177 protein-coding genes, 10 tRNA genes, 1 rRNA gene and 1 pseudogene are annotated in these 181,506 nt (G+C 43.1%); 65 read left to right on the forward strand and 124 right to left on the reverse strand.

Translation table 11 applies throughout. The annotated features are described in order from the left end of the window. From J502_RS01225 to J502_RS01240, 4 genes are all read right to left on the reverse strand, one after another. Positions 1 to 92 (reverse strand): 16S ribosomal RNA (locus tag J502_RS01225); the annotation flags it as partial. Between the two features lie 439 nt (positions 93 to 531). Beyond that, entirely contained in the window at positions 532 to 1,605 is a 1,074-nt protein-coding gene (locus J502_RS01230; protein WP_005018424.1) for a DUF6670 family protein, read from the reverse strand. A 19-nt stretch (positions 1,606 to 1,624) separates the two neighbouring features. Then, complete coding sequence (gene pssA / locus J502_RS01235) at positions 1,625 to 2,455, reverse strand: CDP-diacylglycerol--serine O-phosphatidyltransferase (protein WP_005018422.1); 831 nt, start codon at positions 2,453 to 2,455, stop codon at positions 1,625 to 1,627. A 49-nt stretch (positions 2,456 to 2,504) separates the two neighbouring features. After that, a complete protein-coding gene (locus tag J502_RS01240; protein ID WP_005018420.1) occupies positions 2,505 to 3,362 on the reverse strand; it encodes a 23S rRNA (adenine(2030)-N(6))-methyltransferase RlmJ in 858 nt (285 codons plus the stop codon). A 116-nt stretch (positions 3,363 to 3,478) separates the two neighbouring features. On the opposite strand from J502_RS01240, the gene J502_RS01245 reads away from it, so the two are divergent. Together J502_RS01245 and J502_RS01250 are read left to right on the forward strand one after the other, a co-directional pair. Beyond that, positions 3,479 to 4,081, forward strand: coding sequence for a 2OG-Fe(II) oxygenase (locus J502_RS01245; RefSeq protein WP_005018418.1), 603 nt, complete (start codon positions 3,479 to 3,481; stop codon positions 4,079 to 4,081). A gap of 74 nt (positions 4,082 to 4,155) precedes the next feature. After that, entirely contained in the window at positions 4,156 to 4,683 is a 528-nt protein-coding gene (locus J502_RS01250) for a hypothetical protein (protein WP_034682813.1), read from the forward strand. 37 nt (positions 4,684 to 4,720) lie between these two features. Here J502_RS01250 and J502_RS01255 read toward each other — a convergent pair whose 3' ends face one another. The 4 genes from J502_RS01255 to J502_RS01270 all read right to left on the reverse strand — a co-directional run bounded on the left by J502_RS01255 (position 4,721) and on the right by J502_RS01270 (position 9,025). Next, a complete protein-coding gene (locus J502_RS01255; protein WP_005018415.1) occupies positions 4,721 to 4,984 on the reverse strand; it encodes a DUF2789 family protein in 264 nt (87 codons plus the stop codon). Between the two features lie 163 nt (positions 4,985 to 5,147). Then, entirely contained in the window at positions 5,148 to 6,134 is a 987-nt protein-coding gene (locus tag J502_RS01260; RefSeq protein WP_005018414.1) for a malate dehydrogenase, read from the reverse strand. A 201-nt stretch (positions 6,135 to 6,335) separates the two neighbouring features. Further along, a complete protein-coding gene (locus tag J502_RS01265; protein ID WP_026056641.1) occupies positions 6,336 to 6,992 on the reverse strand; it encodes a ribonuclease T2 family protein in 657 nt (218 codons plus the stop codon). Positions 6,993 to 7,039: 47 nt separating this feature from the next. After that, on the reverse strand, positions 7,040 to 9,025 hold the full coding sequence (locus tag J502_RS01270) for a lytic transglycosylase domain-containing protein (protein WP_005018412.1): 1,986 nt from the start codon (positions 9,023 to 9,025) through the stop codon (positions 7,040 to 7,042). A gap of 270 nt (positions 9,026 to 9,295) precedes the next feature. Here J502_RS01270 and miaB point away from each other — a divergent pair, with 270 nt between their 5' ends. From miaB to J502_RS01290, 4 genes are read left to right on the forward strand one after another with little or no spacing between them, the layout of a single operon-like run. Then, positions 9,296 to 10,753 (forward strand): tRNA (N6-isopentenyl adenosine(37)-C2)-methylthiotransferase MiaB, encoded by a 1,458-nt coding sequence (gene miaB / locus J502_RS01275; RefSeq protein WP_034682815.1) that lies wholly within the window; start codon positions 9,296 to 9,298, stop codon positions 10,751 to 10,753. Positions 10,754 to 10,791: 38 nt separating this feature from the next. Next, the gene (locus tag J502_RS01280) at positions 10,792 to 11,889 is read left to right on the forward strand and encodes a PhoH family protein (RefSeq protein WP_005018410.1); all 1,098 of its coding nucleotides are present in this window, start codon (positions 10,792 to 10,794) and stop codon (positions 11,887 to 11,889) included. A gap of 8 nt (positions 11,890 to 11,897) precedes the next feature. Continuing rightward, positions 11,898 to 12,377, forward strand: coding sequence for an rRNA maturation RNase YbeY (gene ybeY / locus J502_RS01285; protein WP_005018409.1), 480 nt, complete (start codon positions 11,898 to 11,900; stop codon positions 12,375 to 12,377). 49 nt (positions 12,378 to 12,426) lie between these two features. Next, positions 12,427 to 12,849, forward strand: a complete 423-nt coding sequence (locus J502_RS01290; RefSeq protein WP_005018408.1) for a hypothetical protein — start codon at positions 12,427 to 12,429, stop codon at positions 12,847 to 12,849. A 15-nt stretch (positions 12,850 to 12,864) separates the two neighbouring features. Here J502_RS01290 and J502_RS01295 read toward each other — a convergent pair whose 3' ends face one another. Next, positions 12,865 to 13,746, reverse strand: coding sequence for an energy transducer TonB (locus tag J502_RS01295; protein WP_034682817.1), 882 nt, complete (start codon positions 13,744 to 13,746; stop codon positions 12,865 to 12,867). A 243-nt stretch (positions 13,747 to 13,989) separates the two neighbouring features. Between J502_RS01295 and J502_RS01300 the strand changes: the two genes are divergently transcribed. The 3 genes from J502_RS01300 to J502_RS01310 all read left to right on the forward strand — a co-directional run bounded on the left by J502_RS01300 (position 13,990) and on the right by J502_RS01310 (position 16,219). Next, entirely contained in the window at positions 13,990 to 14,670 is a 681-nt protein-coding gene (locus J502_RS01300) for a hypothetical protein (RefSeq protein WP_005018406.1), read from the forward strand. 167 nt (positions 14,671 to 14,837) lie between these two features. Next, the gene (locus tag J502_RS01305; RefSeq protein WP_005018405.1) at positions 14,838 to 15,551 is read left to right on the forward strand and encodes a DUF3108 domain-containing protein; all 714 of its coding nucleotides are present in this window, start codon (positions 14,838 to 14,840) and stop codon (positions 15,549 to 15,551) included. A 92-nt stretch (positions 15,552 to 15,643) separates the two neighbouring features. After that, on the forward strand, positions 15,644 to 16,219 hold the full coding sequence (locus J502_RS01310) for a xanthine phosphoribosyltransferase (RefSeq protein ID WP_005407147.1): 576 nt from the start codon (positions 15,644 to 15,646) through the stop codon (positions 16,217 to 16,219). Positions 16,220 to 16,257: 38 nt separating this feature from the next. Here J502_RS01310 and wrbA read toward each other — a convergent pair whose 3' ends face one another. Beyond that, positions 16,258 to 16,851: an NAD(P)H:quinone oxidoreductase gene (wrbA, locus tag J502_RS01315; RefSeq protein WP_005018403.1), complete on the reverse strand. Its 594-nt coding sequence runs from the start codon at positions 16,849 to 16,851 to the stop codon at positions 16,258 to 16,260. Positions 16,852 to 16,963: 112 nt separating this feature from the next. On the opposite strand from wrbA, the gene J502_RS01320 reads away from it, so the two are divergent. Further along, positions 16,964 to 18,208: a YihY family inner membrane protein gene (locus J502_RS01320; RefSeq protein ID WP_005024473.1), complete on the forward strand. Its 1,245-nt coding sequence runs from the start codon at positions 16,964 to 16,966 to the stop codon at positions 18,206 to 18,208. Between the two features lie 71 nt (positions 18,209 to 18,279). On the opposite strand, the gene J502_RS01325 is transcribed toward J502_RS01320, so the two are convergent. Both J502_RS01325 and J502_RS01330 read right to left on the reverse strand, forming a co-directional pair. Next, positions 18,280 to 18,918 carry a fumarylacetoacetate hydrolase family protein gene (locus tag J502_RS01325; RefSeq protein ID WP_005024471.1) on the reverse strand — a complete coding sequence of 213 codons (639 nt, stop codon included), beginning with the start codon at positions 18,916 to 18,918 and terminating at the stop codon, positions 18,280 to 18,282. A gap of 37 nt (positions 18,919 to 18,955) precedes the next feature. Next, positions 18,956 to 19,453: a YcxB family protein gene (locus J502_RS01330; protein ID WP_034682819.1), complete on the reverse strand. Its 498-nt coding sequence runs from the start codon at positions 19,451 to 19,453 to the stop codon at positions 18,956 to 18,958. 155 nt (positions 19,454 to 19,608) lie between these two features. Here J502_RS01330 and J502_RS01335 point away from each other — a divergent pair, with 155 nt between their 5' ends. Continuing rightward, positions 19,609 to 20,916 (forward strand): hypothetical protein, encoded by a 1,308-nt coding sequence (locus tag J502_RS01335; RefSeq protein ID WP_034682820.1) that lies wholly within the window; start codon positions 19,609 to 19,611, stop codon positions 20,914 to 20,916. A 77-nt stretch (positions 20,917 to 20,993) separates the two neighbouring features. On the opposite strand, the gene J502_RS01340 is transcribed toward J502_RS01335, so the two are convergent. The 5 genes from J502_RS01340 to J502_RS01360 form a co-directional block, all read right to left on the reverse strand. Next, positions 20,994 to 21,070: transfer RNA gene (locus J502_RS01340), tRNA-Arg, on the reverse strand. A 234-nt stretch (positions 21,071 to 21,304) separates the two neighbouring features. Then, positions 21,305 to 21,381, reverse strand: a tRNA-Arg gene (locus tag J502_RS01345). Positions 21,382 to 21,455: 74 nt separating this feature from the next. Next, positions 21,456 to 21,532 (reverse strand) — tRNA-Arg (locus J502_RS01350). Positions 21,533 to 21,606: 74 nt separating this feature from the next. Further along, positions 21,607 to 21,683 (reverse strand) — tRNA-Arg (locus J502_RS01355). Between the two features lie 14 nt (positions 21,684 to 21,697). Further along, a tRNA-Ser gene (locus tag J502_RS01360) sits at positions 21,698 to 21,787 on the reverse strand. A gap of 267 nt (positions 21,788 to 22,054) precedes the next feature. On the opposite strand from J502_RS01360, the gene rnr reads away from it, so the two are divergent. The 4 genes from rnr to J502_RS01380 all read left to right on the forward strand — a co-directional run bounded on the left by rnr (position 22,055) and on the right by J502_RS01380 (position 27,406). Then, entirely contained in the window at positions 22,055 to 24,463 is a 2,409-nt protein-coding gene (gene rnr, locus J502_RS01365) for a ribonuclease R (protein ID WP_212750093.1), read from the forward strand. Positions 24,464 to 24,673: 210 nt separating this feature from the next. Beyond that, positions 24,674 to 26,713, forward strand: coding sequence for a M3 family metallopeptidase (locus J502_RS01370; protein WP_034682824.1), 2,040 nt, complete (start codon positions 24,674 to 24,676; stop codon positions 26,711 to 26,713). 36 nt (positions 26,714 to 26,749) lie between these two features. Next, positions 26,750 to 26,965: a YheV family putative zinc ribbon protein gene (locus tag J502_RS01375; RefSeq protein ID WP_005018388.1), complete on the forward strand. Its 216-nt coding sequence runs from the start codon at positions 26,750 to 26,752 to the stop codon at positions 26,963 to 26,965. 9 nt (positions 26,966 to 26,974) lie between these two features. After that, entirely contained in the window at positions 26,975 to 27,406 is a 432-nt protein-coding gene (locus J502_RS01380; protein WP_034682826.1) for a hypothetical protein, read from the forward strand. 66 nt (positions 27,407 to 27,472) lie between these two features. Here J502_RS01380 and J502_RS01385 read toward each other — a convergent pair whose 3' ends face one another. From J502_RS01385 to J502_RS01405, 5 genes are all read right to left on the reverse strand, one after another. Further along, positions 27,473 to 29,752: a TRAP transporter large permease subunit gene (locus J502_RS01385; RefSeq protein WP_034682829.1), complete on the reverse strand. Its 2,280-nt coding sequence runs from the start codon at positions 29,750 to 29,752 to the stop codon at positions 27,473 to 27,475. A 158-nt stretch (positions 29,753 to 29,910) separates the two neighbouring features. Continuing rightward, positions 29,911 to 30,504, reverse strand: coding sequence for a rhombosortase (gene rrtA, locus J502_RS01390; protein WP_034669923.1), 594 nt, complete (start codon positions 30,502 to 30,504; stop codon positions 29,911 to 29,913). 77 nt (positions 30,505 to 30,581) lie between these two features. Continuing rightward, positions 30,582 to 31,697, reverse strand: coding sequence for a hypothetical protein (locus tag J502_RS01395; RefSeq protein ID WP_034682831.1), 1,116 nt, complete (start codon positions 31,695 to 31,697; stop codon positions 30,582 to 30,584). A gap of 479 nt (positions 31,698 to 32,176) precedes the next feature. Next, positions 32,177 to 32,563, reverse strand: a complete 387-nt coding sequence (locus tag J502_RS01400) for a hypothetical protein (RefSeq protein WP_034682833.1) — start codon at positions 32,561 to 32,563, stop codon at positions 32,177 to 32,179. Beyond that, complete coding sequence (locus J502_RS01405) at positions 32,556 to 32,813, reverse strand: FAD assembly factor SdhE (protein ID WP_005018377.1); 258 nt, start codon at positions 32,811 to 32,813, stop codon at positions 32,556 to 32,558. The genes J502_RS01400 and J502_RS01405 overlap by 8 nt, the downstream gene beginning before the upstream one ends. Positions 32,814 to 32,996: 183 nt before the next feature. Here J502_RS01405 and J502_RS01410 point away from each other — a divergent pair, with 183 nt between their 5' ends. Then, the gene (locus J502_RS01410) at positions 32,997 to 34,169 is read left to right on the forward strand and encodes an acyl-CoA dehydrogenase family protein (RefSeq protein WP_005024448.1); all 1,173 of its coding nucleotides are present in this window, start codon (positions 32,997 to 32,999) and stop codon (positions 34,167 to 34,169) included. Positions 34,170 to 34,222: 53 nt separating this feature from the next. Here J502_RS01410 and J502_RS01415 read toward each other — a convergent pair whose 3' ends face one another. The 30 genes from J502_RS01415 to J502_RS01560 form a co-directional block, all read right to left on the reverse strand. After that, on the reverse strand, positions 34,223 to 35,713 hold the full coding sequence (locus J502_RS01415) for a flavin-containing monooxygenase (RefSeq protein WP_034682835.1): 1,491 nt from the start codon (positions 35,711 to 35,713) through the stop codon (positions 34,223 to 34,225). Positions 35,714 to 35,893: 180 nt separating this feature from the next. Then, positions 35,894 to 36,271 (reverse strand): 50S ribosomal protein L17, encoded by a 378-nt coding sequence (rplQ, locus tag J502_RS01420; RefSeq protein WP_005018373.1) that lies wholly within the window; start codon positions 36,269 to 36,271, stop codon positions 35,894 to 35,896. A gap of 18 nt (positions 36,272 to 36,289) precedes the next feature. Next, positions 36,290 to 37,297: a DNA-directed RNA polymerase subunit alpha gene (locus J502_RS01425; protein ID WP_005018365.1), complete on the reverse strand. Its 1,008-nt coding sequence runs from the start codon at positions 37,295 to 37,297 to the stop codon at positions 36,290 to 36,292. Between the two features lie 17 nt (positions 37,298 to 37,314). Beyond that, positions 37,315 to 37,938, reverse strand: a complete 624-nt coding sequence (rpsD, locus tag J502_RS01430; protein ID WP_005018363.1) for a 30S ribosomal protein S4 — start codon at positions 37,936 to 37,938, stop codon at positions 37,315 to 37,317. Positions 37,939 to 37,950: 12 nt separating this feature from the next. Then, the gene (gene rpsK, locus J502_RS01435) at positions 37,951 to 38,337 is read right to left on the reverse strand and encodes a 30S ribosomal protein S11 (protein WP_001040166.1); all 387 of its coding nucleotides are present in this window, start codon (positions 38,335 to 38,337) and stop codon (positions 37,951 to 37,953) included. Between the two features lie 19 nt (positions 38,338 to 38,356). Continuing rightward, positions 38,357 to 38,713: a 30S ribosomal protein S13 gene (gene rpsM, locus J502_RS01440; RefSeq protein WP_005018362.1), complete on the reverse strand. Its 357-nt coding sequence runs from the start codon at positions 38,711 to 38,713 to the stop codon at positions 38,357 to 38,359. Between the two features lie 106 nt (positions 38,714 to 38,819). Continuing rightward, entirely contained in the window at positions 38,820 to 38,936 is a 117-nt protein-coding gene (gene rpmJ / locus J502_RS01445; RefSeq protein ID WP_000867907.1) for a 50S ribosomal protein L36, read from the reverse strand. A 20-nt stretch (positions 38,937 to 38,956) separates the two neighbouring features. Then, complete coding sequence (secY, locus tag J502_RS01450) at positions 38,957 to 40,276, reverse strand: preprotein translocase subunit SecY (protein ID WP_171053907.1); 1,320 nt, start codon at positions 40,274 to 40,276, stop codon at positions 38,957 to 38,959. Between the two features lie 45 nt (positions 40,277 to 40,321). Beyond that, positions 40,322 to 40,762: a 50S ribosomal protein L15 gene (gene rplO, locus J502_RS01455; protein ID WP_005018359.1), complete on the reverse strand. Its 441-nt coding sequence runs from the start codon at positions 40,760 to 40,762 to the stop codon at positions 40,322 to 40,324. 3 nt (positions 40,763 to 40,765) lie between these two features. Beyond that, a complete protein-coding gene (gene rpmD, locus J502_RS01460) occupies positions 40,766 to 40,942 on the reverse strand; it encodes a 50S ribosomal protein L30 (RefSeq protein ID WP_034682838.1) in 177 nt (58 codons plus the stop codon). A 6-nt stretch (positions 40,943 to 40,948) separates the two neighbouring features. After that, on the reverse strand, positions 40,949 to 41,446 hold the full coding sequence (rpsE, locus tag J502_RS01465; RefSeq protein WP_005018357.1) for a 30S ribosomal protein S5: 498 nt from the start codon (positions 41,444 to 41,446) through the stop codon (positions 40,949 to 40,951). 2 nt (positions 41,447 to 41,448) lie between these two features. Next, positions 41,449 to 41,799: a 50S ribosomal protein L18 gene (gene rplR / locus J502_RS01470; protein ID WP_005018355.1), complete on the reverse strand. Its 351-nt coding sequence runs from the start codon at positions 41,797 to 41,799 to the stop codon at positions 41,449 to 41,451. A 14-nt stretch (positions 41,800 to 41,813) separates the two neighbouring features. After that, positions 41,814 to 42,347 (reverse strand): 50S ribosomal protein L6, encoded by a 534-nt coding sequence (rplF, locus tag J502_RS01475; protein ID WP_005018353.1) that lies wholly within the window; start codon positions 42,345 to 42,347, stop codon positions 41,814 to 41,816. Positions 42,348 to 42,360: 13 nt separating this feature from the next. Next, on the reverse strand, positions 42,361 to 42,756 hold the full coding sequence (gene rpsH, locus J502_RS01480; RefSeq protein WP_005018351.1) for a 30S ribosomal protein S8: 396 nt from the start codon (positions 42,754 to 42,756) through the stop codon (positions 42,361 to 42,363). A 12-nt stretch (positions 42,757 to 42,768) separates the two neighbouring features. Further along, a complete protein-coding gene (gene rpsN, locus J502_RS01485; RefSeq protein WP_034429190.1) occupies positions 42,769 to 43,074 on the reverse strand; it encodes a 30S ribosomal protein S14 in 306 nt (101 codons plus the stop codon). A 9-nt stretch (positions 43,075 to 43,083) separates the two neighbouring features. Beyond that, the gene (gene rplE / locus J502_RS01490; protein WP_005018347.1) at positions 43,084 to 43,620 is read right to left on the reverse strand and encodes a 50S ribosomal protein L5; all 537 of its coding nucleotides are present in this window, start codon (positions 43,618 to 43,620) and stop codon (positions 43,084 to 43,086) included. A 15-nt stretch (positions 43,621 to 43,635) separates the two neighbouring features. Then, a complete protein-coding gene (gene rplX / locus J502_RS01495) occupies positions 43,636 to 43,956 on the reverse strand; it encodes a 50S ribosomal protein L24 (protein WP_005018346.1) in 321 nt (106 codons plus the stop codon). A gap of 9 nt (positions 43,957 to 43,965) precedes the next feature. Next, positions 43,966 to 44,334, reverse strand: a complete 369-nt coding sequence (gene rplN / locus J502_RS01500) for a 50S ribosomal protein L14 (RefSeq protein WP_005018345.1) — start codon at positions 44,332 to 44,334, stop codon at positions 43,966 to 43,968. A 92-nt stretch (positions 44,335 to 44,426) separates the two neighbouring features. Continuing rightward, positions 44,427 to 44,684, reverse strand: a complete 258-nt coding sequence (rpsQ, locus tag J502_RS01505) for a 30S ribosomal protein S17 (protein WP_005018344.1) — start codon at positions 44,682 to 44,684, stop codon at positions 44,427 to 44,429. After that, positions 44,681 to 44,878: a 50S ribosomal protein L29 gene (rpmC, locus tag J502_RS01510; RefSeq protein WP_005018343.1), complete on the reverse strand. Its 198-nt coding sequence runs from the start codon at positions 44,876 to 44,878 to the stop codon at positions 44,681 to 44,683. Before rpmC ends, rpsQ begins: the two co-directional genes overlap by 4 nt. Continuing rightward, the gene (rplP, locus tag J502_RS01515; protein ID WP_005018339.1) at positions 44,878 to 45,291 is read right to left on the reverse strand and encodes a 50S ribosomal protein L16; all 414 of its coding nucleotides are present in this window, start codon (positions 45,289 to 45,291) and stop codon (positions 44,878 to 44,880) included. Before rplP ends, rpmC begins: the two co-directional genes overlap by 1 nt. 3 nt (positions 45,292 to 45,294) lie before the next feature. Further along, positions 45,295 to 46,047: a 30S ribosomal protein S3 gene (gene rpsC / locus J502_RS01520; RefSeq protein ID WP_005018336.1), complete on the reverse strand. Its 753-nt coding sequence runs from the start codon at positions 46,045 to 46,047 to the stop codon at positions 45,295 to 45,297. A 1-nt stretch (position 46,048) separates the two neighbouring features. Further along, a complete protein-coding gene (rplV, locus tag J502_RS01525) occupies positions 46,049 to 46,378 on the reverse strand; it encodes a 50S ribosomal protein L22 (RefSeq protein WP_001982638.1) in 330 nt (109 codons plus the stop codon). 9 nt (positions 46,379 to 46,387) lie between these two features. Further along, positions 46,388 to 46,663, reverse strand: coding sequence for a 30S ribosomal protein S19 (rpsS, locus tag J502_RS01530; protein WP_004985338.1), 276 nt, complete (start codon positions 46,661 to 46,663; stop codon positions 46,388 to 46,390). Positions 46,664 to 46,683: 20 nt separating this feature from the next. Next, complete coding sequence (gene rplB / locus J502_RS01535) at positions 46,684 to 47,508, reverse strand: 50S ribosomal protein L2 (RefSeq protein ID WP_005018335.1); 825 nt, start codon at positions 47,506 to 47,508, stop codon at positions 46,684 to 46,686. Positions 47,509 to 47,519: 11 nt separating this feature from the next. After that, complete coding sequence (gene rplW, locus J502_RS01540) at positions 47,520 to 47,840, reverse strand: 50S ribosomal protein L23 (RefSeq protein ID WP_005018334.1); 321 nt, start codon at positions 47,838 to 47,840, stop codon at positions 47,520 to 47,522. Next, positions 47,837 to 48,439 carry a 50S ribosomal protein L4 gene (gene rplD / locus J502_RS01545; protein ID WP_005018333.1) on the reverse strand — a complete coding sequence of 201 codons (603 nt, stop codon included), beginning with the start codon at positions 48,437 to 48,439 and terminating at the stop codon, positions 47,837 to 47,839. The genes rplW and rplD overlap by 4 nt, the downstream gene beginning before the upstream one ends. A gap of 11 nt (positions 48,440 to 48,450) precedes the next feature. Further along, positions 48,451 to 49,089, reverse strand: a complete 639-nt coding sequence (gene rplC, locus J502_RS01550) for a 50S ribosomal protein L3 (protein ID WP_034682839.1) — start codon at positions 49,087 to 49,089, stop codon at positions 48,451 to 48,453. A 58-nt stretch (positions 49,090 to 49,147) separates the two neighbouring features. After that, positions 49,148 to 49,459 (reverse strand): 30S ribosomal protein S10, encoded by a 312-nt coding sequence (gene rpsJ / locus J502_RS01555; RefSeq protein WP_000070912.1) that lies wholly within the window; start codon positions 49,457 to 49,459, stop codon positions 49,148 to 49,150. 257 nt (positions 49,460 to 49,716) lie between these two features. Then, positions 49,717 to 50,445: a type 1 glutamine amidotransferase gene (locus J502_RS01560; protein ID WP_026443870.1), complete on the reverse strand. Its 729-nt coding sequence runs from the start codon at positions 50,443 to 50,445 to the stop codon at positions 49,717 to 49,719. Between the two features lie 161 nt (positions 50,446 to 50,606). On the opposite strand from J502_RS01560, the gene J502_RS01565 reads away from it, so the two are divergent. The 4 genes from J502_RS01565 (at position 50,607) to yihA (ending at position 54,327) form a co-directional block, all read left to right on the forward strand. Then, positions 50,607 to 51,800, forward strand: a complete 1,194-nt coding sequence (locus J502_RS01565; protein ID WP_017400890.1) for a PLP-dependent transferase — start codon at positions 50,607 to 50,609, stop codon at positions 51,798 to 51,800. Positions 51,801 to 52,067: 267 nt separating this feature from the next. After that, a complete protein-coding gene (locus J502_RS01570; protein ID WP_034682842.1) occupies positions 52,068 to 52,829 on the forward strand; it encodes a globin domain-containing protein in 762 nt (253 codons plus the stop codon). Positions 52,830 to 52,931: 102 nt separating this feature from the next. Beyond that, on the forward strand, positions 52,932 to 53,381 hold the full coding sequence (locus J502_RS01575) for an RrF2 family transcriptional regulator (protein WP_005018324.1): 450 nt from the start codon (positions 52,932 to 52,934) through the stop codon (positions 53,379 to 53,381). A 100-nt stretch (positions 53,382 to 53,481) separates the two neighbouring features. Beyond that, entirely contained in the window at positions 53,482 to 54,327 is an 846-nt protein-coding gene (gene yihA / locus J502_RS01580) for a ribosome biogenesis GTP-binding protein YihA/YsxC (protein WP_034682844.1), read from the forward strand. Positions 54,328 to 54,416: 89 nt separating this feature from the next. Here yihA and J502_RS01585 read toward each other — a convergent pair whose 3' ends face one another. Together J502_RS01585 and J502_RS01590 are read right to left on the reverse strand one after the other, a co-directional pair. Further along, a complete protein-coding gene (locus tag J502_RS01585; RefSeq protein WP_034682847.1) occupies positions 54,417 to 55,664 on the reverse strand; it encodes a dicarboxylate/amino acid:cation symporter in 1,248 nt (415 codons plus the stop codon). Positions 55,665 to 55,807: 143 nt separating this feature from the next. Beyond that, entirely contained in the window at positions 55,808 to 56,680 is an 873-nt protein-coding gene (locus tag J502_RS01590) for an acyl-CoA thioesterase (protein ID WP_017400886.1), read from the reverse strand. Between the two features lie 289 nt (positions 56,681 to 56,969). On the opposite strand from J502_RS01590, the gene plsB reads away from it, so the two are divergent. Then, positions 56,970 to 59,537: a glycerol-3-phosphate 1-O-acyltransferase PlsB gene (gene plsB, locus J502_RS01595; RefSeq protein ID WP_034682851.1), complete on the forward strand. Its 2,568-nt coding sequence runs from the start codon at positions 56,970 to 56,972 to the stop codon at positions 59,535 to 59,537. A gap of 39 nt (positions 59,538 to 59,576) precedes the next feature. Here the strand turns inward: plsB and J502_RS01600 are convergent, their stop codons facing one another. Continuing rightward, positions 59,577 to 60,386 carry an NAD-dependent epimerase/dehydratase family protein gene (locus J502_RS01600; RefSeq protein WP_034669899.1) on the reverse strand — a complete coding sequence of 270 codons (810 nt, stop codon included), beginning with the start codon at positions 60,384 to 60,386 and terminating at the stop codon, positions 59,577 to 59,579. A 23-nt stretch (positions 60,387 to 60,409) separates the two neighbouring features. Here J502_RS01600 and recG point away from each other — a divergent pair, with 23 nt between their 5' ends. Both recG and J502_RS01610 read left to right on the forward strand, forming a co-directional pair. Then, entirely contained in the window at positions 60,410 to 62,455 is a 2,046-nt protein-coding gene (gene recG / locus J502_RS01605; protein WP_034682853.1) for an ATP-dependent DNA helicase RecG, read from the forward strand. After that, on the forward strand, positions 62,442 to 63,077 hold the full coding sequence (locus J502_RS01610; RefSeq protein ID WP_034682856.1) for a ComF family protein: 636 nt from the start codon (positions 62,442 to 62,444) through the stop codon (positions 63,075 to 63,077). The genes recG and J502_RS01610 overlap by 14 nt, the downstream gene beginning before the upstream one ends. Here the strand turns inward: J502_RS01610 and J502_RS01615 are convergent. Further along, positions 63,074 to 63,475 carry an NUDIX hydrolase gene (locus tag J502_RS01615; protein WP_005018308.1) on the reverse strand — a complete coding sequence of 134 codons (402 nt, stop codon included), beginning with the start codon at positions 63,473 to 63,475 and terminating at the stop codon, positions 63,074 to 63,076. The genes J502_RS01610 and J502_RS01615 overlap by 4 nt on opposite strands. A 9-nt stretch (positions 63,476 to 63,484) precedes the next feature. Beyond that, positions 63,485 to 64,066: an LOG family protein gene (locus J502_RS01620; protein ID WP_005404596.1), complete on the reverse strand. Its 582-nt coding sequence runs from the start codon at positions 64,064 to 64,066 to the stop codon at positions 63,485 to 63,487. 164 nt (positions 64,067 to 64,230) lie between these two features. Between J502_RS01620 and J502_RS01625 the strand changes: the two genes are divergently transcribed. Further along, the gene (locus J502_RS01625) at positions 64,231 to 65,244 is read left to right on the forward strand and encodes a magnesium and cobalt transport protein CorA (protein ID WP_005018301.1); all 1,014 of its coding nucleotides are present in this window, start codon (positions 64,231 to 64,233) and stop codon (positions 65,242 to 65,244) included. A gap of 34 nt (positions 65,245 to 65,278) precedes the next feature. Here J502_RS01625 and J502_RS01630 read toward each other — a convergent pair whose 3' ends face one another. The 8 genes from J502_RS01630 to dxs all read right to left on the reverse strand — a co-directional run bounded on the left by J502_RS01630 (position 65,279) and on the right by dxs (position 74,095). After that, positions 65,279 to 65,569 carry an STAS domain-containing protein gene (locus J502_RS01630; protein WP_017400885.1) on the reverse strand — a complete coding sequence of 97 codons (291 nt, stop codon included), beginning with the start codon at positions 65,567 to 65,569 and terminating at the stop codon, positions 65,279 to 65,281. 23 nt (positions 65,570 to 65,592) lie between these two features. Further along, positions 65,593 to 66,231 carry an MlaC/ttg2D family ABC transporter substrate-binding protein gene (locus J502_RS01635; protein ID WP_034682859.1) on the reverse strand — a complete coding sequence of 213 codons (639 nt, stop codon included), beginning with the start codon at positions 66,229 to 66,231 and terminating at the stop codon, positions 65,593 to 65,595. A gap of 17 nt (positions 66,232 to 66,248) precedes the next feature. After that, positions 66,249 to 66,911, reverse strand: a complete 663-nt coding sequence (gene mlaD, locus J502_RS01640) for an outer membrane lipid asymmetry maintenance protein MlaD (RefSeq protein ID WP_017400884.1) — start codon at positions 66,909 to 66,911, stop codon at positions 66,249 to 66,251. Next, a complete protein-coding gene (mlaE, locus tag J502_RS01645) occupies positions 66,911 to 67,687 on the reverse strand; it encodes a lipid asymmetry maintenance ABC transporter permease subunit MlaE (protein ID WP_017400883.1) in 777 nt (258 codons plus the stop codon). The genes mlaD and mlaE overlap by 1 nt, the downstream gene beginning before the upstream one ends. Next, positions 67,684 to 68,502: an ABC transporter ATP-binding protein gene (locus J502_RS01650; protein WP_017400882.1), complete on the reverse strand. Its 819-nt coding sequence runs from the start codon at positions 68,500 to 68,502 to the stop codon at positions 67,684 to 67,686. Before J502_RS01650 ends, mlaE begins: the two co-directional genes overlap by 4 nt. Before the next feature lie 349 nt (positions 68,503 to 68,851). Further along, positions 68,852 to 70,708, reverse strand: coding sequence for a DEAD/DEAH box helicase (locus tag J502_RS01655; protein ID WP_005407098.1), 1,857 nt, complete (start codon positions 70,706 to 70,708; stop codon positions 68,852 to 68,854). Positions 70,709 to 71,233: 525 nt separating this feature from the next. Continuing rightward, positions 71,234 to 72,064, reverse strand: coding sequence for an inositol monophosphatase family protein (locus J502_RS01660; RefSeq protein WP_005024392.1), 831 nt, complete (start codon positions 72,062 to 72,064; stop codon positions 71,234 to 71,236). Between the two features lie 117 nt (positions 72,065 to 72,181). Then, entirely contained in the window at positions 72,182 to 74,095 is a 1,914-nt protein-coding gene (gene dxs / locus J502_RS01665; RefSeq protein WP_034682862.1) for a 1-deoxy-D-xylulose-5-phosphate synthase, read from the reverse strand. A 302-nt stretch (positions 74,096 to 74,397) separates the two neighbouring features. On the opposite strand from dxs, the gene ribA reads away from it, so the two are divergent. The 4 genes from ribA (at position 74,398) to aroE (ending at position 77,537) form a co-directional block, all read left to right on the forward strand. Beyond that, positions 74,398 to 75,000, forward strand: coding sequence for a GTP cyclohydrolase II (gene ribA / locus J502_RS01670; protein ID WP_005407243.1), 603 nt, complete (start codon positions 74,398 to 74,400; stop codon positions 74,998 to 75,000). A gap of 134 nt (positions 75,001 to 75,134) precedes the next feature. Further along, a complete protein-coding gene (hemF, locus tag J502_RS01675) occupies positions 75,135 to 76,076 on the forward strand; it encodes an oxygen-dependent coproporphyrinogen oxidase (RefSeq protein ID WP_026443875.1) in 942 nt (313 codons plus the stop codon). 339 nt (positions 76,077 to 76,415) lie between these two features. Continuing rightward, positions 76,416 to 76,622 (forward strand): hypothetical protein, encoded by a 207-nt coding sequence (locus J502_RS16470; RefSeq protein ID WP_005018267.1) that lies wholly within the window; start codon positions 76,416 to 76,418, stop codon positions 76,620 to 76,622. A gap of 123 nt (positions 76,623 to 76,745) precedes the next feature. Further along, the gene (gene aroE, locus J502_RS01685; RefSeq protein ID WP_034682867.1) at positions 76,746 to 77,537 is read left to right on the forward strand and encodes a shikimate dehydrogenase; all 792 of its coding nucleotides are present in this window, start codon (positions 76,746 to 76,748) and stop codon (positions 77,535 to 77,537) included. A gap of 53 nt (positions 77,538 to 77,590) precedes the next feature. On the opposite strand, the gene J502_RS01690 is transcribed toward aroE, so the two are convergent. Beyond that, entirely contained in the window at positions 77,591 to 79,981 is a 2,391-nt protein-coding gene (locus tag J502_RS01690; RefSeq protein WP_034682870.1) for a hypothetical protein, read from the reverse strand. Positions 79,982 to 80,224: 243 nt separating this feature from the next. On the opposite strand from J502_RS01690, the gene J502_RS01695 reads away from it, so the two are divergent. Beyond that, positions 80,225 to 82,048: an acyl-CoA dehydrogenase C-terminal domain-containing protein gene (locus J502_RS01695; protein WP_034682871.1), complete on the forward strand. Its 1,824-nt coding sequence runs from the start codon at positions 80,225 to 80,227 to the stop codon at positions 82,046 to 82,048. Positions 82,049 to 82,141: 93 nt separating this feature from the next. Here the strand turns inward: J502_RS01695 and J502_RS01700 are convergent, their stop codons facing one another. Continuing rightward, positions 82,142 to 82,804: a hypothetical protein gene (locus tag J502_RS01700; protein WP_227499304.1), complete on the reverse strand. Its 663-nt coding sequence runs from the start codon at positions 82,802 to 82,804 to the stop codon at positions 82,142 to 82,144. A gap of 350 nt (positions 82,805 to 83,154) precedes the next feature. Between J502_RS01700 and J502_RS01705 the strand changes: the two genes are divergently transcribed. Further along, on the forward strand, positions 83,155 to 83,424 hold the full coding sequence (locus tag J502_RS01705; protein ID WP_034682873.1) for a PspC domain-containing protein: 270 nt from the start codon (positions 83,155 to 83,157) through the stop codon (positions 83,422 to 83,424). Between the two features lie 77 nt (positions 83,425 to 83,501). Here the strand turns inward: J502_RS01705 and J502_RS01710 are convergent, their stop codons facing one another. Next, positions 83,502 to 84,608: an HPP family protein gene (locus J502_RS01710; RefSeq protein WP_034682876.1), complete on the reverse strand. Its 1,107-nt coding sequence runs from the start codon at positions 84,606 to 84,608 to the stop codon at positions 83,502 to 83,504. Between the two features lie 208 nt (positions 84,609 to 84,816). Here J502_RS01710 and J502_RS01715 point away from each other — a divergent pair, with 208 nt between their 5' ends. The 6 genes from J502_RS01715 (at position 84,817) to J502_RS01740 (ending at position 90,781) form a co-directional block, all read left to right on the forward strand. Next, positions 84,817 to 85,275, forward strand: a complete 459-nt coding sequence (locus J502_RS01715; RefSeq protein ID WP_005018242.1) for a hypothetical protein — start codon at positions 84,817 to 84,819, stop codon at positions 85,273 to 85,275. A gap of 261 nt (positions 85,276 to 85,536) precedes the next feature. Continuing rightward, positions 85,537 to 86,526, forward strand: a complete 990-nt coding sequence (gene glyQ / locus J502_RS01720; RefSeq protein ID WP_005018241.1) for a glycine--tRNA ligase subunit alpha — start codon at positions 85,537 to 85,539, stop codon at positions 86,524 to 86,526. Next, the gene (glyS, locus tag J502_RS01725; protein ID WP_034682879.1) at positions 86,526 to 88,595 is read left to right on the forward strand and encodes a glycine--tRNA ligase subunit beta; all 2,070 of its coding nucleotides are present in this window, start codon (positions 86,526 to 86,528) and stop codon (positions 88,593 to 88,595) included. The genes glyQ and glyS overlap by 1 nt, the downstream gene beginning before the upstream one ends. 66 nt (positions 88,596 to 88,661) lie before the next feature. Further along, a complete protein-coding gene (locus J502_RS01730) occupies positions 88,662 to 89,615 on the forward strand; it encodes a COG2958 family protein (protein ID WP_171072005.1) in 954 nt (317 codons plus the stop codon). Positions 89,616 to 89,686: 71 nt separating this feature from the next. Then, positions 89,687 to 90,076 carry a hypothetical protein gene (locus J502_RS01735; protein WP_034682882.1) on the forward strand — a complete coding sequence of 130 codons (390 nt, stop codon included), beginning with the start codon at positions 89,687 to 89,689 and terminating at the stop codon, positions 90,074 to 90,076. Between the two features lie 219 nt (positions 90,077 to 90,295). Continuing rightward, positions 90,296 to 90,781 (forward strand): hypothetical protein, encoded by a 486-nt coding sequence (locus J502_RS01740; protein WP_034682884.1) that lies wholly within the window; start codon positions 90,296 to 90,298, stop codon positions 90,779 to 90,781. Positions 90,782 to 90,930: 149 nt separating this feature from the next. On the opposite strand, the gene J502_RS01745 is transcribed toward J502_RS01740, so the two are convergent. From J502_RS01745 to J502_RS01755, 3 genes are all read right to left on the reverse strand, one after another. Further along, the gene (locus J502_RS01745; RefSeq protein ID WP_034682886.1) at positions 90,931 to 91,884 is read right to left on the reverse strand and encodes a 2-hydroxyacid dehydrogenase; all 954 of its coding nucleotides are present in this window, start codon (positions 91,882 to 91,884) and stop codon (positions 90,931 to 90,933) included. A gap of 96 nt (positions 91,885 to 91,980) precedes the next feature. Continuing rightward, a complete protein-coding gene (locus tag J502_RS01750) occupies positions 91,981 to 92,199 on the reverse strand; it encodes a hypothetical protein (protein ID WP_005018228.1) in 219 nt (72 codons plus the stop codon). A gap of 201 nt (positions 92,200 to 92,400) precedes the next feature. Further along, positions 92,401 to 93,669: a hypothetical protein gene (locus J502_RS01755; RefSeq protein WP_034682888.1), complete on the reverse strand. Its 1,269-nt coding sequence runs from the start codon at positions 93,667 to 93,669 to the stop codon at positions 92,401 to 92,403. 125 nt (positions 93,670 to 93,794) lie between these two features. Between J502_RS01755 and J502_RS01760 the strand changes: the two genes are divergently transcribed. Next, positions 93,795 to 94,577: a class I SAM-dependent methyltransferase gene (locus J502_RS01760; protein WP_034682891.1), complete on the forward strand. Its 783-nt coding sequence runs from the start codon at positions 93,795 to 93,797 to the stop codon at positions 94,575 to 94,577. 34 nt (positions 94,578 to 94,611) lie between these two features. Next, entirely contained in the window at positions 94,612 to 95,193 is a 582-nt protein-coding gene (locus J502_RS01765) for a hypothetical protein (protein ID WP_034682893.1), read from the forward strand. 142 nt (positions 95,194 to 95,335) lie between these two features. Here J502_RS01765 and J502_RS01770 read toward each other — a convergent pair whose 3' ends face one another. After that, on the reverse strand, positions 95,336 to 95,896 hold the full coding sequence (locus J502_RS01770) for a hypothetical protein (protein ID WP_005018223.1): 561 nt from the start codon (positions 95,894 to 95,896) through the stop codon (positions 95,336 to 95,338). Between the two features lie 143 nt (positions 95,897 to 96,039). Further along, positions 96,040 to 96,510 (reverse strand): Holliday junction resolvase-like protein, encoded by a 471-nt coding sequence (locus J502_RS01775; protein WP_034682895.1) that lies wholly within the window; start codon positions 96,508 to 96,510, stop codon positions 96,040 to 96,042. Positions 96,511 to 96,633: 123 nt separating this feature from the next. Between J502_RS01775 and J502_RS01780 the strand changes: the two genes are divergently transcribed. The 3 genes from J502_RS01780 to sodC all read left to right on the forward strand — a co-directional run bounded on the left by J502_RS01780 (position 96,634) and on the right by sodC (position 99,182). Next, entirely contained in the window at positions 96,634 to 97,278 is a 645-nt protein-coding gene (locus tag J502_RS01780) for an AAA family ATPase (RefSeq protein ID WP_005024342.1), read from the forward strand. Between the two features lie 127 nt (positions 97,279 to 97,405). After that, the gene (locus J502_RS01785; protein ID WP_005024339.1) at positions 97,406 to 98,524 is read left to right on the forward strand and encodes an AI-2E family transporter; all 1,119 of its coding nucleotides are present in this window, start codon (positions 97,406 to 97,408) and stop codon (positions 98,522 to 98,524) included. A gap of 109 nt (positions 98,525 to 98,633) precedes the next feature. Beyond that, positions 98,634 to 99,182, forward strand: coding sequence for a superoxide dismutase family protein (gene sodC / locus J502_RS01790; protein ID WP_034682897.1), 549 nt, complete (start codon positions 98,634 to 98,636; stop codon positions 99,180 to 99,182). Positions 99,183 to 99,256: 74 nt separating this feature from the next. On the opposite strand, the gene craA is transcribed toward sodC, so the two are convergent. The 3 genes and pseudogenes from craA to J502_RS01805 form a co-directional block, all read right to left on the reverse strand. After that, positions 99,257 to 100,486: a chloramphenicol efflux MFS transporter CraA gene (craA, locus tag J502_RS01795; protein ID WP_005024335.1), complete on the reverse strand. Its 1,230-nt coding sequence runs from the start codon at positions 100,484 to 100,486 to the stop codon at positions 99,257 to 99,259. 408 nt (positions 100,487 to 100,894) lie between these two features. After that, the gene (locus J502_RS01800; protein ID WP_005024332.1) at positions 100,895 to 101,260 is read right to left on the reverse strand and encodes a hypothetical protein; all 366 of its coding nucleotides are present in this window, start codon (positions 101,258 to 101,260) and stop codon (positions 100,895 to 100,897) included. A gap of 78 nt (positions 101,261 to 101,338) precedes the next feature. Beyond that, positions 101,339 to 102,748, reverse strand: a pseudogene (locus tag J502_RS01805) (D-2-hydroxyglutarate dehydrogenase). Between the two features lie 400 nt (positions 102,749 to 103,148). Here J502_RS01805 and serA point away from each other — a divergent pair. The 3 genes from serA to J502_RS01820 all read left to right on the forward strand — a co-directional run bounded on the left by serA (position 103,149) and on the right by J502_RS01820 (position 106,372). After that, complete coding sequence (gene serA, locus J502_RS01810; RefSeq protein ID WP_034682898.1) at positions 103,149 to 104,381, forward strand: phosphoglycerate dehydrogenase; 1,233 nt, start codon at positions 103,149 to 103,151, stop codon at positions 104,379 to 104,381. A 108-nt stretch (positions 104,382 to 104,489) separates the two neighbouring features. Beyond that, positions 104,490 to 105,395: an EamA family transporter gene (locus J502_RS01815; protein ID WP_034682901.1), complete on the forward strand. Its 906-nt coding sequence runs from the start codon at positions 104,490 to 104,492 to the stop codon at positions 105,393 to 105,395. A gap of 95 nt (positions 105,396 to 105,490) precedes the next feature. Then, positions 105,491 to 106,372 (forward strand): EamA family transporter, encoded by an 882-nt coding sequence (locus J502_RS01820; protein ID WP_034682903.1) that lies wholly within the window; start codon positions 105,491 to 105,493, stop codon positions 106,370 to 106,372. Between the two features lie 47 nt (positions 106,373 to 106,419). Here the strand turns inward: J502_RS01820 and J502_RS01825 are convergent, their stop codons facing one another. From J502_RS01825 to truB, 3 genes are all read right to left on the reverse strand, one after another. Next, a complete protein-coding gene (locus J502_RS01825; protein WP_005018199.1) occupies positions 106,420 to 106,875 on the reverse strand; it encodes a hemerythrin domain-containing protein in 456 nt (151 codons plus the stop codon). A 192-nt stretch (positions 106,876 to 107,067) separates the two neighbouring features. Next, complete coding sequence (locus J502_RS01830; protein WP_034682904.1) at positions 107,068 to 107,844, reverse strand: sulfite exporter TauE/SafE family protein; 777 nt, start codon at positions 107,842 to 107,844, stop codon at positions 107,068 to 107,070. Positions 107,845 to 107,881: 37 nt separating this feature from the next. Continuing rightward, positions 107,882 to 108,787, reverse strand: a complete 906-nt coding sequence (truB, locus tag J502_RS01835; RefSeq protein WP_034682906.1) for a tRNA pseudouridine(55) synthase TruB — start codon at positions 108,785 to 108,787, stop codon at positions 107,882 to 107,884. A 149-nt stretch (positions 108,788 to 108,936) separates the two neighbouring features. Here truB and J502_RS01840 point away from each other — a divergent pair, with 149 nt between their 5' ends. The 3 genes from J502_RS01840 to J502_RS01850 all read left to right on the forward strand — a co-directional run bounded on the left by J502_RS01840 (position 108,937) and on the right by J502_RS01850 (position 112,453). Then, the gene (locus tag J502_RS01840) at positions 108,937 to 109,965 is read left to right on the forward strand and encodes a lipase secretion chaperone (protein ID WP_026443876.1); all 1,029 of its coding nucleotides are present in this window, start codon (positions 108,937 to 108,939) and stop codon (positions 109,963 to 109,965) included. Positions 109,966 to 110,435: 470 nt separating this feature from the next. Next, on the forward strand, positions 110,436 to 111,380 hold the full coding sequence (locus tag J502_RS01845; protein ID WP_502322084.1) for an esterase/lipase family protein: 945 nt from the start codon (positions 110,436 to 110,438) through the stop codon (positions 111,378 to 111,380). 101 nt (positions 111,381 to 111,481) lie between these two features. Then, positions 111,482 to 112,453: a lipase family alpha/beta hydrolase gene (locus J502_RS01850; RefSeq protein WP_034682910.1), complete on the forward strand. Its 972-nt coding sequence runs from the start codon at positions 111,482 to 111,484 to the stop codon at positions 112,451 to 112,453. 59 nt (positions 112,454 to 112,512) lie between these two features. On the opposite strand, the gene rplS is transcribed toward J502_RS01850, so the two are convergent. From rplS to ispH, 12 genes are all read right to left on the reverse strand, one after another. Further along, positions 112,513 to 112,887 (reverse strand): 50S ribosomal protein L19, encoded by a 375-nt coding sequence (gene rplS, locus J502_RS01855; protein ID WP_005024307.1) that lies wholly within the window; start codon positions 112,885 to 112,887, stop codon positions 112,513 to 112,515. Between the two features lie 174 nt (positions 112,888 to 113,061). After that, positions 113,062 to 113,811 carry a tRNA (guanosine(37)-N1)-methyltransferase TrmD gene (gene trmD / locus J502_RS01860; RefSeq protein WP_005404606.1) on the reverse strand — a complete coding sequence of 250 codons (750 nt, stop codon included), beginning with the start codon at positions 113,809 to 113,811 and terminating at the stop codon, positions 113,062 to 113,064. A 43-nt stretch (positions 113,812 to 113,854) separates the two neighbouring features. Further along, a complete protein-coding gene (rimM, locus tag J502_RS01865; RefSeq protein WP_034682911.1) occupies positions 113,855 to 114,403 on the reverse strand; it encodes a ribosome maturation factor RimM in 549 nt (182 codons plus the stop codon). A 20-nt stretch (positions 114,404 to 114,423) separates the two neighbouring features. Beyond that, positions 114,424 to 114,681, reverse strand: a complete 258-nt coding sequence (gene rpsP / locus J502_RS01870; protein ID WP_005018185.1) for a 30S ribosomal protein S16 — start codon at positions 114,679 to 114,681, stop codon at positions 114,424 to 114,426. Between the two features lie 143 nt (positions 114,682 to 114,824). Continuing rightward, on the reverse strand, positions 114,825 to 115,286 hold the full coding sequence (locus J502_RS01875) for a type IV pilin protein (RefSeq protein WP_026443881.1): 462 nt from the start codon (positions 115,284 to 115,286) through the stop codon (positions 114,825 to 114,827). After that, positions 115,280 to 115,765: a type IV pilin protein gene (locus J502_RS01880; protein WP_026443882.1), complete on the reverse strand. Its 486-nt coding sequence runs from the start codon at positions 115,763 to 115,765 to the stop codon at positions 115,280 to 115,282. The genes J502_RS01875 and J502_RS01880 overlap by 7 nt, the downstream gene beginning before the upstream one ends. Before the next feature lie 10 nt (positions 115,766 to 115,775). Next, a complete protein-coding gene (locus J502_RS01885) occupies positions 115,776 to 119,603 on the reverse strand; it encodes a pilus assembly protein (protein WP_026443883.1) in 3,828 nt (1,275 codons plus the stop codon). 12 nt (positions 119,604 to 119,615) lie between these two features. After that, positions 119,616 to 120,386 carry a PilX N-terminal domain-containing pilus assembly protein gene (locus J502_RS01890; RefSeq protein ID WP_026443884.1) on the reverse strand — a complete coding sequence of 257 codons (771 nt, stop codon included), beginning with the start codon at positions 120,384 to 120,386 and terminating at the stop codon, positions 119,616 to 119,618. After that, positions 120,383 to 121,375 (reverse strand): PilW family protein, encoded by a 993-nt coding sequence (locus J502_RS01895; protein WP_026443885.1) that lies wholly within the window; start codon positions 121,373 to 121,375, stop codon positions 120,383 to 120,385. Before J502_RS01895 ends, J502_RS01890 begins: the two co-directional genes overlap by 4 nt. Before the next feature lie 2 nt (positions 121,376 to 121,377). After that, positions 121,378 to 121,875 carry a type IV pilus modification protein PilV gene (gene pilV, locus J502_RS01900; RefSeq protein WP_034593473.1) on the reverse strand — a complete coding sequence of 166 codons (498 nt, stop codon included), beginning with the start codon at positions 121,873 to 121,875 and terminating at the stop codon, positions 121,378 to 121,380. Further along, positions 121,872 to 122,330 carry a GspH/FimT family pseudopilin gene (locus tag J502_RS01905; RefSeq protein ID WP_034682914.1) on the reverse strand — a complete coding sequence of 153 codons (459 nt, stop codon included), beginning with the start codon at positions 122,328 to 122,330 and terminating at the stop codon, positions 121,872 to 121,874. The genes pilV and J502_RS01905 overlap by 4 nt, the downstream gene beginning before the upstream one ends. A 152-nt stretch (positions 122,331 to 122,482) precedes the next feature. Beyond that, the gene (gene ispH, locus J502_RS01910; protein WP_005018168.1) at positions 122,483 to 123,433 is read right to left on the reverse strand and encodes a 4-hydroxy-3-methylbut-2-enyl diphosphate reductase; all 951 of its coding nucleotides are present in this window, start codon (positions 123,431 to 123,433) and stop codon (positions 122,483 to 122,485) included. A 133-nt stretch (positions 123,434 to 123,566) separates the two neighbouring features. Between ispH and gmk the strand changes: the two genes are divergently transcribed. The 6 genes from gmk (at position 123,567) to bfr (ending at position 128,512) form a co-directional block, all read left to right on the forward strand. Continuing rightward, the gene (gmk, locus tag J502_RS01915) at positions 123,567 to 124,190 is read left to right on the forward strand and encodes a guanylate kinase (RefSeq protein ID WP_034682915.1); all 624 of its coding nucleotides are present in this window, start codon (positions 123,567 to 123,569) and stop codon (positions 124,188 to 124,190) included. Positions 124,191 to 124,266: 76 nt separating this feature from the next. Next, positions 124,267 to 124,548 carry a DNA-directed RNA polymerase subunit omega gene (rpoZ, locus tag J502_RS01920; RefSeq protein WP_005024277.1) on the forward strand — a complete coding sequence of 94 codons (282 nt, stop codon included), beginning with the start codon at positions 124,267 to 124,269 and terminating at the stop codon, positions 124,546 to 124,548. Positions 124,549 to 124,752: 204 nt separating this feature from the next. Continuing rightward, positions 124,753 to 126,852, forward strand: a complete 2,100-nt coding sequence (locus J502_RS01925; protein WP_005018147.1) for a RelA/SpoT family protein — start codon at positions 124,753 to 124,755, stop codon at positions 126,850 to 126,852. Between the two features lie 88 nt (positions 126,853 to 126,940). Then, the gene (gene ridA, locus J502_RS01930; protein ID WP_026443888.1) at positions 126,941 to 127,324 is read left to right on the forward strand and encodes a deaminase RidA; all 384 of its coding nucleotides are present in this window, start codon (positions 126,941 to 126,943) and stop codon (positions 127,322 to 127,324) included. A gap of 222 nt (positions 127,325 to 127,546) precedes the next feature. Then, positions 127,547 to 127,741, forward strand: a complete 195-nt coding sequence (locus tag J502_RS01935; RefSeq protein WP_005018142.1) for a bacterioferritin-associated ferredoxin — start codon at positions 127,547 to 127,549, stop codon at positions 127,739 to 127,741. 306 nt (positions 127,742 to 128,047) lie between these two features. Continuing rightward, positions 128,048 to 128,512, forward strand: coding sequence for a heteropolymeric bacterioferritin subunit Bfr (gene bfr / locus J502_RS01940; protein ID WP_034682918.1), 465 nt, complete (start codon positions 128,048 to 128,050; stop codon positions 128,510 to 128,512). 71 nt (positions 128,513 to 128,583) lie between these two features. On the opposite strand, the gene J502_RS01945 is transcribed toward bfr, so the two are convergent. The 15 genes from J502_RS01945 to J502_RS02015 form a co-directional block, all read right to left on the reverse strand. Further along, positions 128,584 to 129,027, reverse strand: coding sequence for a pilin (locus J502_RS01945; protein ID WP_034682920.1), 444 nt, complete (start codon positions 129,025 to 129,027; stop codon positions 128,584 to 128,586). A 200-nt stretch (positions 129,028 to 129,227) separates the two neighbouring features. Next, positions 129,228 to 129,788, reverse strand: a complete 561-nt coding sequence (locus tag J502_RS01950) for a TPM domain-containing protein (RefSeq protein ID WP_034682923.1) — start codon at positions 129,786 to 129,788, stop codon at positions 129,228 to 129,230. Then, positions 129,782 to 130,846, reverse strand: a complete 1,065-nt coding sequence (locus J502_RS01955; protein ID WP_034682925.1) for a TPM domain-containing protein — start codon at positions 130,844 to 130,846, stop codon at positions 129,782 to 129,784. The genes J502_RS01950 and J502_RS01955 overlap by 7 nt, the downstream gene beginning before the upstream one ends. Before the next feature lie 21 nt (positions 130,847 to 130,867). After that, the gene (locus tag J502_RS01960; protein WP_005018078.1) at positions 130,868 to 131,458 is read right to left on the reverse strand and encodes a LemA family protein; all 591 of its coding nucleotides are present in this window, start codon (positions 131,456 to 131,458) and stop codon (positions 130,868 to 130,870) included. Between the two features lie 220 nt (positions 131,459 to 131,678). Beyond that, positions 131,679 to 132,542 carry a metal-dependent hydrolase gene (locus J502_RS01965; RefSeq protein WP_034682928.1) on the reverse strand — a complete coding sequence of 288 codons (864 nt, stop codon included), beginning with the start codon at positions 132,540 to 132,542 and terminating at the stop codon, positions 131,679 to 131,681. 372 nt (positions 132,543 to 132,914) lie between these two features. Next, complete coding sequence (locus J502_RS01970) at positions 132,915 to 134,336, reverse strand: glutamate synthase small subunit GltD family protein (RefSeq protein ID WP_034682930.1); 1,422 nt, start codon at positions 134,334 to 134,336, stop codon at positions 132,915 to 132,917. 72 nt (positions 134,337 to 134,408) lie between these two features. After that, positions 134,409 to 138,878 (reverse strand): glutamate synthase large subunit, encoded by a 4,470-nt coding sequence (gltB, locus tag J502_RS01975; protein ID WP_171072006.1) that lies wholly within the window; start codon positions 138,876 to 138,878, stop codon positions 134,409 to 134,411. Between the two features lie 468 nt (positions 138,879 to 139,346). Continuing rightward, positions 139,347 to 140,210, reverse strand: a complete 864-nt coding sequence (locus J502_RS01980; protein ID WP_005024218.1) for a hypothetical protein — start codon at positions 140,208 to 140,210, stop codon at positions 139,347 to 139,349. 7 nt (positions 140,211 to 140,217) lie between these two features. Beyond that, positions 140,218 to 141,303: a 3-dehydroquinate synthase gene (gene aroB / locus J502_RS01985; RefSeq protein ID WP_034682933.1), complete on the reverse strand. Its 1,086-nt coding sequence runs from the start codon at positions 141,301 to 141,303 to the stop codon at positions 140,218 to 140,220. An 18-nt stretch (positions 141,304 to 141,321) separates the two neighbouring features. After that, positions 141,322 to 141,873, reverse strand: a complete 552-nt coding sequence (aroK, locus tag J502_RS17090) for a shikimate kinase AroK (protein WP_005018052.1) — start codon at positions 141,871 to 141,873, stop codon at positions 141,322 to 141,324. Between the two features lie 36 nt (positions 141,874 to 141,909). Continuing rightward, on the reverse strand, positions 141,910 to 144,090 hold the full coding sequence (locus J502_RS01995) for a type IV pilus secretin PilQ (RefSeq protein ID WP_034682935.1): 2,181 nt from the start codon (positions 144,088 to 144,090) through the stop codon (positions 141,910 to 141,912). Between the two features lie 17 nt (positions 144,091 to 144,107). Further along, complete coding sequence (locus J502_RS02000) at positions 144,108 to 144,635, reverse strand: pilus assembly protein PilP (protein WP_005018049.1); 528 nt, start codon at positions 144,633 to 144,635, stop codon at positions 144,108 to 144,110. Then, entirely contained in the window at positions 144,632 to 145,342 is a 711-nt protein-coding gene (locus J502_RS02005; RefSeq protein WP_005404626.1) for a type IV pilus inner membrane component PilO, read from the reverse strand. Before J502_RS02005 ends, J502_RS02000 begins: the two co-directional genes overlap by 4 nt. Beyond that, entirely contained in the window at positions 145,339 to 145,998 is a 660-nt protein-coding gene (locus J502_RS02010) for a PilN domain-containing protein (protein WP_034682937.1), read from the reverse strand. Before J502_RS02010 ends, J502_RS02005 begins: the two co-directional genes overlap by 4 nt. Next, entirely contained in the window at positions 145,998 to 147,056 is a 1,059-nt protein-coding gene (locus tag J502_RS02015) for a pilus assembly protein PilM (protein WP_005024205.1), read from the reverse strand. Before J502_RS02015 ends, J502_RS02010 begins: the two co-directional genes overlap by 1 nt. Before the next feature lie 161 nt (positions 147,057 to 147,217). Between J502_RS02015 and ponA the strand changes: the two genes are divergently transcribed. Continuing rightward, positions 147,218 to 149,764, forward strand: coding sequence for a penicillin-binding protein PBP1a (gene ponA, locus J502_RS02020; protein ID WP_034669840.1), 2,547 nt, complete (start codon positions 147,218 to 147,220; stop codon positions 149,762 to 149,764). 46 nt (positions 149,765 to 149,810) lie between these two features. Here the strand turns inward: ponA and J502_RS02025 are convergent, their stop codons facing one another. From J502_RS02025 to J502_RS02060, 8 genes are all read right to left on the reverse strand, one after another. Beyond that, a complete protein-coding gene (locus tag J502_RS02025; protein ID WP_034682939.1) occupies positions 149,811 to 150,617 on the reverse strand; it encodes a putative RNA methyltransferase in 807 nt (268 codons plus the stop codon). 66 nt (positions 150,618 to 150,683) lie between these two features. Beyond that, on the reverse strand, positions 150,684 to 151,802 hold the full coding sequence (mraY, locus tag J502_RS02030; RefSeq protein WP_005018035.1) for a phospho-N-acetylmuramoyl-pentapeptide-transferase: 1,119 nt from the start codon (positions 151,800 to 151,802) through the stop codon (positions 150,684 to 150,686). Further along, positions 151,802 to 153,208 (reverse strand): UDP-N-acetylmuramoyl-tripeptide--D-alanyl-D-alanine ligase, encoded by a 1,407-nt coding sequence (locus tag J502_RS02035; RefSeq protein WP_034682940.1) that lies wholly within the window; start codon positions 153,206 to 153,208, stop codon positions 151,802 to 151,804. The genes mraY and J502_RS02035 overlap by 1 nt, the downstream gene beginning before the upstream one ends. An 8-nt stretch (positions 153,209 to 153,216) precedes the next feature. Beyond that, positions 153,217 to 154,716 (reverse strand): UDP-N-acetylmuramoyl-L-alanyl-D-glutamate--2,6-diaminopimelate ligase, encoded by a 1,500-nt coding sequence (locus J502_RS02040; RefSeq protein ID WP_034682943.1) that lies wholly within the window; start codon positions 154,714 to 154,716, stop codon positions 153,217 to 153,219. 12 nt (positions 154,717 to 154,728) lie between these two features. Beyond that, a complete protein-coding gene (gene ftsI / locus J502_RS02045; RefSeq protein ID WP_005018029.1) occupies positions 154,729 to 156,552 on the reverse strand; it encodes a penicillin-binding protein PBP3 in 1,824 nt (607 codons plus the stop codon). 10 nt (positions 156,553 to 156,562) lie between these two features. Next, positions 156,563 to 156,910 (reverse strand): cell division protein FtsL, encoded by a 348-nt coding sequence (gene ftsL / locus J502_RS02050; RefSeq protein ID WP_005018026.1) that lies wholly within the window; start codon positions 156,908 to 156,910, stop codon positions 156,563 to 156,565. Positions 156,911 to 156,921: 11 nt separating this feature from the next. Further along, positions 156,922 to 157,833 (reverse strand): 16S rRNA (cytosine(1402)-N(4))-methyltransferase RsmH, encoded by a 912-nt coding sequence (gene rsmH / locus J502_RS02055; protein WP_034681760.1) that lies wholly within the window; start codon positions 157,831 to 157,833, stop codon positions 156,922 to 156,924. A gap of 201 nt (positions 157,834 to 158,034) precedes the next feature. Further along, complete coding sequence (locus J502_RS02060; RefSeq protein ID WP_005018022.1) at positions 158,035 to 159,051, reverse strand: sulfate ABC transporter substrate-binding protein; 1,017 nt, start codon at positions 159,049 to 159,051, stop codon at positions 158,035 to 158,037. A 455-nt stretch (positions 159,052 to 159,506) separates the two neighbouring features. On the opposite strand from J502_RS02060, the gene J502_RS02065 reads away from it, so the two are divergent. The 5 genes from J502_RS02065 (at position 159,507) to J502_RS02085 (ending at position 162,159) form a co-directional block, all read left to right on the forward strand. After that, positions 159,507 to 159,848, forward strand: coding sequence for a hypothetical protein (locus J502_RS02065; protein ID WP_005018018.1), 342 nt, complete (start codon positions 159,507 to 159,509; stop codon positions 159,846 to 159,848). 113 nt (positions 159,849 to 159,961) lie between these two features. Next, complete coding sequence (gene gltX / locus J502_RS02070) at positions 159,962 to 161,473, forward strand: glutamate--tRNA ligase (RefSeq protein ID WP_034680029.1); 1,512 nt, start codon at positions 159,962 to 159,964, stop codon at positions 161,471 to 161,473. Positions 161,474 to 161,529: 56 nt separating this feature from the next. Then, positions 161,530 to 161,605 (forward strand) — tRNA-Ala (locus tag J502_RS02075). Positions 161,606 to 161,638: 33 nt separating this feature from the next. Then, positions 161,639 to 161,714 (forward strand) — tRNA-Glu (locus J502_RS02080). A gap of 106 nt (positions 161,715 to 161,820) precedes the next feature. Beyond that, positions 161,821 to 162,159 (forward strand): zinc-ribbon domain-containing protein, encoded by a 339-nt coding sequence (locus J502_RS02085; RefSeq protein ID WP_005018014.1) that lies wholly within the window; start codon positions 161,821 to 161,823, stop codon positions 162,157 to 162,159. Between the two features lie 13 nt (positions 162,160 to 162,172). Here the strand turns inward: J502_RS02085 and J502_RS02090 are convergent, their stop codons facing one another. After that, a complete protein-coding gene (locus J502_RS02090) occupies positions 162,173 to 163,099 on the reverse strand; it encodes a cation diffusion facilitator family transporter (RefSeq protein ID WP_034682945.1) in 927 nt (308 codons plus the stop codon). 233 nt (positions 163,100 to 163,332) lie between these two features. Then, complete coding sequence (gene ettA / locus J502_RS02095; RefSeq protein WP_034682947.1) at positions 163,333 to 164,994, reverse strand: energy-dependent translational throttle protein EttA; 1,662 nt, start codon at positions 164,992 to 164,994, stop codon at positions 163,333 to 163,335. A 284-nt stretch (positions 164,995 to 165,278) separates the two neighbouring features. On the opposite strand from ettA, the gene J502_RS02100 reads away from it, so the two are divergent. Both J502_RS02100 and J502_RS02105 read left to right on the forward strand, forming a co-directional pair. Then, a complete protein-coding gene (locus tag J502_RS02100) occupies positions 165,279 to 166,556 on the forward strand; it encodes an O-acetylhomoserine aminocarboxypropyltransferase/cysteine synthase family protein (protein ID WP_005018004.1) in 1,278 nt (425 codons plus the stop codon). 410 nt (positions 166,557 to 166,966) lie between these two features. Beyond that, positions 166,967 to 167,854 carry an SDR family NAD(P)-dependent oxidoreductase gene (locus J502_RS02105; RefSeq protein ID WP_005018003.1) on the forward strand — a complete coding sequence of 296 codons (888 nt, stop codon included), beginning with the start codon at positions 166,967 to 166,969 and terminating at the stop codon, positions 167,852 to 167,854. 59 nt (positions 167,855 to 167,913) lie between these two features. Here the strand turns inward: J502_RS02105 and J502_RS02110 are convergent, their stop codons facing one another. The 3 genes from J502_RS02110 to J502_RS02120 form a co-directional block, all read right to left on the reverse strand. Next, positions 167,914 to 170,100 carry a SulP family inorganic anion transporter gene (locus J502_RS02110; protein ID WP_034671903.1) on the reverse strand — a complete coding sequence of 729 codons (2,187 nt, stop codon included), beginning with the start codon at positions 170,098 to 170,100 and terminating at the stop codon, positions 167,914 to 167,916. A gap of 219 nt (positions 170,101 to 170,319) precedes the next feature. Then, entirely contained in the window at positions 170,320 to 172,296 is a 1,977-nt protein-coding gene (locus J502_RS02115) for a DUF2075 domain-containing protein (RefSeq protein ID WP_005024177.1), read from the reverse strand. An 84-nt stretch (positions 172,297 to 172,380) separates the two neighbouring features. Then, a complete protein-coding gene (locus tag J502_RS02120) occupies positions 172,381 to 174,738 on the reverse strand; it encodes a Tex family protein (protein WP_005024174.1) in 2,358 nt (785 codons plus the stop codon). Between the two features lie 336 nt (positions 174,739 to 175,074). On the opposite strand from J502_RS02120, the gene ompR reads away from it, so the two are divergent. The 3 genes from ompR to scpC all read left to right on the forward strand — a co-directional run bounded on the left by ompR (position 175,075) and on the right by scpC (position 179,224). Then, entirely contained in the window at positions 175,075 to 175,839 is a 765-nt protein-coding gene (gene ompR, locus J502_RS02125) for an osmolarity response regulator transcription factor OmpR (RefSeq protein WP_034671905.1), read from the forward strand. 210 nt (positions 175,840 to 176,049) lie between these two features. Continuing rightward, positions 176,050 to 177,507 carry an ATP-binding protein gene (locus tag J502_RS02130; RefSeq protein WP_026443907.1) on the forward strand — a complete coding sequence of 486 codons (1,458 nt, stop codon included), beginning with the start codon at positions 176,050 to 176,052 and terminating at the stop codon, positions 177,505 to 177,507. A 202-nt stretch (positions 177,508 to 177,709) separates the two neighbouring features. Next, positions 177,710 to 179,224: a succinyl-CoA:acetate CoA-transferase ScpC gene (gene scpC, locus J502_RS02135; protein WP_005017988.1), complete on the forward strand. Its 1,515-nt coding sequence runs from the start codon at positions 177,710 to 177,712 to the stop codon at positions 179,222 to 179,224. A gap of 71 nt (positions 179,225 to 179,295) precedes the next feature. On the opposite strand, the gene J502_RS02140 is transcribed toward scpC, so the two are convergent. The 5 genes from J502_RS02140 to J502_RS02160 all read right to left on the reverse strand — a co-directional run bounded on the left by J502_RS02140 (position 179,296) and on the right by J502_RS02160 (position 181,025). Beyond that, a complete protein-coding gene (locus tag J502_RS02140) occupies positions 179,296 to 179,802 on the reverse strand; it encodes a hypothetical protein (protein ID WP_005024169.1) in 507 nt (168 codons plus the stop codon). Between the two features lie 205 nt (positions 179,803 to 180,007). Then, positions 180,008 to 180,083: transfer RNA gene (locus tag J502_RS02145), tRNA-Phe, on the reverse strand. Positions 180,084 to 180,206: 123 nt separating this feature from the next. Next, positions 180,207 to 180,282 (reverse strand) — tRNA-Phe (locus tag J502_RS02150). Between the two features lie 123 nt (positions 180,283 to 180,405). Further along, positions 180,406 to 180,481, reverse strand: a tRNA-Phe gene (locus tag J502_RS02155). 166 nt (positions 180,482 to 180,647) lie between these two features. Continuing rightward, positions 180,648 to 181,025 (reverse strand): acetyl-CoA sensor PanZ family protein, encoded by a 378-nt coding sequence (locus J502_RS02160; RefSeq protein WP_005024167.1) that lies wholly within the window; start codon positions 181,023 to 181,025, stop codon positions 180,648 to 180,650. 104 nt (positions 181,026 to 181,129) lie between these two features. Here J502_RS02160 and J502_RS02165 point away from each other — a divergent pair. Beyond that, on the forward strand, positions 181,130 to 181,506 hold a 377-nt coding region (locus J502_RS02165; RefSeq protein WP_034682949.1), incomplete at its 3' end, for an imidazoleglycerol-phosphate dehydratase.

The raw sequence follows: 181,506 nt of genomic DNA on the forward strand, positions 1-181,506 counted from the left end.
ATCCAGTAGCAAGCTACCTTCATCCGCTCGACTTGCATGTGTTAAGCCTGCCGCCAGCGTTCAATCTGAGCCATGATCAAACTCTTCAGTTAAAATCATTTGTACCTTATTTATAGACAAGGTACCAATTCTGGCTCATTAATCTTCTGACTAAAAATTTACTCAAATAAACTTCGAGAAATTTCTACCATTCAATCAATGAAAATTATTTCGATCGATCAACCAGTAAAAATCCACACAAGTTGTTCTTCATATTCTCTTAATGATCTTCTTACTGCTTCGTCAGCAGCAAGCTAGGTCGGCTATATTACGCTTTCTTTTCATAAAGTCAACTGGTAATTCAGATTATTTTAAACCTATCTAACAAAACCCGACTTAACTATATTTAACTAAGTTACTGTTTTATCAGAAGTTTTAATCTTCATCACCGCCGATGGATGTGCATTATAGGCCATTTATTTCCTAACGCAAGCGGTATTTTATAAAAAAGTGATCGGCTGGTTATTTATCCGGCAAATACCCGGATTTTTTCTATTTCTTAAGTATACACGGCTCAGCCACACTTAACTGATCCAGTATTTTATCCTGTTCATTTTTTTCCTGCCAACGCAAAGGTCGGCAGTCGATATATTCAATATAACCGCTCTCGCCTTCATAGCTTTCGCCCTCCCAATGAGCCTGATAACGAAAGCTTCCGACATAGCCTGCCGCTAAACCAAATTTGAAGTCCCCTCGGCTTTGTGCATGCAATTCAAATAATATTTGTCCTTCATGTTCTACGCACCAAGAAAATTCTCTAGGCAAGTACATCTCTTTACCATTAGGGGTAGTCACCTTAGGATAAACACGGTCTACTTTGAATATTACATTTTTATCATGGAGCTTCATGTCTCCAGCTATATCACGCACATAAAGATGTGATTGAACAAGTTGATTAAAATTATTACGGATTTGCAGAAGCAGAACTTGTAAGGACGAACTTAGATTAATGACCTGATAGGTAAAAAAGCACCAGGTAATTACAGGTATATTGGCAGCACGGGCATATTCAAAGCTACCGGTTCCTTCAATTAAATAACGCTGTTCTTGGTAGTAAACTTCGCCTTTACACTGGCAAAGCAAAGACCAGTGCTCGAATAAGCCCCATTTTATTTTTATAAATTGAGAAAGAACAGGCAGAGTCACCACATTTAAATCTATAGAAAACTCGGGTGACTGGCGTCTGATTCGTAATACAGGTAATTCACCAGATACTTGATCAATATCTGCAAAGGAGAAATCATCAGAATTAAAAAGGCACTGTTCTTTTATAGAGTAACTTTTAAGTTGCCCCACCATATGTGGACTGGAGCTGACTAAAACTGTTGCAGTATCGAGCGCCTGCTCAAGAATGGCACTTTGATTAAAAAATACGGGTATTCGGGGCTGCCCGATAATACTTATAAAATTAAGATAATGAAGTGGAGCAGGCAGATTGGGTAGAATCAGACCCTGATGGATAATTTTAAAACGGCCTTTAGGCGGATGATAAGCCAAGTTCAGTTTAGAAAATGATTTAGGGTTCAGCTGCTGTGATTGATTCAAGGACGTAATCAATTTAACCATACTGAACCCCCTGATTTGGTTAGGTTATAATACGACTTTGATGTCTTCGGGCCAAAAATGTTGTAATGAAACCTGAGAATGCATAAATAATAGAAACAGTCAGTATTCCAACAGGTATATTGTACGTAATTGCTGCAAGAATCAAAACAACAGGAAGCATAACTGCAAAAGGTACACGTTTGCGATCCATCTGTTTAAATGAGTAATACTTGATATTAGAAATCATCAGGATTCCGATAATCAGCATCAGGACAGCATTGGTGGCTTGAATTCCCCGGTCCTGCAGATCAAAAATCGCTGGAAAATCTATTCCTACCCAGATTAATGAAACCACAATGATTGCAGCCAACGGACTTGCAATCCCGATGAAATAACGCTTATCGACTACTCCGATCTGCACATTGAAACGGGCTAACCGGAAGGCGGCACAAGCGGTATAGACAAAACAGCAAGCTAAACCAATACGACCAAGATCATTAAGACTCCAGCTATACATGAGCATTGCAGGCGCTACACCAAAAGCCAGCAAGTCAGACAATGAGTCAAATTGTTCACCAAAAGCACTTTGTGCACCAATGGCACGTGCTACCCGTCCATCCAGACCATCTAAAAGCGCAGCAATAAAAATCGCATAAATGGCCTGACTATAGACTCCATTCATGCTCGCGACTATTGAATAGAATCCTGCAAGTAAAGCTGCGGTTGTAATTAGGTTCGGCCATAGATAAATTCCACGACGCCTTATTTTCTGCCCTTCATGAGTATGCTCTTCTTCGACTACTTCAAAGGTAATTCCATCAAATGAGTCGTGAGAATTATCATCCCGTTCAGGCTTAGGTATATTTGTCATTCTTATACGTCCTAACTATGACCTTATCCAATTTACGGTAAAGCACAGACTATTCACCAACTAGCCAGCGTACTGCCGCATGTCCGCCAATTTCTTGCATGCGCAGATGTGGAAACAACCATTGTAGTGCCTCATCGGCATCTTCAGAAAACTTCCAAGGCGGATTAATGACCAGTAAACCACAACCATTTAAACCGACTGGCGTGTCATCCGGCCATACACAGATTTCACAGATGAGCTGCCGGCGAATACCGGTCTTCATCATTTTCTTTTCAAAACGCTCAATCATGGCGCGATCCTTAATCGGATACCACACGGCAAATATGCCCGTCGGCCATTTTTTATAGGCATTCTGTAAAAGCTCTACCAATTGCGGAAAATCTTTACGTTCTAATTCATAAGGCGGATCAATCATGACCAGACCGCGTTTTTCTTTCGGTGGAATAACGGCCAGTAGTCCCTCATAAGCATCACGTTTATGCAGACCAGCACGTGAATCACGAATATTGTCACGTAACTGCTGAAATACATCCCGTTGCATTTCAAACACTGTGGCTTTATCAATATCACGCATTCCCTGTAATGCAAACCATGGTGAGCCAGGATAAGCCCCTTGACCCTGCTGGCTACGCATACTTTCAACCAGTTTCAGGTATTGCTGTACGCCTTCTGGTGCATTACGCTTGACTGAGTCATCCAGCTTGACCAAACGGTGAATACCTGTCAGAAATTCACCAGACTTTTGTGCAGGTGCAGACGACAGATCATATTGACCCGCGCCACCATGCGTATCGATATAACGATAAGGCTTGTCTTTACTATTCAGGCGTGTCAACAATTGCAGCAACAGTACATGTTTCATAACATCGGCAAAGTTGCCTGCATGGAAATGGTGACGGTAATTCATTTTTGCATTAATTCCTTAGTTCAATAGGCATTTTAGCATGAAAAAATGTTTCTTTAAGGAACTTCTCTTATTCTAAAATAATCCCTTACTTTTTATCCTTATTTTTTCGAGGTGATATGGAAGACGTTTTTCTACCGCAATCCTGGGCTCTTGACCAAGTGATCAGTGATTTACATCAACATGGTTTTGCAGTTATTGATCGGGCCTATGAGCAAGCTTATTTGCATGATTTAGTAGAAGAATGTACTGAAAATATTAATCGTTTTCGGGAAGCTGCTGTTCAAAACGGAGTGGTTACGCAAATCCGCAGTGACCATATTTTATGGATCAATGAGAATTTGCCTATTGCACAGCAACATATAAACACCTTGCAACAACTGGCTATCACACTTAACCGGGCATTCTTTACCAGTATTCGTGAAGTTGAAGCTCACTTCGCCTGTTATAATGCTGGCGAGTTTTATACTTTACACCGTGATAATCCCCAACAAAAAAATGATCGGGTTTTTTCTGCCGTTTACTACTTACATGAACAATGGCAGAGTCACTGGGGTGGGCAGTTGCGCTTACAGGATGTACATCAGGATTGGCATATTATTGAACCCGCACCCAATCGATTAGTGATTTTTCAAAGCGATCTTTTGCATGAAGTCTTAAAGGCACAACAACAGCGCCTGTCTATTACTGCATGGTTACGTAGTGGACTGGTGTTATGGTAAAGGCCGGGCCGGTCGCTTTAAATCTGTAAAACCAGCCTCATATATAAACTTAATATTTATAAGAGTAATGGCGAATGCTAGAAGATACCAAGCAACTGATAGCCCGCATTGGTGAAACAGATCAATTGTTCTTGTCATGCAGTACGCCTGAACTGGCGCTTGAGCGTGGGCAGTTACGTATGGAACTGGTAAACCGCAGCAATCATCGTCAGGAACAGATTCATTTCTTGCAGGAAGCTATTGTCATTCTTGAACAAGGCCGCCTGGAATATGAAGAAATGCCGTTAAGGGTTTACCTTGACCTCTCGATTCAGCTAGCTAAAGCTTATATGGTTTTCTTTGAATTGAATCGTGAAGTGCATTTTGCTTTAATTGCCCAGCAGATTTTAAAACCATTGGCACATTATGAGCATGGTGAAATTTTTCTGATTTTAGGCTATGCATCTGTTGCTAAAAATGAATTGGCTCTTACCCGGCACTGGCTGAGCAAATATACCAAGACTCAAGAGTTTGATCGGGAAACGTTACGACAACATTTTGCCTTTCAGGCTATGCATAATGAGGACTGGTTTATGAAACTGCTTCAGTCGCGTGTTCATTGATTAAAATCAAAGGCTCTTCACAGAAGAGCCTTTTTTCTTATTCAGGATGCTTAGGATTTTTATCGTCTTCAACGTGCAGCATCTGGTTCAGCTTGTCAATAATCACAATCCATTCATCATCCTGATGCCAGTGTTCACGCAGGAAAGAACTCTGCCCCTGTGTCCAGAAATCTGCTTCTGGTAAAATTACATCAGAAGGAAGCTGATGATCTTTTGCAAACTGGTCTATAGAAGCTTCATCTGAAGGTAAGCCTAATTGCTCAAATAATAATTCTAAAGTGGGTTGTTGTTCGAGTACCATAACTTGACTCCTATTTGTTATTTCATCAATCTATAAACTAACAAATACGCAGAAAATTAGGGCTACAGGCCGATGTATTCTTGTTATCTTTTGTGATAAATCTAAAGATGACTATAAAAAAAAGCGCCTATGACAGGCGCTTTTTATCAATCTAAAAAATAGATTATTTAAGCATATCAGCAACTGCTGCGCGCTCTTCTTCAAGTTCGTTCAGAGTTACGTTAATGCGCTCACGGCTGAATTCGTCGATTTCAAGACCTTGAACGATTTTGTATTCACCGTTTTCAGTGGTTACAGGGAAACCAAACATTACGCCTTCAGGAATGCCGTAAGATCCGTCAGAAGGAATACCCATTGTTACCCATTTGCCGTTTGTACCAAGTGCCCAGTCGCGCATATGGTCGATAGCAGCATTTGCAGCAGAAGCAGCAGAAGACAGGCCACGCGCTTCGATAATCGCAGCGCCACGTTTACCAACAGTTGGAAGGAATACGTCTTTGTTCCATTCAGCATCGTTGATTTTGTCTTTCAAGCTTTCACCGTTCACAGTTGCGAAACGATAGTCAGCATACATGGTTGGAGAGTGGTTACCCCAAACAGTCATGTTTTCGATGTCAGAAACTGCAACACCTGCTTTTTGAGCAAGCTGAGTCAAGGCACGGTTGTGGTCAAGACGTAACATTGCGGTAAAGTTTTTCGCTGGAAGATCTGAGGCAGATTTCATTGCGATGTAAGCATTGGTGTTTGCAGGGTTACCTACAACCAATACTTTAACATCACGACTAGCCACTTCGTTAAGCGCCTGACCTTGACCGATGAAGATTTCACCGTTCACTTTAAGCAGGTCAGCACGTTCCATACCAGGACCACGTGGGCGTGAACCCACAAGAAGTGCGTAGTCAGCATCTTTGAATGCTACTTTAGGATCATCAGTACCGATCATGCCCGCCAACAATGGGAAAGCACAGTCGTCTAGTTCCATCATTACGCCTTTCAGCGCTTGTTGAGCTTTCTCAACAGGAATTTCTAATAATTGAAGAATAACTGGTTGGTCTTTACCCAGCATTTCGCCGCTTGCGATACGGAATAACAGGCTGTAACCAATTTGACCAGCAGCGCCAGTAACGGCAACGCGAACAGGTTGCTTCATGTAATTATCTCCAATTGAGGATCGTCATAATGATTAAATAGCTGTTCTATCTAATCTTAATAAACATAAACGGCAAAGATTGTACTCCAATCGTCTGACAGATGCATGTAAAAGAGAATGGATTTCCCCTAAAGTCTGATAGGAAATATAAATGAAATCCCGTTCATACTTTCAGATTATCTTTAAGCATCAAATAATTGTTTAATATGCCCCTTTTACGGTAAAGCTACCTGGACAACTGGAGACAACTTCACTTGAGCACTGTTTATACTGCCCATTAACCCGGTAACATACCTGAACCTCTGTCAAGACAGGTGCGCCTCTTAAACTTTCACAACTAAAGCGTATTCCATTATTTGGCAAAGCAGGGTTCAGTTTTAAAAACTGCTGTTTTAATGAATTATTTTGTATTTGACGACTGACTGAGCCGGTCAGATCGGCAGGGATTTTTAAGCGCTCGGCATAATTAATAATGGTACGGAAATACTGGCTGGCATTCATCGGCAAACACCCTCCTACGCTATGCCATAACTGAGCACGGCTATTTTCACCCGGCATAATACGCGACACAACGTTTGCCTGAATGGGTGACAGATTTGCAGAAGAACTGGTTGTACAGTCTTCTTCTGTTGTTTCAGGCAGCAAACCGGCAATCGTCAATGAATACCCTTCCAGACACTGGCGGGTTTTCTGTCTGGATGAGTCCAATGCACATACTGCCGGTGTCATTTGCACACGCATCACATACCCCTGCAAAGCTGGTGCAGCAAAGGCCGGAGAACTACACAACCCGATCACAGCAGTTACACATCCGGCAGCTGCAAAAGAAGAGGTTGCCTTTAGACTTATTTTCTTCATTGAAAAACTAGCTATAAATTGCAGTAACACATTAATTCACCGGACCCTTATGGTGTATTCCTGACCGGTATTACTTTCATCCGGTTCTGAATAGATTGTGGTCCTTGCCCCAATAGCACCCCATAATGAGTTGCATTTGCCATGACATTTTTAACGTAGTCACGGGTTTCAAGTAACGGAATGGCTTCCGTATATTGATCAGCAGTCAGACTCTGAAATTCAGGCTGCCAGCGCTTAGCCCTGTTCGGACCGGCATTATAGCCAGCCGTCGCCAATACAGGGTTATTACTGAGCTGATTTTGTATCATGGACAGATAATAAGTACCGTAGCGGATATTGGTATTCATATCAGTCAGGGCAGCCGGGTTATAACTCTCGCCCATTTGCCGGGCGACCAGTCGTGCTGTATCCGGCATGATCTGCATCAATCCGCCAGCTCCAACATGTGAGCGTGCAGAAGATACAAAACGGCTTTCCTGACGCATAAGTCCATAAGCCCAAGCTGGATCTACTCCCACATTGCGGCTATGACTCACCACTGTACCCTGATGTGGAGTAGCATAACGGTAACTGTAATTATGCTGTCTCACTGTACGTTCTGCGGCATAGATTGCCCGATCATACCATCCCATATCATGAGCACGTTTCGCCGCAGCGAGTAATAAACCATCATCCTGCTTCAGGTATGCCTGACGTACTGCCCAGTTCCACTCACGATTAATATAGCTATCTGGTGCATTAATACGGCGCAAGGTAAACGCACGGTTAAAATGAATATTCTGGTTCAGCCGCTGCATGTCTTGGCTAGAAGGTTGCTGATTACCCGGCACACTGCTGTACCTTTGGCCCAACTGATCCTTTGCTAACAGATTATGATAATCATCGCCTGCCTGGGCCAATTTACTATAGATAGCTCGTGCTGTCTGGCGTGAACCACTGTCATTTCGTTTTTCCACGCTACGGGCCAGCCAGTATTGCCAGCGGTCTTCCTGTTTCTGGGTGACTGTCATACTATCAATAGCACGGATTACACTCTCCCACGCTCCAAAGCGAATCGCCTGTCGCGCATAGATTTCTGCTTCTTCAGGGGTAAATGGATAACCATAGCTGGTATCTAAAGCATTCAGGACTTCCCGATTAAAATTATTCTTCATGACAGTAGTACCGCCAATATAACCTACTGTGCGATACAAATAGCGTTGTACATCGGCAGGCGTACCCTCAGCCGCGCGTTTTACCGAAGATAACGCTGTTTCCAGTTCGTTATTGGCCAAACGTCCCAGGGCAAAAATCAGATAAGCATGATCAGTTGGAGTCGCTTTTGGTGCAGACCATAAATAATTAAGCGGATTAGCCTGAATCTGGTTCAGCTGGGCCAATGATAAAGGTAGCCCAATAGTTTGTGCCGTTGCCAGCGCCTGACCCGACTGTCCTGCCCGTAGTTGTCCCCATAAACGCTGCTGGCGATCTTGGGCAGTCATTAATGGACTGGCTAGCATCATACGCCCCAAACCGGTACACGAATCAGGCTGGGATTCAGTAGTAAACCATATATCCTTATACTCAGCAAAGACCAGAGGGTCGCCAGTCTTAGCCCGCACCTGGGCAACCGCACAGCTCTCTGCACGGTCAGGATTGGTTACATAAGCCAAAACTGGCTGGGCATTGGCATAATCAGCCTGTTTTACTTTTTCTTCTACATAGTCAGCGGCAAGTTTCTCAGTCATGGCAGCCTGTGGATACCGCTGGGCAAAGCTGATAATTGCTGAAGGCGACTGAAAACCCAGATTGGTATTTAATTTCCAGTATTCCGGATAATAGCCAAGCACATCATTTTGCATAGCAGCCTGATACTGATCTAACAGCGCAACATTACCCGCGTTGGCAGCCCTTAAGGCATCATTAAACTGCTCGTCAGCAGCCTGGCTACAATGTATACCGAATACACTCATCAAGCTTCCAAGCAAGATGCGCTGAAAACTTTTGTTTTTTAATCCATATTTACTTAATGAATTATTTTTCTTGAGATGCATACCCGCCCTTTTCCAGCTGCAAAACCCAGTTCCGGACCGATAGTTTAATTATTCTTTATGATCACTACTGTTGTGTTATGTAACCTCATGATTCACCTCTCATTAATTCAAAAGTAATTTTGTCTGTAAAATCAACGCAAACTGAACTGAATTTATTTTTAGGGCTTTCGTTAAAAATACTGTTAAAATGTGCGACCTTAAAAATCCCTTTACCGGTCGATCTATGTATATTCAGGCCGGTTATCTGATCATTATCCTTTAGGAGCCTACATGACGGTTCAAACCTTCATTCCAAATGGTGCCAAAGCTGCCTCAGAAAACACTGTTACCCAGCCACAGCACACCCCTGCCGACAATATGCCAGTTAAAAAACTGTATATTGAAACGCAAGGGTGTCAGATGAATGAGTATGACAGTCACCGTATGGCAGACCTTTTAGGCGACTCACATGGCTATATCCTGACCAGCAATCCGGCTGATGCCGATATCATGCTGATGAACACATGTTCAATCCGTGAAAAAGCACAGGAAAAAGTGTTTAGTGAGCTGGGCCGCTGGCGTAAGCTAAAAGACCAGAATCCTGACCTGGTGATTGGTGTGGGTGGCTGTGTGGCCTCACAAGAAGGCGATAATATTCAAAAGCGTGCGCCTTATGTCGATATGGTATTTGGCCCGCAAACCCTGCACCGTTTACCGCAAATGCTGGACCAGCATATAGACCAGCTTGAGAAGCCAAAGAAAGAGAAGATCAAGCTGGTCGATATTTCCTTTCCGGATATTGAAAAATTTGACTTTTTGCCCGAACCACGCGTAGAAGGCTATAAAGCTTTTGTTTCAATCATGGAAGGCTGTTCAAAATACTGTTCGTTTTGTGTAGTTCCTTATACCCGTGGTGAAGAAGTTTCACGTCCGCTGGATGATGTACTGGCCGAGATTGCTGGTCTGGCAGAAAAAGGCGTTCGCGAAATCAATCTGCTTGGCCAGAACGTAAATGGCTATCGTGGAGAGACTTTCGAAGGCACTATCTGTACCTTTGCTGACCTGCTGCGTCTGGTGGCCGAAATTCCGGGTATTGGTCGGGTTCGTTATACCACTTCACACCCGTTAGAATTTAATGATGATCTGATTCAGTGTTACCGCGACTTGCCACAAATGGTCTCACACCTACATTTGCCGGTACAAAGTGGTTCAAATGACGTACTTCAGGCAATGAAGCGTAACCATACTATTGATGTTTATATTGAAAAAATAGCCAAGCTTCGCAAAGTCCGTCCCGATATGCACTTATCAAGTGATTTTATTATTGGATTTCCAGGCGAGACTGATCAGAATTTTGAAGAAACTTATCAGTTTATTCAGGAAATGGACTTTGACCACTCTTATAGCTTTATTTATTCCAAACGTCCTGGTACACCAGCCTCAGAGCTGGCTGATGATACACCGGAAGAAGTGAAAAAAGAGCGTTTAGCACGTGTTCAGCAATGGATCAAGCAATCCAGTATTGCAAAAACAAATGCCATGCAAGGAACGATTCAACGTGTTCTGATTGAAAATATTTCAGAAAGGGATCCGAACCTGCTAGTCGGTACGGCCGATAATACCCGTCTGGTTACCTTTATCGGAGACCCGGCCTGGGTGGGACGTTTTGCCGAGATTGAAATTACCGAAATTAAAACTTTAAATTTAGTTTACGGAGAACTCTTGAATCTTGAGCCTGACGTGGCGTAATGTAAGGGGAACGACAAAAATTACCTAAAGGATTTCTCTTGACTGCAGCGATTCGACGTACAGTAAGTTTCCCTGGCATTTCTATGGAACGCCTTAAGAGCATGTTAGGTGCTTATAACGGACATATGAAACAGATTGAACAGCGTCTGGATGTCAAAGTTACCCATCGCGGTGATAGCTTCTTTGTAGATGGTGAAATCGATGCAGTTGAACGGGCAGAAAGCCTGTTACAGCGACTGCATGAAGAAGCCGAGGTTTCGCAGCAGATCAGTGCCGATGTACTGCATATGATGATTCAAGGCAGTCAGACCGAGCGCGAGCTGATGGATGATACCGAGCAGGAACATACCGGCCTCGACAGTGTCTGGTTACAGACCCGAAAAGGCCGGATCAATCCACGCGGTGCCAACCAGAAACGTTATGTGCAGCGCATTTTACAAAGTGATATCTCTTTTGGTATCGGTCCTGCTGGTACAGGTAAGACCTATCTGGCGGTTGCTGCTGCAGTCGACATGCTGGAACGTAATGAAATCCAGAGAATTCTTTTGGTCCGTCCGGCGGTAGAAGCAGGTGAAAAGCTGGGCTTCCTGCCGGGTGATTTAAGCCAGAAAATTGATCCTTACCTTCGCCCTCTTTATGATGCACTGTATGAAATGCTCGGTTTCGAGAAGGTTGCCAAACTCATCGAACGGCAGGTCATTGAGGTTGCCCCACTTGCTTATATGCGTGGTCGAACCCTGAACCATTCTTTTGTCATTCTGGATGAAGCACAGAACACCACGCCAGAACAGATGAAAATGTTCCTGACCCGTCTGGGTTTTGGTTCGCGTGCAGTAATTACCGGAGACATTACTCAGGTAGATTTACCACGTGGACAGCAATCAGGACTAGCCCATGCTTTGCGGGTACTGGAACCGATTAAGGAAATTCATATTACCCGCTTTCATTCACGTGATGTAGTACGCCACCAGTTGGTACAAAAAATTGTAGAAGCATATGAAGGCTGGGACAGTGAACAGTCCCGGCTGAGTGCTGAAGCACGTGCTGAGCGCAAGGCACGTCAAGAAGCACTTGTAAATGAAAATGATACTGCTGCAGATGCACAGCATCAATCAGAAACACCAGACAACATTTAAGGTTTATTTTGAAACTTAGTCTCTCTTTGCAACAAACGTTTGTAGCGCCTGAACTGGTGCTCAAACGTGCTTATCTTAAAAAAGTGATTGAAACCACTCTTCGTCATCTTGACGTTAAACAGGACTGCGAAATTGGAATTGCCTGTGTTGACCTTGATCAAAGTCAACAGCTGAATCTGGAATACCGCCGGAAAGACAAACCTACCAATGTCTTATCTTTCCCGAGTGAAATTCCGGAAGAAATTTTACCCATGCTGGCAGCCCGGCCTTTGGGTGATCTGGTGATTTGTATTCCGGTCGTATTACAAGAAGCTGCCGAGCAGCAGAAAGTACCCGTAGAGCATTTCACACATATGCTGGTCCATGGCACATTACATTTGTTAGGTTATGACCACGAAATCAGTGATGAAGATGCCGATGAAATGGAAGCACTGGAAATTGAAATTCTGGCCAAGCTTGGCCTGAATAATCCTTATCAGGAAGAATAAATTAAAGTAAGCTATTTTAATAATTACAAACCTGGCAGGAATAATAACTATGAAACTTCTCATGCAAATTACTGCTCTGTTGACCAGTACAATATTTATGCCTGTAGTTTTTGCAGAACAACCTGTTACTGTGCAAAGCAGTTGTCCGCAGTCTGAGTTTCAGTCTAAAGATAAAACATGGAGTGGCCATTATTATCTCAGCGGCGTCATGGAAGTTGGCTCTGAATTGCTACTGGAAGAAAATGGTCATTTTAAATGGATGCTGGCAGTCGGTAGCCTGGACCAATATGCAGAAGGTATCTGGTGGAAAACCGGAGAATGTATCGGTCTCAAACCTGAAGCCAAATTCTTAAAACAGCTTCAGATTTTCCCAAGTTCTCTTTATCTTGCTGATGAAAAACTCAAAGCTGTCTGGGCAGATGGCCGTGAGCAGGGAACTTATTACCGGCCGAAACTGAGCTCTAATCCTTAACACAAAACCTTTAATTTATTTTACTTCGAATTCAGCCTCGGCCGGGTCGAATCGCCATGTCCGTACAATGCGTAGTTCAGAAATATCTTTCATACCTGCATCAAACCGCCCAAATGGCGCACCTTTACGTACAGAAGCCTTGGCTGCCTCATCTAGAATGGTATGTCCTGAACTTTCCAATAACCGGATTGCACGTATCCCGCCTTGAGCATTCAAGATGACCATAAGCTGCACTTCTCCTGTTAGGCGCTCAGCCTTAGCCTGCTGCGGATAATAGCGGTTACCATAGAGTTCAACTTTTTCACGGAACTTGTCCAGATAGGCAGCTGCTGCATCCTGCTTGGCCTGTATTCCATCCACCGTTTTGATACGCTGCTGACGGCTGAAATCCTGCTGACGCTGTAAATACTGGGCTTCCAGACTGGCAGCCATTGCTGCCTTAGCCTGAAACTGGCTCTGTAATTCTTCTAAAGCTTTTTTACGCTGGTTCTGCTCCGCTTCTTTGCGCCAGCTCATGATTGTCATCAGGACTTTGTCTTCAAACTGTATTTGAGGCTGTTGGTGCATCTGCTGTAAAGTCTCCTGCTGCTGCTCACCCGCACTTTGTTGTTGTGAACTGGCCGGTAGCTGGCTTGAGATACGGTGAGCCTCTCGGAAGCGGCCTGAACCCTGCTGGTCTGCCTGTGCCAGATAGTCGGCATCTTTGACCTGCTCAGAACTCGGACGAATGCTGACAGCGATTTCCTTACTGGCAGCAGCCTCTGGATCTGGCATTGCAAAATGCAGAGTTAAAATCGCCAAATGTAAAATGACAGCCAGCAACAGAGCACCCATAAAAATCGGATCCTGCCACCAAGCCAGACCTGTCCCACCAGGTAAAATTATTTTTTTCAACATATGACTTTTTACCAGCCAGACTCTTTTGGTTTGAAGTCGGTTTAGAAAGAAGTAGAAAATAACATCAATACAAAGTTATTATTAAACTTATGGACTTGTCACCCCAGTCACCAATCTTCATACTCAACATTAAAAATGACGCGATTAAATTCAGCTAACTGCAGGATTCAAGCTTGAAATTTTCTTACGTCCCGTCAAGATTGCAACTGAACGAAAAAGAACTCTCCATCTGGAATCATTTTTATGCCTAGAACGCTAATTTCCAATATTTCTAAACGTATACGTCAAGTATATCAAAAAGCAGAGGGATTTATTGAAGAAGAGCGTGAGTTTGCCTTGTCTCAAGTTTTTTTGAATGCCACTTTTGAACGTTATGTCACCAATAATGTTAAACTTTTGCAGGATTTGCATGCTGATGTGCATGATGACTGGCTCAGACTGTACGCCACTTTGGAAGTAAAGGGTTTATATACCACCCTGTCTGTTGACTTAAAACTGCTACAGATGGAACTCAATAAAAATACCCAGCTTCTGATTTTTGAGCAGATCAGTGACACGCAGGTGATTGAGGCCAAATTTAAAAATGTATTTATAAAAATCGGATTTAATACCGCTCTCTTCTTTTACCAGAAAATTTTAAGAAAAGACCCTTTAGGTTCTATCTTAGAGCGTTTTAATATTGTGCAAGTTAAAGATGACCTGTTATATCTGGATTTGAATCAGTGGTTGGGCAAAAGCCGTTCGGTTCTGGAAACACTGGATAAAATCAATGTAAATCAGGGGCTGTTACGTGAAGCAGAACTGGTTCTGGTTGGGAATGTTAATATGCGGGCTATTCTGCATAAATCTATGCGCGATGCCCAAATGCAGAAAATAGAAAATGATATTGAAGCTACCCATGTGACGCCACTTCAACAAAAATAGACTTTAAAATATCTTATATTTAAGCTGGTCTGTGAAAAACCTACATACTGATACAGTTAAGTAGCCTATTTCTATTACTTCTTCATTATTGAAGAGCATAATACTAGATGAAAAATAAGTTATATTTCTTTGATGTAACCTGTTTCTGTAAAAGGATCCCCACACTTATGGCAACTACCCTGTTTAAAACCCTGACCTTAGCGACTGGTATGACCACAGCGCTGTTATTTTCCGGTTTTTCAAGTCATGCTCTCGCCATGAGTCCCTTTCAAGCCAGTTATCAGTTTTCTTATAATGGTAAGAATATGGGTACAGCGACCCGGACTTTAAGTAAGAACGGTAACCAGTGGGTGTACACCTTTGCCGCAAAGGCGGGCGCTATTGCATCAGCCACCGAAACCAGCCGTTTTAGCTTTAACAATAACAAGATTATCTCTGACAGCTTTAACCGGACCAGCAAAATTTTAGTACATAATGACAAAATGAGCATCCAGTTTAATCCGGGCACCAAACTTATCAAAACGCAAAAAGATGATAAGTCCCGTTCTTTTGCCTGGCAATCTGGGGTACTCGATGAGCTAAATGCCGAATTACAGATTCGGGAAGATTTAAAAGGCTCAGGTTTAAAGTCAACCTATCCAATTGCTGATGCCAAAGAAGTGGAAAACCGTAAGTTTGTTAGGCAAGGTACTGAACAGGTGAAAACCTCTTATGGTACATTCAGCACCATTAAAGTACGGATGCAACATGACAAGGCCGAGCGAAATACAGTTTTCTGGCTGGCCCCAAAACTGGATTACTTACCGGTTAAAGTTACCCATCAAGATGGTAAAACGTCCTATGGCCTGTTATTAACAGGTTATAAAGGACCAACAAATTAAGTAATTTGATCAATTTCAGCTTGCATTTTTGCGGATGCTTTTTAAAATACGCTTTTGCTTGAAAAAGCATCCGCCCCTAGAGGAATTCTCCCGTGCATGCACTAGAACAGAAAATCTTAAGTGAAGGTATCGTTCTATCTGATCAAGTCTTAAAAGTGGACGCGTTCTTAAATCACCAAATTGATCCTGTATTGATGCAGCAAATTGGTAAAGAGTTTGCTGCCCGCTTTAAAGATGCAGGCATCACCAAAATTATCACGATTGAAGCATCTGGTATTGCTCCTGCAGTCATGGCAGGTTTAGAACTGGGTGTTCCTGTAATTTTTGCCCGTAAATATCAGTCATTAACTTTAAAAGATGACTTATACCGTTCTAAAGTTTTTTCATTTACCAAGCAGACTGAAAGTACAATTGCGATTTCAAACAAGCATCTGAACTCAAGTGACCGCGCACTGGTCATTGATGACTTTCTGGCGAATGGTCAGGCGGCTTTGGGTTTGATTGACCTGATTCATCAAGCCAATGCCGAAGTTGTTGGGGTCGGGATTGTAATTGAAAAGTCTTTTCAGCCTGGCCGCGATGTCTTACTTGAAAAAGGATATCGTGTCGAGTCACTAGCCCGTGTACAGTCACTGGCAGATGGCAAAGTGGTTTTTGTTCAGGAATAAGTTTCTCTGACAGTAAAAGAGCGCATTAGCGCTCTTTTTTATGGCTGCAGTTTAAGAGCAATCTCTCCAAGCCTTTTACCTTGGGCGAAGCACAAATCTTTTTCTTCCTGAGTCAGCCCTTGGTCATGGCGTGGTCCACTCACATGTGTGGCACCATAAGGCGTGCCCCCAGATTTAGTATTTGAGAGCGCCGGATGGTCATTACTAAGCCCTATAATCATCATACCATGATGGAAAAGTGGAGGCAGCATGCTCAGTAAAGTGCTTTCCTGCCCACCATGCATAGAACCACTCGAGCTAAATACACAGGCAGGTTTGTTATGCAATGCTCCGCTCAGCCATAAACTGGTTGTTTGGTCCCAGAAATATTTCATCTCACTGGCCATATTACCAAAGCGGGTAGGTGAACCAAGAGCCAGACCGCTACAGTTAGCCAGCTCATCTAGCGTACAATAGATATCGCCTTCTGCAGGAATACTCGGTGCAGCTTCTGTGACTACTGTCGCCAATTGTGGGACCGTACGGATCTTTACATTCATACCGGTGGCTTCGATACCATTTGCAATTAAATGTGCCATATCTCGGGTAGAACCATATTTACTGTAATAAAGAACAAGAATATAAGCTTGCATACACTTTTAGAGTTTAGCTAAAAAGAAAACTATACGGTATTTCTTTAAGTTTTTGCTAAGCTGGAACAACGAATTACATAAAGATCATGAAAAAAATCGAGATTTTATTTTTATGTTGAATTTTTTGAAGAAGCTTCCGTTCTATGACAAAACCTGGTTCAAGTTTATCCTGTTTGTCATTCGCCGTTTTGAAGCAGACCGTTGTCGAGAGCTGGCAGGTTCTTTAACCTATACCACGCTCTTTGCGATTGTGCCCATGCTGACCGTATTTCTGGTCATCATTTCCTCTATTCAGGCCTTGGAACCAGCGCGTCAGCAGTTGCAGCAGCTTATTTATAGCAATTTTCTGCCTAAAAGCACGATTGCATTTGACAAGATGCTCAATGCTTTTACCGAGAAGTCTAGTAATCTGACTGTCATCGGGGTGCTGTTCCTCTTTGTCACAACCATCATGATGTTAAGTACCATTGAAACCGCGTTTAACCGGATCTGGCGTGTTAAAGAAACACGCGGAGGTATTGTCGGGTTTATGCGTTATTGGACAATTATCTCTTTAGGGCCCATTGTGCTTGGCAGTGCTTTTGTCATCTCATCTGCGCTGGCTTCTTTAAGTATTTTAAGCAATAACTTTGCTGGCTATGAGATGGATGGTGCGTTTCTCCTGTCATTGCTTTCTATTGCATTGACGATTGCTGGTTTCTTTATTATTTACTGGACTATACCCAACCGCAATGTACCTGTGATTGCTGCTGCACTGGCCGGCGTATTCAGTGCAATTGTTTTTGAAATGCTCAAGAACTTGTTTGGCACCATTATGTCCAATTTCACCAGTTATGAAATTGTCTATGGTGCCTTTGCCGCAATTCCTATTTTCCTGTTATGGATTTACCTGTCTTGGAATATTGTACTTCTAGGGGTTGAGGTCAGTTTTGCGATTACTGCGTTTCATTCTCGCTATGGCCAGACACGTCATCCGGTGTTGATGCTGCTGGATGTTCTGGATCTGTTTTATCGAAAACAGAAACTGGGGGAAACGGTTACTGAAAAAGAAGCGATGAATATCTTGGGCCGTGGGGAAATAGGCCGCTGGCCGGCTTATGTGGCTATGCTGGAAGAGCAGAATCTGGTCAAGCGTACAGAAAATAATGATTATGTACTGGTACGCAATCTAAGTCAGGTTGACTTCTGGAGCTTCTATAAAGCACTTCCGTATCCACTGCCACGACGTAATGATGTAGGCAATATTCATCCAGATGATGAATGGATGCAAAAGCTTGGTCCCGTACTCATTGAAAGTGATGACTATCTTTCTGCCAAACTTTCTGTTCCTCTTTCAACGATTTTTGAGAGAAAATAAAATTTAAAATTACCTATCTGCTTAAAAAAGGCCATATGAAATGGCCTTTTTTAACACTTAAAACCATCTGCTTATTGAACAAATGTATTCCATGTAAAATCTTGGGAAACACCTTTTAACGTCATGATCAGACGGTCTCCAGATTTTAATGCAGCCACACCAGCCGGTGTACCGGTCATGACGACATCACCCGGTTCAAGTGTAAATACCTGACTGATATCTGCAAGCAGATAACCAATATCAAAAATCAGTAATGAAGTGTCACCTTCCTGACGTAATGCCTCATTTACCTGTAAGCTATAATGAATATTTTTCCAGTCTTTTATTTCTTCCAGACTTACCCAGTCTGCCAAGATACAGGAACCATCAAAAGCTTTGGCCCGCTCCCAAGGCTGGCCCTTGCGTTTAAGTTCGGTTTGTAACTCTCGTAAGGTGAGGTCCAAACCTAGAGTTACTGCTCCAACAGCTTTCAAAGCTTCTTGCGGATCAGTTTCATTATGTAATGGCTGGTCTATACGTAAACTGAGTTCACATTCATGGTGACAGTCGCCCCATGCCGGATTCCAGCTGATTCCCTGTTCAAGTCCAACCAAGCTGCTTGGCGGCTTGATAAATAGTACCGGATGGTCAGGTACGGCGTTCCCCAACTCTTTGGCATGATCCGCATAACTGCGGCCTACACAGACAATTTTTGATGGACGCGTAGCCATGCTTTTCCCTTCCTTTTCTATTTCAGTTCAATAAAATTTATTTCTTGAATGTATTTTCAAATACAGCCTGTTGCTGGGCATTCAGAAAAGCCCGTTTTGGTACAATAATGACAGTCCGGTTCTTGAACTCAAGCATATAAGTAAGCTTGCCTATAGCAAAGTGCTGTACTTCTGCATACTGGAAAGTCTGCTTGCGACCATTTGCATAGAGTTCAATATAGTCCTGAAACAGCTCGATTCCCTGCTCACTTTTACCAAACTGATACTTGATAAACTGACGTTTGAACATCATCGGTAAAAACCAGTAACGCATGATGAGTTGTAATATCAGGAAGAATACGCCAAGTGCCACATAATAACGGCCAACGCCAGTAGGTCCTAAATAAATACCCCATATCACAATAGCGATGCTGACAAGAGGCGTGATAAAACGGGTCAGCTGTTTTTTGCCAAATGTCGCCAAAGAGAAGCCATCTTGGGATTCTTCCAGATTTAGGCTATAGCGCACAGATACAGCAGGCTGAACTTCAGACATAAGCACATCATCAAAACTTTCAAATTGTTTTAAATCTTACACCAGAATACGTTATTTCCTCATCTTTTTAGTGTCCGAAGTTATAGTAGATAACAGCCCTTTTTCCTTAATATTCTTTCACTTTGTCCCATAAAAAATAGATAAACAGGATTGGCATGTTCTATAGCAACAGATATTTTTATCTCATTGTATGGTTTTGGCTATCTGCCAGTACTGTAGTATCAGCCCAAATTATAACCTGGACCGAACAGATACCCAGCAGTCTTTCACCATTTCAAGGTAACATCCAGACGCTTGCAGGCCTCACAGGCGACCGTATTTTTATTTATGCTCACCCTAAACAAAATATTCAACTGCCTACATTTCAAGCCCAGCAGAAAATACAAGGAAAATATTATAGTGGTGCAGTAATTGTTCCAACCTCTAGCCAGAATATTGCCAAACTGCTGACTCACTATCGTAATTATGCCGGTTTATTTCCCACGCTTAAATCTGCGAAGATCCAAGCTCAACAAGGCAATATTACTCAGGTCAAATATCAGATTCATATTCCCACGCCTATTCCGGTACTCAATTTCAAAGAACAGGTATTAATGCAGCATCAATACAGCAATAATAGTATTGCCACCTTAGTAATTGATGCTCCTGTCCCTTACGGTGCGGGAAAAATTGAATGGTTTGATATAGGCAACCAGAGAACTTTAGTTACGATTACCCAATGGGGCGATCTTAACCAGCCTAAAGGTTTTTTATTCAGTAAGATCCTGAATGCCATTCCAGAAGCCAAACTTGGTATTCCAGGTGCTACCAATGCCTTTTTACTAGAAGCCTTGCAACGTCGCTATAAAATATCAACAACCCAAAACCTGAAAGCAGGCACATTACCAGAGTTCCAGCTCAGTACTGCTCAGCGTCAGAAAATTGTCCAGTTAAGCCAGCAGTCTCAAGAACCTGTATCTTTTATTCTTTCGGGCTATCAAGTGCCCTATCAGCGGGGTACAGAAGCTATGCGCTTTAGTACCAGCTATCAGTATTTTGCACAGAGCCCGGAGCACCTTAAACCTTGGCTACAGCCACCTAGCTTTAAATCGCTCTTTCCACGTCAGATTAAAAATGTACAGAGCAAGCAGCTTAATCCACAACAACTTGATGCTGATTATCAGGTTTCTGTTGGTTTAGGTGTAATCAGTATTCCTGTCGATTTTAAACTGCGCTTTGACTACCCGAATTCACTACAAAATGTTTTTCATGCGGTGGGTGGAGACTTAAAGTATATACAAGGCGGTATGCAGCTTGATGCATATGGTCAGGGTACTGTATTAAAGCTTACCAGTGCGGTAAAAATTCATGACCAGGCGCCTTTCCTGCTGCGGGCCATGCGCAGTCTGCCCTATCACGATATGTTACCTGCCATAGGTGGAAATACGATATTAGCTTTAAAAATTAAACAGCGAGTGAAATAATTATTAAATATTTTATCGTTATTTTAAATACAAAAAAACCGCAACAAATGTGCGGTTTTTTCTATCGTTTATCAAGTTGGTGCGCTCAGAGAGATTCGAACTCCCGACCCCTTAGTTCGTAGCCAAGTGCTCTATCCAGCTGAGCTATGAGCGCGTACTTGATGCTGCGCATTATACGTGTTTTTCAGACTTTTACAAGTCTTTTTTAACAACTTTTATCTGAATGCCTAGTTAGTAAGCGTTTTGGAGAAAATCAGATAACTCTTGATCAAAAATTTTTATAAGCAGTTTTCATATTTCCAAAGTAGCTAAAGGCCAATTTATTAAAGTAGTAATCTATTATTTTCAGGCACAAAAAAACCGCTATAAAGCGGCTTAATGTTCAAGTTGGTGCGCTCAGAGAGATTCGAACTCCCGACCCCTTAGTTCGTAGCCAAGTGCTCTATCCAGCTGAGCTATGAGCGCGTACTTGTGTGCCATTAACGGCAAGTCGTTACAATCAATTACTTCAAATATTTATAGGAATTAAACCGATAAATTGGTGCGCTCAGAGAGATTCGAACTCCCGACCCCTTAGTTCGTAGCCAAGTGCTCTATCCAGCTGAGCTATGAGCGCGTACTTGTGTGCCATTAACGGCAAGTCGTTACAATCAATTACTTCAAATATTTATAGGAATTAAACCGATAAATTGGTGCGCTCAGAGAGATTCGAACTCCCGACCCCTTAGTTCGTAGCCAAGTGCTCTATCCAGCTGAGCTATGAGCGCATTGAGGTAATCGTTGGCGGTGAGAGAGGGATTCGAACCCTCGATACAGTTGCCCGTATGCGTCCTTAGCAGGGACGTGGTTTCAGCCACTCACCCATCTCCCCGTAACGAGCCGCCATAATACAAACTTAATTCCCAATCATCAAGCCATGACTGAAAAAATTTCTGCCTTTTTTGTTCAATTAAATATTTTTTAAGCAATTTATCGGGTTTTACAGACTTTTCTGATCTTTAAATGCTCACTCTATAATTTTTGAGGTACTTAGTTTCCGATTATCCTCAAGATAAAACACATTATTGCAATCATTTACGTGCAGTCCGGGCCGGCATGACTTATGCTAAAGGTATCTTCTGATGTCAAGCCAAACGAAATTATGAAAAATTGGGTCGATCCTGAAGCTAAAGCAGAAGCTGAACGTTATGACAATCCTATTCCTAGTCGTATTTTTATTCAAAAAACGATTGAACAGTTACAGGCGCCGCAATCCCATGCCGACCTGGTTGAGCATTTTGAAATCCAGGACCAAAAAAGTATTGACGCGCTTAATCACCGCCTGATTGCAATGGTACGTGATGGACAACTGGTCAAGGATGGATTCAAGTTTCAGCTGGTTGCTGACTTGCCTACTTATGAAGCTACAGTGTATATCAATACAAAAGGTATGGGCATCGCACAGATTGATGGCCAGGATAACTTGTATTTACCAGAACGTGAACTTCGTCTGGTCTTTAATGGTGACCGGGTACGGGTACGTCAGACCAGTACTGACCGCAAGGGTAAAGCTTGGGGCTTTATTACTGAAGTAATCCAGCACCGGGTCAAGCAGATTATTGGGCAGCTGAAAATGTATGAGGGTGAATATTTTATTCAGCCTTCCATGCCAAACCAGCATCAACCGATTACCTTGGAAAAAGAACTGATCGATCACGCCAAAATTAACTTGGGTGATATGGTGCGTGTTGCCATTGATGATTATCCGACTCGGGAAGAGTTTTCTACCGGTCATATTGTGCAATCAATGGCAGATAAAGCCGATACTGAAATTATCATTCCACAAACTATCTTGGAATATGGGCTGCCTTATGAGTTTCCTGAAGAGGTTTTAAAGGAAGCAGCCAGTTTTAAAGAGCCGGATGAACAGGACCGTCAGGGCCGGGTAGATTTACGTGATCTGGCTCTGGTCACAATTGACGGTGAAGATGCACGCGATTTTGATGATGCCGTATATGCAGAAAAACGTCCGGGCGGTGGTTATCGAGTGGTGGTCGCAATCGCTGATGTCAGTCACTATGTACGTTTGGGCACAGCACTGAATGAAGAAGCTGAAGAACGCGGGACCTCTGTGTATTTTCCGCATTTTGTCCTGCCGATGTTGCCAGAAGCGCTCTCTAATGGTCTCTGTTCACTGAATCCACATCTGGACCGCTTGTGCATGGTCTGTGATTTAAATGTTTCACGTGCCGGCCGTGTTACCCAGTATGAATTTTATCCGGCAGTCATGCACTCTAAAGCACGTCTGACCTATACCCAGGTTGCTGCCTATCTGGACGGTGACAGCCAGGCTGTACCTGAAGATCGTACTGTTCGCAAATCACTTAATACCCTATTCCAACTTTATCAGGTCCTGAAAGAATTACGTGCAAAACGTCATGCGATGGAATTTGAAACTGTCGAAACATATATGACATTTGATGAGCTGGGCGGTATTAAGGAAATTTTGCCACGTAGCCGTAATGAAGCACATAAACTGATTGAAGAATGTATGCTGCTGGCTAACGTTGCAGCTGCTGAATATTCATTGAAAAATGAAATTCCAATGTTATATCGAGTCCATGATGCACCAGAATTTTCACGTACCCAGAAAGTACGAGATTATGTGAAACTTCTGGGGTTAAATTTCCCGGAGCAGCCAACTCAGGCCGATTATCAGGCCGTCATTGAAGCAACAAAAGACCGGATTGATGCACCAAGTATTCATGCCGTATTATTACGTTCTATGATGCAGGCTTATTATGGACCAGAAAATATCGGTCATTACGGTCTGGCTTATGAAGCTTATACTCATTTTACCTCGCCAATCCGCCGCTATCCGGACTTACTGTTACACCGCGCAATTAAAGCACATTTGAAACATAAACAGTTTGCCCTGTCAGGTAACCAGCTGGCTGAGGCAGGTGAGCATTACTCTCAGACAGAACGCCGTGCCGATGAAGCCTCCCGTAGTGTAACAATGTGGCTAAAATGCCATTATATGCAGCAGCATCTAGGTGAAGAATTCGACGGTATAATCAGTGCTGTAACTGAATTCGGGCTGTTCGTTACCCTGAAAGATCTGTACGTTGATGGCATGCTGCATGTCAGCCAGCTTGGAGATGACTTTTTTGTCTATGACCAGCCGAGTCAGAGTCTGATTGGCCAGTCTCGTGGCCAGGTTTTTGGCTTGGGAGATGAAGTCAAAATTAAGGTTGCAGGTGTTCAGCTTGAAGAACGGAAAATTGACTTTGAGCTGGTTCGGCAACTTACTCATGCTGGACGAGCAGTGCGTAGCCGTGCCCCTCGCGTTGCACAGGTGCGGGAAGAAAATCACGGCGCACGCAACAAGGATGACTCTGGTGAGCAACCTGTCCGTAAAAAACGCAATAAAAGCAGTAAACCTAGCTCTTATACCAAGAAGTCAGGAAAAAAATCTGCTGAAAAGGCTTCTGTAAGCAAAGAAGCTCCCAAGAAAAAATCAAAGGATAAGAAGCGCAGGTCCAATGCCAAATCACGGCAGGATTAAATCTTCTTTATTTTGGTGAATGGCAAGAGCTAATCTCTTGCCTTTTCATTTTTAGCCTTATTAAAAATTTTATTACAATCATGTTTTTTAAAAGGCAAGTTTAATGCTCAGCCACAAGATTCCCACGCTTATTTTCCTGCCAACTCTTGATTTCCCTTTATACAAGTCTTACATCTAGTAGCAAGTATTTTGAAAATCAGGCGTATAACGATGACTTTGGAAAAAGCAACTTTACCTTTGCCACAATTTGACCAGATCAAACTTGAGCATTTAAAGCGGCAGATTGAACAGCAGATTGAATATGGTCAGGCTTTTTTAAAGCAGTTACAGCAAGTCCCAGAAAATCACCAGCAACAGCTTCACATACTGGAACAGGTAGATACGCTTGAGAATAATATGAGCGAGTCTTGGGGCATACTCTCGCATTTAAATGCCGTGATGAATAATAGCGAAACACGCGAGATTTTTCAGGCCTTACTTCCTGCCTTAAGTGAATATTATACTGAGCTTGGTCAGCATAGTGTCTTGTATCAGACTTATCAGGCTCTACATGATAGCCCTGACTTTTCCCTACTGCCAGAAGCTCAGCAAAGCGCCATTCGACTGGCCTTACGTGACTTTAAACTTTCAGGTGTTGCTCTAGAAGGTGAAGAAAAGAAACGCTATGCAGAGATTTCTGCACGTTTATCACAACTCTCTTCAGATTTTTCCAATCACGTGCTAGATGCTACGCAGGCCTATTTTAAACCGCTTGAACAGGAGCAGCTCAGGGGCCTACCACAAAGCAGTATCGAGCTGCTAAAACAGTATGGACAGCAGCGTGAACTGGAACAGCCTGTAGCAACACTGGACCTGCCTGCATATCTGGCAATTATGACTTATGCCGATGACCGCGAGTTACGTGAAGAACTGTATAAGGCCTATACTACACGCGCTTCAGAGCAGTCTGACCATCCTGAATATGATAATAGCCAGATTATGGAAGAAATTCTGAGTCTGCGTCAGGAAATGGCAAAACTGCTAGGTTTTAACAACTATGCTGAGTACTCCTTGGCTAGCAAGATGGCGCCCGATGTAGACAGTGTGAATAAATTTCTGGTTGAACTGGCTGAACATGCCCGTAAGCCCGCTCTGAAAGAAATTGCTGAACTTAAAGCAATAGCCGGCTCAGATGGAGTGAATGAGCTTAAACCTTGGGATACAGCTTACTACTCAGAAAAACTTAAACAACAACAGTTCAATCTGTCTCAGGAAGATTTAAAGCCTTACTTTCCTGCTCCTAAAGTCATTCGTGGTTTATTCCAGATCGTAGAACGTTTATATGGTATCCAGATTGTAGAGCGGGAAGCAGCTACATGGCATCCCGATGTACATTATTTTGAGCTTGAAGACCAAGGCGAAGTTCTGGGCGGTTTCTATTTTGATTTGTATGCCCGTAGCGGTAAACGCGGCGGAGCCTGGATGAGCGGATTCCGTTCACGCATGCAGCAATCCGAACACCTGCAAAAGCCTGTATGTTACATGGTCTGTAACTTTACTCCCCCGGTCGGAACACAACCTGCCCTGCTCACTCATGATGAAGTCAATACGCTATTCCATGAATTTGGTCATGGCCTGCATCACATGCTCACCGAAGTCGACAATATTTCAGTAGCAGGTACACACGGCGTGGAATGGGATGCAGTCGAGCTACCTAGTCAGTTTATGGAATTCTGGACTTGGGATCAGCAGAGCCTGAACCTGTTAAGTGAACATATTGAAACTAAAGATGCCTTACCAGAGCAGTTACTACAGGCACTGCTGGCAGCACGTTTTTTCCAGTCTGGCATGCAGACTTTACGTCAGGTCGAGTTTGCACTATTTGACCTTACTATTCATAAAATGACGCCAGCATTAAATAGCCCGCAGATTCAGCAGGTTCTGGATGATATTCGTGAACAATATGCAGTGGTGCCAGCTGTACCCTATAATCGCTTCCAGCACAGCTTTAGTCATATCTTTGCCGGTGGTTATGCTGCTGGTTACTATTCTTATAAGTGGGCTGAAGTACTGGCAAGTGATGCATTTGACCGCTTTGAGAATGAAGGTATTTTCAATACTGAAACCGGCAAGGCTTTCCGTTCAGCCATACTGGCCGCAGGCGGTAAAGATAAGGCACTAGATGCTTTTGTCAATTTCCGTGGTCGTGAACCTAAAATTGACGCGCTATTACGTCATCAAGGTTGGACGGATCACCCTAAAACCGCTTAAACTAGTCCTTTATTTAATCAGTGTGTGGTTAGGATAATGAATATTAAACGTCGTTTTATCGCAGGAGTAAGATGTCCAAAATGCGAAGCGCTGGATAAAATTATTATGCTGACCACCGAAGATGATGAATGGATTGAATGCATTGAATGTGGTTATTCAGATCGGCGTCCTACTCATATAGAGCAACCACAGGAGGTTGCTCTTCCTGATGATGTAGGGGTAATCCAGTTCAAGCCTCGTCAGAAACAGTAGGCTGTAAAGATGCCTGTTACAGTGCAAAAAAATAATTCAAACTTATTATGGTTTATTGCCGGCGTTATTACGGCAATCATCGTCATGATCGCGCTGTATTTCTGGTTGCTACAAGACCAGTCCCCTGCTGTCTCACAGCCGGTAGAAATTAAGCAAAGTACATCAAAGCCTATGAATGCTGTACCTTCAGACCAGTCCGAAACTCAGCAAGCCAAACAAGGTCCTCCCTTGGTCGATGATCAGCTCCTAAATGAACCTGTTCATCCGGCTCCAGCACTGGCTAAAGAAGAAATTGCTAAACTGGATGATATCCAGGACCAGTTAAAGCAGCAGCAGGCACTTCTTCAAGAACAGCATGCCAGTGCAGATAAACTGATTCAGCTTAAAGAAGAGCAGATTAAATTGCTTGAAGCCCAGCTGGCACAACAACCTTCGAGCTAGTCTGTTGCCTAAAGATACTTACAAAAAAAGCACTCGAGAGTGCTTTTTTATTAGTGTTTCAATATTTTACTGATACCAGCCGAACAGCTTAAAAATATAAGGCGCGAAAGTAATAATTAGCATCGCAGGAAACATTACAATAACTGGTAATATCCACCGCTCATAACGATAGTAAAATGATTTATGGCGTACTTCTGCATCCGCATCTGCTACCTCTTCATCACCAATAGATTGACGGGCAAGGAGATGATTTAAGGCAACAGGTGGCGTGACATAGCCTAGTTCAAAACCAATTAAAGCAATCATCCAGAAATGTACAGGATGGATACCATATTGATAAGCCACGGGCGCAATTGTAGCTGAGATTAGAATGACTGCCCCAAATGGGTCCATAATCATGCCAACAAATACCATGACAGCAACAATCATTGTCAGCACTAAAAAGGTATTGCTGATATCGGTTGGGAAAGCACTCATAATCTCAATGCGTTCCAGAAACCCACCCACACTGACTGACAGTGCCATGAGAATTACTAAGGCACCAATATGGCCCACTGTTTCACTGGTAGATAAATGCAAAGCACGCTTAAAACCTACTTGGGGTTCTTTTACCGGACCTGATCTTGCTACGCTATGATCAGCAGACATTCCTTGTGTTGCGTTAGCTGTAACCACCTGATGGTATTCAGTCGCAGGTATAGCGGTGTTCACTGTAGCCAGCGTAGCAGGATCTCCCATTGTTACTGCATAACGGTCTACAGCAGGATTGTAGCCTACCGTAGTAACAGCTTCCGGGCTTTGCCTTAACTTATCAAACAGAACAATCATAAGCAGAATTACGGGCATCATGACTGGCGCTGTAAATTCATTAAGATCGGTTGCCAGGATATATTTGTAAAATAGCCAGATCAATACAAAGATCAGTACATAAGGTAGTACCGGGCCTATAGCACGAAATGACTTTGGAAAAGCGACACTTGGCGCAGCAATCCGAAATTTCCGTTCGGCAAAGAAGAGTGAAATAACGAGAAACAGTGTCGAAGTCAATAAAAATACATATAAACCATAGTGATAAAGCAAGTCAGTCGTTACTTCCTTGTTCAGTGAAGCGACCACTACAATCAACAGACATGGACGTAATACTACACCAAGTGAGCCAGACATGGCGCTTGCAGCCAGTGCGAACTGTCGGCGCCCACCTGAAAGCCAAACCTCTTTATATATAATTGCGCCAGCTGCAATAACAAAAATTCCTGATGCACCGGTATAAGCTGTAGGCAAAGCAGCAGCCAGTAAAATTAACCAGGTCAAAGTTTCTGGAGCCAAGTTCCATGGACGTAAAATATTCAGGAACATATCTACAATCTGGGTCTGTTTTAACAGCATCCCTGCCCAGATAAATAAAGCCAGATTTAGGAAGATACTGGAGAACTCGACCAATTGTCCGAGATAAATTCCCTGACCCATCGGATAGTCCATGAAGAAAGTAAAGGCCACCCCAGTAATCACTGCCATATAGGCATATAAAGGCACACTTAGAAATGCCAGACCAAAGCTGCCGCCTTCACGTGACGGTTTAGGAGGCTTAAACAGATAAAATAAGCTGATCAGGCTTAATATACCAAACAGGGTAATCCACAGCCCATAAATAATCTGGATTTCCCGGCCAATTTCAACTCCGGCATTCATCATTGAATGATATTGGCTTAAAGCAGATGAAGTGAGTAACAGATTCGCCGCCAGCATGAAGACCGAATATACTTTATAGTCAATTCGGGTAGCAGGACTCCGCAAACCAATATGATGGGTTTTTAAAGTCGCGCTGATGGCAGCAAATACCACCATAATAACTAGAATTAGAGCACGGTTTTCGGTTCCAAATTGAAAAACTCCGAAAAATGAAGTTTCGATAGCCCGATATGTTCTGAGGGTACTGTGGTCATCAATATAGGTAACTGCCCGATCATGGAACTGATATTTTTCTTCACAGAGTTGCTGCCCTGCCAAGATCGAAGCTCTAACATCAGCTTCTGAAGCGGTGCCGAAAATATCAGCGAACTCATCTGCCGCATTGGCTTGCATCTGTTTTTGTACCTGTGCATCAATATCAGGATGACGTTCACAGGTTGGCTTTTCTGGTTCAGCCCGTAAAAACGAATATTGCATTCCACTTGCAGGATCGCCATACAGACGTTCTCCCATCCGTAGTAGTTGGCCATGAATCATTTCACCGGTCCCAATCACCAGTGTAAGCAGTAACAAAACAAGAATAACAAAAGTGGAAATCCACTCTGTCCAGATATAGTTTAGGCGACCCAAGCCAGTTTGTTTTTGTGTTGGTTGCATGTTCTTTCCACTTTTATCCTGTGTTTATGCTTCAGCAATGCTTGGGCATAAAATTCTTTTTTTATTTCTTTAATGTGGATACATCCTTATCCACACTACGGTTACGCTATTTATGATGAAACTGTAAAAAGTAGTTAAATACGATCCTTGCTCTTTTTCTAAATTGCCGTGCCTATTTTAATTTTCCCCCTGCGGTATACCAGAGCAATTAAGGCCAATATAGTGCCCCAGAATACGCCTAGCAGATGAGCTTCAACCAGTACGGGACTGCCAATTAGCTCTGCTGTTCCCTGCTGACCTATTGTATTTTCCCAAAGTAGTTTGGCCAGTATCAGACTGAACACTAATAATGCAAATTTACGCTCTCTTTTATACTGGCTATAGATGACTGCGCCTGCTACATATAACCCATGCAAGACACCGGATAGACCTGCATAGGCTTCAACTGAGGGTAAAATATAATAAAAACTCAGGCTGATGAGTGGAGCCAAAACAATCAGCAAGAAAAAGAAATTGCGAATACGAATATAGGGAAAAATAAAAGGCAGACAAGAGAATGCCAGCATGTTCAGTAAATAGTGTATCCAGCCTACATGAACCCAGTGGGCAGACCATAAACGCCACGGCTCTCTAAATACAAGATCACGCCAATAAATAAAATAATCCGCATATACCTGTAAACAGGCTGAAATTGAGGCACAGCTTGCTATAAAAACTAGCTTCTTAATTAAATTCCAGTCGTTTATAGTCATATGCCCTTATACTCACCATGTTCAAATATAGGTAAATCCAGATTATGCTAGCATCATGTTCTGCCCTTTCTGAACTTTTAATTGCCCCGTTTAGTTTCGTTTGGGGTATCTGATGCTTCGGCTTCTATATCGCTGGGGTCCTCCACGCCATTTATATCTCCTCCCTCAAACAGGTCCTCTAGTTCATTACCAGATTGTTGCTCATCCCAGAAACTGCTCATCCCGCCTTCAGCAGTACGTACTCCGGTATTCTCAGTCCAGTAACGATCAGAAATGCCGCGAACCATCATTCCTGCCATCGTATCGATTAAACGGTAATCCGGATTGATCGGTTTGTCTTCAGCAAGTGAGGCATGATAGGTACGTAATGCATCACGGATTTTATTATCATCACCTGATGCCTGTGCTGCGACTGCATATAATGCATGTGACATGCGCACGCCTTTTTGCTCTCCAATTTGTACCGACTGCTTTAAGGTCTGATACGGGTCGGGTTTACCATCACCTGAACCAGGCAACAGAGTCCAGATCACGGCGCGGGTCGCCTGCGGAGCGCCCCAGAACTTGTTATTATCCAGACAAGTCATGCCGCGCTCTACAATTGCAGCGATATCTTTAGGTACATTGGCTTCCCCCCCCGAATTAATATCATTAGTCATGGCTTGCAAGCCACTGATCATTCCCAGCAAATATACAGTCTGGTCTAGGTCACTACGCATGGTCGGACATGAGTCACCGAGGGTAGTTTTATGTTTTGCTTCCCAGCGCTCTGCAAATAGTTGATACGCTGTATACTGGCGCTGTGCAGCAGTTGCAGCCCAGCGTTTTTGCTCAATCCGGGCATCCTGTGCTTCGGTCACGTTACCACTTTTTGATGCACGCAAATAACGCAGCTCGGCTTCAAGTGCCTGATTTTCCGCACACATGCCAGAAGCCGTGTAAAGCAACACAGCTATGCGGGTAGGATCTCCCCCCATATCTTTAGTCGCCATAATTGCCGGTGTTAAAGCATTACCAGAATTACAGACCATATCCGAATCATTCATAGCCAGTATTGGGGGCACGATGTGCCGCTCACTAAAGCCCAAGGCCAGATTTGTCCCAGACTTTACTGCATAAGAACATCCGGTAAATAAAGAACTTGCCATTACTGCAAGTGCCATGCCTTGGCCAATTTTTTGGACGTTTAACATTCTTCCTGTCCTCTTTTTAATTTTGTTATATCCATGAGTTAGCTCAACATATCAGATGCAAAATCTGAAGAGAAGAGTAATTACTCTAATTTTCACTGCAACTGTGCCAGTAAAAAGTACGATTAAATATGACCTGAATCAGGAAATTTAAAAAATTTAGGCAAAAAAAAGTAGCATTGCGACGGTTCAGCACATGCTACTTATTAACTGGACATATTCAGTGCAAACCCTACATTCAAATTCATTTGTAATTTTTTAAATTTGATGCAGCGTTTTAATCTAGTGTTATCTTAAAAAGTAAAGATATTAAAAACTGCTTGTGAATCAATTTAACCTATGTTTGACAACTAGACATGAAGAATTGTCAGACAAATTAAAATTTTTATAATTTATTTGATGAACAGCAACTCACCTAATAATGGGATTAATAAATAATTTACAAAAATAAAAAAATAAATTAAAACAATATTTTAATATTATTAGTGCAGCTTGGCTAACATTTTTAATTTTTTCCAGTATACAAGAGACAATTGATCACTCCAGATAACCAAGGGTTTAACCTGATTTTTCTGAAAATAAATTACAATATAAAGTTGATGATCAATTATCTTTCGAATCACAACACGATCTAAGTGTTTAGCTTTACAGAACTGAAGAGTCCATTCTTCAGCATCTAGATATTCAAAGCGTACAGGACGCGGCATTTTTAAAAATAAGCTATAACTTATCAAACCAATGACAGAACAGAGTAGCCATAGCCCCAACGGTAGTAGTGAATAGAACAAAATCAGCAAACCGAATAGTAAAGAAAGCTGAAACATAATAGCCATGCGGCTAGGTTTCAGCTTAAAACACTGCTTAACCATGGACATAATGTTTAAGTTTAATGATTAGCTGTTTCATCTCCGGACGTGGGGGTTCAGAAACCTCCATAAACCAGTCTAGAAGATCAGGGTCTTCCTGTGCGACGAGCTCGGCGAAGGTGGCTTTTTCTTCCGCATCAGCTTGTAAATAATATTGTTTTACATAAGGGTCAAAATATACATCAATTTCTTTTAATCCCCGGCGTGCACGGTAAATTACTTTACGTTCTTCCAAAGTCATTTCTTCAGACATTTTCTATCCCCAAGTGAATAATTTCAGAATAGTTTAACTGATCCACTCTTAAAATTTGCAGCTTTTCCATAAAATGGCGAAAACCATCAATTTTTTGATGGTGATTGAGCATTTGGCCTATTGTACAAAAAAGCCGGGCTGTTTAGGTTTAAAAGAAAATATCACACAAGGATAAAACAAAAAATGCAATCTGCTGCTATTCGTCCGCTTGCACCCATGTTACCTAGAAATCTGTTTAATTCTGATCATGATGCATTTCGTGAGACTGTACGTAAATTTTATGAAAAGGAAGTCATCCCTTATACAGAACGATACGAGCAACAGCAGCATGTAGATCGTGATTTATGGAATAAAGCTGGAGCTCTGGGTCTGCTTTGCCCGACCATGCCAGAAGAATATGGCGGCGCTGGTGTAGACCGGCTTTATAGTATGATTTTGATTGAAGAACAGGCATATGCGGGTGACTCAGCGACCGGTTTTTCTCTGCATTCTGATATTGTAGCGAATTATATTAATAACTTTGGTAATGAAAAGCAGAAACAGTACTGGCTGCCACAAATGGCTACTGGCGAAGTAGTAACTGCTATTGCCATGACTGAACCGGGTACTGGTTCTGATCTTCAGGCAGTACGTACCTCGGCGATACTGGATGGGGATGAATATGTCATCAATGGTTCGAAAATATTCATTACCAATGGTTATCTTTGCGATATGGCAATTGTAGTCTGTAAAACCGGGAACAGTGATAAAGGTTCAGCAAACCTGTCTCTGATTATGGTAGAGGCTGACCGTCCAGGTTTTAGCAAAGGTAAACCGCTCAATAAGATTGGTATGAAAGGCCAAGATACTTGTGAGCTATTTTTTGATAATGTCCGGGTACCTAAAGAAAACCTGCTGGGCATGGAAGGTATGGGCTTTATGATGCTCATGAAAGAGCTGGCATGGGAACGTATGCTGGTAGCAATCATTTGCCAAGCTGGTGCTGAAGCTGCATTTGCGCATACGGTACAATATACAAAAGAACGCAAAGCTTTCAGTAAACCGATAGCAACTTTCCAAAATACACGATTTAAACTCGCTGAACTGCGTACAGAAATTGACATGGGCCGTACCTACCTGGATCGCTGTATGCAATTGCAGCTTGAGGCACAATTAGGTATTGATGCAGCAGCAGCAGCCAAATATAAGCTTTCTGATATGTATTCAAAAGTCGTGGATGAATGTTTACAGCTGCATGGTGGTTATGGCTATATGCTGGAGTATCCAATCGCACGTGCCTATATTGATCACCGCGCTAACCGAATTTATGCCGGCACCAATGAAATCATGAAAGAGTTAATTTCCAGAACATTATAAAATCTAAATTCTAATACTAAAAAAGGAGCTTTAAAGCTCCTTTTTAATTGGGATTATGAAACCAGTTTAGGCTTACGTTCTAGCTGTTTATCACGCTTAGTAAATTGCAAGATTCCATCTTCAAAGCTAGCCTGTTTCAGGGCTTTACGATCAGCAAGATAGTTATTAGTCACTTGCCAAGGTGCATGTTTCCCCTGCTTTGGAATTACGTCGGCAGCGCGACGGATATATCCTGCGGACAGGCTACCCATCACAGTATCCTGTTCAATCTCACTATGATCGGTAGGCGCTATCACTTCATCATAATGATGCTTATCCATATAATTAAGTAGTCGACAGATATACTCTGCTGCAACATCGACTTTTAATGTCCAAGAAGCATTAATATAACCAATAATCATTGCCATATTAGGTACGTCACTGATCAGAATACCGTTGTATAGCATATGTTCTGAGGTATCTATCGGTTGACCATCTACAGTTCCCTGTATTCCACCCATAATCTGGATCTGCAAACCAGTTGCAGAGATAATAATATCTGCTTCCAGATGCTTGCCTGACTTTAACTGGATTCCTGTTTCAGTAAATTTTTCAATATGGTCAGTCTCGACACTGGCATGACCTTCACGCAAAGCTTTAAACAGGTCACCATCGGGCACTACACAAAGGCGTTGATCCCATGGGTTATAGCTTGGAGTAAAGTGTTTCATATCCACTTTACCTTTAAGCTGCATTTCGATCGATTTTAAAAGGAGCTTACCTACCAGTTTAGGTTGTTTCTGTGACAGTGCATAGACTGCACGCTGCATACCAATATTACGTGCACGCGTCAGTTTATAAGCCATCTCTTCCGAAAGAAAACCACGCATTTTCTGATAAACAAAATCAATAGAAGGAATTGAAGCAATATAGGTAGGCGAACGCTGTAGCATAGTTACATGAGCCGCCCCCCCTTTCACCATAGAGGGTACGAGAGTAATAGCTGTTGCACCGCTACCTATCACAATGACTCGCTTGCCAGTATAATCCAGCTTTTCTGGCCAATGCTGAGGATGCACCAAAGTACCTTTAAACTGGTCTTGTCCAGGGTACTCAGGCATAAAGCCTTCATCATAATTATAGTAACCGGTACAGCCGAGTAGAAAATTAGCGTACCAAGTCTGGTTCTGACCTTGCTGGTCTTCGATTTCCACTATCCAGAGTTTAAGAGCCGTATCATAATTCGCAGAAATTACCCGGTGTTTAAAATGAATTTTTCTGTCTAGGTGAAATTCATCCACAACCTCATGTAAATACTGGCGTATTGAGGCACCATCTGCCAGAATTTTGGCCTTACGCCATGGTTTGAAATTATAACCAAAAGTCGACATATCCGAATCGGAGCGGATACCTGGATAGCGGAATAAATCCCAAGTTCCCCCGATTCCTTCACGTCTTTCTACAATTTCAAATGAGCGCTGGGGGCAGTTTTTAGAAAGATGCGCAGCCAGGCCCAAGCCTGAAATACCAGCTCCTACAATTAGAACATCAATGTGTTTATCCATTTTATTGTTATAACCTTGTTGAACACGATTATTTTATTAAAACACAAAATTGACAATAGGCAATGTCAAGTTTATGCAATTTATCTATTTTTCTTATCAGTTGAGGACAATTTTACATTTGGTCAGACAATCAATAAAAAAAGGCCGGTTAAAAACCGACCTTTTTTTGAATAATAAAAATTATTCTGCAGAAGCTTGAACTTCGCGATCTACAAGCTCTACATAAGCCATCGGTGCAGCATCACCTGCACGGAAACCAGCTTTAAGAACACGCAGATAACCGCCGTTACGTTCTTTGTAACGAGGGCCAAGAACGGTAAATAACTTACCAACAGTTGCTGCTGAACGAGTACGAGCAAACGCTAAACGACGGTTTGCTACAGTATCGTTTTTAGCTAAAGTGATTAAAGGCTCAGCAACACGACGTAACTCTTTTGCTTTAGGCACAGTTGTTTTAATCAACTCGTGTTCGAACAAAGAATTAGCCAAGTTTTGGAACATCGCTTTACGATGACTGCTTGTACGGCCTAATTTCACACCACTATTACGATGACGCATGGTGATAGTCCTACTTAATTAACGGCTACGATAGGCAAAACGATCGTCCATACGCAGACTAGCCGGTGGCCAGTTCTCTAAACGCATGCCGAGTTGTAAACCTTTCGATGCCAAAACATCTTTAATCTCAGTCAACGATTTTTTACCTAGGTTTGGAGTTTTAAGTAACTCAACCTCAGTACGTTGAACAAGATCACCAATGTAGTAAATATTTTCTGCCTTCAAACAGTTAGCAGAACGAACAGTTAGCTCTAGATCATCCACTGGACGAAGCAAAATTGGGTCAACTTCTTCGCGAGGTTCTTGAGCCACAGGTGCCTGATCTTTCTGAAGATCAACAAAAATTGCAATTTGCTGTTGCAAGATTGTTGCCGCTTTGCGGATTGCTTCTTCAGGATCAACAGTACCGTTGGTTTCAAGATCAATGATCAGCTTGTCAAGGTCAGTACGTTGTTCTACACGAGCGTTTTCCACTGTGTAAGACACACGTTGAATCGGGCTATAAGAAGCATCTAACTGTAAACGACCGACTGGACGGGTTTCACCTTCCGGGAAACGTGAGTCAGAAGTCTCATAACCACGACCTTGAGCAACCTTCAAGCGCATTTTAATTGAGCCTGAAGCACTTAGTGTACCAATCAAATGCTCTGGGTTAACCACCTCAACATTATGAGGTAAACGCAGGTCAGCAGCAGTAATATCGCCTGGACCTTGTTTTTCTAATGTTAAGTAAGCTTCGTTTTGATCGAACAGCTTAATAGACAATCCTTTTAGGTTCAGCAAGAGCTCGACGATGTCCTGCTGCAAGCCTTCTAAAGTACTGTACTCGTGCTCGACACCTTCTATCTCTACTTCAACCACAGCAGCGCCAGGCAAAGAAGACAATAGAATGCGACGTAAAGCATTACCTAGAGTATGACCAAAGCCACGCTCTAAAGGTTCCAGAATCACTTTTGCCGAGGTCCCGCTTACCGCTTCGACCTTGATCGCTTGCGGAGTTAGAAACTCGTTTGCAGTACGCGTCATTATTGCTACCTCAAGGATTATTTAGAATACAATTCTACAATCAAGCTTTCGTTGATTTCAGCAGGTAAATCAGAACGATCCGGCGCAGCTTTAAACGTACCTTCAAACTTAGAATGATCAACTTCAATCCAAGCTGGAATTCCACGTTGAGCAGCTAATTCAATTGCGCTTTTAATACGTAATTGTTGTTTAGCACCTTCATGAACCGCAATAACATCACCAGCTTTTACTTGAATAGAAGCAATGTTTACACGACGGCCATTTAAAGTAATGCTACGGTGACTTACAAGCTGACGAGCTTCTGCACGTGTAGAACCAAAACCCATGCGATAAACAACGTTATCAAGGCGGCTTTCAAGCAGCTTCAACAGGTTCTCACCAGTTGCACCCTTAACACGAGCAGCTTCTTTATAGTAATTACTAAATTGACGCTCTAACACACCGTACATACGACGTACTTTTTGTTTTTCACGTAATTGTAGTGAATACTCAGATTGCTTAGCGCGAGATTGCCCATGTTGGCCAGGCGCTTTAGCATGTTTTTTAGTTTTGACGTCAAAAGGTTTAACGCCAGATTTAAGTTGCAGGTCTGTCCCTTCGCGGCGAGAGAGTTTGCATTTTGGACCAATATAACGAGCCATGAATGTTTCTCCTTACACGCGACGTTTTTTAGGTGGGCGACAACCGTTGTGAGGGATTGGCGTCACATCGGTAATGCTATTAATCTTATAACCCACTGCACCTAATGCACGAACCGCAGACTCACGACCAGGACCAGGACCTTTTACAAGGACGTCCAGGTTTTTCAAACCGTAATCCAAAGCTGCTTTACCAGCAACTTCAGCAGCTACCTGAGCAGCAAACGGAGTTGATTTACGTGATCCACGGAAGCCTTGTCCACCTGAAGTGGCCCAAGCCAGTGCATTACCTTGACGATCGGTAATAGTCACAATGGTGTTATTAAAAGACGCGTGAATGTGTGCAACACCTTCAGAGACGGTACGAGTGACCTTCTTGCGTGTGCGAGTATCTTTAGCCATCTTTTAGCTTCCAGAAATCTTACTTTTTAATCGGTTTGCGCGGACCTTTACGGGTACGTGCGTTAGTTTTGGTGCGTTGACCGCGGACAGGCAAGCTACGACGATGACGAAGACCACGGTAGCAGCCTAAATCCATTAAACGTTTAATGTTCATGGAAATTTCGCGACGTAAATCACCTTCGGTTGGAACCTTGGCAACTTCTGCACGAATCGCATCAAGCTGAGCATCATCCAATTCACGGATCTTGACAGTCGGTGTGATGCCTGCAGCAGCTAAGATATTCTTAGCAGTGTGGCGACCGATACCAAAGATATACGTGAGGGAGATAACAGCATGCTTGTTATCCGGAATGTTTACACCGGCAATACGAGCCATTCACTTTCTCCAAAAAGGCAGTAGAGATAATCAACCGCCCCACAAAAATCTTGAGGGGCGGATATTAACCTAATTAGCCTACTGAAATCAACAGGTCTTGATCAGATTAACCTTGACGCTGCTTATGACGAGGTTCAGCGCTGCAAATCACGCGGATAACCCCATTACGACGGATAACTTTACAGCTACCACAAATTTTCTTTACAGAAGCTTGTACTTTCATGATGAAACCTCTAAGTGCGCTTATCCTTTAGGATGAGCAGTCGTTTTTCTCATTAAACTCTGGTTGTCATACTGATGCGAAGTCAGATGAGCCTGAAGCTGGGCCATAAAGTCCATGACAACCACTACCACGATGAGCAGGGAGGTTCCGCCTAAATAAAACGGAATACCAAATGAACTTTGCAATACCATCGGCATCAAGCAGATCACTGTAATATACATCGCACCGATGAAGGTCAGACGATTGAGAATATGATCTAAATAACGAGCAGTTTGCTCACCTGGGCGAATACCAGGCACGTAAGCTCCGCTGCGTTTTAAGTTTTCTGATACTTCTTTTGGACTAAAAACAAGTGCCGTATAAAAATAGCAGAAAAAGATAATTAACGCACCAAAGAGCACCAAATACAAAGGCTGTCCAGGCGATAATACAAGAGCCAAGTCTTGAAGACCACGTTTGATCATCCCTGCATTTGGATCAGCACTCCCTACCCACTGGCCCAAGCTTGCTGGAAACAGCAGCAAAGAGCTGGCAAAAATTGCCGGAATAACGCCTGCCATATTAATTTTTAATGGCAAGTGGGTTTGCTGAGCAGTAAATACACGACGGCCCTGCTGTTTTTGTGCATAGTTTACTGATATGCGGCGTTGGGCCTTTTCGATAAATACAATTGCCGCCAGCACCCCAAGTGATAACAAGCCAAAAATGACCAAGCCAATCAGGCTGGTCTGGCCGCTATCTACAGATGAAAGCGATTGCATAATCAGATTAGGTAAACCTGCTACAATACCTGCAAAAATAATCATGGAAATACCATTACCAACACCACGTTCAGTAATCTGTTCTCCAAGCCACATCAAAAACATGGTCCCTGCAACCAGAGAGGTTACAGCCGGTACATAAAAAGCCAAACCTGAAGTTAGGGTAATCCCCTGCCCAATCAAGCCGGCACACATGCCGGTTGCTTGCACTAAAGCCAGCAACAGCGTACCTTGCCGTGTGTACTGATTAATCTTACGCTTACCTTGCTCGCCTTCTTTTTTCAAGGCTTCAAGACTTGGAATCACGGTTGACATCAACTGCACAATAATCGAGGCAGAAATGTAGGGCATGATTCCAAGCGCAAGGATAGACATTCGCTCTAATGCCCCACCTGAAAACATATTAAACAAACCAAGGATCGTACCTTGGTTTGCATTAAATAGGTTTTCGAGCGCAGCATTATTAATGCCTGGTACTGGAATATGCGCTCCTAGCCGAAAGACCAACAATGCGCCGATCAGAAACATCATTCGACGAATAATTTCACGGTATTTCACATGAAAAGGTTGACCTTTCATCATGTTAACATGACTTGAAGAACCAGGAGACATAGACACTAGCGATTACTCCTCGACTTTGCCACCAGCAGCTTCAATAGCTGCTTTAGCGCCGGCAGTCAATGCAACACCTTGTACAGTGAAAGCACGAGTAATTTCACCAGAAAGTACGACACGAGCACGCAACATATCTTTACGTACTACATTCGCTGCTTTTAAAGTTTCAAGTGAAACAATATCACCTTCAACTTTAGCAAGTTCAGACAAACGTACTTCAGCAGTTTTTAAAGCGATTTGGCTAGTGAAGCCGAATTTAGGCAAACGACGGTAAAGTGCAGTTTGACCACCTTCGAAACCTGGACGTACACCACCGCTCTTACGTGATTTTTGACCCTTGACACCACGGCCACCGGTCTTACCAACGCCAGAACCGATACCACGGCCCAGACGACGGTTTTCACGTTTAGCACCTTCTGCAGGTGCAAGTTCATTTAAACGCAGAGTCATGGCTTATTCCTCTACACTAACCATATAGTAGACTTGGTTGATCATACCACGGTTAGAAGGCGTATCTTGCACTTCTACAGTATGACCAATACGACGCAGACCTAAACCTTGCAGGCTCAGCTTGTGATTTTTCAAGCGGTGCGATGAAGATTTAGTCTGGGTAACTTTAATCGTTTTCATGACTGATTACCCTTGAATTTGTTCTACTGATAGACCACGTTTCGCAGCAACTTTCTCAGGAGTAGTCATGTCACGCAAACCGTTAAAGGTTGCATTTACGACGTTTGCAGCGTTAGTAGAACCATAGCATTTCGTCAATACATTACGCACGCCTGCTGCTTCAAGAACAGCACGCATAGAACCACCAGCAATTACGCCAGTACCTTCTGATGCAGGTTGCATAAATACACGGCTTGCGCCATGACGAGCACGAACTGGGTGTTGCAGAGTACCATCGTTAAGTTCGATAGTGATCATGTTGCGACGAGCAGCTTCAAGTGCTTTAGAGATAGCAGCTGGAACTTCACGTGCTTTACCACGACCAAAACCTACACGACCATTACCATCACCCACAACAGTTAATGCTGTGAAAGAGAAGATACGACCACCCTTAACAACCTTGGCTACACGATCAACGGCAACCAGCTTTTCAACGAGACCTTCGTTTTGTTCAACTTTCGCCATGATTAGAACTCCAAGCCGCCTTCACGGGCAGCATCAGCCAAGGCTTTGATACGACCATGATATTTAAAACCAGAACGGTCAAATGCAACTTTAGTAACGCCAGCTGCTTTAGCTCGTTCCGCGATTAAAGCACCCACTTTAGTAGCTGCTTCAACATTACCGGTAGTACCACTACGCAGAGAGGCATCTAAAGTAGAAGCTTGCGCTAAAACTTTGCCACCATCTGCTGAGATAACTTGAGCATAGATGTGACGCGGAGTGCGGTTTACACACAAACGAGTCGCACCCAATGCACGAATGTGCAAGCGTGTGCTTTTCGCACGACGCAAACGGGATTGTTTCTTTTCGTTCATCAGAACCTCGCGCCTTATTTCTTCTTAGCTTCTTTACGAAGTACAACTTCATCCGAATAACGAACACCTTTACCTTTATACGGCTCAGGTTGACGATATGAACGGATGTCAGCAGCTACCTGACCTAACAACTGTTTATTCGCAGATTTAAGTACGATTTCAGTTGCAGTAGGAGTTTCTGCAGTTACGCCTTCAGGAAGGGAATAATCGATTGGGTGAGAATAACCAAGGTTCAGGTTAACAACATCACCTTTAACCGCAGCTTTATAACCAACACCGATCAGTTGCAACTTGCGTTCGAAGCCTTCGTTAACACCTTTTACAAGGTTATTTAACACAGCGCGAGCAGTACCAGCTTGCATCCAAGCGTCTTTCGACTCTTTAACTGGAGCAATATGAAGCTGACCTTCTTCCTGTTTTAGCTCGACCAGCGCATGCAGGTTGAAAGACAAGTTACCTTTTGTGCCTTTCACTTCGACCTGCCGGCCGTTCTGAGTAACTGTAACACCGTTAGGTACAGTTACTGGGGCTTTAGCCACACGAGACATGAGGAATCACCTATTAAGAAACAAAAGCAATAACTTCACCACCGATACCTGCAGCACGTGCAGCGCGATCAGTCATGAGGCCTTTGCTTGTAGAAACAATTGCAATACCCAAACCTTGCTTAACGCTTGGAAGTTTATCTTTACCGCGATACTGGCGAAGACCTGGACGGCTTACGCGTTTCACAGTTTCGATAACTGGCTTGCCTTCAAAATACTTTAAAGTGATAGTCAAAGTAGGTTTGCCTTCAACATCAGCAACTTCTACATTTGAAATATAACCTTCTTGTTGAAGTACGTTAGCAATCGCAACTTTCAACTTAGAATTCGGCATAGAAACAGTTTGTTTCTTCGCCATTTGTGCGTTACGAACACGTGTTAGCATGTCGGCAACGGTATCTTGCATACTCATTATAGTCGCTCCTTACCAGCTTGCCTTAACAACGCCTGGTACATCACCTTGCATTACTGTATCACGTAGTTTATTACGGCCCAGGCCAAACTTACGGAAGTAACCATGAGGACGACCAGTTAAACCACAACGGTTACGAAGGCGGATTGGAGATGCATTACGCGGCAATGCTTGTAATTTCATCATCGCTTCAAAACGCTCTTCGTCGCTTGCATTTACGTTTGCAATTACGGCTTTCAACTCAGCACGTTTTGCAGCGTATTTAGCAACGGTTTTCTCGCGCTTTAATTCGCGATTAATCATACTTTTCTTAGCCATATCGACCTCTTATTTGAACGGGAAGCCGAATGCACGCATAAGCGCACGGCCTTCGTCATCGGTGCGAGCAGTCGTAGTGATGGTAATGTCCATACCACGAATACGATCAATCTTGTCAAAATCGATTTCAGGGAAAACGATTTGTTCTTTCAAGCCCATAGAATAGTTACCACGACCATCGAAAGATTTCGCTGAGAAACCACGGAAGTCACGGATACGAGGGATTGCGATTGAGATCAGACGGTCCAAGAATTCGTACATTTGGTCGCCACGTAAAGTTACTTTACAACCGATTGGCCAACCATCACGGATTTTGAAACCAGCGATTGATTTACGTGCAAGTGTTACCACTGGTTTTTGACCAGCAATTGCTTGCATATCAGATACAGCGCCATCTAATAATTTCTTATCAGTTGCAGCTGCACCTACACCCATGTTCAGGGTAATTTTAGTAATGCGAGGAGTTTCCATCACATTAGCAAGACCAAGTTCTTCTTTCAACTTAGTCTTGATTTCTTCATTGTAACGCGCTTTAAGTCTGGCCATTGCCCATTCAACCTATTACTTCGCTACCGCCACTGATTCACCGTTAGATTTATAAACGCGAGTTTTCACACCGTTTTCATCTACGCGGTAACCAACACGGTCAGCCTTTTGGGTTGTAGCATTAAAAACTGCCACGTTTGAGATATGAAGCGAAGCTTCCTGAGTAACAATACCGCCTTCAGCGCCAGTTACACGGTTTGGCTTCTGATGCTTCTTCACCAAGTTAAGGCCTTCAACCTTAACACGGTCACCAGAAACAGACAGAACAGTACCCTGTTTGCCTTTTTCTTTACCTGCGATCACGATTACCTGATCGCCTTTTTTAATCTTAGCCATGATTGCCTCTTATAGAACTTCAGGAGCCAGTGAAATAATTTTCATGAACTGTTCAGTACGAAGTTCACGAGTCACTGGTCCGAAAATACGAGTGGCAATCGGAGCTTTATTGTTGTTTAACAATACAGCAGCATTGTCATCAAAACGGATCAAAGAACCATCCGGACGACGGATACCGAACTTAGTACGTACCACAACTGCATTCATTACGTCGCCTTTTTTAACACGGCCACGTGGAATTGCTTCTTTTACAGTAACTTTAATAATGTCGCCAACAGAAGCATAACGACGATGTGAGCCACCAAGTACTTTAATACATTGTACGCGGCGTGCACCACTGTTGTCTGCTACGTCGAGCATCGTTTCGGTTTGAATCATTGCCCTACTCCAAAACCGAGCATCACCGGTCACAATTTCGAAAGGCTCAAAGAGTACTTGAAATTGTCCGATGATGCAACAAGAACGTCTAATTACTCAGCAGCTGCTTCAACAACTTCAACCAATGTCCATGACTTGGTTTTAGAAATTGGGCGGCTTTCTTTAATGGTCACAAGGTCGCCAAGTTTAGCAACGTTGTTCTCATCATGAGCGTGTAATTTAGTTGAACGGCGAATAAGTTTGCCATACAACGGGTGTTGAACGCGGCGTTCAATAAGCACAACAATAGACTTGTCCATTTTGTCACTTACGACTTTGCCGGTTAACGTGCGGACTGTATTTTCACTCATTGTCCGTTCCCCTGTTTTTCGGTAAGGAGTGTCTTGATGCGAGCAATCGCCTTGCGAGCAAGTTGCACTTCGTGCGATTTACCCAACTGACCAGTTGCTTTCGCCATACGAAGACGGAATTGGTTAAGCTGCTGCTCATCAAGCAAAGCTTTCAATTCTTCTACCGATTTTTCACGTAGATCTTTAGTTTTCATTACATTACCGTCCGAGTCACGATAGTGGTTTTAAACGGAAGCTTAGCAGCAGCAAGCGTAAATGCTTCACGCGCCAGTTCTTCGTTCACACCTTCCATTTCGTACAGGATCTTACCTGGTTTGATTTCGCAAACCCAATATTCCACGTTACCTTTACCGTTACCCATACGAACTTCTAATGGCTTTTCAGTAATTGGTTTGTCCGGGAATACACGGATAAAGATTTTACCACCACGTTTAACACGACGGCTAATGGTACGACGCGCAGCTTCGATTTGACGCGCAGTCATACGACCACGGCCAGTAGCTTTGAGTGCGATAGAACCAAATGATACTGTACTTCCACGATGTGCTAGACCAGTATTACGGCCTTTTTGCACTTTACGGAATTTGGTACGTTTAGGTTGCAACATGGATTATTCTCCCTTGTCTGCAGCACGGTCCGAACGACGACCACGACGCTCTTGACCTTCACCACGCCCACGACCGCGTTTAGCTGGACGCTCTTCAGCTGGAGCAGGGTTCATGACTTGTTTCATGCCACCCAAGATCTCACCACGGAAGATCCAAACTTTAACACCGATTGTACCGTAAGTTGTTTCAGCACGCATGGTAGCGTAGTCGATGTCAGCACGAAGTGTATGTAAAGGTACACGACCTTCACGATACCACTCAGTACGAGCGATCTCTGCACCACCTAGACGGCCAGAAACTTCAACTTTGATACCTTTAGCACCAGCACGCATCGTATTTTGTACCGCACGCTTCATAGCACGACGGAACATAACGCGTTTTTCCAGTTGAGAAGCAATCGCTTCAGCAACTAAACGAGCATCCAAGTCTGGACGATCAATTTCATTGATGCTTACTTGCGCTGGAACACCCATGATGTTGGTAAGTTCGCGCTGTAATTTCTCAATATCTTCGCCTTTTTTACCGATTACGATACCTGGACGAGCAGTACTAATAGTTACTTTAGCAGCGCCTGTAGGACGTTCGATAAGAATATTGCTGATCATCGCGCTTTTAAGTTTTTTAGTTAAAAACTCACGCACTTGAAGATCTTTAAGCAAATATTCAGCGTATTGTTTCGGATTCGCATACCAGTTAGCGTTATGACGTTTCACAACACCTAGGCGGATACCGATTGGATGAACCTTCTGACCCATATCAAACCCCTACCTTAACGGTGATGTGACAAGTACGCTTAGTAATACGATCTGCACGGCCTTTAGCACGTGGCATAATGCGTTTCAGGCTCATGCCCTCATCCACATAAATCGTAGAAACTTTAAGGTCGTCTACATCTAAACTGTTATTGTGTTCAGCGTTTGCAATTGCAGATTCCAAAGCTTTTTTCACCAGTACCGCAGCTTTTTTATTGCTGAAGTTCAAGATATTAAGCGCGTGAGCAACAGATTTGCCACGAATAAGGTCCGCAACCAAACGAGCTTTTTGTGCCGAGATAGCGGCACCGCGTAATTTAGCAGTAACTTCCATCATAGCACCTTAACGTTTAGACTTCTTGTCAACACCGTGACCACGATAGGTACGAGTTGGCGCGAATTCACCGAGTTTATGACCAACCATATGTTCAGTAATAATTACTGGAACATGGTTACGACCATTATGAACAGAAATTGTTAGACCAACAAAGTCTGGTAGGATCATCGAACGCCGCGACCAAGTTTTGATCGGCTTACGGTTATTAGCCGCAACAGCCGCTTCAACCTTAGCGAACAAGTGCGCATCGACGAATGGGCCTTTTTTCAGAGAACGAGGCATTAGTCAGATTCCTTTACTTGTTACTTAACGCGACGGTCGCGAATAATCATCTTAGTCGTACGCTTGTTGGTACGTGTCTTGTACCCTTTAGCTTTTTGACCCCATGGGCTTACAGGTTGAATACCTTTGTTACGCCCTTCACCACCACCATGCGGGTGATCAACTGGGTTCATCGCCATACCACGTACGGTAGGACGAACACCACGCCAGCGTGCAGCACCAGCTTTACCTAGTGAGCGAAGGTTGCTTTCTTGGTTAGAAACTTCACCAATTACAGCACGGCATTCAACGTGAATTTTACGCATTTCGCCTGAACGCAGACGAACAATTGCGTAAGAACCGTCACGACCCAACAACTGAACAGAAGTACCAGCAGAACGTGCTAACTGCGCGCCTTTACCAATTTTCAGTTCGATGTTATGTAGTGTAGAACCAAGTGGCATATTGCGAAGTGGCAAGCAATTACCGGTACGAATTGGAGCATCGTTACCAGACTGTACTTTATCGCCAGCACGCAGACCTTTAGGCGCGATGATATAACGACGTTCACCGTCAGCATACTTCAGCAATGCGATGTGTGCGGTACGGTTCGGATCATATTCAATACGCTCTACAGTCGCAGGAATACCATCTTTGTTACGTTTGAAGTCTACGATACGATAGTGCTGTTTATGACCACCACCCACGTGACGAGTTGTAATGTGACCGTTGTTGTTACGACCACCAGTACGTTTTTTAGCTTCAACCAACGGAGCATAAGGCGCGCCTTTGTGAAGATGGTCGTGAACGACTTTCTCTACAAAGCGACGTCCTGGAGACGTTGGCTTACATTTTTGAATCGGCATAATTTTCGTCCTTATTCCGCTGCGCTTTCAGCGGTATCGCCCAAGTCAGCCATTTCAACATCTTGGCCAGCTTTCAGGGTGACGTATGCTTTTTTAACATCAGAACGACGTCCTAATGTTTTACCAAAGCGTTTAGACTTACCTTTAGTAATAGTCGTGTTTACTTTAACCACTTCTACACCAAAGAGTTGTTCAACTGCTTTTTTGATTTCAAGCTTGTTTGCATCAATCGCAACCTTGAATACTTGAACACCAGCAGTTTCACCTAAAACTTGTGCTTTTTCTGAGAAGACTGGTCCTTTCAGAATCTGATAGATACGTTCGTTGTTCATCCGAGTTCTACCTCAATTTTCTTAGCAGCAGCTACAGACATTACAACTTTATCGAACGCGATCAGGCTTACAGGATCGATTGCAGTTGCATCTACCACATCAACATGTGGAAGGTTGCGTGCTGCAAGATATAAGTTCTCATCTACCGCATCAGTAACGATCAATGCGCGAGGTGCGTTCAAGTCGTTCAGTTTTGCAAGCAATTCTTTAGTTTTAGGAGCAGAAACCTGAAGTTCTTCAACCAAAACCAAGCGATCTTGGCGAACAAGTTCAGCCAGGATACATTGCATTGCACCGCGGTACATTTTGCGGTTAACCTTTTGAGACCAGTCTTGTGGACGAGCAGCAAAAGTTTTACCGCCGCCAACCCAGATTGGGCTACGAATAGAACCAGCACGAGCGCGGCCAGTACCTTTTTGACGGAATGGTTTTTTACCACCGCCAGATACGTCAGCACGTGACTTTTGAGCTTTTGAGCCTTGACGACCACCAGCTAAATAAGCTGTAACAACTTGGTGTACAAGTGCTTCGTTAAACTCACGTCCGAAGGCAACTTCAGACAACTCAACAGCAGAGCCGGAAACAGTATTTAAATTCACGTTATTTCCCCTCAGGCCTTGATGGTAGGACGAACGATCACGTCGCCACCAGTTGCACCAGGAATAGCACCCTTAACAACTAAAACAGAACGTTCAGCGTCAATAGATACAATTTCAAGACCTTGTACTGTTACGCGTTCATCACCTAGGTGACCGGCCATTTTTTTGCCTTTGAACACGCGACCAGGAGTCTGGTTTTGACCTGTAGAACCTAAAACACGGTGAGAAACAGAGTTACCGTGAGTAGCATCTTGCGTACGGAAGTTCCAACGCTTCACACCACCTTGGAAACCTTTACCTTTTGATTGACCAGTTACGTCAACGATCTTACCTACTGCGAACAAATCAACACCGATAGAAGCACCAACTTCACGACCTTCAAGCTCTGCTTCAGTAACACGAAACTCTTTAACCAGACGACCAGCTGCCACGCCTGCTTTTGCAAAGTGACCTTTTTGACCGTTAGTAACGCGAGATTCGCGACGTTCACCAGTAGTTACTTGAATTGCTTGATAACCATCAGTTTCAAGCGTTTTGATTTGCGTGATGCGGTTTGGATCAACTTCGATCACTGTAACTGGCACAGAGACGCCGGCTTCTGTGAAGATACGGGTCATACCGCACTTGCGACCGACTAAACCAATAGCCATGTGTGTAAACCTCTAAAAAAGCGGCTTAATTAACTTAGGAGCTAATTAACCGAAAGCCTTAACCCAATGCGATCTGAACGTCAACCCCAGCCGCAAGATCCAATTTCATCAGCGCATCAACAGTTTTGTCTGTTGGCTGAACGATATCGATCAGACGTTTATAGGTGCGGATTTCGTACTGATCACGCGCATCTTTGTTTACATGCGGTGAAGTAAGAACGTTGAAGCGTTCGATGCGAGTAGGCATCGGAATTGGACCACACACTTGTGCGCCAGTACGCTTAGCGGTTTCTACGATCTCTTGAGCAGATTGATCAATCAGACGATGATCAAAAGACTTAAGACGGATACGGATTCTCTGGTTAGACATACCAGTAAACTCCAAGCCAAAATATATAAAGAATCACCCTTGACGCACCTCACCTATTGGTAAGTGTCAAAGGCAGTGAAAATCACTAAGGTCATGATCGATGCCACGACTGTCACGATCCTAACGACTTTATTCGCCGTTAGTGCCCCAAATTTAGGGGTTGCTCATTATAACGATTGTTTAACTCTTACGCAATTCTCTTTTTCAATTTTCCTGATTTTATCTGGGTTATTTGATATTTAAGGAGCACTGGCATATTAATTACGCAATACGTATTGAATCGCTTCATTCAAAATAGAGTTCCCCACGACAAACTGTTCGGAAACCGATTTTTTTAAGTGTATTGCGGACTGTATGTAATCACCGTTGAATATGGATAACTCCTCATCATCATCCAGAAAAAGCCTCAAGGTATTTGGAGTGATTTCTGGATGGAACTGGAAACCAAGTACATTTTTTCCGATCTGGTACATCTGGTTGGCACATGCTGGGTTTTCTGCTAAATGGATAGCGCCGTGAGGAATTTCAAAGGTTTCCCGATGCCACTGCATTACTTCAAACTGGGCAGGTAGAGCAAAACAGTCTTTGGGAATAGTTCGGCTACGGTAAACTGTAGTCCAGCCAAGTTCCTGATGATGATTAGGCTTAACTTTCGCACCCAGCGCATTGGCAATCAACTGTCCGCCCAGACACAGACCAATTGCCGGTTTTCCAGCTGAAATATAACGGCGAATCCACTGCTTTTCTACTTTTAACCATGGATAGAGTGCTTCATCATTTACACTCATCTTTCCACCCATGACAATTAGCAAGTCGACATCATCAATATCAGGCAGAGCCTCAAGATCTACGGGAAGGTTAAAAGGCAAGGCAAAAAATTCTGTTGCACTAATCTGGGCTTGATGCTGACGTAAAAAATCGTAACAACTTCCAAAACCCTCACCGGCAATGTGTTGAAAATAATGGACCTTTAAATTTTTTTTCATAGTATTGACCAATCATTAATGTATTAGCCAAATATTTGCAAAAATGACGCCAATTTTGGATAAGTGAAAAATTGATTACGCATTTTCACAAATTCATTTGCAAAATCTGGAAAAATCACTTTATCTGTCATTTTAATCCACATTAGCGTTACCAGTTTATTATGTCTAAAATTCAGAATAAACAGACGTGTCTAGTTCACGCACCACGTAAAGCTCCTCAATATATTGAAACAGTGCAGCCTCCCCTCTTTCGTGCATCCACTATCATTTTTAAAAACACCGATGCCCTGTTTAACCGGCACTGGACTGATGCATATGATTATAGTTATGGCACACACGGTACACCGACAACTTTTACCCTAGCAGATAATATTGCCCAGATTGAGGGTGGACAGCACAGTCTGCTTACCCCTAGCGGGCTATCAGCAATTAATCTGGTCAATTCCTGTTTCTTAAGTCACGGGGATGAGGTGTGGGTTCCAGACAATATTTATGGTCCAAACATGGAGCATTTGCGCAATCTGCATCAACGTTATGGTATTGAGGTTAAAATTTATAATGCGCTGGAGCATGAAAGTTTTCAGCCTACTTCAAAGGCCAAACTTTTATGGCTGGAAGCAGCAGGATCAGTCAGTTTGGAGTTTCCAGATTTAAGAAGACTGGTTAGAAAAGCCCGGCAGTCAGGAATACTTACTGCACTAGATAATACCTGGGGAGCCGGTCTTGCTTTTAATGCTTTTGATTTCTCTGATGAGCATTTGAGTGTAGATCTGACAGTCCATGCCCTGACCAAATACCCAAGTGGCGGTGCTGACATTCTAATGGGAAGTGTAGTTACACGTGACCGGAAACTATATCAACAACTGTTTCGCATGCATGCCATTCAGGGAATCTCGATTTCTGGAGATGATGCAGCCCAAATACAACGCAGTCTGGCTCATATGCAACTTCGCTATCAGCAGCAGTCTGCCAATACTATTGTGCTCTTGAACTGGTTGAAGCAGCAGCCTGAGTTTGTACAGGTATTACATCCTGCAGATGAAAATTCACCCGGTCATCAATATTGGAAAGAAACCTGTATAGATAAACAAAGTGCCGGACTAGTCAGCGTTATTTTTAAACCTGAATATGATCTTGAGTCAGTACGAAAATTTTGTGACCAGCTCAGACTCTTTAAGCTAGGTTTTAGCTGGGGTGGACCGGTCAGTTTAGTTATGCTGTATCAGCTCAAAGAGATGCGTACGCTTGAATGTACCCACCTAAAAGAGGGTGTTTTAGTCCGTTTTTGTATTGGCCTTGAAGCTGTAGATGACCTGATAACCGATATTCAGCAAGCTTTACAGGTTTTAAGATAGTTTTAATCAAGGAGAGCTTACTCTCCTCTTTTTTTTATTCATGTTATAAAAATTATATTCTTAATGGGCTGATTAAATTTAATTAACAGTAGATTATTCAATATAACTACAATTTTTCGCTTTTATTTATGATTATTTCATATTTAATTAGAACCACTTATCTTAAACCATAAAAAAAATATGGTTTTTGTATGAGCAATCTATTGCATAACAATTTTTAAAAATGTATTTTAAATATATCTTTTTAGATACCTTGAGATTCTCAACATGAATTCACAACAAATCGAACTGGTCCAATCTACTGTTCCTGTACTGCGTGAAAATGGTGTGGCACTAACCAGCTATTTCTACAAACGCATGCTAAACAACTATCCAGAATTAAAAAATGTCTTCAATCTGGACCATCAAAGTACAGGACGCCAGCCACGCGCACTGGCTGCTGCGGTACTAGCTTATGCAGAGCACATTGAGAATCCTGCTGTTTTAGCTAAGGCCGTTGAACGCATCACTACCAAACATGCCAGCCTCGACATTCAACCTGATCAATATGCAATCGTGGGTGATAATTTATTGCATTCGATTAGTGAAGTACTGGATGTACCATTCGAATCGGAATTGATCGAAGCATGGAAACAGGCTTATTTACAATTGGCAGATATTTTAATTGGGGTGGAAAAACAGAAATACAGCAATCTGGCAGAGCATCAAGGTGGTTGGGCTGGCTGGCGTCCTTTCAAGATTACACAGGTTGAAGATGTAGAAGGTGGTAAACGCTTTACCATAGAATCAGCAGATGGCCAGCCAATTTCTCCGGCTGATGCGGGCGCGTTTATTTCAGTCCGTGTCCATGTTCCTGGTCAGGAACTGTTACAGCCATTACAGTTCAGTTTTCAGGAAGCTCAAGAAAATAGTTATACATTTGTGGTCAAGCCTGACCCAACTCCGACGGAATACTCTGTAGAAGACATTCTGCTCAACCACTATAAAGCAGGTGACCAGGTGGATGTGACTGCGCCGGTAAGTTTTTGATCTTATGAATATAAAGATTTATATAATGTACTGAAAGTTTCTTTCGGGAAGCTTTCAGGCTAAGATAGTGTCCTATTTCCCTGTTTCCAAAGCTGGCTGGTCATGCAATTAAATAAATTCACTGATTATGCTTTGCGTAGCTTGATGTATATTTCACGTCCAAGAAATACGCCATATACCATTGCAGAAATTGCAGTAGATCTACAGATTTCCCATAATCATCTGGTCAAGATTGTACATTTTATGGGTAAACAGGGCTGGTTGATTACATTACGTGGCAAAGGGGGCGGTATTCAGCTGAATCCGCAGGCACTTGATTCACGTGTAGGCGATATTGTTCGAATACTGCAAGGTGACCAGCCAATTGTAGAATGTAATTCACCGCCTTGTGTGCTCCGTTCAGATTGTGGCCTTAAAGGTATTTTAGATACAGCAGTTGAACAGTTCTATCAGAGTCTGAACCAATATACATTGGGCCAGGTTCTAAATATTCAGCCTGTTCAACCACATCTCTCTACTCATTCAGCAATTGCTTTACTTAATCTTTCCTGAATTTTTGCTAATCTGTATAACTTGATAGTACAAGATTCGCGAGAATCCTTTACTTCCTTTATACTAGGCGCTGTAATCTCAGTAACGCAAGTGAAGTGCTATGCATCGCAGCAGTGGTAAATCTAAAAACAGTAAAACGGCGCAGGCGCCTAGGCAGAAAATCAGCTATGAAAAAGCGCTGGACCCTGCTATTACCGAATACTCTGTACGGGCACTAAACTGGTTACGTAAAGCCGAGTTCCTGATGAGTGCACCCAAGCTTTCGCTTTGTGTTGAAGATACCGGTTACGAAATTGCATTTGCAGGTCGTTCAAATGCTGGAAAATCCAGTGCCATTAATGCATTAACCAACCAAAAACAACTAGCACGTGCCTCTAAAAAGCCTGGCCGTACCCAGATGATCAACTTTTTTAGTCTGGGTAACCCTAACCAGCGTCTGGTAGATTTACCTGGTTATGGTTATGCGGCCGTTCCAGAGACCATGAAAATTGTCTGGCAAAAAGAACTGGAAAATTATCTGATTCACCGTGAAAGCCTGCAAGGTTTAGTACTGCTCATGGATATCCGCCATCCATTACAGCATTTCGATACCATGATGCTGGAATGGGCCCATTCCCGGAAACTGTTTGTACATATCCTGTTGACGAAAGCAGACAAGTTAAACCGCGGTCCGGCTAATAAAACTTTGCTTGAGGTCAAGCAGGAATTGAAGAAAATGAAGCTCAATTTCTCGATCCAGCTATTTTCTTCATTGAACAAACAGGGGTTAGAAGAGCTGGCCAGTGTTATGGCGGGTCGTCTGAACTTTACGCTAGAACAGTCTACACAGTTTGATCTGGACAGTATTCCAGAAGCAGTTGAAGAAGATGAAGTGGATACTGTAGAAGAACTGGAAGACTTTTTACCAGAACAGCACGCTGAACAAAAAACCAGAATAGCCCGATAAAGATGCAGAAATTATCCTACCGGAATATATTATTTCTCCGGTAGGAATACTTTGCAGTCCATGTTAAGGAAATACAGAACACAGTTCTTTTAAACTTCGGACTGAAGATCTTTAGCCGGCTGGCTATAACGGTCTACCACTACACTAATCATCATATCACCCTGCACATTCACTACAGTACGCACTGTATCAAGTAAACGGTCAATCGGCAGTAAAATAGCAATTGCTTCGGCAGGCAACCCTACTGACTGTAATACCATAATCATGGTAACCATTCCTGCACTTGGAATTCCCGGGGCCCCTAATGAAGCAATCATGGCGGTCAGGCAGACAATCACCTGTTGTCCCAAGCTTAAGTCCAGCCCGATCAGATTCGCAATAAACAAAGCCGCCGCAGCTTCATAAAGAGCCGTCCCATCCATATTAAGCTGTGTGCCCAAAGGAATTACAAAACCGGCAATATGAGGTCGTACTCCCAGATTCTCCTGTGCAGCCTTCAGGCTCAAAGGCATGACTGCTGAACTCGAACTGGTTGCAAAAGCTGTTACCAAGGGAATACGTGCACCACGGAAAAAGCGTATCGGTGACATCCGGCCAAAAATCCAGAGCAGTAGCGGCAAGACTACCAGTCCATGAAAAATTGTTGTGCCGGTTACTACTGCAGCAAATTCAGCCAGTCGACTCAAAATAGAAATATCTTCAGTCGCGACCAGTTTTGCCAGGAGTGCCACAATACCCAATGGAGCCAGTTTCATGACCCAGCCGACCAACATCATCATCAGATCAAAAAACTGCTGACTCAGTCCGCGAATCGAATTAAACCTCTCCCCGCCTTTCACCAGTGCAACCCCTAGAAACAATGCAAACACTACTACAGCCAGCACATTACCATCGCTAAAAGCTTTAAACGGGTTAATAAGAGTATTTTGAATAAAGTTGGTAAAAAAAGCAGACGGTGTCATTGTATCCGGGGTCTGATGTGACTGCATGGCTTCTTGGAATAAACTAATATTCATCCCTTTACCCACTTCAAACAGATGGGCACAACCAATACCTAAAATCAGTGCCAGGGTTGTAGTGGTCACACAGCAAATTAAGGTGGTTTTCCAGACTCGGCCCAATTGCCCACCAGACTGTAGGTTAGAAACACCAACCACAATCGAGCTGAAAATGAGTGGAATGAGCAACATCTTGAGCAAACCAATAAATATACTGCTGGCAATGCCGAGCAGATAAATACTGCTGTCAAAAAAACTGAGGTCAGGGTTATATTTTAAGAAAAAACCGAAAGCTAGCCCGATAATGGCAGCAAATAGAATCTGTGTATTTAGGCTCATTAGAGTAAGCAGTAGTCAAGTAGTCCCTTTCAGGCACTATGCCATGAGCTTCCACAAGAATCGAGGCTATTTATAGGGACTTTTATTAATATTTAAAAGCCACTCCCTGAGGAGGGCTTTTAGAATGTACTTTTTAGCAGATATTACTGGGTTTCAATTTCACGTAAACGCATCAGGCCTTCTTGTACAGTACTGCACACTAGCTGGCCATTTTGCCACATGCGGCCAAAGTTTAAACCGCGTGAGCTGGCACTGACTGTTGCCTCCATGTCATATAACATCCATTCATCCGCGCGCAAAGGGCGATGGAAATAAATTGCATGATCCAGACTGGCACATTGCAGACTTGGTGAAAGATAGCTTAAGCCATGTGGACGTAGCGCTGTGGTCATCAAGGTGAAATCAGAATAGAACGCTACAATGGCCTGATGCAGGGAAATTTCATCGACTTCGGTTGCAATCTGGTCATGGGTTCGTAAATAGTGGGCATAATAAGGTGCTTCAGGTTGGGGCTGAAACGGGTTATCTATATTTACCGGACGGATTTCAATATGACGATTCCGCATAAAGCTGGCACGTACATTTTCAGGGATAAAGCTGATTAAACCTTCTTTTAACTCCTGCTCGGCTTTTAGTGTTTCAGGTGCAGGATAACTTGGTTCCTGATGCTGGTAGTTCAAACCTTCTTCCGGTTCTGCAAAAGACACCATCGCAGAAAAAATGGTACGTCCATGCTGAATGGCTCGCACCTGACGGCTGACAAAGCTTTTTCCGTCACGCAGACGTTCAACCTCATAAATGATAGGCGCATTAACATCGCCACCAAACAGGAAATAAGCATGCATGGAGTGTGCGGGACGGTCCGCAGTATAAGATGCTGCACGTAAGGCCTGTCCAAGTACTTGGCCTCCAAACACCCGTTTACCGACCAGGTTGCGGCTTATTCCCCTATAGATATTATCTTCTAGCTTTTCCAGGGTTAAAAGCTCAACAAGTTCTTGAGTTAAAGTATTCATAAGATACCTTTAATGAATGGAAGACCGAAACAGCCCCATGAAATGATGAACGAAAACAAGATAGATAAACTATTTTGCCATATTTTCTGAGTAAAACGCTAAACTTTCCTGAGAGCTGCTGCCATATTTACTTTTGGGTTATAATCCCTAAAAATACGATTTTTAACGATAAAAGCTAGCCATTCTCTTCTGTTTTAGCAGAAAATGGCAGACCCGTTTTTCTGTTCGATTTAATACAAAATCAGTCGATGACCGGATACCGGTTTCAGTCGTCTAGCTAGGAGTTTTTATGTCCAAGAGTGGATTTGGTCAGTTGTATCGGCGGCTTTCAAGCAAGCTGCTTGACCTTGTCGTAACCCCCCATGTTATTGGCGAAGTTCCAGGCAAGTCACCGGCTGAAGAGCAGGAATTGGCTGAAGTTAATAAAAAAATTACCTGTTATGTCCTGCAAAACTATTCTCGCAGTAACGCCTTAATTGTAGATGCAGAAACCCGACGTTTACAGCTTGCTCCGGCATTGGACCCGCTGGTCATTGCCGAGCATAAAGAAAAAGCTTCGGTTCTTTTTCTGCAACATCATGATGAAAAAAATCTTTTAAATCCGCCAGCTCATAATTTTCCACCCCGTTTACTTCGTCTGATTGAGCTTCTCGACCAGTATCCACAGTACGATATTGAACTGGTGCCAGTTACTGTGCTTTGGGGCCGCTCGCCAGATAAAGAAGATTCCTGGTTTAAACTTTTATTTACAGATACCTGGGCGACGCCGGGTAAAGTCAAACAGCTGGTTAATATTGGTTTACATGGCCGTGAAACGTATCTGGAATTTCATGAAGGCCAGTCTTTACGTACACTGGTTGAATACGCCAAAGAAAATTATCCGAACCTCTCAGCAGCGACTTATATTATTAGTACCTTAAATGACTATCTGGATTGCCAGCGCGAAGTCGTACTCGGACCAGATTTATCTGACCGTCGCAATGTGATGCAGTCTTTGATCAAATCGCGTGATGTTCAAGAAGCCATTCGCCGTGAAAGCATCCGTGGCAAAATTAGCATGCTGGAAGCTGAACGCCGTGCAATTGGTTACTTGAATGAGATCGTATCGGATTATTCAGCTTCAGCAGTACGGTTTGCCGATATGGCACTGCCCCGCCTCTGGACGCAGCTTTATGATGGTGTAGAAGTACATAACTTTAATACTGTTCGTGAACTGGCAAAAGACTATGAAATTATCTATACACCATGTCACCGTAGTCATATCGACTACCTGCTGCTTTCTTATGTGATTTATAAGCGTGGTTTGATGGTTCCGTATATTGCGGCAGGCGACAACCTGAATATGCCATTCGTGGGCCAGCTGTTACGTGGTGGGGGCGCATTTTTTATTCGTCGCTCTTTTCGTGGCAACGCACTGTATACTTCGGTATTTAAAGAATATCTATATAGCATTCTCTCACGTAATACACCGCTTGAGTACTTTATTGAAGGTGGCCGTTCACGTACCGGCCGTCTGCTGCCACCCAAAACCGGCATGCTGGCGATGACTGTGCATAGCCATCTACGTGGACGTGCTAAACCTATTGCCTTTGTACCCACCTACATTGGCTATGAACGTCTCATGGAAGGCGCAACGTATGTAGGTGAAATGCAGGGCAAACCAAAAGAAGCTGAATCTATTTTTGGAATCTTGCAGACCCTGCGTAAAATCGAACGGATTTTTGGTAAGGTCCACGTAAATTTCGGTGAACCTGTGTTTCTAGATGACTTGCTGAAACAGCACGGCGCCGAAAATATAGTCATCGAGAAAAATGATGATCCGGTTCCTGCAGCAGTTTCAGAAGCAATTAATAGCTCGGCTGTTGCTATTTTAGAAAATATCAACCGTGCGGTGGTAATTAATCCAGTATCGTTATTATCACTCATCTTACTGGCCACTCCGAAACATACACTTGATGAAGAAGTATGTATTAAACAGCTTGATGCTTACCGACGTCTGGCCTCTGCACTGCCTTATGATGAACGTACTCAGGTTACGCCTTTATCTGGTAAAGAAATAATTGCCTATGGCTTGAAACTAAAACTGATCAAACGGGTTCAGCATGTACTGGGGGATATTATTGCAATTGAAGATAATCAGGCAGTCTTACTGACCTATTTCCGCAATAATATTTTGCATTCGTTTGTTTTGCCTTCTCTGGTTGCATCACTGGTTGAGCACAATGGTAAAATCAGCCGCGGCGATCTGATCAGTGTTATCCGTACTTTATATCCATTCCTGAAGGCCGAGTTATTCCTGAAATGGAATACTGATGAATTGAAAGAGCAGATTTGCCAAAATGCAGATGCCCTGATTCAAGGTGGCCTGATGAGCCAGGATGAAGAAGGCAATCTGCTCAGTTCTGCCCCAAATACTGAAGAACATAATCAGCTGGTTGTATTAGCCGCCCCAGTAAAACAGAGCCTAGAGCGTTATTACATGACCTTGGCCCTAATTACGCAACGGGGTTCTGGCACCATTTCTGCAAAACAGGTTGAAGATTTAAGCCATCTGCTGGGTCAGCGCCTGTCTGTACTTTATGAATTTAACTCACCAGAATTCTTTGATAAGGCCCTGTTCCAGAGCTTTATTAAAGTCTTAACCCAACAAGAATATATCCGTACCAATGAGAATGGCTTAATTGAATTCGATGCCGGTTTTAGCAATATGGCCGAAGGCGCTAAACTGGTACTGGATGAAGTGACCTTGCAAATGTTGCATCACATTACTGACTTTAGTGATGAAGAACTGCAGGAAGCTTTAAATGCAGTCGCTGCACAACAAGCCAAACGCCGCTTGATGCGCAAGAGAAAGTAAGTTAAAAAAAGCCGCTGACAGCGGCTTTTTTTAGACTGGTTAAGCTGACTGACTTAACAGGTCAGCATAGACCTGAAAACAGTCAGGATAATTAAGCTGGAAACCGCTGTCCAGCATACGGCTGGCATATACCTGTTTACCACTGGCTTGCTGCGACTCAAGGGCCAGTATAGGTAATCCTAGCCGCTGCTGAAACCACTGAATAATACTAGGCAAAGGCAAAGGCCGGTTATCCGTTACGATATAACTCAGTTGCGGAGTTTCAATACAGATTAGAAGTGCCAGAAAACCTACCAGGTCATCAATATGAATGCGGTTGCTATAATGCAGGTCTGGATAAGTCTTTCGGCTCTGGGCCAACTTTTGCATTCGTGCAACCGATGTACCATAGATTCCGGTCGGCCTCACAACTACCACTTGTTCAGGGCAGGCTGCCTGCCATTTCAGCTCCATTAATTGTAATAGAAAGCCCTGTTCATCACATGGATAAACTGTAGTTTCATCATTAATTTCCTGTCCTGCCTGTTCACCATAGACCCGGGTAGATGACACTACTACAATACGTTTTACCGGATGGCCATTTAAAGCGGCTGCTAACGATTCAATTGGAGATACATAGGTCTGTTGATATGCCTCAGCTGTACTTTGGTCTGGACTTAGTAAAATATACACCCAATCAACAGGGGGAATCTGGCTGAAGTCAGCCTGCTGTACATCCTGAATCAGATGAGTGGCATAAGGATCAAATTTCGGACTTCGGCTGATTGTGGTAATTTGGTGGCCTTGCTCAAATAACTGTTTTGCAAGTCTTTGAGATGTTTTACCATAACCAATAAATAGAATATGCATGGTATGACCTAAGTTAGGGGGACATGGCTACAGTCCATCAATTACAGGGTGTCGGTACAGCGTCAGCTGCATTACTCGAGAAACTGAATATTTTTACTACTGATGATCTGCTATTTCATCTTCCGCGTGATTATGAAGATCGTAGCACTATTATTCCCATGAACCAACTTGTCGTGGGCCGTAGCTATTTGCTTGAAGGAACGGTAAGTTCTATCGATTTTCCGCCCGGCAAACGCAAATCTATGGCGGTATTGCTCGAAGATGATTTTGGTAAGGTTACATTGCGCTTTTATCATATCTACAAGGCCCTGATTGATAAAATGCGTAGTGGCAACCGGCTGCGGGTATTCGGTGAAGTCAGAGTGGGCGCTCGTGGACTGGAACTTTACCATCCTGAAATTCAGCAAATCAATGCACAAACTGCTCTGCCTAAAACCCGCTTAACTGCCATTTATCCTTCTACCGAGGGCCTAACTCAAGCCAAGCTACGTGAATACGTACGCCAAGCTCTCGAGCAGCACAGCGAAAATCTTCCTGAACTTTTACCAGAAAAATTCACCAACGGTTACGCCTTAAAAGAAGCGCTTGAATATATTCATGAGCCACCCATTGATGCCAATATGCAACAGTTAATGCAAGGTTCACATCCCGCACAGCAACGACTTATTTTTGAAGAACTGGTTGCTCATCAGATCAGCCTGTTAACTCGGCGCGCTTATATCCGTGAAATTGAAGCACCCGCTTTTGAACCCAGCACAATACTGGCTAAAAAATTATTGGCTAATCTGCCTTTTAATATGACGGGCGCTCAAAGAAGAGTATCTAAAGAGATCATGATTGATCTCAAGCAGCATCAACCCATGTTACGGCTGGTCCAAGGTGATGTAGGTGCAGGTAAAACGCTAGTTGCAGCAGTGGCCGCCTGTCATGCCCTAGAAGCCGGCTGGCAGGTCGCACTCATGGCACCTACAGAAATTTTGGCTGAACAGCATTATTTAAATTTCAAACGCTGGTTCGAACCACTGGGCATTCAGGTGGCTTGGCTATCAGGCAAACAAAAAGGTAAAGCCCGGACACAGGCAGAAGCAATTATACGGGGTGGACTAGCTCAATTAGTTGTAGGCACTCATGCCCTATTTCAGGAAAATGTCGAGTTTGCCCGTTTAGGTCTAGTTATTATCGATGAGCAACACCGCTTTGGTGTCGATCAGCGGTTGGCTTTACGTAACAAAGGGGCTGAACAGATGACTCCACACCAGCTGGTGATGACAGCTACACCAATTCCACGTACTCTAGCCATGAGTGCCTACGGTGACCTCGACACTTCGGTGATTGATGAGCTTCCTCCCGGACGTACACCGATTCAGACTGTGACTATACCACTTGACCGCCGTGAAGAAGTTTTGCAGCGAATTGCTACCAACTGTCAGGAGGGCAAACAGGCTTATTGGGTCTGCACCTTGGTAGAACAGTCCGAAACACTGGATGCCCAGGCTGCTGAAGCGACTTATGCAGAAATTAAGGAACGCTTTCCTAGCCTGAATATTGGACTGGTACACGGCAAAATGAAAGCTGATGAAAAGCAGTCAGTCATGCAAAAATTTAAAAACAATGAACTACAACTTCTGATTGCGACTACAGTAATTGAAGTCGGGGTCGATGTACCTAATGCCTCAATTATGGTGATAGAAAATGCCGAGCGCCTTGGGCTGTCACAACTGCATCAGTTACGAGGCCGAGTTGGGCGGGGAGCAAAAGCCAGCTTTTGTGCCCTACTTTATAAAACTCCTCTTTCACAAAATGGACAGGAGCGGCTTTCTATTTTAAGGGAAAGTAATGATGGCTTTGTGATTGCCGAAAAAGATCTAGAACTGCGGGGTCCGGGGGAACTACTTGGAACCAAGCAGACGGGCGATATGGGCTTTCGCGTGGCTAAACTGGAGCGGGACGATCATTTGCTGACTGAGGCACACTATGTAGCCGAACAAGTCCTCAAGGATTATCCTGTAAATGCAGAAGCTTTACTTAAGCGCTGGTTACCTGAGGCACCACGTTATGCCTATGTTTAACCCATCCTCTTTACTCAGACCTATCTCACGGCTGCTACCCTGCCCGCTTTGTAGCAGCAGTTTACAAATGCAGCATGGAGTTTGTCATGATTGCTGGGAACAGCTGCCTTGGTATCGGCAGACTGTAGAACGACAAGAATTAAACATTCATGTTGCCTGTGGCTATCAGTATCCAATAGATCGCATCATCCAGCAGTTTAAATATGAGCAGCAGTTAAACTATCAGCAGCTACTGACTGCATCGATACTAACCCTCAGGTTACCTAAAGTTCAGGCCATTGTGCCTATGCCCATATCAACCGAACGTTTAATTGAACGCGGCTATAATCAGTCACTGGTCATTGCAAAAATTCTAGCCCGTGAGCTGAATGTTCCGGTCTGGCAACCTGTAATTCGGCTGGCTCAGCATTCGCAAAAAGGCTTATCGCGACTCGAACGTCTGAACCAGATTGAAATGCAATTTCAGCCGATCCTCACCGAACGCCGGCGTTACCGCCGGGGATTAATGCTAGACGATGTAGTGACTACAGGCAGCTCACTTTCGGCCTTGGCTCAAGCCCTGACCCAGCTGGGCTGCCAGCATATTTTTGCTGCGTGTATTGCAGCCGCAGAAACAGCCTAGTTTTTTTCCAGCAATTGCTGCTCGCACCAAGGTATAACAATCTCACGAGTCAGCGGAGCAAGCAAAGTGGTCTGATCATCCAGTCTGACCCACTTCATTTCAGCAATTTCTGCGGCAATCCGGGGTGACTGGGCTATAGCAACCAGATATAGGTAACTGATCAGCTCATGGTCAGGCTCATTAGCTGCCTGTGTTTCAAAACGGCCAATAAACTGCTCTACTTGTGCCTCGCAACCAATTTCTTCCTGAATCTCGCGGATAATTGTCTGCTCTGGTGGCTCATCTATTTCCAGCTTGCCACCAACTTGCATAAAATATTGAGTATTTTGCTTACGTACTACCAGTAATTCATACTCTTTATTTAGAATTACGGCAGCTGCCACAGTAATTTTTTTCATCAATTTGCCTTATGGATTTACGCCAGAAGTTCCCCACTTCGGTGCAGGCGGCTGATACTGGTCAAACTGCTGCAAGATTTGTTCGATATTGTCCGAGGCAATTAATTTTTCAACAAACCGGCTATGGGTAAAACCTTTATCGACTGTAAACTGAATCATTTTAAGCAGATCATTATAAAAGCCATCCAAGTTTAAAAAAGCACAAGGCTTCTGGTGAATCCCTAACTGAGCCCATGTCCATTGTTCAAATATTTCTTCCAAGGTTCCAGCACCACCCGGCAGTGCAATAAAACCGTCTGAAAGTTCTGACATTTTAGTTTTTCGCTCATGCATATTCTGAACGACATGCAATTCAGTCAGGTCTGGATGTGCCAATTCACGGTCAACTAGAGCATGGGGAATCACGCCAATCACTGCTCCCCCTGCCTGTAGGGCGCTATCTGCAATAACACCCATTAAGCCGGAACGTCCTCCACCATAAACCAAAGTCTGCCCACGCTGGGCAATTGCCTGTCCGACTGCTTGGGCCGTTTCTAAAAAAACAGGCTCCGTTCCAATGGCAGAACCACAAAAAACACCAATAGCTTTCATAATATGTTGACCATGTTGTAAATTTTTCATATTTTTCAAGTAAGCTTAAAGCAGAATTGCAAAGGAGACTAAAAAAATCTCTGTTGGGGTGTGTTTTTCCGGCAATCCTTGTCTAAAATACTCACCCATCTTGAACGCCAATACTGCGCAAGGGAGCCAAAGATATGCTTGAAGCCTTTTACGCCACAGAGCGCGGTAGTTTGGAAGATGCCACTATTAATGGTGGCTTTGATTTACATCCAGAACTTGTATGGATTGACCTAATTGCGCCCTCACAGGAGGAACAGCAATGGGTCGTAGATGCCTATAACCAAAATTTACCGACTTTAAAGTCTCTAGAAGACATTTCTTCATCAGCACGATTCTACCGCGATGACGATGGAATTTTGCATATCAGTACCTACTTTTTAACGAAAAATAAAAATTACCAAGTCGATAATGAGACTGAAGATGGAATGAGCCGACTGGCTACCGTACAGACTGTGGCTTTTATTTTACATAAAAATCATCTATTCACATTACGTGGCGAAAAACTGGTGGCATTTCGGGCATTCCGGGCACGTGCGCGCCGTAATGACTATGAAATGGATTATAAAGATCCGACTTGGATTTTATTAGGGTTATTAGAAGCCAAACTGGATGAACTTGCGGATATATTAGAAGATATCCACAGGGATCTGGAAAAATACTCTACTGAGGTCTTAAATAATCATCATCGCGAGCAGATTCTGGATCTGGACGACATGATTACGCGGCTAGCCCAGCAAGAAGATACTCTGGGTAAAGCCCAGCTCTGCCTGATTGACCTGCGTCGAGTACTAACTTTTTTATCGCGTCCGCGTGCTCTGAGCAGTCATATTTATGATGCAGATATTCGTGAATTAAGTGAAGATGTACGTTCTTTGGTTGAACATGATGCCTTCCTCTTTCAAAAGGTTCGCTTCCTGCTGGATACAACTTCAGGATTTATTAATACTGAACAGAGCGATACGATCCGTCGCTTCTCGATTTTGCCTAGTATGCTGGCGCCACCGATGCTGATTGCCAGTGTTTATGGTATGAATACTGATGTGCTTCCATTTGCTAAAGGCACTACTAGTTTCATGGTAGTCATCAGTATATTGATTGCCTTTTTTGTAGGCCCCTTAATTTACTTCCGTTGGAAAAAATGGATATAAAAAAAGCACCTTATGGTGCTTTTCTAATTTCAGTTTAGCTGAGCAGTTGCAAGTCATTTTCCAGATGGCAAGCCTGAATGATTTTCATCATCTTGTCTGGCACACTCTTAAATTGCAAACCCTGAGCCTGTGGAGTTTGCCTTAACCAGCGGATCAGCACCGCTAAGGCCAGCGTACTCCCATGCTCTAGTCCAGCCAAGTTAACTATAAGTGGGTAATGCTGCTGAGACTGAATAAGCTTGAGGCCCTGCTGATAATATTGTTCCGCATTAGCGTAATCAATTTTCCCAGTAACCTTAAGCTCCTGCCCAATTAATTCAACCACTCTGCACCTGCCCTAACTAAACCTTATTTTTTTGCCTGACTGACTGCAGCATCTGCATCCGGCTGGAAGTTTGCAATCGCTTTATCCAGATTACCACCATTACGTTTTACCGTAGCTGCAAACTGATTACGGAACTGCAAGCCCAAGTCGATACCAGAGACGTTAATATTACGGATTTTCCATTGCGTACCTTTATCTACCAACTGGAAAGAAACCGGAATTTTCTCGCCCTTATTGTTAAAGTCGACAGTAACTACAGGATTTTTGCTGTTAGTGGCTTTATAAGGACGAATGCTGTAAGACTGGTTACTATATTTTGCAAAAGCACTGCCATAATTTTCAATCAGAGTTTCACGGAAATTTTTCTCAAATTGAGCACGCTGGGCAGCTGAACTGTATTGATTGGTTGCGTAAGTACCCATTACAATACGTGTAAATGCCTGGGAATCAATGTAAGGGTCCAGATTTTCACGTACAATGGTTTTGACTGCAGCCGGATTAGTTTGCAGCTTGTTATGATAAGCTTTTAAACGGCCAATCAACCCATCTGCTACACGTTTAATGAAAGCCGGAGGAGCTTCAGAAGGTGCAGCAAATGCTGTCCCTGCCAATAAGCTGGTTAATACACTTGCTGTCAGGGTTTGTTTAAATAAAGTTTTCACTCAATCACTCCTCTACATTACTCGACAAATGAAGTCTGAGCATTATTTGCTTCAGCCGTTTCAGTTGCCGAACTTTCTGATGATTTACCCGCACCACCTGTAATAAATTTACTGATTAAATCTTCCAGATCCATAGTGCCCTGCGTATTGGCAATTGTTTCACCACGTTTGACATAGTTCAGTCCACCGCCTGGAACAATTTTCAGATATTTCTCGCCTAACAATCCATTGGTAGCCACCATAATATAAGCATCTTCATCAATACTGGTGATGGATTTCATGTTACTGATCAGTTGCTGTTCCATAGCTTTTTGTTGTGCCGGTGCCGCAGCAGCATATTCACTACTGTAGCGTAATTCCTCTATGGCATTTTGCTGTACAGTTTTTAACTGCTCAGGATTAAAACCTGTAAGTTTACCATCAAGCTCAAAATCTACCTTGGCCAGACGCGACACTGGATCTAGGGTAATATCGGTTACACGTCCAATTGTGACGCCACTCATGGTAACCTTAGCTCTGGGTTTCAGTCCGTTTACGTTGTCGAACTGAGCACTCATTTCATAGCTGTCACGTAAGCTGGTACCCGCCAGACCACTGACTTTCATGGCAAGAAAAAATAGAGCGATGCCGAAAAGAATAACGAAAATACCTACGGCCAGCTCACTAATACGTGATTTCATCAAACCCCTCCGAACATGACCGCAGTCAACACAAAATCAAAACCTAAAACACATAATGAAGAAAAAACTACTGTGCGGGTGGTTGAAGTAGCGATGCCTTCTGAAGTCGGTTCACAGGCATAGCCCTGATAAACTGCAATCCAGGTACAGATTAATGCAAATACAATACTTTTGATGATGCCATTCACTACATCATGCCCGAACTGTACACTGCTTTGCATTCCACTCCAGAAAGAGCCTTCATCTACACCCAGAAAATCTACGCCGACCAGTTTGCCGCCCAGTATGCCTACTGCACCAAAAATTACGGTAAGCATGGGAAGGCTTACTATACCTGCCCATAAACGTGGCGAAACGATCCGTTTAAGCGGGTCTACCCCAATCATTTCCATACTGGAAAGCTGTTCAGTAGCTTTCATGAGACCAATCTCTGCTGTCAGTGCAGAACCAGCCCGGCCAGCGAATAGTAGTGCCGCGACCACTGGAGCCAATTCGCGCAGTAAGGTTAAGGCAACCATGGTACCCAGCATGGCTTCACTACCCACATTCACCAGAATTGAATAGCCCTGCAGCCCTAATACCAGTCCAATAAAGAGTCCAGAGACCGTAATAATCAATAGCGACATCACCCCAACCCGGTACATCTGGTAAATAAATAGTTTTACCCCAAGCCAGGTCGGCAATGAAAATATAATCTGCAGCAACATCAAGGTTGCTACACCAATACCACGCACCCGTTCAATAACAAGTCGGCCCAACCAGGCAACGGCATTCATGAACCAACCTCATTTTTCAGATAAGCCTGATGGCTAAATTGGTAATCCACAGGCCCCTCCACAGCACCAGTTAAAAACTGGCGAACAAAGGGTGAAGCATCAGCCTGTAACTGTTCAGGTGTACCCTCACCCTGAACCTTGCCCTCTGCAATCACATAGATATAATCAGCAATTGAAAGAGTCTCAGCAACGTCATGTGAAACCACAATTGTCGTCAGATCTAATGCTTCACGTAAAGAACGGATCAGCCGGGTAAGTACCCCCATGACAATCGGGTCCTGTCCTGCAAATGGCTCATCATACATAATCAGTTCAGGATCAAGAGCAATCGCACGCGCCAGTGCAACACGACGGTTCATGCCACCTGAGAGTTCAGAAGGCATCATTTGTTCGGCACCACGCAAACCGACTGACTCGAGTTTAAGTGCAACAAGTTCAGTAATCAGGTGCTCGGGCAACTGCGTGTGAGCACGCAATGGAAATGCGACATTTTCATATACAGTCATATCTGTAAACAATGCACCGCTTTGAAACAGCATCCCCATACGAGCACGGGCTTTAAACAGCTCTGAACGCGACATTTTGGCAATGTTATGGCCATCAAGCAATATCTCGCCCTGATCAGGTGTAAGTTGACCACCAATCAGGCGTAGTAAGGTAGTTTTACCTGTACCGGAAGGGCCCATGATTGCAGTAATCTGGCCACGACGGATGCTTAAACTAACATTGTCATAAATGATACGTTCCCCACGTTTAAAACTCAGGTTCCTGATTTCAATCAGGGGCCGAGTATCAAGAGAACTTGGGTAATTCATAACTGAGAATTTCCTGCCTTTTTCAGCCCGCCTACTATAGCATCGAACCATTAAAACTTGGTTGTATTTTAACAATTTGTCCTATGAGAGTGCCAAAGGATTAAGAAAAAATGCCAAGATCATTCTGTTTGATTCAAATAGCGAGATTTGAAAAGACTTTAAACTTGAAAGCTATAACTTGATATTCAAGAAGTTTAAAGTGACATATACAAAATAAATCGTTTGATACCGCTTCTTTTTTATTGGCTCATTATTTTTATAAAAATAAGATGTTGTCCCATTAAACTTAATTAAATTAAAAGTATAAAAAAAGCCAGTTCAGGAACTGGCTTTTTTATTTTATTACAGCTTAGTCTTGAAATTTACGGCGACGCTCACCGCCAAAGTCGCGACGTGGACGGTCTTCACCACCAAAGCTACGCTCGCCACGCGGTTTGTCATCAAAACTGCGGCGTGGACGGTCTCCACCAGCTGGACGCTCACTACGGTCGCCCGCAGCACGGAATCCACCAGTACGTGGTTTATAATCTACGCGGTTTCCACGGTTGTCATCATTTGAGTCAAAGCGTGGTTTGTCATTAAAACCGCCTTCACGACGTGGACGATCGCCACCAAAATTACGCTCGCCACGTGGTTTGTCATCAAAGCTGCGACGTGGACGGTCTTCACCACCAAAACTGCGTGATTGCGGACGATCACCAAAGCTACGTTGTGGACGGTCTGAATTAAATTCACGACGTGGGCGTTCAGCACCACCAAAGCTACGCTCACCACGTGGCTTGTCATCAAAGCTGCGCTGTGGACGATCACCAAAATCACGGCGGGCTGGACGGTCACCAAAATCACGCTTAGGACGGTCATCACCAAATGGACGTTCGCCACGCGGTTTATCATCAAAACTGCGACGAGGACGATCGTCACGACCGCCTTCACGACGTTTGAAGTTTGATTCACCTTCAAAGCGGCGACCACCACCAAAACCACCACGGCCACCCGGGCGTTTACCGCCACCACCTTCACGACGCGGACGAGCCGGCGGTGGAGATGGCTCTAGGCCTTCAATTTCTGAAACATTCAGACGAGTTTCCAGGTAATCTTCTAGAGCACGGATCTTGCCACGTTCACGGTAAGTTGCCAGTGTAATGGCTTTACCGGTACGGCCAGCACGACCAGTACGCCCAATACGGTGTACATAATCTTCATGCTTCATCGGTAAACCGAAATTGATTACGTGTGAAATGGTTGGTACATCCAGACCACGTGCAGCTACATCAGTTGCCACTAGGATTTTAGCTCGGCCTTCACGAATACTGCGCAGACGACGGTTACGTACGGTTTGTGGCATCGCACCATGTAATGCAACAACAGAGTGACCCGCTTCAGCCAGTTCTTCAGCCAGCATGTCGGTATCTTCTTGAGTGCTTGCAAACACAACAGCCTGATCCAGAGTTTCGTCTTCTAACCAGTGAGTCAGCAGTTTTTTCTTGTGCTCAAAACCATCAGTCCAGTGTAATGTCTGGGTGATGTCAGTATTGGTTGAATGACCTGTTTCAATAGCAATACGCATTGGATCTTTCATCATGCATTCAGCAAGACGAATAATACGATCAGCAAAAGTTGCAGAAAACATTAAAGTCTGCTTGCGGTTTAGAGCAAGTTCGCTGATCGCTTCCAGGTCTTCAGAGAAGCCCAAGTCAAGCATACGGTCAGCTTCATCTACAATTAACGCATCAACTTTATCCAGTTTAATCTGGCGACGGTTTACCAGGTCAAGCAGACGGCCTGGAGTGGCCACTACAACCTGCGCACCTTTTAACTGCTGGATTTGTTTACCAAAAGGCATACCGCCCATGATCGCAGCAATACGTACACCTTTCATGTGACGTACCAGCGCGATTGCATCTTGACAAACCTGCTGGGCTAATTCACGAGTAGGCGAAATCACCAGAATATTCGGTTGAGTCACTGCACGCATACGTTCTTTAAATGGCAGGAAAGTATCTTGATCAGCAAGAGCATTTAATGTTGGCAGTAAGAATGCCGCAGTTTTACCAGAGCCAGTTTGGCTTGAAACAAGAAGGTCTTTACCTTCTAAGGCAGCAGGAATCGCCTGTTCTTGTACAGCAGTTGGCGCTGTAAAGCCCAAGTCTGTCAGTGCTTGGGTAAGAGATTCATGTAAAGAAAATTCAGCAAAAGTTTTGCTCATAGAGAGTGTTCACCCTGTTTTGGGTGCTCCATTTAATAAATACAAATATGGACATCGGCACAAAGCGGCACAGCGACTAGAAGCTGAAAAAATATAGAATTCAGCAGCGATCCGAATAACGACGATGTGGATTAAACGCACGCATGATTACGGCCGCAACCTGAAAGAATCGCTTAAGCGATTGGGGCGCGAGGAATAGTCCTCTCTATGGACAGTACGCGCATACACAATGATTAGAAGAGAATGTTCAGGTAATGAACGGAAATTTAAGTGCGTGACAGCATGATACCAGAAACATTTTAAAAAGTAATCATTTTTTTCGATTAAATCTAAAACAAAGAGCGGTTTTAGCAGTAATTGGCTCATTTTTAAGTTAATTTAGATTATTTTTTATACACTCAATTTTTAAAAAATCTTAATTCAGTATTTGTAGAAACTTGTATAGAAAAATAAACCTTAATATATACATCGTACCAGTAAGTAAAAAGCCCTCAATTGAGGGCTTTTTAAACGTTATTGCAGAGTTTATTTAGCTGCATCGCCCCAAGCAGGAACTACAGTTTGCATCAACGGTTTTAACATTTTCATTGAAGATGCCAAGACCTGTCCATTTGACATGGATTCAGAACCACCACGCGCATCCACTACAGTACCCCCCGCCTCTTTAACCAAGAGCTCACCTGCTGCAATATCCCAAGGCTTCAGGCCAACTTCAAAAAAGCCATCAAAGCGGCCAGCAGCCACATAAGCCAAGTCGAGCGCAGCAGAACCGCCACGGCGAATTTGTGCACCAGCTTTAGTCACAGCCAGCAAAGAAGCAAAATGCTGCTCGGCATAAGATACTACTTCACCAGCACGCTGAGTACGGTAAGGATGACCTACTGCCAGGAAGGTATTGTCCAGGCTGTCCTTAACATTTACACGAATGCGGCGCTGGTTCATCATTGCTCCGCGGCCACGGCTGGCAGAGAATAACTCATCTTTTACCGGATCGTAGATTACGCCATGCTGGGTAATCCCTTTATGCTGAACCGCAAGAGAAATACAGAAATGTGGAAAACCATGAATAAAGTTTAAAGTTCCATCCAGCGGATCAATCACCCAGCACCAGTCGGCATCGTGACCTTTTCCTTCCTGAAGACCGAACTCTTCACCCAAGAAACTATGATTTTTGTAACTTTTACGAAGTGTATCGATAGTTAACTGTTCCAGATAACGGTCTACACGCGTTACTGGACCATCAATTCCTTTTTCTTCCACTTGTAGATCGAGCTTATGACGATTTTGATGCGCTTTTAAAAGCTCTTGACCAACTGTTTGAGCCGCACGCGCAGCCATCACCACCATAGGTTCCATTGAACACCCACTACAGAATAGAAAAATTTTGACAAAGAATAGTGCATAAAAGCGCATTCATTTTATCAAATGAATGCGCTTTTAGGGAGAAAATGTTGTTAAATTTTAGAGCCTGTTTTACGGATGTAAAGTCAGCTTGGCCCAGCACTGTGCAATCGAGCGCTGAATACCGAGTGCATCGAGGCCGCTTTCCTCTAACATTTGCGCATGAGAAGCCTGTGGCATAAAGCTGTCTGCCAGCCCCAGATTTAACACTGGCTTCACAAGAAGAGCCTCGGCCAAGAACTCATTAACAGCACTACCTGCGCCGCCCATCACTGCATGTTCTTCTACAGTTACAAATAATGTGGTCTGTCCGGCCAGCTGTTGAATAATTTCTTCATCTAGCGGTTTCACGAAACGCATATTGACTACACGAACACCAAGTTTGTGCGCAGCGGCCAGTTCCTGTCCTGCTTCGAGTGCAGCCTGTACCCGGCTTCCAAACGCCAGAATACTGATCTGCTGCTCATGATGCGGATTAAACTCAGCCAGTAATTCAGCACGGCCAAGCTCCAGCAAACTCATTTCCTGCTGAACATTTACACCTAAGCCTGAACCCCGTGGATAACGTACCGCAGCAGGTCCTGGATAGACATAGGCTGTATGTAGCATCTGACGGCATTCATTCTCGTCTTTAGGTGCCATAATGATCATGTTTGGAATAGTCCGCATATAAGCATAGTCATAAGCCCCTGCATGGGTTGGACCATCTTCACCTACCAGACCGGCCCGGTCAATTCCAAAAGTAACATCCAGATTCTGTAATGCGACATCGTGAATCAGCTGATCATAACCGCGTTGCAGAAAAGTAGAATAAAGGGCCACGACAGGCTTGAGGCCTTCACAAGCCATACCGGCAGCCAGCGTAACGGCATGCTGCTCTGCAATTGCCACATCAAAAAAGCGTTCCGGATAGTCCCGAGCAAAATCAACCATACCCGAACCTTCACACATGGCAGGCGTGATTGCCATGAGACGCTTATCTTGCGCTGCCTGATCGTATAACCACTGCCCAAAAATCTCTGAATATTTAGGTGGGGCCTTTTTAGTCGCCAAGGTTGGCTGGGCAGGCAACTTGCTAATAGCATGATAAGTAATCGGATCAGCTTCGGCAGGTATAAACCCTTTTCCTTTCTTGGTATATATGTGAACCAGACGTGGACCTTTGCGTTTTTTCAGGGCATTAAACACCTGAACCAGCTGGTCGATATTATGACCATCAAAAGGACCAAAATAGTCGAATCCGATAGCTTTGAACAGGTTATCAGCCGCACTGGTCGCTGATTGATGCAGACGTGAATTATAAATCCACTGTGGGTGCGGCTGTACATAAGCCTCACCATTTTCATCAACATTGACAAATTGTCCTTTTTCCCAGATTGCAGCCAGATGTTTGGCAAAACCGCCAGTACTTTGTGAGATTGACATGTCATTGTCATTGAGCACTACGATCAGATCAGCATCATGAGCCACTGCGTCATTCATGGCTTCAAAAGCCATGCCCGCAGTCATGGCACCGTCGCCCACCACACATACCACTTCACACGGATTGTTTTGATAACGACGTGCAAGTGCCATACCCAGGCCGGCAGAAATTGCTGTGGATGAATGTCCCACACCAAAAGTATCGAATTCAGATTCATCTCGTGCAGGAAAGGCTGCCAGACCATCTTTGGCACGAATTGTAGTAATTTGTTCGCGCCGGCCAGTCAGTACTTTATGCGGATAGGCCTGATGACCTACATCCCAGATCAAGCGGTCATCTGGGGTATTAAAGCAGTAATGCAGGGCGACGGTCAGTTCAATTACCCCCAGGTTTGCACCAAAGTGCCCGCCACTTTGTCCGGCCGCATATAAAATATATTGACGCAATTCATCTACAACCTGAGCCAGTTGTTCTTGGCGAAGCTCACGTAATTGTTGCGGATGATCAATACCCTCTAACAAGGAGATTACGGGGCGTTGAGTGGGAATTTCGGTATACAGCATATGTGGCAAAGCCTTCTAAAGCCGGGCAAATCTAAGCTAGGTAAACGGGTTAAATCGATAAATTATCGAAAGAAATCACCTTCCATCAGCCACATTTCTAGCGACGTAATTTCGAGCATTATCTCATAGGGCGTTGTTTAGTGCACAGGATTATCCTGAATAATCTTACTATTTATCAACTATTATTGTGTGCTTTCTACAAAAAAGAAAATCTTATCAATAATTTCAGTATCGCAATTCTACCAATAGCCGAGCATTAGGCTATACTTTAGCGATTTTCTATGACAAAGACGAGCTGAGCTGTGCCGATTGAATTTGTTGCCACATCCAAATTACCCACCAAGTTTGGTGAGTTCAAGATCAGTGTATTTCAGGATCCGGATACCGGTGAGGAACATGTGGCACTTTCCAAAGGGCTGGAAACTCCGCCAGATGGCCCGGTGCTGGTCCGTATTCACTCTGAATGTCTTACTGGAGATGCCTTTGCATCACTTAAATGCGATTGCGGTCCACAATTACAGGCGACCCAGCAGTTAATCAATGAAGCAGGTCAAGGTGTGATCTTGTATTTGCGTCAGGAAGGACGCGGGATTGGCCTGACTAACAAGATCCGTGCCTATGCCCTGCAGGATCAGGGTCATGATACTGTCGATGCCAATTTAATGCTAAATCTGCCCGCAGATGCGCGTCATTATGATATGTGTCCAATTATGCTTAATCATCTTGGAGTTAAACAGGTACGTCTGATCACCAATAATCCATTAAAGATTAAAGCGCTGCAGGATCAGGGTATAAACGTGGTAGACCGTATTCCATTAACTGTGGGCTTAAATCCATTTAATGAAGAATATTTAAAAACTAAACATAAGCGTATGTCACATCTTTATAAAAAAGATGACTTCTAATTCACTTTCTTTAAACCAGATAAAATAAAAACTTAAGGGATTTTTTCAATATTATTAGAAAAAATCCCTTACTTTTTCTATGTCTTTATGCTTTGATGTGATTAACCTTTTTTATTTCTCCCTCGAGGGTCATCATGCAGAATCCAACTTCAGCTGATATTCAACGTGTTCGTGAATTTCTTCTTGATCTGCAGGCACGTATCTGTGCCGGGTTAGAGCAGCGAGAACAGGCCGGCGGCGGAACGGCGCAATTTGTAATTGATGACTGGGAGCGCCCTGAAGGTGGTGGTGGGCGCTCGCGCGTATTGCAAAATGGCGAAGTGATTGAAAAAGGTGGAGTGATGTTCTCTCACATCAATATCTCCAGACTTCCAGCATCAGCTACCGAACGTCATCCTCAAATTGCAGGTGCCAAAGCACAGGCTCTAGGCGTATCACTGGTCATTCATCCTAAAAATCCGAATGTCCCAACCTCACATGCAAATGTCCGTCTGTTTATTGCTGAACCAGAAGGCCAAGATCCGGTTTGGTGGTTTGGTGGAGGATTTGACCTTACTCCTTTTTATCCAGATGATGAAGATGTACGGGCTTGGCACCAGAAAGCCCATGATCTCTGCCAGCCTTTTGGTGAAGAGGTATACACCGAACATAAACAATGGTGCGATGACTACTTTTACCTGAAGCACCGTGACGAACAACGCGGAGTAGGAGGCCTGTTTTTTGATGACTTAAACCAGTGGGATTTTGAAACCTGCTTTAAATATATACAAGCTGTAGGTAACGGTTACCTTGAGGCGATTTTACCAATTTTTCAAAAGAACCAAGAAAAACCTTATACTGAAGCACAGCGTGAATTCCAGCTGTACCGTCGTGGTCGCTATGTTGAATATAATCTGGTCTATGACCGTGGCACTCTGTTTGGCCTGCAAACTGGCGGACGAATTGAATCCATTCTGGTCAGTTTGCCAAATCTGGCCGCTTGGTCATATCGCCCTGAATGGGAACAGGATTCGCCAGAAAAACGCCTGACTGATTATTATTTAAAACCTCATGACTGGCTGAATGAATTGCAATAATATTCAGCATTTAAAGTATGGGAGCTGCTTTATTTAAAGCAGCTTTTTTATGCAATTTTAAATTACATCTTTGCACTTTGTTAAACAGCTTCACATAGTGTTTCATTCATTAGCATTTTAATACTTATAAATTAAAAAATATCAGGTACACTTTATGTACTTGGTCAGGCTATTGATCCTGATTATAGATCAGTTCTCTTGGTGCATATTTGCATGTTTATGAAGAGAATACATTAGCCTATTTCTTTAGGCCCGGTTGTCGCTCTTACCTATGAAAAGGTAATGATATGTCTGCCGAGTTATACCGCTACTATTAAACAGGTTATCTTGAGCAAAATAATGTTAAGAAAATCAAATAATCATACTGTGATTTTGTCATGGTGTATTTTCTCTATTCTTCTATGTTCCATCGCTGTAACAATTGTCTCTGATAATACGATCTCAGATGGCGTATCCATAACAGTCAGTGTGATTGCTGGTATTGCACTGGCTTTAAGTCTGGTTACGGTCCTCATTGATGTTATCCGCTCGATTTGTGATCCTTGAGTCAGCTTAAGGATTTTATTCATTTTCAGCTTTCAGTTTTGATTGAAACCGTTTTTAACTTCAGTGGGCAAAAATTACTGATTGACGTATATTGTCTGCATTTCATTTAATGGATACTGTGAGATGAATCAGCAGTTTGCCGTCATTGGTAACCCGATTGAGCAGTCCCGCTCTCCTGAGCTTCATCAGGCTTTTGCCCAGAAAACTGGCATTCATCTAAATTATGTCAAACAACTGGCAGCACCTGATGCATTTAAAACTTCGGTTAAAGCTTTTTTTACACAAGGCGGCCGAGGCATGAATGTGACGGTACCTTTTAAGGAAGAAGCATTTGCCTTATGTGATGTACTGACTGAACGTGCCAAGATTGCCAAAGCAGTCAATACGTTATGGCGGGGAAAAGACCAGCTATATGGAGACAATACCGATGGGCAGGGCTTAGTGGCCGCCATTACTGCTTTGGGCTGGCCACTAAAAAATAGTCAAATTCTGATTATTGGGGCAGGTGGCGCTACTCGCGGTGTGATATATCCTCTGGCTCAGGCAGGTGCCAGAAAGATTGTTATAGCTAACCGTACCTTAAGTCGTGCTGAACAGCTGGTTCAGGATTTGCAGCAAGCCGTACCACAAACCACGTTACAGGCCATGGCATTAAACGAACTGAGTGGAAACTTTGACTTAGTGATTAATGCAACTTCAGCCAGTTTAACTGGTGAAGCACTGGTTCTACCTGAAAGTCTGAGCTTTCACTATGCCTATGAGATGGCTTATGGCAAAGCTTCAAGCTTTCTGGACCAAGCCAAAGCACGCGGAGTAAAGTATGCCGATGGGTATGGCATGCTAGTTGGACAAGCAATTGAATCATTTTCAATCTGGCACGGTGTTAAACCAGAATTGCAGGATTTTCTAGATTAAATATAAAAAGAACCTCAACTGAGGTTCTTTTTATAATAGAGAATTAAACTGCCTTATTTAACATGCTGCTTTAATTTTTGATAAGTCTCTTGGTATAAATCGAAGTCAATATAATCGGCCTGATCTAAAGTCAGCTGCTGAATACTTTTTACTGAAAGATTATTCTGGGTAGTGTCTTTATATGCACGCACCAGTACTGTTGCGGCTGCTTTCAGAAAGGGACGGCTAGCTGGCTCAACTTCATATTCCTCATCAAAACGCTGTATATAATACTGAATAAAGAGAGCTTGGGGCTGTTTGTACTGGGTTGCCAGCTTGTTCCAGTTTTGACGGTCTTCAGCATCTGTAATCACTTCCGAGACCATTTTGTCTACGCTTTTACCCAAAACCTCATCAAACTGGATACTTTCCTTGAGCTGATGTTTTTCCTGCAAGATTTTAATTTTTGCCAGTTCTTGTGTATCTGGTGTGTTCTGATCAGCGTCCTGATAACGATACGCATAAACCTGAGAGATTTCTTGTAATGCCTGCGGACTGTAATTATTCAGCAGTTCTGGCTGTTGAACTGCCAGTTCCATCAGGAAAATAGTCTGATAAGTTTGCTGGTAAGAGTGAGTACGTGCGTAAGTCTTTTCTGCCAGCTTATGTACCTGCTGCTCAAAATCAGGCATTTCATTACGAGTATGGGTTCTGGATGACTCGTCTTCACCCATAGAGCGCCCTAATCCTTTAATCAGGTTTTCAAACATTGAGCCTTTACTGACTTCTTCAATCGACTTGGCATTACGCAACTGGGCACGGTCAATTTTGGTAGCATTACCATAATTTAAAATATCCATGTCAGCTTTTATATTTAGTACACCATATTTTTGTGTTGTGTACTGCAAGCCATATTTAATCTGTACTACCCGGCCCTGCTGGTCTAGTCCAACATCCACCTGTAATGGTGTCTGCCGATGAAGCCCCTTCATTGCCTGCTGTATATCGGATTGGTGATTCTTCCATAAACCGGTAAATTCCTCAGCTGTAGTCAACTGCTGTTTTTCATAAGGGAGAAATACCTTCTGTAAATTCAGCAAAGCTTCATTGAGACTATAAAGTGTTCCCTTATCTTTTACATTTTTTTGAAAAACATCTAAACCATACTCATTTCGACAAGCATTCAGCTGCCCCATAGCAACCTGCTGAGGCTGTTGAAGCAATGCTTGACATTCCTCTTTGGTTAGGTAACCGCTCGCTTCCTCTTCAGCCGCTGTATACGTCTGCTCTTTAGCAGTATCTAAACGTCCAGAATCTTCTGTCAGTTGGGCTGCATCTCTGCAGTTCTTGTGGCTGTCCGTTATACAACTGGTTTCAACAGCACTGTCTGTTGCCATATCAGGATGTTGTAACTGGTTCAAGTGCTCATTAACCAACTGGGTTAATAATACACGTGACTGGTAAGCTTCTGTTTCGGCGCTACCACCTATTTCAGAAGATAAAATATCCAGTTCTACCTTGTGTGAAAAGTCATCCTTTTCTCTAGCAGCATCGGTTGCTATTTGATTGTCTTTAGACTGTACTGGCATACCTAAGACGGTATGAGATAAGTACCCTTTGTTGAGCTGACTAAACAGACTTGATTGTAAAGAAATAGCTTCAAGAGTGGTATCTAACCGGACTTTCTCAACCAGGCCTTGTTGACGGTCTTGAGCCGTTAGAGCGAGCGAATGTATCTGTTGCGGCTCTGCTAGCAAGTAAGCGACTGCATTCATCTGCTTAATGTACTCAGCCAGTTCTTGCAGGTTTACTCTATTGATATCACTTTTATATTTGGAAAAGTCAATATAGGTAAAGCTGCTCTGACTGTCTTGATTGACCAGATAAGGCATAAGCGCAAAATAATTGCTATAGAACTTATAATCTTTAAAGTCCACGACCATTGGAATTTTGGCTTGTACCAGCAGAGTCGGTTTTTTATAGGTTGCCGTTAGATTAAGAGACGCCAGTTTCTGGCGATAATGTACTGAACCAGCATAATCAAACTGAATATTACTCAGCAGATTTAACGCCCAAACATCAAACTGGCGCCCGGAAACTGTACTCGCTGCTCTATAACGATCAGCTTCCTTGTCCATCGCCTGATAAAGTTGCTGCTTTTGTTGTGTTGTAAGAGAAATATGCTGTTTCTTTAAAAACTGGTCAATCTGCTTTTGCAATGTGTGGTCGAACCGATCCGATTTCTTCTGTTCTTCCTGAGTTTTAGTTATATCTTGTAACGCAGATGCTTTTACTAAGAATTGGCCACGATAATCATAGCTCGAGGTTTCAAGCATGGAATTAAGACCATGTATCGCGCGCTGTCCAGCACTTTTAGCAGCATCTGGACTGGTTTTAATGACATGCTGTGTACACGCCCCCAGACTTAAACCTAACAGGCACAAGGTTAAATATTGTAATTTCATGAGGTTTTTCTAAACACCTTATTTATTTATAATTTAAACTAAAAAAACTGCAAATTAATCTGTACAGATAATCCAGCTTATTTTAACAAGCTCAAGTCCTTTTAAGATTGGCAATTGTGCTTAGATTAGCTTTTCTGACATTTTAATTTTGCTGTCATATCAATGTATTTTTATAGAATTTATGAATAATTGAATACATACATCAGATAATCCAAAACAATTTCTAGATTAGGATTAAGACCCATGCCAGCATATAAAGCTCCCCTTCGTGATACACGCTTCTTGATGAACGAAGTTTTTGATTATCCAGCCCATTACCAGACTTTATCCAATGGTGAACTGGCTGATAGTGATACCGTCGACATGATTCTAGAAGGTGCAGCAGATTACTGTGAAAATGTAATTTCCCCCCTGTATCAAACCGGCGATGATGAAGGCTGTCACTGGAACAACGGTGAAGTCACTACCCCTAAAGGCTATAAAGAAGCATATGACCAGTTTGTACAAAGCGGCTGGCAGGGATTGTCTTATCCGGAGCAGTATGGTGGACAGGGTCTCCCTATGTCACTCAATCTGATCAAGTCGGAAATGATGGGCACAGCCAACTGGGCGTTTACCATGTATCCGGGCTTAAGCATGGGTTGCATGAATACTATTTTGCAATTCGGGACTGAAGAGCAGAAAGATATTTACATGCCACCTCTGGTTGCAGGTACCTGGTCAGGGACCATGTGTTTGACTGAGCCCCAGTGCGGTACCGATCTGGGTCAATTAAAGACTAAAGCTGAACCTCAGGCTGATGGTACCTATAAAATAACCGGTACCAAAATCTTTATTTCTGCGGGTGAACATGACCTGACTGAAAATATTGTACACATCGTGCTTGCTCGTCTGCCAGATGCACCTGCGGGTACAAAAGGTATTTCACTGTTCATCGTACCGAAGTTCCTCCCAACTGCTGAAGGAAGTATCGGTGAGCGCAATGCAGTGAACTGCGGTTCAATTGAGCACAAGATGGGTATCAAGGCCTCTGCAACAGCAGTACTCAACTTTGATAATGCTACCGGTTATCTGATTGGTGAACAAAATAAAGGGCTACATGCCATGTTTACCTTCATGAATACTGCCCGGATCGGGACAGCGGTTCAGGGTATTGCACATGCTGAACTTTCATTCCAAGGCGCACTGCCTTATGCCAAAGAGCGCATGTCAATGCGTGCCCTGTCCGGTAAAAAAGATCCGGAAAAAGTTGCTGATGCGATTATTCATCATGCTGATGTACGCCGTATGCTACTAACACAAAAAGCTATTGCCGAAGGTGGCCGTGCCATGATTTATCATGCTGCACAGCTTGCCGATAAAATGACAGATGCCCTTACCCGCGGTGACAATGCTGAATATGAAGAATACGATGATAAACTCGGTTTTTATACGCCTATTTTAAAAGGCTTTCTGACCGAACTTGGTCTTGAAGCAGCTAACCATGGTATGCAGGTCTTTGGTGGTCATGGTTATATCAAAGAATGGGGCATGGAGCAGATCGTTCGTGATGCACGGATTGCCACCTTGTATGAAGGTACAACCGGTGTGCAAGCACTGGATTTGATTGGCCGTAAAGTTTTGCTGTCTTCTAAAGGTAAAGTCGTTCGTGATTATACCGCTGAAATTTTAAAATTCAGTGGCCGTCATGCACGCAACAAATATATGCGCCGTTTTGCCTGGGACCTGACTAAAATCTGTGCTCAGTGGAATGCTCTTACTGTACGTATCATGCTGGCTGCACGTAAAGACCGGGATATTGTTTCAAGTGCCTCTTTTGATTATCTCATGTTCTCTGGATACGCCATGATGGCTTATTTCTGGGCCCAGCAGGCTGCAGTGGCTTCAGAAAAACTTGAATCGGGTGAAGGTAAAGAAACTCCTGAATTCTATAAAGCTAAAATCAAGGTTGCAGACTTCTATTTCGAACGTATGCTGCCACGTGCACAAGGCCATGCTGAAGCCATGGTGAATCCTTCACGTACCATGACTTCTCTGGCAGCTGAACATTTCAGCTTTGACTACTAAGCTCATCATTTCAACATAAGATATTCTTTAAAAAGAGCGCTTAGGCGCTCTTTTTAACTTCAGACTATTATTGATTCTAAATTATTCCAAGTCTTAAAACTCTACTGCATCTTTGACCAGTTTATAGGGCTGTTCAGGTAATGGATGCTGCTGTATAAAAGTCTGTATTACCCGCTGATCATTAGCATGCAAGGTCTTATAGAGATTCATGACCAGATTCTGCTTGGGATCAACACGATAATAAAAATTGACCCCTTCAGCCAAGTGCACAATAATTTCATTCTTAGCCTGATCAACAGACCAGTGATCTTTGCGATAAAAACGGCGCTGCGCTATATCAGGCCTGTCTACGCCAGGTTGCACCCGGCCAAATGTAGCGATCATACGGTGGGCACTGCCGTCAGGCAGCAAATTTAAAATATATTCTGCCCTTCCTTTGCCACAATTTACAAAAGCATCCTGACAGGGAACCTGCGTATAGTAACGTCCTGCATACTGTAAATTTGTACTGCGTACTTCTTCATTCTGCTCATTTTGCAGTACTGGCAAAGACGCACGGCCTGCAACCTCAGTCAGTTTTCGGCCTGTCACCAAACTTTCATCAGTATAATTTATATTATTCAAAGAAGGGAGCTGACCCTGACTTAGAGGTGAGCTTTCCCGTGTTTCTGACTGCGAGAGATCACAGCCACCCATCAATGCGCCTAATAACACAATGGTACAGACTCTGGCTAGAACAGGCATTTTTCTATTCATCACTCACTTGTTGGTCCGACGACATTCGGCTTATACAGGCCAATAAATGTATTTTCAATACACTTTTATCATTAAAATCAGGCGTTTCAATACCATTGTCGCTCAAGTTAAATTAAATACTCAAAAGAGTAGAGAAGGCATACCAATAAAAATAAAGTCGACTTCCTGAGTTGGAAATAACTTTAAGGGTATTTTAGTGGTCAAATTATAGAAATTTGAACTCCTGCTTACATAACTTAACCAAGTTACTGAACATACGTCTTTAAAAGGTATTCATTCATCACTATATAAATATTGAGGGTAATGATTGTTTCGTTATCAGATTTATTTTTTACAGCGAGGAGACTTCGATGTCAGATTCTGGCTTATATCGTTCTAACCGACAAAACATGATTGCCGGCGTAATGGGCGGTATTGCAGAACGTTTTGGCTGGAATGCCAATCTGCTGCGCATCATTTTTGTCTTGATCTCGATTATGAGTGCAGCTTTTCCTGGAATTCTGGTTTATCTGATTTTATGGCTATTAATGCCTAAACGTGATTATCATCTGGATGCATCGCCACAAAATTATCAGCAGCCAGTACGTACTGTTTATGATGAACATAAGGTGAAACGCTAAATAGCTCTCCTCTCTAACCAGTTTGGTCGCTACGGTTGTGCCCCTAGACAGCCGTAGCCTTCTTATTTATCTATAAATTATGGTTTCTGGCGCAAATGCAGAATTTCTTGCTGCATGGCTGCAATCATATCTGCCCGGCTAATAATTCCAATTAACTGTTCTGCTTCAACTACAGGTATATAGTTAAAAGATTTCTCTACAAAATAGGGCGCCAAATCTTGAATTGGCTGTTCAGGGTGAACTGTCACCACCTTACGGTTCATAATCTGTTTTACCAGATACTCCCATGATGCCCGGTAATCTGCACCGCGCTTAAACCACTCGACCACATCATATAACGCAAGTGTACCCACCAAATGCTCTGAGGCATTCACTACGGGCAGACTCATTAAATTGACCTGTTTGAACTTGTCTAAGGCTTTATGAATATCATCGTTTTCATGCAGCACAATGACGTCACGGCTCATAATATCACGACAGTGATAGTGTAAAACTATGCGTTCATTTGCCCGTTCTTGGGCTTCTAGAATAATTTTTTCCAAGTCATACTGACTGATATCAAGAAGCTCGGTCTGATGCTCAAGTGCCTGCTGGATATCCTGTGGCTGAATGGTCACCTTCTGGGTAGGCGTCGGGTCTTTGGAACGCTCATTTACCTGCCGTGGATGAGGATAATGCTTCCCTAACAGACGATTAAAAAAAATAGCAAAACCCAGCAATAAAACCGAATTTAGTAACACGGGATAAAATAAAAAATGATAACCTAGATGATGTATACCCTCGCCACCCAAAACTGCCGTAATTGCTACAGCTCCGCTAGGCGGATGTAATGAATCTGTAGTCATCATCAAGAAAATAGATAGGCCAACGGCCAAGCTAAACGCAGAAGTAAGATCAGGAATCCATAAAGCACAACTGACACCAATTAATCCGGCAATGGTATTGCCCACCACCATGTTCCAGGGCTGCGCCAGTGGACTGGCCGGCACTGCAAATAATAAAACCGAGGAAGCACCCATAGGCGCAATATACCAGGCATTGATTCCGCCCAGTGTATACCAGCTAATAATTGATGAAATCGCCAGTCCCAGCAGAGCGCCACAACCACAGAGTAAGCGCTCTTTTAAAGGCAGCGTTTTAAAATTAGGTTTAAGGGTGTCTAGCCAAAACTGTGAATTACTCACTGCACAACCTGTTCTTGTTAGATAAAAAACAGGGCGAGTATACGCCTAAGCCTTATTAAGGTGCATTGATTTTATATCTTTACAATATTGGTTTTTTTGTAATGCAGTCACAACGCTTCTTAGCGTTACTTAACTTTTCTCGGCTTTATACTTACTTGGCTCTGTTATTTACTCATAATTGATCAGGGATTAATCAAGACTGGATGATATGAACAATAAAATCTATAGCAATACAGCTTTAATACGCTCTTTGCTTCTGGCACCGATACCAAGCCTGCTGGTGATTTTAATTTTCTCGGCAGCCGCCAATGGTGCAGGCCAGTTATCCTCTGTAGTCAGTATTCTGTTTGTAGCTGTCATGATTTATGCAGTTTACTGTATTCTAGCATTACCGTTTGCTTATGGCTTATCTCAGCTTATACAACTCAAATTTCATCTAAATCTGGGAATTATTTTAGTCGGCTCTATAAGTGTATGGTTAATTATGCTGACTTTGTTGCAGCTCATACTCAATCATAATATTTCAATGGGCTGGGAACTTTATTTAAGTGGCGGCTATTATATGATGGCCTTATTGACCGGATTCTTTTACTGGTTGCTACTTAAATATTTTGATTCACAGCCTGCCCCAGCGATTGCACATTTTAACAAGTTAAAAACCTACTGATGAATAGTTGAAGGACAGGAATTCCGCTATAGCTAAATCAGGTTTTATGCTGGTTTATTTTCTAGAATCTAGGTTTAAATACCTGTTTGGTGGAATTTTATCTGTATAAAAAAGTTGAACTGATTTTAATAATAAGCCTGGTCTGACTTGAAAATTCTGCTTTAACTCATGATTCGCACTCTTAAATAGAATTCTTTGCCACTCCCCTGCAAATTCCCTATACTTAGGGACAATTTTTTCTCATATTCTAGTGGATGCTACATGAGTCGCGCCATATCACATATTGATACATTTCAAGGCTTAATTCTTGCCTTACAAAATTACTGGGCCGAGCAAGGCTGCGTCGTATTACAACCTTACGACATGGAAATGGGTGCAGGTACTTTCCACACTGCGACTTTTCTGCGTGCATTAGGCCCTGAAACCTGGAATGCGGCTTATGTCCAGCCATCACGCCGTCCTAAAGATGGACGTTACGGTGAGAATCCAAACCGTTTACAGCATTATTACCAATTCCAGGTAGTGCTGAAGCCTAATCCGGATAATATCCAGCAGCTTTATCTGGATTCATTAAAGGCTATTGGTATTGATACGCTAACACATGATATCCGTTTTGTAGAAGACAACTGGGAATCTCCAACACTTGGCGCTTGGGGCTTGGGCTGGGAAGTCTGGCTGAACGGTATGGAAGTGACACAGTTTACCTATTTCCAGCAAGTTGGTGGCGTAGAGTGCTATCCGGTTACAGGTGAAATTACTTACGGTCTTGAGCGTCTGGCCATGTACCTGCAAGGTGTAGACTCGGTTTATGATCTGGTCTGGACTAAAGGCCAATTTGGTACGGTCACTTACGGCGATGTGTTTCACCAGAATGAAGTAGAACAGTCCACTTATAACTTCGAATATGCGCCAGTTGAAAAACTATTTGAACTGTTTGATTTTTACGAAACTGAAGCCAGCCGTTTAATGGAAGCAGAACTTCCACTGCCGGCATACGAACAGGTGATCAAAGCTTCACATAGCTTTAACCTGCTTGATGCACGTGGTGCGATTTCTGTGACTGAACGTCAGCGCTATATTTTGCGTGTACGTACACTGGCCCGTGCCATTGCACAGAGTTATGTACAGGCCCGTGCCAAACTAGGCTTCCCGATGGCCGAGCCTCATCTGCGTGATGAAGTCTTGGCCCAGCTTAAAGCTCAAGCGGAAAATGATGCTGCTCAGGCAGAAAAATCAGCGGAGAACAAATAATGTCTAAACATACAGTTTTATTTGAACTTGGCTGTGAAGAACTTCCTCCAAAAAGCCTGAAGACCCTACGAGATGCCTTACTGGCAGAAACAGTGAAAGGTTTAAAAGATGCTGGTCTAGCCTTTGATTCAATCGAAGCTTATGCTGCCCCACGTCGTTTAGCCCTTAAAATTGTGAATGTCGATGGTGCACAAGCAGATACACAGAAGCGTTTTGATGGTCCTGCGGTTCAAGCGGCTTATGACGCTGAAGGCAAACCAACCAAAGCTTTAGAAGGCTTTATGCGTGGTCAGGGTATCAGTATTGATCAAGTATCAACATTCCAGGCAGGTAAAGTTGAAAAGGTCTGCTACTTAAAAGATGTAAAAGGTCAGAGTCTGGATGTATTACTGCCACAAATCCTGCAAACTGCTTTAGATCATCTGCCTGTGGCAAAACGTATGCGCTCAGCAGCCAGCCGTACTGAATTTGTACGGCCAGTCAAATGGGTAGTATTACTAAAAGATGATCAGGTCATTGATGCTACTATTCAGGACCATACAGCCGCTAATGTAACCTATGGTCACCGGTTCCATGCACCAGACGCAATTACACTTGCAAATGCTGATGCCTACCTGGATGCACTGCGTGCAGCTAAAGTCGTAGCTTCATTTGAAGAACGTCAAGCCATTATTGACCAGCAGGTAAAAGCTCTCGCTGATGAAGTCAATGCAATTGCCATTGTACCGGCTGACTTGCGTGATGAAGTAACTGCACTGGTAGAATGGCCGGTGGCTCTGCGTGCCAGCTTTGAAGAGCGTTTTCTTGCCGTTCCACAAGAAGCACTGATCACGACCATGCAGGATAACCAGAAATACTTCTGTCTGGTCAACAGCGACCACAAGCTTCAGCCTTATTTTATTACCGTATCGAATATTGAGTCAAAAGACCCGAAGCAGATTATTGAAGGTAATGAAAAAGTTGTTCGTCCACGTCTTTCAGATGCTGAGTTCTTCTTTTTGCAGGATCAGAAACAGCCGCTGGCTTCACGTTCAGAAAAACTGGCTAACATGGTATTTCAGGCACAGCTTGGCACCTTATGGGACAAGACTGTACGTATCGCAATGCTGGCTGTGGAACTGACCAAGTTTACAGGTGCACAGGTTGCTGACGCTGAAAGAGCCGCCATGCTGTCTAAATGCGACCTGACTTCCGAGCTGGTAGGTGAATTCCCTGAGCTTCAAGGGATTGCAGGGACATACTATGCCCGACTTGAGGGTGAAAACGATGAAGTCGCTGAAGCGCTTGGCGAGCAGTATCTGCCAAAATTTGCAGGTGATGTTTTACCAAAAACCAAAACAGGCACTACGATTGCACTGTCCGACCGTCTGGATACGCTGGTAGGTATTTTTGGAATTGGGCAGGCTCCTACAGGTTCAAAGGACCCGTTTGCACTTCGCCGTTCGGCAATTGGTATCTTGCGCCTGATTATTGAAAATAATCTCGATGTAACGATTGAAGCACTGGTGAACTCTGCCCTGCATGCCTATGGCGCGCTGATTACTGATCCGAATAAAACCCGTAGTGATGCAGTTGCCTTCCTTGAAGGCCGTTACCGGGCCAAATATGAAGACCAAGGTGTTCAGGTAGATGTCATTCAGGCAGTCCAGGCGATGTCACCTGCTTCTCCGCTTGACTTTGACAAACGTGTTAATGCCGTTAACCATTTCCGCAATCTGCCTGAAGCTGCTGCATTGGCTGCTGCAAACAAGCGTGTTGCAAATATTCTGGCGAAAGAAGCTGCACCTGAAGGTTCAGTGGTTGAAGCGAACCTGGTTGAAGATGCTGAAAAAGCATTATTTGCTGAACTTGCGAAAATTACGCCTGTGGTTGAGCCATTATTTGCTGCCAAAGACTACACTGCTGCGTTGTCTGCACTTGCTGCTCTTCGTGTGCCAGTGGACGCGTTCTTTGACGGTGTTATGGTGATGGCAGATGATGCTGAGCTGAAAGCAAACCGTTTACGTATGCTTGCACAGCTTCGTGATTTGTTTACCAAAGTAGCTGATATTTCGGTGTTGCAGCACTAAGCTTTAATTAGTTGAAAAGTCTATAGAACCCCGCTATAAGTTAGTGGGGTTTTTATTTTTTTAAATATAATGAAATTATCACAATCGCAAAAAGTTGTAGAATTTTTAAAATCTTACCCAAATCAAAAATTTACATCACGTGAAATAGCTGAGGCTATTATTCAGCTTTTTCCTGAAGATTACGAACAAAAAAGATTAAATCATCGATTTGAATCAAATTCAGATTTTGTACAACAAATTGTTCGTGAAATTAGTAGTAATGCAAAAACTAGTATTTTAAAGGTATCGCCGCATATTCATATACGTGATCAACCTCGTCCAAGACAATTCTGGTTTGATCCTAATTCAACATATGAATTAACACGGGAAATTAATACTATTTTTAATTCTGAAAATATTGATGCTGAAGTTCACTTACCTATTATTAAATTAGATCATTTATCTGAACATGATCTTTATCCAATTCTTATTGAGTTTTTAAATTCTGAATTTAATCTAAACTGCCTTAGAATTGATGAGAAACGTTCAAAAAATTCCCGTGGTCAGAATGGAAATCAATGGCTACATCCTGACGTTGTTGCTATGCAAGCATTAGATGACCGTTGGAATGAATTAATTAGAACCTGTGTAAAACATAGCTCTGGTCAAAATGTTCGTCTATGGTCTTTTGAAGTCAAGAAGGAACTAAATAGCAGTAATATTCGTAGTAGTTTTTTTCAGGCTGTGAGTAATTCAAGTTGGGCTAATGAAGGATATTTAGTCGCAACATCAATATCTACGAGTGAGGTTGAAGAAGAGCTTCGGATGCTTTCTGCCCTCCACGGTATCGGGGTAATACTTCTAATTCCTGAAAATCCAAGTGAAAGTGAAATTTTATTACCTGCTCGTCGTAGACCAGAGGTTGATTGGCAGTCCATTAATCGAATATTAAATGAAAATTCTGATTTTAAAAATTTTATAGAACTTGTTTCTATTTACTATCAAACAGGCCGTATTCGTCCTCAAGATTGGAATAGATAATGTATGACTATAGGCATTTCACTATATATTTCATATACTCAAACTAACAACACTCAACAAGAAAGAATCATATGACATTTAAAACACTCATGTTGACGGGTCTTGCGAGTATCGCAGTTACAGCTTGTAGCTCAGCCCCAAAAATTCCTCAGCTTGATCTTGGCGTTTTACAGGAAGTACAAAATCTTGAAGTTGTTCCGGCAACTACTAACAACAAGGCAAAACTGACCAAATTCCTTGATAAATGCGTGATTGAATTTACAGGTGATATTGGTGAGAACCGTGTTGTGGAGCAGTGGTCATTTAAAGGTATGGGATTAATGAATGCCGGTTCGGCCACATTCCAGCGTGATGGCACCAGCAAAGCAGAAAAATTTAACCTGCATGATGCGAATGTTCAAAAGAACTTTGTTACCCTGCGCGATCATTTTGCCAAAGAAGCGCTAGATCAATGTAACTAGCAAACTCGCCCTGTTTTTATAAAAGATAGGGCATCCTCTATGACGTTGCTGCATAAATCGCTGTATAACCGTTTATATCTTTTTTAAATTAAAATAATTATAAGATACTGCAATATCCTTCTTTAGCGATTCTTCACAGGATATTCATTGTTTTTAAAACATCATCCGCTACACTAAAACATTCAGACCGCTCTTTAACAAATTCGAGGTCGATTCTTAATGAATATTAAAACTCCAATACTTTTGCTCATCGCTCTTATGGGCGCTGTACCACTCCTCGCCCAAGCGAATTCTACTCAGACCTCTTCACAGATTACTAAACCGGTCATACCTTATGGTGAGAACCCAAATCTGCTGCATGTATTTGCCTATAAAGCACAAGAAGGCGTAATCAATACTGCGGAGAAAGTGGGAAAGGTGACTGAAAAAAGTATCGCCAGAATTAAACCAGATGTCGACCGCGCCTGGAACAACACCAAATCTGTTGCCTCAGTTACTATTCAAAAGGTGGATCAGGGAACACAGCAGGCAGCTCAACAAGCTAACCAGAGAATCCAGAGCTCCCGAGAAGCATTGGGTGGTACACCGCAACAACCGGCGCCTATTATTCAGCAACCTCTAAGCCAGTCATCGACAGCTTCCCAAACTACAGCGCCCTCACAACCCCATTCAGGCGCTACCAGCTATGCAATCACAGAACTTTAAACTTGCGTGGGGTTAAATAAATATATTGAGCTAACACCTTTCTTTACATGCTTAACAGGCTTACACAATATTTGAGCAAAAATATTAAAAGAAATTAGCAGTATGCAACGCCCATGCTTTGGAATGGGCTGGCTGGTTAAAACTCTTTACTAATTGACCTGCCGGATAGGCTGGCCTCGTTTAAAGGCTTCAGTATTTTCAGCAAGCTGCTCTAGCATACGCTGTCGCGCCTGAACACTTCCCCAAGCAGAATGCGGTGTAATAATCAGATTTGGAATATCCTTATTCAGTAAAATATTGCCCTGTTTAGGTGGCTCAACGGTGAGTACATCGCTGGCAGCTCCGGCGATTTCACCATCTTTTAAGGCTTGGGCCAATGCTATCTCATTCACCAGTCCACCACGTGCACAGTTAATGAGAAAAGCGGTAGGTTTCATCTGTTGCAGCTCTGCTGCTCCAATCAGGTTTTGGGTCTGTTCGGTTAAAGGACAATGCAGACTCAGAAAATCAACTTGCGGCAGCAGCTCCTTTAATGGAATCCGGTCAGTCCCCCCCGGACGGCACGGTAAAGAGGCAATCTTGACCTGCATGTCAAATGCCTCTGCCAGCCGGGCTACAGCCTGTCCAAGTTCGCCATACCCTACAATTCCTAAAGTCTTTCCAGCCAGTTCAACAATCGGGAAGTCGAGCAAACAGAACTGCTCGGCCTTGTTCCATGCACCGGTCCGTACCGCACGGTCATATTTTAAAAAGGAGGTTGCCAGACTCAGCATAAGCAATAAGGTATGCTGAGCAACAGCCGGTGTGCCATAGCCCTGACAGTTACAGACCACGATGTTATGCTCACGGGCCGCACTCAGATCTACATTATTGGTGCCGGTAGCAGAAATCAGAATCAGTTTTAACTTAGGAAGCTGACGAATCAGTTCGGCATTTACTCTGACTTTATTGGTAATAATGACATCGGCATTCTGTACACGCTCCAAAATTTCATCTGGTGCAGTAACTGCATGTAAAGTCAGCTGGTCAAACTGTTGTTGAAGACGGCTGATCTCGAGATCATTTTGGTTCAGTGAATTAAAGTCTAGAAATACGGCTTTCATTGGATTCATCTCCTGCGACTCTACTCTATTTAAACAGCTCGTCCATGTTTATTCCAGAGCAATGCAAGAGATGATCCTTAGCCTACAATTTTAGTGTTAAATTTCAGGTGCCAGAAATTTGCGTTTTTTAATCACTGGTTTGTGCTGATGGCTTTTATAAAATTGCCAGGCCTCTTTTAAGACATATAGCGCGAAAGTCAGCACTACCATGACTCCCAGACCAAAAACCAGATGCGGTGTATGTACTGCACCCGCATGAGCGAAGCCAGGGAATAAAAATATTAAGCTAAACAGCAAAGATGGATAAACATTCACATCTACACTCCTTATCTTTTTTCTTTAAATTTAGGTATTTACAAAAAACCTATTACTGAATCCCGACTATAGCCCACATACAGAATAAAGCAAGTTTGTAAGATCAGGTAACTTTCCTATTTAAATTCCAGCTATTTACAGACCCAAAAAAGCCGGGCTAAACCATGAAGGCTTAGACCGGCTAACAGATTAATCTGGCCTTTAGACCACCACAAATTTCTCTGTATTTTGAACGTGTTCTACAGAAAAATGGCAATTGCCATATTCATCACAGCTCAGGTTCAGGTTTTTATAACTGAGTACATAAAAATCCGGATATTTTTTTAGAACAATCGGACTCATGTCTGGAGAAAGTGCATCTTGCTCTTTTACCAGCCGCATAATACGGCGGTCATTCATTACCACCATATAGCGCTCATTGTTCAGATCAACACTGAGCAGACCAGTTTCTTTCGCCTGTAGAGAGATCAGATACTTGTTATTGAGACTAATCGCATCCTGACTATAGCTTTCCAGCTTCTGAGTAATTAAATTAAATACCAGATAGGCCTGATGGCAGTCCTGCAACAGGCTGCGCTGCTCCTGATCATGTGGCATGTTGACTTTAATACCCAGCTTCAACAGGTCCTGCTCATTTACCTGCTTGTTGGTCAGCAAGGTTCGGGTAATCAGCTGCTTTAATTGAGCATCCAGATATTGCCCGTCGAGCTGGAATTCACCATTTTTCAGGATTTTTCCAAGTTTGGCGCTGTGTTTTGGCAGGAACCTGGCAATAACATTACGGTAATAGAATTTACTGTTCTTTTTAACCTCACGCACCTGTTTATAAAAATATTGCTGGTCCCATTCATGTGAAATAAAGTCATTTAGCAGGGTCGAGCTGGCCAGTACAGCCAAGGCATCATGGCCGGTAAACGGTAAATGAATAGTATGCAGTTGCGGAATTAGGGGCTGAATTTTTGAATAATGTTCATGATCAGCTTCAAAATATGGGTCATAAACCAGAATATACTCACTATCTGGCGCAATATCAGAGCGTTCAATCCGCATATTGGCATTCAGTTCAGCATCAAAGAACTCGCTATAACGGCGGTCATTGACTTCATCTGGATTAATGGAGTACTGCGGAACAAAAGCAATGACCCGGTTCATGCCAAGCAAGCGAGAATATTTTATCGCAGCATAACCCCCCATTGAGCCGCCATATCCAGCTACATAGTCGAACTGCGCTAAAATAGGCTGTATCTGTTCCAGCATGGCCTGCATACTAGCTGCCGGAAACCATGATTTCCGCTTGGGCATGACTCCAATAATGTTGTAGTCATATTTAGAAAGAGATTTCTCGGCATTAATTGACATACCATTAGCTTTGGTAATTAAGTCACCAAAGGAAAAAACCAGTTCACGAGAATGTCCTTTTAGAAAAATTACCCGGATATCGTCGTCTTCAAAAACTATCTGCTTGTCCATTCGCCTATGAGGCACCGTAGCGCCTACACTTCTCCTATAAAAATGAAAACAATAAGGCCTTTGCCTGAGCCAATTTGCTCAGTATCTTATTTTATCGAGGTCACTCAAATTAAAAAGCGCAAAATATGACACATTCACTACATCCTGCCGCACAAAAAGGCTTTAGTCAGGCGGCCCAACTTTATCAGGAGGTACGGCCCAGCTATCCTAAACAGGTAATTGATTGGCTAAGGAATGACCTGAATTTAAGTCAATCGTCGTATGTCGTCGATCTGGGCGCAGGTACAGGCAAATTTTTACCATATTTACAGACTTTAACTTCTCATATTACTGCGGTTGAACCTGTTGCAGAAATGCTCGCAGAGCTGGAAAAACATTATCCGGATGTTGTCGCATTACCGGGCACCGCACAGCATTTACCTTTAGGGAATGAGAGTCAGGATGCCGTACTTTGTGCACAATCTTTTCACTGGTTTGCTGATATTCAGAGCCTGAATGAAATTTATGAGGTGCTTAAACCGGCAGGTTATCTGGGACTGGTCTGGAACCAGCGTGATATTGAAGTTGAATGGGTGCGTGCCTTGGCTGAGTTGATTGCGCCATTTGAAGGAACTACCCCACGCTATCATAGTGGTCACTGGAAAGAAGTTTTTGATAACCAGTTTCTGTTTCAGCTGGAAAAGGTCAAGGTTTTATCACAAGTACAAAAAGGTACGGTAGAACAGGTGGTATCCAAACGTTTACTGTCGACCAGCTTTATTGCAGCCATGTCAGAGTCTCAACAGCGGGCCCTAAAACAGCAGTTTGAAGAAACCGTCCGGCACTATACTAACAAGCAACCTCAGGATGAAATTGAATTTCCATATGTAACTTATGCTTATAGCTTTAAAAAAGTCAGTTATAAATAACTGAAAAAATCATGTTTAAAATGAGGGAGTACATATGAATAAAACAGCCCGTCTCGCTTTACCTCTGATGTTCTGTTCAAGCCTCTTACTGGGCGGCTGCCAAAAGGAAAACCCGGAAACTGGTGATCTTTCGCAGCAACAGCAGGAAGATGCAGAAGTCATGAAACAGCTGGAAACGCCTCCAGTTAAACAATTTCCGGCTACTCCGAATGATGCTCACGATATTCAGCTACTGGAAGACTATGAAAGCCGTTTTTTAGCCATGAGTGACGAACTGGAGGAAGAACTTGGTAAAATGCGTCAGGAAGGCTCGCTCACTGAAGAATTTGAGCAGCAGCGCAAACGCGAGCATATTCAGTCAGCACGTAATATGTTGCGTGAACTGGACTTAAAAACTGAGCAGGGTCGCTATATTCAGGGATTACATGCAGAATACTGGGATAATCAGGCCAAATTACTTGAACAGCAACCTGAACAGAAAGGTAATAACAATCAGGTACAGGGCTTAGGCGATTATTTACATGCGCAAGAGCAATTGAAGCACTGGAAAAACCAGCAGCAAACTGCCAGCAAACAATCACAGCCACCATTTTCTGAACCTGCAAAACAGCAGTAAAAAAAGGCAGAGCTAAAATATATAATTCTTGGTAATTATACCTCTGAAACCCGAAAACATATATCCGACTGCATTATTCTGAAGTCGGGTATATGTTGCCTGGATTAAACTTCCTTTATTTAATTTCGTAACAACTTTAAATTTAACTTCTGACTTTCTCGATCCATTGAATCGAGTTTACTCGAAATAATTCACAAGCCCCTTCTCCCAAATCAGTTGGAGTAAGTGATGAGGTCCAGACCAAATCTTTATCCTTCACTTCAACCAACTCGCCATGTAAACGGACCAGATCACCCCGTTTCACTTTCTTAATTTCTTGGGCAATTTTAGGATTGGCTGGAATAATATGCATATTTGATACCATTTGCATGGCCTGTTTCGGTGGTACTGGAAGCTTGTCTATTTTCCAGTTCAGGAAACGGTCATATTGGTTCACACTGATACGCCGGGCAATTTCCGGCTCGGCAAACATTCCCCAACTGACTGCATAATCAATTGGGGAAAATTTGGCTTGTTCATCATGAGTATAGATTTTTGAACCTAATATACGGAAATCACCAGCGAAAGGTTTAAGTACTGCAATAGACTGATCTTTTACAGCAGGTGCCAATCCTTTAGCAATATTATATTCAGCAGAGGTCGATGCACTGGCCTGTCCTACCCATAAGCCCAGTAATACACTACATATTAAGCGTTTTGACATCAATTTCCCCGTGTAATCAGCGTGTTTCTTAACTCTATATTAGAAGAAGAAAATATGAAAAGAGTATCAAATTTTAGTAACAATCAGCATGGTTTAAGTTTGATTTTGTCTTGACTCTATTTATTTAAACGCGAGTCTAAGCGCTATACTTCATCAAAATCAATACGCACGGTCTCAAAACGTACCCGCCCGTCACGGATTGCCTGAGCAATTGCCTGCTGGCCTTTGGTTAAGCGTGCATTTCCACTTTTAATATCAATCAGCACTACTTGAATTTCATCTGCTCGGCCTTCGCCATCACGAAAGTCGGTATAGCCATCAAATACCACATAATCCACTGGGTCCCCTAAAAATTTGGCATCGCTCGGCAAATACTGGAACTCAGGCAGGATTGGAGCCAGCTGTTCGGCCATTTTACCCTTAAGGACTGCACGGCTAGTGTTTACACTGCGCTTTTGTGCATGAGTCAGTGCCTTCTGGTGTTCACGTTCTAGCTCGGCAATATACTGTTCATATTCCGCCTTGATCCGTCCATTACGTGTATTTGACAAAATGAAAGTGGCAACTACCACACCGATGCAGGCACCAATCAGCATGGCCATCCAGATTGACATATATATTCCTCATATTTCATGTGCATAGTAATGTATAGAGTCTTACAACTTTTGTCATGTGTCACATTTCTCACATAAAAAGCTGCTAAGCTAGGGTAGAGATAGATCATTGTACTAAAGTGAATGAAAACAATATTGATTGCCAACCAGAAAGGGGGCTGTGGAAAAACCATTGCAGCAATCACTTTAGCCACGGCACTCTCCCAAAAAGGTTATCGGGTCGGGCTGGCAGATGCAGATTACCAGAAGTCAGCCTTACAATGGCTAAAGCTACGACCTGAAACAGCCACGCCAATTATTGCTCTAGACTGGCGAAAAGAAAAACAGATCGGTGAAGCTCCCGCAGACCTGGACTATTTAATTATTGATGCGCCCGGTGCATTACGTGGAGAGCATGCTGAACAGCTGATCCGTGAAAGCCAGCATATTATTGTTCCGCTTCAACCTTCTTTTTTTGATATTGACAGTACCCGGCGTTTTTTAAAACATCTCCAAGAGATCAGGCGGATACAAAAAGGCAAGGTAAAAATTCTGCTGCTGGCAAACCGGATCAAGTCACCAAAAAGTAATCAGCAGGATATGCAAAGCTTTTTTCAAAAAGTTGGACAGGAACCTGTAGCCTGGATTGCAGAACGTTCAGCTTATGCCAAACAGGCCATGCAGGGGTTGGCTATATTTGATAAATATCAGAAAAATCTGCTGGTTTTACAAGCTCAGTGGCAACCGGTTCTGGATAGCATTATTGAAGATCCAACCGAGTGGTTCTGATTTTTGAGCTGCTATCCGTTCTTTTTATATCGTGTAATTTATTCACGGACCTACACCCGGCATTCATTTCCCCGGTGAGTATTTTCGGTTAATATGATTAATCGGCTATCAAAGATCAGAGAAATCAGTGCAACAATATGCTCCAACCCTACAGCGGGTTTTGTTATTTGGACTGTTTTTTATATTGGTATTTTTGGGCTTCCATGTGCTCAAATACTTTATTGTACCGGTCCTTTGGGCAGCAATTATCGCCTATATGACCTGGCCACTTTATCTGTCTATCCAGCGGATGTGCGGGCAGCGTTCAAGTATCAGTGCGTCTGTCATGATTGTTCTGATTATTCTGGTCATTGGTATTCCCCTGACCTTTGCTATTTTCATTTTGCAGCATGAAGGCCGTAACCTGTATTACGAGCTGCAACGCCAGATTTTTTCCGGTCATGTTTCTGTACCTGATTTTATCCGCGAGTTACCTATCATTGGTAAAGAAGTTACCCGGACCTTAAAAGAGCTAAATACTGACCCGCAGTCCATTACCCAAAATGTAGCTGCCTGGATCCAAGGTCATTTAGGTTATGGCCGTTTCGTCCTGAATGAAATTAGCAAAAATATTATTAAACTCTGTTTTGCGATCATGTCCTTATTCTTTTTTTACCGTGACGGACAGACTATTTTAAGACAGGTCAGTACAGCCATGGAAAAAGTAATTGGGCCACGTATCCATCATTATATGGACACTATTTCAGAAACTACCCGTGCCGTAGTTTATGGTGTGGGTCTAACTGCAATTGCTCAGGCAATCCTGGCTGGCTTAAGTTATGTAGTAGCGGGGGTGCCTAATCCAATGGTCCTGACTATTGCAACTTTCTTACTGGCATTAATTCCATTTGGTACCCCGGTCGCCTATGGCTCGGTTGCTCTCTGGCTATTTTCACAGGGACAGACGGTAGAAGCCATTGGTGTATTTGCATGGGGTGTCTGTATTGTCAGTACATCAGATAATGTTATTCGACCACTGGTAATCTCTGGTGCGACTCAAATCCCTTTCCTGCTTATCATGTTTGGGGTTCTAGGTGGAGTCGCCAGTTTTGGCCTGGTTGGTCTATTCATTGGTCCGGTAATCTTAGCCGTAATACTGGCAATCTGGCGTGAATGGCTGCATGAAACCACTGAACCCGAACCTGTGCCGGATGCTTCTTTGGCCTATGAAATCTTAAATGATGAAGAGCCGCCGAAATCACCGTAAATGATTAAAGTTAATAAACTTATACAAGACCATACTTAATGCTGATTGTGTATTGAATAGTGCTTTGCTTGAATTGGACTGCACAATAGTCACAATCAGGATGCACTGTATGTTTCCCTCCCTATTTAAAGTTAGCGCGCTTTGTGCACTGACTGCGGCGGTATCGGTAGGTTGTACTACCATGGATCATCACAATTCAGCCAAACAGCAGACCGTTACTGTACATGCTGTTTCACCTGAAGGTGTGGGTAGTAAAATCGGTACAGTTACCTTTCATGACAGTCCGCAGGGGCTTATAGTCATGACCAATCTGTCTAGTCTGCCTTCAGGTCAGCATGGCTTCCATATCCATGAACGTGGCTCATGCGAACCAGCGATGAAAGACGGAAAAATGACTGCCGCCCAGGCTGCTGGTGGACATTTTAACCCGACAGGTACAGGTCATGGTACTCCAACCACTGGTCATCTGGGGGACCTGCCCGCTGTTACGGTAGATTCCAACGGGAAAGCTAATCAGACCTTGCTAGCACCGCGTCTGACCTTGAGCCAGATCCAAGGACTTTCGGTCATGGTACATGCAGGTGGTGATAACTATTCAGATCACCCTAAACCGCTTGGTGGTGGTGGTGAGCGTATTGCCTGTGGTGTAATTAAATAGAATATAGCTCCTATAAAAAAAATGTGGACATCTCAACAGATGTCCATATTTTTTATTGCCTACTTAATGGGTATTTAATTCAGATCCTGCTGCTGACGCCGCTGCATTACTTTATTTAAAAGCATCCGTGGAAATGTAAACCAGAGCGCAATCAGTACAAGACATGCCAGACTGTATCCCAATAAATGAAACTGCTCGTAAAGCATACGAACCAGCTCAATAATAATGAAGAAGCTGAACATCAATAGCATTGATACTGCGGCTGCAACTGTTCCCTTAGAAACCTGTGATGACATCAGGGCAAACCGGTAAAGAACAGAAAAGCTCAGTCCCTCTCCAAAGCTGATCAAGGTCATTCCAATGATCAGACTCCACAAAAAATATGCTGGCCAGATCACGCCCAGAAGCAGGATAAAAGTACCGAATAGCATAATAGGCAGGCCTATAAGTACTGTTTTTCCTAATGCCAGCTTGTCGATCACTTTAATCAGTACAATATTGCCCAGGATCAGACCGCCAAGTACCGGAAACTGTGCCATGCCATATTGCAGACTGCTGAGTCCGAGTTCTTCGACCAGCATGACTGGAGAGAGTGCAATCCATAACATCAGCGGCATGCTGACCATCGGTAAAGCGAATGTTAAGCCTAAAAAATGCTTATCCTGATAAACCTTTTTGAAATCATAAAGAATATAGCTGATCGGCTGTTTAGGAATACTCTGCTTATACTCCGGCATTTTAGCTTTCAGACCAAACCAGCTTAAAAATGCCAGCAAGGCAATACCGATAAAACCCCAGTGCCAAGAAACATGGTCAATTAAAAAAGCACCCAAAATAGGGCCAAGCAAAGGTGCCAGCAAGGAGATATTGGCCATGAGTGCCATGACCTTAATCGCGTCACGCTCTTCAAAAGTTTCCTGAATGGCAGCATAGCCTACTGCGGTAATTACCGTCAGGCCAATGCCCTGTAAAAAACGCAGGGCCAGGAAAGTTTCAATACGTTGCGTCAATAAAATCAGCAGGCAGCACACTACAAAGAATAATACTCCAGAGAGCAGAACTTTTTTGCGGCCAAGACGGTCTGAAAGTGGTCCTAAAAGCCATGCAACACAGGCGCCACCCAATAGATAAAATGACATTGAAGAAGGTGCCCAGCTACTGCTGACTCCGAAGTCTCTAGTAATAGCAAGCATTGCCGGCTGGACCAGATCATTGCCGATATACACTGAAAATTCGAACAGGACCAAAGCCAATGGGAACATGAGCGTAGCGCGGCTCAATGTGGTGGTTTGAATATTTTGCATTGTTATCTACATATCTTTATCGGCTTTTAAGGCTGAGTATCATTTTTTGGGAGATAAACGTCAGCCCAATGACAAGCACTGAGTATTTAAAAATTAAGTTTTAGAAAATGCGCTTGAGAGCAGCGACTTAGAACACTGTATTCACAAAGTGTCTAGCAAGATAAAAATAATGATGTGAGATTTTATGACTTCACCAAGTACACCCACTTGGTCAAGTCAGTATAGTCTAACAGAGAATAATCTTAAATACTGTGAATTTTACAGCCGCAAAATTTATGTGTAGCAGTCTTCTTTTAAGAAAAATAAATAATTATATTTTTTACAGTGATCCACCCATTCCAGAAAATAAGGCTATATCGAGCGGATCCACCTTTAGCCGAATTATCTCTATAGATCAGTTATATATTTTCAGGGACACTGAGCAGCCTGAAAAGACTTGGTATTTTTACCACGCATGCATTGGTATGAACGTTGGGTATTTACCAGTTCCCAGTTATTTTCAATATGTTTGAAACTATAAATAGTGCGAACTGAACGGACCGAATCATCTTTTAAGCCGGTTTCAGTAACCTTTACCTGAGCTGCTGTCGGACGCTCAATATTATTAAAAAACTGGCGTATTTCTACTGTAGCAAGATCTTTGAGCAGCTCGGGACGCTCCTGTAAAACTTGCTGTATAGGTGTATCAGACTTAAAGTTCATGAGCTTGCTGGTTGTAGCGCAGCCACTCATCACGCCCAGTAACAGCGAAGATAAAATAAAAACTCTTAACATTGCATGTTCCCCTTCAGCAAAAAAAGCGTAGCCATTGTGCTACGCTTTTTTTGTTTACACTATTAAAGCTATGTAGTCTTAAAGATCAAACAGTTTGCCCGGATTCATAATACCATTCGGATCAAATACTTTTTTAAGGGCCTTCATATATTCAATCTCTTCAGCAGAACGGCTATAGTCGAGATAAGGCTTTTTGGTCATTCCAACCCCATGCTCGGCAGAAATTGAACCATCATATTTTTTTACGGTCTCAAATACATATTTGTTAACGACTTGGCATTTAGCAAAGAACTCGTCTTTACTCAGATTTTCAGGTTTTAAAATATTCAGGTGCAGATTGCCATCGCCAATATGCCCAAACCAGCAGATTTCAAAATCTGGATAATTGGCCTGAACAATTGCATCAATTTCCTTAATAAACGCCGGTACATGCGTGATCAATACTGAAATATCATTTTTATAGGGAGTAAATGGGGCAATTGACTCGGAAATATCTTCACGCAGACGCCATAGATTTTGTGCCTGGTCCAGAGTCTGACTCATCACACCATCAAGTACCCAGCCGTGCTCCATGCAATGTTCAAAGATTTCCATTGCCTTATCCATGATTGGCTCATAAGGTGCTTCAAACTCAAGCAGAACATAAAATGGGCACTGGCTTTCAAATGGACGCTGTACACGACCATGGGCTAGCACTTTCTGCATTGCCAGTTCACCAAAGAACTCAAATGCTGTCAGATCGATCTTGCTCTAGAACGCATGCAGAATAGGCATGATCGCATCAAAATCTGGCACACCCAGTACCATGACCTGTAAGTCTTGTGGCTGACGTTCCAGCTTGATTTCAGCTTCAGTTACCAGCCCCAATGTACCTTCTCCACCAATAAACAGATGTTGCAAGGCATACCCGGTTGCATTTTTAATCATACCTTTGTTCAGGCGTAAAATATCACCTTTACCAGTTACTACAGTCAGGCCCAACACCCAGTTACGAGTCATGCCATATTTAATAACCTTAATACCGCCTGCATTGGTACCGATATTGCCGCCAATTTGAGATGAACCTGAAGAAGCAAAATCAACCGGATAGTACATCCCCTGTTCTTCTGCATAAGACTGCAACTGCTCGGTTACAATCCCCGCCTGTACCCGTACCATCCGGTCTGCCGGAAAAAATTCCAGTACCTGGTTCATTTTATCCAAGCTCACCACGATTTCACCATTGGCTGCTACTGCTCCAGCAGAGAGCCCGGTACGCCCCCCTGAAGGGGTAATCGCAATATTAAACTGATTGGCCAGCTTGACGACTTGCTGAACCTGCTCTGTACTGGATGGAAAAACGATGACTGACGGGTTAGGTTCAAAATGCTTGGTATAGTCCCTGCCCCAGGCATCCAGACTGGCAGCATCGGTTTTAATACGGTTTTCCCCAACAATTGCAGAAAGTTGGGTCAATAATTCAGGTGCTAAAGTAACTGGAGCATTCATCGTTTTGCGGACCTAGCAAGAAATAGATTAGAAGTGCGGCACTATAGAAGCTTCATTTTCAATAAAATTTAAAGAACAACAATCTGATCATGAAATAGAAGCACTGCTTTGGACAAGATGAAAAAACCGTGAAATTTTTTCATTCCGGTATTAAAAGCGCTTACATTTTACCCCTAAGTCAGGCCGGGATAAAGCATGCTAAAAATATACTGTCACAACACCATTTATATAAGTACAGCAGGTTTTCAGGTTATGTTTGGCATGCTGGCGTTTTATAAAACCAGCCTAGCGACCATAAAGCAGGAAAATATCCACTGAGGCAGTCATAAAGCAAATGTCTATAGGGCGACCAATATGTTATCATACTGCCACTAAATTTGGCCTTTGTAGCGGAGCGGTAATGAGCCAACACCTTTCACTTCCTAAAGATAAAATTCGTTTCTTGTTGCTAGAAGGCGTTCACCAAAACGCGATCGACACTTTAAATGCTGCAGGTTATACCAACATTGACTATCGCAAGACTGCGCTTGAAGGCGAAGCGCTCAAGGAAGCGATCAGAGATGCCCACTTCATCGGTATACGTTCTCGCACGCAGTTGACCGAAGAGATTTTCCAAGCAGCCAACAAGCTTATCGCGGTTGGCTGTTTTTGTATCGGTACCAACCAGGTTGACCTAAAAGCAGCAATGGAACGTGGTATTCCGGTATTTAATGCACCTTATTCAAATACCCGTTCTGTAGCAGAGCTGGTACTGGCAGAAACCATTCTGCTGCTTCGTGGTGTGCCTGAGAAATCTGCTTCCTGTCATCGTGGTGGCTGGAATAAATCTGCCAACGGTTCATTTGAAACACGTGGCAAAACTTTAGGTATTGTGGGTTACGGCTCAATTGGTTCACAGCTCTCTGTTCTGGCTGAAAGCCTAGGCATGCAAGTTATTTATTATGATGTAGTAACTAAACTGCCTATGGGTAATGCCCGTCAGATAGGCTCTTTAGATGAGTTGCTTGCAACTGCTGATGTAGTGTCTCTACATGTACCAGACGTTCCATCTACCCGTAATTTCTTCACAAAAGAACAGTTTGCAAAAATGAAGCCGGGTTCAATCTTTTTAAATGCAGCACGCGGTACCTGTGTGGTGATTGAAGATCTGGCCGATGCTATTAAATCTGGCCATATTGCTGGCGCTGCTGTGGATGTATTCCCGAAAGAGCCAAAAGCAAATGGAGAAGAGTTCGTCTCTCCACTGCGTGGTCTTGATAATGTGATCCTGACACCACATGTTGGTGGCTCTACCATGGAAGCACAAGCAAATATCGGTTTGGAAGTAGCTGAAAAATTTGTGGCCTATTCTGATAAAGGTATGACACTTTCTGCAGTTAATTTCCCAGAAATTGCCTTACCGCTGACCGAAGGCAAACACCGTCTGCTACACATTCACAAAAACGTGCCTGGCGTTCTGTCAAAAATCAATACTTTGTTTGCCGAGCATAATATTAATATCTCAGGCCAGTCATTAATGACCAAAGGTGACGTAGGTTATCTGGTGATGGATGTAGATGCTTCTGCATCTCAAGAAGCACTCGATACTCTGCATCAAGTAGAAGGCACAATCCGCGTTCGTGTACTGTTCTGATCCGTACAAATACTGACAAAGCCACAACCGTGAGGTTGTGGCTTTTTCTTTGTGCCAGTCCTATAGTGAACCTGATATTATCCTTTTGATTACTCCAGTCTTTTTTTCATGCTTAATATAAAACAGGCACCGCATTTACAAGCTCTGTTGCTTCTTATACTGGCGATGCTTTCAGTACAGGGTAGCGGATCATTTGCCAAAGTACTGATCAGTGAGTTTCCGGTCATTACTGTGGCAGCACTGCGTTTAATGTTTAGTGCACTCATTCTGGCTGCAGTGTTTCAAATCTGGAAAATTAATCTCAGGAATATCCGCTGGAAAGCCATCTTGAGTTATGGACTGGCACTAGCTGGCATGAACTTGCTGTTTTATTTATCTATAGCCCGGTTACCATTAGGAATTGCAGTCGCTTTTGAGTTTATTGGCCCTTTGAGTGTAGCTCTGTTTTTTGCCCGTCAGCGCTATGATTTTATCTGGATCGGCCTTGCGGTATTAGGCCTTTTATTACTTCTACCCTTAGATGAAACGCAGCAGTCACTTGATCTGTTAGGTATAGCTTATGCATTAGGGGCCGGCGCCTGTTGGGCTGTCTATATTATTGCAGGGCAAAAACCTTCGGGTATTTCAGGGAATCATACGGTCTGCCTGGGCATGATGGTCGGCACATGCTGTTTGCTTCCAGCCGCTTTACTGTTTACACCCGCCACTCTTAGTGCATTTGAATTACCTCATATAGGTTCTTTTATTGTCCTTGCCATACTGGCCAGTGCCTTGCCTTTTTCTCTAGAAATGATTGCACTACGTAATCTGACTGCACTTAGCTTTGGTACTTTAATGAGTCTGGAACCTGCGATTGCTGCATTTTCAGGTTTTTTATTTCTGGGTGAACAGCTGCTCTGGAGCCAGTGGCTCGCATTGGCAACTATTATTGCTGCTTCAATTGGCTGTACAGTAACAACTCAACGCGCGCGCCTACGCGCCCAAGCTAAAGATTCCTCGGCTTCTTCAAACTAGGTATTTTTTCCCAGCTCTATTTATCCGGGCTTTGGTTATAATAGACTCTATTTCTTTCTTTACGATCTGGGTAAATGCTCTGATCACGCGCGCCTATGTCAAACTCATCTTTGCTTGCTGTGCTATTCATGGTTTTATCCATGATTTCCTATCAGATCAGTGCATCCTTTGCCAAACAGCTTTTTTCAGTTCTGGATCCGCTGACTGTAACTATTTTAAGGCTGTGTTTTGCCGCTATACTCGTAACTCTCATGTTTCGTTCCTGGCGCATCATTTCAAGACTGCCTTATTTACGGTGGCGTGATCTGCTCTGCTATAGCGCATCACTTGGCCTGATGAATATTCTGTTTTATCTGTCACTAGATAAACTTCCTCAAGGTATTGCAGTTGGGCTGGAGTTTGCAGGACCGCTAGGCTTGGCTTTATTGTCGGTCAAATACCGTAGCGACTACATCTGGGTATTACTGGCTATTATTGGAATTGTACTGATGGTGCCTTGGGGCAGTGCCAATGCCGAGAATTTTTCAGTATTTGGAGCTGCCTGTGCACTGGGGGCCGGCTTCTGCTGGGCAATTTATATTTATTTTGGTCAAAAAGTAGTACAGCAAAATATTGGAATGCATGCATTGACGATTGCCATTATTATCTCAGCACTGGCACTCTTGCCTATCGGATTATATCAGGATGCTCCTGCACTAGTGCAAACCCAGCATTGGGGTAAAGTACTTATGGTTGCCTTATTGGCTACCGCTATACCTTATGCACTGGATCTGCTGGCACTGAAAAGCCTGAGTAAACTTAGCTATGGTACCCTCTCCAGTCTCTCGCCTGCACTGGCTGCGCTGGCTGGCATGGTCCTGTTAAAAGAACAGATTAATACCTGGCAGTGGGTCGCGCTTGGCTGCATTATGCTTGCCTCAGTTGGTGTAACGGTAGGAACCAGCAAACGCTCACGCCAACCGGTCACCGATTTCTAAAAGCCCAATAAACCAAAAAAGATGGCTCTTGCCATCTTTTTCTGATACTACAGCATGGTTTTACTGATTTCCTTATAGTGTTCATATTCGTTCAGATATTGTTTGGCCAATACAGTTTTTTGCTGCTCATCCAGAATTTTGCCAGCCTGCTGAAAAAAACGGTGTTCTTCTTCAGTCAGATGGTGATGAACCGTCTCAGTCAGTTTTTTTGCCAGTGCCAGCCAGCCTGTATTACTCATATCCAGCTCGGTGAGCTCTTCAACCATTTCATCCATTTCATGATGTTCAGCCAAAGCATGGCGAGTAATACCCAGACCGGAATCAGTCATCATTAAGGGAATATAAAAAAAGCGGTCTTCAGCCACTTCATGAGCGAACAGCTCGTTTTTAAGTGCTTGAAATACACTACGGCGCTCTGGAGAGTCTCCATGGGTTTTTAAAAGCTGGTCAGCAAGATCGCGCTGGCGTTCATGACTCTCGCGCAATGCTTCAAATATATTCATACTGCTCCCCTTTCTCTAAAATATTCATTGGCTAAGGTGATGATGCAACCCGTACAAAATATTTCCAGTTGGATATAATTTTATTAAAGTCTTATCTTTAATGTTTGTTTATATTAGCTTTTTTGCAGGCTTCACTTTGTCTTTAAAAAACCGTGTTTTTGTATCAGCTTGTATTCGCTGTGCTTTTTTATTTTACATGAAGCCTGCTGTTACCATCTGATAGGTCAGGCGTATAATCAGGATACTCACCAGAATTAAAAATAAAATCCGGATAAGGCCACTTCCATACTTTAAAGCCAGCCGGACCCCCATTAAAGACCCGAAAATATTGGCCAGTGCCATACCTAAACCAATACCAAACAGAACATGACCAGTTGGAATAAAAAAACTTAAAGCTGCCAGATTGGTCATTAAATTACCAATTTTAGACAGTGCAGAAGCATGTAAAAAATCAACGCTTAAAAACCGGATGAAGAAGAAGATAAAGAAGCTACCTGTTCCAGGGCCAAAAATACCATCATAGAATCCGATTAAAATACTGCCGAGTGCCGCTATTAACAAGAAACTGGAGTTAACCGGACGTTCAGTATGCACCTGGCCGAACTGCTTTTTCATGAAAGTATATACCGCCATGATGATCAGCATAAGCAGTACCAGTGGACGCAATACAGAAACTGGAATCATCGATACACAGGCAGCCCCGATAAAACTGCTGACAAATGCGCAGCCGGCAATGACCACCAGTAACTTCCAGACAAAACGCACCCGTCTGGCGTAGGAAAATGCAGCTGAAGCAGTACCTGCGATTGACGCCAGCTTGTTAGTACCGAAAATTGTTGCTGGGGGCAAATGCGGGAAAGTTCCCATCAGTGCTGGAATCTGGATCAGGCCACCGCCTCCAACAGCAGCATCAATCAGGCCTGCACAAAACGCAAAAAAAACCAGACTGATAATAATTTCGATATCCATATCCAGATCTATCCTTGACGTTTAGTATTGCAGTGAATCAGAGATTCAGCACCCTTTTTGGTACCAGCCGTTTCTTATCAGTAATTTCTGCCAGACCCAGACATTTTTCACCGTCAAATACCAGCACTTGGGTCTCTGCTATATGCTCGATATTACTTTCCATACCCCGGCTAAAGTATCCGCTTCGTCCTTCTGGTACCTGTATTTTAGGAAAATGGTCAACCGGTGCATAAACTGGTAATAATAGTGCCTCACGTTCAGCTTCATTCAGACTTTCCAAGTATTCGATGGTATAGCTGGGAATCAGGTCGAAAGGCCCTGTTTTTATACGGTGCAGATAAGTCAGATGGCCATAACTCCCGAGCGCCTGAGCAATATCTTCCCCCAGGACACGAATATAAGTTCCTTTAGAGCAGGTTATATCCAGCGTAATACTCTGCGCCGTAAATAACAGTAATTCAATCGCATAAATACTCACTGGCCGTGCTTCACGTTCAATTTCAATACCTTTACGTGCCAGCTCATATAAGGGACGTCCCTCTTTTTTTAAAGCCGAATACATCGGCGGCACCTGTTCGATATTACCCTTAAACTGGGCCAGTACCTGCCGGATTCTCTCTTCGTCCAGTTCGGGTATCTCGGCCTGTAAAAGTATTTCACCTTCGACATCACCAGTAGTCGTACTGTGCCCAAGCTGTATAGTGGTCTGATAACGTTTGGTTGAATCAAGCAGGTAATGCGAAAACTTGGTGGCTTCACCCAGACAAATGGGTAACAGGCCTGAAGCCAAAGGGTCGAGTGCCCCAGTGTGCCCGGCTTTTTCAGCACGATACAGCCAACGTACCTTTTGCAATGCTGCATTTGAACTGATCCCCAGCGGTTTATTCAATAAAAAAACCCCGTTAACCGGGCGGCGCTGAATCTTGGATGAGGATCGTTTCATGAGAAAAATCAGATTAGAGTAAGTGCCGTCATGTTATCAATCTGTTCCCACCTTTTACAACTTTTCTATAGGTTCCAGAAAATTTTATGGCATATTGAACCCGATTCTAAAAATTAAAATAAATAGAACGGCATTACAGGTGCATAGGAATGCAGAAATATAAAATATGGATGGTTTTATCTATTGTTATCATTTGTGTAGCAGGCCTGATTTTCTGGCTTATGCCTCAGGATAAAACCATAAAACAGCCGGTTGGACCAGCAGCGGCTTCTGGGCTGTTACCCCAACAAACCGTACTAACTCAAGCGCAGGTTAAAGCAGGTATTCCCTACCTGAGTCCAAGCCAGAAGGATACTGAAATAAACTGCCAGCTCCGGCTAGATTCTTCTAATCGCCTCATCATTAATGAACAGACCCGTAACTGTTTTGAATATTTTATTACACAATATGGTGAGAAAAATATTGAGCAGATCAAGCTCGATTTTAAGTCCTATATTCAGACAGTTCATAAAGACCCCGCACAGTCACAGATTCTGGGCCTGTGGAACCGTTATATTGACTACCGTATTGCTCTAGGTGACTTGCAGGCTTCAAGTACCGACAGAGACAGCACACAATACTATCGCGCTATTTTTAACAAGATGAAAAATCTGCGTCAGCAGTTTTTCTCGGCTTATGAAATAGAAGGTCTGTTTGGAACCGAAAATATTTATCATCAATATACACTGGACCGCATGGACATTCTGGATGATAAAAATCTGTCTGAAAGTGAGAAAGCACAGAAACTTAAAGAACTGTTCAAACAGCTTCCACAAGACTGGCAGGATAATCTTGAGCAGCTTAATAAACTCGAAGATTTAAGAAAACTTACCGCAGATATTCAGGCACGCGGTGGTTCAAATGATGAGATACGCCAGATGCGGCTAAATCTGGTGGGACCAGAGGCAACCCAACGTCTGGAAAGACTGGACACTGAACGTGACGACTGGAAAAGCCGGGTGAACCAGTATCTGAGCGCACGCCATCATATTAAGACAGGCGGGATGAGCGAGGCAGCGAAAGACCAGGCAATACAGCAGCTACGCCAGCAATATTTTAATAATGCACAAGAGCAGTTACGGGTTGAAACCTTTGAAACTGTACATGACCAGGGTGGCAAGCTGCCTTTTGCCAACTAATCTAATGTATGGATTACTCATCTATCAGTATAGCTCAACAACAGTTCTGCTTGATGAACAAGGTAAACAGTGACTTGAGCAATTTAGTCCAGCACTTTATAAACAGGAAAATTTTTATGTGCAATACACCAAATACAATGTTCAGGCATAAATATCAGAGTACAAAAATTAACCAAAACCCTTATCCTAAAATTCCAGAAAATGTATATTGATTTAACAGCCATTTAAAGAAGATCAGTAATTACTCGGCACTTTAAATATTCTGCTTATTTGCATGAGATAACTGAAAAATAAAAAAACCAGTTCATCAGGGAGGTACATAGCTATATCTAAATTGGACTTTATTATTTCATCACATCAGGGAGGAAAAACTAAAACAGGTGTTGCTAAGTCATAAATAAAAAAAGAAACAAAATTAAGGATAGATTATGGATTATACGAGTAAAAAAATAAAAATACTCAGTGCTGCTATGCTATTAGCCAGCATCACGTCCCTGACCACAATAGCGCATACCAAACCTGCGATATTACAGGTTCAGGAAAAAGCATTATCAGATTATGCCAAGACCAGATATCCAATTGTGATGACTCATGGCTGGTTAGGCTGGGCTAGAATTGGCAACTCAAGCTTTAATATTGATTACTGGTATCAGATTCTGCCAGATATGGCGCGTAATGGCTCAACTGTATTTGCCGCTCAACTCTCGCCGGCCAACACTACTGAAATACGTGGCGAACAGCTGCTGAGTCAGGTCGAAGATGTATTGGCCATTACTGGCCAGCATAAAGTCAATCTGATTGGTCACTCGCATGGCGGACCTACGGCACGTTATGTAGCCGCCATCAAACCACAATATGTTGCCTCGGTTACTGGCGTAGGTGGAACATTTCGTGGTTCAAAGGTAGCAGATGATATCCAGAATAATACAGCAACCCGGACCGTATTTAATATTGTCGGTGACTATCTAATCGCGCCTCTGATTTCATTGGCACAGTTGCAGTTTGACTTGCCCATTGATTTTGATGGCTCAATGAAATCCCTTACTGAAACAGGATCGGCCGATTTCAACCGGCGCTTCCCAACCTCTGCCTTGGCCTCTGACTGTAACCGGCAAGGTACTAAAGTAGATCGAGGAATTCATTACTATTCCTGGACCGGTACAGCACAAACAACTAATTTACTGGATATTGACAGCATCCTGATGCAATTAGGACCAGTGTCCTATGGCAACAAAGACAATGACGGAATGGTTGCACGCTGTAGCACCCATATTGGCCTTGTGGTTCGGGATAACTACAACCTGAATCATACAGACCTTGCCAATATGATGTTTGGCTTAACAGGCCGCTTTGCTCCTGACCCGGTAGCGCTATTTCGTCAACATGCCAATCGCTTAAAACTTGAGGGCTTATAAAAGCTGACTGAACAGCACTTTCTCTCTGGTCAGTTACATCATCAGATGGATGACCCATTAAGAATCAAATCAGTATCAGAATAAAAAAATTGAGGATTATTATGAAATACGGACAATTCATTCTTGCTATATTTTTTGCCTCAGTAGCTTTAACAGCAAAAGCGGCAACCAGCGCTGAACAGGCTACGACCAAACTGATCGTTTCAAATTATGCTAAAACTAAATATCCAATCGTATTCAATCATGGTATGGCAGGGTTTATCAGTATTGGTACAGACCAGTTCGGTCTCGACTATTTTTATCAGATTTTGCCAGATCTGGCACGTAATGGAGCAAATACGTGGGCAACCCGGGTATCACCTTTAAACTCTACTGAAGTACGGGGAGAGCAGCTTGCGCAGCAGGTCGAAGAAATTCTGGCCCTGACAGGCGCACAAAAGGTGAATTTGGTCGGACACTCTCATGGTGGTCCTACCATCCGTTATGTTGCCGGAGTTTTACCTGAACGTGTGGCTTCATTGACAGCAGTCGGGGCACCTAATAAAGGTTCACCAGTAGCTGACCTGATTTTAAAGGCTGAAGGTACTGTCGTAGAGGCACCCCTGGTGGGCGTAGTCAATTTGGTTTCAAAAATGATTACCTGGGCTCAAGGACTTGATCCAAATAGTTATCCACATGATACCTTGGCAGGTGGCAACAGCTTAAGCCTGACAGGCTCAGCCCAATTTAACAGCAGATTTCCACTTGGTATGCCTACTACGAGCTGTGGTGAGGGCCCGTATCAGCAAAAAGGCATTTATTTTTATTCATTTACAGGCGTAGGAGCTATTACTAATGCCCTTGATCCAGACTCGGCATTAAAGGCCACCAGTTTACTGATTGACCAGGGTCAAGATAATGATGGGCTGGTTTCACGCTGTAGCGCCCGCTTTGGTAAAACAATCCGTGATAACTATCACTGGAATCATTTAGATGAAGTGAATCAGGTTTTAGGTTTAAGAGATGTGTTTGCACCTGACCCGGTAGATGTTTACCGGCAGCATGCCAATCGCCTAAAACTTCAGGGTTTATAATATATTACTAATTATAAAAAATGCGCCTTCTGGCGCATTTTTTAGCTGTATAAAACTGATTAAGCTTCAGTTTTACGAGCTGGAAGTTTTTCACGGATACGTGCAGCTTTACCAGACAGGTCGCGCAGGTAGTAAAGTTTAGCACGACGTACAGCACCGCGACGTTTCACATCAATACGAGCAACGATTGGAGAGTGAGTTTGGAATACACGCTCAACACCAACACCGCTAGAAATTTTACGTACTGTGAACGCAGAGTTCAGTCCACGGTTTTTCTTAGCAATTACTACGCCTTCGAATGCCTGTAGACGTTCACGGTCGCCCTCTTTTACTTTTACCTGGACAACTACTGTGTCACCTGGTGCAAAAGCCGGGATGTCTTGTTTAAGCTGAGCATTTTCTACAGCTTGTACTAAAGGATGCTTACCGCTCATGGGGTATCTCCAGTATGCGCGAGTCAGAAGAGGTCTGATCATCGCTGGGTATAGAGGCTAAAACGCATAAACCCGATTGACTTTCCCTTTATGCTTGACCGCTTCAATGCATAAAGAGCCTATTGAAATACTTCAGGCAAACTGCCTGTAGTATATATGCTTGGACAATACCTGTTATTTGGCCTGTCTTTGCGAATCTTGTAGCCATTTCTTTTGCTGCTTGGTCAATTCAACTTTTTCTACCAGCTCGGGCCGGCGTTCTAAAGTACGTTGATAGCGCTGCAAAAACCGCCATTTTTCAATATTGGCATGATGTCCCGATTTTAAAATCTCTGGAACATGCATTCCCTCAAAATGGTCTGGCTTGGTATATTGCGGGCAGTCTAACAGACCATCCACAAAAGAATCTTGCACATGAGATTGCTCATCAGACATCGCACCCGGAAGCCTCCGGATAATACTGTCTAATAAAACCATCGCCGGCAGTTCACCACCCGATAACACGTAATCACCAATTGACCATTCCTGATCAACATATTTCTGGATCAGACGTTCATCAACCCCTTCATAACGGCCACACAGTACAATCAGTCCGTCATATCGAACGAAGTCCTGTACCGCAGCCTCATTTAGGGTTTTTCCCTGTGGCGACATATATACTACAGGAACATGAACTGCACCTGCCTGCACAGCAAGCTCTTTGGCATGATGAATTGCTTTTGCCAGAGGCTCAGCCATCATCACCATACCGGGACCTCCACCAAATGGACGTTCATCCACCCGTTTGTAGTTCCCTTCAGCAAATTCGCGTGGATTAATACAATGAATTTGCATTAAATCGCGTTTTGCTGCGCGCCCGCTAATCCCAAAACTTGTAATCGCTTCAAACATTTCAGGAAAAAGCGTAATGACTGCAAAAAACATCACAGACTCCTCTATTTTCCTGCTGCGTTAATCCTAAACAGAATTAAAAATCTACGCCCCAATTCACGTAGATACGACCAGTTTCGAGATCAACCCGCTGTACCACATCTTTATGCCATGGAATCATTCGCTCTTCGCCGTCAACACTGTCAGTGGTCGCGCGTACCACCATCACGTAATTGGCACCTGTTTCAAACAGTTCATGAATTTGTCCGAGATTAACTTCCTGCTCTTCTTCATCCAGACCCAGCACAGTGAGTCCTTTTAAATCTGACCAGTAATACTCATCCACACCTGGTTGTGGCAGTTGCGATTTTGAAATCCAGATATTTGCGCCAACCAGATTGTCTGCTGCGGTACGATCACTCACACCTTTCAAGCTTACAACCAGGCCTTTACCATGTGGTTTCCAACGTTTTACATCGACAATTTGCCAACCTGCTTTGGTTTCAATGTACCAAGGCAGATAGTCAAATATATTACTCATGGGTTCTGTATTGGAATAGACCCAGAGCCACCCATTTAATCCATATGCTGAACGTAACTGTCCAATCTGAATACGATCTTCGGGAACATTCTGTGTTGGTGTCATGGGCTAACTACTACCTGAAATTAAGCAGCTGTTGCAGCTTTTTTAGCTTGAGCAGCCAAAGAAGCAACACGTTCAGAAGGTTGAGCACCTTGAGAAACCCAGTGAGCAAAACGGTCAGCATCTAAACGAAGTTTTTCTGCTTTACCTTGAGCTGTAGGGTTGAAGAAACCGATACGTTCGATGAAACGACCGTCACGTGCATTACGGCTATCAGTCACAATGATTTGATAGAACGGACGTTTTTTAGCACCACCGCGTGCAAGACGAATAACAACCATGATAGAACCTTATAGTTTTTACGGATTATCCCTGTACCGACCATCGATACGTTTCAAACCCCTTTCATAGAGGGCAATATTTTACGCGAAGTTTACCCTGAATGAAAGATTAAAAAGTATTTATCCGCAATTTTGAATTTAAGTTAGCGGCCGTCCCAGTTGGAAGTAATAGAAGGAACACAAGCACTTCCTCCTTTGTCACTTCCTTTAGTCCAGCATTTTTCTCCGCGATGATTTAGAACCAAGTGACCATCACCAAACTGGGTGGCATCGCTTATAGGAATAGCTGTTAAGGTCCATGTCCCCGCTGTTACATTTGATAAAGCCAGATTATAAAGAGCTTGCCCTTGTTCAGGACTTACTGAGCTTCGACCTAAGTCTGCTAGAGAAATAGGCGTACCATCTGATTTTAAAAAAGTAAAGTTAGCAATTTTATAGCGCTGTAATAAATTCCCTATCGCCAACATTTCGCTTTGAGTTTCAACCCTTTTAGTTTTTCTTATATACTCTTGGTATGAGGGATAAGCTATAGCGGCCAAGATCGCTATTATAGCTACCACGATCATAAGCTCAATAAGAGAAAAGCCTTTTATTTTATTTACCATGCTTCACTTCCTGTTACTTCTGTTCCACATGTAGTAAAAGTGACTAAATTTGCTGCTTTATTTTTACATTTCAACCCGGTGCTTGTTTGCAAAAAATTATAGTTTTTACTGTCATTTGATACTGCACGTATAGCCCAGCTCTGGCCAGCTGCTCCAATATTAGTAAGAGCCAAAGAAGGGTCTGCTCCATCACGGACTGTAATAGTATACTTTATAGCAGCATCTGTGGCACCGACTGGTATAACCACAGGATCTGGCGTAGTAGAAAAACCTTTATAATTAAAGTTTCTGGCTCTATTTCTTTCCAGCTGGGTGACAAGACGTTGTATTTCCTGTTGGGCCTGAGATGCGACAGCGCGACGTGTATACTCTTGATAACTTGGTAGAGCAACTGCTGCGAAGATTGCCACAATTGCAACTACAACCATAAGCTCAACAAGTGTAAAACCTTTTATAAACCTCAAGGATTTCTTCTGCATCACTTATTCTCTATCTAAATTTTTCATACCAGCGCTGCGGTACCAGACAGATTTGAGTTTCTTCTTCAGGCCCATTTCCACTTGGTAATATAAGTATACGGCCACCTGTAGCAATACAGGAGTTTTTAGCAGGATTATTATTTCCGCCTCCACCGCTTCCACCGCCGCCTCCGCCAGGACCACCTCCGTCTACACCTCCGCCCGTGCTACCACAGCTGGCTCCTACACATTGATCACCAATCGTAACTGTCTGGATTCCCGCACCTAAATTCCATCTATTCACAGTTTCCATAGCACACTGGCCATAAGGTAAACAAAAGCCACTAATAAAGCTTTCTCCTTTTACGCCTGCGCCACAGTCACCAGATAAACCATCTTTACTACTATCAAAGGTAGAGACATAAAGCTTATAGTTCATTGCTACAGGCGTCCCCATAACTTTCTCACTTTGCAATTTCTGTGATTTAAAGCGATAGAACCAGCCTTTTGTGCTATAAGGCGCCACCAATGTTGTATTATTGTTGCGCGTTGCATCAGTAATTTCTTTTAAACTATTTGTTACTGTTGGTACAGTCGTAATATTTTCTGTATTAAAAGTATTTGTGGAATACAAATCTTTTCGGCCTACATCCTTATCATAAATATTATAAATTGCATCATAATCATAACCTGAACTGCCTACGGTATAGTCTTTCAGAGGCTGACTACGGTTTCCACTACCAATTGAAATCACAGCAAATTTTGTACCATTATAATTATATACAGAGAAGGCTGGAGGGTCATAAAAACGGGGACTTTTCTCTGCTGCATTAAGGTTTAGTAATCGTCTAGGAGTTTTTGCAAAAGAACCGATTGTACTAGCTTGATTATTGATATCAATACGGAATACCTGGCCTCCCAAATCACCAAAATACAAATGATCGGCTAAACCATCAGCATCACGGTCTATCGTTCTAATTTCGCTAACAACACTATATTTGAGGTTATCATCTCTTAATCCAATAACTCCACTTGTGGTGGTAGCACTACTTTGAGTAGCATTTTTGCTGGCCCACCACAATAAATTTCCATTGATCGCATCAAACATATAAACACCAGCACCACGGCTATTCGACTGGTTATAAGTATCGCTTTCAAAACCACTATAAATACCTTTTACACCATTCGAATCACGTGCATCTCCATCTACACCACCAGCATCATACCCCCCACCTACAAACATGACCATCTTGCGTGTACCGCCCCAGTTCACCCAAGTCACTGCTGGTTTTGACCAGCTTTGCCCCATAAAACCCAGTTGGCTAAATGTAGTACTACTGCCGTTGTAATAGACCTTCTGAGTGGCAGGATCAATATGAAATTGAAGCTTAGGATTATTAATATCTCGAAGATCTAAAGCATAGTAGCTTCTACCTCCCATACGTAAGCCACCATATACATACTGTTTACCCTGTTGAGAAGCCTTTCCGGTATTTACTGTCAAGTTACCAGATGAGTCAGGAACATATTCAGTATAAGCAGTCCATGGTCCATCAATTCCGTAAAATAGTTTATTGGTAGTACCATTAGTTGTAGTGTTTTTAAGAAAAGCTTCTTTTTGATTTTCCACCATTTCGTTAGGCACAAAAGCAAATTTTTCTTTTCCTGTAGTAGCATCTACTACATGAAGTAAGCCTTGGGTAGTACCGAATAATACATAGTCCTCTCGATTGGTTGAACCTAGAGTATTATTGGTATATGTCAGTTTACCTTTATTAGTAATCAATAATGGAGAAGAATGCATTACTGCGCCTACCTGACGAAGTTCATCTGCATTTGCTAAAGTTGTACTGGTAATAGTATTCGGCTGGGTTGCATCTACTGCGTATCCTAACAGAGAGATTAAATAGCCTCGGTTTGGGTCATTTCTATACGTAGTATCAGTCAAATAATTTAAGTCTACCGCTCTTAAACTGGTATTGCTACCTGTAAATGTAGCAGAAGTTCCTGTACCCGTAGCAATACGATTAGTAAGTAATTTACGGTTAGCCGTATTTGCTGTAGTGGCTTTTAATAAAAGCTGAGACTTAACACCACCCATCAGTGCAAATTTTCTACTTCCATAAGTAGTTTCGTCTGCATCTTTTAGACCTTCATTTACGCCAGGTGCCCATAAATCATAATTGTCTATAATACGGCCTAGCTCATTAACAATCGGATTACCATTTTTATCCACCAGTTTACCGGTTGAATCAACTTTATATTTCTTTAAATTACCTGCCCAAAGCTGATAACTTTTATCAGGTGTTGGCTGAAACTGAGGATAGTAAGCATAATTTTGTAACTGAGAAGGGTTAAGAGCGTCTCTTGGAATAGTTGGTGAGCCAGTAGTAACAGCTGGAATATCTGTTGATAAACTATTAATAAATGCATTCACACTATTTACGACGTCTTGCGAACTTGAACCAGAGTACCAGCCGCCTTCACCAATAATCCCCCAATATGCAGCTCTTTTTACATTAGTATTAATAGTTCCCAAATTCGCAATATTTTCTTCCTGAGTTAGGTTTTTACTATAAGAAGGTACATCGTTAAAACTCTTACCAAAACCGACTACAGCTGTTTTAAATTTCAGATTTGCAGGGTTACTGTCAGGGTTTAATAAGGTTAATGCGAGCTTATTTAAACAGTCCCAACTGCCACTGTCATCACAACTAAAACTTTGTCCCTTTGAACCTAATGCTGCCTGCATTAAAGGTAATGAACCCGTATCTTGGGTTGGTTCACCATCTGTTAATACATATACACCCTGTCCGCTACATTGCTTGATTTCTTCTGTCTGAGTTAATGATGAGGGAGAAATATATAAAGTTTTTTCATTATTTTTAGTTGGATCAAGTGAATAGCTAAAGCCGCTATTACTGTTTGATGCACTAACTATACCTGTATAATTATAACAAATACCAGTCCTGAAATTCCCATTTGCGCTAAAAGTACAATTTAAAGCAGTAACTGCACTCCCTACAGGAATAGTCTCATTTGTATCTACCCATCCATTACTTGCACAACTGGTATATGTAGAATTCCATAGATTACATTTTTGGTTTTGTACTCTTTGTACATATCCGCCCCAAGTGAGTTCTAAATAAGTATAAGTTCTAAAGTAAGGCATATTAGAAACACGAAGCTGTCTGGAAGCAGTAGTAGTTCCCATTAAATAAGATACTGTTTCTGCATATGAACGAGCAGTGGGGGTATTAGTTGAGGCACTGAGCCCACGGACGTAGCTTAACAAAGTATCTCGTTGTGTCTGGCTTCCGACCAGTGTACCTAAAGCACGAGCAGGTACTAGTATGCGTCCAGTATTATAATAAGTATTGGTATAGACTCCTAAAGTTGACAGGCCAATAATTTTTTCATCACCGAGCCGGACAATTCCTTTTGATGCATTACCCTGTAATAAATCAAAAACACCATCTTTTAATCTTGAAATTCGATCATAACAACGGTAAGTAGAGCCAATTAAGGTACAGCCAGCATCCGGATCTTTTACTAATGCTGAGGCACTATTGGCACTAATCGAACAATAGCTACGAGAATAACCGCCTGGGGCAGTATCCGTACCGCATGAATTGCTAATGCCGTAGTCTTCACTTATTGAACGCGTATCCATACTTCCTGAAATATCTAACATCAGCATAAGAGTGATATCACCCGACCTTGCTTGCTGATAGATGTCAATATCACTGGCACGAGTTACACTGCTGGCTACTAAAGTGGTAGACAATATTGCTATAACTATTGCAATAACTTGTTCATGATATTCTTTTATTTGCTTAAACTTTTTAGTCAATTTCATATCAATCCCCAATTATTTAAAGCTCTGCTCAATCGTGTAATCAGTGACAAGTGTGGTAAATGGTACATTTATACTAGATAAACAAGAAGTTACGCTCTGCCTTACTACAGCATTTGCGGGAATGCTTGCTGCTATATCATTTGGTATTGTGACCTGATTCATTCTAGAGTTTAAACAGGTATTTATTTCAGCATCAGTCCGTGTAGAGAGAGTGGGCATAAGCGACACTGCATAAATACTTACTCTTTTTATCTTTTGCGTTTTATTAAGCTCAGGGTCTCCCCCTTCCGGCAGGTCACTTAAAATTTCTGAACTACTGGAGGATGGAAACTTAACCGCAACTTGGGTTATGACCGCCCGCCGTCCACTGGTAAAAAAGTTTGTATCGGTAGCAGATACATCACAATAACCGTCCAGACCTAATTTATTATTTGTAGGCGCAGTTTTGCCACGTTCCCATTCGATTAGGCTAGCTCGATTAAGATCAAAGAAACTGGCTTGGTCTCCACGGTAACAAAAAACCAGTTCTACATCTTTATTAATATCATTACTGATATACCCGAACATTCCATTTGTACCAAGACTTTGAATAAGGTTATTTGCATCCTCAGTATTGAAAAATACAGAATCCGAGTTTTGCATTAAAAGCTGCTGGGCCTGTCCATTAGTTGCAATATTGAGTGCAACCATACTTTGGCGTATGGCCAATGTACCTATAATCGTGATAGCAACAAGTAAAACAAGTACAACGATTAAAGTTGCACCTCTCTGCCGAGCTCTCATAGGCCACGCTCTCCAAAACCGTTTCTTAACGCAACTGTTTGAGATACAACCTGCCGTATATAATTATTAGTGGTTGTAGATGATTTCACGACTATATTCTTATCTAATACGGTAAATGTTGTGTTATTTCCAGCATTACCATTTGTTCCGGTGGATTGACTTGAACGGGTCAAAATTCCAAGCTGGAGAGATAAAATACGAGGTCGGGGTGAAGCCATTGCCATATAGTCTGCAATAGAGATATAGCGGTAGTTATCCCCATTTTGTATACCAAGTAGAACTCTGAAATAATCTACACGTTTCATAATAATTTCCCCTGCATCACCATAATTGGTAATAGCAGTAGGACTACCTGTAACCGGGTAAAAACCAGCATCACAAGCTAATGCTAGAGCTTGGTTAGGCTCATTTGCTGATACATTAGTGTCGGCCCTCAAGAAGTAGCGCTGGACAATATATATATCTGTAGAGGTGATTTCCTGTCCTTCACAATCAAAGCCACCTATTTCCACTGGTCTATACTGAATGACTAACTGATCACTTAATAATGCTATACCTGCCTCATTAACATTAGATATACCTGTCCATGCTGGTGCTGTTCCCGCCGACATTCCAGTCCCGCTACTTCTAGAAAGTAGAGAGACTGCGGCGGTATTGCCTGTAATAGTGCTGGAGAGATTACTTAAAGGTAACGGAGGTACAGAGGCATCTTTTTGCGCATTAATAGCAGATGTTAAAACAATTCCTCCAAAAGAGACCTGGTCATTTATATCAGCCCGTGTGCTATTTAAATTCGCCAACCGAATATCTCTGACAATATAATTTAAACCAAAATTTGCATTATCTTGTAGATCCGCTACGCCTTGCTGCATCGAATAACTTCTTTGACCTGTAATAAACAGCATAATCGCAGCAGCTGTAATGACAAGCCCTAATGCTAAAGCAATCATCAGTTCAATTAAGGTGAAACCTGCCCTATATTTCAACATTTCTAATATGCCTCCATAATAATGCAGGTCGATGCCGGGTTATAGGCCGTACCATTTGTACAATCACCTGTTCCGGTCCCATCAGTTGCACTAGAATCACCCCATGCAACATAAATGCAATTACGATTATTATTATTTCCCTGACAGTTCATAATATTAATGGTCATACCAAATGAAGCTGCCCGATTAGCCACCTGAGCAACATCAAAATCTGCCAAATCTACAGCTGAACAGTTGTTAGAAAAACAGTTTGTTTTAAAGGCTTTTTGATTTAATGGAAGCTGAACCTGTTGTTGATAGGTTGAAAAAGCATCACGGTTTATTCGTATTCTTTCAGCCAGATCTCGAGCCAAATTGATAGCCTGAATTCTATATGAACCTTCTGAAGTAGCTTCTAGCGCTCTGTATTGCAGAGCAATAAAACCCAAAATTCCAATAGCCAAAATCAGTAATGCCACCATAATTTCAACTAGACCAATCCCTTTTTGATAATTATTCATGAACAGTTCCCTTCTACCGGCTGTTGGATAACCCCCATTTTGGAAATGCTTACTGTTCTTGACAGTTTGGCATTATTTATCTGATCACAGATTACAAAACTTGTATTTCCTGCCGAGTCTTTAACTAAACCATTTAATTGGAAAGTAATAGTTGTTGGAGAGCCTGCTTTCAAAACAGCCTGTCCAGAGGGCATCCAGTGAAATAAGCCTGATGTATCTGGTGCCACACCGGCATTATTAATTTCAGTTTCCAGAACTACTTCTACATCTCTACGCTGTAAGGCAGCCTGAGCACGTGCATTATTTAATACTGACACCAGCTCTCGTGTGCTCTTATTTAAATTTTGTCTTAAAATCATATTTTGAAAAGAAGGGATAGCTATAGTTGTAATAATAGCAACTACCGCAATAGTGACCATCAATTCAACCAACGTAAAACCGCGCTTGAGTTGCATGATCGTCTCCTGTCAAAATTTTGACGTCTTTTAAATAATACAGTTTACATTAACAGAACATATACAGAACAGATAAAGGGTATAAAAAAACAGATAACCGTTATTTAACAACTATCTGTTTTAAAACTTTAAAAGCTAATAAAAATTTATATTTAAGCCTGCGTTACAGGAATTCTTAATTCTTTAGGCAGGCTAAAAGTAATATTTTCTTCACAGCCTGAAAGTTCCTGCGGTGCTTGGGCTCCCCAATCCTGCAGGCGCTGAATTACCTGTTTGATTAAAATTTCTGGCGCAGATGCTCCAGCGGTTACACCAATTTTGGTAGTTTGTCTAAACCAGCCATGTTCCAGCTGATCAGCATTATCTACCAAATAGGCTGTCTTACCCATACGTTCTGCGAGTTCACGTAATCGGTTAGAATTAGAAGAATTGGGGGAACCCACTACTAGTACAACATCACATTGCTTCGAGAGATCACGCACTGCATCTTGGCGGTTCTGTGTGGCATAACAAATATCATCTTTGCGTGGTCCCTGAATATGAGGAAATTTCTTACGCAATGCATCAATTACTTTAGCCGTATCATCAATAGATAAGGTCGTCTGGGTAACAAAAGCAACTTTTTCAGGATTACGCACAATTAAGGCCTCAACATCCTGTTCATCTTCAACCAGATAAATATCGCCACCTTGGCTTTTATCGTACTGCCCCATGGTTCCCTCAACTTCCGGATGACCTTGATGCCCGATCAGAATTGCTTCTATACCTTCACGTGCATACTTGGTTACCTCAATATGAACTTTAGTCACCAAGGGGCAAGTTGCATCAAATACTTTCAGACCACGACGTTCAGCTTCTAGCTGGACTGCCTTGGAAACTCCATGAGCACTAAAAATAACAATATTATCGTCTGGTACTTCATCCAGTTCATCAACAAAGATGGCGCCACGCTGCCGCAGATCATCTACTACAAATTTGTTATGTACCACCTCGTGACGAACATAAATGGGCGGGTTAAAGCATTCAAGTGCACGGTTGACGATCGCAATGGCTCGGTCTACACCTGCACAGAACCCGCGTGGATTGGCCAATACAATTTCCATAAGATCCTCAATGTTCACTTAAACGGCTGAATATTTTTGTCAGAACCCGCCAACTATTTCAGCTCAACTATTTAGTTTAGGCGCGCTCTGCTCTAAAATAGAGAAGATATTTTATCATATCAGGAAAAATATCATGTCGGGTCTATTGTTTGTCGTTTCTGCTGCGTCAGGAACAGGCAAAACATCTCTTGTTAAAGCCCTTCTTGAACGTGTCAGCAATTTGCATGTATCTGTTTCCCATACGACTCGTGGTCAGCGTCCCGGCGAGCTGAACGGTGTACACTATCATTTTACCAGTAAAGAAGAATTTCTGGCCCAAGTTGAAGAGGGCGGTTTTGTAGAATATGCAGAAGTTTTTGGTAATTATTATGGGACATCACAGGCCACTGTAAAAGAACAGCTGGCTAAAGGACATGATGTTTTACTTGAGATTGACTGGCAGGGTGCCGAGCAGGTTCGCAAGATTTTTCCTAATTCTAGACAGATTTTTATTCTGCCGCCAAGTCAGTTTGACTTGCGTCAGCGTTTATCTAACCGCGGTACTGACAGCGTTGAGGTAATTGAACACCGCCTGAGCTGTGCGGTTGAAGACATGCAGCAGTATGTCAATTTTGATTATTTAATCATTAATGATGATTTCAATAAAGCCTTGCACGATCTTGAGTCTGTAATCAATGCTAACCGCCTTACCATGGTCCAGCAAGCTAATCGTCATCAAGGCCTGATCGAAAAACTCATCAGCCCGGTAAGTGAATAAACTTGAGTCAAGCCTAAAAGCATTTTATACTGTGCAGTCTAGCCCAGATTTTATATTGAAATAAACGAGAACTCTTATGGCACGCGTAACCGTTGAAGATTGTTTAGACCATGTAGACAACCGCTTTGAGCTTGTACTAGTGGCAAGCAAGCGCGCGCGTCAACTTGCACGACAAGGCATTGAGCCTACTGTTGAATGGGACAATGACAAACCGACTGTAGTTGCTTTACGTGAAATTGCAGCTGGTCACGTTTCTAAAGATATCCTGAAACAGCGTGATCAGGATTATCAGACTTCTAGCCTTGACTTGGCCCTGTCTGCGAATAATCTGAATCTTGAAGGTTTCTCTTTTCAATAAGACCAAGCTTCTCTAAAAAGGCCTAGTTCAATACTAGGCCTTTTTATTCCAAGGGAATTGAATGTTTTAAAAATCGGCAAAAACAATAGGTCTGATTGAAAAAAATTGCTATTTTTTGCCTGTAAAAAATTGACAAGTGAAGCAATATGATTTTCATTAGAAGATTGTTAAATTTAACTGAAAACTATCAGTAAAGGGTGATTTATGCCAGGCGAAGAGGTCAGCCAAGCCAGATTACAGCTCAAAATGATTATCGATGCGTATTTAAGTCCAGACGACGTCGAGCGTGTACTTGCGGCCTGTGATTTTGCTGATCTTGCACACACCGGCATTACCCGTAAAAGTGGCGAGCCTTATATACTGCATCCGATTGCTGTGACCTGTATTCTGGCACATATGCGTCTTGACAGTGAAACACTGATGGCTGCCTTGATGCACGATGTGGTAGAAGATACCGATTTTTCGAAAGAAGATATTAAAGAAAAATTTGGTCCTGTAGTTGCCGAGCTAGTAGATGGTGTTACCAAGCTAACGCATTCCAGTGATAAACAATATAATAAGGCTGCGTCCTTCCGCAAAATTTTGCAGGCAACTTTACAAGACCCGCGTGTCATTATTATTAAACTGGCTGACCGCTACCATAATATGACTACACTGGATGCCTTACGCCCTGATAAGCGTGCGCGTATTGCTCAGGAAACCTTTGATATATTTGTACCTATGGCGCGTATTGTGGGTATGAACGAGATGGCTGATAACCTCGAGCATTTATGTTATCAGAATCTTGACCTTGATATGTTTGATAATGTTCAGGAAGCACTCAAACAGACCAAGCCAAAACGTTGCCAGTTTCAGGCAATATGGGAACAGAAGCTTGGAGAGCTGTTAAAAGCTTATCATCTTGAAGGGCGAATTAAGAAGAAAGATAACAACATTGAACTATTACGACATTTTGTTAAAAATGAGATGAATCTGCAAGAGCTAACTCATAGCCATGCATTCGAGATTATTTTGCAAAGTATTGCTGACTGTGATCGCCTGGTTGAGGCTTTAGAGCAGAATTTTCAGGTTTTACAGTTTGAAGACCATATCCGTCGTCCCCTGCCCGGTGGTAATCAATCGCTTCTGATGAAACTTAAGGGCGAACAGACTACCTTGTCTTTAACTATTCAGACTGAACTGATGCGTAAGGCCGCGCGCTTTGGTGTGGTATTAGGTGAAAGTGCACCACAAGCTTGCCGCTCGGCTATTCAGGCTTCTATGCAAAATCTGAATACGCTGATTGATGGCGAATGTGCTAAAACCACTTTTAATGATTTACTGGATTATCTGCATCAGGAAAAAATCTGGGTTTATACCCCACACGGTCATCTGCATGAACTTCCTCAAGGTGCTACCGTGGTTGACTTTGCCTATGCAGCCAGCCTGTTTTTAGGTAACCATGCCGTTGGTGCCAAAATTAATGGAGAAATACGACCGCTTTCTACGCCTCTGGTCAGTGGACAGGTGGTTGAGATTATTACAGATGTATTGGCAACTCCAAATCCAGACTGGCTCAGCTTTATCAACACACAAAAAGCACGTCGTGCCTTACAGAATATTTTAAAAGATCAGGATGTTGATGAGCAGCGTTTAGTGGGCCAGCAAGCTTTGAATCGGGCACTGAAAATGTTCAACCGCTCAATAAAAGATTTGTCTGATGCTGATTGGGTTGATCTTTTGCAATGGCGCCATATTGAACATAAAGAAAGCCTGTTTGAACAAATCGCTGTAGGCGATCTGCTACCACAACTGGTTGCTAATCATCTTTATGCTCAGGAACAGGCTGATGAAGAATATAATTCACAACGCCTGATTCAGGGCACAGATGGCGTAGATGTGAAATATGCGCACTGTTGCAACCCGGTCTTGGGTGATCCGATTCAGGGCCATCTGTCACGCCGTGGCTTAATTGTACATCGAGCCCGCTGTAATAATTTAATGCATGAACAGCATCTGCATCCGGAAACAATCATGCCGCTACACTGGAATTCAGAAAGTGAGGAAGAAGTCAGTTTCACTGCTTATCTGTGTATCGACATGGCAATGGATGACGAGCAGATTTCTGACTTGATCTATCAATGTCGTAAAGCCAAGACCGGAGTGGAAATGGTTCAATCGCAGGATGACCGGACCTATGTCAACATCGTAGTCAATAACCGTCGACAGATTGCCCAAATCATTCGCGATTTACGCATGCATTTTGGTTTTCCACGTATTAGCCGTTTGTCTATGCCAGTTGCTTTGGTCCAGAATGCCAGTTAAATCAAGTTGATCAGTTATATCGATTAGTACTTTTGTCACTGCCTGGCATGGTTTATGATCAGACAGGTTAAAAATCAAGGAGAAATCGATGTCCCGCCAAGTGATTCATACTGAAAATGCTCCAGCTGCTATTGGTACCTACTCTCAGGCTATTTTGGTTGGTGAAACACTTTACCTGTCTGGTCAGATTGGTTTAGACCCTTACAGTATGGAGCTGGTCGATGGCATCAAAGCACAGGTTCGCCGGGTCTTTGATAATTTAAAAGCTGTGTGTGAAGCTGCTGGCGGCACATTGGCTGATATTGTCAAACTCAATATTTACCTGACTGATCTTTCCCATTTTCAGCTGGTTAACCAGATTATGGGTGAATATTTTGCTCAGCCCTATCCGGCGCGTGCTGCTTTAGGTGTAGCAAGCCTACCTAAAGGGGCTTTGGTTGAGATGGACGGTATCGTTATTATTAATCAATAATTTATAAAATTTATCAGATCTTTAATCTTAAATAATCAAATCTAAATCATGAATCACTTTGTGCGGCAATCTATGTAATACCCAGATTTCCGCTCAGGTGATATTTCTTTATTCAAAAAGCCAATTAAAAAAATAGCCTTTTTAAATGAATTCCATTGACAAACGATAATAATTATCAATAATATCACTTATCCCGTTTATATTACTGTGGTTAGCGCCGATATGTACGTTTGCCTGTGCCGTGGAATTACTGATCAAGATATCAAAGATGCTGTTGCCAATGGTGCAGAAAGCTATCGTGAAATTCGTGATTTACTTGACCTAGGAACCTGCTGTGGTCGCTGTGCTCCAGAAGCACGTAGTATTATTAGTGATGAACTGTCCGAAATTGCAGCACGTATTTCTGTAGCAGCTTAAGCCCCGAAATATAATGATAATAAAGATTCTTCTTGCGTAAATTAAGGTTCAGCTTCAAGTTTCTTGTGAAGAGAATTAAAAGATTTATGCAAGAACTCTCTCATGATCAATCGATCATCTTCTCCTCCCCGCTTGTGATTTCAGGCGGGTTTTTATTCACTACCATAAAAGCTGCTGTGTTTCTGATTGCGATTTTCATTTGCTGTTCTATAAATTACTCGCCATTCATGGATGGGTTCGCTAAGATAACTCTATAGATTGCCTTATATCTTTCATAAGGCAGAAATTGTTTATGGAGAACTTACAATGAAAGGCAATCGTGATGTAATCAATCAGCTCAACCAAGTGCTTTATCATCAACTGACCGCTATTAACCAGTACTTTTTACACTCTCGTATGTTCAATGATTGGGGGATTGAAAAGCTGGGTTCAGCCGAGTACAAAGAGTCTATTCACCAGATGAAGCACGCCGATAAAATTATTGAACGGATTTTATTTTTAGAAGGGCTGCCAAATTTACAGCATCTTGGCAAACTGTATATTGGTCAGCATACTGAAGAGGTTCTCTCTTGTGATGTGCGTAAGATAAAAGAGAATATTGAAGCCTTACAAAAAGCTGTCTCGTTATCTGAACAGCTTATGGATTATGTAACCCGTGATATGGTACAAGAAATTCTAGAATCTGAAGAAGAGTATTGGGACTGGTTAGAAACCCAGCAGGACTTAATTCAAAGTGTGGGAATTGAGAACTATATTCAGAGTCAGATATAATTTTCTGACTCCAAGATTAAAAAGGGCCTATAATTGTTAGGCCCTTTTTAACATTAAATAATTTTAATATTTTAAGAAATCGTTGCTGTATAGGTGCATCCTCGCACATATTTCTCATCAACGTTAGAAGCACATGTCCATGCCCCATTAGCATCTCGAGTTAAACGAATTTTTTTACCATTAATACCTGGATTACCTTTAGTAAAAGTAAATGTAGAAGTACCTGCTCCACCCGTAGTCCCTACAGCAGCTAAAGCAATTGTTCCGTTAGGATTTGCAGTTTCAGTCATTCCTAGTTTATCAGCAGTTAAATCAGCAGTAGCAGGAAAAGTACCAGTTTCCATAATTTGACTTTCTATATTAGTCTTAAGTGAAGTTAAAGTACTTAAACCAGAAGCAAAATTACTTCTACCGACATAATTCTGATATTGTGGAATCGCAATTGCTGCCAAAATACCAATGATCGCAACCACGATCATGAGTTCGATTAAGGTAAAACCTTTTTGTGTATTCATAACATTCTCCACCACATGTGTTTTTTATATAGCTGTACAGCTAATTTATATATAGCACTAACTGTGCCAAGGCATATTATAATTATTTTTGCTACAAGAACAGTCACTTATATAAATAAAATTTTTTACTTCAATCTATCTCCAATTTAATTGTCATAAATTGACAAAAATTGTCACTATCAGTCTAAAAATACGTCTCATTAATTTAATATAATAGGACAGTTTTCTATTTCATTATCATCATCAATGACCTGGTTCACATAAAAACTGTTTAAAACCTGTCCAATACTTAATACACCTTCTACCACTGCCTTACGGTACTGCTGCTGTTTTAAACCGGCAGTAATCTGCTGACAGATTTCATTCCAGGTATGCTGCTCAGTAGCCTGTTTTATGCCACGATCAATTACAATCTCAACAGTACGTTCACACAGGTTCAGATATAAAAGAACACCACTATTATATTCGGTATCCCAGACGCCTAACTCTGCAAAAAGCTGTCGGGCGCGCAAACAGGTATCTTGACTATAGGCCTGCTGACAGGGAATATGACCTTCAATCACTACCTGAATTTCACCGACATGTCCCTGTTCAGCTTGTTGTACTGCTTGGGCAATCGCATTCTGGTCTTCACGACTGAAATATCGCTTGCTGGCTGGCATATAAAAGAAGTGTTTAAACCAGCGTTTTAAACTATGAGAAGTTTTCTCTTCTAATTTTGGCTGTGTGACAATCTCTGTCGTATCTGTTTTAGTTACCATGAGCCTGATGCTCCTCCCCCGCCAAAGCCACCGCCTCCACCACTGAAACCACCGCCACCAAATCCGCCTCTGCCACTACCGCCTCCACCACGTGAAGCAATAAACAGATGTAGTATGGTCTGGGCAATTGAAGTAATCAGTAAAAAGAAAATCCCAAAACCGAGTAATAAACTGGTAATTATACCTGCACCATTTACCAGACCTGCAGCCACTGCAGCTACACCAGCAGTGGAAGCACTTAAACGATTACCGACAATAAATGAACCGAAAATACCGGCAATTAAAATAAACAGCCCCATGTTAAAGGTGCGCTCTTTAGCTTGCTGCTCATGCAGTGCCTGTTCTTGTTGTAATTTCAGCTGCTCGGCCGCCCGCTGTGCAATTTCGGGATCAAGGTTTAAAATACGCTCAATCTCATTTAAACCGGCATTAATTCCCTGTACATACTGCCCCTGTTTAAAAAAGGGTGTAATCTGATTACGGATAATCCTACTTAGCACAATATCAGGTAATACGCCCTCAAGGCCATATCCTGAAAGAATTTGAATGCGATGGTCATTTACTGCGATAGCCATTAACAGTCCATTATCCTGTTCGGCTGAACCCAGTTTCCACTGGTTTGCAGCACGCATAGCAAAGTCAAAAATATCTTCTTGTCCTGTAGTGGGTACAATAATTATTCCAACCTGTGCCTTACCCTGCTGATAAAGATTTAAAATTTTCTGGTCAATTGCCTGCTTTTCAGCAGCAGTAAGAAGTCCCGCCTGATCTACTACTGGTTGATTTAAAGTCGGTAATCCACGAATAGACTCACCTTCCGCCATATCATTATTAACTTCAGGCGTTTTAGTTCGTGCAGTCGTAGACACGGGGTCTGTCGCGGTATGGCTGGCCTGTTGCTGGTTTTGTAAAACCTTACCTAACACCACAGCTTCAGTTGTGTCATTTTCTACAGGTTCACTCCAAACTGCTTGACCGCCTAGCAGGACTATACTGAGCAAACACAGCCGTATAATACAAAAAGGGATGGTCGCTTGAGCTGCAAATTTATTCTGCATTATCATCCCCCTTTTTTAAGTTTATTCAAAAGATACTGTTGGAGCTTTTTGTGCACCAGCTTCAGCAGTAAAGTTTGGTTTAGGTTCCATACCAATGACTTTTGCTGTCATAACCTGCGGGAACTGACGGGCATAAGAGTTAAAGTCCTGCACGCTGCTAATGTAGCGGTTACGTGCTACAGCAATACGGTTCTCGGTACCTTCAAGCTGGACCTGTAAATCACGAAACTGTTCATTTGCTTTCAGGTCAGGGTAGTTTTCTGAAACTGCAATCAGGCGTGATAACGCACCGGTCAACTGGCTTTGCGCCTGCTGATAGCGTTGAAATAATTCAGGATCTTCCAGTACTTCACGATCTACTTTTAGCCCGGCCACATTGGCACGCGCTTGAGTTACTTCAGTGAGTACCTGTTCTTCGTGTTTGGCATAGCCTTTAACAACATTGACCAGATTCGGTACAAGATCAGCGCGGCGCTGGTACTGGTTTTGTACTTCAGACCAAGCCGCAGTTACTGCCTCATCTTTCACCTGTAAAGTGTTATAACCACAGCCTGAAAGGCTTAATGTACTGGCCAGAATGAGAGCGATTAGGCTTTTACTCAGCATTTTCATGCAGCTATCCTCTAATATTTATTTGTATTTGTTCATTTAAATTCATTGTAAATATAATTTAAGCTATTTGTGTTGCTTTATTTTAAAGATGAGCAAGGAAATTCAAGGAAGGAACAGGCCAGGAAAGCCTAAAAAAGCTTTAATTTATTAAAATTATTAGTAAAAATTTATAAGAGACCATAGATGAAACCCTACTATTCTTTCAATATTAAACTGAGAGTTAATACTGAAAGTCGGTCATCTGATAATCTTGTGCCAGATGCTTTTTCCAGTATTCGAGTTCAATAGAATAATCATTCTGTTCAGGATGAAAGTCTTTTTTATAATATGACAAATATTCTGGAAACAGCTGAACCAGCATTTTAACCAGCAGATAAGCACCAAATAGATTACCCTTAATTTGAGGCAGGCTCTTCCATTTATCCTGCATAAATAAACGTCCGGTTGAGTAGGCTGCGAGACTAAAAAACCCACCAGTTACCCGTTTCATCACGCGACGACGCAAGCGCTGGTCAGCATACAACTGCTGATAAACATCAAATGCAACAGAGCGGTGTTCAATCTCTTCAATGGCATGCCATACCCAAAGCTTCATGGCATCCTCATCTAGTGTACTTAATACCTCAGGATGCTTGAGGATATATCCACCAAGTAAAGCTGTAAAATGCTCAAAAGCACTGGTAATCGCGAGCTGTACCTTGGGCGGTAAATTGCGCACATGTTTATTCTGGCGTTCCAGCCATGCCTGAAAATTATCCAGCTGATAGTCATCTTTACGCCAAGCCTGATTAAATTCAGTATGAGCCTTGGAGTGCATAGCCTCCTGTCCAATAAAAGCAGCAATCTGTGTTTGTAAAACCGGATCTGTAATCTGATCCCGTACATTCCGGACACTATGTACAAAAAACTGTTCACCTACCGGAAAGGTAGAAGACAATGCTGTAAGAAAATGTGACATCAAAGGTGAGTGAGCAAAATAATAACGCGAAATTTTTTCCGGATTGAAGTCTAACTTACGTACAGTAATTCCTGTTGCCTTTGGCCGATTCCGGTACAGTGGATTTGCTGTCATTAAATCATTCATCACAATGGCTGCCTAACGGAGATACCATTAGTATGAGATTAGAAAACTATAACGCACATGGCTAAACTGCTTGCTTTAGTTAGCCAAAACTATCAAATTGATAAATTAAATAGATGGCATACAAGATTTTTTATGCATTGAAAAGAATATTTATAATGAAAATATATAGTACCTATGACTCATAACATAGCGGGTTTGAAAAATTATTAAGACAGTTACTTTAAGACCAAATATTTATTTTAATTATTTAAATACAAATATTTATAAGATGATTAATTATAAATATTTCTTCTAATATTCTAATTAATCAAAAAACCAGACATATAAAAATCACCCCAAGACTGGCCCGAGGTGATGCATTAAAACAATAACTTAAACGTCCAGGTAGTCCAGAATACCCTCAGCGGCTTGGCGGCCTTCCCAGATTGCAGTGACTACCAGATCAGAGCCACGAACCATATCACCACCTGCAAAGATTTTCGGGTTCGATGTCTGGAATTTATATATTTGAAGTTCTGGAGCAACTACACGACCTGAACCATCCAGTTCAATATTGACATCCTTAAACCAGTCAGCAGGGCTAGCACGGAAACCAAAAGCAAGCAACACGGCATCTGCGGGTAATATCTCTTCCGAACCCGGTATTGGCTCTGGGCTACGACGACCGCGACTATCAGGTTCACCCAGTTGAGTCGTCACCACTTTAACACCTGTCACCTTACCATTTTCACCTACAATCTCGACAGGCTGGCGGTTAAACAGGAAGTTCACCCCTTCTTCACGGGCATTTTGTACTTCACGACGTGAACCTGGCATGTTGGCTTCATCACGGCGATAAGCACAAGTTACTTCTGCTGCGCCCTGCCGGATTGATGTACGGTTACAGTCCATGGCAGTATCACCACCACCTAGGACAATCACCTTTTTCCCTTCCATACTAATGTATTCAGATGGATCTTTTTCCCAGCCCTGACAACGGTTAACATTGGCAATCAGGAAATCAAGAGCATCATATACACCTTCATATTCCTCACCTGCAAAGCCACCTTTCATGTAGGTATAAGTCCCCATTCCCATGAACACTGCATCAAAATCATTCAGTAGCTGATCGATCGTGATATCTGTACCAATTTCAGTGTTCAGACGGAATTCAATCCCCATACCGGTGAAGATTTCACGGCGGCGTTTCATGACATCTTTTTCCATCTTAAATTCAGGAATACCAAATGTCAGCAGGCCACCGATTTCCGGGCGTTTATCAAAAACTACCGGTTTTCCCCCATTACGGACCAGAATATCTGCACAGCCAAGCCCCGCCGGTCCAGCACCGATAATAGCAACTTTTTTGCTGGTCCACTGGACATTAGACATATCTGGACGCCAGCCCAGTGCAAAGGCGGTATCATTAATATATTTTTCAGCATTACCAATAGTTACAGCACCAAATCCGTCATTTAGGGTACATGCACCTTCACATAAACGGTCTTGCGGACAAACACGTCCACAGACTTCTGGCAGGGTATTGGTCTGATGGCACAGTTCCGCCGCCTGGAATACGCGACCTTCAGCGATCAGTTTTAACCAGTTTGGAATATAGTTATGTACCGGACACTTCCATTCACAGTATGGATTACCACAGCCTAAACAGCGATGAGTCTGGTTAGATGCAACATCCTGACTAAACGGTTTATAAATCTCCACAAACTCTGCTTTGCGGACAGCAATATCTTTTTTTTCTGGATCCTGACGTGCTACATCCAGAAATTGAAAGTCATTATTGAGGCGTTCTGCCATGTCTCTCTCCGTAGGTGGGCACAGCTCCGTGTTCAGGAGTCTGTACCTGCCTGTTTATTTGCAGTCGTGGAATTATTGAGGATCAGCCTGAGTCGTTTTTAACAACGTCAACAGATTCGCCGCTTTTGGTTTCACCAGCCAGAATTTACGGCTGTAGTAATCAAACTCATTGCGGATCTTGTAGGCCCAGGCACTACCTGTCTCGGCAATGTGCTCATCAATAATTCGCAGCAGAAACTCTTTATGATCTTCCATCGCTTCAGTCGAAATACGGTTTAGATCAATTAACTCATGGTTATAGTAGTCAACAAAATCATTGTCGAGGTCAAGCACATAAGCAAAACCACCGGTCATGCCCGCGCCAAAGTTATGTCCAACTTTACCCAGGACAGTGACCACGCCACCAGTCATATATTCACAGCAGTGATCACCTGCGCCTTCAATTACTGCAAAGGCACCAGAGTTACGTACCGCAAAACGCTCGCCAGCTGTACCAGCCGCGAACAGTTTACCACCAGTTGCACCATATAGGCAGGTGTTACCAATAATTGCGGTATTCTGAGTCTGGAACGGCGAACCTTTTGGCGGGAAGATCGAAATCCGGCCACCCGCCATGCCTTTACCAACGTAGTCATTGGCATCACCTTCAAGGCGAATATGCAGGCCACCCGCATTCCACACCCCTAGTGACTGACCTGCTGTACCATTTAGGTTCATGACTACTGGATGGGCTTCCATACTGAGGTTTCCATAGCGACGGGCAATCTCACCAGAGATACGTGCTCCAATCGAACGGTCACAATTCACCACTTTATAGTTAAAGGTCCCTGTAGTACCTGCTTCAATTGCTGGTAGCATCTCTTCAACCATACGTTCAGCCAGCAGACCTTTATCAAATGGCTCATTGCCCTGCACCTCACAATACTGCGCCTTGCCTTCTGCTGCCGGATGTGAAGTCAGTAATGCACTTAAATCCAGATGGGCATGTTTGTCAGTTTCACCAGGCAATACTTCAAGCAGGTCTACACGGCCAATCAGATCTTTGAGTGAAGCGACCCCAAGCGCAGCCAGCCATTCACGAGTTTCTTCCGCAATAAAATGGAAGAAATTGATTAGCATTTCTGGCTCACCAATGTAGTGCTCATGACGCAGATGGTCCTGCTGAGTTGCAACACCGGTTGCACAGTTATTCAAGTGGCAGATCCGCAGATATTTACAGCCTAATGCAATCATTGGTGTAGAACCAAAACCGAAACTTTCCGCACCCAGAATTGCAGCTTTAATAACATCCAGACCGGTCTTCAGGCCACCATCAGTCTGTACTCGCACCTTGCCACGCAAATCATTTACACGCAGGGCCTGATGCGCTTCTGCCAGGCCCAGCTCCCATGGAGAGCCGGCATGATGAATTGATGATAATGGTGAGGCCGCTGTACCACCATCATATCCAGAGATGGTGATAAAGTCCGCATATGCTTTGGCTACACCCGCTGCAATAGTTCCCACCCCTGGCTCAGACACCAGTTTGACTGAAACCATAGCCTGCGGATTAACCTGTTTCAAATCAAAAATCAGCTGAGACAAATCTTCAATTGAATAAATATCATGATGCGGTGGAGGAGAAATCAGGGTAACGCCTGGTACCGAGTAACGTAAGCGTGCAATCAGACTATTGACCTTACCACCTGGTAGCTGTCCGCCTTCACCCGGTTTCGCCCCTTGAGCTACCTTAATCTGCAAAACTTCTGCCGAGGTCAGATAAGCAGGTGTTACACCAAAACGTCCAGAAGCAATCTGCTTGATTTTTGAGTTACGAATGGTCCCGTAACGTGCCGGATCTTCACCACCTTCACCAGAGTTTGAACGACCACCAATGGTATTCATTGCTACAGCAATTGCTTCATGCGCTTCTGGAGATAACGCACCCAATGACATCCCCGCAGAATCAAAACGTGGAAGAATCGACTCTACAGACTCAACCTGATCAAGTGCAATCGGATTATCTGTTTTCAGCTTAAATAGATCACGAATAGTGGCAATTGGACGCTGGTTAACCAGCTGTGCATATTCTTTAAAGTCCTGATACTGGCCAGAACGCACAGCTTTATGCAACGCATTAATCACATCCGGATTAAAGGCATGATATTCCTTACCGAATACGAATTTTAGCATACCACCCTGATCAATCGGCTTACGCGCTTTCCAGGCTAAGTCAGCCAGTTTCTTCTGATCATTTTCAAGGTCAACAAAAGTTGCGCCCTGAATACGGCTTGGTACACCAACAAAGCAGGTATCTACCACTTCACTTGATAAACCCACAGCCTCAAACAGCTGACCGCCACGATAAGATGCAACGGTAGAAATGCCCATTTTTGACAGGACTTTCAGCAGGCCTTTTTCAATACCTTTACGGAAGTTTGCTTGCGCATGAATCGGATCACCCAGCAGTTCGCCTTTGGCAATCAGATCATTGATGACATCATAAGCAAGATAAGGGTAGATAGCTGTTGCACCAAAACCTAACAGTACTGCAAATTGATGTGGATCACGTGCAAAGCCGCTCTCGACCACAATATTGGCATCGGTACGCAAGCCAGCCTGAATCAGGTAATGATGGACAGCACCTGTCACCATGACCGCATTTGCCGGCAGATAGCCTTCACGAATCTTTTTGTCCGATAAGACCAGAATAGTTTTACCATCACGAATGGCCTGAGCAGACTCGGCACAGATCCGCGCGATTGCAGCCTGTAAACCTTCTTCTGCAACATAGTTCAGGTCAATCTCGGCAATCTCATAACCTGTGCGACCCAATGTACGGATCTGATGCATTTTTGAGTTAGACAATACTGGACTTGAAATAATCAGACGGTCTGCATGTTCTGGTCCCTGCTCAAATACATTCTGTTCACGACCCAGACAGGTTTCCAGTGACATCACGATTGATTCACGCAAAGGATCAATTGGCGGATTGGTCACCTGCGCAAACTGCTGACGGAAATAATCAGATACATGACGAACCTGGTGTGACAAGACGGCCATAGGAGTATCATCACCCATTGAACCGACAGCTTCCTGTCCACTTTCAGCAATCGGACGCAATAGCTGGTCCCGCTCTTCAAAGCTGACCATGAACATTTTTTGTGCAGCTTTTAACTGCTCATTTTTCAGACCTTTTTCACACAGGTGCTCTTCAAGCTCCGGACTGCCTTGCAACCGGATAGCATGGTCACGCAACCAGGCACGATAAGGACGCATATTTTTCAAGTGCTTGTTGACATCCTGAGTGTCTAGCAACTTACCGGTCAGGGTATCGATCACGAGGATCTGTCCAGGACCAACACGACCTTTAGAAATTACATCTTCTGGTTCATAACTCCACACCCCAATTTCTGATGCCAAGGTAATATAGCCATTTTTGGTAATTACCCAACGAGCCGGACGCAGTCCGTTACGGTCTAGCATACAGATCGCATGGCGGCCATCCTGAATAACCAGACCTGCAGGACCATCCCAAGCTTCCATATGCTTAGAATTAAATTCATAAAATGCGCGCAAGTCTGCATCGAGTGTTTCCACATTTTGCCATGCTGGTGGAACCAGCATACGCAAAGCACGGAACAGATCCATACCACCACCCACCAGAATTTCTAGCATATTATCTAAACTTGATGAATCTGAACCGGTACGGTTCACAATTGGCGTCATCTCAGTCAAGCCGGGTAATAGCGGATTTTCAAATTTTGGTGTGCGCGCCATTGCCCAGTTACGGTTAGCTGTAATGGTATTAATTTCACCATTATGTGCCAGATAGCGGAATGGCTGAGCCAGTGGCCAACGCGGCAGCGTATTAGTCGAGAAACGCTGATGGAACACCACGATATGTGAATGTAGGCGCTCATCGGCCAGATCCGTATAAAAATCTGCAATCGCTTCTGGCATCATCAGACCTTTATAGCTAATGACAGTAGTAGCCAGCGTGGTAACATAGAACAGTGGATCATTGACCTGCTGTTCGGCACGACGACGTGCCAGGAAAAGCTTGCGGTTAAATTCGACTTCAGTAACTCCCATTGGGCAGTTCACTAAAATCTGTTCAAACGCAGGTAGAGAACGCAAAGCAATTTCACCCAACACTTCAGTTTTTGTTGGGACTACGCGCCAAGTTGCAACTTTTAAGCCTTCTGCTTCTATTTCTTTATTTAAAATCTGTTTAGCATGGTGAGCTAAGGCTGGATCAGTATTTAGAAATACGGTTCCAGCAGCAAATATTTCAGTCAGGTTGACGCCAAGTTTTTGTGCTTCTTCACGGAAAAACTGTTTAGGCATCGCCAGTAACAAGCCACAACCATCACCGGTTTTACCATCTGCAGCAATACCGCCACGGTGAGTCATGCAACTTAAACTATGAATTGCAGTCTCGACCAAATGATGGCTGGCTTCACCCTGCATGTGGGCGATCAGGCCAAAACCACAGTTATCTTTAAACTCATCGGGTTGATATAAACCTTGAGCGGGAGCTACAGTATTAGGCGATGGCATGTGCATAGCGTACCCTTCTTAACATGGCCCCTAATGGGCATCGAACAATTTTTCTCTCTATAATTTGCAATTTGCTCTCTTAACCAGCAGCAGATGTAAAAAGCTCAGTCACCGGCCTAAATATACGCTTACTCTGTAAGAAAGGTATATGGTTATGGCTTCTGTTTTTCTTTCTACGAACTCTTTTAAAGCATGCAAGAGAAGTATCTAGCAGTTTAACTGAGCAGTTTTGGTGTCAACCGGATAAATCAGATTCAAATAGCCTTTTAATAAAGCAAAAAAGATGCCAACTTTTAAAAATATTACTAATTACTTAAAAAACATAAATCTAAGCTACTTAAAAGCATAGTAAGTTTATTTTTAAGACCAATTTACGACCCAATATGGTGCAAAATTATTTTAAATATAAAAAATATGCTCTATTTTGCATCATTGCGAAGAGTTTTATACAGGTCCTGAATTTTAATATTAATTAAAAGGATCACTAATTTCATTTTCAACAGGTCTAGAGGCATCAGCTGAGGTACCAGCACGTGATGGCTGCGAAACAGGAATATTAGATTGTGAACGCTGTACATCAACTACATTACCCTCTTGATCTCTTCTGGTAATTGTCGTTTTTACAGTGGAAGGCGCATTATTGGTTTGCGCTGTATTAGCTGCCGGGTTTGGTCGGCTAAGTAAGCTCTCATCAATTTTAGGTAAGGCAGCCGGTTTCAAGACAATTTCACGTACTTTTGCACTTCCGCTCATCTCCTCTGAACCTAAATCATTTACAAAAGCTGCATAATCTTCAAACTTTTGTGTATGCGGCTTAAGCGAAGGTGGAAGTACAAGATTTAATTGATCCAATGCCTGTTCAGCTTCCTGAGCTGTCTTATACTTGCCATAAGCCAGCACATACTGTTCTGTCTGTTCTTCGCCACTGAGTCGGAAATAAATAAAATTATTACGTTGAGGCTGTTTCTTCAGAAAGCTTTTAATAATATCTTCTTCAGAAGAGCGAAATAGTTCATTGGTCCAGAGTTTCTTATTCTCCAGCATAAATTTAGTACCACGGAACTCAGGCTCATGAATGCCTGAAGCCACTATTCGGGTAGTCAGTTCAAGTGGCCGAACTTCTTCCAGTAATGCACCAAGATGGGTCATTGAACCAACCTTCTCAGGCTGAATCTGAGTTTGGGCTTCACTCTCAGGCGTTTTTTTCACTTCAACCAATTGCTCTTTATCTGTCATCAGCCAAAAGATGAAAGCAAGTAACAGGCATAGCAATCCGCTCATCAGCCAGATATACCGCTGAATATTGTCCCGTTGCATACGAACTGCTGCCATATTTTGCCTATGCTCCTTGTTGATTTGCAAGAATTGCCTGCTTCATCAGCTTTAAGTCAAATTCTCTGGTAATTATAGCTTGTCCCAACTGTTTCAGGAGGACCAGACGCAGTTGTCCATTCAGAACTTTTTTATCATGTGCCATATATTCCAGAAACTGCTCAAGCGGAATGTGCGGACATACTATCGGTAAATTTGCACGTTGAATAATATTTTTTGTACGTTGCAAGTCGTCTGCTGAAATCCAGCCCATACGTTGAGACAAATCTGCTGCCATGACCATACCGGTGGCAACTGCCTCTCCATGCAACCACATTCCATAGCCCAGATAAGATTCAATCGCATGGCCAAAAGTATGGCCAAGATTTAATAACGCACGATTGCCTTGCTCTTTTTCATCACGCGCCACAATACGGGCTTTATGCGCACAGGAGCGATACACTGCTTCGGCCAGAAGCTCAGGATCACGAGCAACCAGCTGATCCATATGCTGCTCTAGCCATTCCAGAAAATCACGGTCTCCCAGTAAGGCATATTTGATTACTTCAGCAAGGCCAGCCGATAACTCACGGTCAGGTAATGTCTTTAGCTGTGACATGTCTGCCATAACTACCTGTGGCTGCTGGAAAGCACCAATCATATTTTTACCCAGCGGGTGATTAATTCCTGTTTTCCCCCCGACACTGGAATCCACTTGCGAAAGCAAGGTCGTTGGCACCTGAATAAAATAAACTCCACGCTGAAAGCTGGCAGATGCAAATCCGGCCATATCTCCAATTACACCACCTCCAAGCGCCAGAACGGTACAGTCCCGGTTAAAGCCAGCTTGCAAAAGTGCATCGAAAATCAGATTAAGATGCTGAATATTTTTATACTGTTCACCGTCAGGCAATACACACGTAGCGACTACTTTATCCAGAGATTTAACCGCACTTACATAATGGTTCAAGTAAAGTTTTTCGAGGGTAGTATTGGTTACAATCATAACCTGCTTGCCCAGAATATAAGGTTCAAGCAAAGTCTGAGGACTCAGATCACTACCAATAAAAATAGGATAACGGCGATCGCCTAATTCAACATATAAGGTTTGCATACAGTCTGGAACCCGTAATCATGGTGCGGAGTGTAACTCTTCAGAGCTAATAATCTTCAAGATTTTTTGGGCTAGATCTCGTGCTGCCCCTTGATTGGTCTCGATAATATAATGTGCCACTTCCCGGTAGAGCGGGTCACGGGCAGCCAACAGGTCTCGAAGCTTCTGTTCCGGGTTTTCTACTTGTAATAATGGCCGGTTTTTATCACGATAGGTACGTTGAAGCTGAATTTCTACTGGTGTATAGAGATATACTACGATGCCGCGCTGCTTGAGGAATTCACGGTTAGGCGCCTGCGTTACAGCCCCACCACCTGTAGCTAGCACCAGCTTTTGCCGAAGTGTTAGCTGGTCAATAACGGCGGTCTCCCGACTCCGGAAACCAGCTTCTCCCTCTTTTTCAAAAATCCAAGGGATATTTGCCCCTGTTTTACGCTCCAGTTCATGATCACTGTCCAGAAATTCCCGGCCCAGTAACTCTGCCAGATGTCGCCCCACAGTGGTTTTTCCAGCTCCCATCGGCCCTACCAAATAGATATTTGGCAGGGTGTCAAACTCTTTGCTTGGCAAGGAGTCACCTATTGAATTACTTGAATTAAAAATATATTAATGATTTCCAGTCGCACTGTCATTAACAATTCGTGGTGTGACAAAAATCAGTAACTCACGCTTGTTATCACTTTTAGCATCACGGCGGAATAAACGGCCTACACCCGGCAGGTCTCCGAGAACAGGTACTTTCGTTTGCGTATTCCTGGTTTCCTGTTCAAAAATACCGCCAAGGACTACAGTTTCACCATTGTTAACCAGCACATTAGTATTAATTTCATTCTTGTTAATCGCGATCTGGCCAGTTGGTGTCGGGTTCCCCGGAGTATCGCTGGTAATGTTCAGTAACATCTGGATTTTACCATCAGGAGTAATACTTGGTGTTACATTCAGACTTAAAGTAGCATCCACAAATTCAGTGGTAGAAACTGCATTGGCGCCACCGCCCTCTGAAGACTGGTAGGGAATTTGAGTACCAGAAGCAACTCGGGCCTGCTGTTTGTCAGCTGTTAGTACTTTCGGCGTAGAAATGACTTCACCATAACCATCAGCCTGCAAGGCTGACAATTCGAGATCCAGCATAAAATCAGAAAGACTAATTAAACCGAAGGCAATACGGCTTGCACCCGGAGCTGTAACGCCTAAATCCACATTCAGGTTTTGTGGACGCTCTATGGTGTATTTGCCTTCATCATCAGGATCACGCAGATTCCATAAGGTGGTTTCACTGCCGCCGACCAGCAGGCTGTTATTACGGGTAATACCCTGTGAAAGAATTCCCCACTTCACGCCCATTTCTTTGGTGAAGTCAGTACTAGCCCTGACAATACGGGCCTCAACCATCACCTGTTTTACCGCTACATCCAGAAGATCAATCATACGGCGGATCTGGTCAAGTTTCTGAGCCGTATCATTAATGATTAAGGTATTGGTACGTGGGTCTATTGAAATGGTTCCTCTTGGACTTAGCAGGCTTCCCACACTATCACCCAGTGCTTCCGTATTGTTTGAAGCACCGTTAGCACTACCATTACCACTATTTCTGCCTTGGGTAATCAGTTTTTCGATATCGACAGCTTTTGCATAATTCAGCTGGATATATTCAGTTTGTAAAGGCATAAGTCTGGTACTTTGCGCAATTGCCTTAGCCTCTTCCTCTTCTGCTTTAATCAGCTCTGCAACCGGAGCAATCCAGATTACATCACCATTACGACGTTTATCCAGGTTTTTGGTTTTTAAAATAATGTCTAAAGCCTGGTCCCATGGTACATCTTTCAGGCGCAACGTAATATTTCCCTGAACAGAGTCGGCTGCAACCAGGTTGATACCAGTGAAATCTGCTAACAACTGTAATACCCGACGAACCTCAATATCCTGAAAGTCGAGTGAAACCTTTTTACCGCTATAATTAGGTGCAGAACGGGTTTTGACCGTACTCTTTTCTTCCGGGCGCTTTAAACTGACTGTTAAGCGGTTCTCAGTCTGATACGCCATATACTCATAACTGCCAGTTGATTGAATAGTAATAATACCATTACCGCCTTCATTATAGGCATCAACAGTCGAGACCGGCGTGGCAAAATCATTCATATTCAAACGGCGGATTAGATGGGAAGGGATTTTATTTCCCAGCATCCTGACTATGACTTTACTTCCCTGCTGCTGTACATCAGCAGGAGTATTCGGGTTCAGAAAATCAATTAAAACCTGTCCCTCGCCCTGACTTCCACGCTGGAAACCAATGTTCGAGATACCCTGAGCAGGCTGCTGTGCTACAGCAACTGGCTGTGGCAATACTGTAGGCGCGCCTGTTACCGGATTAATCTTTAAAATAAAAGTATTGCCTTCTACACGGGTAGTAAAGGCACCTGCATCTTTTAAACTTACAATAATTCGGGAACGTTGTTCATCAGAGGCCACATGAATTGCGCTTGCTTCATTGGTAGCAACCGGAATACTAGGCTGTTTAAGATTTTGTTTGGCCTGATCAAAGTCTAAGATCAGTCGCGAAGGCTGTTCAAGCTGATAAGCCTGGGGCTGGGGCGGCAATCCATTAAACATGACTCGAATTTCTGTCCCTTGTCCCGGAATCTGCATAGGTACAATATTGGTAATATTGACCGCTGCACTTGCTACCTGCATCATTGCTGCAGCAACTGCTCCCATCGCAAATTGACGATATAAATGAATCATGCTGTTGCCATCCCCCATCAAAAATTCTTGAAAACTCTTTTTCATTTTTATTCCTTTCATCCTTAAGGCTGTGGCCCAATCAGTACTAGACTGCGGGGACGTTCCACATAGCCTTCGCGCCCATCCGGGATGATCTCAACCAGATCAATCTGGGTAGGTGTAATCTGAACAATACGCCCATGATGCATACCCATATAGTTCCCGCGCTGCACTTGTTCAATCTGGCCATCGGGCGTCTGGATTAGTGCAATAATCTGCCCTCTTGAATTACGCATACTGCCTTTCATATTTAAAGATTCAAGGGCATAGCTCTCAAGAGGTTGGGGTTGGCGTGAAAAATTCGGATAAACCCGCTTCCCGGCCATAACTTTTAACTCAGCTGCAAGCGAGCTAGGTAAAAATGGACTTCTGAACTGATGTGCTGCATAAGCAAATGTAGGTACAGGACTGAACACAGGTGCCGGTTCAATCGGTAGAGGTGGTTGGTTACGAATGACTGCCATCTCTTCATTTACTGCATCTATACGTGAATCACAGCCTACCAGAATCATGCCGCAGCACAGGCCTAAAATGATCTTATTCCAAGTCATTGTGGCTGCCCTCCTGCTGGGGTATCCGTAGTATTTGGCTGCTCATTATTACCGACATATCGGTATGTTTTAGCTTTCACCGCATAATTTACTTCTGGAATATCTGAGTTCTGCGCCTGTGTACTGGTAATTTCAAAGTCATGCAGGGTTACAATTCGTGGAAGCGCCGCAATAGTGCTCACAAAAGAACCAAAGGCATGATAATCACCTGTTGCCTGAATATCAATTGGCTGTTCAATAAAGAACTCCTGCCGAATTTCACTTTCTAGACGAATATTTTTAAATTTCAGGCCAGAACTTACTCCTGCAACGTTAATATCTTCAACCAGTCCAGGAATCTCGGTTTCTTTAGGCAACTGTTCCAGTTGCTCATTAAAATTCGCTTCCATTTCCTGTAGTTGTGCTTGGTATTGCTGTAAGTTACGCAGTTTAGAGTCCTTTTCACGAAACTCGTTTAACAAATTCTGTTCTTGTGCCTGCGCATTAGAAATAGCTTCAAGTTTGGGGCGAATTGCTAAGAAATAGCCAATTGCACAAACCAGCAGGAACAGAAATATCCAGCAGGTCAGTTTGACTGAAAAAGGCCAGCTGCCGTAATTATGTGTATCCAGAGTATTAAACTGTTGCAGGAAGGCTTCTAGCGTCATTTTTCTTTTAGCAGGTTTAGCATCTTCCTGGTTTAAATCATCAAATTCTTCACGACTCATTGTGCTGCTCCCGCTGCAGGACCCGTTGCTGCTGTATTGGTTGGTGCATTGGGATCAGCCGATGGTGGACTATCAGCAGCAATCTCACCTGCGTCCACAGTTACAACAAAACTGCCATAGTTTTCTTCTGGTCGGGGTATCAGCGAACTTGGGGTCTGCTCTTTCTTTTCTTCCGCGGCAAGGAATGAGTTCATAAAGGCATTACGATACCAAGGTGAAGCTTCTAGTCCACGCAAAAGCTCAGCTACAGTGTTCGGGCTTTCTGCCTTCCCTTCGAGAGTAAATTTATCACCAGTCCGTGCAAATTTGGTCAGATACATATTGGTTGGGATTACACGTGCCAGCTCATCCACCAAACGAACAGTAACCGGACGTTTACCCTGTAAGCCCTGAATCAGGTTCATGCGCTCAATAATGGCATCACGCTGTTCTTGCAGGCCATCTAGAGATTTAAGCTGTATATCCAGATTCTGGTTAGTACTGATAATCAGTTGATTAGCTTGTTCCTGATCATCCAGCTTGCGGTCATAGTACATCCAGGTCAGTACCACTCCGGCTAAACCTAGTAATGCCACCCCAATACAAATAATAATAAATTGCTTTTTCCGTTGTTCCCTTAGCTCATCACGCCAAGGGAGCAGGTTAATTGTTGTCATTAATCAAAACTCCTCAGCGCCAAACCACAAGCCACCATGAGTGAAGATGCATCTTTTTCAACTTTTTGTACATCAACCTGCGGCGCAAAACCCATCTGTAAAAATGGATTGGCAATTGTTACCCGGTAGCCCAGCTTTTGTTGGAGTAGTTTGGCCAGTCCCGGTATGTTGGCATTTCCCCCTGCCAATAAAATATGATCAATCTCATTAAACTGTGAAGACGAGAAAAAAAACTGCAAAGAACGAGCAGCCTGTTGCACTAAGGCCTCTAAGAAAGGCTCGAGTATTTCAATATCATAATCATCTGGCAAATTACGCTCTTTTTTGGCCCGGCCAGCTTCTTCATAGGAAAGGCCATAACGATTCTGGATGTCCTGAGTCAGCTGCTTTCCACCAAAAACCTGCTCGCGAGTATAGATAATCTTGCCATGCTGCATGACAGACAAAGTTGTCATGGTGTGGCCGATATCTAGAATACCTACAGTATTCACCCCTATAGGCAATGTATCAGCGAACACTTTAAACGCACGTTCTAGCGCATAACTTTCTACATCAGCAATTTTCGCAGTTAGACCGGCCATTTCCAGCACTTCGACACGTGCATCTACATTTTCAGTACGGGTGGCCACCAGCAGTACATTTACTCGATCAGGATTTGCCAATATATCTGGCAACACTTCGAAATCAAGACTGACTTCGTCTAAAGGAAAAGGAATATATTGCTCTGCATCCATACGGATCTGAACTTCACGTTCATCATCGTTCATGTCTGCATCCATCTCGATGACTTTATTAATCACCGCCGAAGTAGGTACTGCAAAAGCCGCATTAGCCGCCTGAGGGTTAGCAATGTCAATTACGCGCTCTAAAGCATCGGCAACCGCTTCAGGATTCAGAATATTTTTTTCAACGACACTTCCATCGGAAAGCGGATAAAGCCCGTAACTTTCAACCCAGTATCTGCCACCTTTTACAGAGAGCTCTAACAATTTAACCGAAGTAGAACTTACATCTATTCCGACTAATCCTTTATTTGGTTTACGATATAACCTGAGCACAATGCTTTCCTATTATTTTTTTATCCCCAAAAAAAATAACGAACTAATAGTCAGCGTATAATTTTGCACGGATACAATATCTCATCTAACAATCCGTTTATCTAACGGCTATACTGACCATCAATTAGTTTGCCATTAGCTCTTATTAAAACTTACTTGTTATGAAAAAGCTATCCAGTTCAGGCCGTGTTCACCCCTTTTTTTCTATTTTAATTATCATTCTAGTCTCAATACCAATGGGGTTTTATGGTATTTATCTTTATATTGCCCCTTCACTGCCTGAAATGAGTTCGCTCAAAAAAGCACCTTTACTTAAGCCGTTACAGGTCTATACTGCCGATAACGAGCTGGTGGCTGAGTACGGTGGAAAATTGTCTGTACCGGTTGAATATAAACAGATTCCGCCAGCCTTTATTCATGCTTTTCTTGCCGCAGAAGACTCCTCATTTTTTGAGCATAGTGGCATCAGCTTTAAAGGCTTGGGGCGTGCTGTTACAGAGAGTGTTACCGGATCTGACGTGCAGACTGGCGGTTCAACTATTACTATGCAGGTGGCCAAGAACTATTATTTAAGCCCGGAGCGTACCTTAAAACGTAAATTGACAGAGATTTTTCTGGCACGAAAAATCGAGCAAAACCTGAGTAAAGAAGAAATTCTGACCTTATATGTCAATAAGATTTTCTTAGGTAAAAATGCCTATGGTATCGCCGCAGCTGCCAAAATTTATTATAACAAAAGTCTGGATGAGCTAAGTCTGGCACAAATGGCAATGCTGGCCGGCCTGCCTAAAGCTCCATCGAAATATAATCCGGTTGCTAACCCTGAACGGGCATTGGAACGTCGCAACTGGATTCTGGGCCGTATGTTACAGCTTGGATATATCAGCCAGTCACAATATCAGGCTGCCGTGGCCGAGCCAATCAACTTGGACATGCCTGATCGTGGAATCAGTAACCGCTTTCCCTATGTAGGTGAGATGGTTCGCTCTGAACTGGTAGAACGCTTTGGTGATCTGGCCATCGATTCAGGCTATAAGGTGTACACCACCATTGATAGTAAACGTCAGGCCTATGCTGAACAGGCAGTCCAGAATGGTCTGGAAGATTATGACCGTCGCCATGGCTGGCGCGGGGCCGAGGCACATGATGAGCCTTTAAACAAATTTCGGGCATTTGCAAATACTTACCCTGCACAGGTAGTCAAGGTCAATTCCAACTCATTTGAAGCACTGATGCAGGATGGTTCTACAGTGACAGTACCATGGTCTGGCATGTCTTGGGCAAGGCCTTACCGCAATGCTAACAGTGTAGGGGGAGCGCCAAGTCGTGCCTCTCAGATTGTGAAAGTTAAAGATATTATCCGGTTGCGCCCGAATGAAAGTAAAACTTCATGGGCACTGGTCCAGTTACCAAAAGTACAGGGCCAGCTGATCGCAATTAATCCAAATAATGGAGCGATTGAAGCAGTTGTAGGGGGCTACAGTTTTTATCAGTCCAAGTTTAACCGGGCCTTACAAGGCTGGCGTCAACCTGGCTCCACAATTAAACCCTTTATCTATGCTCTGGCTTTAGAGCGTGGAATGACCCCCTATACGATGGTAAATGACAGTCCGATTACGATCGGTAAATGGACACCCAGAAACTCGGATGGTCGATATCTGGGAATGATTCCTTTACGCCGTGCACTCTATTTGTCACGTAATACGGTCTCTGTACGTTTACTACAAAATGTAGGAATTGAGCGTGCGCGACAGTTACTTATGGACTTTGGTTTACGTGATGACCAGATTCCACGCAACTATACGATTGCTTTGGGAACACCACAGGTTTTACCTGTACAGATGGCAACCGGTTATGCCACCTTTGCCAATGGGGGCTACCGAATCCAGCCTCATTTTATTAGTCGAATTGAAGATGCCTATGGCAAAGTGATTTTTGAGGCTGACCCGGAATATGCCTGTATTCCTTGTATTAATGCCAAAGATGATACTGAAGAAGACACTCCGCAGACGCCTGATGATGAAGTCATTGAAGTGACCAATCAGTCTTTAGAGCAATCAAAAAATAATATTAGCGAGCAGAAAGAACCGGAATCAGATTATCGTCAGGCGCAGCGCATTTTAAAATCGAGCTCGGCTTATGATATGGCCAATATTCTTCGGGATGTGATACAGCATGGTACAGGACGCGCTGCTTTAAAAATTGGCCGTGGTGATATTGGAGGCAAAACCGGTACTACAAATGATGCTAAAGATGCGTGGTTTGCGGGTTTTAACGGCAAACTAGTGACTGTGGCCTGGGTTGGCTTTGACCAGCCAACAACTCTGGGCCGTCGTGAATATGGCGGGGGAGCAGCTTTACCGATTTGGATTAACTTCATGGGGAATGCGCTCAAGGGGACTCCAGCATCCTGGGTACAGCTAGACAAAAATGCTAAAGCTCCCCGACTACAAGAAACAGCGGGCCAAGTAGAGCCTAAGGTTGATCGTGCTTCCCCTCCTCTGGCACGTCCTTTATATCGTCCGGCCCCTCCTCCGGCTGCTGTCACTAATGACTTTGCCGATTTGCCCGGTGAAGAAATCCTGATTCCTTCACGCTCAGCTCCACCTCAAGTTAATACACCGGATCAACCTGCCCGAACACAGCAACCACGTACTGAACCTCAGCAACGTGATGCACTGGAGAATCTGATTCAAGAGGTCCAATGATTTAAATAAAGAAGCCACCATAAAGGTGGCTTCTTTATTCTTAAAGTCAGTCTTTTTTCTTGAACAGATAAACCTGAAAACTGCCTTGAGTCTCAAAATTTTCCAGTGCTTCTAATCTTTGGCGGTGCTCTGGTTTTGCCTTATAAGCATAAGGGGTCATGGCAACCAGATTTTTGAGTTGCGCCTGGTTGAGCAGTAGCCGGGTTTCAATCAGTGGCTGTTCAACCAGCTCAAAATGTTCTGCCAGCTGCTCAACAAACTTGGCCGGTTCATGAGCATTTACTTCTTCAAATAATACTTCACGCATACTGTAGAGATGCTCAGGCCCTGGCGTAACTACCATAAGATAAGCCCCTGGCTTTAAGACCCTCAAGATCTCCTGCTGGGGAATGGGACTAAATAAACTGGTACATAAATCTATTGAATGGTCAATTACAGGTAAAACTGCACCTGTACCAACCACCCAAGTTACCTGCCGATTGGTCTTTGCAGCAACCTGTACCGCATTTTTAGCAATATCAACTCCTACACATTGCAAGACTTCAGACTGCATGGCCTGCGTGTAATATCCTTCACCACAACCAATGTCCAGCAGGTTTTCAATACGAAGACTGGAGATTATCTTGACCACTGCCTGCTGTAACGGTTCATAAAAACCATCAGCCAAGAATGCTCGTCTTGCCTGAACCGACTCAGGCGTATCGCCCGGATTTTTACTGTGTTTATGTTGTACCACATGCAGATTGACATACCCCTGTTTGGCCACATCATAACTGTGGTGATTTACGCAGCGCCATGTCCTGTCTATCAATTTGAGTTGTTCCCGACATACAGGACACATGAGCAGGTTCATTATTTTCTCCAGAATAAAAAAAGCCGGCAGTTATTAGCAAATGCCGGCTTTTATAAAAAGATTTGCTTAACGTAATTTTAAGGTCATTAGTCCCAAAACCACTAGCATAATTGTAATAATCCAGAAGCGGATTACTACCTGGGTTTCTTTCCAGCCCTGCTTTTCATAATGATGATGCAATGGTGCCATCAGAAAAACTCGTTTGTTACGCATACGTAGCGAGCCAATTTGCAGGAAGACGGAAATTGCTTCCATGACAAATACACCGCCCATAATTGCAAAAACAATCTCCTGACGAACCATGACCGCAATTGTACCGAGCATTGCTCCCAGTGCCAGAGCACCCACATCTCCCATAAACACCTGAGCAGGATGAGCGTTGTACCAGAGGAAAGCCAGACCGGCACCAATCATGGCCGAACAGATAACTACCAGTTCAGAAGAATATTTTACATAAGGAATATGCAGATAATCAGCAAAGCGTACATCACCTGCCAGATAGGCAAATACACCTAGTCCTGCAGCAACCAGTACAATAGGCATAATTGCCAAACCATCCAGACCATCAGTCAGATTAACCGCATTTGAAGCACCATTAATAACCAGATAGGTAAAGACAATAAAGGCGATACCGAATGGGATAACGGATAATGGAATCGTCAGATTTTTAAAAAATGGAATAAGCAGATCCAGCATGTTAGCTGTCTGTACGGCACTAGGTTGCTGGGTTGCAATATAATACAGTGCAATACCGGCACCTAAAGAGGCAATAGATGTCCAGAAGAATTTCTTGCGCGCAGGTAGTCCGGCATTATCTTTATAACGGATTTTGATCCAGTCATCTGCCCAGCCTACTGCACCAAAAATTACCATCACGCCCAGTACAATCCAGACATAAGGATTAGATAAATCTGCCCAGAGTAGTGTTGAAATACCAATCGATAATAGAATCAACACCCCACCCATAGTAGGTGTACCCATTTTTTTCGCATGATTTTCAGGAGCAAAAGAGCTGACTGCTTGACCATATTTAAGTGCCTGTAACTTGCGAATCATGACTGGTCCCAGAATGAGACCAATACTGAGGGCCGTCAGGACACTCAATAGAGAGCGAAATGTTAAATAACGAACCACCTGAAACGAACTATGATAGCCCGCAAGCTGTTCAAACAACCATAACAGCATTAAATTTTCTCCATCAAATCAGCCATCAACGTCTCCATATGGGTATAACGAGAACCTTTAAACAGGAAACTCATAGACTGTGGTTGATGTGTTTCGACCAGACTCATTAGAAAAGGAAGTGCTTGGGCCTGAGTCAGAAAGGCCTGCATTTTTTTCCCGTACTGGGTGCTACGGGCACCTTCAAGTGCAGCGGGTGCAAACTCGCCAACTGCTATTAAAAAATTGATATCCTGGCTCACCAGATCACGCCCCAGACGGTAATGCTCAACAGCTGCAGCGTCACCCAGCTCGCCAATATCGCCAGTGACCATTACTTTGATACCGGATTGCTGTGCCAGAACCTCTCCGGCAGCCCGCATCGATGTAGGATTGGCATTATAAGTATCATCAATAAACAAATGCTGTTTATAGGTAATAAAATTTAATCGCCCTTTCGCCCCTTGTGCCAGCTCGAGACCGATAACTATATCGTCCAGAGAAATACCAATCGCAAGCGCGAAAGCTGTAGCTGCAGTTGCATTCTGTACATTATGTAAACCCGCAAAAGGTAAATTAACTTCACGCACACCCTGTGGTGTATGTAGCATGAATTGGGCAGACTGAGCCAATAGCGTCATTTCTGTTGCATATATATCGCCGCCTTCACCAAAACTCAGGACTTGCGTTGTCTGAACAGCATGACGGATAGCGTCAGTAAAATCATCAGCCGCCGGAATAACTGAGGTTCCATCTTTTGCTATATGAGCATAGATTTCCGATTTAGCCCGACAAATGCCTTCACGGCCTCCAAATTCACCTAAATGTGCAGTACCAACATTAATGATACCTGCCACCTGTGGCTGAACCAGCTGTGAAGTATAATCAATTTCACCCTGATGACTGGCGCCCAGTTCCATCACTGCATATTGATGTTCAGCTGTAAGCTCGAGCAACATCATAGGCACGCCCAAGTCGTTGTTCAGATTGCCTCGTGTGACCAAGGTAGGTGCAAGACGGGACAGAATACTGCCCAGCATTTCTTTAGTAGTCGTTTTACCACTACTCCCCGTCAGCGCAATTACTTTAAGCTGTGGATTCTGCTGACGACGATAGGCTCCAAGCCTTCCTAGTGCCTGCCGTGTATCTGTAACAACCAGCTGCATCATGTCAAGGTCAAGAGGACGCTCAACAATTGCAACCTGACAGCCCTTATCTAAAACTTGAGCCACAAAATTATGGGCATCGAAACGCTCACCTTTTAAGGCAAGAAAAGCATCTCCAGCTTCTGCCTGCCGTGAATCCGTCAGAATCCGCTTGATTGGCTGCTCAGGGCAACGTTCCTGATACCAGTAGCCTTGTGTTGCTTCCATTAATTGTTGGGCTGTCCAAGGCTCCAAAGACCCGGTACTTGTTGTAGAGGTATGCATAAGTTTTCCTAGTCAGCAGAATAGGCTTGAGATAAATTGCAGTGTTGGGCTTCAAGTGCGGACTGCACTTCGACCACGTCATCAAACCAGTGTCGGACGCCATCAATTTCCTGATAGTTTTCATGGCCCTTTCCGGCAATGACTACAATATCGCCAGCTTGTGCCTGTTGCACTGCATATTTGATTGCTTCACGCCGGTCGCGAATTTCCTGCACATGATGGTTACCAAAATCAACCCCATTCTTCATATCAGCAAAAATCTGTTCAGGACTTTCTGTTCGCGGGTTATCTGAGGTGAGAATCACCGGGTCAGCATCATTAAGAGCTGCCTGAGTCATCAACGGACGTTTGCCACGGTCGCGATCACCACCACAACCGAATATGGCCCAAAGCTGATTCTGGACATGGCGTTTCAAGGTAACCAGAACCTGTGTTAAAGCATCAGGTGTATGAGCATAATCCACTACAAATAAACGCTCTGCATCACGGATCACCTGCATGCGGCCTGGAGCTCCCTTGAGCTGAGGTACAGTTGCTAAAATATCACTCAGTTTAAAACCGGCCTGCTCTACTGCAATCAGACTAGCCACCAGGTTTTCAATATTAAATTGACCTAAAAGCGGGCTCTGTACCACATATTCACCTGTTGGGGCGATCAGCTTAAACTTCGCTCCTTTCAGACTGTAGTGAATATCAGATACGCGATAATCTGCTTCTGGATGTTGTAATGAGTAGGTCAAAATCTTTGGTCGGGCCGGATTGGCTTGTGCTGTTTCCAGCATCACTGGTGCATAATCATCATCCAGATTGATTACGGCACTACGCAGCGTAGCAAATTTGAACAGCAAAGCCTTGGCATCTGCATAAGCTGCCAAGGTTCCATGATAATCCAGATGGTCTCGACTCAGGTTACTATAAATAGCAATTTCAATCTCGCAGCCATCCAGACGGCCCTGCTCCAGGCCATGTGAGCTGGCTTCGAGAGCAACAAAATTCGCACCCTGAGAGGAAAAATCATGCAGGGCATTTTGTAGCTGTAACGCATCTAGTGTGGTATGTGTTGAAGCGACCAGATGCGGTAAAATACCATTACCAGTTGTTCCCATTACAGCACAGGGCTGCTTCTGGAAGCTGATCAGTTCTGCTATCAGCCGGGAAATAGTGGTTTTACCATTAGTCCCTGTGACAGCTAGAATTCGGGCAGAATTTACCGGCTGGGTAGCCTGTAAATACTGTTTTTGCCACCCACCCATCCATTGTCTGACCTGGGGACAAACCCATGCTGTGGTCACCCCGAGATCAGATTCGGAAATAATACCAAGAGCACCTTGGCTTAATGCATTTTCCGCAAAAATACGAGTTTTATTAGAATGACTTAAGCTATCTAAAGCAATAAAGATCTGTCCTGCCTGTACTTTACGGCTATCCAGACAAAAACCGCTAAATGGCTGATTCGCCCACTCTACGTTGGCGTTACCTGGATATATTTCATTAAATGTAATTGTCATGCATCACCTGATTTACGGTTCCTGTGGAACATCGAGCGGCTTATCTAATGGCACATTCATCAAACGGAGTGATTCCTGCATTACCCTGGCAAATACTGGCGCAGCCACCAGACCGCCATAATATTTTCCTTTCGGATTTTCTACGACCACAAAAATAGCCAGTCGTGGATCACTTACTGGTGCTACACCAGAAAACAGAGCGCGGTACTCATTACTCGAATAACCCTTACGGTCAGCTCGCAGTTTATGGGCCGTACCTGTTTTACCTGCAACACGGTAACCGGGAATATTAGCCTGACGTGCAGTTCCTCCAGGTAATGTTACCTGTTCCATCATCAGGAGTACCTGATCAGCGATTTTAGGTTCAAGAAGCTGCTCACCTTTAGGCGGTTCATCCAGCTTATAAAGGCTAAGAGGCATTTTTACACCATGATTTGCCAGCATGGCATAGGCCTGTACCATTTGTAGTACAGTGGCATTAATACCGTAACCATAAGACATAGTGGCTACTTCTGAAACATTCCATTTACTTGGTGGTAAAATCAGGCCTGTACTCTCACCCGGGAACTTCACAGCTGAACGTTGTCCGAAACCAATTCGCTTAAAAAATGTCGGAAGAGTTGAATAGGGCAAAGATAAAGCCATCTTCGCCACACCAACGTTTGATGACTTGATAATTACACCAGTTACACTAAGCTGGCCATAACTATGCGTATCACGAATAGTATGGTTACCGACCCGCATTGAGCCTGAGCCTAAATTAATAATGGTATTTGGTGTATATTTACCACTTTCTAGCGCCGCAGCCACACTTAATGGCTTCATGGTAGAACCCGGTTCAAACATATCGATTGCACCGCGGTTTCGCATGGCATCTTTATTGGCCAGTCCATTTTTATCATTCGGGTTATAAGAGGGCCAACTGGTCATGGCCAGAATCTCACCGGTTTTAACATCTACTGCAATAGCGCTGGCCGAGCGGGCATTGTTGGCGATGCCTGCAGCTGTAAGTTCACGATAAAGAATATATTGCAAACGTGAGTCAATACTCAGTGTAATATTTTCACCCGGTTCAACTTCTTTAATAACCTCGGTTACCTTCAACCGGTTACCGCGTTTATCACGGATAACTTTCTGCTCACCATCGACACCAGCCAGCCGTTTGTTAAGCTGCATTTCCAGGCCTTCAATACCGGTCCCTTCACTATTGGTCAAACCAATAATCTGAGCATTTGGCTGTGGCTGCGGATAATAGCGTTTATAGTTTTTCTCGGCATATACCCCCTGAAAATCTCGCTTGACGATCAGGTCTGCCTGCTGTGGTGGTACTTCTTTTTTCAGAACCAGATAACGTGATCTTGGCCGCTCCTTTAATTTTCTTTTTAATTCGGCCCGATCGATACCGACTGCATCGGCCAACTCATCCAGATTAAGATTTTTATCAGGTAACTGACGCTTGAGTTTGCGGTTATTCGGATCTTTTTTTAACTCGGCTGTAATCTCGTCGTAGAGCTTTTTATTATCAAAATAATCACGCGGGTCAATTACAATTTTCATAATTGGCGTGCTGATCGCCAGAGGTACACCATGACGATCGCTGATGACTCCACGCATGGCTTTTAAAGACTCAGTTCTTAAAATATTGGCATTGGCCTTGTTTTGCAGAAAGTCCTTATTAATAATTTGTACGTAAAATGCACGCGCAATCAATATGACAAAACACAGTAACACCACGCCCCACATTAAATAGAAGCGCCACATATCAAAGGCAAGAGTAGGTTTTTCCGAAATCGACTGCTGTTTTCTTCGTGTTTGCTTAATTCGCTTGTCTACCATACAGCATGCCTTATTTTTTTTGCTCAGAAGTCATAGGTAAGGAAATCACCACAGTTTGTGAAGCCGGCGGAGAATACATACGCAACTGGGTTACTGCCCGGGTTCCAATCTGGGCAGTGGCACCAAAAGTCTGTTGTTCAATCAGCAGGCGTCCCCATTCTGCGTTCAGGTCATCCCTTTCACGCATATAGGAACTCAGATCTCGGTAATCATGACGATATTGAAAAACCTGAAAAACCACCATGACCGCACTCATAAAAACCAGCAGTACCAGAACTGTGTAAACCACAATTTTCTTGAGAGCCGGTTTCTGCAAGAGAGGTTGTTCAGCTTTTTCTTCAACAACTTTTTTTTTCATTGTGCGCCTTACTATGCTAAGCGTTCTGCTACTCTTAACCAAGCACTACGTGAGCGTGGGTTTTCTTTAACTTCGGCATCACTGGCTTTAATACGTGAAATTTTCTTCAAACGGCGAGTGTCCTGCTGTATTTGCGGCATTCCCCAGCCTGAATCTTCGGCCAAACTTGATTCTTTTTGTATAAACTGTTTGATCAGACGGTCTTCCAGTGAATGGAAACTGATTACCGCCAAGCGTCCATGTGGTTTAAGAATATCGACTGCCTGTGGTAGAAACAGCTCAATATCCTCTAATTCTTTATTGATGGCAATACGAATAGCCTGAAAGGTACGCGTAGCAGGATGCTTGTGTTTTTCCCATTTTGGATGGGCAGCTTTCACGAGTTCAGCCAGCTGGCCAGTGGTTGCAATGTAACCTGCCTGTTTAATTGCGCGGGCTAGGCGGCGACTGTAACGCTCTTCCCCATACTGATAAATAATATTGGCTAATGCCTCTTCTTCAATATTGCCCAGCCACTCTGCTGCGGTTTGGCCTTGGGAATTATCCATACGCATATCTAAGGGTCCGTCTTGCATAAAGCTAAAACCGCGTTCAGCCTGGTCAAGTTGTGGCGATGAAACCCCTAAATCTGCCATGATCCCATCGACTTCAGTTATACCAATTTTTTCAAGCTCCTGTTTAAGATCAGCAAAACTGGCATGAATAATTTTAAAGCGAGCGTCCTGCTGCTCGAGCTCGGCAGCAACAGCCAAAGCCTGAGGATCTTTATCGAAGGCATAAACCTGAGCATCTGTATTGAGCTGAGCCAGTAATTCACGGCTATGGCCACCTCGGCCGAAGGTTGCGTCTACATAAATTCCTGTATTGCGCTCTGCCAGTACGGCAGCAACAGTTTCATGGAGTAATACAGAAATATGCGACATAAGATCGGTTCAGACAGCTAAAAATTTAACTGCACATTATTACCCTGTTTTTATAAAGCTCCAAATGGCTTTTTGTAGGGAAATATTATTTTCTATAGAGAAAACCGTTTTGCCGATCTTTTTTAAAGCATCATTAAAAAGCCCTGACAGAATTATTCTGCTACAGGGCTTTTCCAGAGGAACTACTTGAACGACGAATGGTTAGCGACGATCATTATAAATCTGGTCAAATGTTGCCCCATTTACAAAATGGGTTTGCTGTGCCTTGCTCCATCCCCCGAATACTTCATCAATCGTGAAAGTTTTCAGCTTAGGAAATTGAGCAGCATATTTCGCCATAACTTTCTGGTTACGTGGCCGATAATAGTATTTTGCTGCCATTTCCTGACCCAAAGGAGAATACAGATAATTAATATAGCCGGTAGCCAGCCATTTATTACCATTTTTTTCAACTGTCTTGTCAACAATTGCAACCGATGGTTCCGTTAAAATTGAAATTGATGGATAAACAATATCATATTTATCACGGCCTAAAGTTTTAAGCGTGACTAGAGCTTCATTTTCCCAGGTTAGCAGTACATCACCCATGCCACGTTCGGCGAATGTCGTCATAGAGGCACGTGCAGCAGAGTCCATCACCTTGACATTCTTATACATGCTTTTAACAAACTCTCGTGCCTTAGCATCATTACCGCCCGGCTGTTTCAGCGCATAGCCCCAAGCCGACAGATAAATCCAGCGTGGCAAGCCGCCTGTTTTAGGGTTAGGTGTAATAATCTGCACACCCGGTCTGGTCAGATCTTTCCAGTCCTGAATTTTTTTCGGATTACCTTTACGTACCATAAAAACGATGGTTGAAGTATAGGGTGCAGAATTATAAGGAAATTCTTTTTGCCAGCCTGCTTTAATCTGGCCAGATTTTACAATCTCATTAATGTCATTTGCCAAGGCTAAAGTCACTACATCACCTTTTAAACCATCAACTACTGAGCGTGCCTGTTTACCTGAACCGCCATGTGACTGTTTAAATTCAACTGTTTGTCCAGTACGGCTTTTCCAGTAAGCACCATATGACTTATTGAACTCATCATAAAATTCACGTGTCGCATCATATGAGACATTCAAAAATTGACGGTCAGCAGCTTGTGTAACTGAACCACATAGTATTAAGGTGGCTAACATGCCACCTTTTAAACCCCATTGGAAATGCTTTCTCATTTACTTCTCTAGGTCACTTGATAAACAATTTGCAATATACTGAAAATTTTTATAAAACAACAACTCATTATACGGTTGAGTATTGCATTCCCTTCAATTGATTAAGTTCTACAGTCCTTGATTTTTCTATAATGTTGTTTTAGGCACACTTATCATGTTTTCTCTAACCGAAACTCTCATCTTTCATTGAGCTTCTAGTACAGTCAAAAAATCCCAGTGTCTTGAGCACTCTCAAGTTTCCTATTTTCTCTTCACCTTCTCTACACATTTATCTGTTAAAACTACACTTCCAATACAGCTTAGGGTTTATTGTAATTTTTTAACTAGAGTTAGTTTAAAACTTTGTAATGAATTGTGAGTCTATACTGTAACTGTTAAGACAAAGCTGTTTTAATTCATGCGATTTTCGGCAAACTTTATAAGAATTAGCCGATTTATAGGGGGACTCTTCTTACATGAACATGAATTTATTTAAGATTTTTTACTTAAGTTTGAGTATGCTTACACTCAGCCAGATGGGGCATAGCGCAGTTATTGTACAAGGCAACAGTCTTAAAAATCAGGATTTATCTAAAATACCTGGTTCTACCCATGCTCCTGCTAAAACAGGCTCTCTTATTGAAAAAGCTTTAAACCAGCGCCAATCTGAGAAAACTACGCCTTCAGTTGACAGATCCGAGCTGGATTTAAAAATGTTGACTTCTATGCGTGCTGCTCCTACCCAGAATTTTCTGGCGGCACAGAACCAGCGTTTCAGCCGTCTGGTACAGATAATTTTTCCACAGCAAACCTCTTAATTTTATAATTTTCATAGTCTTTTCTAGCCTGACCTGCCTGGGGTGAATTAACCCTTAAGCTGTCAGGCTTTTTCGTTATAATAGTCTTAATCTGTTATTGAAAATTAAGAGTTATGAACGTCCGCACCCGTATTGCTCCTTCTCCAACTGGCTTTCCCCATGTTGGTACTGCTTATATCGCCCTGTTCAATATGTGCTTTGCCAAGCAGCATGGAGGCGAATTTATATTGCGTATTGAAGATACCGATCAGCTGCGTTCAACCCCTGAATCAGAAAAAATGATTCTGGACTCATTAAAATGGCTGGGACTGAACTGGTCAGAAGGACCAGATATCGGTGGCCCACATGCACCATATCGCCAGTCCGAGCGTATGCATATCTATAAACAGTATGCATTAGAACTGGTTGAAAAAGGTCATGCTTTTTATTGCTTTGCAACTCCAGAAGAACTCGACCAGATGCGTGCCGAACAGCAGGCCCGTGGTGAAAGTCCACGCTATGACGGCCGGGGTCTGCAGCTCTCTCATGAAGAAGTTGAACGCCGTCTGGCAGCTGGTGAACCTCATGTTATTCGCATGAAAGTGCCTGCTGAAGGCGTATGTAAATTTAATGACATGCTGCGTGGTGAAGTTGAGATTCCTTGGGCTCAGGTAGACATGCAGATTCTGCTAAAAACTGACGGATTGCCTACTTATCATCTAGCCAATGTGGTTGATGACCATCTTATGCAAATTACGCATGTCATCCGTGGCGAAGAATGGATTCCATCGGCACCAAAACACCAGTTGCTGTACTCCTACTTTGGCTGGGATATGCCAACAATCTGTCATATGCCACTACTACGTAATCCAGATAAGTCCAAATTATCTAAACGGAAGAACCCAACATCAATCAATTATTACCGTGATATTGGTGTATTGCCAGAGGCCCTACTAAACTATCTGGGTCGTATGGGCTGGTCTATGCCAGATGAAAGTGAAAAGTTTACGCTGGCAGAAATGATCGAACACTTTGACATTAAACGTGTATCACTAGGCGGCCCGATTTTTGATGTTGAAAAGCTTAACTGGTTAAATGGTCAGTGGATTAAGGCATTGTCTCCTGCAGAATTGTTAAATACCCTGCTCAACTGGAAGGCAGACCGTAATAAACTTGAAGAGATTGCTGCAGCCATCCAGCCGCGAATCAACCTGCTTTCTGAGGCAGTAAACTGGGCGGGCTTTTACTTCAATCAGTTCCCGAATATTTCCAAAGAACAGTTTGAAAGTAAAAAACTGACTGAGGAGCAGGTTCGTCAAAGCCTGCAATTTGCCATCTGGCGGCTGGAAAGTCTATTTACCTGGAATAATGATACGGTCAGCCAGACTCTAATGGATCTGTCTAACCAAATGGGCATCAAGCTACGTGATTTCATGCCTGCTTTTTTTATTGCGATTGCCGGTTCAACCTCATCCACGCCTGTCATGCAATCTATGGTGACTTTAGGTCCCGACTTGACCTTTGCCCGTTTGCGTCGTGCACTAGAAATTGTAGGTGGTCCGAGCAAAAAAGAGTTAAAAGCCTGGGAAAAACTTAATGAAAGTCTGAAATTGCCGAAAAATGAAGCAGATGATCAAGGCGAGTAAATATTTGTGTTGACGTATGAGCGCAATGCCCCTAATATTGCGCTCACACAAACGCTGGGGTCATAGCTCAGTTGGTAGAGCGCTACAATGGCATTGTAGAGGTCAGCGGTTCGATCCCGCTTGACTCCACCAGAAGCTGTTCTACTTTGTGTAACTGCCTCATAAGTCCCTATCGTCTAGAGGCCTAGGACATCGCCCTTTCACGGCGGTAACCGGGGTTCGAATCCCCGTAGGGACGCCAAATTCTAAAAGCCACTGACCTATTCAGTGGCTTTTTTTATGCTTACACTTTCGGCTTACCTACACTATTCAGTAAAATAGACCGCAAAAGAGTTTAGGAGTTTTTCATGCAATATCGCTGCCCACAATGCCAGAGTCCCAAGATCATACCAGTCAGTCAAGGAACCAATACCACCCGTCCTGTGGTTCCCAAAAGTCTGGTATTCCTGATTCCGGCTATTTTTATTCTATTACTACTGGTGGTAATCAGTATCGGTATGTGGATCTTTGGTGATGGTGCCGGCAGTACATTGCAAATGGCGACTATAGCTGTATTTATTATCTGCCTTATAGCCGGATTCCTGTTCTGGCGCGATTTGCCAGACTTTAAACTGTCCATGCAGGCATTTATGCAATCCCAGAAACAATGGAAGTGTCGTGAATGTGGCCATGAGTGGCAGATCTAAACCCTAAAATAACTTAGTGACTGTGTTCATGATCATTCTGAGGGTCATGAGCAAGTGTCTGACATGGGTCCTCCTCAATCTGTAACGTCACTTCGGTAATACCATGCTCATGGGTCAACATTTCGAGAGCATTTTGATAAAGTTGGTTCCGGTTTGCATGTGGTGCATACAAATGCACAGTTAGATGCACATTTTTAGAAGTAATAGCCCAGACTTTAAGCTGATGAATGCTCTCGACACTATCGAGTTCCAAGAGGTCATTACGCAGCTTTTCAATATCGATCTCTTCAGGTACGCCTTCAAGTAGAATATTGATACTCTGTTTCAGCAATATCCAGGTCCGTGGTAATACCCAGAAACCAATTAGCACTGCGATTAGGGTATCTACCCACATCCAGCCAGTAAAATAAATAATTAAGGCGCCAACAATAACACCAACTGAACCCAAGGCATCACTGAGAACCTCAAGATAAGCCCCTTTCACATTCAGACTATCTTTCGAACTTGAAAACAGAATGCGCATGGAAATCAGATTGATCACTAGACCAATAATTGCCACGGAGAGCATGCCAAGGCTCTGAATTTCGGGGGGCTGGCTAAAACGCTGGTAGGCTTCATATAAAATATAAATAGCCACCACAAACAACATACAGGCGTTGAAAAGTGCTGCCAGAATTTCAAAGCGTTGATAGCCAAAGGTACGCTTATCATCAGCGGGACGTTTAGCAATTTTAATGGCAACCAATGCAATAGCTAACGCTGCGGCATCGGTAAACATATGCGCGGCATCTGATAACAGAGCCAAACTTTGGGTTATAAAGCCCGCAACTATTTCAATAATTAAAAAGGTCGTGGTTAGTGCCAAAGCAAAACCAAGCTTTTTGGCATTACCTTCAGTGACGACTGCATGACTGTGATCGTGCCCATGATGCGCGCCCATTGACAGTCTCCTCGATTCTGAGTGAATTACTTTACAGCTCTTATCCTCTAAGGTAACAGTATGCTACTGGGATATCCAGTTCACTTCTGACAGTAGAACAATATTTAATTTACCAATTTGAGAATTCAGTTAACCAATTGTTACTATGGATTTTTCTATTGGTATGGTCTGAGATGCCAAAATCCTAAAAACAAAAAAAACCAGCCCTCAGGCTGGTTTTTCAGTTGTGGCTATTATCCACTGATTTTTTTATATTTGGCGCGTTTGGTTACAGCTGCATCGCCTAGGCGTGACTGACGATATGCTTCATATTCAGCATAGTTACCCGTGTAAAATTCAGGCTGCTCATTTTCAAACGACAAAATATGCGTTGCAATACGGTCCAGGAACCAGCGGTCATGCGATACCACCATAACTGTACCCGGAAAGACCAAAATTGCATCTTCAAGTGCACGCAAAGTTTCAATATCAAGATCGTTTGAAGGTTCATCAAGCAGGATTACATTAGCACCCTGCTGCAAGATTTTTGCCAGCTGCAAGCGGTTTCGCTCACCACCAGAAAGTTCACCTACACGTTTCTGCTGGTCTTGGCCTTTAAAGTTAAAACGGCCAATATAAGCGCGAGACGCAATTTCGTAATCACCTACTTTCAAGATGTCCAGACCGCCAGAAACCTCTTCCCATACGGTTTTGTTGTTATCCAAGGTGTCACGAATCTGGCCAACATAGGCCACTTTAACTGAATCACCCAGAGTAACTGTTCCGGTATCTGGCTGCTGTTCCCCAGTCATCATACGGAATAGTGTGGTTTTACCCGCACCGTTTGGACCGACAATACCAACAATTGCTGTTGGTGGTACAGAGAAGGTCAGGTTTTCATAAAGCAGACGTCCATCAAAGGATTTACTGATGCCTTCAACTTCTACTACCTTATTACCTAAACGCGGACCAGGTGGAATATAAATTTCAGAAGTTTCATTGCGCTGCTGGAATTCTTTAGAGTTTAACTCTTCAAAACGCTCCATACGAGCCTTGTTCTTTTTCTGCTGGCCTTTGGCATTTGAACGAACCCATTCGAGTTCTTTTTTCAAGGCTTTAGCAAAAGACTCTTCCTGTTTCTGTTCCTGTTCTAGACGGGCATTTTTCTGTTCCAGCCAAGACGTGTAATTGCCCTGGTAAGGAATACCATGTCCGCGGTCAAGCTCCAGAATCCACTCAGCAACGTTATCAAGGAAATAACGGTCATGCGTAATAGCAACAATGGTACCAGGAAAGTCTTTTAGGAAACGTTCTAGCCAAGACACAGATTCTGCATCCAGGTGGTTAGTCGGTTCGTCAAGAAGGAGCATGTCCGGTTTAGATAGAAGCAGACGGCAAAGTGCAACACGGCGGCGTTCACCCCCAGAAAGCAGAGTCACGTCAGCATCCCAAGCCGGCAAGTTTAATGCAGCAGCAGCCTGTTCCATCTGGTTATTCAGATTATGTGCATCCCAAGTCTGGATGATGGCTTCAAGTTTCTCTTGTTCTTTTGCAAGTGCGTCAAAGTCAGCATCTTCTGCTGCATATTCTGCAAACACTTCATCCAGGCGGGCTAATGCATCTAACGGTTCACGCAGACCATCTTCAACATTTCCACGTACATCTTTGTTCGGATCTAGGGGTGGTTCTTGTTCCAGATAGCCGATTTTAATCCCTGGTTGCGCACGTGCTTCCCCAGAGAAATCTTTATCTCCGCCCGCCATGATACGGAGCAGAGTTGATTTACCTGCACCGTTAAGACCGAGCACACCAATTTTTGCACCCGGAAAAAATGACAAAGAGATGTCTTTCAGGATTTCACGCTTAGGCGGAACCATCTTCGACACACGGTTCATCGTGTAAATATATTGGGCCACGCAGGACTCCTCAATTGAAAATCAGAATATCGCAAACTGCGAAAAAATAACCAGCGTATTATACGATGAATACCATGAAAACATAAGGCGTACTCTGGGTATTCTGCGGGTTATCTCATAGCCTTTTGTGACTAAAAATTAAACTCACACCAAGATTTTGAGTTTGCTTAAACTCATCACTATACTTATGAAATAAATAGATATAGACAAAGAATAGGAAAGCTTTATTTCATATTAAAAAATGCTAGACTCGATTAGGTTTTAACCCACATCGAAGAAATAATATGACATATAAAGATGAAACTTTGGCAATTCATGCCGGTTATAGCCCTGAAGCGACGACGAAAGCCGTAGCGGTACCTATTTACCAGACCACGTCCTACTCTTTCGATAATACTCAACATGGGGCCGACCTGTTCGATTTAAAAGTCCAGGGCAATATTTATACCCGTATTATGAACCCTACAACGGCGGTTCTTGAACAGCGTATCGCAGCTCTAGAGGGTGGAATAGGTGCACTGGCACTTGCTTCGGGCATGGCAGCAATTACCTATGCGATTCAGACTATTGCCGAAGCAGGTGATAATATTGCTTCTGTTTCCACCCTATATGGTGGTACATATAATCTGTTTGCCCATACCTTGCCCAAACAGGGAATTGAAGTGCGCTTCTTCGATTATCAGGATCCAGAAGCATTACACTCTCTGATTGATAATAAAACCAAACTGGTATTTGTCGAGTCAATTGGTAATCCGCTTGGCAATATCATTGATCTGGAAGCCATCAGTAAAATCGCCCATGAATATGGTGTACCGGTGGTAGTTGACAATACGGTAGCGACACCGGTTTTGCTCAAGCCTTTTGAATTTGGTGCTGATATCGTGGTGCACTCGCTAACCAAATATATTGGAGGTCACGGTAACAGTATTGGTGGTGCGATTGTCGATAGCGGTAAATTCCCTTGGGGTAAATATCCGGACCGCTTTAAAGTGTTAAATACGCCCGACCCAAGTTATCATGGAGTTAACTATGTTGAGGCGCTTGGTGAAGCTGCTTATATTGCCCGTGCACGTGTTGTACCTTTACGTAATACTGGCGCCGCCATTAGCCCGATGAATGCTTTCCTGATTTTGCAAGGACTGGAAACCTTAAGCCTGCGCATGGAGTGCCATACCGAAAATGCTCTAAAAATTGCCGAGTATTTGAAAGCCCATCCAAAAGTCAAATGGGTAAATTATGCAGGCCTGACAGACCACCCACAGCATGCACTGGCACAAAAATATGTTCAAGGTAAACCTTCGGCTATCTTATCCTTTGGGGTACAGGATGGACTTGCTGGTGGTACCCGTTTTATTGATGCACTGCAGCTCTTTACCCGCCTGGTCAATATTGGCGATGCGAAAAGTTTGGCTTGTCATCCGGCAACCACTACCCATCGTCAGCTCAATGAACAGGAGTTGAAATCTGCAGGGGTTAGCGAGGATATGGTGCGTTTATCTATCGGCATTGAACATGCTGATGACCTGATTGCCGATCTGGAACAGGCACTTGCCGCAGTTTAAGTTATACACAAGCAGGGTCAACATACATGGCCCTGTTTATATTCCCTCAAATACCAGACAGTGTGACTAAAAAGCTTGAACTCGAATGTTTCTGATAATTAGCCCTACCTGATAGCTTTATTTTAATCTGGCATATGTTTTTACTTTCCATTTATGAACTGCTTTTTCAAAGCTTTATCTTTTCAACTATTTTAACTTGTGTTAAAACACAGTATAAACACATACTTAAATTAGAGTAATTGCTCTAAATATTATTTTTAGATTCAACCACTTAACTCTGGATTTTTCCCGTCATTTCGTTAAGATAAAAACCGACTGAGCCCCTTGGCCTATCGCAGGTCATGGCTATAACATATTTAAAAAAATTATATTTATTTTGCCTCAGCAAATTTTCAGCCAGGAAGATCTACGTGAACAACAAATTAGAGAAACTTTTCAAAGACAAGGTAAATGGCAAAGTAGCACTCATCACCGGTGCTTCCAGTGGAATTGGCCTAACTACAGCCAAGAAACTTGCTCAAGCGGGTGCACATGTGCTGCTGGTTGCCCGTACTGAGTCTACCTTGCAAGAAGTTCAGGCTGAAATTGAAGCAGAGGGTGGAAAAGCAACTATTTTCCCATGTGATTTAAATGATCTGGATGCTATTGATGCATGTTCCCAGAAAATTCTGGCGTCTGTAGACCATATTGATATCCTGATTAATAATGCTGGACGTTCTATTCGCCGTGCCGTCCATGAATCAATTGACCGTTTTCATGACTTTGAGCGTACCATGCAGCTGAATTATTTCGGTGCGATCCGTTTGATTCTGAATATATTGCCGCAAATGATGCAGCGTCGTGACGGACAGATCATTAATATCAGTTCAATTGGTGTGCTGGCCAATGCAACCCGTTTTTCTGCTTATGTGGCCTCTAAAGCCGCACTAGATGCTTTTAGCCGCTGTCTGTCAGCAGAAGTGCATTCACACAAGATTGCAATCACTTCAATTTATATGCCTCTGGTGCGCACTCCCATGATTGCACCAACCAAAATTTATCGTTATGTCCCTACGCTGTCGCCTGAGCAGGCAGCTGATCTGATTGCCTATGCCATTATCAAGCGTCCGAAACGCTTGGCTACGCATCTTGGCCGTTTGGCATCTATTACTTATTCGATTGCTCCTGAAATCAACAATATGTTTATGTCAATTGGCTTTAATCTGTTTCCAAGTTCCAGCGCATCAGTGGGTAAACAGGAAAAACTTAACTGGGTTCAACGCGCTTATGCCCGTATTTTTCCAGGTGAACACTGGTAAATATAATTACTTTATCAATAAAAATGCCTCCTATTCTGGAGGCATTTTGCTAGTTTCTTTTATTCCAGAAAATTGACCCGACCGGTCTGCACATCATAAATTGCTCCCACAATGGCTATTTCTCCACGTTCAAGCATCTCTTTTAAGACAGAGCTGTGGTTAACAATATACTGGATATTGTAATGAACATTCAGGGTAGTTACCTGATCAATAAAAGGCCGGTTCAGCTCACGCGGCTGCATAATATCGTAAGCGCTCTGAACCGAATGCATTAGCGGCCCCAAGATATACTGAATATACGGCATTTCTTTAATGTCAGAAATACTTTTATGCTGTAACCGCAGCTGGCAGGCACTAGTTACTGCTCCGCAGTCAGTATGGCCCAGCACCACAACTACTTTTGAACCCTTAGCCTGACAGGCAAACTCAAGAGAGCCTATGACTTTCTGTCCGGCCACATTTCCTGCAATACGCAGGCTGAATAAATCCCCAATTCCGACATCGAACAGCATCTCTGTAGGAGCTCTTGAGTCCATACAGCCGAGTACGGCAGCAATCGGATGTTGACCCTGATCAGCAGTTACTCGGATCTGCCGGTAAATATCACGTTGTAAACGTTCATTTTTCACAAAACGCTCATTTCCTTCCTTAAGCAAGTTCAGTACTTGGGCAGGTGTCAGTTGCTGCTGCAAATCGCGAGTACTGATATCAATATCTAGTACTGCGTCATCCAGTTCATGGTAATGCTGTTTGAATCCGATTAGTTTTAAATCAATCTTGCGTTTAATGGCAGTTTCATTCTGATACTCCTGAATAACTTGATAAATATCTGGATCGATTGAATCGGACTGAGTCGCATCCAGAATTAACCGCTCATCTTTATGAACATGTTCGAGAGCTGAAATGAGTGCTGAACGGTTTAAAAAAGTAACCTGTGAAGGCAGTTCAATCCGTGTAACAATACCGTGCAAATGCTTTTCCTTATATACACGTACGCCCTTATTCAAATTACCGTATAGGATAAAAGCACTACTGACCAATAATCCAATTAGAATTCCAGTGAGCAGATCTGTGAGTAAAATCGCAACTAATGTGATAATAAAAGGCAAAAACTGTTTCCAGCCCTGCTGATAAAGCTTTTTAAAGAGTTTTGGATGGGTAAGTTTAAAACCCGTTAAAATTAAAATCGCAGCTAGAGCTGATAAAGGAATCATATTCATCAATGGCACAAAAAACATCACTGCCAGTAGCAGGAAAATGCCATGAATAATGGTCGAACATTTACTGCGTGCGCCAGAATTGGCATTGACGGAGCTACGTACAATTACCGACGTAATTGGCATACCTCCAATTAAACCGGAAACAATATTGCCTGTGCCTTGTGCCCATAACTCGCGGTTCGGTGGTGATGAACGTTTTTGTGGATCAAGTTTGTCTGCCGCTTCGAGATTCAGAAGTGTTTCCAGAGAAGCGACTACCGCAAGGGTAATAGCTCCGGTGTAAATCAGTGGTTCTGCTAAATAGCTAAAATCCGGGAAAATCAGTACATCTCTTGGAGCTTCCAGTAAATTAGGTAACTGAATCAAGTTATGATTCTGAACTGCCAAAGGAGAACCCATCGACATTAAAATAAAATTTAATAGCGCAGCGGCAACCACAGCTACCAGTGCCGATGGCAGAACCAGTTTTTTAAGAGGACTACTGTCCCAAGCCAGAATTAAAAATAGACTGAGCAGACCAATCAGTGCTGCGCCTTTATCAAGGGAGCTAAAATTTGAAAAAAATGTTCCAGACCAAACTGCTGACCATGAGAAATCATGGATACCCAATAAATAAGGTAATTGGGTTGCTATCAGAATTACGCCAATTGCTGCGAGCAGCCCTAAAATAACGTTATTGGGAATAAAATTAGCAAAAAAACCTAGCTTGAATAGACCAAAGCCAATTTGAAGTAAACCGGCAAAAATAATACACAATAAAAAAGCGGCATAATTGCCGCTTAATTGATCCAGTTGTACCAGCATGACTGCCGTGAGCCCGGCCGCCGGGCCTGCCACACTGATGTGTGAGCCACTCAACACCCCGACGACAATTCCGCCTACAATCCCCGCAATAATACCGGAAATAATGGGTGCACCTGAGGCTAAAGCTATACCTAAACACAAGGGTAATGCGACCAGAAAAACGACAAGTCCAGAGAGTATATCTTTTAAATAAAAGGGTTTTCTCAAATTTAAAACTGACATAAAACAACCGTTTGGAATAAAAATTAGAATCGACTTCGAGGTCAGATGTAACACTAACATCGATGTTTTTATAAAAAGCGAGTTGATATTGTCTGACAATCTTTCTGAATTAAAGCCTGATTATGCTACTATAATGTGTGATTTTTACACTATTTTATTTAACTTTTATCTAACTCTGCCTTATGCTTGCTAGAGTTGGATTTTTTTCATCTTACTTTTTCATTTTAAGGTTTCGAAACCGCAATCCATTAAAAATTGATACGTAGAATTATAATATTTCGCTGGCCGGGTCCAGTCGGCCTGCTCTATTTCAGGCACATAAATTACCATGCCTTGTCGCGCGCGAGTCAATAAAACCCGATACGCATTTAGTAAGTATTTTTGCTTGGCTTCATTTTTAATTTTCTGCCATGTACTACCCTTGAAAGCCTGATACTTCCACTCCTGATCAAAATAAAAATTAATATCCCAAGCAACACAGGTATAGTCAATTTCCAGACCCTGTATATCAAATTCGGTAGCGACCTCTTCTAGGTAATATGAAGAGCGTACATCTGTATCTAGATTTAGAAACCAATGTTCAGGAGTAATTTTACTTTTAATATCTATTCCATCTGCTCTTAAACGCTTTGCCCCAGAGCTTGCTACAATGCCGTAACGCTCCGATCCTTTTGCCCTGGTTTTTAACCATTGCTTAGCTTGCTTCAAATTTCTGCTCAATACGACAGGATAATCAGAACTGATCTCTGAATAGAGCTGTTGAGCAGCCTGAGAATTCCCCTCTAAAATATATTGAATTAATTGTGATACCCGCTCACTTCTAAATGAACGTACAGAGACAGCTAAATGTAAATCCTGTTCATTAATGCCTGTAGTTTGTAGCCAGTTCCTATGTTCTGTAGAGTCCAAATAAACGCTGTCTTCTAATATCTTTTCGGAATAATAAATTTGCCACTCAGAAAACTTCTGTTTCAAGGCTTCTAACCATTCAGTAACGCCAGCTTCTCCTGTATTGATTTCTTGACCACCACCGATTAAACAGACTACAACACACCAATCTATATGCCGATTCATCACATTGATCAAAAACTCGGGTTCAGACATAGTAAAATTATCAATTCCCTTTTTGAGTTTCATAAAATTGGAAACCTGTTCTTTTTGCCAGGCCCGCTGCGCCTCATCAAAAACCACTACCTGCTCAACAGGTATTTCTGTAGAGCGTAAATAATAATCTCGAAAATGATGAATATTCTGTATAAACGCTTTTGCTGAACGCTCTGCCGCTAGACGACTTTTTGACAGGCCCTGCAATTTAAAATTTTTTACTGTATCGCGCACCAATGCTTCACGTAATACATCGACCAATGGCCCATTACCTGAAAGAAAAACAGCATGCTCTGTCTGATCCTTTTTCAATCGCTGATTCGCAATATTTAGACCAGCAAGCGTTTTGCCTGCACCCGGTACCCCGGTTAAAAAGCAGATCGACTTTATGTTATTCTGCTTGGAGTATTCAATGATTTCCTCAATCTTATTAGAGGTAATTTCAAGATTAATCGTACCTGCATCACTACGAGAAATCTCTTGGACTTGATGGCCTTTATATAAAGCTTGTGCTGCTTCAATAATTGTCGGTGTCGGTTTGTAGGGAGCTTCCAGCCAAGATTGGGTATTAATGACTGAATTATGAGAAAATTGCTGAATAATTTCAGAAAATATCTCTCCAAAATTTTCTGCATTACAGCATGCTACCTCATTTAATGAGGCTATTTCCTCCCAATTCTGCCTAGTTTCTGCTGCCTGTGTAGCCACCAAAACTGGAATTACTTTCTGATTATGACTACCTGCATGAAAATTAAGTAAGTCCAAACAGTAATCAATTACTTGTATTTGTGCTGAGTGACTGTATTGCGTATCTCCCACTTTGAATTCAATGACCAAAATTAAATCTTGAATGATCAAAATATTATCTACACGTTTCCCCATACGTGGAATATGAAATTCAAAAAAGATCTCGCCTTGATCAAGTATACAAAGAGCTCTCTTTAAAATCGTAATTTGCTTAAGCCATGCACTTTTTTGTAATTCATCAAGACTGAACTCATGCTGATAAGCCAGTGAACCTAATATAGCCTCTTCATTTTCATTCCTGAATTCTAAAAAATTATTCTGGTAGTAACTTTGTGCAAGACCCATTCTTTTTAGCCAAACTTTCTTCAATTTATTTTAGATAAAAAAGAAAACCTCCCACTTGGGAGGTTTCCGTTTACTTCGCAGAGATTATTTAGATCCTTTAATACCTGCTTGCAATAATAAAGCGCCTAATCCGCCAATTTTCTGTTCCTGCGGTTTAGCTGCCTGTGGTTTCTTCCCTTGTGAGCGTTCACCTTGCGGACGGGCATGTTGAGGACGTTTACCTTGTGGCTTACGCTCAGGACGCTGCTCCTGATTTTGTTCACGACGCGGACGTGGTGATGTTTTTACCGGCGCAGCAGCACCCTCAGGTCGCATAGAAAGATTAACGCGATTACGCTCTGCATCGACCTGAATCACACGTACCTGTACGATTTGTCCCGGCTTTACAATCTTGTGCGGATCTGAAACAAATTCGTTTGCCAATTCTGAAATATGTACCAGTCCATCTTGGTGTACGCCAATATCAACAAAAGCGCCAAAGTTAGTAACATTGGTTACCACGCCTTCCAGTTGCATACCTTCAGTCAGCTGTTTTACATCAGTAATATCATCACGGAACTTGGCAGTACGGAATTCAGGGCGCGGATCACGACCCGGTTTTTCCAGTTCGGCCAATACATCCTGGATAGTAGGCAGACCAAACTTGTCATCAATAAACTGGTTAGGGTCTACCTGACGAATAATTTCACTATTTCCAATAATATCTTTTACAGTAGTGGCTTTGGCTTCAACAATTTTCTCAACCAGACCATAACTTTCCGGATGAACAGAAGATGCATCTAATGGCTGATTACCTTCTTGAATACGCAGGAAGCCAGCTGCCTGTTCAAATGTACGATCGCCCAAACGGGGAACTTTTTTCAAGTCCTGACGGTTGTCGAAGCGACCGTTCTCTTTACGGTATTCTACAATTTGTTGGGCAATTGCTTTATTTAAACCAGCAATATAACCTAAAATTGCAGAAGAGGCGGTATTAACGTCTACGCCCACCGCATTTACACAATCTTCAACTACCGCATCTAACGTTTTTGCAAGACCGGCCTGATTTACATCATGCTGATACTGCCCCACGCCGATTGATTTCGGATCAATTTTAACTAGCTCAGCCAGTGGGTCCTGTAATCGACGGGCAATAGATACTGCTCCACGAATAGACACATCCAGTTCAGGCAATTCCTGAGAAGCCAGCTCACTCGCTGAATAGACTGACGCACCGGCTTCACTTACAGTCACACGGGTCAGTTTTAGATCCGGGTTGGCTGCCATCATTTCAGCCACTACAGCTTCAGTCTCGCGGCTGGCTGTACCATTACCAATTGCAATCAGTTCAATATCAAATTCACGGCACAAACGCGCAAGTTCGGCCACTGAACCTTCTTTATCTTCTTTTGGAGCAAACGGATAAATCGTACTATGGGCGAGTACATCACCTGACTCATTCACTACTGCCAGTTTTACGCCAGTACGTATACCCGGGTCTACGCCCAATGTACGTCGGCTACCTGCCGGTGCAGACAAGAGTAAATGACGCAGGTTTTCTGCAAAGACCTGCATAGCTTCATTTTCAGCAGCTAAACGCTTTTCGGTCAGTAATGAATGCTCAACCTGTGGACGTACTTTACCCATCCAGAACAGTTTTGCAGTTTGCTTGAGAAAATCCTGACGTGTCTGTGGCTGAATTTGATCCAACTGATATTCAACCTCAATACGCTGAATCGCCGGATCATTTTCACCATCAACTTTAAGGCCCAGCACATTTTCCTGACGTCCGCGCAACATGGCCAGTAAACGATGTGAAGGGACTTTGTTCAAATTTTCTGAAAATTCAAAATAGTCACGGAATTTTTTGCCAACTTCTTTCTTCTCTTCACTTGCTACTGCACTTTTCAAAACGGCAGTTTTTGCAAAGTTGGCTTTAAGCTCAGCCGTCAGCGCAATATTCTGTGCCCACTCATCAATAATAATATGCTGAATGGCATCCAGCTGGCTTTCCAGGTCTGGGTACTCTTCATGCGAGAACCCTGCAAGTGCTTCACTCGGGTCAACCTGTTCAGCCAATATTTTCTCAGCAACCGGCCCTAAACCAGCTTCTCTTGCCTTGAAAGATTTGCTGGTCCGTTTTGGACGATAAGGTGCATAAATTTCTTCAAGAGCATTTTTGGTTTCGACGGCCTCGACCCGGGCCAGCAAGTCATCGCTTAATTTATTCTGTTCTTTCAGCGATTCGATGACTTTAGCGCGTCGCTCATTTAAATCACGTAAATAGGATAAACGCGTATCAAGCTGACGTAGCTGCGTATCGTCTAAGCCTTGTGTCACTTCTTTACGGTAACGGGCAATAAAAGGAACACTGGCACCTTCATCTATAAGCTTGATGGCAGCTTCAACCTGATCTGGACGTACGGCAAGCTCGCTTGCCAGCTGCTGAACTAAGTCAGTCATCGTGTTTGATTCCACAAGGATAAATACTAAAAGCTGTGATTATAAAGACCAAGGCCATAAAATCTACTATTGTTTTATCTAAATTACACATCAGCAATAATGCTAATTTAGTGAAGTTCCATGGTTTTTATGCAATTTTACGACAAAATTCCCGTAAATTACCAAGATCTGGCCGTTCCTGTTTATTTTTTACCTGTATATATTTGGTATCTATGTCTTGATTTTTACTGCAATATTTGGTGCTTTAGAGCATAGTAAAACTCATTGTAAGCATCGTATACTCAATACTGTATATGGGTCTGATCACGATGACAATAAACAATAAAGGAGCACATCATGAGTCTAGTTGTACCTGCTGAACATACAGATGCTGTAAAAGCCGATACAGATCGCGTTGAACGTATCCTCGTGGTCGATGATGATGTGCGTTTGCGTACTCTGTTACAACGTTTTTTGGAAGATAAAGGCTTTGTCGTTAAAACTGCACATGATGCTACCCAGATGGATCGTCTGCTACAACGTGAACTGTTTTCACTGATTGTACTCGACTTTATGTTGCCGGTTGAAGATGGCTTGAGTATTTGCCGTCGTTTACGACAGTCCAATATTGATATTCCTATTATTATGCTGACCGCACGTGGCAGTGATTCTGACCGCATTGCCGGTCTTGAAGCAGGTGCAGATGATTATCTGCCTAAACCATTTAATCCAAACGAACTTCTTGCCCGTATCCGGGCAGTTCTGCGTCGCCAAGTCCGTGAAGTACCTGGTGCTCCTAGTCAGCAGGTAGAGGTCGTAAGTTTCGGACCATGGTCTCTAGATTTATCGACCCGTACGCTGACACGTGAAGGTCAGGTGGTCACTTTAACCACTGGTGAGTTTGCCGTACTCAAGGCATTGGTTCAGCATCCACGTGAGCCACTAACACGTGACAAACTGATGAATCTGGCGCGCGGTCGTGAATGGGGTGCCATGGAACGTTCAATTGATGTTCAGGTGTCTCGCCTGCGTCGTCTGATTGAAGAAAATCCGGCACGTGCACGTTATATTCAGACAGTCTGGGGCGTAGGTTACGTCTTTGTGCCAGATGGCGCTGAATAACCCGTTTATTTTATGACCGGAATTATCCTGATGATTTGTACAGGCCATTCACTACTGGGAGGTTTTATATCTGCCAATAAAGTGAATGGCTAGTTCGTATAAGAATGCTTAAAAAATCGTATTGTCTATGGCCTTTGAGCCAAGAAAAGCCGCTAAAATTCTGTCATAAAATTACAGTCTGAGTATAAAATACACTTATAGGAATCCGGAGTGAAACTCGACCCTATTGATCCACAAGAATTTACTGACTATGTAGCTTATTCAGAGAAAAAACGCACCCGTGGGGAACGTTTCCTGGACAAGATCAAGCCACGCTCCGCAGCAATGCGTACTACAGTTCTGGTCGGTTTTGTGGTGCTGTTCAGTCTGGTCATGTCACTCTGGTTTTTCTGGCGTACTTTATATTTACCTGAAATTCAGCAACATGCCCGTTATCTGGCTGTTGAGCTTGAAATTATTAACAACCCCAAACTGCGTATCTTCCATGACAATGTTGAAATGGATATAGATACCTGGCTCAAAAATCGGGTCGGAATTGAATATGTCACTGACCCTAAAGAGTATCCCAATGTTCGGGAAAAGGTGATCGCCGAATTCTTTACTAACCATATTGAAGAAAAGCTGGCTAGAGAGTTAAAAGTCGATAATGTTACGGTGTATTTCCAGTTTAAGCCAAGCCCAAGAATCTGGATACAGACCCCCGAAATGCACGGAAACTGGGTCCGTGAACCATTAAAAACTTATGCCAACTATAGCCCTGAACTGATTTTTGGTTGGCTGCTCGGTGTTCCGATTATTGCATCTATTATTATTTTGACATTGGTTCGGCAGTTAAATCGCCCCTTACGTCGGCTGCAAAATGCGGCAAACCAGTACAGCAAAACCGGGAAGGCACCTTATCTGGAAACCAATCATGGTCCACTAGAAATCCGTCAGGTAAATCAGGCCTTTAATCATATGGTTTATACGCTAGAGCAGACAGAGCGCGAGCGGATGATCATGCTAGCAGGTATTTCACATGATTTACGTACACCGTTGACCCGAATTCGTCTGACTGCTGAAATGTTACCGGATGAATTCCTGCGTGAAGGGCTGATTTATGACGTTGACGATATGGATGCAATTTTGAATCAGTTTATCTCCTATATGCGTGATGGCTCTGACGAAGAATTAAAAGACACCAATATCAACATCTTGCTACAGGAATTGATTGTACAGTTCAAACCGCTAGATATTCGTTTTGAAGCACAGGATGTTCCTATCATTCCAGCACGTAGCCTGTCATTGAAACGCCTGATTGGCAACCTGATCAATAATGCCAAGCGTTATGGTGCTGAACCAATCGAACTCTCTGCCTATACAGAAAATGACCGGATTATCATCAAGGTAGCAGATCATGGCGAAGGGATTCCAGAAGACCAGATTCAGGATCTGATGCAACCTTTTGTGCGTGGAGACTCCGCCCGTACCGTACAAGGTAGTGGTTTGGGCTTAGCAATTGTCAAACGTATTGTTGATATCCATCAAGGTGAGCTTAAAATCCATAATCGTCCTGAAGGCGGATTAGAAGCTATTATCTCACTGCTGATACCTAAAGAGAAAACTGAAGAAAACAATAGTCATAATCCGCTAGAAAAGATCAAGCAAAGTCTAAGTGACCGTTTTTAATCATGATTAAATTTTAGACATTTGAATTTTACAATTATCTTAGCCTTTAAAAATATTTATTTAAAAAATAGTAGTTTAAAAAGCATCAAAAATATTTATACCTTCATTTCCTGAAAAAATTAGACCTTAGCCTAACAGGCATGCACAATTTGTTTTTTGGGCGGTACAATCCGTCTAGTTTCGAGCATATTGAGAGTAAACCATGTCTTTAGATCGTATTCGATTAGCCTCCCTTCATGACAAAGTAATCAGTGCAGATCAAGCTGCCGAGTTCATCCAAGATGGCATGACTATCGGTATGAGTGGCTTTACTCGTGCAGGTGAAGCCAAAGCAATTCCTCAGGCACTGGTAAAACGTGCCAAACAGCATCCTTTAAAAATCTCCCTAATTACCGGTGCAAGCTTGGGTAACGATCTGGACAAACAGATGACTGAAGCTGGTGTACTGGCTCGTCGCATGCCATTTCAGGTAGATAACACACTGCGCCGTGCGATCAACAATGGCGAAGTAATGTTTATTGACCAGCATTTGTCTGAAACTGTAGAACAGATGCGTAACCTGCAGCTTAAACGCCCGGATATTGCAGTTATTGAAGCAGTTGCAATTACTGAAGATGGCCATATTGTGCCAACAACTTCTGTAGGTAACTCTGCAAGCTTTGCTATTTTTGCAGAAAAAGTCATTATTGAAATTAACACTTCAGTAAGTGAAGAATTTGAAGGTCTGCATGACATCTATATTCCGACTTACCGCCCAACCCGTACACCAGTACCTTTAACTCAGGTAGATGACCGTATCGGTTCAACTGCGATTCCAATTGATCCTGCAAAAATCGTTGGTATTGTATTTAATGAAACACCAGATTCTCCATCTACAGTAACACCACCAGATGTGGAAACTCAGGCAATTGCCAATCATTTGATTAATTTCTTTGAAAAAGAAGTTGCTGATGGCCGTTTACCGAAAAATTTGGGCCCTTTGCAAGCAGGTATCGGCTCAATTGCCAATGCTGTACTGACCGGCTTTAAAGATTCAAACTTTGAAGATCTGGTGATGTATTCAGAAGTATTACAAGACTGTACTTTTGAGCTGATCGATGCCGGTAAAATGAAATTTGCTTCTGGCTGTTCAATGACATTGTCTACCCAGTGTGGTGAGCGTGTTTTCGGCAACCTGGAAGCATATAAAGACAAGTTTGTATTACGTCCACAAGAAATTTCAAACCACCCTGAACTGGTACGCCGTTTAGGTATTATTGGTATTAACACTGCGCTTGAGTTTGATATTTACGGTAATGTGAATTCTACCCATGTTTGTGGCACCAAGATGATGAATGGTATTGGTGGTTCAGGTGACTTTGCCCGTAATGCACACTTGGCAATTTTTGTAACCAAATCGATTGCAAAAGGGGGCGATATTTCTTCAATCGTTCCAATGGTATCTCATGTTGACCATACCGAACACGATGTTGATATTCTGGTTACAGAACAGGGTCTAGCTGACCTTCGTGGACTGGCTCCACGTGAGCGTGCTCGTGTAATTATCGAGAACTGTGTACACCCACTTTATAAAGATGCCTTGAACGACTATTTTGACCGTTCAACTGCTAAAGGTGGCCATACACCACATCTGCTTCGTGAAGCGCTGCAATGGCATATTAACTTTGAAGAAAATGGACATATGCTGGCTGTTGAGCCTGCAGTAAAAACTGCTTAATAGCATTCAGTTAAAAAACGCCCATCTGGGCGTTTTTTCTTGTCTGAATTATTGCAATAGCAAGAACTGGATTAATTTATGCGAAGGCGGGGTGTAGTGGTAACTGGCTGACTAAAGTCTATCTCTCTAAGGGCCTGAGTCTCTAGTGTACCTAGCGAAACCTTACCCAAATCCCACTGAATCTGTCCTGATTCATTACGAAATGGCTGTAACATGATCTCCAGCCCACGCATCGGGTTATCTGACTGTAAACCTGCTGCTATCGCCAGTAAATGCTGTTGTAAGGCTAAGGGCAGATGATCCATATTAACCTCTGGCCTGCCCTCACTCGCTTCAATATTCCGCACCGGATGGGCATTAACAGTGATATTCTGCAAGTCATCCTCAATCTGCATCATCCGATGCTGTAAAGCACGCTGCTCGCTTTTCCTCTCCTGATAGGGAATAAACCCAGTTTCCTGGCGCATCTCAGGCTCAGCCATGACTTTTAATACTGGCAGTTCGACACTTTGTGCAAAAACTGCTGTCGAAGCATTTATGCTAAAAACCATCAGAACAATGTATTTAAAGAAGTGCATAACTATGTCACTCCAGAGCTGGTATCAGTTCAATATATGATTCATTTTTTTCATTTTGTATAAGAATTAACCATCAATTCTGTTACGCTCAGTTAAATCAGTATCTGAATATTAATAAAGACCGCTGATTTTGCCCTTTAGCTATATTCATCATTTTTAATCAGCATAAAAAAAGCCCCATACAGTATATGGGGCTTTTCAAATATGGTGGCGTGAGGCAGGATCGAACTGCCGACACACGGATTTTCAATCCGTTGCTCTACCGACTGAGCTATCGCGCCGATGAGGTGTATTAAGCCGTATCTGCTGGCAAGAGTCAACAAAAATCAGTTTTTTTTAGTTTAAATGCATATATTTTAAGCAAAAAAAATCCCTGATGGGATCAGGGACTGAAAACACAAATATGGTGGCGTGAGGCAGGATCGAACTGCCGACACACGGATTTTCAATCCGTTGCTCTACCGACTGAGCTATCGCGCCGATGAGGTGTATTAAGCCGTATCTGCTGGCAAGAGTCAACAAAAATCAGTTTTTTTTAGTTTAAATGCATATATTTTAAGCAAAAAAAATCCCTGATGGGATCAGGGACTGAAAACACAAATATGGTGGCGTGAGGCAGGATCGAACTGCCGACACACGGATTTTCAATCCGTTGCTCTACCGACTGAGCTATCGCGCCGATGTGGGGCGTATTAAACAATCTAATTAACTGATCGTCAAGTCTTTCCTTTATAAAAATATTTAAAAGATTATTTTTCATGCAAAATCAAAAAGATTGAACAAGCAGTAATAGCGAGACTAATAAACTTAACATCCTCTTAAGCTATATTTGCCTAGTTATATCTTTACAGTTTACCTAGATGTGCCAAGCAACGATGGATAGCCCCACAGCCTGGGTCAAACCTTTTGACTTCTTTTGCCTCTTCATAGCGGCAGACTTCACTGACCAGACGTTCAGCAACTCCACGACCGCGATTTGCCGGATGTACTACGATATATTCCAGAGTCTTACTCTCCCCTTGTCCCGTACACCAGATTGCACCTATAATTTTGGTATTAAACTCTGCTGTATACAACGTTGTATACTGGGCCAGATGCTGTTCAAGTTGCTCGACCGCATCCTGCCCGTCTCCGAATTCGGGACTGGTGTCATACAATCGCTCAAGCTGACTGCGGACTTCTGCATTTTCTAGAGAAGTATGAGCATGTACGGTAATAGGCATTGATTAACCCTCCTGAGCAATCTAATATGCTGTGGCTTTGACCTTGATCAACACAGCGCAAGTTTTCACATCAAACATTTTTGACGTTTTTGAGGAATGTGTCCATGACGCAACGTATCAGTGAAGTGGTAAGAAATACTAACGAAACCAAGATTCGAGTTCGTCTCAACCTTGATGGTACGGGTCAGGGCACCTTAAATACTGGCATTCCCTTTTTAGATCATATGATTGATCAAATCAAGCGTCATGGTCTTTTTGATATTGATATTCATTGTGATGGTGATCTGGAAATTGATGACCACCATACAGTAGAAGATTGTGGTATTACGTTAGGTCAGGCTTTTGCCCAGGCACTGGGTGATAAAAAGGGATTGCGCCGCTATGGACACTTTTATGCGCCACTGGATGAATCACTGTCACGTGTTGTAGTCGATCTCTCTGGCCGTCCGGGTCTGTTTATGGATATTCCATTTACCCGTGC

It is taken from the genome of Acinetobacter sp. 1294596, assembly GCF_000582925.1.
Taxonomy (GTDB): Bacteria; Pseudomonadota; Gammaproteobacteria; order Pseudomonadales; family Moraxellaceae; genus Acinetobacter; species Acinetobacter radioresistens.

Bases quoted from the DNA above. Each gene is read 5' to 3' on its own strand.
- J502_RS01230 (WP_005018424.1), bottom strand. From the start codon at position 1,605: ATGGTTAAATTGATTACGTCCTTGAATCAATCACAGCAGCTGAACCCT.
- pssA (WP_005018422.1), bottom strand. From the start codon at position 2,455: ATGACAAATATACCTAAGCCTGAACGGGATGATAATTCTCACGACTCA.
- J502_RS01240 (WP_005018420.1), bottom strand. From the start codon at position 3,362: ATGAATTACCGTCACCATTTCCATGCAGGCAACTTTGCCGATGTTATG.
- J502_RS01245 (WP_005018418.1), top strand. From the start codon at position 3,479: ATGGAAGACGTTTTTCTACCGCAATCCTGGGCTCTTGACCAAGTGATC.
- J502_RS01250 (WP_034682813.1), top strand. From the start codon at position 4,156: ATGCTAGAAGATACCAAGCAACTGATAGCCCGCATTGGTGAAACAGAT.
- J502_RS01255 (WP_005018415.1), bottom strand. From the start codon at position 4,984: ATGGTACTCGAACAACAACCCACTTTAGAATTATTATTTGAGCAATTA.
- J502_RS01260 (WP_005018414.1), bottom strand. From the start codon at position 6,134: ATGAAGCAACCTGTTCGCGTTGCCGTTACTGGCGCTGCTGGTCAAATT.
- J502_RS01265 (WP_026056641.1), bottom strand. From the start codon at position 6,992: ATGAAGAAAATAAGTCTAAAGGCAACCTCTTCTTTTGCAGCTGCCGGA.
- J502_RS01270 (WP_005018412.1), bottom strand. From the start codon at position 9,025: ATGCATCTCAAGAAAAATAATTCATTAAGTAAATATGGATTAAAAAAC.
- miaB (WP_034682815.1), top strand. From the start codon at position 9,296: ATGACGGTTCAAACCTTCATTCCAAATGGTGCCAAAGCTGCCTCAGAA.
- J502_RS01290 (WP_005018408.1), top strand. From the start codon at position 12,427: ATGAAACTTCTCATGCAAATTACTGCTCTGTTGACCAGTACAATATTT.
- J502_RS01295 (WP_034682817.1), bottom strand. From the start codon at position 13,746: ATGTTGAAAAAAATAATTTTACCTGGTGGGACAGGTCTGGCTTGGTGG.
- J502_RS01300 (WP_005018406.1), top strand. From the start codon at position 13,990: ATGCCTAGAACGCTAATTTCCAATATTTCTAAACGTATACGTCAAGTA.
- J502_RS01305 (WP_005018405.1), top strand. From the start codon at position 14,838: ATGGCAACTACCCTGTTTAAAACCCTGACCTTAGCGACTGGTATGACC.
- wrbA (WP_005018403.1), bottom strand. From the start codon at position 16,851: ATGCAAGCTTATATTCTTGTTCTTTATTACAGTAAATATGGTTCTACC.
- J502_RS01320 (WP_005024473.1), top strand. From the start codon at position 16,964: ATGTTGAATTTTTTGAAGAAGCTTCCGTTCTATGACAAAACCTGGTTC.
- J502_RS01325 (WP_005024471.1), bottom strand. From the start codon at position 18,918: ATGGCTACGCGTCCATCAAAAATTGTCTGTGTAGGCCGCAGTTATGCG.
- J502_RS01330 (WP_034682819.1), bottom strand. From the start codon at position 19,453: ATGTCTGAAGTTCAGCCTGCTGTATCTGTGCGCTATAGCCTAAATCTG.
- J502_RS01335 (WP_034682820.1), top strand. From the start codon at position 19,609: ATGTTCTATAGCAACAGATATTTTTATCTCATTGTATGGTTTTGGCTA.
- J502_RS01370 (WP_034682824.1), top strand. From the start codon at position 24,674: ATGACTTTGGAAAAAGCAACTTTACCTTTGCCACAATTTGACCAGATC.
- J502_RS01375 (WP_005018388.1), top strand. From the start codon at position 26,750: ATGAATATTAAACGTCGTTTTATCGCAGGAGTAAGATGTCCAAAATGC.
- J502_RS01380 (WP_034682826.1), top strand. From the start codon at position 26,975: ATGCCTGTTACAGTGCAAAAAAATAATTCAAACTTATTATGGTTTATT.
- J502_RS01385 (WP_034682829.1), bottom strand. From the start codon at position 29,752: ATGCAACCAACACAAAAACAAACTGGCTTGGGTCGCCTAAACTATATC.
- rrtA (WP_034669923.1), bottom strand. From the start codon at position 30,504: ATGACTATAAACGACTGGAATTTAATTAAGAAGCTAGTTTTTATAGCA.
- J502_RS01395 (WP_034682831.1), bottom strand. From the start codon at position 31,697: ATGTTAAACGTCCAAAAAATTGGCCAAGGCATGGCACTTGCAGTAATG.
- J502_RS01400 (WP_034682833.1), bottom strand. From the start codon at position 32,563: ATGGTTAAGCAGTGTTTTAAGCTGAAACCTAGCCGCATGGCTATTATG.
- J502_RS01405 (WP_005018377.1), bottom strand. From the start codon at position 32,813: ATGTCTGAAGAAATGACTTTGGAAGAACGTAAAGTAATTTACCGTGCA.
- J502_RS01410 (WP_005024448.1), top strand. From the start codon at position 32,997: ATGCAATCTGCTGCTATTCGTCCGCTTGCACCCATGTTACCTAGAAAT.
- J502_RS01415 (WP_034682835.1), bottom strand. From the start codon at position 35,713: ATGGATAAACACATTGATGTTCTAATTGTAGGAGCTGGTATTTCAGGC.
- rplQ (WP_005018373.1), bottom strand. From the start codon at position 36,271: ATGCGTCATCGTAATAGTGGTGTGAAATTAGGCCGTACAAGCAGTCAT.
- J502_RS01425 (WP_005018365.1), bottom strand. From the start codon at position 37,297: ATGACGCGTACTGCAAACGAGTTTCTAACTCCGCAAGCGATCAAGGTC.
- rpsD (WP_005018363.1), bottom strand. From the start codon at position 37,938: ATGGCTCGTTATATTGGTCCAAAATGCAAACTCTCTCGCCGCGAAGGG.
- rpsK (WP_001040166.1), bottom strand. From the start codon at position 38,337: ATGGCTAAAGATACTCGCACACGCAAGAAGGTCACTCGTACCGTCTCT.
- rpsM (WP_005018362.1), bottom strand. From the start codon at position 38,713: ATGGCTCGTATTGCCGGTGTAAACATTCCGGATAACAAGCATGCTGTT.
- rpmJ (WP_000867907.1), bottom strand. From the start codon at position 38,936: ATGAAAGTACAAGCTTCTGTAAAGAAAATTTGTGGTAGCTGTAAAGTT.
- secY (WP_171053907.1), bottom strand. From the start codon at position 40,276: ATGAAAGGTCAACCTTTTCATGTGAAATACCGTGAAATTATTCGTCGA.
- rplO (WP_005018359.1), bottom strand. From the start codon at position 40,762: ATGACTCTGCGTTTAAATGAACTTGCACCTGCAGAAGGTGCTAAACGT.
- rpmD (WP_034682838.1), bottom strand. From the start codon at position 40,942: ATGAAAACGATTAAAGTTACCCAGACTAAATCTTCATCGCACCGCTTG.
- rpsE (WP_005018357.1), bottom strand. From the start codon at position 41,446: ATGGCGAAAGTTGAACAAAACGAAGGTCTCGTTGAAAAGCTGGTTGCC.
- rplR (WP_005018355.1), bottom strand. From the start codon at position 41,799: ATGAACGAAAAGAAACAATCCCGTTTGCGTCGTGCGAAAAGCACACGC.
- rplF (WP_005018353.1), bottom strand. From the start codon at position 42,347: ATGTCTCGTGTGGCTAAAGCCCCAGTAACTGTACCTAACGGTGTTACA.
- rpsH (WP_005018351.1), bottom strand. From the start codon at position 42,756: ATGAGTATGCAAGATACCGTTGCCGACATGCTAACACGTGTTCGTAAC.
- rpsN (WP_034429190.1), bottom strand. From the start codon at position 43,074: ATGGCTAAGAAAAGTATGATTAATCGCGAATTAAAGCGCGAGAAAACC.
- rplE (WP_005018347.1), bottom strand. From the start codon at position 43,620: ATGGCCAGACTTAAAGCGCGTTACAATGAAGAAATCAAGACTAAGTTG.
- rplX (WP_005018346.1), bottom strand. From the start codon at position 43,956: ATGGCTAAGATTAAAAAAGGCGATCAGGTAATCGTGATCGCAGGTAAA.
- rplN (WP_005018345.1), bottom strand. From the start codon at position 44,334: ATGATTCAAACCGAAACGATGCTCGACGTAGCAGACAACAGTGGTGCA.
- rpsQ (WP_005018344.1), bottom strand. From the start codon at position 44,684: ATGAGTGAAAATACAGTCCGCACGTTAACCGGCAAAGTCGTAAGTGAC.
- rpmC (WP_005018343.1), bottom strand. From the start codon at position 44,878: ATGAAAACTAAAGATCTACGTGAAAAATCGGTAGAAGAATTGAAAGCT.
- rplP (WP_005018339.1), bottom strand. From the start codon at position 45,291: ATGTTGCAACCTAAACGTACCAAATTCCGTAAAGTGCAAAAAGGCCGT.
- rpsC (WP_005018336.1), bottom strand. From the start codon at position 46,047: ATGGGTCAGAAGGTTCATCCAATCGGTATCCGCCTAGGTGTTGTGAAA.
- rplV (WP_001982638.1), bottom strand. From the start codon at position 46,378: ATGGAAGTTACTGCTAAATTACGCGGTGCCGCTATCTCGGCACAAAAA.
- rpsS (WP_004985338.1), bottom strand. From the start codon at position 46,663: ATGCCTCGTTCTCTGAAAAAAGGCCCATTCGTCGATGCGCACTTGTTC.
- rplB (WP_005018335.1), bottom strand. From the start codon at position 47,508: ATGCCGATTCAAAAATGTAAGCCAACGTCTCCAGGACGTCGCTTTGTA.
- rplW (WP_005018334.1), bottom strand. From the start codon at position 47,840: ATGAACAACGAACGTATCTATCAGATTCTGAAAGGACCAGTCTTCTCA.
- rplC (WP_034682839.1), bottom strand. From the start codon at position 49,089: ATGGCTATTGGTTTAGTCGGTCGCAAGTGCGGTATGACCCGTATCTTC.
- rpsJ (WP_000070912.1), bottom strand. From the start codon at position 49,459: ATGTCTAACCAGAGAATCCGTATCCGTCTTAAGTCTTTTGATCATCGT.
- J502_RS01560 (WP_026443870.1), bottom strand. From the start codon at position 50,445: ATGAAAAAAAATTTAAAGGTCCATTATTTTCAACACATTGCCGGTGAG.
- J502_RS01565 (WP_017400890.1), top strand. From the start codon at position 50,607: ATGTCTAAAATTCAGAATAAACAGACGTGTCTAGTTCACGCACCACGT.
- J502_RS01570 (WP_034682842.1), top strand. From the start codon at position 52,068: ATGAATTCACAACAAATCGAACTGGTCCAATCTACTGTTCCTGTACTG.
- J502_RS01575 (WP_005018324.1), top strand. From the start codon at position 52,932: ATGCAATTAAATAAATTCACTGATTATGCTTTGCGTAGCTTGATGTAT.
- yihA (WP_034682844.1), top strand. From the start codon at position 53,482: ATGCATCGCAGCAGTGGTAAATCTAAAAACAGTAAAACGGCGCAGGCG.
- J502_RS01585 (WP_034682847.1), bottom strand. From the start codon at position 55,664: ATGAGCCTAAATACACAGATTCTATTTGCTGCCATTATCGGGCTAGCT.
- J502_RS01590 (WP_017400886.1), bottom strand. From the start codon at position 56,680: ATGAATACTTTAACTCAAGAACTTGTTGAGCTTTTAACCCTGGAAAAG.
- plsB (WP_034682851.1), top strand. From the start codon at position 56,970: ATGTCCAAGAGTGGATTTGGTCAGTTGTATCGGCGGCTTTCAAGCAAG.
- J502_RS01600 (WP_034669899.1), bottom strand. From the start codon at position 60,386: ATGCATATTCTATTTATTGGTTATGGTAAAACATCTCAAAGACTTGCA.
- recG (WP_034682853.1), top strand. From the start codon at position 60,410: ATGGCTACAGTCCATCAATTACAGGGTGTCGGTACAGCGTCAGCTGCA.
- J502_RS01610 (WP_034682856.1), top strand. From the start codon at position 62,442: ATGCCTATGTTTAACCCATCCTCTTTACTCAGACCTATCTCACGGCTG.
- J502_RS01615 (WP_005018308.1), bottom strand. From the start codon at position 63,475: ATGAAAAAAATTACTGTGGCAGCTGCCGTAATTCTAAATAAAGAGTAT.
- J502_RS01620 (WP_005404596.1), bottom strand. From the start codon at position 64,066: ATGAAAGCTATTGGTGTTTTTTGTGGTTCTGCCATTGGAACGGAGCCT.
- J502_RS01625 (WP_005018301.1), top strand. From the start codon at position 64,231: ATGCTTGAAGCCTTTTACGCCACAGAGCGCGGTAGTTTGGAAGATGCC.
- mlaD (WP_017400884.1), bottom strand. From the start codon at position 66,911: ATGAAATCACGTATTAGTGAGCTGGCCGTAGGTATTTTCGTTATTCTT.
- mlaE (WP_017400883.1), bottom strand. From the start codon at position 67,687: ATGAATGCCGTTGCCTGGTTGGGCCGACTTGTTATTGAACGGGTGCGT.
- J502_RS01650 (WP_017400882.1), bottom strand. From the start codon at position 68,502: ATGAATTACCCAAGTTCTCTTGATACTCGGCCCCTGATTGAAATCAGG.
- J502_RS01655 (WP_005407098.1), bottom strand. From the start codon at position 70,708: ATGAGCAAAACTTTTGCTGAATTTTCTTTACATGAATCTCTTACCCAA.
- J502_RS01660 (WP_005024392.1), bottom strand. From the start codon at position 72,064: ATGGAACCTATGGTGGTGATGGCTGCGCGTGCGGCTCAAACAGTTGGT.
- dxs (WP_034682862.1), bottom strand. From the start codon at position 74,095: ATGCTGTATACCGAAATTCCCACTCAACGCCCCGTAATCTCCTTGTTA.
- hemF (WP_026443875.1), top strand. From the start codon at position 75,135: ATGCAGAATCCAACTTCAGCTGATATTCAACGTGTTCGTGAATTTCTT.
- J502_RS16470 (WP_005018267.1), top strand. From the start codon at position 76,416: ATGTTAAGAAAATCAAATAATCATACTGTGATTTTGTCATGGTGTATT.
- aroE (WP_034682867.1), top strand. From the start codon at position 76,746: ATGAATCAGCAGTTTGCCGTCATTGGTAACCCGATTGAGCAGTCCCGC.
- J502_RS01690 (WP_034682870.1), bottom strand. From the start codon at position 79,981: ATGAAATTACAATATTTAACCTTGTGCCTGTTAGGTTTAAGTCTGGGG.
- J502_RS01695 (WP_034682871.1), top strand. From the start codon at position 80,225: ATGCCAGCATATAAAGCTCCCCTTCGTGATACACGCTTCTTGATGAAC.
- J502_RS01700 (WP_227499304.1), bottom strand. From the start codon at position 82,804: ATGAATAGAAAAATGCCTGTTCTAGCCAGAGTCTGTACCATTGTGTTA.
- J502_RS01705 (WP_034682873.1), top strand. From the start codon at position 83,155: ATGTCAGATTCTGGCTTATATCGTTCTAACCGACAAAACATGATTGCC.
- J502_RS01715 (WP_005018242.1), top strand. From the start codon at position 84,817: ATGAACAATAAAATCTATAGCAATACAGCTTTAATACGCTCTTTGCTT.
- glyQ (WP_005018241.1), top strand. From the start codon at position 85,537: ATGAGTCGCGCCATATCACATATTGATACATTTCAAGGCTTAATTCTT.
- glyS (WP_034682879.1), top strand. From the start codon at position 86,526: ATGTCTAAACATACAGTTTTATTTGAACTTGGCTGTGAAGAACTTCCT.
- J502_RS01735 (WP_034682882.1), top strand. From the start codon at position 89,687: ATGACATTTAAAACACTCATGTTGACGGGTCTTGCGAGTATCGCAGTT.
- J502_RS01740 (WP_034682884.1), top strand. From the start codon at position 90,296: ATGAATATTAAAACTCCAATACTTTTGCTCATCGCTCTTATGGGCGCT.
- J502_RS01745 (WP_034682886.1), bottom strand. From the start codon at position 91,884: ATGAAAGCCGTATTTCTAGACTTTAATTCACTGAACCAAAATGATCTC.
- J502_RS01755 (WP_034682888.1), bottom strand. From the start codon at position 93,669: ATGGACAAGCAGATAGTTTTTGAAGACGACGATATCCGGGTAATTTTT.
- J502_RS01760 (WP_034682891.1), top strand. From the start codon at position 93,795: ATGACACATTCACTACATCCTGCCGCACAAAAAGGCTTTAGTCAGGCG.
- J502_RS01765 (WP_034682893.1), top strand. From the start codon at position 94,612: ATGAATAAAACAGCCCGTCTCGCTTTACCTCTGATGTTCTGTTCAAGC.
- J502_RS01770 (WP_005018223.1), bottom strand. From the start codon at position 95,896: ATGTCAAAACGCTTAATATGTAGTGTATTACTGGGCTTATGGGTAGGA.
- J502_RS01775 (WP_034682895.1), bottom strand. From the start codon at position 96,510: ATGTCAATCTGGATGGCCATGCTGATTGGTGCCTGCATCGGTGTGGTA.
- J502_RS01780 (WP_005024342.1), top strand. From the start codon at position 96,634: ATGAAAACAATATTGATTGCCAACCAGAAAGGGGGCTGTGGAAAAACC.
- sodC (WP_034682897.1), top strand. From the start codon at position 98,634: ATGTTTCCCTCCCTATTTAAAGTTAGCGCGCTTTGTGCACTGACTGCG.
- craA (WP_005024335.1), bottom strand. From the start codon at position 100,486: ATGCAAAATATTCAAACCACCACATTGAGCCGCGCTACGCTCATGTTC.
- J502_RS01800 (WP_005024332.1), bottom strand. From the start codon at position 101,260: ATGTTAAGAGTTTTTATTTTATCTTCGCTGTTACTGGGCGTGATGAGT.
- serA (WP_034682898.1), top strand. From the start codon at position 103,149: ATGAGCCAACACCTTTCACTTCCTAAAGATAAAATTCGTTTCTTGTTG.
- J502_RS01815 (WP_034682901.1), top strand. From the start codon at position 104,490: ATGCTTAATATAAAACAGGCACCGCATTTACAAGCTCTGTTGCTTCTT.
- J502_RS01820 (WP_034682903.1), top strand. From the start codon at position 105,491: ATGTCAAACTCATCTTTGCTTGCTGTGCTATTCATGGTTTTATCCATG.
- J502_RS01825 (WP_005018199.1), bottom strand. From the start codon at position 106,875: ATGAATATATTTGAAGCATTGCGCGAGAGTCATGAACGCCAGCGCGAT.
- J502_RS01830 (WP_034682904.1), bottom strand. From the start codon at position 107,844: ATGGATATCGAAATTATTATCAGTCTGGTTTTTTTTGCGTTTTGTGCA.
- truB (WP_034682906.1), bottom strand. From the start codon at position 108,787: ATGAAACGATCCTCATCCAAGATTCAGCGCCGCCCGGTTAACGGGGTT.
- J502_RS01840 (WP_026443876.1), top strand. From the start codon at position 108,937: ATGCAGAAATATAAAATATGGATGGTTTTATCTATTGTTATCATTTGT.
- J502_RS01845 (WP_502322084.1), top strand. From the start codon at position 110,436: ATGCTATTAGCCAGCATCACGTCCCTGACCACAATAGCGCATACCAAA.
- J502_RS01850 (WP_034682910.1), top strand. From the start codon at position 111,482: ATGAAATACGGACAATTCATTCTTGCTATATTTTTTGCCTCAGTAGCT.
- rplS (WP_005024307.1), bottom strand. From the start codon at position 112,887: ATGAGCGGTAAGCATCCTTTAGTACAAGCTGTAGAAAATGCTCAGCTT.
- trmD (WP_005404606.1), bottom strand. From the start codon at position 113,811: ATGTTTTTTGCAGTCATTACGCTTTTTCCTGAAATGTTTGAAGCGATT.
- rimM (WP_034682911.1), bottom strand. From the start codon at position 114,403: ATGACACCAACACAGAATGTTCCCGAAGATCGTATTCAGATTGGACAG.
- rpsP (WP_005018185.1), bottom strand. From the start codon at position 114,681: ATGGTTGTTATTCGTCTTGCACGCGGTGGTGCTAAAAAACGTCCGTTC.
- J502_RS01875 (WP_026443881.1), bottom strand. From the start codon at position 115,286: ATGGTAAATAAAATAAAAGGCTTTTCTCTTATTGAGCTTATGATCGTG.
- J502_RS01880 (WP_026443882.1), bottom strand. From the start codon at position 115,765: ATGCAGAAGAAATCCTTGAGGTTTATAAAAGGTTTTACACTTGTTGAG.
- J502_RS01885 (WP_026443883.1), bottom strand. From the start codon at position 119,603: ATGAAATTGACTAAAAAGTTTAAGCAAATAAAAGAATATCATGAACAA.
- J502_RS01890 (WP_026443884.1), bottom strand. From the start codon at position 120,386: ATGAGAGCTCGGCAGAGAGGTGCAACTTTAATCGTTGTACTTGTTTTA.
- J502_RS01895 (WP_026443885.1), bottom strand. From the start codon at position 121,375: ATGTTGAAATATAGGGCAGGTTTCACCTTAATTGAACTGATGATTGCT.
- pilV (WP_034593473.1), bottom strand. From the start codon at position 121,875: ATGAATAATTATCAAAAAGGGATTGGTCTAGTTGAAATTATGGTGGCA.
- J502_RS01905 (WP_034682914.1), bottom strand. From the start codon at position 122,330: ATGCAACTCAAGCGCGGTTTTACGTTGGTTGAATTGATGGTCACTATT.
- ispH (WP_005018168.1), bottom strand. From the start codon at position 123,433: ATGGAAATTGTATTGGCCAATCCACGCGGGTTCTGTGCAGGTGTAGAC.
- gmk (WP_034682915.1), top strand. From the start codon at position 123,567: ATGTCGGGTCTATTGTTTGTCGTTTCTGCTGCGTCAGGAACAGGCAAA.
- rpoZ (WP_005024277.1), top strand. From the start codon at position 124,267: ATGGCACGCGTAACCGTTGAAGATTGTTTAGACCATGTAGACAACCGC.
- J502_RS01925 (WP_005018147.1), top strand. From the start codon at position 124,753: ATGCCAGGCGAAGAGGTCAGCCAAGCCAGATTACAGCTCAAAATGATT.
- ridA (WP_026443888.1), top strand. From the start codon at position 126,941: ATGTCCCGCCAAGTGATTCATACTGAAAATGCTCCAGCTGCTATTGGT.
- J502_RS01935 (WP_005018142.1), top strand. From the start codon at position 127,547: ATGTACGTTTGCCTGTGCCGTGGAATTACTGATCAAGATATCAAAGAT.
- bfr (WP_034682918.1), top strand. From the start codon at position 128,048: ATGAAAGGCAATCGTGATGTAATCAATCAGCTCAACCAAGTGCTTTAT.
- J502_RS01945 (WP_034682920.1), bottom strand. From the start codon at position 129,027: ATGAATACACAAAAAGGTTTTACCTTAATCGAACTCATGATCGTGGTT.
- J502_RS01950 (WP_034682923.1), bottom strand. From the start codon at position 129,788: ATGGTAACTAAAACAGATACGACAGAGATTGTCACACAGCCAAAATTA.
- J502_RS01955 (WP_034682925.1), bottom strand. From the start codon at position 130,846: ATGCAGAATAAATTTGCAGCTCAAGCGACCATCCCTTTTTGTATTATA.
- J502_RS01960 (WP_005018078.1), bottom strand. From the start codon at position 131,458: ATGAAAATGCTGAGTAAAAGCCTAATCGCTCTCATTCTGGCCAGTACA.
- J502_RS01965 (WP_034682928.1), bottom strand. From the start codon at position 132,542: ATGAATGATTTAATGACAGCAAATCCACTGTACCGGAATCGGCCAAAG.
- J502_RS01970 (WP_034682930.1), bottom strand. From the start codon at position 134,336: ATGGCAGAACGCCTCAATAATGACTTTCAATTTCTGGATGTAGCACGT.
- gltB (WP_171072006.1), bottom strand. From the start codon at position 138,878: ATGCCATCGCCTAATACTGTAGCTCCCGCTCAAGGTTTATATCAACCC.
- J502_RS01980 (WP_005024218.1), bottom strand. From the start codon at position 140,210: ATGGCAGCAGTTCGTATGCAACGGGACAATATTCAGCGGTATATCTGG.
- aroB (WP_034682933.1), bottom strand. From the start codon at position 141,303: ATGCAAACCTTATATGTTGAATTAGGCGATCGCCGTTATCCTATTTTT.
- J502_RS01995 (WP_034682935.1), bottom strand. From the start codon at position 144,090: ATGAAAAAGAGTTTTCAAGAATTTTTGATGGGGGATGGCAACAGCATG.
- J502_RS02000 (WP_005018049.1), bottom strand. From the start codon at position 144,635: ATGACTTGGAATAAGATCATTTTAGGCCTGTGCTGCGGCATGATTCTG.
- J502_RS02005 (WP_005404626.1), bottom strand. From the start codon at position 145,342: ATGAGTCGTGAAGAATTTGATGATTTAAACCAGGAAGATGCTAAACCT.
- J502_RS02010 (WP_034682937.1), bottom strand. From the start codon at position 145,998: ATGACAACAATTAACCTGCTCCCTTGGCGTGATGAGCTAAGGGAACAA.
- ponA (WP_034669840.1), top strand. From the start codon at position 147,218: ATGAAAAAGCTATCCAGTTCAGGCCGTGTTCACCCCTTTTTTTCTATT.
- J502_RS02025 (WP_034682939.1), bottom strand. From the start codon at position 150,617: ATGAACCTGCTCATGTGTCCTGTATGTCGGGAACAACTCAAATTGATA.
- mraY (WP_005018035.1), bottom strand. From the start codon at position 151,802: ATGCTGTTATGGTTGTTTGAACAGCTTGCGGGCTATCATAGTTCGTTT.
- J502_RS02035 (WP_034682940.1), bottom strand. From the start codon at position 153,208: ATGCATACCTCTACAACAAGTACCGGGTCTTTGGAGCCTTGGACAGCC.
- J502_RS02040 (WP_034682943.1), bottom strand. From the start codon at position 154,716: ATGACAATTACATTTAATGAAATATATCCAGGTAACGCCAACGTAGAG.
- ftsI (WP_005018029.1), bottom strand. From the start codon at position 156,552: ATGGTAGACAAGCGAATTAAGCAAACACGAAGAAAACAGCAGTCGATT.
- ftsL (WP_005018026.1), bottom strand. From the start codon at position 156,910: ATGAAAAAAAAAGTTGTTGAAGAAAAAGCTGAACAACCTCTCTTGCAG.
- rsmH (WP_034681760.1), bottom strand. From the start codon at position 157,833: ATGTCGCATATTTCTGTATTACTCCATGAAACTGTTGCTGCCGTACTG.
- J502_RS02060 (WP_005018022.1), bottom strand. From the start codon at position 159,051: ATGAGAAAGCATTTCCAATGGGGTTTAAAAGGTGGCATGTTAGCCACC.
- J502_RS02065 (WP_005018018.1), top strand. From the start codon at position 159,507: ATGAACATGAATTTATTTAAGATTTTTTACTTAAGTTTGAGTATGCTT.
- gltX (WP_034680029.1), top strand. From the start codon at position 159,962: ATGAACGTCCGCACCCGTATTGCTCCTTCTCCAACTGGCTTTCCCCAT.
- J502_RS02085 (WP_005018014.1), top strand. From the start codon at position 161,821: ATGCAATATCGCTGCCCACAATGCCAGAGTCCCAAGATCATACCAGTC.
- J502_RS02090 (WP_034682945.1), bottom strand. From the start codon at position 163,099: ATGGGCGCGCATCATGGGCACGATCACAGTCATGCAGTCGTCACTGAA.
- J502_RS02100 (WP_005018004.1), top strand. From the start codon at position 165,279: ATGACATATAAAGATGAAACTTTGGCAATTCATGCCGGTTATAGCCCT.
- J502_RS02110 (WP_034671903.1), bottom strand. From the start codon at position 170,100: ATGTCAGTTTTAAATTTGAGAAAACCCTTTTATTTAAAAGATATACTC.
- J502_RS02115 (WP_005024177.1), bottom strand. From the start codon at position 172,296: ATGGGTCTTGCACAAAGTTACTACCAGAATAATTTTTTAGAATTCAGG.
- J502_RS02120 (WP_005024174.1), bottom strand. From the start codon at position 174,738: ATGACTGACTTAGTTCAGCAGCTGGCAAGCGAGCTTGCCGTACGTCCA.
- ompR (WP_034671905.1), top strand. From the start codon at position 175,075: ATGAGTCTAGTTGTACCTGCTGAACATACAGATGCTGTAAAAGCCGAT.
- scpC (WP_005017988.1), top strand. From the start codon at position 177,710: ATGTCTTTAGATCGTATTCGATTAGCCTCCCTTCATGACAAAGTAATC.
- J502_RS02140 (WP_005024169.1), bottom strand. From the start codon at position 179,802: ATGCACTTCTTTAAATACATTGTTCTGATGGTTTTTAGCATAAATGCT.
- J502_RS02160 (WP_005024167.1), bottom strand. From the start codon at position 181,025: ATGCCTATTACCGTACATGCTCATACTTCTCTAGAAAATGCAGAAGTC.